We start from the raw sequence: 214238 nt of genomic DNA, 5'->3' as shown, positions 1-214238 counted from the left end.
CGAAGATCGACACCCGCGCGATTAGCTCAGCGGGAGAGCGCTTCCCTGACACGGAAGAGGTCACTGGTTCAATCCCAGTATCGCGCACGGACACCGAAGCCCCCGGCCGTTTCCACGGCCGGGGGCTTCGCCCGTTCCTCCGGTCAGGAGGAGAAGAGCATGTGGCCGAACCCCCTGTTGTGATGACCGTGATGGCCGCCGTGCCCGCCATAGTGGCCGCCGCCATGCTGCTGCGGGGCGCCCCAGACGGGAGCCTGCGGGGCGGCCGGATATGCCTGCGGCGCCGGTGGTGCGGGCGGGACCTGCTGTCCCCACTGGGACTCGAGGCGGGTCAGCGACTCGAGCTCGCCGTGATCGAGAAAGATTCCCCGGCAGCCGCTGCACTGTTCGATCTGGACGCCGTTGCGGTTGTACGTGTGCATCGGTGCATGGCATTTGGGACACTGCATGCTCGGCTCAACTCCTCGCCGTCGGTTGGGACGCGTTCACCCTACGATGACGGCTCGCACGCCAACTCGGCCGGGAGCGCGGCAATTCGGGAACACGAGTCCAGCATGATCCGCTCGGCGTCGTCGAGCGGCCGGTCGGCTTCGGCGGACTTGGCCAAGGCCAGGGCAGCGGTCTGCACGGTCAGCGCCCGCGCCGGGACGTCGAGTTCGGGCCAGGGATCGCCGCTGGAGTGTACGGCAGGTCCGCCGGCACCCCGGTAGGCGGCCAGGAACCGGGCCCAGACGTCCGGGGGCAGCAGGCCCGCCGCGTACCAGGCGGCGGGGCGGGCCAGGTCCCAGGCCGGGTCGCCGACCCCGAGGTCGTCGATGTCGATCAGCAGCCAGGGGCCGTCCGGGGCCGGGTGTCTGACGAGCTGACCCAGGTGCAGATCGCCATGGCAGAGCCGGGCGGCCCGGGACAGCGGTGCGGGGCTCTCGTCACGGGCCCAGCCGGGGAGGTTCCGCCAGGCGGCCAGTACCGGTCCGGCCGTGCTCGCGGCGGGCCGCGCTGCCCGCATACGCGCCAGGGCGCGGGCCGCCTTCGCGGGGCCACGCATCGGCGGCAGCGGGCCCGGCAGCGTGCCGGGCGCCACCGTGTGCAGCCGGGCGAGCAGCACGGCCGCCTCTTCCCAGGGCGCGGCATCGGGGGCGGCCGGGTCGACGGGCGTGCCGTACGGCCAGGCGGTCACCGGCCGGGAGACACCCGGGGCGGGGGGCGCCAGCGGGGGCAGCAGGATACCCGCGAGCGCGGGATGAGCGGCGACGGCCACCCGCACCGCGAGAGCGACGGGGTCCGAGTCCGGTGCGTGCGCTTTCGCCACGGCGTTGCCGTGCCGCACCACCGCGCCGTCCGGGCGGTCCGCGAGGACGGCGGGGTCTGCCCCGCAGCCGGAGCAGGACGAGTGTCCCGAGAGACGACCGGGCAGGCGTCCCGGTGGGTGCGCGGCGCGCTCGGCGGCGATGGTCAGAGCACGGACGAGAGCGGGATCGGCCACGGTCTCCTCCGGTCCGGTGCGACTGACTCGCGGGGATCTGCCCGCGGAGCGCTCTGCGCGGTACTTCCCCGTGTGGAGCTTCCCGCATCGGTGCTGGGGGCGAGCCTACGTGGGATCCCCCGGCCGCACCGCGCGACGACCCCGGACAGCGCGATGTCCGGTCAGCTCCCCAGCTGACCGGACAAACGCTGCCGTCCGCCGCACCCCCGTCCCCACGGGGCTGTTGGCCGGATGTCCCTGGCCCGGACCGCTCTCCGGGCCCGGGGCGCCGCTCAGCGCCCCAGCATCACGCCCACGGACGACGCCTGTGTGACCACCGCCTGCCAGCCGCCGAAGGCGACCATGAGCAGGGCCGCGACGGGGAGGACCATGGCGGTCGCCACCAGCGGGTGGCGGGTACCGGGCCGGCGAACGCCGAACGCGGCGAATGCCTTACGCCCCTGCGTGCGGATCATCGTCCGCGATGCCGTAGCCGCCATGGTCCCTCTCCTGTCGAGTTGGCCTGTCGAATTGGCAAGCGGCGGGTGTCGACCTCGGGGGACGAGTGCTGCACCCGCCGCTTGACCTCAAATCTAGGCCCGCTCGCAGCACCGGTCGTCATGCCCGCGTACCGATTGCCGGGCCTCCCGGAGGATGAGCCGTCGCCTGCCGATCTACTCCCCTGGGTGGAGACCCGTGTCCGGGCCTTGGGGTCTTCCCGGAGGGGTCACCCGTACCGCTTGCCCGACGCCCTCCCCCGGGGCCGGCGGAATAGTGACTTCGCTCACTTCCCGTACCCCTGCGTGGGCCGTGCTTCCGGTCCGATCGCCCGCCCGCACGGCCTCCGTTTCCCGGTTGCCAGGGGGGCCTCCGGCGGGCACTGCCGCCGTCGTCCGGCGACCCCTCATCGATCCAATGCCCTTTCTGCGACGGACCCTTGACATCCTGCGGGGAGCAGCGGCCCTGGCACCACGCTCTCCTGACCGCTGTTCAGCTCCGGTCGGCGGCGCCGACAATCCATCGGGCCGTGAGGGCGCGGCCTATGAGCACGCCGGGCCGAGGGTACGTAAGCTGTGCCTCGTCAGACGGACCGGGCAGCGGGGATGGACATGGCGATGATGCGGCTCCGGCGCGAGGATCCGCGTGTCGTCGGCTCGTTCAGGCTTCACCGACGGCTGGGCGCGGGCGGTATGGGGGTGGTGTACCTCGGCTCCGACCGGCGTGGACAGCGGGTGGCGCTCAAGGTGATCCGGCCGGACCTCGCGGAGGACCAGGAGTTCCGCTCGCGTTTCGCGCGCGAGGTGTCGGCCGCCCGTCGGATCAGGGGCGGCTGCACGGCACGGCTGGTCGCGGCGGATCTCGAAGCCGATCGCCCATGGTTCGCGACGCAGTACGTTCCCGGGCCTTCGCTGCACGACAAGGTGGCCGACGAGGGGCCGTTGTCGGCCGCCGAGGTGGCCTCCATCGGCGCGGCGCTCTCCGAAGGCCTGGTGGCGGTGCACGAGGCCGGCGTCGTGCACCGTGACCTCAAGCCGTCGAACATCCTGCTCTCGCCCAAGGGCCCCAGAATCATCGACTTCGGCATCGCCTGGGCGACCGGCGCCAGCACCCTCACACACGTGGGTACGGCGGTCGGCTCACCGGGGTTCCTCGCGCCCGAGCAGGTGCGGGGCGCCCTCGTGACGCCCGCCACGGACGTTTTCGCGCTGGGCGCCACCCTGGCGTACGCGGCGACCGCCGACTCGCCCTTCGGGCATGGCAGTTCAGAGGTGATGCTCTACCGCGTCGTCCACGAGGAGCCTCATCTGTACGAGGTGCACGACGCACTCGCTCCGCTGGTCAGGGCGTGCCTCGCCAAGGACCCGGACGACCGGCCCAGCACGCTGCAACTGTCCATGCGGCTCAAGGAGATCGCGGCCCGCGAGGCGCAGGGGATTTCGGAGAGCAGGCCGCCCGGGCAGCGCCGCGCGGCGGAGGCGGACCGGCCCACGGGGCGGCTCGCCCCGTCGCAGACCGAGCAGTACACCCAGCGGCGTGCGGAGGGCGCGCCGACACCACGGCCGCAGGCCGCCCGTCCGGCGTCTCCGCGCAGCGGCGCCCGCCCGCCTGCGTCCCGCGGCACGAACCGCTCCACGGGTCGGACGAACGGCCGCCCGGGCACGCGTCCCGGCACCCGTCCGGCCGCGTCGGGACGGCGCCCGGGGCCCAGCCCGCGGATGCTGCGGCAGCGGCTGATCGTGTTCGTCGTGGTGACGCTGATCGTGCTGGTGGGCATCGCGGCGGCGCAGCAGCTCTGAGTCCTGTGCCCGGGCAGTTCGGCGGGCGGCCCGTCGCGACGGCGCACCCGGCGGCGGCTCACGGAAGCGGTGACGCGAAAACGGTGGCCGCTGTGATCACCGCCAGGTGCGTGAGTGCTTGCGGCAGGTTTCCGAGGAGCTCGCCGCTGCTCGGGTCGATCTGCTCGGTGTAGAGGCCGAGATCGTTGGACCTGCTGACGAGGTCGTTGAACAGTTGGCCGGCCTCCTCGGTGCGTCCGGTGCGGTGCAGCGCTTCGATGAGCCATCCGGAGCAGGCCAGGAAGGCCCCCCTCCTTGTCCTGCTGTCCGCTGTAGCGGTACAGCAGGCAACCTCCGGCCCCGAGTTCGGCGCGGACGGCTTGGATGGTGGTGAACAGACGGGGGCCGTCACCGGCGCAGAAGCCGGTGCGTGCGGCGAGAAGGGTGGCGGCGTCCAAGTCGTCCGTGTCGGGGTGAGAGGTGTACGACTGTTTCACTTCCGACCAGCAGTGCTGGTTGATCCATGTCCGGATGGCGTCCCGCTCCATACGCCAGCGCCGCGCGTGGGGGCTGGTCAGTTGGCCGGATGAGGCCAGCTGAACGGCTCCGTCCAGCGCCGCCCAGCAGCCGAGTTTGGAGCTGGTGTAGTGCTGCTCTTCGCCGAGCTCCCAGAAGCCGGCATCGGGTGGTGCGCGAATTCGCCGCCCGCGGGTACGACGTGGCCGTGCTCGCTCGGGGCCGGGCCGGCCTGGAGGGTGCGGTGTGGCCGACGTCGAGGAGGCCGGCGGCAGTGCGCTGGCCATCCCCACCGACGTGGTCGACCATGCTGCGGTGCGAGAGGCCGCCGGGCGGATCGAGCAGGAGCTCGGGGAGATCGACGTCTGGGTCAACGTGGCCTTCGCCGGGTCGCTCGCCTTCTTCTGGGACACCTCGCCCGAGGAGTACGAGCGTATGACCCAGGTCACCTATCTGGGCCAGGTCAACGGCACCCGAGCCGTGCTGGAGCACTTGCGGCCCCGCGACCGCGGCGTCATCGTCAACGTCGGCTCGGCCATGGCGTACCGCTCCATCCCCCTTCAGTCCGCCTACTGCGGGGCCAAACACGCCGTGAAGGGCTTCACCGAGTCGGTCATGACCGAGCTGATCCACGAACGGAGCAAGGTCAGGGTCTGCATGATCCAACTGCCCGGCCTGAACACCCCGCAGTTCAACTGGAACCTCAGCCGGATGCAGCGGCACCCCATGCCCGTCCCTCCCGTCTTCCAGCCGGAGCTCCCCGCCAAGGGCATCGTGTTCCTGGCCGAGCACCCCCGCCGCAACCTGTGGGTGGGCCTGTCCACCGCCTACACCGTCCTGGGCGAGCGCCTGGCCCCCAAGCTGCTGGACCTGTACCTCGGACGCACGGGCGTCAAGAGCCAGCAAACCGGCAGGGACGCCCCCCGCTGGGAACCGAACCTCTATCAGCCCTCCGACGGCCAGAACGACCGTGGCACACATGGTGCCTTCAACAGCCAGGCGCACCCGAAGGAACCGGTGCTGTGGATGTCGCAGCGCCGGCGCGGCCTGATCTGCGGTCTCACCGCTGCCGCCCTACTCGGCCTGGCCGCCCGATCGCTTTCGGCGCAGTGCGGGCTGCGGTTTCGCGGACGCGGGGGCAGTGTGGTCCGACCGAGGGTGCGGGTGGCCCGGGGCCGCCGATGGGCCGGGCGGCGAGCGCTGAACGCGATCCGCTGAGCAGCGACGCCGCACGACACGCACGGACAGGCCACCGCCCGCACCGGGCACGGGGCGTGGCCGCACGGGATCAGGCGACGCGCGGCCGGGTGGCGTAGAAGGCCACCGCGGCGGCGGCTGCCACGTTGAGGGAGTCGACACCGGCATCCATCGGGATGCGGACGTGCTCGTCGACCACGGCGAGGGTCCCGGGGGCCAACCCGGCGCCTTCCGTGCCGAAGACCAGGGCGAGTTTGTCGTCCTTCCGCGCGGCGAGTTCGTCGAGGGTGATCGCTCGGTCGCTCAGGCAGAGCGCGGCGACCGTGAAGCCCGCGGAGCGCAGGACCTCGACGTCATTCGGCCAGAACTCCAAGCGAGCCCACGGCACCTGCAGGACGGCCCCCATCGAGACCTTCACGGACCTGCGGTAAAGGGGATCGGCACAGCGTGGGGTGAGGAGAACCGCGTCGACGCCGAGGGCAGCGGCATTCCTGAAGGCGGCCCCCAGGTTGGCGTGGTCGACGATGTCCTCGAACACGGCGACCCGCCGAGTCGTACGCTTCGGCAGACCCAAAGGCAACACCGCGCCGATGTCGGTGTGGTCGTTGACCGACTCCATGACGACGATCCGGTGGTCCGCCCCCAGCAGCTCCGACGAGCTCGGCAGCGGTTTGCGCTGCATCGAGGCGAGGGCCCCGCGGTGCACGTGGTAACCGGTCACCCGCTCGGCGAGCGCCGGGGTCACCGCGTACACGGGGGCCGGGACCTCGTCGATGACATCGCGCATCACATCGACCCATTTGGCCGACAGCAGCATCGAGCGCATCTCGTAGCCGGCCTGTCGGGCTCGCCGGATGACCTTCTCGCCCTCGGCGATGAACAGTCCTTCGGCGGGCTCCCGCTTGCGCCGAAGTTCGACGTCGGTCAGTCCCGTGTAGTCGCGCAGGCGGGGGTCTTCGGGGTCGTCGACGGGGATGAGATCTGCCACAGGGTGATACTGCCTTGTCCTGGGTGAGGTGCCAACGGCGGGACACCGCGACGGCTGCGGGTGCTTCGGCCCTGCTACGGAAGGCGGCGCGAAGGTCCCACGCCGACGACGGCCCCGATCACGATGACAGCGGGCGGACGCACACCCGCTGACCTGGCCGTTTCGCCCACGGTCGCCAGCGTGGCGTCGACCCGCCGCTGAGCGGCGGTGGTGCCCTCCTGGACGAGGGCCACCGGGGTCTCGGGGGCCTTTCCGTGCTCGATCAGGGTACGGGCGATGGCTGCGATCTTGTCCACGCCCATCAGGACGACCAGGGTGCCGCGGAGCGTGGCGAGGGCCGGCCAGTCGACCAGCGAACGCTCGTCGTCGGGGGCGACATGCCCGCTGACCACGGTGAACTCATGGGCCACACCGCGATGGGTGACCGGAATGCCGGCGGCGCCGGGCACGCTGATGGAGCTGGAAATGCCGGGCACCACGGTGCACGGAATGCCGGCCTCGGCGAGGGCCTCGGCCTCCTCCATGCCCCGGCCGAAGACAAATGGATCGCCGCCCTTGAGCCGTACGACGGTCCTGCCCGCCCTGGCGTGTTCGATCAGCGCGTTGTTGATGGCTTCCTGGGGCATGAACCGGCCGTACGGGATCTTCGCCGCGTCGATCACCTCGACATGCGGGGGCAGCTCGGCGAGCAGGTCGCGCGGACCGAGCCGGTCGGCGATGACGACATCGGCCTCGGCCAGCAGCCGGCGGCCGCGCACCGTGATCAGGTCCGGGTCACCGGGTCCGCCACCGACCAGGGCGACACTCGCCGTGTCGGTACGGGTGCGGTGGTAGGGGGCGGCGAGCGTGCCGTCGTGCAGGCCCTCCACGATCGCATCGCGCACGGCGGCCGAGCGTCGCGGGTCGTGGCCGGTGAGGACGGCCACGGTCACTCCCTCGCTGCGGCCGGTGGCCGGTGTCCATGCGGTGGCGGCTTCGGCGTCGTCGCTGCGTACGCACCAGATCCGGTGCCGCTCGGCCTCGGCCGATGCCCGCTCGTTCGCCTCGGTGTCACCGGTCGCGATCAACACGTACCAGGCACCGGCGAGGTCGCCGTCCGCATAGGCGCGCCGCTCCCACCGGATCTCGCCCGCCTCGACCATGGCTTCCACGGAGGGAGTGGCCGAAGGGGACACCAGGACGATGTCCGCGCCGGCCGCTATGAGGGTGGGCAGGCGGCGCTGCGCGACCTGTCCCCCACCGATGACGACGACGCGCCGGCCGGAGAGGCGGAGACCTACGGGGTAGGCGGGATACTCGACGTGCTCGGCCATGGGGTGGCTGGCTCCTCGCGGCGGGGAGGGGTGCGGTGGGGCCGCTGCGACGGTGAAGCGGCTGGTGGGGCGGGGTCTGACGGCCCCGGGGACACTTTACGTTCCCGCCGTGCGCGGCGGGCGGCCGAGGGCACCGGGAACCGACGCTCCCGGTCCCTCGGCCCGCTGGGCCGACCGCTACTTCTCGGTTACGCCGGCCGAGTCGAAGGTGGCCACTTCGTGCATGGCCCTGGCCGCGCTCTGCACCACCGGCAGGGCGAGCAGCGCGCCGGTGCCCTCGCCCAGGCGGAGGTCGAGGTCGACCAGCGGGCGCAGCCCCAGCTTGTTGAGAGTGGCCACATGGCCCGGCTCCGCACTGCGGTGGCCCGCGATGCACGCGGCCAGTGCCTCGGGGGCGATCGCCCGGGCGACGAGGGCCGCGGCTCCGGCGCTCACGCCGTCGAGGATCACCGGCGTACGGAGTGAGGCGCCGCCGAGCAGGAAGCCGACCAGCGCGGCGTGTTCGAGGCCGCCCACTGCGGCGAGTACCCCGACCGGGTCGGTCGGGTCCGGGTGGTGGAGTTCCAGGCCGCGGCGCACGACATCGACCTTACGGGCGTGCATCTCGTCGTTGATGCCGGTGCCCCGGCCGGTGACCTCCGCCGGATCCAGACCGGTGTAGACGCAGATCAGAGCGGCCGACACGGTGGTGTTGGCGATGCCCATCTCACCGGTGAGCAGGCCCTTGTTGCCGGCCGCGACCAGATCGCGGGCGGTCTCGATGCCGACCTCGATCGCGGCCAGCACCTCCTCGCGGCTGAGCGCGGGGCCGGTCGTGAAGTCGGCGGTACCGGCCCGGACCTTGCGGGGCAGCAGTCCGGGCGTGGCCGGTAGCTCGCCGACGACGCCCACGTCGACGACACAGACCTCGGCGCCGACCTGGTTGGCGAAGGCGTTGCAGACCGCTCCGCCGCCGAGGAAGTTGGCGACCATCTGGGAGGTCACTTCCTGCGGCCAGGCCGTGACGCCCTGCGCGTGCACCCCGTGGTCACCGGCGAAGATCGCGACGGCGGCGGGCTCCGGGACCGGGGGCGGGCACATCCGGGACAGACCGCTGAGCTGCGCGGAGATGATCTCCAGCATGCCCAGCGCACCGGCGGGCTTGGTCATCCGCTTCTGGCGCTCCCACGCCTCGCCGAGCGCCTTGGCGTCCAGCGGCCGGATGTTGGTGATGGTCTCCTGGAGCAGGTCGTGCGGCTCCTCGCCGGGCAGCGCGCGGCGGCCGTACGTCTCCTCGTGCACCACCCAGGACAGCGGGCGGCGCTTGGACCAGCCCGCCTGCATCAGCTCGGGTTCCTCGGGGAATTCGTCGACGTATCCCACGCAGAGATAGGCGACGACTTCCAGGTGCTCGGGCAGCCCGAGTGCGCGGACCATCTCGCGTTCGTCGAAGAAACTGACCCAGCCGACACCGAGTCCCTCGGCGCGGGCGGCCAGCCAGAGGTTCTCGACAGCGAGGGCCGAGGAGTACGGGGCCATCTGCGGCTGGGTGTGACGGCCCAGGGTGTGCCGGCCGCCACGGGTGGGGTCGGCGGTGACGACGATGTTGACCGGGGTGTCGAGGATGGCCTCGATCTTCAGTTCCTTGAACTGCTTGGCGCGGGCCTTGGGCAGCGACTTGAGGTAGGTCTCGCGCTGGCGCTGCGCCAGTTCGTGCATGGAGCGGCGGGTCTCGGCCGAGCGGATGACGACGAAGTCCCAGGGCTGGGAGTGGCCGACGCTCGGCGCGGTGTGCGCCGCCTCGAGGACCCGCAGCAGCACCTCGTGCGGGATGGGATCGCTGCGGAAACCGTTGCGGATGTCCCGGCGTTCGCGCATGACGCGCAGGACGGCTTCGCGCTCGGCGTCCTCGTAAGCGGGTGCGGCGGCCGGTGCGGGCTCGGCGGCGGCTTGCTGATCGGCGGGCGCGGGTGACTGCGACGCGGTGGGCTGTGAGGCGGTGGGCTGTGAGGCGGTGGGCTGCGGGGCGGCCTCGGGCTCCGTCTCCGGCTCGGAGACTGCCTCCGGCGCGGTGACAGGCTCCTGCGGGGTGTCGAGCTCCGGGGCTGCGGGGCTCTCCGGCGCCGTGGCGGTCTCGGCGACGGCCGCGACCGGGTCCACGTCCAGCGGCGTCGCGGGCTGTGGTTCCTGCTCCTGGAGGGGGGATGCGAGGGCCTCGGGGGGTCCTTCCGGCTCCTCGGCGGCCTGCGGCTGTGCCGATGACCCACCGTGACGGGGGGCGGGCACCGCGACCGCTGCCGGCCCGGGTCGCTGCTCCCCGCTCTGTATGGGTACGACGTCGGGCACCGGTACGGCGTCGGGTGCCGGGGGTTCGACAGACGCCGCCGGGGCTGCCGCGCTCGGCTCGGGGGCGGATTCCGGCGTGGGCTGAGCGGCCGGCGGCTCGGCTTCCAGCGCCGGTGGGACCGCCGCCGCGGCATCGATGGCTGTGGCTTCCGTCTCAGCCGGCCCGGCCTCGGGCTCCGGCTCGGCCGCCGCGGAGGCAGGTGTTGCCGACTCCTCGACCGGTGCGGCCGTCGGCTCAGCGAGGGAGCCTGCGGACGGTTCTGGTTCCGCCGGCTGCGGTTCCGCCGGGGCGGGCGCCGCATCGGCGGAATCGATGTGCTCGGGCAGGGGAAGGGCCTCGGCGGGGGCAGCCGTCATGGCCACCGGCGCCGGAGCCAGGTGGGGCGCGGACGGCAGCGAACCCTCGACCGGCACGAAGCCGCCCGGCGAGTCCGGTCCGGCAGCCGTGGGCGCGGCTCCGGCGGGGACGGCAGACGCGGCGGGCGCGGCTGCCGCAGGGGCGTGCGGCGTTGCGGCGGGGTACGCCGCGTCGACCGGCGGCTCCGCACCGGTCGGGGCGACGGGCGGCCCGGAAACGCCCGGCTCCGCGGACTCGGCCGGGTGGGGCACGGGGTCCGCCTCCAGCCGGCCGGGCGCAGCGGGCGGCGGCAGCGGGTTCCATTCCATGGCTGCCTGCGGAGGGATCTCACCGAGTTGCGGCCCGGGCAGCGCTGCCGCGTCTTCGCAACTGAAGTCCAGATACTCGGGGCCCATGGTCTGTGGCCCGTTGTCCTGTACCGGGACCGGGCGGGCGGGCGTCGCGGTGGGGCCGCGATCGGCCAGCGAACGCACCACGCCGCCGGTGGTGTCGGGGACCGGCGGGCCCATGTGCAGGGGCCTGCGCTGCGGGGGTGCAGCGGCGGGCGGCGCCTGGACGGGGGTCCGGACCGCGCCGAGGTCCACCGCGCCGGTGTCGCGCCCGCCGGTCTCGTGCGCGCCGGGCTCCGGCGCCGGCGCGGCGGCCTCAGCGGTTCGCGGATCGAGCGGGGCCTGAGCTTCCAGCGGGCGCCGCTGCTCCAGCGGGCTCTGCGGGTCGAACTGCGACTGCGGCTCGAACTGGGACTGCGGGTCGAACTGGGACTGCGGCTCGCTCCAGGCGCCCTGGGCACCTGGCATCAGCAGCAGGTCGTCGTCCTCGGCAGGGTTTTCGGAGGGGTCGAGGTAGGTGTAGGCGCCGGGGGCGGGGATGCCCGGCTGCTCCACCATGCCTGCGTTCTCCGGCAGTCCCTCGGCCGGGACCTGGCCGGTGTCGGTCATGCGTACCCCTCGCCCATCCATAGTGCTCCTTCAGCCCTTTACCGGGACGCCCGTACTGAGAACAACGAGCGGGCGCTCCGCTCGGTACGAAAGGCCTGCGGGAACTCAGTATTGTCACGGCCGTTCGGCGCCGCACAGAGGTTTCCGCTGCGGTTCGCTGTGGGCTGCGCCACGTTGCGCGTCCCCCGGTGCCGCCGTACCACACCGGGCCCAAAACGGTCCCTTTTTCCGGACATTGGCGAACGAAGCGCCGAACCCCCAGCTGCGGTACAACAGTCGGCCAGCCTACCCCGCGCCGTTCCTGAGCAGGGTCAGGGGCCACTTTCCGGACGCCTGCCCGAGACCAGGAAGACCACGGAGCGCTCCTGCTCGGCCCAGGACGCGGTGTCCAGGGCAACGGACTGCAGCAGGGCGCATTCGACGACGTACCCGCCCTCCGCCAGGGCCGCGCCCAGCGCCTCGGCCTCGTCCCGGGTCCCGGCGTGGGTCACGATGCGCTGCGGCCTGCGGTCGGCGCAGGCCGTGACAACTGCCACTCCCCCGCCCCCGATCCGTACGACATCGGGCTCCGGCAGCCGCTCGAGCACATGGGGCGCCCGCCCGTGGATGATCTGCAGTTGCAGGCCGAAGCGACGTGCGACGGCGTCGGTACGGCGGCATGCCTCAGGATCGGCGTCGACCGCGATGACCGCGGCGCCGAACCGTGCCGCCTCGGTGGCCAGCGCCCCGCTGCCACAGCCGATGTCCCAGACCAGGTCGCCGGTGCGGGGGCCCAGGCGACCCAACTGGGCGGCGCGCAGGGTGGCGTGCTCCCCTTCGCCCAACCCCTCCCCGTATTCGGCGGCCGGCAGCGCCCAGCCGCGTACGGCTGCGGTGTCCGGGGCGCTGCTGCCGCCGATGACGATGACCACATTGGGGTCGCGCCAGGTGTGGTCGGCGGCCTTGTCCGAGGTGAGTACGGTGACCGCCTCCCGTTCGGTGCCGAGTTCCTCGCAGATGACGAAGGTGCGGTGGACCCCTTCGAGCAGCAGGGCGAGTTCGGCGGGCCCGGCGCCCGGGGAGGTGAGGACGGCGACCTTGGGGTGCGCCCGGCAGACGTTGACGGCGCGCCGGAGCGTACGCGGGTGTGCGACGACGATCTCCGCGTCGTCCCATGGCATCCCGGCCCGGGCGAAGGCGGCAGCGACCGAGGAAACGGCGGGGACCACCTCGACCTCCAGGCCGTACTCGGGAGCGCGCAGCGTGCGCACCACTCCGTGGAAGCCGGGATCCCCGTCGGCGAGGACCACCGCGCTGCCGCGGTGGCCGGCGATCCGGCGGGCGGCCAGACTCACGCTGCCCAGGCGGATCCGCTCGGCGCCCGCAGGCACTTCGGGGAGTGCGAGGTGGTGGCCGGCCCCGGCCACCAGGGTGGCGGCGGCGAGCGCGGAGCTGGCTGCCGGGGTGAGGGGGGAACCGTCCCAGCCGATCACCGTGACCCGGTCGGCCATCGTCGTCAGTCTCCTGGGGTTGTTGCAGGCGAAGTCGGAAACAGGTGAAGAAGTTGCGGGGCGAACTTGACGCAGGTGTGGTTGTTGCAGGTGGGAAGCGGGACAGCGCACCGTGAGCGTACCCGCTTCGGCTTTGCGCGGACGAGGAGGTCAGTTCCAGTCGCTGAAGTTTCCGTACCCGTTCGCCTCGGCCAGCTGGTCTGCTACCCCGTCCAGGTCCTCGGGCAGCAGACTCCACACGATGAGGTCGGTGCGGATGTCGGTCCAGCCGCCGTCCTCGACCTGGGTGCGGGCTATCCAGGCATTGCGCAGCACGCCTTCGCTGATGCAGCCGATCTTCTGGGCGACCTGCTGCGCGGCGGTGTTGTCGGCCGGGGTGCGCAGCTCGATGCGCTCGAACTTCTGGTCGCGGAAGAGCCACTGCGCGATGGCAAGGACCGACTCGGTGGCATATCCCTCACCGCGCGCCCAGGGGGCGGTGATGTAACGGACCTCGGTGGCCAGGGTGCGCCAGTTGGTGGCGCGCAGGTGGATGGTGCCGACCAGTCGCTGGGTGAGGAACTCGGTGACGGCGAGCACGATGCCACGACCTGCCGTGCGCTCAGCGGGAGCGATCCTGCGGACCCAGCGCTCGCCGTCGATGTGCCGGTACGGATGCGGGGCCGCGATCCAGGCGGTGACCAGCTCATCGTTCATCATGTCGGTCAGTGGCGGGATGTCCGCCTCCTCGAACGGGCGCAGTACCAGCCGGTCCGTACTGATGGAGATGTCCGGGAAGGTGGTCGTCATGCGCTGCTCCATGGCCGGGGACCGGGTAAGAAACCACAGCATGCAGCATGGGGACCGTGCTCAGCGTGGCCGGGTGCGCGCGGGGAGGCCCCGCGTACCACGTGAGGGTACGCGGGGCCTGCCCCCGAAGGACCGTGCGGCGGTCAGGACTTGACGGTGCCGAAGGCGGGGATGATCGCGCCCTGGTACTTGTCCTCGATGTACTTCTTCAGCTGCGGGGAGTTGAGCAGCTTCGCGAGCTTCCGGACCCGCGGGTCCTGCTCGCCGCCCTTCTTGACCACCAGCAGGTTGGCGTACGGGTTGCCCGCGGCCTTCTCGAGCACGAGAGCGTCCTTGGCCGGCTTGAGCTTCGCGTCGATGGCGTAGTTGCCGTTGATGACCGCGGCGTCGACGTCGTTCAGCGCGCGGGGCAGCGTGGCCGCCTCGAGCTCCTTGAACTTGAGGCCCTTGCTGTCCTTGATGTCGGAGGGCGTCGCGGCCTGGCCGACGCCCGGCTTGAGGGTGATCAGGCCGTTGTCGGCGAGCAGTTTGAGGGCGCGGCCCTCATTGGTCGTGTCATTGGGGACGGCGATCGTCTGGCCGGCCTTGATGGACGTGAGGTCCTTGTCCTTCTTGGAGTACAGGCCGAGCGGTTCCAGGTGCACGCTGACGACCGGCACCAGGTCGGTGTGGTTCTTCTTGTTGAAGTCGTCGAGATACGGCTTGTGCTGGAAGAAGTTGGCGTCGACCTGGCCGCTCTGGGTGGCCTTGTTCGGCAGGACGTAGTCGGTGAACTCCTTGACCTGGAGCTTGAGACCGGCCTTCGCCGCCAAACGGGTCTTGACGTAGTTGAGGATGTCGGCGTGCGGGACCGGTGAGGCGGCGACGACGAGCGGCTTGCTGGTGTCTGCCCGGGCCCCCTCCGGCTTGCTCGACGGGTCGGAGGACGTGCCGCAGGCGGTGAGGCCGAGGGCCAGCGCCGCGGTGGCAGCCGCGGCCGCGGATACCTTGAGTGAGTTACGCACGAAAAGTGCCTCTTTCCAGTGGTGCGGAATGACGCCCGGACAAGGAGTGCGGGCTCTGTGGAGAAGAAAGTCCGTGGGGAGGGGGAGCCTTACGAGGACGTGCGCCGCCCCCGGCGCTCCAGGAGCCGTACCGCGCCGTCGCCGATCAGCTGGATGACTGTGACGATCACCACCAGGACGATCACCGTCGCGATCATGAAGTCGTTTTCGAAACGCTGGTATCCGTAGGTGATCGCCTTGGAGCCGAGTCCTTCACCGCCGACCGCACCCGCCATCGCGGAGTAGCCGATCAGCACGATGACGGTGGTGGTGATCCCGGAGATCAGCGAGGGCAGCGCCTGCGGCAGCAGTACCTTGCGGACGATGGTGGGCACGCTGCCGCCCATCGACTGGACGGCCTCGACCAGGCCGTGGTCGACCTCCCGGACAGCCGTCTCGACCAGCCGGGCGAAGAACGGTATGGCGCCGATCGCCAGCGGCACGATCATCGCGGTCGGGCCGATGAAGGTGCCGACCACGAAGGTGGTGAAGGGGATCAGCGCGATCAGCAGAATGATGAAGGGCAGCGAGCGCCCGATGTTCACCACGACGCCGACGACCTTGTTGACCGGGCGGTTCTGCAGCAAGGCGCCCGTGTCGGTGAGTACCAGGAGCACGCCGAGCGGCAGTCCGACCGCCACCGTGACCACCGTGGACCACAGCACCATGTAGAGGGTGTCGATGGTCCCCTGGGACAGCAGCGGCTGCATTTCCGACCAGCTCACTTGACACCCTCCTCGACCAGCGCGGCCGCGCCGGCTTCCGCACCGGCCACGTCGACCTGCAGGCCCTGTTCCCGCAGGAACCCGATGGGCACCACGTTCTCCTCGAAGAGGCCGGGGAGTTCGATACGCATCCGGCCGACCTGGTTGCCGCCGATGGTGTCCATCGCGGCGCCCAGGATCGAGATGTCGATGTTGTAGGTGCGGGACAGCTGCGAGATCACCGGCCGGGCGGCGTTGTCCCCGTGGAAGGTGACGTCGATGACCGTGCGGTCGGGTCCGGACGGAGCGCCCCCCACCGGGAAGAGCTCGTGGGCGAGTTCGGAGCCCGGTGTCGCGAGGAGTTCGCCGACGGTTCCCGACTCGACGATCCTGCCGCGCTTCATGAGTGCGGCGGAGTCGCAGACCGTCTTGACGACCTCCATCTCGTGGGTGATGAGCAGCACGGTGAGCCCCAGTTGCCGGTTGAGGTCGCGCAGCAGTTGGAGGATCGAGCGGGTGGTCTCGGGGTCGAGGGCGGATGTCGCCTCGTCGGAGAGCAGTACCTTCGGGTCACCGGCCAGCGCCCGCGCGATACCGACCCGCTGCTTCTGACCGCCGGACAACTGCGCGGGATAGGACTTCGCCTTGTCGGCGAGGCCGACGAGGTCCAGCAGCTCGAGCGCCTTGCGGGCGCGCTCACGGCCGGAGATCCCGAGGATCTCCAGGGGCAGTTCCACGTTGTGCTGCACGGTGCGCGAGGACAGCAGGTTGAAGTGCTGGAAGACCATGCCGATCCGGCTGCGTGCCGCGCGCAGTTGCTGTCCGGCTCGCCTGCCGCGTCCGGCCAGGGCGGTGAGGTCGACGCCGTCGACGCTCACGGTGCCTGCGGTGGGCCGCTCGAGCAGGTTGACGCAGCGGATGAGGGAGGACTTGCCGGCGCCGCTCTGGCCGATGACGCCGAACACCTCGCCCTCGCGGACATGCAGATCGACGCCGTCCAGGGCGGTGACCTCACGGCCGCGCGAGGCATAGACCTTCGTCAGCCCGGTGGTGGTGATCACAGAATTTCCGTCACTGTCGAGTGCACGGCGCAGTCTCCGCCGGGCACGGGGCATTCGTCTGGAAGCGCGGCACGGCCCTACCGGTGAAGACCGGAAGGCAGTCGTGCGCGGGGCGAACTCGCCGGCCGTACCGGTGGGATGTACGGACGCGCAGCGGCTCGGCTCTCGGTCCCGCTTCGGGGCGCGGGACTCGGGCGGGGGCCCTCAGAAAGCGCGCATTCGACACATACAACGGGCACCGGGCGGGCGGATCGCCTCGGTCGCAGGGGTGCGGCTGCTCGTCGTGGTCATGCGGCAAGTAAACCAGACCGGTGGGCAGGCCGATAACCGATGTCCGTATAGCGGACATGCTTGGACGGGAGCGGCGTCCCCGCCCCGATCGCCGGTCCACCCGGTGCGACCTGCGCCGACGTACTGCGAGAGGGCTGCGGGGCCCCGGCGCGCAGCGGGGCGGCAACCACCGTGCTGTGGCCAAGGCCACGGCTGCCTGGCCCACCGGTCCGGGGCGCGCGCGGCGGACCCTGTGGGGCGTAATACCCTCAACTCCATGCTTGACGCCCTGACGGTCGCGGTCGCGGTGACCGCGCTCGCCCTCGCCGCCTGGTGCGGCTACGCCGCCTATCGTGACCAGCCCACCAAGGACTGGCACTTCATCGGCATGGCCGTGGTCTCGGCGCTCGCACTGGCACAGCTGGTGATCGGCGTGGTGGAGCTCGCCCGTGGCGAGCAGCCGGACCAGGGCAAGGCGATCTTCATCGCCTATCTGATCGGTGCCTTCGCGGCCGTGCCCGCGGCCGGGTTCCTCTCGCTGACCGAGCGGACCCGATGGGGCTCGGTCACCGTGGCCGCGGGCGCGGTGGTTCTGGCCGTGCTGGAAGTCCGGCTCTACGACATCTGGGGAAACTGACGATGACCGCAGCTGAGGAGAAGCCCCGGTACGAACTGGGCACCGGCCCCGGCCGGGTTCTCGTCTGGTTCTACGGGGTGTTCACGGTCGCGGCGGCATCTCGCTCGATAGTTCAGATGATCATGGACTTCGGGAAGGCGCCGCTCGCCTACAGCCTGTCGGCCCTGGCGGCCGTGGTCTACGGCTTCATCACCTACTCGCTCGTCCGCGGCGGTGAGCGGGCCCGCAGGGCGGCGCTGGTCTGCTGCGCCGCCGAGCTGGTCTTCGTACTCGTCGTGGGGACCTGGACACTGGCCGATCCGGGCGCCTTCCCGGACGCCACGGTCTGGTCCGACTACGGGATGGGCTATGTCTTCATCCCGGTCATCCTCCCGGTGCTGGGCATGCTCTGGCTGCGCAGGGCCGGCGCGGGCGAGGGCGGACAGCCGGCGCCCGGGAGGATGTAGCCCGCTCGTGATCGATGCGACCAGGTCCTGTCCGGTCGATCTCGTGGACCTAGGCGCTCTTCACGTATGCCTGGGCCGCGGCGTCCTTCTCCAACGTCACGATCTTGAGGGCCGAGCCGACCTCTTCCGTCGACACCGGTACGTACCCATGGCTGCGGTACAGCCGGAGGTTGCCCTCGCTCCGGTGGCCGGTGAAGAGCTGGAAGCGCCTGGCGGCCGGTTCGGAGGCGAACCGCGCCTCTATGGCGGTGAGCAGTCGGCCACCGAGACCGTGTCGCTGCATCCGGGGGTGCACGATCAGCTTCGAGATCCGCGCCGTGCCCGCCGCGTCGACGCCACCGCGCACCGAGGCCACCACTTCGTCGCCGAGCCGGGCCACCAGGGCGTGCCCCTCGGCCAATTCGGCCCGCAGGCCGTCGAGGGTCTGAGTGAGCGGTTCGATGGAGTAGTCGCCGTAGAGCTCGGCCTCGCTCTGGTAGCACAGGTACTGCAACTTGAGTATCTGCTCGGCATCCTGCGCGGTTGCCGCTGAGATGGTCACGCTCATGCCCATGTGTGCATGCCTCCCGCTCACCTGTTCCACCGGTTGTCTAACGCTCCTTTCCCCACCGGCCGGGCGCCGCAACCTCCGACATCAGCATTCGCCGCAGACATCCCAGACAACGGGAACGAACCGGCCCCAGACTGCCCTGTGACATACCCAACTCGCCGGCGATCTCGCGATAGGTGGGGTCGGCCGGCGAGAGCATCGCGGTCAGCACCTGCGGACAGCGCCCCGGTGTCCGGCGCACGGCCGCCCGCACCACGCGGCGGCGTTCCGCGGCGAGCAGGAACTGCTCCGGGCGCGCGTCGGGACCTGCCGTCGGCTCAACCGTGTACGGCAGTTCCCGCCGGGCCTGCCGCCGGGCGCGGCGCGCCTCGGCCCGGACCGCCGCGCGCACCCAGCGCCTCGGCTCGGCCGGGGCCTGTTCCAGCAACCGGACCCACACGGCCTGTTCGAGATCGGCGGGGTCCACCCCGGCCGCGAAGGCTTCGGCGGCCGCCTCGGCGGCCAGCAGCGGGCTCAGTTCGTTGACGAGGTCCATGCCGGTCGTAACGCGGCCGCCGCCGCGCTTGGTTGCTGCGGCGGCCGCATATCACTCGTACGAGGACAACTCGCACGGGAGCGATCGCGAGAAGAACCGCCGTCTCAGCGGTCGTTGAAGTCGGCGGCCGCGAGCAACGCGGTGTCCGCATTGTCGGAGAAAACCCCGTCGATGCCGGTGGCGAAGTACGTGTGGAACGCGCCGAAGGCGTCCCCGTAGGCGTTGGGGTCCGTACCGCGCCGGAAGTCCGCAGGCAGAAAGGTGTTCTCGTTCCGCATCGTGTACGGATGGAGCACCAGCCCCTGCGCGTGGGCGTCCCGTACCAGCGTGGTCGGTTCGGTGAGTTTGCCGGCGGCGTCCTTCGGGATGATCGAGTCGAGGGTGGGGCCGATGCCCTGGGCGTAGGAGGAGATCCACCGGAGCCCTTCGGGGGTCTGCAGGTCGGCGACCGTGCGCGGGTCTCCCGTCTCGACGAAGTCCCAGGGCCTGCTGTCGGGACCGGACAACAGCACCACGCCGGGCGTGGTGACGAGCCCGGAGAGCCGTTGGATGGAGCTGGGTTCGAAGGACTGCAGGAACTGCGGTGAGTCGCGGTGATCGCGGCCGTACCTGCGCAACACGGCGGCCAACGGCTCCTCGAGACCCAGGCCGAGCTTGCGGAAGTACGTCGGGTGCTTGGTCTCGGTGTAGAGCCAGACGGGCCTGCCGCGTTTGCGGCTCTCCTTCTCGGCCCACCGCAACACCTCTTCGAAGGTGGGCACGGACCAGCGGCCGTCATAAAGGGTGTTGTGCTGGCGGGTGCCCGGAATGCGTTCCTTGGCCCGCAGCCTCTTGATCTCGGCGAGGGTGAAGTCCTCGGTGAACCAGCCGGTGATGGGGACGCCGTCGACGGTCTTGGTGGTCCTGCGGTCCGCGAACTCCGGGTGCGCGGAGACATCCGTCGTCGCCGTGATGTCGTTCTCATGACGGCAGATCAGGTGCCCGTCGCTGGTGGGCACCACGTCCTGCTCGACGATGTGCGCCCCGAGATCCAGGGCGTGCTGGTAGGAGCCGATGGTGTGCTCGGGCCGGTAACCGGCGGTACCGCGGTGTCCGATGATCGTGGGGACGGGCAGATTCCGGTAGGACGCGCCGTGACCTCCGCTGCGCTCGTCGGCTCTCGCCGTTCCGGAGAATCCCAGCGCGGCCGTACCCAGCACCGCCGCACCCAGAACCGTACGCCGCCCGGGGCCCCTGTCCGTGCTCATGAACACACCTCCATGTGATGTCCCGCACCTGCTGAGCCTGAAGTGCCCGATGGTAGGCATTTACGGCGTGCGCGGTGGTAGATCTGGACGCAACACGACAACACCGTGTACCCAAAACGCCGTGTACCGGGAACAATGTGGACCGAGAACCACGGGGCCCGAGAACGCTGTGTACCGAGAACACTGTGTATCGGGTGGATGAACCCGATGTGCGCGCGGACACAACCCGCGAGTATCGTCCTCACCTGCAGAGACCTCACAGCACATACCCAGTGGCGGCCGATCGGCCATGACTCCGGAGGAACCGTTGTCCCGACTCGCGCTCATCAAGGCAGTGCTCGGACCGATCATGCGCCTGATGTTCCGACCGCAGGTGGAGGGCGCCGAGAACATCCCTGGCACGGGTCCGGTCATCCTGGCGGGCAATCACCTGACGTTCATCGACTCGATGATCATGCCGATCTGTCTGGACCGTCAGGTCTTCTTCATCGGCAAGGACGAGTACGTCACGGGCAAGGGCATCAAGGGCCGGCTGATGGCCTGGTTCTTCACCGGTGTGGGCATGATCCCGGTGGACCGGGACGGCGGACGCGGCGGTGTCGCAGCCCTGATGACGGGCCGCCAGGTGCTCGAGGACGGGAAGGCCTTCTCGATCTACCCGGAGGGCACCCGCTCCCCCGACGGCCGGCTCTACCGCGGCCGGACGGGCATCGCCCGGCTCACTCTCATGACGGGCGCGCCGGTGGTGCCGTTCGCCATGATCGGTACGGACAAGATCCAGCCCGGCGGCTCGGGTCTGCCGCGCCCCGGGAAGGTCACGGTCCGCTTCGGCGAACCGATGGAGTTCTCCCGTTACGACGGAATGGGCCGCGACCGCTATGTGCTGCGCGCGGTGACCGACTCGGTGATGGCCGAGGTCATGCGCCTCTCGGGCCAGGAGTACGTAGACATGTACGCGACGAAGGCCAAGGCGGCCTGACCGCCCGCGGCTGTCAGACGTCGAGTTTCTGGCCCTTCAGCAGGTGCCAGGCGGTCACCGCGGTGGCGAACAGCACGGCCGATCCGACACCGGCCGCGGCCTCGAAGCCGTGGGTGAAGGCGTCCTGAGCGGATGAGAGCAGGGCTGCGCCCTGTTCGTGCGGCAGGGTCTTCGCCGTTTCGACGGCGCCGCCGAGCGACTCGTGCGCCGAGGCCGCGGCGCCGGCCGGCACACCGTGCGGGACGGAGAAGCCGCGGTAGATGCCGGTGAGCACCGAGCCGAGCAGGGCGATACCGAGGGCGGCGCCCAGTTCGTACGCCGTCTCCGACACAGCGGATGCCGCGCCCGCCTGCTCCTTGGGGACACTGGACAGGATGACGTCGGAGGTCACGGTGAAGGCCAGGCCGGCGCCGAGGCCGCCGACGAAGAGCGCGAGGCCCAGCGACACGACGCCGGTGACGGCGTCGACCGCCACGCAGGCCGCCAGAGCCAGCCCCACCGCCCCCAGGCCGCCGGCCACCGCACTCCGTACCGAGGCTCTGCGGGCCACCCGCCCGGCCAGCAGGCCGGTGCCCACCGCTCCGACCGCGGCCGGAAGTTCGATCAGGCCGGCCTCCAGCGGGGAGCGTCCCTGCACCAGCTGGAGGAACTGCGAGAGGAAGAAGACCAGCCCGGAGAGTCCGAGGATGGTCAGCAGATCGGCGAGCACCGCCCCGGAGAACCCCCGGTGGTGGAAGAGCCGCATGTCGAGCAGCGGTGACGTCAGGGTGTGCTGACGCCGGACGAACCAGAACAGGGCCAGCACACCGAGCAGCGCGGCCGCCAGGATGTCCCAGCGGAAGCCGCCGACTGCCGCTTCCTTCACCGCGTAGACCACCGCCATGACGCCGATCAGCGAAAGGACGACGCTGATCAGGTCCCACGGTCCGGGGCTGGGGTCGCGAGACTCCGGAAGGAGCTTGATCCCCACCACGACGAGCACCGCCATCACCGGCAGGTTGATCAGGAAGACCGAACCCCACCAGAAGTTCTCCAGCAGAAAGCCGCCGACGACCGGCCCGACCGCGGTACCCGCCGAAGCGGCCGCACCCCAGACACCGACGGCCAGGCTGCGTTCCCTGGGGTCGTGGAAGATGTTGCGGATCAGCGCCAGGGTGGACGGCATCAAGGTGGCGCCCGCGACACCGAGCAGCGCCCTCGCCACGATCATCATTTCCGGGCTCGCCGCGTAGGCGTTGAGCGCGGAGACCGCACCGAACGCGACGGCGCCGGTGAGCAGCAACTTCTTGCGGCCGATTCGGTCGCCGAGACTGCCCATGGAGACCAGCAGGCCCGCGATGACGAATGAGTAGATGTCGCCGATCCACAGCAGTTGGGTGCCCGAGGGTTTGAGGTCCTCGCTGAGGAAGGGCGTCGCCAGGCCCAGTACGGTCGCGTCGACGGCGACCAGCAGAACGGCGAGTACCAGCACGGCCAGGGCGAGCCAGCGGCCGGCGCTGCCGGTGGACCGGGAGTCCGTGGCCCGGCGGTCGGTACTGGTCATTGCTCCACGCTCCGCTGTGCTCCGCCGAGCAGCAACTCGGCGATCATGTACGAGAAGTCCTTGGCCGCGACCCGGCCGTCCTGTATCGCCCAGGCGCAACTGCCGATGAGCCCGTACAGGGCCTCGGTCAGCCAGGCGGGGGTGAGATCGATCCGGATGCCGCCCTCCTGCTGACCCCGCCGGAAGAGCGCGGAGACCCGGGCGTCGAGCCTCGCCCAGCCCTCGTTCACCTCGTCGCCCTCGAAGAGTTGATTCTCGGTGACGAGGAAGGCGAGCAGCCCGGCTGCGGGCTCCACTTCGGCGATGAGACGCCGCAGCGCGGCGACAGCGGGCCCCTCGTCGGTCCGGGCGGCATCCAGTGCCGCCTCGAACTCCGTGATCCCGAGCTCCTCCAACGCCCTGACCAGTGCGTCTCGCCCCGCGAAGTGACGGTGCAGGGTGGCCCGGCCGATGCCCGCCGCTCTGGCGACCTCGTCCATCGTGGCGGTCGCCCTGCGGGTGAGAAGCGCGGCGGCGGTGCGCAGCACGTGGTCCCGGTCGACAGTCATGAGACGACTGTACCTCGAATGAGACATAATTGTCTCATTCAAGGCCGGAGGGATCTCAGCGTCGTCGGGGCAGCCGGTGCAGACGGACCCCGGCCAGTCGGCCGTCCGACACCTCAGCGGTCATATAGGTGCAGTACGGCTGTCGTCGTCGGTCGGTCGGCGAACCCGGGTTGAGCAACCGCAGGCCACCCGGCGCGGTGGTGTCCCAGGGGATGTGGCTGTGTCCGAACACCAGGACGTCCAGGTCCGGGAACCGTTCGGCGCACCGCCGCTCGCGGCCCTGCGCGGCTCCGGTCTCGTGCACGACACCGAACCGCAGACCGTCGAGTTCCACCCGTGCCACTTCGGGCAGCCGGGTGCGCAGCTCCGCGCCGTCGTTGTTGCCGTACACACCGATGAGACGTCGCGCGCGTGCTTCGAGCAGGTCCAGGGTGGCCGGGTCCACCCAGTCGCCCGCATGGAGTACGGCATCGGCCCGGCCGAGCTCCGCCAGCAGCTGAGCGGGCAGCTCTCTCGCCCGCTTGGGGATGTGCGTATCGGAGGTCAGCAGCAGCCGCACCGGTCCGGCCTCCTTCGTTCAGTGCCAGGATCGGTGCCACGGCTCAGTGCCACGGCAGCTTGGCGCGCTGCTGCCAGTAGGCGGTTGGCTCCTCTCGCAGTGCGCCCAGTCCGCCCAGCTGCTCCTCGTCGAGATCGACCACCGCGGCGTGCAGATTGGCCGTCAGCTGAACCGCCGTCGCGGCTCCTGACAGCACCACTCCGGCCCACGGCCGGCAGAGCACGGCCGCCAGGGCGACCGCGTCGGGAGTCGCACCGGTCTCCTCGGCGATGTCGCGCAGTGGCGCGGGCGCCGCGGGTCCGGCCAGCCGGCCGTTGGCGACGGCTTCCTTGACGATCACGGTCAAGCCCGCGTCGTGGGCCTCGGCCAGGGCGTCGCCGGCCGCCGTTTCCAGCAGGTTGTAGGTGGCCTGGACCGTGCTGAAGAGCGGCTCGCCGTCGAACCGGAGAGCAAGGGCGGCCCGGATGGTGTCCGCCTGATCGGGGCCGCTCGTGGAGAAGCCGATGGTGACACCCTCGGCGGCCAGGGCGGCGAGCCGGGCGTGCAGCTCGGTATCGGTCAGGGCCGGACTGTCGGGAGTGAGGGAGTGGATCTGGTACAGATCCAGCCGGTCTCCCAGCAGCATCCCGGTCTCGGTGCGCTGGCGGTCGAAGCTCGCCACCCCGTGGTCCCTCACCTCGTGGGTGTCCGCGTCGGAACGCCAGTCGGCGGTGTAGGTGTAACCCCATTTGCTGCCGATCACCACGTCCTGGACGGACGGGCGGGCGCGCAGCCAGTCGGCCAGAAATGCCTCGGCGCGGCCGTAGGACCGCGCGGCGTCGAAGTAGCGGACGCCCTGCGCGTAGGCGGCGTCGAGCAGTTCGTGGGTCCGTGCCAGCAGGGCCTCGGGGGTGCGCTCGGCTGGCAGGTCCTGGTCTCGGCCCAGGTTGATGTATCCGGGCCTGCCGACGGCGGCCAGGCCGAGCCCGATGTGGGCCGTGGGGGTGGTCGCTGCTGTGAGGCGGGCGAAGGGCATCGGGGGGCTCCCTGCGCGGGTCGGTGAACTTCGGTCCCTTTCACCCCTACCCACGAACGCCGGTCTACCCACGGACACGAGCTGCCCATGAACCCCGACGGCGGCGTCCGGCACCCGGGGAAAGGTGCCGGACGCCGCCGGGTGTGGTCGCCGCGGCGTGCCTACGGCTTCTTCGCCGTGGCCCAGGCGTGCTGGATGACCAGGTTCGCCTTGACCTCGATGAGCTGGACGGCGACCGCCGAGGGGGCGGTGCCGCCGCGTCCGCTGCGGGATGCCAGTGCGCCGGGGACGTTCAGCACCGAGCGCACCTCGGGGGTGAGGTGCTCGGAGATCTTCGCGAACTGTTCGTCGGTGAGCTGGTCCAGTTCGATGCCGTGCCGCTCGCACTCCTTGACGCACTCGCCGGCCACTTCGTGCGCGACCCGGAACGGCACACCCTGCTTGACCAGCCACTCGGCGATGTCGGTCGCGAGCGAGAAGCCGGCCGGGGCCAGTTCCTCGAGACGGTCCCGGTGCACGGTCAGCGTCGCCATCATCCCGGTGAACGCCGGCAGCAGGACCTCCAGCTGGTCGCAGGAGTCGAAGACCGGCTCCTTGTCCTCCTGGAGATCGCGGTTGTAGGCGAGCGGCAGGGCCTTGAGCGTGGCCATCAGCCCGGTCAGGTTGCCGATCAGGCGGCCGGACTTGCCGCGTGCCAGCTCGGCGATGTCCGGGTTCTTCTTCTGCGGCATGATCGACGAGCCGGTCGAGAAGGCGTCGTGCAGGGTCACGAAGGAGAACTCCTTCGTGTTCCAGATGATGATCTCCTCGGCGATCCTCGAGAGGTTGACGCCGATCATCGCCGTGATGAAGGCGAACTCGGCGACGAAGTCACGGGACGCCGTGCCGTCCATGGAGTTGCCCGAGGAGCCGTGCTCGAAGCCGAGGTCCTGGGCCACCGCCTCCGGGTCCAGGCCGAGCGACGACCCGGCCAGCGCGCCCGAGCCGTACGGCGACACCGCGGTCCGCTCGTCCCACTGCCGCAGCCGCTCGGCGTCCCGGGAGAGGGCCTGTGCGTGGGCCAGCACGTGGTGGGCGAAGAGCACCGGCTGGGCGTGCTGCAGGTGCGTGCGGCCGGGCATGGCGACGTCGGGGTGCGCCTCGGCGAGGCCGACCAGCGCGTCCTGGAGGTCGGCGATCAGTCCGCCGATGATCCGGGCGTGGTCGCGCAGGTACATCCGGAAGAGCGTGGCGATCTGATCGTTGCGGGACCGGCCGGCCCGCAGTTTGCCGCCGAGGTCGGGGCCCAGCCGCTCGAGCAGACCGCGCTCCAGGGCGGTGTGCACGTCCTCGTCGGCGACGGTCCCGGTGAACGATCCGTCGGCGACGTCCGCCTCGAGCCGGTCGAGGCCCGCGTGCATCCGGGTCAGTTCGTCCGCGGTGAGCAGGCCGGCCTTGTGCAGCGCCCGGGCGTGGGCGCGGGAACCGGCGATGTCGTACGGCGCGAGTCGCCAGTCGAAGTGGACCGAGGCGGACAGGTTCGCCAGCGCCTCGGCGGGGCCGTCGGCGAAACGGGCGCCCCAGAGCCGGACGTCACCGGTGTTGCTGCTCACTGCGTTGCTCCTCAAGGGGATGTCGTACGTGGGGGCGGGCCGGGTCTGCGGGCTCAGGGCCGCAGGTCGCGCCGGGCGGCGATCTTCGACGAGAGGCCGAAGATCTCGATGAAGCCCTGCGCCTTGGACTGGTCGAAAGTATCGCCCGAGTCGTACGTCGCCAGGTTGAAGTCGTACAGCGACTCGCTGGACCTGCGCCCGGTGACCACGGCGCGGCCACCGTGCAGGGTCATCCGGATGTCGCCCGTCACGTACTGGTTCGCCTCGTTGATGAAGCCGTCGAGGGCCCGCTTGAGCGGGGAGAACCACAGGCCGTCGTAGACCAGCTCGCCCCAGCGCTGCTCGACCTGCCGCTTGTAGCGGGCGAGTTCGCGCTCGACGGTGACGTTCTCCAGCTCCTGGTGGGCGGTGATCAGCGCGATGGCGCCGGGCGCCTCGTAGATCTCCCGGGACTTGATGCCGACGAGACGGTCCTCGACCATGTCGATCCGGCCGATGCCCTGCGCGCCGGCCCGCTCGTTGAGCTGCTGGATCGCCTGCAGAACGGTGACCGGTTCGCCGTCGATGGCGACCGGGACACCCGCCTGGAAGGAGATGACGACCTCGTCGGCCTCACGCGGTGCGGCCGGGTTCTCGGTGTACTCGTACACGTCCTCGATCGGCGCGTTCCAGATGTCCTCCAGGAACCCCGTCTCGACGGCCCGCCCGAAGACGTTCTGGTCGATGGAGTACGGGGACTTCTTGGACGTCGCGATCGGCAGGTTGTTCGCCTCGCAGAAGGCGATGGCCCTGTCCCGGGTCATCGCGTAGTCGCGGACCGGAGCGATGCACTTCAGGTCGGGCCCGAGCGCGGTGATGCCCGCCTCGAAACGCACCTGGTCGTTGCCCTTGCCCGTACAGCCGTGGGCGACCGTGGTGGCGCCGTGCTTGTTGGCCGCGGCAACGAGGTGCTTGACGATGGCGGGCCGCGAGAGCGCGGACACCAGCGGGTAGCGGTCCATGTAGAGCGCGTTGGCCCTGATCGCCGGGAGGCAGTACTCGTCGGCGAACTCGTCCTTGGCGTCGGCGACCTCGGCCTCGACGGCACCGCAGGCGATGGCGCGCTTACGGATGACGTCCAGGTCCTCGCCGCCCTGGCCGACGTCCACCGCGACGGCGATGACCTCGGCGCCCGTCTCCTCGGCGATCCAGCCGATGGCCACGGACGTGTCCAGGCCTCCCGAGTAGGCGAGTACGACGCGCTCGGTCACGGGTTTCTCCTCACGGTGCGATCACTGGTGGGTATAATTATGCAGTGGTCCGTATGTTTTGTCAAAGCCCTTCACCCGCCACCCGACTCGTCCAGCAGCTGAAATGCGCTTCGCGGCGGACACGGCGGCGATAATCCGCCTCATGGGAAAGACGTACGCACACATTGACGGACGGCTCAGGACCTTCATCGAGGAGCAGCACATATTCTTCGCCGCGACCGCTCCGCTGGACGGCGACGGCACGGTCAACCTCTCGCCCAAGGGCGTCAGCGGCTCCTTCGCGGTCATCGACGAACAGACGGTGGCCTATCTGGACTTCGCGGGAAGCAACGCGGAGACCGTCGCCCACCTCCGCGAGAACGGCCGCATCACGCTGATGTGGTGCGCCTTCCAGGGGCCGCCCAACATCGTGCGGGTGCACGGCCGGGGGGAGCCGGTCTTCCGCGACGATCCGCGCTTCCGCGACCTGCTCCGGCACTTTCCCGGCGTCGACTCCACCGTGCACGGACTGCGCGCGGTCATCGTGGTGACGGCCGAACTCATCCGGGACACCTGCGGTTACGCGGTTCCCTTCATGACCTACGACGAGGACCGTGACCTGCACGCCAAGCGGTTCGCGCGCGAGGATGACGTATCGCTCGGTCAGTACTTTGAGAAGAAGGAACACGTGGCCCGGAGCATCGACGGACTGCCGGGACTGCCTCTGCCGTTGCCCGTGCTGCCGCCCGCTCCGAGGAGCACGGACAAGGCCGGAGAGACCGTTGTAGGGACCACATAACGAGACGGTGTTGCGGAGGGCTGCGGCGACGGCGTTCCATCGCGGCGTGCAAACCGAACAAGCGCTCCCCCGCTCAGCAGAATCCACCGACCGCGCCGCTCGCCTCGCGGTCACGGTCTTCCCCGTGCTCGTCCTGGTGGCGGGCGCCATCGGCCTCGCCTCGCCCGGCACTTTCGCGGGCTGGGGCGTGTCCGTGCCCTATCTCCTGGGCGTCGTCATGTTCTGCATGGGCCTGACGATGACCAAGGTGGACTTCCGGGGAGTGGCGAAACGGCCGTGGGCCGTGGGACTCGGTCTCGTCGCGCACTACGTGATCATGCCTGGCCTCGGCTGGCTGATCGCCCACGCGCTGGACCTGTCACCGCAGCTGGCGGCCGGAGTGATCCTGGTCGGCTGCGCGCCGAGCGGCACGGCGTCCAACGTGGTCACCTATCTGGCCCGCGGGGACGTGGCTCTGTCAGTCTCGGTGGCCACCGTCTCCACCATCGTCGCTCCCCTGGTGACGCCGCCGCTGACGCTGCTGCTGGCGGGTACCTACCTGCCCGTCGACGCGGGCTCGATGATGACGGACATCCTCAAGACCGTGCTGCTGCCGGTGCTCGCCGGGCTGGCCGTGCGGTTCCTGGCCGGCAGGTACATCGACCGGCTGCTCGGCGCACTGCCGTGGCTCTCGGCGGGCACGGTGGCCGTCATCGTCGCGGTGGTGGTCGGTGGCAGCGCCGAGACGATCAAGTCCGCGGCGGCGATGGTGCTGCTCGCGGTGGTGCTGCATAACGGTCTGGGACTGCTGCTGGGCTACGGTGCCGGCAAGGTGGCCGGCCTCGGGAAGCCGGGGAGCCGGGCCATGGCCTTCGAGGTGGGCATGCAGAACTCCGGCCTCGCCGCCTCCCTCGCCACCGCGCACTTCAGTCCGCTGGCCGCACTGCCCGCGGCGATCTTCTCGGTCTGGCACAACGTGTCGGGTGCCCTGGTCGCGGCCTGGATGGCACACCGCTCGCGGAAGGCCGGGTCCCTCGTCGAGCCCGCCGACCGGCCCGCTTCCGATACTCCGCCCGCGTCACCGGCGAGGTAGCGCGCTGGGCCGTACGGAGCAAGCCCGGGGGGCACCCCGGCGCGGCGCTGCGTACCGTCCTGGCATGCGCAGATCTCTGCTGATCGGTTCGGTTCTGCTCGCCCTCACGGGCCCCGTCACCGCCCACGCCGCAGCGCACCCCTATGAGGCGCCGCCACTGCCCGAGACGCTCGCCGACGCCGGCGGCGGTTCCCAGCTGATCACTGCGGAGGCCGCCGACTCCGGTGCCACCACGGGCACCGTCAGCTGGTGGAGCCTGCGGGCCGGCAGCTGGGTGAAGTCCGGCTCGGCGCCGGCCCGCTTCGGGGCCCGGGGCCTCGTCGAGGGAACACTGCGCGAGCAGGGCACCGACACCACGCCCACCGGACTGTACGACCTGCCGTACGCCTTCGGGGTGAAGGCGGCTCCGGCCGGAATCCGTTATCCGTACCGCCAGGTCACCGGCGCCTCCTGGTGGTGCGAGGACAGCGCGGCCCGCGACTACAACCGCTGGGTGGAGCCCCGGCCGGCCGACTGCCGGGCGACCGAGGCCGAGCACCTGGTCGCCTACCCGGCCCAGTACGCCCGTGCGCTGGTGATCGGCTTCAACTACGCCCGGCCGGTGCGGGGGCGGGGAGCCGGGATCTTTCTGCACGTCAACGGCGAAGGCGCGACCGCCGGTTGTGTCTCCGTACCGGCGGCCGCGATGGACCGGATCCTGGCGTGGGCCGACCCGGGCCGCAGCCCGCACATCGCGATCGGCACCCGCTGGGGCCCGACCGCGCTGACCCGCTACTGAGCTGCCGAGGCCCGCTCAGCGCGGGTTCTGCGCGAGGTGCAGCAGATGGTCCGCGAGGGCCTGCCCGCCCGACGGATCGCGGCTGATCAGCATCAGCGTGTCGTCGCCGGCGATGGTGCCGAGGATGTCGTGCAGTTCGGCCTGATCAATGGCCGAAGCGAGGAACTGCGCCGCGCCGGGCGGCGTACGCAGCACCACCAGATTCGCCGACGCCTCAGCGGAGATCAGCAGTTCGGAGGAGAGCCTGCGCATCCGCTCCTCCTTTGCCGACTCACCGAGCGGGGCCTGTGGGGTCCGGTAACCGCCCTCGCTGGGCACCGCGTAGATCAGCTCGCCGCCGGTGTTGCGGATCTTCACCGCGCCGAGTTCGTCGAGGTCCCTGGAGAGGGTCGCCTGGGTGACGCTCAGCCCGTCGTCGGCGAGCAGTTTCGCGAGCTGGCTCTGCGAGCGGACCGGCTGCCGGTTGAGGATGTCGACGATCCTCCGGTGCCGGGCCGTCCGGGTCTGCGGGACCGACTGTCCATTGTGCTCGGTCTCCTGCTGCGCCTCGGTCATCGTCGCCTCACTCTGCGGATCACTCTTCCCCGTTTGCCTGATCGAGAACGCCGGGCAGTGCCTGGAGGAACGCGTCGACCTCGTTGTCACCGATGATCAGCGGCGGCATCAGCCGTACGACATCGGGGGAGGTCACATTCACCAGGAATCCGGCATCCTGAGCCGCCTGCTGCAGCCGCGCCGCCCGGGACTCGGTGAGCACGATACCCAGCAGCAGCCCCGCGCCACGGACATGGCTGATCAACGGGTGCCCCAGGGACTCGATTCCCATCCGAAGCCGCTCGCCGGTCCGCTTCACATGGTCGAGGATTCCGTCGGCGGCGATCGTGTCGAGCACCGCGAGACCGGCCGCACAGGCGACCGGGTTGCCGCCGAAGGTGGTGCCGTGCTGCCCCGGCTGCAGCAGCTCGGCCGCCGGGCCGAAGGCCACCGCCGCGCCGATCGGCAGCCCACCGCCGAGTCCCTTGGCGAGCGTCACGACATCGGGATCCACGCCCTCGTGGGCCTGGTACTCGAACCACTGGCCGGTACGGCCGATGCCGGTCTGGACCTCGTCGAGCACCAGCAGCGTGCCGGTCGCCCGGGTGATGTCGCGGGCGGCCCGGAGATAGCCCTTGGGTGGCACGACCGCGCCGTTCTCCCCCTGCACCGGTTCGATGATCACGAAGGCGGTGTTCTCGGTGACGACCGCGCGCAGTGCGTCGGCGTCGCCGTACGGGACATGGGTGACCACGCCGGGCAGCGGCTCGAAGCCGTTCTGCTTGGCGGGCTGGCCGGTGAGCGAGAGGGCGCCCATGGTCCGCCCGTGGAAGGCGCCCTGGGTGGCGACCATATGGGTACCGCCGGTCAGCCTGCCGATCTTGAACGCCGCCTCGTTCGCCTCCGCGCCCGAGTTGGCGAAGTACACCTTGCCCGGCCGGCCGGAGAGCTGGAGCAGCCGTTCGGCGAGCGCGACCGGCGGCTCCGCGATGTAGAGGTTGGAGACATGGCCGAGCGCGGCGATCTGCCGGGAGACCGCCTCGACGATCGCCGGGTGGGCGTGGCCGAGGGCGTTGACCGCGATACCGCCGACGAAGTCGGTGTACGCGGTGCCGTCGGCGTCCCACACGGTGGCGCCCTCACCGCGTACCAGGGAGAGCTTCGGGGTCCCGTAGTTGTCCATCAGCGCGCCCTGCCAGCGCTGTGCGAGTTCCTCGTTGCTCATGACGCCCCCTCGGTGTCCGTGCCGGTGCTGGTGTCGGAGTCGGGCACCACCATCGTGCCGATTCCCTCGTCGGTGAAGATCTCCAGCAGGATCGAGTGCTGGACCCGCCCGTCGATCACCCGGGCGGTGGTCACACCGTTGCGCACGGCGAAGAGGCAGCCCTGCATCTTCGGGACCATGCCGCTGGCCAGCTCGGGCAGCAGCTTCTCCAGCTGCGTCGCGGTAAGCCTGCTGATGACGTCGTCGCTGTTCGGCCAGTCCTCGTAGAGACCTTCGACGTCGGTGAGCACCATCAGCGTCTCGGCGTTGAGCGCGGCGGCCAGCGCGGCGGCCGCGGTGTCGGCGTTGACGTTGAAGACGTGGTTGTCCTCGGCGCTGCGGGCGATCGAGGAGACGACCGGGATACGGCCGTCGGCGAGCAGCGCCTCGATCGCACCGGTGTCGATCGCGGTGATCTCGCCGACCCGGCCGATGTCCACGGACTCGCCGTCGATCTGCGGGAAGTGCTGGACCGCGGTGATGGTGTGCGCGTCCTCGCCGGTCAGGCCGACGGCGAGCGGCCCGTGCTGGTTGAGCAGTCCGACGAGTTCCCGCTGGACCTGGCCGGCCAGCACCATCCGTACGACGTCCATCGCCTCGGGCGTCGTCACCCGCAGTCCGGCCTTGAACTCGCTGACCAGGCCGTGCCGGTCGAGTTGGGCGCTGATCTGCGGGCCGCCGCCGTGTACGACGACCGGCTTGAGGCCGGCGTGCCGCAGAAAGACCACGTCCTGGGCGAACGCCGCCTTCAACTCCTCGTCGACCATGGCGTTTCCGCCGAACTTGATGACCACGGTCCTGCCGTGATGACGCGTCAGCCAGGGCAGCGCCTCGATGAGGATCTGCGCCTTGGGCAGCGCGGTGTGCTTGCGGGCGCTCATGAGCTGTACGCGCTGTTCTCGTGGACGTAGTCCGCGGTGAGGTCGTTGGCCCAGATCACGGCCGACGCACTGCCTGCGGCGAGGTCGGCGGTGATCTTCACCTCCCGGTAGCGCATGTCGACCAGGTCGCGGTCCTCGCCCACCGAACCGTTCTTGCAGACCCAGACGCCGTTGATGGCGACATTGAGCGCGTCGGGTTCGAAGGCGGCCCGGGTCGTACCGATGGCGGACAGCACCCGGCCCCAGTTGGGGTCCTCACCGTGGATGGCGCACTTGAGAAGGTTGTTGCGCGCGATGGACCGGCCCACCTCGACGGCGTCGTCCTCGGTCGCGGCGTTCACCACCTCGATCCGGATGTCCTTGCTGGCGCCTTCCGCGTCGCCGATCAGCTGCCGGGCGAGGTCGTCGCAGACCGTAAGGACGGCCTCGGCGAACTCCTCGTATCCGGGGGTGACGGCGGAGGCCCCCGATGCGAGCAGCAGCACCGTGTCGTTGGTGGACATGCAGCCGTCGGAGTCGACCCGGTCGAACGTGGTACGGGTGGCCGCGCGCAGTGCCTTGTCGAGCGTCTCGGTGTCCAGGTCCGCGTCGGTGGTGAGAACCACCAGCATGGTGGCGAGGCCCGGTGCGAGCATGCCCGCGCCCTTGGCCATGCCGCCGACGGTCCAGCCCTCGCCGCCCGCGACGGCCGTCTTGTGCACGGTGTCGGTGGTCTTGATGGCGATGGCGGCCTTCTCCCCGCCGTGCACGGACAGTTCGGCGGCTGCCTGCTCGATGCCCGGCAGCAGCTTGTCCATGGGCAACAGCACGCCGATGAGCCCGGTCGACGCGACGGCCACTTCGCCGGCGCTCTGCCCGAGCACCTCGGCCGCCTTCTCGGCGGTCGCGTGCGTGTCCTGGAACCCCTTGGGGCCCGTGCAGGCGTTGGCCCCGCCGGAGTTGAGGACGACGGCACCGACTGCGCCACCCTTGACGACCTGCTCGGACCAGAGGACGGGGGCGGCCTTGACCCGGTTGGAGGTGAAGACGCCCGCGGCGGCCAGGCGGGGCCCGTTGTTGACCACGAGGGCCAGGTCGGGGCCGCCGCTCTCCTTGATTCCGGCGGCAATACCCGCCGCCGTGAATCCTTTCGCTGCCGTGACGCTCACGGTGCTACTCCGATCGTCGAAAGACCTGTGTCCTCGGGAAGTCCGAGGGCGATGTTCATGCTCTGCAGGGCGCCGCCCGCGGTGCCTTTGGTGAGGTTGTCGATGGCGCTGATCACGATGATCCGGCCGGCCGCCGCGTCGTACGCGACCTGGATCTGCACGGCGTTGCAGCCGTACACCGCACCGGTCGCCGGCCACTGTCCCTCGGGGAGCAGATCGACGAAGGGCTCGTCGGCCAAGGCCTTCTCGTACACCCTGCGCACCGCATCGGCGTCCACCCCGGGCTTCGCCTTCGCGCTGCAGGTGGCGAGAATGCCGCGGGGCATCGGCGCGAGGGTCGGGGTGAACGACACGGTGACCGGCTCGCCCGCCGCCGCGCTGAGGTTCTGGATCATCTCCGGGGTGTGCCGGTGGCCGCCGCCGACGCCGTACGGGGACATGCTGCCCATCACCTCGGAGCCGAGCAGATGCGGCTTCACCGCCTTCCCCGCACCGGAGGTCCCGGAGGCCGCGACGATCACCGCTTCGGGCTCGGCGAGCCCGGCGGCATACGCCGGGAAGAGCGCCAGCGAAACGGCCGTCGGATAGCAGCCGGGCACGGCGATGCGCTTGGACCCGGCCAGCGCCGCGCGGGCGCCCGGAAGTTCGGGCAGTCCGTAGGGCCAGGTCCCGGCGTGCGGGGTGCCGTAGAACCGCTCCCAGTCGCCGGCGTCCTCGAGCCGGAAGTCGGCGCCCATGTCGACCACCAGCACCTCGTCGCCGAGCTGTTCGGCGACGGCGGCGGACTGTCCGTGCGGCAGGGCGAGAAAGACCACATCGTGTCCGGCGAGCACCTCGGCGGTGGTCGGCTGGAGCACCCGGCCGGCCAGCGGACGCAGCTGTGGCTGCAGCGAGCCGAGCTGCTGCCCCGCGCTGGAGTGTCCGGTGAGGGCGCCGATCTCGACGTGGGGATGCGCCAGCAGCAGACGCAGCAGCTCCCCGCCCGCGTATCCACTCGCCCCTGCCACTGCTGCACGTACCGCCACCGAAATCCTCCTCGTCGATGGCATGACTATACGCAGTGGTGCAGTGTTATGCAACGAGGCCAGGGCGGCAGCGCCTCCGACCTGACCCATTCGGTGCTCCCCGCGGGCCACGGATCAGTAACCTCGTGCACACACTCCGCACCCGTTGGCCTGGAGGCATCGAACCGTGACCGAGCGACCGTCCTGGGCTCCTCAGGACATTGACATAACCAAGCCCAGCGTCTCCCGGATATACGACTACTTCCTCGGCGGCTCGCACAACTTCGCGGTCGACCGGGAGGCGGCCGGCGCCGTGCTCCGCGCCATGCCGGGCGCTCCGGCGATCAGCAAGGCCAACCGGGCCGTCATGCACCGCGCGATCCGCTTCGCGCTGGACCGGGGCATCACCCAGTTCCTGGACATCGGGTCCGGGATTCCCACGTTCGGCAGCTCGCACGAAACAGCACAGACCGCATGTCCCGGTGCCCGGGTCGTCTACGTCGACAACGACCCGGTGGCCGTCGCCCACAGCCGCGCCGTCCTGGACGGAAACGAGCACGCGGCGATCGCCGACGCCGATCTGCGCGATCCGCGTTCCGTACTCCAGCACCCGGAGACCCGCCGGCTCCTGGACTTCGACCGGCCGGTAGCGCTGCTGCTCGTCGCGGTCGTGCACTTCCTGCCGGACGAGGAGCGCCCGGTGGACGTCATCGCTACCCTGCGGGACGCGCTGGCCCCGGGCAGCGTCATGGTCATCACCCATGCCACCCTGGAGAACGGGCCCGCTCCGACCGGCCAGCGTGCCGTGCAGGAGGTGTACCGGCGCACCAGCACTCCGCTGATCATGCGCAGCGCCGATGACCTCGAACCCTTCTTCGCCGGTTTCGACATCGTCCGGCCGGGCATCGTCCCGCTGCCGCACTGGCGCCCCGACGTGCCCTGCGACGAGGACGACCCTGCTGTGCTGCACGGCCTGGCGGGGGTGGGCCTCAAGCCCTGACCGGGAGCCCCGGTAAACTCGCCGGGAGCCTCCGGAGGAGCCACCGACGATGTACCCCGTGCCCGACGTACTGGCCTATCTCGCCGGAGCCTGGCGGGTGGAGCGGACGGTGCGGGACCTGGCGAGCGGATCGGACGGGTACTTCACCGGGCGGACGGTCTTCGATCCGCCGGCCGGACCGGACGGCGACGGGCTGTGGCATCACGAGTCCGGCACTTTCACCTGGCAGGGCACCGCACGTCCGGCCGAGCGCACGCTTCGCTTCCTGCCCGCGCATCCCGGCGAGGGCGGCGCTCGTGGTACCGCACGGGTCCACTTCGCGGACGGGCGGTTCTTCCACGGCCTGGACCTGCGATCGGGACACCACTTCGCCGGCCATCCCTGCGGCGCGGACCTCTACCGGGGTGAGTTCACCGCGTACAGCGCCGGACGCTGGCGCAGCGTCTGGCAGGTCGGGGGGCCGGCCAAGGAATTGCTGCTGACCACGGAGTACACCCGCGACCGATGCGACTGACCGGGGTCAGCGCATGCCGGTCTCGAGCCGCAGGCTCCAGCGGCCGGGCCGCCCGGTGAGCGTGACCGTGGAGAGCGGGCGGACGTCGACGTTCCAGTACGTCGAGGGCGGCGCCTTGAGCGCGTACACCAGGGCCGCCCGGACCACGGCCGGTTCGGCGACCGCCACGATCGAGCCGTCGCAGGCGGGGCGGGTCTCCAGCCACCCGCCGACCCGCGCGATGAAGCCCAGCAGGGACTCACCGCCGTGCGGGGCCGACCGCGGGTCGGCGAGCCAGGTGTCGACCGCCGCGGGTTCCCGGGCCGTCACCTCGGCCAGCGTGAACCCGCGCCAGCGGCCCATGTCGCAGTCGCTCAGGGCGGGCTGGGCGAGCGGTGCGAAACCGAGAGCGTTGCCGGTGGCCCGGCTGCGGACGGTCGGTGAGCAGTAACGGAGCTCTGCCGCCCCGAGTGGCACCAGCGCACCCGCCGAGAGCTGCACCTCGTGCAAGCCGGCCTGGTCGAGTGGCCGGTCGTCGTCGAACCGCTCGGCGAGCCGGGAGGAACTGCGCGCAGCGGTGACCAGCGTGACGCGGTCGCTCATGGCGGGATCGTGCTGCGGAAAGCGCTCCGGGTCAAGGGGTGCGCGCGCTCCTCACAGGTGTCGCGAGACAGGCGGGTCTCACCCGGGCGGCTCTCACCGGCGGCGGACTACCGGCGCCGGACTCACCGGCGGCGCCCGGCGGTCAGCGGAACACCTCGTCGCAGGCAACGCGCAGCCGCCGTACCCCCTCGACGATCTCACCGGGGCCGGCCACCCCGGCGAAACTGAGCCGCAGGTGCGCTGCCGGCGGTTCGGCGGAGAAGTAGGGGCGGCCCGGTGCCACGGCGACACCCGCCCGCAGAGCTGCGGAGACCAGCCCCCGCTCGTCCGATCCGTCCGGCAGCCGGAGCCAGAGGTGATAGCCACCGGTGGGAACGTGTGGCAGCGCGAGTTCCGGGATGTCCCGGCGCAGCGCGCCGGCCAGGGTTTCCCTGCGGCCCCTCAACTCCCCTGCCACGGACCGCAGATGACGGCTCCAGGCAGGCGATCCGACGAGTTCCAGGGTGGCTTCCTGAAGCGGTCGGGCGACGAAGAAGCTCTCGACCACTTGGATCGCACGCAGCCGTTCGAGCACAGGACCGCGCGCCGCCAGCGCGCCGACCCGCAGGCTCGGCGAGGTGGCCTTGGTGAGCGAGCAGACGTGCACCACCACACCGTGCCGGTCATCAGTGGCGAGGGGTGGGGGAAGCGGCCCGGCATCCTGGTGGACCAGTCGGCGTACGAAGTCGTCCTCCACGACGAACGCCCCGGCCTCCCGGGCGATCCGCAGCACTTCGGGCCGGCGCGCCGGGCTGAGTACCGCACCCGTCGGGTTCTGGAAGAGCGGCTGGCAGACGAAGACCCGGGCACCGGTCGCCCGGAAGGCGGCGTCGAGCAGGTCGGGACGTACGCCGTCGGAGTCCACCGGGACCGGGACGGGACGCAGCCCCGCGGCCCGGGCGATGGCCAGCATGCCCGGGTAGGTGGGCGATTCGACGAGTACCGGGGCGCCGGGCGGGGCAAGGGCGCGCAGAGTGGTGGTCAGGGCGCTCTGGCCGCCCGCGGTGATCAGCACCTCCGCTGCGGTGATCGCTCCGCCGATGCCGCGTGCGAACCACTCCCGGAGCTCGGGTATCCCGTCCATCGGGGGCCGGCCCCAGGCGCCGGGCCTGCGCCCGGCCCGGGCCAGGGCCGCAGACATCGCCTGCTCGGGCTGCAGCGAGGCATGGAGGTAGCCGCTGTTGAACTCGACGATTCCCGGGGCCGGCGCGGCGAGGGTGGCCAGCACACCCGAGGCGTCGACGGTGCGCGGCACCGCGTCGGTGGCCCCGTCGGCGCTGAGCGCGACCTCCTGCCAGGAGGTGTCGCCCGGCGCCGGGGTGTCCGTGCGGGGCCGGGCACGGAACACTCCGGCACCCGGGCGGGTCACCACCAGTCCTTCGGCGGCCAGCTGGGCGAGCGCCCGGGCAACCGTCACCGGGCTGACCCGGTGGCTCTCCACCATCGCCCTGCTCGACGGCAGCTTTCCACCCACTGGATAGCGATCGAGCTCCGCTTTCAGGGATTTCACCAGATCGTCGACGCTGCTACGCTGATTCATGACAGTACAGAATAGCGCTACCACCGAGGCGCCGATAGCAGTGGGCGGCACCGTCCTTGCCGCTCTGGGTGTGGTCGCCTTCTCGCTCACCTTTCCCGCGACGGCCTGGGGTCTGGAGGGTTTCGGCCCGTGGTCCCTGGTCTCGGTGCGGTGTGTGCTGGCGGCGCTGATAGCCGGTGCCGCACTGATCGCCCTGCGCGCCCCGGTGCCCGAGCGCCGGCAGTGGGCCGGTCTTGCCGTGGTGGCCGGTGGCGTGGTCATCGGTTTTCCCTTGCTCACCACGCTGGCCCTGCAGACCTCGACGACCTCGCATGCGGCCGTGGTGGTGGGTCTGCTTCCCCTCACCACTGCCGCCTTCTCCGTCGTCCGGACCGGTTCGCGGCCGTCCCGTACTTTCTGGGTCTCCGCGCTGGCCGGCGCCGCTGTGGTGATTATCTTCACCGTCCAGCAGTCCGGTGGCGCCCTGTCCACCGGTGACATGTATCTCTTCGGCGCGCTGCTCGTCTGCGCCGCCGGCTACACCGAGGGGGGACGGCTGGCCCGGGAGATGCCGGGCTGGCGGGTCATCGGCTGGGCGCTGATCCTCTGCCTGCCGTTGGCCGTCCCGGCCGCGGCCGTCGCGCTCGTGACCGAACCCGTGCAGGTCACGGCCCACAGCATCGCCGGAGTCGCCTGGGTGGCGGCCGGTTCGCAGTTTCTCGGCCTGGTGGTCTGGTACCGGGGGATGGCGGACATCGGGGTGGCCAAGGCCAGCCAGCTGCAGCTCGGGCAGCCACTGCTGACGCTGGTCTGGTCGGTGGTGCTGCTCGGCGAGCAGCTGCCGGTGGCCGCTCCGGTGGCGGCCGTCGCGGTACTGGTGTGCATCGCGGTCACCCAGCGATCACGGACGCGTTAGGACGCTATGTCCGTTATATGCGGTTAGCGGCGGTTAACCCGGGGCGTCATCCGTCCGCAGGTCAGGAGTAACGTCTGGGGCCGGGCGGGCGCCGGAATCACACGGGGGACTCGTCCGCGACGATCTGCGAAAGGCTGGATGTGACCGACATCGAACGCGTCGGAGTAGTGGGCTGTGGCCAGATGGGCGCGGGAATCGCAGAGGTCTGCGCCCGCAGCGGCCTCGAGGTGACGGTTGCCGAGACCACTGGCGAGGCCCTGGAAATAGGCCGCACCCGGCTCCAGAACTCTCTCTCGAAGGCCGCCGAACGCGGCAAGATCACCGAGGAGGAGCTCGACGCGACGCTCGGTCGGCTCAGCTTCACCACCGACCTCGGGGAGTTCGCCGATCGCGATCTCGTCATCGAGGCAGTGGTGGAGAACGAGCAGGTCAAGACGGAGATCTTCCAGGTACTCGACCAGGTGGTGACCCGGCAGGACGCGATCCTGGCCTCCAACACCTCGTCCATTCCGCTGGTGAAGCTGGCCGTCGCGACGTCCCGGCCGGACCAGGTCATCGGGATCCACTTCTTCAACCCGGCTCCGGTGCAGCAACTCGTCGAGCTGATCCCGGCGCTGACCACGTCCGACGAGACGGTGAAACGCTCCGAAGCGCTGGTTCAGGACGTACTCGGCAAGCACGCGATCCGCGCCCAGGACCGCTCGGGTTTCGTGGTCAACGCGCTGCTCATCCCGTATCTGCTCTCCGCGATCAGGATGTTCGAGTCGGGCATCGCGAGCCGCGAGGACATCGACAACGGGATGGAGATGGGCTGCGCCCATCCGATGGGCCCGCTGAAGCTCGCCGACCTGATCGGTCTGGACACCGTCGCCTCGGTCGCGGACTCGATGTACGCGGAGTACAAGGAGCCCCTGTACGCCGCTCCCCCGCTGCTGCAGCGCATGGTCGACGCGGGCAGGCTGGGTCGCAAGACCGGCTCGGGCTTCTACCCGTACGCCTGACCGCCCGTCCGCGGGCCCGGCGCTCACGCCGCCGGGCCCGCCGAGGCACGTTACTCGAGGTAAGGACCGTGTGCGGCCCCCAAGAGCCTCGTCTGCTACAGCCGACGCGACGCCGTGCCGGAGGCTACGGAGCAACGGCGCGGATGCGCGAGCCGGAAGCCCTGGGCCTTTCAGCGCTCGCCGCCGCCGTGGGCTGACGACCGGTTCCGCGAGCTGACGGGGACCACCTTTGTAGGACGTGCCGCCGCGCGCGACCGCGCGGAATCGGCGCGCAAGGTGGGTGCCGTGCACCTAGTAAACGGCGGCCTGGGCAACGTGAGCAGGAAACAGCAAGGCCTACGACGACTGATGGTAGGGCGTCGGCCCCGGTATCATCACCGCGACACAGGACGACAACGCCATCGTCGTCGCCGGGCCCATCTCCCACGTGACGGCCTACGAGGAACTGGCACTGGACGCCGCCCTGCCCGGTGGTGTGGACAGGGTCACCACCGCACTCCAGGCCCTCCACTGGTCGGTCAGGTCTCCGTTGCCGAGGAACTGGCGGGCAAGCTCTTCGCCACCAACCGCGCACATCTGTGGTGGGCTTGATGACGACCGGGCTACTGATGGCTGTCGACTGTGCAACCCCAAGACGGACGTCGCCCGGGGAACTGGTCGCGGGCATCCGCGCAGTGGCCGACGGGGACGCGTCATCTCCCCCGGCCTGACCCGCAAACTCATCGACGCCTTCGTCGACCGCATGCCCGTCCGCGCCCCCCGAACAGGAAGCCGAGACGGGTGGCCGCCCGGGAACCGAGTACCGCGGTGGGGAACCTTTCGTCGCCCCGGCTGAAGAGCCGGCCCGAGGCCACGGTGCTCACAGGGTACGTCGGCACCTCCGTCGGCTCGGCGACCCGACCGGCAGCTGCTCCTCGCTACTGCTTGACCGCGCCGGCCAGCCCGTTGATGAAGAACCGCTGCAGCACGATGAAGATCAGGACGATGGGGAGCAGGGTGATGACCGACCCCGCGCACACCAGGGTCCAGGCGGTGGAGTTCTGCCCGATGAAACTGAACATGCCCACCGACAGCGTATGCAGCTCGGGGCGGGAGAGGGTGAAGACCAGCGGGATGAAGAAGCTGTTCCAGGCGGTGATGCAGGCGAACAGGCCCACGGTCGCCAGCATCGGCCCGGACAGCGGCAGCATGATCCGCCAGAAGATCTGGTGGAAGCTCGCCCCGTCCACGCGGGCCGCGTCCTCAAGGCCCCGGTCGATCGTCGTGAAGTAGCCCATGAAGAGGAAGGTGCCGAAGACCATCCCGCCCGCCGACTGGACGATGACCACTGACCAGAGAGTGTTGAGGAGATGCAGCCTCTGGATCAGGTCGAAGACCGGGATGATCGTATAGCCGTGCGGCAGGAAGAGCGTTACCCCGACCAGGCCCAGCCAGAGCTTCTTGCCGGGGAAGTCGGTGCGGGCCAGGACATAGCCCGCCATGGAGCTGGCGAGCAGGGTGACGACGACCGTACCCATGGCGAACAGAACCGTGTTGATGAAGAACCGGCTGAAGTCCGCCTGCGTCCAGGCCTCGCTGTAGTTGGACCAGTGGAACTCGGACGGGATCGGGTTCAGCCCGCCGGAGAAGAAGCCGTCTGTGCTCTTCAGCGAGCTGCCCAGCGCCCACAGGAACGGGTAGAGCCAGACGACTCCGCCGCCGAGCAACGCGAGATAGAGCAGGCCGCGGCGCAGGGTCATCCGCGGGCGCAGTCGCAGGCGCGGGGACAGTGTGGACATCGAAGCTCCTTCACTGGTTGGCGGCCGTGCGCCGTCGGCCGAGTCCCCGCAGGGCGAGGACCTGCAGCGCGGAAAAGACGATGAGCAGCAGTCCATAGAGGAACGAGGCCGCGGAGGCCAGGCCGATGTCGGGCTGGGCGGCGGCGCCGGCGGAGCCGCCGAAGGCCAGATGGTAGATGTACGTGTTGACGACCTCGGTGGCGAAGTACGGGCCGCCGCCGGTGAGGACCTGCACCAGGTCGAAGACCTGGAAGCTGCCGATGAAGGCCAGCACGACGATGACGCCGCCGACTTGGCGCAGCATCGGGATGGTAATGCGGAAGAAGGTCTGGACCGGGCCGCAGCCGTCAAGTTTCGCCGCCTCGTACAGCTCCGCCGGGATGGTCTGCAGGCCGGCGAGGAAGTATACGAGGTTGTAGCCGAGGGTGTGCCAGATGCCGATCGCGATGATCACGGCCAGGGCGGTGTGCGGGTCGCCGAGCCAGTCGATGTGCCCGTCGGTCACCCCGGTCTTGGCCAGCAGGCCACTGGCCGAGTCTCCGAAGTTGGCCAGCATGAGCTGGATGACCACGCCGACGACCGCGGCCGAGGTGACGACGGGGATGAAGTAGACGGTCCGGAAGAACAGAGCGAACTTGAGCTTGGGGTTGTTCAGCACCAGCGCGAGCGCCAGCGCCAGCAACAGTTGCACCGGGACGAGTACGAACGCGTAGACGAAGGTGTGCTCGACGGCGCCCCAGAAGATGTGGTCGTGCAGGATCTGCCGGAAGTTGGCCAGGCCCACGTAGTTGCCGGGTTCGCCGATGCCGTTCCACCGGTAGAAGGTGTAGCCGAAGGAGGCGAAGATCGGGTAGATCACGAAGGTCAGCAGCAGCACGGCCATCGGCGCCAGATAGGCGTACGACCACTTGGCGGCGCGGACACGGTGCCAGAGGCGGGCCCGGGGAACGACCGGTGGTGCGGTTCGTGGCGGCCGCCGGCGCTGACGGGTGGCGAGGAGTGACATGATGGCTGCTCACGCCTTCTTCGTGGCGTACGGCTTGGTGGGGTCCCAGTCCGCGAAGACGTAGTCGGACGTGCTGACCTTCTTGCCCTGCTTGGCCACCGTGGCGACCGCGTCGGAGAGGATCTGGTGCTTCTTGTCGGCGAGGCTGCTCAACGCGCCGTGTACGTCCTTGATCTGGCCGGTGTAGATGCCGGTCACCACATCGCTGATGTCCGGCTTGGGGGCGCCGGGCGCGACGCCGGCCAGCTCCGGATTGCGCACGAGGGGCACCGGGCCGCGCAGCACCTGCTTGGTCATGCCGACGAAGGCGGCGAAGGGCTTGGAGTCGATGCCGGCCGGGTCGTTGTCGGCGGGGTGTACGGAGATGCCATTGAGGTCTTGTACCCAGCGGCGGCCGGCGGCGGGGGCCGTCAGCGCGTCCAGCCACTGGAATGCCTGGTGCGCCTTCATGCTGTGGGCGGAGACCGCGGCGAAGGTGCCGTTGCCGACCGGGTCGGCGTAGTAGTAGCCCTGCGGGGTCGCTGTGGGCGAGGGCAGCGTGACCAGGCTGTAGTCGGTGAACTTGTGCTGGGTCCACTCGGGCTGGTTCCACACGCCGCCGACGGTCATGCCGAACTTGCCGCGCTCGAAGAACGCGCGGGCCGCCTCGTCGGAGAGGCTGACGGAGTTGGGGTGGAAGAAGCCGCGTTTCTTCCATTCGACGAACAGGTCGAGGAAATCGGCGTACGCCCGGTCGGTGCCGTACGTCCACTTGCCGACACGGTAGTCCATGCCGGTGGCGGCGCCGGTGGGGGCGCCGCCGGGTGCGCCTGCGCCGCGGACGAACAGGTCCAGCCACCAGGCGAGGACGCCGATGCCGTCGGCGTTGCCGAAGCCGAAGCCGTACGACTTGCCGCCGCTCTTCTTGGTGATCGTCTGAGCGGCGCTGGTCACTTCGTCCCATGTCCTGGGTATTTTGACGCTTCCGTCAGGGTTCGTCAGACCGACGGACTTGAAGACGCCATGGTGGATGTAGAGCTGGTAGAGCGGGCCCGAGCCCTTCAGCGGGGCCGAGTAGACCTTGCCGTCGAAGACGTTCGCGCCTTCCAGGAAGGTGCCCTCGGGGAAGCGGGCCTGCCATTCCGGTGTCGCCCACTCGTCGAGCGGCCGCAGCCAGCCCTGGGCGACCTGTTCGGCGACGCTGGGCACCTGCGGGATCATGAAGACGTCCGGCGGGTTGCCGCTGCGGTTGGCGAGCGCCACCAGGTCCGCATACTTGGCGTTCTGCTGGGTGGTCTTCTTGACGCCGACGCCGCGGTGGGCCTTCTGGAAGAGCGCCATCTCCTTGTCGACCCAGGGGGCCTGGGTGACGTACCAGTCCCAGTAGGTGAGCGCGTCGGCCGACGAGGAGGGGGAGCTGGAACCGCATGCACTAAGGCCGCTGCCCAGCGCCATGATCCCGGCGCCGAGTGCGGCGGCCTGCAGGAAGCCGCGTCTGGAAACGTTCGACGAAGTCATCTGGATGATCCTCCGAGGCGGAAGAGAGAATGCTGAACGGCGTGTAACGTTCACTGAACCGTTTACAGTAAACGGGACGTTAAGGGTGCGTGTCCCGACCGTCAAGGGGTTCGACGAGGCTTTACGAGTCAATCCTCGAGGTGACAGGAATGCCCGCCAGTCGGACTTCCGCCAGGGCATAGAGAAACCCTGGCAAGTTGTGTAACTTTTTCATCAACGTTACTCAAGCAGTTGTTCACCGGGGCAAGGAGAAGCACAGCATGGCTCGTGGTCGGGGTTCCGCAGGCCGGGCAACGATTCGTGACGTGGCGTCACGCGCAGGTGTGTCCGTCGCCACCGTTTCGCGGATCCTCAGCGGGGCGTACACCGCGCCCCCGGCGACGCACGAACGGGTCATGCAGGCCGTGAGCGCGCTCGACTACGTACTCAACGCCAACGCCCGCTCCCTCTCCACGGCTTCGGGGATGGTGGCGATGGTGGTCAACGACATCACTTCGCCGTTCTTCATGAACGTCGCCTCCGGAGTGGAGGAGCAGGCCGTCGCCGACGGCCGGGTCTGCCTCGTCTGTTCCACCCAGGGCGTCCCGGAGCGCGAGCTATCGGTGATCAACCTGATGCGCCAGCGGGGCGCGGAGGCGATCATCCTGGTCGGCGGCATGGCCGAGACCGAGGAGCACCTCGCCCAACTCGCTGCCGCCGCCGAGGGGATGGACCGGGCCGGCGCCCGCCTGGTGCTGTGCGGCCGGACGTGGAAGGGTGCGAAAGCGCCGGTGGATGTGGTGGAGTGCGACATGGAGAGCGGCGCCTTCGCCGCCACCAGCCATCTGATCTCCGCCGGCCACACTCGGGTGGCCCACCTGGCGGGCCCGCACGAGTTCAGCGTGGCGGGCCAGCGCCTCGAAGGGTACGAACGGGCCCTGCGCGCGCACGGCATCAAGCCCGATCCGACGCTCGTCGCCGAGAGCGACATGACGCGCGAGTCCGGATACGAAGCGGCCTGCCGCCTGCTCACCGGCACCGACGCCACCGCGATCTTCTGCGCCAACGACATGAGCGCCGCCGGCACCATCGCCGCCGCCCGCGACCTGGGCCGCTCGGTCCCCGACGACGTTTCCGTGGTCGGCTTCGACGACATCCCGCTCGCCGAGGAGGTCTACCCGCGGCTGACCACCGTGCACGTCCCCCAGCAGGAACTCGGCCGCTCCGCCACCCGCCTCGCCCTGCACCGCCGCCCCAGTGATCCGCAGAACCGCCATGTGGTGCTCGGCTCGCACATCGTCGTACGCCAGTCGGTGGCACCCCCCGCCCGCCTCAGCACCGCCGGAGAGACAGTGGACAGTTGAGACCTCAAGCCATACACCTGGAGGTCTCCTGGACGGCGACGGCACCGCCCTCGCCTCCGTCATCTGGCCCGACGGCACCAAGGGCACCAAGGGCACCAAGGGCACCATCAGCCTGGAGCCGTCGCGCTGACGAGCGGTACGGCGTGGGGCGCGGGCTGTCAGGGACCCGCGCCCCACGCCGGGATCAGGTGCCGTCGATGAGCCGGACGGCGAGATCGGGGCTGAACTGCCCGGCGGGTACGGTCGGGGCGATGCCGCACAGCCCGTCGGAGTTGCCCGGCGTCTTGACCCACAGCAGCATGTCCTCGCCCGCGCCCGCTCGCGCGGTGACGCCGAGTCTGCGCCCAGCGGGGTTGCACCACTCGCCGTTGGAGCCGTTTCCGTTGCGGCTGGTGTCCACGACGAAGTGGGAGCTGCCGCCCAGAGCGGAGTTGATCGAGTTGCCGTACGTCTCCGAGGCCGCGGTGGTGTAGAAGTTCGAGACGTTCAGGGAGAAGCCGCGGACGTTGCTCACGCCCGCGGACTTCAGCCGGCTCGCCATGGTCGCCGGGGCGACCCAGTTGGTGTGTCCGGCGTCCAGATAGGCCCAGGTGTTGGGTGCCTTCTGCTGGAACATCCGGGTGGCGTACGCGAGCATCGCGAGACGGTCGCTGGTCTGCGAGCTGGTCAGGCAGCTGAAGTCCGAGAGGGCGTCCGGCTCGATGACGACCACGGCGGGGCGGTCGCCCACCGCGGCCGCGAAGGTGGAGATCCAGGTGCGGTAGGCGGCCACGCCGCCCGCGCCGCCGGATGACTGGCCACCGCACGCGTCGCGGGCCGGGATGTTGTACGCGACGAGTACCGGCAGTTGGTCATGGCTGTTGGCGGCGCCGACGTAGTTGGCCACGGCCGGTCCGATACCTCCGCTCTCATTGGCGAACCAGCGAGCGATCGGCTGGGATGCGATGGCCGACTGAATGCGCGCGGCTCTCGCGTCGGAGGGGTTGTTCCGGACCCAGACGGCCGGGCCGGAGTAGGGGTTGGTATAGAAGCCGCTCGTCAGGGAGAGCGGGCTGTCGGCGGCTGCCTGACCGGCCGCCAGGAGCGGCAGTGGTAGGGCGAGCAGACAGATCAGGGCAGTTCTGAGCAGGGCGTTCCAGCGCATGGTGCGTCCCTTCGTCTCAGGGCAGGGCTGCCGCGGGCCCCTCGGCTCGGATCCCGCCCGCGCTCGTCCGGCGCGTGCGGGGCCCACGGCGGTGGTTCAGCGCGCGGAGGCGGCGGCGGCGAAGGCTGCCACCCAGGCGAATGCGGAGTTCCAGTTGATGGCAACTTCGTTGGTCGAGTACGAGTAGATGTCGTCGATGTAGCAGGTGGCGGGGGCGCAGCCGACCAGGTTCTGCTGCGCGACCGGATCCTGAAGGGCGGAGTCGGGGCCGCCGGCCAGCGAACCGGGCGGGGGGCTGGGCAGCTTGGGATCGATCTGGTGGGCCCATATCCGGTTGTGCTGGTTGTGGCTGGCCTGCGTGCCGTATCCGGTGACGAAGGACTGGTTCAGGGCGTTGCGGCCGAGGAGGTAGTCCAGCGACTCCAGCGCGGCGCTGCGGTAGTTGCTCCGGTGGGTGATGTCGTAGGCGGTCGCGATGACCATGGAGTTGTTCGCGGTGATGCTGTTGGAGCCCCAGACGTAGGCGCCGTCGGTGGGCAGGTCGGGGTTCGGGTAACCCTGCGACCGTTCGTCGCGCACGAACCCGTCCGCAACGGCGAGGACCCGCTTGCGCGCGGCGACGACCATGTGGGCGGGGAAGCGGCTCGGCAGCCGGACGACGGTGAGGTCGGCCAGCGCGCCGGTGTCCCGCCAGGAGAACCCGGCCGAGGTGATCCGCGTGTCGATGTGGGACAGGTAGGCACGCTCGTGCGTGGCGGCGTAGAGCTCGGTGGCGGCCCATGAGAACTCGTCGGACACCTCCGTGTCGGCGTACGCTCCCCCGCCGACGCTGTCGCTGCTCGGGGCGTACACGTCGGGATGGGCGAGCGCGGCCTTCCAGGCGGTCTCGGCCGCGGTCAGGCACGTGTGGGCGAAGGCCGAGTCGTAGCGGGCCCATACCCGGGCGCACTGGGCGCCTGCGGCGGCCAGGTTGAGCGTGGCGGCCGTGGACGGAGGGTGCAGGTAGCGGGGCTGGGAGTCCTGGTCGGGCTGGGTGGGCAGGGCGCTCCAGGCCAGGTCGTGGACCTTGTGGTGGACCATGCCGGCCAGCGGCTCGCCCGCAGGCACCTGCATGCTCAGCAGGAACGCCATCTCCCACCGGGACTCGTCGAGTACGTCCGGGACGCCGTTGTGGTTCTCGGGGATGCTCAGCAGTCCGTCGCGCAGTCCCGCGGCGTCGCCCTGGCCGCGGGAGCGTTCGTAGGAGTCCATCAACTGCCAGGCGGCGAGCGCGCCGTTGACGACGTACTTGCCCTGGTCACCCGCGTCGTACCAGCCGCCCTGGACGTCCAGAGAGTAGTCGCAGGTGCCGGGCAGGCAGGGCACGTCCGTGTCGCCCTTGTCGGGTGCCACGCCGGCGTGTCCGGCGGGCCGGGCGTAGGCGTCGCCGGCGTACGTGGCCTCGATGGGCGTGCCGCTGCGGACGTCGTAGAAGTAGCCGAGGGTGTCCTTGCTCAGGGCCGTGTAGGGATTGTCCGCGATGGCGAACGGATAGCTGGTCGCGGTGCCGACCGCGAGCGTGTATCCCGTACCAGCCCTGTGGACCGAGCTGAAGTCGGCGATGTGCACATGGTCACCGGACGCGGCGTCCGTGCCCTGGACGTGGGTGCGTCCGGTCTTGACGACCGCGCCCGAGGAGTCGCGCAGGCGCCATTCCACGGGCCCCGCTGAGGCGTCGACGATGGACGCCTTCTTGGGGCCGTGGATGGCGTAGCCGTACTGGTTCGTCCGCACCGGGGAGCCGAAGTCTCGCCCACCGCCTGGCGGTATCGCGCCCCCGGTGAGGGAGACGTCGTCGAGGCACAGGGTGAACGGCTGGGCGGCGCCGCCCTGTTGGAAGGACAGCTGGGCATGCAGGTTGGCCGTCGTGGACGTGCCGGTGAACTGGAAGGCCTTGGGCGTGGTGGTGACTGCGGCGGTCTTGTTCAGGGTGGTCGTGAACGGAGCGGTGGGCAGCTGCAGTACGGCGTGGAGGGACACGTCCCGGGTGGCGGAGGCGGTGAAGCGCAGCGTGTAGGGCCGGCCGGCCTCGAGTGGGATGTCGTTCTGGCCGATCATGGAGTCCCAGACGTTGACGGTCCCCGCAGGGACGTCTGCGCACAGCCGGCCCAGGTCGAGGGTGGACGGCGTGTTGGCGCTGCTCCACCAGGGTGCCTTCACGCTGTCGAACGTGCCGTTGAGCACCCGTTCGTAGTCCGCGGCGTGCGCGGGTGTCGCGGCCAGCGCGACGGTCAGGACGGGCGCGAGGAAGACCGCGCCCCATCTGGTCTTGTGGAACATACCGAACCCTTCTCCGTGACAGGGTTCCCGGCTCGGTGCGGCGTCAGTGCCAGATGTTCGGCGGGGGCGCCGAGGCTGTCAAGGCTTCAAACACATGAGTCTTTTCTGTGTCCGAGCCCTTCACAGGCTCCATGCGTGCTCTTAGGCTGCGACTGTAAGCGGTTCCAGTTTTTCGCGAAAGCATCGAGCAGGTTACCGGCAGAGCTGCGGCGTCAACCCAGCTCACTCGCCACACAGAGATCAAGGACGAGAGCATTCCGATTGTTACCGCTCTCGGAATGCCCCCAGGTGGAGGTTCAACTCGGTGAGCACGTTCGATCCCGGCTTCCTGTGGGGCGCCGCCACCTCGAGCTACCAGATCGAGGGCGCGGTCACCGAGGCCGACCGGGGCCCCTCCATCTGGGACACCTTCGCGGCCACCCCGGGCGCCATCCAGGGCGGCGACACCGGAGCCGTCGCGGCCGACCACTATCACCGCTTCCCCGAGGACGTCGCGCTGATGGCCGGACTGGGGTTGCGCGCCTACCGCTTCTCCCTCGCCTGGCCCCGGATCCAGCCCACCGGCTCCGGCCCGGTCAACCAGCGTGGCCTCGACTTCTACCGCCGCCTGACCGACACCCTCCTCGACCACGGAATCCAGCCCTGGCCCACCCTCTACCACTGGGACCTGCCCCAGCCGCTCGAGGACCGCGGCGGCTGGCCCGCCCGGGGCACCGCCGAGCGGTTCGCCGAGTACGCCGCCCTCGCCCACGAGGCGCTGGGCGACCGCATCACCCACTGGACCACCCTCAACGAGCCCTGGTGCTCGGCCTTCCTCGGCTACGCCACGGGCCGCCACGCCCCCGGCCGCCACGAACCCGCAGCCGCCGTACGCGCCGCCCACCACCTGCTGCTCGGGCACGGCCTGGCGGCGGAGGCGATGCGGGGCGACACCCGCGTCGGCATCACACTCAACCTCACCCACGTCTCCCCGCTCCACGCCACGCCCGCCGACCTGGACGCGGCCCGCCGCATCGACGGCATGCAGAACCGCCTCTTCCTCGACCCGCTGCTGCGCGGGGCCTACCCCGACGACGTACTCGACGACCTCCATGAGGTCACCGGCTTCGGGCACATCCACGACGGCGACCTGAAGAGGATCGGGACTCCGCCGGAGTTCCTCGGCGTCAACTACTACGCACCGATGCTGGTCGCCGGCGGCTCGACGCCGGCCGAATCCGCCTACGTGGGCTCGCCGTCGGTCCGTATCGCCGACGGAGGCCGTCCGAGGACCGCGATGGGGTGGGAGATCGACGAGAGGGGACTCCTGGAGCTCCTCCTGCGTCTCAAGGACGACTACCCAGCCGTACCCCTGTACATCACGGAGAACGGTGCCGCCTTCGACGACGTGGTGCAGCACGGCGAGGTGCACGACGCGCACCGGATCGCCTACCTGGACGGCCATCTCCGCTCCTGCGTACAGGCGATCAGCCGCGGCGTGCCGCTCAAGGGCTACTTCGTCTGGTCGCTGCTGGACAACTTCGAGTGGTCCTTCGGCTACACCCCCCGCTTCGGCATCGTGCATGTCGACTACGCGACCCAGCGCCGCACGCCCAAGGACAGCGCCCGCTGGTACGCCGATGTCATCAGGCGTGGCGGCCTGTGACACGGTTCGCGCTTACAGTGCTGCTACTCCCCACTCCCGCCCCTACAAACAGGAGCAGCCCCACATGACCAGACGGCCGCCGACGCTCGACGAGGTGGCGCTGCGCGCCGGGGTGTCCGTCGGAACCGTCTCGCGTGTGATCAACAACCGCCAGCACGTCAGCAAGAAGGCCCGGCAGGCCGTGCAGAGCGCCGTGGCGGAGCTGGGCTATGTGCCCAACATGGCGGCCCGTTCGCTCGCCTCGCAGCGCCGCGGCGCAGTGGTGCTGGCGATCTCCAGCGACGACCCCGCGCTGTTCGCCAACCTCTTCTTCGCAGAGGTGATCACCGGCGTCAACGCGGTCATCGAGGAGACGGACCTCGAGCTGCTGCTGGTCCTGGCCGCCTCCGAGCGGGGCCGGGCCCGGCTCGCCCGCATCCTCCAGTCCCGGGGTGCGGACGGCGTCATGCTGCTGGCCCTGCGCGAGAACGATCCGCTGGCGAAGGTGGCCGAGGCAGGCGGCGTCCCCGTCGTGCACGGAGGCCGCCCCCTGGACCGGGCCCCCCGCTGGTACGTGGACGCCGACAACCGGGGCGGGGCCCGCCAAGCCGTGGAGTACCTGATCTCGACGGGCCGGCGCGCCATCGCCACCGTCACAGGCCCGCTCGACATGCACGCGGGCGTCTCCCGCTACCTGGGCTTCCGCGAGGCGGTCGCTCTGGCCGGCTTGAAGGACCACCGCGCGGCCCATGCCGACTTCACCGAGGCGGGCGGCGCCGCGGCGACTGCCCGCCTCCTCGACGAACACCCGGACCTGGACGCGGTGTTCGTCGCCTCGGACGCCATGGCGGCCGGCGCCCTGCGCGTCCTGCGCGAGCGCGGCCACGCCGTCCCCGAGGACGTCGCGGTCGTCGGGTTCAACGACGTCCTCACAGCCCGGCACACCCAGCCGGCCCTGACGACGATCCACCAGCCCATCGTGGCCCTCGGCCGTGAGATGACCCGCATGCTGGTGCGCGTACTGGGCGGTGAGGAGCCGACGCCCCTCATACTGCCAACGGATCTGGTCATCAGGGGATCCGCGTAGCGCGGCGGTCCCGACCCGGTCGTCCATCGGCGACCATCCGGCAAGCGTGCGGGCAGGCCGGCTCCTCCGGGTGAGCCGTGCGCCGGCGCGCAGCGCTGACTCGTTGCTCTCCTTCGCCCGGTGATCGAACCAAGGGAAAGTCAGTCAGAACGGGTAGCGGGCGTGTTTGGTGGCGAGGGTGACCCAGCGGGTGGTGGTGAACGCCTCGATGCCCCAGCGGCCGCCGAAGCGGCCGTAGCCACTGGCTTGCGTGCCGCCGAAGGGGGCTTGGGGTTCGTCGGCGACCGACTGGTCGTTGATGTGCACGATGCCGGTACGGATGCGGCCCGCCACGGCCAGGCCGTGGGTACCGTTCTCGGTGAGGATGCCGCAGGTGAGGCCGTGGTCGGTGTCGTTGGCGAGGGCGATGGCCTCGTCGTCGTCGGAGAATGTGGCGATGACGCAGACGGGGCCGAACGCCTCGCGGTGATGGATGTCGGCGTCGGGGGTGACATCGCTGAGGACGGTCGCCGGGTGGACTGCGCCGACCGGATCGCCGCCGCCGGCGAGGACCGTGGCGCCCTTGGCGACCGCGTCCTGGACGAGGCCGGCGACGCGGCGGGCCGCGCCCTCGCCGACCAGCGGGCCGATGACGGTGCCGGGATCGGCGGGATCACCGGCAGGCAGGCCAACGACCTTGGCGATGAACTTGGCGGTGAAGTCCTCGGCGATGCTCTCGTGGACGAGGATCCGGTCGCCGGACATGCAGATCTGCCCGGAGTTCATGAAAGCGCCGAAGACGGCGGCGTTCACGGCGTGGTCCACGTCCGCGTCGTCGAGGACGATGATGGAGTTCTTGCCGCCGAGTTCCAGGACGGCGGGCTTGATGTGGCGGGCGGCGAGGGTGCCGATGATCCTGCCGACGCCGGTGGAGCCGGTGAAGTTGACGACGCGTACACGCGGCTCGGCGATCAGCGCCTCGGCGATGTCGGCCGCGTCCTCGCGGGCGTTGGTGATGACATTGAGTACGCCGTCGGGCAGTCCGGCTTCCTGCAGGACGTCGGCGACGAAGAGGGCACAGGCCACGGGTGCGTCCTCGCTGGCCTTGACGACCACCGTGTTGCCTGCCGCGAGCGGGGCGGCGACAGCGCGGACGCCGAGGATGACCGGGGCGTTCCACGGGGCGAACACGGCGGCGACGCCGACCGGTTCGCGCACCGCCAGGCCCAGGACGCCGTCGTCCTGGGCGGTCAGCACCTCGCCGCGCGGCGAGGTGATGCCGGCAGCGGCCTCGCGCAGGATGTTGGCGGCGAGGCCGACGTTGAAGAGTGCCCAGGGTGCGATGGCGCCGACCTCGCCGGTCATGATCTCGGCGGCCTGCCGTGCCTTGGAGTCCAGCAGGTCCGCGGCGTCCAGGAAGATCTTGCGGCGGGCGAACGGGCTGGTTGCCGACCATGCCGCGAACGCGGTGTCGGCGGCGTCCACAGCGCGCGTGACATCCACGACGCCTGCCGCCGCGACGGTGGCGTAGACCTCGCCCGTGTACGGGTTGATGTCCTCGGTCGTGCGACCCGACAGCGCCGGGACTTGTTCGCCGTTGATCAGCAGCTTGCGGTGAAGGGACACGGGCAGGGTCCTTTCGTGGGCTTTGGTGGCCTTCGGGAGATCGGGGGGCGGTGGTGCGGCGGTCAGCTGACCTCGAACAGCGCGGCGGCACCCTGGCCGCCGCCGATGCACATGGTGATCACGGCGTGGCGGGCGCCCCGGCGGCGGGCCTCGATCAGGGCGTGGCCGGTCTGGCGGGAGCCAGTAGCACCGTAGGGGTGGCCGAGGGCGATGGCGCCGCCGTTGACGTTGAGCAACTCGTCGGGGATGCCGAGCTTGTCGCGACAGTAGAGGACCTGGCAGGCGAACGCCTCGTTGAGTTCCCACAGCCCGATGTCGGCGATCCCGAGCCCGGCGCGGGCCAGCAGCCGGGGGACGGCTTCGACCGGACCGATGCCCATCTCGTCCGGGTCGCAGCCGACCACTGCGAACCCGGCGAAACGGCCGAGCGGCCGTATCCCCAGCTGGTCCGCGCGGTCCTCGGACATCATGACGCAGGCGGAGGCACCGTCGGTGAACTGGCTGGCGTTGCCGGCGGTGACCGTCCCGCCCGGGAGCGCGGTGCGAATGCGGCCGACGCCTTCCGGGGTGGAGTCGGGCCGGATGCCCTCGTCGCGGGCGGCGGTGACGGGGACCCTGATGGCGTCGCCGCTGTGGCGGTCGGTGGTGGCCATCACCGTCTCGATGGGGGCGATCTCCTCGTCGAACCGGCCTGCGTCACGGGCCGCGGCTGCCTTGAGGTGACTGGCGAGCCCGTACTCGTCCTGGCGTTCGCGGGATATCCGGTAGCGCTCGGCGACCGTCTCGGCGGTGCGCACCATCGGCCAGTACAGGGACGGCATGTGCTTGTCGATCCACGGGTCGACGAGCATGTGCTGGTTCATCTCGTTCTGCACGCAGGAGATGGACTCGACGCCGCCGGCTACCAGGACCTCGCACTCACCGGTCATGATCCGCTGCGCGGCGATGGCGATGGACTGGAGGCCCGAGGCGCAGAACCGGGTGACGGTCATGCCCGGGACGGAGGTGGGCAGTCCCGCGCGGATGGCGGTCTGCCGGGCGATGTTCTGTCCGGTGGCGCCCTCCGGGTTGGCGCAGCCCATCACCACGTCGCCGATCTCGGCCGGGTCCACCCCGGCACGCTCCACGGCGGCGGCGACCGCGTGGGCGCCGCTGGTGGCGGGATGGGTCATGTTGAGCGCGCCGGTCCACGCCTTGGTGAGCGGGGTGCGGGCGGTGGAGACGATGACCGCTGATTTCATGCCTGCGGCTCCTGGGCGATGGGGTTTCGTTGGTACGCGTGCTCGACGAGCAGCGGGTGCGGCTGCCAGAACGGGTCGCCGGTCCGGTCGGCGAGGCGGCGCATCGTACGGACAACCCGGTCGAGGCCGAGCCGGTCGGCGTGGAAGAGCGGTCCGCCCCGGGCAGCGGGGAATCCGTATCCGCCCAGGAAGACCACGTCGATGTCGGAGGCGCGGGCGGCGATCCCATCGGCGAGGACGGCGGCAGCCTCGTTGACCAGGGCCAGAATGCAGCGGTCGACGATCTGGCGGTCGGTGACGGGGGCGGGGGTGCCCTCGGTGAGTCCGGCCGCCAGGGCCGCCAGTTCCTCGTGGCTGCCGGCGGCACCGGGGCCGTCGTAGCGGTACCAACCGCGGCCCGACTTGCGGCCGAACCAGCCGCGCGCGCAGAGCAGATCGGCCAGTTCCCATTCCGGAGCCGGGGGCGCGGACCTGGCCTTGCGGGCCTGCCAGGGGATGTCGTTGCCGACGATGTCGAGGACCTTGAAGGGACCCAGGGCGATGCCCCACGCCTCCAGGGCCGTGTCGACGCGCTCGGGTGGGACTCCGGCGCGCAGCAGCAGCATGGCCTGGCGTACGTACTGGTCCATGATGCGGTTGCCGATGAAGCCGTCGCCGACCTGCGCGATCACTGCGGTCTTGCCGAGGCGTTCGGCCAGCGCCGAGGCGGTGGCCAGCACCTCGGGGGCGGTCAGGCGGCCCTCGACGATCTCGACCAGTTTCATGACGTGGGCAGGGCTGAAGAAGTGCATGCCGACGACGCGTTCCGGACGGCTGGTCACCTCGGCGATGCGGTTCAGGTCGAGGGAGGAGGTGTTGGAGGCGAGGACGGCCGACGGCTTCATGACGGTGTCCAAGTCGGCGAACACCTGCTGCTTGAGGACCAGGTCCTCGAAGACGGCCTCGACGACCAGATCAGCCTCGGCGATGTTCGCGGTCGTGGTGGTGCCGTTCAGGGCCGCCAGCCGCCGATCGCGTACCTCGGCGGTGATCCGGCCGCGTGCCGCCGACTGATCCAGTTCGTCGTGGATGCCCTTTTCCGCGACGGCCAGTCGGGCGGCGTCGGTCTCCACAACGGTGACCGGGATTCCGGCGGCGAGGAAGGTCAGGGCGATGCCGCGACCCATAGTCCCGCCGCCGATCACCGCTGCGGTGCCGACCGTGGCGGGGACGGCAGTGCGGGGTGCCCGGCCGGCCTTGCGCTCGGCCAGGAAGCGGTATCGGGTTGCCTTCGCCTCGTCGGTGTCGGCGAGTTCCCGGAACAGCCGCAGTTCGGTGGCAAGCCCGGTGTCGAAGGGCAGCGCGGTGGCGGCCAGCGCCTTGAGCGCGGGTGCGGCCCCTGGGGTGGCCAGCGGCCCGCGCCGGGCAGCGCGGTCCGCGTACGCCAGATACGCCTCGGCGTTCTCCATTTCGACCTTGAGGTCACGCAGTCTGGGCGGCGGTCCCAGCCGTGCAGCACGGGCAGCGAGATCCAGGGCTGCGGGTAGCAGTTCTCCGGCGGCCGTCTCATCGGTCAGGCCGAGTTCCTGGGCCCGTGCACCATCGACGGAGCGGCCGGACAGAATCAGGTTGACCGCCGCCTCCAGCCCGATGGCCCGCGGCAGCCGCTGGGTGCCGCCGGCGCCGGGGATGAAGCCGAGGGTGGTCTCGGGAAGCCCGAGTCGGGCGCCTGGCGTTGCGATGCGGTAGTGGCAGGCGAGCGCCAATTCCAGACCGCCGCCAAGGGCGACGCCGTCGATCGCGGCGACCACCGGGGTGGTCATCGCGTCCAGGTGACCGGCGATCGTCAGGTGCAGGGTGGGCTCCGCGAGCCCCTCACCGTTGTCGAACTCCGCGAGGTCCGCCCCGGCGCTGAAGGTGCCGTCCGCCCCGCACACCACTACGGCGGTGACGGCCGGGTCGTGCTCGGCGTCCTCCAGCGCGGCCAGCAGGGCACGGCGCAGGGGGCGGCCGAGGCAGTTCACCGGCCGGTTGCACAGCTGCACCACGGCGACTTGGCCGTGGTGTTCGACGGCCAGCAGGTCCTGGGCTGCCGCCCGGGGCGGCGTCGTCGCGTCGTGGGTCACCATGGGGTACTCCTCATCGGGTCCGTCCATCAGGCCGGTCAGCGATCCAGGGTGAAGCTCTGGGCGAGCATGCGCGCCACGGTGGTGCCGCCCCCGCGGATCTCCACCGAGTACAGGCCGAGGGTGCCCCCTTGATGGTGGGCGGATGCCGTCGCCACCAGCACGTCGCCCTCCCGGACCGGGCGGAGGAAGTGCACGGTCGCGGTCGGCACCAGCGCGAACCGGCCGTCGAGATTGGCCGCGACGGACAGCGCGACATCGGCCAGGGAGAAGAGGACACCGCCATGGGCGATTCCCCGGTCGTTCAGGTGACGCCCGGCAATGGTCAGCTCGACGCGGACGGCTTCCTCGGCCGCCTGCAGCACCGTGACGCCGAGCGCGCTCGCGTAGGGGTCCGCGGCGGTGCCCGCGGCGGGAGGACTGACACTCATCGTGATTCCCAACGACAGAATATTATTGATCGCACAGAAAATGTCACTTATCGAGGTCGAACGGGTGCACATGCGGCGCCGGAGGGCGCTGGGTGCCGGATCGCCCGGCCCGCCGAGCCGTCCTGGCCGGGGAAGGGGAAGCCGTCCTGGTAGCCGATCCGATCGCGGCAGTACGTGACGCCGTTTCCATACCGATGACCGCCGGTCTCACCTGGTGGATGCCGGCCGGCGGTCTCGGCACCGTTCGCGTCAGTCATCCCCCGGGCGGCAGATGAGCCGGTAGACATGGCCCCGCAGTTCGGCGAAGGCGGGGAGCGTTTTGGTCTCCAGCTGGTCGCGGGTCGTGCCCAGCGGAACGTCAACGACCTCGGACACGGTCGCCGGCGCTCCAGAGAGCACCACGACCCGGTCGGAGAGGTAGACCGCCTCGTCGATGTCGTGAGTGACCAGCAGCACGGTGAGGTCCATTTCGGTCTGCAGCCTTCGCATCAGGTCTTCGAGATCCGCCCGGGTCTGGGCGTCCACCGAGGCGAAAGGCTCGTCCATGAGCACCAGCGAGGGACCGCAGGCGATGGCTCGGGCGATGGCGACGCGCTGCTGCATGCCTCCAGAGAGCTGCCACGGGTAGGACGTGGGATCGGCACTCGCCAGGCCGACCGCCTCCAGCGCGTCATGCGCCCGCCGCCGCGCCTCGGCCTTGCGCACTCCCGCCGAGCGCAGCGGCAGCGTCACGTTGTCGAGCACCGAGGCCCAGGGCAGCAGCGAGCGGCTGTAGTCCTGGAAGACCACCGCCACGTCCCGGGGCGGCCGAGTGATCCGTACGTTCTCGAACTCCACCCAGCCACGGGTCGGCGTCTGAAGCCCGGCCAGACAGCGCAGCAGCGTCGTCTTGCCTGCGCCGGACGGGCCGACCAGGCATACGAACTCACCGCGGGCGACGGAGAAATCGACGCCGCCAAGGACGGTGCGCTCGCCGTAGTCGTGGCCGAGCCCGTTGGCGGACAGCACTGCGGCGGCACGATCGCCGGAGGCGGTCGAGGTGCCGGTTCCGGAAGCAGTCGACGTGCCGGTTCCGGAGGTCCCAGTGGTTCTGATCATCACGACGCACCGTCCTTGGTTGTGGCGTCCTGCTTGCCTTCGGCCGACGTGCCCGATGGCCAGTACTCGTCCCGCAGGACGCGCCGCTGGAGTTTGCCGAGCGCGGTGCGGGGCAGCGGGCTGTCCCGGAACACCACGGAGGCCGGTTTCTTCATCGAGCCGATGGAGGCCCGGCAGTGCTCGATCAGCTCCTCAACCGTGGCCTTCCCGCCGTCCCGCAGCATGACGACGGCATGCGGCGTCTGGCCCCACTTCGGGTGGGGTACGCCGACCACCACCGCGTCGGCCACCGCCGGGTGCGCGGTGAGGGCCTTCTCGATCTCGGCAGGCCAGATGTTGAAGCCGCCGGAAATGATCATGTCGTCCTTGCGGTCCGTGACGAACAGATAGCCCCGCTCGTCCAGATGACCGACGTCCCCGGTGCGTACGAACCCGTCCGGGGTGATGCGCTCGGCGGTGGCCTCCGGGTCACCGAAGATGCCGCGCATCCGCCCCTCGGTACGGATCAGGATCTCCCCGGTGCCGCCGGGACCGAGCTCCTGATCCTCGGAGTCCACGATTCGGACGGAGCTGTTGAGGCAGGCGCGCCCGGCCGAACGCAGCAGCGGCTCCTCCCCGGCGACGGCACGCGCGTGGTCCTCCGGGGTGAGGCTGGTGGCGGGCAGGCACTCGCTCTGCCCGTACGACTGGAAGAGCACATTGCCGAGCTCCAGCTGGGCGGCGCGGGCGGTGGTGGCCGAGATCGGCGAACCGGCGTACAGCAGCGCCCGCAGGCTGCTCAGGTCCCGGGTCGAGGCGTCCGGGTGATCGATCAGCATCTGGAGCATGGTGGGCACCATCACCGTAATCGAGCAGCGGTGGCGCTCTATCAGCCGCAGTGCCTCGCCGGGTTCGAAGGACGGCATCGCCACGGTGCTCGCCCCCCGGGCGAGCAGCGCGTAGAGCACGGTGGAGGCGGCATGGCTCAGCGGGGCGGCGGCCAGGTACACGTCCTGACCGGTGATCCTCGGCAGCATGGCCACGTTGTCGGTGGTGACGTGCATCCAGCTGCGGTGGGAGTGAACGGACGCCTTCGGCCGCCCGCTGGCGCCGGAGGAGTACGCCAGGTGCAGGATGTCGTCGCCGTCGACGCGGACCGCGGGGGCATCGGGGCTCGCGTCGGCGAGCAGCCGCTCGTAGTCGTGCGGTCCGCCGCCGTGGACGATGACGTGGTCGAGTCCGGGCACTGAGGCGAAGTCCGCGGCGAACTTCTCGTAGAGGTCCGCATGGGTGATCAGCGCGCGGGCGCCGGCGTTGGCGAGCATGTAGGCGTGCCCGTCGCCTGCGTTCATCGGGTGCAGGGCAGTACGGGCGTAGCCGCCGACGGCCAGGCCCGTCATCTCCTCCAGCGAGGTGAGGGTGTTGGGCCCCAGCGTGGCGACCCGGTCGCCCGGCTCCAGGCCGAGCGCCCGCAGCCCGTTGGCCAGCCGCGCGGAGCGGTCCCACAGCTGCGCATAGGTCAAGGACGCATCGCCCAGCCGGATCGCGGTCGCCTCCGCGTGCGTCCTGCAACTGCGCTGTATCAGCTCGGCGATGATCACTGCTCGGCCCCTTCGACGGTCGTGTTGTCGTCCTGGAATTCGGGGTCCCGGTCGGGCAGGACGACCCGGAAGTGCATGGACGCGAATCTCCATCCGGCGGCGGTGCGCCGGTACTCGCAGTGGTAGCGGCCCTCTTCCCAGCGGCCCCACAGGCGTACGGTGCCGGGTCCCTGCTGGACATCGGAGTACAGCCGCAGCCAGCTCCACTCGCCGGACGCCCGGTCCCCGTCCACCTCGATTGCGGGGGAGCTGAGGATGTAGCCCGCCCCGGCGACCGGCGCGGCGGCCATACCCTCGAAGTGGCGCTCGATGGCCGCGCGGCCCTTCACCGGGCGGTGCGAGCGCATGTCGGCGACGGCGTCGTCCGTGAAGTAGCCGGCGAGTTCGCCGAACCGCCGATCGGCCACCGCGCGGGTGAAGGAGCGGTGCTGTGATTCGATCTCCTCCAGATCCCGCAGCGCCTGCAGGCGTACCGAGAGGTCGGCCAGCCGCGCGGCCGGCCCGGAGCGCCGGCCGGTGGGGTCGGTCCAGTCAGCCGGCTCGGTGCGCACCACGGATCACCTCCTCGCCGCGTCCGGCGCGTTCGCGCATCTCGTCCGGTTCGAGGTCGCGGTCGGGCAGCACCACCCGGAAGTGCATGCCGGAGATCCTCCAACGGCCGGCCGCCTTGCGGTAGGAGCAGCGGTAGCGGCCCTCCCACCAGGGGCCGTAGACCCGCATCGTGGCGCCCATCACCGGGAATTCGCACAGGTGGCGGTGCCAGGTCCACACGCCGGTGGCGGTGTCCCCGGCCACCTCGATCACCGGGGAGCTGAGGACATAGCCATCGTGCGGGTCGCCGTGGGAGTGCATCGCGGCGAAGAGTTCGGCGACCTCTTCACGGCCGTGCCGAACTCCGTGATGACGCAGATCGACCACCGCGTCCTCAGTGAAGGCGTCCAGCATGGCTTCCCACTGCCGGTCGGCCAGCTGCCTGACGTAGGTGCGCTGCAGCTTCTTGATCTGCTCCACGTCCTCGAGCCGCTGCACCTGCTCGGCCAGCGAGGCAACCAGCTGCTCCAGTTCGTCGTCGGTCATGGCGGGTGCTCTCCTCTGCCTGGCGCCGCCGGACCGCCGTGGAGCGGGGCCGGCGTCCATGGGCGGACGTCCGTAGGGATGGTCGAGCGGGCTTCGGGATATGCGGTGAGCACGGTCACGCACAGTCGCGTGGCGGCGGGGACCGGCCGGCAATCGGGGGGAACGGCTCGCGGCCCTGGTCGGATGGGTCAGACTGCCGTGACTCAATCCCGAAATAATACCTCTAATTTTCAGCGATCGTCAATGAAATGACACATGATGCTCGATGAGGCGCTATCGTCTGATGCATGACCACCCCTGCGAACTCCCGGCGCGACGTCAGTCGCGCCACCCGGGCGACCCTGCTGACCATCCTCGGCGAGGCCGTCGTGCCAGAAGGGCGCAAGGTGTGGCAGGAGACGCTGGTCAGCGCTCTGGGGACGACCGGCACCACGATCTCGGCCGCCCGCCAGGTGGTGGCGCGCGCTTCTCGTGACGACTGGCTGACCAGCGAGCGGGTCGGCCGAAGGGCTCTGATGAGCGTGACCGAAGACACCAGGGAGCGTCTGGTGGTGGCGCGGGAACGAGTCGCGGCCTTCGGCGCGCCGGTCGAGTGGGATGGACGCTGGCTGCTGATCACCTTCAGCGTCCCGGAGGATCGGCGGGACCAGCGCTACAAGATCCGCTCCCAGCTCGCCTGGCTCGGTTTCGGCTCGCTCGGCAACGGGGTGTGGATCTCGCCGCACGTGCAGCACGAGGACGCCGCCATGCGGGTGCTCCAGTCCGGCCCCGAGCCGATCGAAGGTCTGGTCTTCACCGCAGTGCCGTCTCATGCGCACGACCCGCGGCAGGTCGTGCGCACGGCGTGGGACCTCGACGACCTCCGGGTGCGCTACCTGGACTTCCACCGCACCTTTTCCGGTGCCAGGCCCGGCAAGCCGGGTGCGGTCTTCGCGGCGTGGATCCAGCTGATCACCGAGTGGCGCAAGTTCCCGGGCATGGACCCCGAACTCCCGGACTCGTTGCTGCCCGGCAAGTGGCCGCGGCAGTCCGCGTACGAGGTGTTCCGGAGCCGCCACGAGGAGTGGACGGAACTCGCCCTGGAGTACTTTCGTGGTCTGGACGGCGGCTGACCACCTGCCGCCCCGCCCGGTCATTTCCGCCCTGCCGGGGCCGGCTGGTCGTGACGTGCCTGCTGCAGTCGGTGCCAGCGCAGCACGATGGATTCGACCAGCCGGAACGTCATGTTCAGCAGATACCCGAGGATGCCGAGCGCGATGATCGTGCCCCACATGTCGGCGATCTGGAAATTGCGCTGCGCGTTCTGCAGGAAGTACCCGATGCCGCCGCTGCTGCCTACCGTCTCGCTCACCACCATCACGAAGACCGCGATGGCCAGTGCGGTACGGGCGCCGGCGAAGATCTGCGGGCCCGTACCCGGCAGCACGATCCGGCGCAGTCGGTCGGCACGGCTCAGCCGGAAGGTCCTGGCCACGTCGAAGAGCAGCGGTTCGATGCCGCGGACACCGTCAATGGTGTTGAGCAGTACTGGCCACACCGCGCCGACGGCGACCATGGTGACCTTCATACTCGTGCCGATGCCGAGGGCTACGACGAAGACCGGAAGCAGAGCCACCCCGGGAATGGCCCGCAGCACCTCCAGCAGCGGCCGCGTCGCACGCTCGGCCCCGCGTAGTAGTCCCAGGGCGACGCCCAGACCGATGCCGAGGACCAGGGCCGCCGCGTAGCCGTACGCCAGGATCTCCAGGCTGGGCACCAAATCCGTGGAGACATGCGCGAAGAGCCAGTCCTTGCGGAGGCTGGAGACCATCGTGCCCAGCGGCGGGAAGTACGCGGAGGTGCTGCCTGCGCTCGCCGCGTACCACAGGGCTACCAGCAGCGCCGGCAGCCAGATCTCGGTCAGCACCAGGAGCAGCCGCCGCTTCATCGCAGGCTCCCGCGTACGGACGGGTGCCAGCGCAGCACCCGGTGCTGAACGATGTGGAAGGCGCTGTTGACGACGAGCCCCAAGGCCCCGGTCGTCAGCACGTACGCGTACATCTGTGGCTGGTTCTCTCCGTTGAGGGCGTTCTCGATCTGCATGCCCAACCCCGGTGCGCCGCCGAGCAGTTCGCCGGTCACGGTCAGCAGCAGGCTGAGCGTCGCGGCGACCCGGATCCCTGTCATGGCGAACGGCAGCACACTGGGCACGAAGACATGCCTGAGCCGGACCCACCGGGTGAAGCCGAAGGAGCGAGCCACGTCCTTGAGTTGCGGCTCGGTCTGGCCCGCGGCGTACACGCTCTGTATGACGAGCGGCCAGACGGCACCGCTCACCACCAGCACGATCACCATATCCCGGGTGGGGCCGTAGACCAGCAGGTACAGCGGCATCAGCGCCACCGGTGGGATGGTGCGCAGGAAGTCGACAACCAGCCTGGTGCTGTTGGCCACGAAGCGGCTCAGACCGATCGCCAGGCCGGCCGGAATCCCGACGGCCGTGCAGATCAGCAGGCTGACCGCCCACGTCGACGCAGTCTCGCGGACGGCGTCCCAGAACTCCGCACGGCCCAGTAGGCCTGCCAGGGATGTGAACGCCGACAAAGGCGTGGGGATGGCGCCCTTCGGCCCCTGCAGCGCGGCGAGCCACCACAGCAGACCCGCGGTGAACAGCACCACGAGCTGGGTGAGCGGTGGCGCCAACCACCCCGCGTACGTCGCTGTGGAACTGCGTGCGCGCTTGCCTGCGGCGGGTTCTGCCGGACGGCCGCCCGGCGGCGATCCCGCCTCCGGGGCCGCCGTCCGGGGGCCGTTGTGGCCCACATACTGCGTTTTCACCGCGAGCCTCCCGTCGTTGGGTGGGGGAAAGCCGGTGTCGGGTACTACTGGTCCTCGACCTCGATGAGTCCGTTGGACAGGCACAGCTCACCGGTTCCGACGGCGGACTCGAATCCGTACACGGTGCGGCCGTCACGGCGGCCCGCCCGGTAGACACGGGTGGTGAGGGTGTCCTGCGGGGTCACCCAGCGGCTGAAACGGACGGCCAGGCGCTTGATCCTGCGTACGTCGTCGTCGCAGGTGGCACCCATCAGCATGCGGGTGGCGAACGCGAAGGTGCAATTGCCGTGCAGGATGATGCCCGGCAGCCCGGCGGCCCGGGCGAACTCGTTGCTGGTGTGCAGCGGCATGACATCGCCCGAGGCACCCATGTACCGGAACGACTGGTCGATGTCGAAAACCCGGTCCACCTCGGCAATGGGCGGCAGTTCGCGCTCGACGACGTACGGGGGGGGACCCTCGCCCACCGCCTCGGGAGCGATCGCGGTCCGAATGAAGACGGTGACCCATTGGTCCACCACCGGTTCCCCGTCGGAGGTGGTGGTCACCCCCTTGACGGTGATCGTCGAGCCGGTCGAGTGCGGGATGACACCGGTCGGGAGCGCACGAGTGACCAGGCGCATCCCGGGCTCGATGGGACGGTGGAAACGGAATTCCTGCTGGCCGTGCAGGCCCATGGACCGCTTCGCCTCGGGAGGCATGTTCAGAGTCAGCGGCGCGACGACCTGGAAGGCCGGGACGACGTTGAAAACGGGGCTGGCGACGTCACCGGCGCGGTGCGCCGGGATGTCGTCGTTGGTGGCGTTGGCATACGCCTGGAGCTGCATCCGGTCCACATGGAACTCGGACGGCTCGCTCCACTTCCCCAGGGGGGCGAGGTCAAAAGCCTCGGTCTCCTCCACGCTGGTAGCCACAGATGGTTTCCTCTCACCGGGTCAAGCGTTGGCTTGGGTTATCGGGGGGATCGACGGAATGCAGCCCGGCTGCTCGTCGTGATGGCCGCTCCGGGAGCGGCGGGGGATGTCGGCCTTACGGCCTGATGATCGCGGGGAATGCGGCGGCCGGGTCACTGTCGACGCCGACCGAATACAGCGAGAGTAGTCATTCGAAACGTGATCGTCAATAGAATGTCATGCATTTGCCCGAGGGGTCGGCGGCCCGAGCGGTGGCGGTTGCGGGCGCCTGAGTGTGCACGGGGAAGGGAACGTGAGGTCCACGACGAACTCCGCCCACTGCGGCGCTCGCGTGCCCAGCGCGGAGGGGGTGCCGTCAGGCGCGCTGCCTGGCATCGATGCGGTCGGACTGGGCGGTGATCTTCCCCAGTAGACGGATCAGCGTCCGCTGCTCTTCCTCGCTGAGGGCACCCGCCCAGTCCGCCTCACGGGCGTTGTGTGCCCGGAACGCCTCGGTGATCGCGTCCCGCCCGGCCGGGGCGAGGGCCAGGTGGACCGCCCGGCCGTCGCGCGGGTCCCTGTCCTTGCTGACCAGGCCGTCCCGCGCAAGGGTGGCCACCAAGGCGGAGACCGCGGCCCGGCTCATCCCCGACAGCTCGGCGACCTTCTTGGCCTCCAGGGGGCCGACCAGCCAGAGCGCGAACAGCACCCGGAACCCCGGCCATGACCAGCCGCGCGGCCGGTGGACGGTGGATTCGAGATCGTAAACGATCATGTTGGCCGCGCGGTGCAGCGTGAAGATCGCCCGCATCGCCAGCGGGTCGATGCCGGGCAGTTCCCGAGTGACGGCATCGATCGCATAGTCAATGAAGGACCAGAAGTCCAAGTCGTCGGCTCGGGGCTGCTCTGTGGCCACGCCCAGACCCTACCGCCACCCTTCCGCCGCGCGGGGGCGCGGCCTGCCCGGCCCGGCCGGCGCCGCGCGGATTTCCTGCCAGGTCTTCCCATCCGGGGGCCGCGCGGGTAGCTTGCCAAATTAATCAAGGCTTTGAGTAATTGCGAACATCGGCCCGACCGCCACCGACTTCGAGGGGTACCTGCAGTCGGCGGCGCGGAGCGGAGCCGAGCGTGTCAGGCCCTCCGCGTCGTGTGGGACACCTGCGTGTCCGACCTCTCCGGTCGCCAGGGACTGTCCGAGTACCACTTCTTCAGCGACCCGGTCCGGTTGACCGGCGCCTACATCAAGTCCTATGACCGCGAGCCTGACCAGGCCAAGCTGCGGTCCTTCCTGGAGCGTGTCTGATGCCGCACCCGCTGGGCAGAAACCCGTCGAAGATCATTGCCGTACATATCAACTACCGCAGCCGGGCGGCCGAGCGCGGCCGCACGCCCGCGCAGCCCTCGTACTTCCTCAAGCCCCCATCCTCGCTCGCGGGCAGCGGGGACGCCCTCGTACGGCCGCGTGGCTGCGAACTGATGGGCTTCGAGGGCGAGATCGCTCTCGTCATCGGCCGTCGCGCCCACCGGGTCGCGCCGCAGGACGGCTGGTCCTGCGTCGGCTACGTCACCGCCGCCAACGACGCCGGGGTGTACGACCTGCGTTACGCCGACCTCGGCTCCAACCTCCGCTCCAAGGGCGCCGACGGCTTCACCCCGATCGGCCCCCGACTGCTGGACGCCCGCGTACTGGACCCGGCAGCGATGCGGCTGCGGACCTGGGTCAACGGCGAGCTGGCGCAGGACGACACCACCGACACCCTCCTCTTCCCCTTCGCCGACCTCGTCGCCGACCTGTCCCGGTTGGTCACACTGGAGCCGGGCGACATCATCCTCACCGGCACCCCGTCCGGGGCGTCCGTGGTCGCTCCGGAAGACACCGTCGAGGTCGAGGTCGGCTCGGGCGCGCTGAGCACCGGACGGCTGACCAACCGCGTCATCGCGGCCGGCCATGGACTGGAGACCTGGGGGGCGATGCCGCAGTCCGATCCGGCCGGGCGCGCCGCCGCCTGGGGCTCCACATACAAGCCCGAGCCGCTGCTCGACGAGCGGATCGAGAAAGGTCTGCGCGGGGTCGCGGTGGCGACGCTCAGCGCTCAGCTGCGCAAGCGCGGTCTGCCGCACATGAGCATCGACGGCGTACGGCCCACCCGGCCCGGCGACAAACTGGTCGGCGTCGCCCACACCCTGCGCTACCTGCCGCTGCGTGAGGACCTGTTCGAGGCGTACGGCAACGGCATGAACGCCCAGAAGCGCGCCATCGAGGAGCTGCGCCCCGGCCATGTGCTGGTGATGGACGCCCGGCGCGATCCCACGGCCGGCACCATCGGCGACATCCTCGCCCTTCGGGCCCTGCGGCGCGGCGCCGCCGGCGTCGTCACCGACGGCGCGGTACGCGACGCCGCCGCCGTCGCCGCCCTCGACCTCCCGGTCTACGCGGCCACCGAGCACCCCGCGGTACTGGGCCGCCGCCACGTCCCCTGGGACACCGGCATCCCGATCGCCTGCGGCGGAGCCCTGGTCCAGCCCGGCGACCTGCTGGTCGGCGACGCCGACGGGGTGATCGTCGTACCGCCGTCGCTGGCCGAGGAGCTGATCGCCGACAGCGCCGAGCAGGAGCTGAAGGAACGCTTCATCACCGAACAGGTCCTCGCGGGCCGGTCGATCGACGGCCTCTACCCGCTCGGCCCCGACTGGCGCGAACCGTACGAACGCTGGCGCCGCGCTCACGAGGACCAGCCCGCACTACCCGCCCCGCAGGGAGAGACACCATGAAGTTCCGCAGCGACCCGGCCACCATCCGCGGGTCCATCGCCCCCCTCGTCACCCCTTTCACCTCCGACAGCGCCCTGGACCATGACAGCCTGCGCGGACTGGTCCGCTGGCAGCTGGACTCCGGCTCCCACGGCATCTCGCTGGGCGGCTCCACCGGCGAACCCAGCGCCCAGAGCGCCGGCGAACGGATCGCCGCGATGCGCACCGCCGCCGAGGAGATCGCCGACCGGGTGCCCTTCCTGCCCGGCACCGGCTCCCACAAGCTCGACGAGACCCTCGAAATCACCGCCGCGGCAAGGGAACTGGGTGCCGACGCGGCGCTGGTCATCACCCCGTACTACGCCAGGCCCACCCAGGAGGCGCTGTACCGCTGGTACGCCACGGTCGCCCAGGAGTTCCCGGATCTGCCCATCGTCGCGTACAACGTCCCCAGCCGCACTGCGGTTGACATCGCCCCGGAGACCGTCAAGCGGCTGTTCACCGACTTCGACAACTTCGTCGGCGTCAAGGAGACGACCAAGGACTTCGAGCACTTCTCCCGGGTTCTGCACGCCTGCGGGCGCTCGCTGCTGGTCTGGTCCGGCATCGAGCTGCTGTGCCTGCCACTGATGGCCCTCGGCGGCGCCGGCTTCGTCAGCGCCGTCGCCAACCTCGCCCCGGCGGCCGTGGCCCGAATGTACGAGCTGTGGGAGGCCGGCGACTTCAACGGCGCCCGCGACCTGCACTACCAGCTGCACCCGCTGGTCGACCTGCTGTTCGTGGAGACCAACCCCGCGCCCGCCAAGTGGGTCCTGGAGCAGCAGGGCCGCATCGCCAGCCGCCAGGTCCGGCCCCCGCTGGTGGAGCCCAGCGAAACGGGTCTGGCCCGGATCCGCGCCCTCCTCGCCGAAGGCGGCGACCTGACCGCCCAGATCGGAGCCTGACCATGACCGCCACCATCCCCCCGCAGCTCCCCGACGCCATCCGGCACTGGATCGGCGGCGAGAACACCGACAGCGCCCACGGCCGCACCTTCGAGGTCAGCGACCCGGTCTCCAACACCCCGTACGCGAGGGCGGCCGCCGGTGGCCCGCGCGACATCGACCGGGCCGTAGCTGCCGCCCGGGCCGCCTTCCCCACCTGGTCCGCCCTGGGCAGCCGGGAACGCGCCACCGTCCTGAACCGCGTCGCCGACGCCATCGAACGGCGCGAGGAACAGCTCGCCGCCTTCGAGTCGTACGACACCGGGCTGCCCATCACCCAGGCACGCGGCCAGGCCCGCCGCGCCGCGGAGAACTTCCGCTACTTCGCCGACGTCATCGTCGCCCTCGGCGAGGAGGCATACCGCGCGGGTCGCAGCCAGCTCAGCTACGTCGTCCGCACCCCGGTCGGCGTCGCCGGACTGATCACCCCGTGGAACACCCCATTCATGCTGGAGAGTTGGAAGCTGGCCCCGGCGCTCGCCGCCGGCTGCACCCTGGTCCTCAAGCCGGCCGAGTGGACACCACTGTCGGCGAGCCTGTGGCCTGAGATCTTCGACGAGGCTGGGGTCACCCCCGGGGCGGTCAACATCGTGCACGGCATCGGCGAGGAGGCCGGCCAGGCCCTGGTCGACCACCCGGACGTGTCGCTGCTGTCATTCACAGGCTCCACCGACACCGGCCGCCATATCGTCCGCAGCTCGGCTGCGCACCTGAAGACGGTCTCCATGGAGCTGGGTGGCAAGTCCCCCGTCGTCGTCTTCGCCGACGCCGACCTCGAAGCCGCCCTGGACTCCGTCGTCTTCGGCGTCTTCTCCCTGAACGGCGAACGCTGCACCGCCGGTTCGCGGGTACTGGTGGAGCGTCCGCTCTACGAGGAGTTCACCCGCCGCCTGGCCGAGCGCGCCGAACGCGTGCGGGTCGGCCCACCGTCCGAACCCGCCACCGAGGTCGGCGCCCTGGTCCACCCCGAGCACTACGCCCGGGTGCTGAACTACGTCGACATCGGGCGCAAGGAGGCCCGCCTGGTGGCCGGCGGCGCCCGCCCCGACCACCTCCCCGAGGGCAACTACCTCCAGCCGGCCGTCTTCGCCGACGTCTCCCGCGATGCCAGGATCTTCCAGGAGGAGATCTTCGGCCCGGTCGCCGCCGTCGCCCCCTTCGACGACGAGTCAGAGGCTGTCGGCCTGGCCAACGCCACCCAGTTCGGCCTGGCCGCGTACATCTGGACCAACGACCTGCGGCGCGCCCACCGGGTCGCCCACGCCGTCGAGTCCGGCATGGTCTGGGTCAACTCCCACAACGTACGCGACCTGCGCACCCCCTTCGGCGGTGTCAAGGCTTCGGGGCTGGGCCGGGAGGGCGGCGCTCACAGCATCGACTTCTACACCGAGTCCAAGATCGTGCACATCGCCCTGTCCGAGGTGCACACCCCGCGCTTCGGTGGCGGGCCGGCATGAGCCTCGCACGAAGCGCCCCCGACGTCGTCCGTTCCGCCTATGCCCAGCTCGCCGTCACCGACCTGCCCAAATCCCGCTGGTTCTGGGTCGACCTGCTGGGCTTCCACGTCCAGTACGAGGACGCGACCTCGCTCTACCTGCGCGGCACCGACGAACTGACCCACCATTCGCTGGTGCTGCGCCAGGGCCCGCTGGCCGCCCTGGAACATCTCGCCTACCGGGTCCGCACTCCCCTGGACGTCGACCGGGCCGAGAAGTTCTTCACCGAACTGGGCCTGCCCGTCTGCCGGGTCCCGGCCGGTCAGGGCACCCGTGGTGTGGGCGACGCGGTACGGGTCGTGGACCCGCTCGGCTTCCCCGTCGAGTTCTTCCACGAGATCGACCGCGCCGAACGGCTCATCCAGCGCTACGACCTGCACCGGGGCGCACAGGTCGCCCGGCTGGACCACTTCAACATCTGCACTGCCGACATCCCCGCCGCCTACGCCCACTACACCTCGCTCGGCTTCGGCTGCTCGGAGACCATCGAGGGCGACGAGCACGAGCTGTATGCAGCCTGGATGTACCGCAAACAGACCGTCCACGACGTCGCCTTCACGGGCGGCGCGGGGCCGCGACTGCACCACCTCGGGCTGGCCACCCACGAGTCCCACCAGGTGCTGCGCACCGCCGACATCCTCGGCGCGCTCCACGAGGAGAGGTACATCGAACGCGGCCCTGGCCGGCACGGTGTCTCCAACGCCTTCTACCTCTACCTCCGCGACCCGGACGGCCACCGGGTGGAGATCTACACCTCCGACTACTACACCGGTGACCCCGACCACGAGACCTACCGCTGGAACGTCCACGACGACCGCCGCCGCGACTTCTGGGGCAACGCGGTCATCGAGTCCTGGTACAAGGAGGCCACCCCGGTGCTGGACCTGGACGGCAGACAGCAGCCGACCATCGACGCCAACCTGGACGAGTCCGCAGTGCACGTCGGGGCGGACGGCCTCGGCTGAGCGAGGAAATCCTGTTTCCGTACCGGGCCCACAATGCTCACCCGCCAATGTTGCCATGCCACCGCTACCGTGCCGGTGGACCCGGAACGCGGACTGCCACTCCCGCCACACCAGGAACACCCCCACCCGTCGTCGCGCCTGGCGACTGCGAGCGGCGAAGAGGTAAAGTTTATGAGGCAATGCTCGTGGTGGCACCAGGCGCCAGCCCCTAAGCGCCCGGCTGACCTCGCAAGGCGGGATATGCCCATGACTAACGAGGTCCGCATGGGACGGGAAGGTGACCCCCGGCCCGCGGTGGGTGTTGCCGCGGTCGACGCCCGGGGCGTTGTTATGGCCTGGGGCGTCGGCGCTCACCGGCTGCTCGGCTACCAACCGTCCGAGGTGGTAGGGCGTGCCGCAATCCGGCTGCTCGCCGAGAAGCTTCCTCTGGTCGCCCGCCGACACTTCGCCGAACGGGCGGGGTGGGCAGGCGAGGCCCTCGTACGGCACAGGGACGGCCGCCATCTGGCCGTACGGCTTGATGCGGCCCCGCTGCTCGATGCCGACGGGAACACCACGTGGTTCCTGACCGCCACCGAAACGGAGCAGGAGAAGGAGACCGCGCCGGAGGTCCTCAAGGAGCGGGCGCTGGCCCAGCTGCCGATCCCGCTGGCCCTCTTCGACCGCCGGAATCGGCTGGTTGCGGCCAACGAGGCCATGACCCGTAGTTTTGGTCTGCCGCATGAAGAATTGGTCGGACTACGTCTGAGGGACATCGTCGAGCGCCCTGCCTTCCAGGACTTCGACCGGCACCAGGAAGAGGTACTGCGAACGGGCGAGGCCATCTCCCTGGAGAGCTATGGCCAGGCGCCCGGCGACACTCAAGAGCACGCCTGGACGGTGTCCATTTACCCGCTCAAGAACGCGAGTGGTGGGGTGCTCGGAGTGTCCGCCGCGCTGGTCGACAACACCGAGCAGTACTGGGCACGGCGTCGGCTGTCCGTCGTCAACGAGGCCAGTGTCCGCATTGGCAGCACCTTGGACATCACCCGCACAGCCCAAGAGCTGGCCGACGTGGCTGCCGGCCGGTTCGCCGACTTCGCCACAGTCGACCTGCTCGACCTGGTCCTCCGCGGTGAGGAGCCCGCCTCCGGGAGGCTCGGCGGTGCCATCGACTTCCGTCGTGTCGCTCAGCAGTCCGTTCTCCAGGGCTGCCCCGAGTCGGTGGTCGCGCTCGGAGAGATGGAGCCCTACCCGGAATACTCGCCGCATTCCCGCGCTCTGATTGCCGAACGGCCCTCGCGGTATTCCTTCGACGACCCGGACATCCAGAGGTGGCTCGCGCAAGCCCCGGCGCGAGCCAGGGTCGTCCGTGAGTACGGAATGCACTCGGTGATGGTGGTACCGCTCCGCGCCCGAGGTGTCACCCTGGGAATGGCCCAGTTCATCCGGCACAGCACTCCGGACCGTTTCGACGGGCGTGACATGCTCCTGGCAGAGGAGATCGTGGCGAGGGCGGCGGTATGCGTGGACAACGCACGCCGCTACACCGATCAGCGCAACACCGCACTCACGCTCCAACGCAGCATGCTTCCACAACGCACGCCTGAGCAGTCGGCCGTGGACGTGGCCTCTCGCTACCTTCCCGCCGACTCGCGGGCGGGCGTGGGCGGCGACTGGTTCGACGTGATCCCGCTGTCCGGTACCCGAGTGGCCCTTGTCGTCGGCGACGTGGTCGGCCACGGCATCCAGGCCTCCGCGACCATGGGGCAGTTGCGGGCCGCGGTACGCACCCTCGCCGACGTCGATCTCTCTCCCGACGAGCTGCTCACCTATCTCGACGACCTGGTAATCCGGCTCGGCCCCAGCCCGGACGACGGGAATCAGTCCGCTCCAGCCAAGGAAGAGATGGCTGCCACCTGCCTGTACGCGGTCTACGACCCGGTCTCCCGGCGCTGCGCCCTCGCCAGCGCCGGCCATCCTCCGCCGGTCGTCGTACTGCCCGACGGCACGGGGTACTTCCCCGATCCGCCAGTCGGCCCCCCACTGGGCCTGGGTGGCCTGCCCTTCGAATCCACCGAGCTGGAACTGCCCGAAGGAGCCGTTCTCGCCTTCTACACCGACGGTCTTGTCGGGAGCAGCGCCCACAACATCGACGAGCGGCTCGACCTTCTCCGCCGAGCGCTGACCCGCCCCGCGACGTCGCTGGAGCAGACATGCGACACCGTGCTCGACACTCTGCTTCCGGACCGACACACCGACGACGTCGCCCTGCTCGTCGCCCGCACTCGGGCGCTCGACGCTGGTCACGTCGCCACCTGGGAGCTGCCCGCCGACCCCGCCATCGTCGCCGAGACCCGCAAGTGGGTGTCTGCCCAACTGGCCTCCTGGGGGCTGAACTCAGCCATCTTCACCACAGAACTCGTGGTCAGCGAACTTGTCACCAACGCCATCCGTTACGGCGGCGCTCCGATCCAACTGCGGCTGATCCGGGACGCCGCACTGATCTGCGAGGTTTCAGACCCAAGCAGCACCTCGCCGCATCTGCGCAGGGCCCGCGTTTTCGACGAGGGTGGCCGCGGCCTGCTGCTGGTCGCCCAACTCACCGATCGCTGGGGGACTCGCCAGACCCCCACCGGAAAGGTCATCTGGGCCGAACAAGCGCTCCCACTTGGCTGAACGTTCAACCCGCCGCCCGAGACTCTGGATCGCCCCGACTTTGATGTCGGGCTGGATCGTCGCCAAGCGTCGGTGGCCCGACTCGACCACGGCCTGACGCGTTTTCACGGTCGGACTACAGATGTCTTGGTGCTGTGCCCCTCCCTGGCGCACACGACATGCTGACCGGCCACCGCAATTCGCGGCTGCCGCAGGACTTCCGCCGGCGCGCACGAGAGCCCGTCCCACGTCGTCTTGATTGCCCACAGGAGGACAGGCACGGCGGCCGAGGCAACATATGACGAATGCTTGACGATCGCATTATTAGCGTACTACGATCCGTCTGCCTGCCCTATACCCACACCTGTAAAACAGAGGACTGAACCTATGGCTGGTACACGTCTCGTCCCGCGTCGCACGGCTGTTGCGTTCGCGACCGCATCTGTCACTGCGATGGCGCTGACCGCGTGCGGTGGTCCCGGCTCGTCGGGGTCGACAGGCAGCACGTCGTCTGCAGCTAGCGGACCCACGACCGTTGCCGTCGGTAACGGGCCCTTCCTCTCGAACGTCGACCTTTACTTGTCCGACGGCAAGGATTACTTCAGCGAGGCTGGACTGAAGGCGAACATCAAGGTGCTGTCGGCTGGTAGCAACGCGGTCCCTCAACTACTGAACAACAGTCTGCAGTTCGCGGCGGTTGATGTGGCAACGGCGATCACAGCCGTGGCCCAGCACCTTCCGATCGAGGTTGTCGCTCCGAATACTGTCGGGAGCTCCGGCAAGGTCGGCTACGCCGGTGTCGTGGTCTCCCCGAAGTCCGGAATCACGTCGCCGGCAGGTTTGGTGGGGAAGACAGTCGCGGTCAACCAGATCAACGGGACCGCCATGGTCCTCACCAAGGCAGCTCTTGCCAAGGCGGGCATCGACTGGAAGAAGGTGAAGTTCACAGAGGTGGCACCGCCACAGCTGCTGCCCACCCTCGCCGGCGGACGGTCAGATGCCGCTGTATTGGGTGAGCCGGGAGTGACCACAGCCGAGAGCCAAGGGATGACCTACCTCTTCAACCAGGAGCAGAAGACAGTCCCTGACACGGACACATTCGTCTACATCACGTCGAAGTCATACGCGAGCAAGAATCCCGATGTGGTGAAATCCTTCACGAGTGCCGTGTTGAAGGGGCACACCTACGCCAACGCACATCCGGACGAGGTCCGGAAGACGGCTGCGTCGTCGACACAAGTGCCGGCCGCGCTCCTCTCCAAGGTCACCCTCCCGACATTCGGTGAGAAGGCGGTGGAGCCACAGGAGATCGAAACCTGGATCCGCCTGCTCGAGCAGTACGGCGGTTTCGACAAGGACAAGGCTCCCAGCGCAGCCGCGGTCCTGGGCCAGTAAGTTGCTGCAATGACCCACGACACCGACGAAGCCGTCTAGCTCTCGGACGGGATCATCGCCCTGGCGGAATCACCTGCCGGCGTCGCAGAGTTGGTCGGCGTCGACTTGGGATCCGTTCGAGATCAGCTGGACACCAAACTCTCACCACACCCATAACCGATGCCACCCGGGAGAGACCATGCTGTTCGCACTGCTCGTTGAGTACGGTCCAACACCGCCGACGGAGGAGTTGCTCCAGGCGCATCGAGACTGGCTCTTCCCGCGGTTCTCCGAAGGGAATTTCATTCTCTCCGGTGTTCTGGATGCCGTCGACGGCCGTCCGCCATCCGCTATTGCATTGTTCGAGGCCGACAGTCTCGAAGCCGCGAAGGACCTCTTGGACACTGAACCCTTCTATCGGTCTGGTGCGTGCACCCACCGAGTGGTGCCGTTCACCGCCCGCGTCCGGGCCGTGGGCATGGATGACCGGTTCGGTGAGGACGTGAGAGCCATCCCGGTGGACTGACGTCGCGACGAAGACCGACGCGGTCGCTGGTCAGGTTGGGGTCTGACCAGCCGCGGAGCAGCCGCTCGGCGCTGATGGCTTTCGGCGTCGACGGCCGGCGGGTTGCGCCGTCGTCAGCCGCCGAGGCCGTCTGCACCCACCTGACAGCGCTCTCATCGATCGTTGACTCCTGGATCGGCGTGATGTTGCCGTCGAGATCCAGGACCGGCGTGCCTCCTTGTATCAGGACTTGATCACGACGTTGCCCCAGTAGTCGCGCCGTCGGTCGTCGTTGACGTCCCATCGATGGGTCTCGTGGCTAAGGGGCAGCCGTTGTCGGTCGGCGCGTGTACGGCCTCGAAGAGCCGCCGGGCCGGTTCTGGGGCGGAAAGCGCTGCGGGCAGGCAGCTGCGGCTTCCTGGACGCGCCGGGACAACCCCTGCCACAGATGGAAGCGGTCGCTGACCTGGAGGGCGCCGGGGGCTCCTGCCGTGAGGCCCTGTCAGTAGGTGAGCGAGCCGTCGCGGCAGGCGGCCTCCATCGGCTGAGCTGTTCGGCGTCCCGGCCCTCCCTGAGGTGAGCGGGAGGCGGGTGGTGGCATCGACCAGAGGGTGCCGTAGGTGTCGCCGTACAGCGTGAAGTCGTCCATCCCCAGCACCCGAGGTGTTGACCGCAGCGGCATCCGCATCAGCCGGGAGAGCACGGTGCACCGCGAGAGCGCGACATTCACGACGCCCAGTGTCGGGCCCGGCCGCGGCGGGTTCTCGCAGTACAGACGGCGCACGCTCAGTCGGCCCGGAGCGGCCGGCCGCCGAGCGCGGCATCGGCGAGCTGCCGCACGTAGCGGCTGTGCGCCCACTCACTCGGCGTTCCGCACCCCGTACATCGGCTGGAGCAAGCACGGGCCCGTGTCCGGGGTAGCAGTTGGGGTAGTTCAATGTACGCCGGCACCTGGAGCGCTGGCGGGGTGCAAGCGGTGCTGGTACTGCGCCGAGCCGCTGTGCCCAAGACGGTTCGTTCACCGAGCGGTTACGCAACGCGGCTGCCGGGCCCGTGTGAACACGTCGATATGGGTTGGCCCTGTGGCCAACCCATATGACCGGGATCGCCTGCCCGCATGTGTAGCGGCCCCGTCAGACGTCTGCGGCTTTGCCGGTGAGCACGATCAGCTCCAGCTCGTCATACTGCCCGTCCTCCGCGGGGACCCCCCTGCGGCGGCGGTCCAGGACGCTGGCGAGCCAGCCGAGGCCGAACCCCACCGGGATGGTCACCAGACCGGGTGTTTGCAGCGGGAACCAGTTGAAGTCCTGGTCCGGGAAGATCGCGCCCGGGCTGCCGGACATCTGTGGCGAGAAGATGGTGAGCAGCACCACCAGGGCAGATGACCCGCACATGCACCACAGTGCCCCGATCTTGGTGAATCCTTTCCAGAGCAGACCGTAGAGCAGCACAGGCGTCAGGGCGGAAGCGGCGAACGACAGTCCCAGCACAAGCATGAAATTGAGGTTCACCTGAGCAGTCACCGCCGCCAGAGTGACCCCCAGCGTGCCGACGACTGCCGCGCTCCATCGCGCCACGGTCACCTCACTCCGTTCGGCGAGGTGACCGCGATGAACCACCTGGGTGTATATGTCGTGAGCCACCGAAGAGGCCGCAGCGAAGGTGACGCCGGCGACACCTGCGAGGGCTGTCACGAACACCGCGCAAGAGACGGCCGTCAGCAGCAGACCGCTGCCGTCAAGGGCGCTGGCGAGCATCGGGATCCCGCTGACTCCGCTCGCGTCCGCTTGGCGTAGCGGCTGGGCACCGACGATCGCGGCGATGCCCATACCTACCACCACGACCATGACGGTGAGAGCTGTGACCAGGCCGACCGCCCAACGCATGGACGAACGCCCCGATCGCGCGTTCCGGGCGGTGTTCAGGTGCATCGTGAGGTGCGGCAGGCCGGCCACACCGAGGACGCCGGTGAAGTGCAGCCCGAAGAGATCCAGCGCGCTGGTGGGGCCGGAGCCGAACTGCCGGTCGGGGCGCAGGAACGCGGCGCCAAATCCGCTGTGCCGCTCCGCGGCGTCGAGAAGGCCATTGATATTCCAGTCGAACCGGCTGAGCACCATGACGGTGATCACCGCCATGGTGGTGATCAGCAATCCGATCTTGAGGATCTGCACCAGGACGGTGGCTCGCATTCCCCCGCACGTGGCGAAGCAGACCATGAGACCGCCCAAGCCGGCGATGAGCGCCGTTTGTGCCCCTGCGCCGGAGAGCCCGAGCAGATAGGCCGTCGTGTCGCCGAGGCCGGAGAGTTGGAGGACGAGATACGGCAGGCAGACTGCCAGGACCATCATGCCCATCACAATTCTGACGGCTCGTCCGGGAAAGCGCCGCGCCAGTGCGTCGCCCATGGTGTAGCAGCCGGCGTTGCGGAGTGGTTCGGCCAGCAGAGCCATCAGGACAGCCAGGCCGGTCAGACGGCCCAAGGCGAGCATGACGCCGTCGAATCCGTCGAGCACGATGACGCTGGTAGTGCCCAACAACGCCAGCACGGTGAAGTACTCACCGGCAATGGCGAAGCCGCTCTGCCACGCCTTGATGACCCTGTTGCCCGTGTAGAACTCGGCAGCCCTGTCCCCCTCCGGTGCCCCCAACACGCACAGCATCAGGCAGAGGAAGATGAAGAGGGGCATGACGACGATGACCAGCGACTGCGTCGCGGACGACGTTTGGTTCATCGTCCCTCTCCCTGCCCAGTGGCGGCCAGATGCCTCCTGACCCGCTCCGCCTCAGGATCCTTGTACTCCGTGGCCGTACGGCCGTAGTAGCGCAGGCTCCAGAGGATGATCATCAGCTGGAGGGTCGCCAGGAGCAGTCCGGCACTGACGTGTCCCAGCAGTTCGGTGCCCATGGCTTGTGCGGCGATACAGCAGATCGTCGTGAACATCATGTGCCCGGCCAGGAGCGTGCCCGCCGTGCGGCGGCGAAGCCGCCGGGACGTGGCGCGCAAGCCGCGGAGGTCGGAGCCCGCGGGTGACGGCTGTGGTTGTGGCGGCATCCATGCTCGGGGATCGTCCCAGCGATCACGCGGTGAGGTCACAGGGGTAGCTCCAATAGTGTCGTGGAGACCCGTGGGTGCGACCTGTTGCTGTCGGTCGGCTGCTCGCGCAACGGAGTCCACGGATCACTGTTGTCGAGGGGTGGGTATTCCGGTGCGCAGCCCGTTCACGTGATGGGAAGTCGGGCTGCCGAGAGGTATGGAGCGGTGTCGGAAGCCGACAGTTGCGGCGTTCGCTCACACCGCCCCAGCCCCTCAGCGGCAGGGATGGTCAGCTGGAGGTCCCGTCCGCGGCGGCGGGGACTGCCGTGGTGGGATTTGCTTCCGTGCCGGCTGTTCGTGGTTGCGGCTCCAAGCCGAGGAGGCCATCCAGGGCCGCCCAGCCCGGCCCGGAGATGATGATGAGAAGGAACACCGCGAGATACAGGAAGTCGAGCTCGGCTCCCCCGGATCCCTTGGGTCCGAGTACGCCGCTGTGGAAGACGGACAGTTTGACCAGGAAGCCCGTGCCCACCATCTCGAGGGCGAGCAGTGTGGCGGCCACGCGGGTCAGCAGACCCACGACGAGCAGGACGCCCGCGACGAGCTCAAGCGTCGGGATAGCCCAAGACAACTGGGAGGTCAGCGGGAGATGCGCGGGCTTGAGCATGTACGTCTCGAAGCTGGCCAAGCCGTTCTGGAACTTGAACAGCGCGTGCAGAATGAACAACCAACCGGCGACGACTCTGAGGACGCAGAGCGCAGGGCGGCTCAGGCCGGTCAGGCGTTCGGCGATGATTCGGTATGGACGGAGCATGGCCTCTCCTAGGGGGTGAGCAGGCGATAGTAGAGAATCGTGCGGTCGATGCCATTGAGATCTCAGCCCCGCCCGTCTCGCTGATTGGGGGCCGCTTGGGCCGATCGTTCACTCGGCCGTGCGGATGCGGTTGTGGTCTGCTTGGCGTTCCGGCGCCCCATCGGCAGGCGGGCGGATCGGCGATGCGGTGAATCAGCGAGCGTCGAACCCGCGCGATGTCGGATCACGTCCGGGTGCGACGGCTACCTGGTCCAGGACCGTTCAGCGTGGCAGGGATTGCCGGGGCGAGCAGGGCCGCGAAGCACTCGGCGATCAGGATGTCCAGGCACAGCTTGCACACCGTGGCATCGGATCTGGTGGCAGATGCGGTGGTATGCATGGCACGTATGTCCCCCTGACACGTACGTCTCCCCCTGAAGGGCGAGGTCCGGGCCCGAGGGGGCGGTCGGCTGGAATGTCGAGGAGCCGGTTCCGGCGGATGGCGGAGCCCGCTCTGTGCTCAGCGCGACGATCACGCTGTTCGACGACGGATGGGCGATGCGAGACGAGCGCGTAGGTGTGGTGCGACGCCGACGGGGGCCTCTGCGTTGCGGGCTCGGTCGCCTCGTGGGCGCTACGCGCGGGCCGGGTCATGATGCCGGTAGTACCGGCGAAGCAAATATATGTCAGACGATCTACCATCGTCAATAGATTGTCAAATATCGTGAGGGTCCGGCCGCAGCTGAGGCCGGTGTTGCCGCCCTCCGTCGACAGCCGGCCACAACACCGAGAAGGTGTCAGTGAGTTGGGCAGTGGCGTCTGGGGCAACCGCCGCACCGTGATGTCACGGCGGCCTCACGAGTAGAAGCGGTAGACCGCCTGTGCGATGCAGGCGGGCTTGGTCCCGCCGTCGATCTCCACGGAGAGGTCGACGACGAGTTCGGCGCCGCCCTTGATCTCGGTCGCAGCGGCCACTGCGCCACGCACACGGATCTTGGAGCCGACGGGAACCGGCGCGGGGAAGCGCACCTTGTTGAGGCCGTAGTTGACTGCCATGCCGACGTCCTGCACGTCGAGCAGTCCGCTCCAGAGCGGGATGAGCAGGGCGAGGGTGAGGTAGCCATGCGCTATCGGGCCACCGAAGGGGCCCTGCTTGGCGCGTTCGACGTCGACATGGATCCACTGATGGTCGTCGGTGGCGTCGGCGAAGGTGTTCACCCGCTCCTGGGTGATCTCCAGCCAGGCACTGTGGCCGAGATCGGCCCCGGTGAGACAGAGCAGGTCGGCGATGCCGTGGGCGGTACGGGGCATGGAAAGGCCCTTCTTGTGGTGGCGGGCTGTGGTCAGTTGTGCCCGTAGGTGGCCCGGAGCGGGCCTTTGAGCAGTTTTCCGGCGCCGCTGCGCGGCAGTGCGTCGGCGAAGACCACCGATGCGGGGATCTTGTACCGGGCCAGTCGCCCGTCCAGATGGTCGAGCAGTTCCTCGGCTCTCGCTGCCGCGCCGGGGCGCAGTACGACGACTGCACAGCCCACCTCTCCCCACTTCTCGTCCGGCACGCCGAATACGGCGCATTCGGCGACCGCGGGGTGCTCCAGCAGCGCGTCCTCGACCTCGGCGGGGTAGATGTTCTCGCCGCCGGAGATGATCATGTCCTTGAGCCGGTCGACCAGCCGGACGTAGCCCTCGGTGTCCACCGTGGCCAGATCGCCGGAGCGGAACCAGTGACCGTCCCGGAACGCGGCGGTGGTCTCCTCGGGCAGGCCCCAGTATCCGGGGGAGACGTTCGGTCCGGCTACCACCACCTCGCCCGGCGCTCCGCGTTCTGCGGGTGTCCCGGTCGGGTCGAGCAGTCGTACGTCGGTGAAGAAATGCGGCACACCGGCCGTGCCCGCGTGGGTGAGCGCGTCGGCGCGGTCCAGCAGCAGGACCCCGGGGGCGGCCTCGGTCATGCCGTAGCCCTGGACGAAGGCGAGGCCCCGGTCGAGGTAGCGGCGGATGGTGCGGGCCGGTACGGGCGCACCCCCGCACATCAGGTTGCGCAGGCTGCTCAGATCCGCCTCGGCCCAGCCCGGCGCGGCGGTAATGGCGTCGTACATGGCCGGGACTCCGAACAGGCAGCTGATCCGATGGCGTGCGATCAGTTCCAAGGTGCGGTCGGGGTCGAAGGAGGACTCCAGCACCGCCGTGCCGCCCTTGAGCAGGGTGGGCAAGCAGGTCATGTTGAGGGCGGCGGTGTGGAACAGCGGAGCGCTGACGAGGGTGGCCTCATCGCTGGTGAGGTCCACATCGACCAGCACGTTGAGGCTGTTCCACAGAACGTTGCCATGGGTGAGCATGGCGCCCTTGGCCCGGCCTGTTGTTCCCGAGGTGTACATGATCATGCATAGGTCGTCCGGCCCCACCGGAAGGTCCAGGTCGGTGGCCGGCACAGCGGCCAGCAGCGCCTCGTACGCTTCACCCTCCGCCTCCAGACTCTCCGTTGTCAGTTCGGCCGTCGTCGCGGCGCTCTGGCGCACCTGCAGCAGCAGCCTGCTCCCGGAATCTGCCAGCTGGTGGCGCAGTTCGGGCGGGGCGAGGCGGGTGTTGAGCGGTACGAAGACCGCTCCCAGCAGACCGGTTGCAAACAGCGTCTCCAGGAACGCCGGGTGGTTGGGCCCGAGGAAGGCGACCCTGTCCCCGCGTTTGACACCGCGCTCCCGCAGCAGGTGCGCGAGCCGGGTCGCCCGGTCGTGGAGCAGGGCGTAGCTGGTGGTCCGCTCCTCGTGGAGCAGGGCGGTGCGGTGCGGGGTCTTCCGGCTCCGGCGGGCGGGCCAAGAGCCGATGCCTTGATTCTGCAACGCGGGACTCCATTTTCGTGCGTCACTTGCGGAGGCCGAGCAGCCTTGCGGTGTTCTCCTTGAGGATCTTCGGACGGACCTCGTCCTTGATCGGCACCTTGGCGAAGTCGGCCAGCCAGCGGTCCGGGTTGAGCAACGGATAGGCGGAGCCGAAGAGCACCTTGTCCTTGAGCAGGGTGTTCGCATACTGCACCAGCTGCGGCGGGAAGTACTTCGGCGACCAGCCGGACAGGTCGACGTAGACCTGCGGCTTGTGGGTGGCCACTGCCAGCGCCTCGTCCTGCCAGGGGACGGAGGGATGGGCGGGGATGATCGGCATGCTGGGAAACTCCGCGGCCATATCGGTGGAACTTGAAGCCGCGCACTCCGAAGTCCCGGACCAGCTGTTGGGTCTGACGCACTCCCGACTTCCCCTTGTAGGGGTCGACGCTGGCGAAGGGGATGATCACGTCGGGGTTGGCCAGGGCGGCCTCGGCGACTTCCTCGTTGGGCACGGCCGGAGTGCCGGTGGCGGCTTCCGCGTCCACGGTGAAGACGACACACGCCATCTTCCGCGCGCGGTAGAAGTCCGCGATCTCGGGGAGGGTGGGGCGGCGGTGCTCGCCTTGAAATGCGCCCCGGCGGCAGCATCGAGCTCCCCGGAGAGGGAGCCCTGGCCGCATGAGGACACCTCCGCATGGGTGTGCACATCGATGGCGACGAGTTCGTCGATGTTCATGTCCACTCGGTCCTTCACAGCTGCGGGGCGGGGATGCCGTAGGTCTCGGGATGCCGACCGACCGAGACCGGCCATGCTGCGGCGATGGCGTCAGCGCTCCAGCCTCCGTCCGCATAGGCGATCGAGATCTCCTGGGGATGCGACCAGAGTGCCAGCTTGTCACCGCCGATACCGATGCACTGGCCGGTGACCTGGTCGGCAGCGTCCCACGCGAGAAAGGCGACCAACCCGGTGACGTCCTCGGTCGTGCCGAAGCCCTCGCCCTTGCGCAGATGGTCGGGCAGCGGCGTGCCGTGCTGCTCCAGTGCCTCGACGTGTGCGGCGAAGGCGGGGATGGTCTTCGTCATAGCGGTGGCGGCGACAGGGATCACCGCGTTGGCGGTGATCCCTGCCCGGGACAGCTCCATGGCCCAGGTGCGCACCATGGCGGCGATCCCCGCCTTGGCGGCCGCGTAGTTGGTCTGCCCGAAGTTGCCGAGCTGCCCGGCCGGGGGAGCCGGCCACGATGATCCGCCCGCCCTCGTCCTGCTCGCGCATCCGGTTGACGGCAGCCCGCACGCACGTGAAGGTCCCGCGCAGGTGCACCTGGACGACGGTGTCGAAGTCCTCGTCGGTCATCTTCCACAGCACCCGGTCGCGCAGCACGCCCGCGTTGGTGACCATGACGTCCAACCGCCCGAAGCCGGTCACGGCCCGGGCCACCAGAGCCTCGGCGGCTTTCGTCGTGCCCACGGCCGCCACTTCGGCGACCGCGCGCCCGCCTGCTGCCTCGATCTCCTTCACGGCGCCCGCTTAGGCAAGGCCGAGACCTCGGCCGCTTCCGGTGACGACGGCGACCTTGCCTGCGAGATCCATGAATCTGCTCCGTGGCTGGGCGGAGGGGGTGAGCTAACATTAGGCATATATTTATCGATCGTCAAGTAATTGCCCAGCATTCTCGACCGACCCGCACGTCGGCCCGCGCTCGTCCTACGCTGTGCCCGTGACCAGCCTCGATCTCGCCCCCCGCCCCCAGTCGCTGATGCTGAGCTTCTTCGGCATCCATGTCCGCGGCCGTGACATCGCGCTCTCCTCCGGCTGCGTGATCGACGCCTTCGCCCGGATCGGCATCACCGAGGAGGCAGTCCGCACCACGCTCACCCGCATGGTCAACCGCGGCCTGCTGGAGCGTCACCGCCAGGGCCGAAAGATGTACTTCGCGCTCACCCCGCGCGCCGCCGCCGTACTCCAGGACGGGCACGACCGGATATGGCGCACTGGCGCGGTCAACCGCGACTGGGACGGGCAGTGGACCTTGGTCGGCTTCTCGCTTCCGGAGGCGTGGCGGCGAGAGCGGCACGATCTGCGGTCCCGCCTGACCTGGGGAGGTTTCGGTCCGCTGCAAAGCGGGCTGTGGGTGGCCCCCGGCGAGGTCGACGTCGCGGCGCTCGTCGCCGACCTGGGCCTGGACGCGCAGCTCCGGGTCTTCCGCGGCGCGGTGATCGGCCCGACCGAGGTGGGCCAGGTGCTGGAGTCGGCCTTCGACACCAAGGCCATCGCCGCCGAGTACCGCGCCTTCCTCGACCGCTGGACCGCTGCCGATGGCGATCTCGCGGACCCTCCCCCGGGCTTCCTCCGGGACCCCTTCGCCGGCCAACTGCTCCTGCACACCGACTGGCTCGAACTCGTCCGCCGCGACCCGCACCTCCCTGCCGAGCACCTTCCTGCGGACTGGCCGGCCATTCGCGCGGATGCGCTCTTCCAGGATCTGGCCCGCCGCTGCTCCGCGCCCGCCCGGGCGGAGGCCGAACGAGTACTGGACGCCATATCGACGGGCGGCTGAACCCGCGACTCGTCCCACCGGGGCGCCGCTGCCGTTTGTGACCGACTCGCACATGGTTGGCCGTTGGCAGGTCGCTCGTCCCCGCCTGCGGGGTCCGTCGGCGACAAGTTGGCGGAGGTGACATCACCGGATCTGGCCGGCGGGCCGCATTCGTCACGCTCCGCCCGCTCATCCGACGCTCGGTCACCTGCTGCCTCTCGGACTGCCGATCCACCACCCCAGGTCTCGAGCGATACATTCTCCGGTCGGCCTACGACGAGATCATCAACCTTATTATTGGGCAGTCTATTGACCGTCGCCAAAATAACGCCCTACATTCAGGGCGTTCTCGGCCGCGCCCGCGCTGCCGCTCAGGCCCCTTCACGCCCCACCTCCGCGAGAAGAAGTACCAGACCATGACCAACCGCCTCCTGGGCCGCCTCGCCGTCAGCTGCGACAAGCTCAAGCTGACGGGCTACGCCAGCCACAACGGTCTGGACTGGGCAGGGCAGCTGCACGGCTGCAGCCACCGCGCAGAGGTGGACGCCCTCTACCGCGGCGCCGGGCTCAGCCTCGACGCCGACCTGGGCACCCTGCACGCTGCCCCCGCGTACCACGCAGAACAGGCAGCCACCCGCTGGATGCAGCGAACTTCCACCGCCGCGCAGGGCCTGGACGTGCCGCTTCGCGACATCCACACCGCTACCGACTTCGTCGACCACCGGGCCAGCCGCCTCATCGCTCGCTGACCCACACACTCAACGCACTCACCTACTCCCCAGGAGACCCTGTGTCAGCAACGACGCGTACCTCCTCGTCCTCCGACGCCACTGCTTCAACGGGCCTCGCCGCCGGCACGCTGATCGCCTGCTGCCTGGTCGTCTGCCTGGCCCAGATCGGCGTCGCCGTCCCGGCCACCCTCAACGGCCTGTTCCAGGAGAGCCTGCACCCGATCGGCTCGCAGCTGACGTGGATATCCGACGCTTTCCTGCTCCCGATCAGCGTGCTCGAGCTGACCTTCGGCGTGCTCGGCGACCTCTTCGGCCGCAAGCGACTGCTGATCGGCGGCACGCTGCTGATGGCGGCCGGGGAGACGGTGTCCGCCACTGCCGGCGGCGTGCACATGCTCTGGGCCGGCCAAGCCCTGGCCGGACTCGGCGCCGCCGCACTGTTCCCCACCTCGCTCGCCATGATCGTCGCCGGCACCCGCAGCCATGGCGACCGGGCCAAGGTCATAGCGCTCTGGGCGGCTTTCCTGTCCACCGGCGGCGCGCTCGCACCCGTGCTCGGCGGGCTGACCGGCAACTACGGCTCCTGGCGCTGGTCCTTCGTCGTGGTGGCGATCCTCGCCCTCATCGGCGCGGCGGTCAGCCGACTGCTCGCGCACGACTCCAGCTCGCCCCAAGGCCGCTCGCTCGACATCGGCGGCCAGATCACCATCGGCGCCGGCCTGTTCGCGCTGCTCTACGCTGTCATCCAGGGCCCGACGGACGGCTGGGGCTCGCCGCCGGTCGTGGTCGCCTTCGTACTGGCGGCGGTGTTCCTGGCACTGTTCGTCGTTGCCGAGCAGCGCGCCGCCTCGCCCCTGCTACGGCTCGACCTCTTCACCAACCGCGCTTTCGCGGTAGCCTCCGTCGTCGCGGTGGTCGGCATGTTCAGCTTCCTCGGCACCGCCTACGCAACGAGCATCCGACTCGGACCGATCCAGCACCAGAGCCCGCTGCGTACCTCCGTCGCCTTCTTGCTGCTCAACGGCCTCACTCTGCTGCTCACCCCGCTCACCTCCCGGTTGCTGGCACGCCTCCCCGCCCGAAGACTGCTGGCCCTGGGCCTGATATTGATCGCCGCCGGTGACTTCCTCGCCGCCACACTGTCCGTGGACGACCGCGCACTCACCTCACTTGTGCTGCCGCTCGGCCTGGTCGGGGTGGGCTTCGCCTTCACCGTCTCCTCGATCACAGCCACCGCCGTCAACACCGTGCCCACCTCGCTGGAGGGCATGGCCAGCGCCACCGCCAACCAACTGCGCGACTTCGGCTTCACCCTGGGTCCGGCCGTGATCGGCGCCATCGCTCTCAGCCAGGCCGCCGCCAGGTTCAACACCGCCCTGGCCCACTCCGCCCTCCCGGTCGCCGCCAAGTCCGCCGCCGGCGCGGTCGCCTCAGCCGGCGGCCCACTCGCAGTGAACTCCGTCCCGGCCGCCTCACCCCCAGGCGCGGCCGCCCCGCTGGCCGCGCAGGCACTGGGACACGGCTTCTCCCTGGGCTACCTGGTCTGCGGCTGCGCCGCGCTGGCCGCCTGCCTGCTGGTGGCACTCGCCCTGCGCGGCCACCACGCACAGCCCGAGCAGCCTGTAGCCGGCTGAGCCCCGCCTCACCCGATCGCCTCAGCGCGTCCCGGTCGCCGCTCACTCCCCCAGCGACCGGGGCACGAGCGACAAGTGCGGCCACAGCCGGGGGCCACCCAGGCAACCCGTAGAAGGGCCGCGTCAGCGATCTCTTGTGTATGAGCAGCCGTACCTCAACCGATCTTGGAACGTTTGAGCCGAACAGGGGTCCTGGTCGGCTGAAGTTCCCCTCTGCCGAGAACAGTTGCGTCATGAAGCTTGACGTGGCGCAAAGGAATCCTCAACGCAATCTGTCGCTGCTGCTCATCGAGACAAACGTGGTCTCGGCGGTAGTAGCGCCCGTCGAACCGGACCGGAGTGTGCCCATGAACGCTCTCAGAGAACGCATGAAGTCGTGGCTATCGCGCGCATTCAACCTTTCGTCCTCGCGCGGCAAGCGCCGAGGGCTGATCCGAGCCAGCAGGACGTCCGTTTCCTTCGTCGTGGCGGCAGCCCTGATCGCGACGGGAGCGCTCACGGCTACCGCGCCGCATGCGTCGGCCGCTAGCGGGGACCTGGTTGTGAGCATGTCGGTCGACAACTTGGACCCAGCCGTCCTTCGGAGCTTCGTCGCGTCGCAGCAGACCTGCGGATCGCTGAGCGCCGACATCCAGTGCATGCTCGACAACGTCAGTGAAGCGCCGGCCGATGACGTGTCGACGATGGAGACCGGAATGGGGGAATGGCCCGGATTCTCGGACGGCACCTTCTCGATCTCCTCCACCGGAAGCGGGACGGCGGCCAGCGACACGCTGACGATCGACATCCCCAGCGCCGATGTACAGACAAACACACCGGGGTGGCTCATCACCGTGTATGCCGCGTTGAGTGGGCAGCTGGCCGGGTACATCGCGGGCTCCCTCTGTATGGCCGCCATGGCTCCAGGCCTTGCGCTCGCGGCGACTGTCTGCGGCGCGGTCTACTCGTTCGTCGCCACCTTCACCTGGATAATTGTCGCCGCCCAGTTCACCAACACGTCGATAGGCACCGGTCAGCAGCTTGCGAACGCGTTCGCGGGCGCGATGATTGCGACGCTCGGCGGGACTCTCTGGGGCAAGGTTCTGGGGCCCTGGGCTTCGGCCAACCTGCGGAGCGTTATGGGCACGATCGCAAACGCCGTGTCCAGGACAGTCGCCGCGGCAGCGACCTGGCTTGGTTCAACCACGGCAGCTGCGGCGACCGCAGCCGCGAGCGTGCTCACCTCGATCGGTGGCTCCATCTGGAACGCGCTGACCGCCGCGGCCGAAGCCGCCGGGCTGGCCAGCCTGACCTCCCCGAACACCTTGCGGGTGCTGCCGTTCGGTGACTCGATCACCTACGGCTACCAGAGCTCCGACGGTTCCGGGTACCGGTGCGATCTCCAGGACTTCCTGGCCACCCAGGGCGACACGTACTCCTTCGTCGGTTCTCAATCGGCCGGTAGCAACTGCAGCCAGACCAAGAACGAAGGGCACTCGGGCTGGACGATCAGCCAGCTCGCCGCTATCGAGGGATGCACGATCGCCGGAGACATGCCGAACGTGGTCCTCCTCGACATCGGGACCAACGACATCAACAACGGCGGCTCCGCGAGCTCCGCCGCGGACGCTATCGAGAGCTTGATCAACAAGATCGCCACCGACGACCCCAGCGCCGTCGTGTTGGTCTCGTCGCTCATCCCCACCAGCAACTCAACTGTTGCCGCGGGCATGCGCTCGTTCAACCAGCAGGTCTCCTCCTGGGTCGGCCAGCAGAAGAGCAACGGAAAGCACATGGACTGGGTGGATCAGGGCGCGGTGAGGACCACCGACCTGGCCGACGGCCTGCACCCCAATGACACCGGCTATCGGAAGATGGCCGTCGCCTGGAACATGGGCATCGACTCCGCACTCGTCGATGGGTGGATCAAGAGCCCCGCCGCCGGTGGGTCGAGCGGTTGCACCGGCGGCGCCCCGGTGTGGCTGCCCCAGGGAGAGATCGCCAGCGGTCCCGGCACGTCCACCACCTCCTACCCAGGCAGCCTGAGCCTGGGCACGGGTGACCGGATCGTCTACGCCGACATCAACAGTGACGACAGGGCCGACTACCTCGACGTGGCGTCCAACGGCTCAGTCACAGCATGGGTGAACGGCGGCTCCGGGTCCTCCGGTGCCGTGTCCTGGCAAGCCCACGGCGCCAGCGGACCCGACCTTGGCTCCGGCATGGTGCCCCAGTTCGCCGACGTTACCGGAGACGGTAATGCCGACGAGCTCGCCGTCAGCTCGAGCACCGGTGCCGTCACACTGTTCCGTAACGACGGCACCGACTCCTCCGGCCACTACAAGTGGGACTCCCAAGGTCAGATCGCCTCCGGTGTCGGAAGCCCGGGCAGCCAGATCCGATTCGCCGACATCAACGGCGACGGCCGGGCCGACTACCTCAACGTCGACCCCGACAGCTCGGTAGCCGCGTGGATCAACGGCGGCACCGACTCCAATGGCAAGTACATCTGGGTCTCCCATGGGGTGGTCGCCTCGGGCGTCGGTGTCGACGGCAGTGAGATCCGCTTCGCTGACCTCGACGGCGATGGCAAGGCGGACTACCTCGTCCTGGGCTCCAACGGCTCCATCACCGCATTCCTCAACCCAGGGCTGTCCAACCTGCACAACGGCGGCGGATGGGTCCCCCAGGGCGACATCGCGTCGGGCGTCGGTGACCCAGGGAGCCACATCCAGCTCGCTGACGTCGACGGAGATCACAAAGCCGACTACCTCGACGTCAATCCAACCAACGGCCACACCAAGGAGTGGAGGAACGGCGGAGCCATCAGCGGCGGCGGCTGGAACTGGAACTCGCTCGGAGCCATCGCCACCGGTAACAGCAGCCAGATCAAGTTCGCCGACCTCAACGGCGACGGGAAGGCCGAATACATCGACGTCCAGGACGATGGCGGCATCAAGTACTGGTACAACAACGGCGCCGACTCCTCAGCACCGAACGGCTGGGCCTGGACCGGCCCGATCGGGCTCAACCCGCTGCACACTGCGCCCGCCGGCAACGTGCAGTTCGCCGACATCAATGGCGACCACATCGCCGACTACCTCATCGTGGATGTCGCCACGGGCGCGGTGGCCGCTGAGCTCTTCAACGGCACCAGTTTCACCGATCTGGGTCAGATCGCCTCCGGCGTGGGAAGTTCAGGCAGCCAGATCCACTTCGCCGACCTCAACGGCGACGGCAAAGCCGACTACCTCGACATCGCCTCCAACGGTTCCGTCACCGCATGGCTGAATGGCGGCCAAGCGAGTGGCGGCGGCTGGAATTGGTATCCCCAGGGCACGATCGCCTCCGGCGTGGGGGCGCCTGGTAGCCAGATCCGGTTCTCGGCCATCTATGGTTCGGGCAAAGCCGACTACCTCGTGCTGGCCGACAACAGCGCCGTAACCGCCTGGAAGAACGGCGGCGCAGCCAGTGGCGGCGGCTGGATCTGGTACCCCCAGGGCCAGGTTGCCTCCGGCGTCGGGGATCCCAGCAGCCAGATCCAGTTCGCCGACATCACCGGCGACGGCAGGGCCGACTACCTCGACGTAGGCACAGACGGCGCCACCAAAGCCTGGGTGAACGCCGGGTGATCCAGGCCGGGCGGTGACGGCGGTCATGTATCGCAGGCCGGTGATGGCGTTGGCCATCACCGGCACCGGCGCCCTGCTGCTGTTTCAGGCGGACGTGTTCGGTGGGGTTGCGATCGCTTCCCGGTCCTCTCGGTTTCCTAGGTTTCCGGGAGCCCCGATCGGTGTGTCATCCCGGCGACGCGGGATGACAGACCGTGAGCGCGAGCTCCGCCTCCGAGCAGCTCAGCCTGTGGTGTCCGCCGCAACATGTACCGGCGCCGGAAGGACCTTGCCGCCGGTCTGTCCGGAGGCTGCCTCGGCACGACTGAGCGTGGCGTTGCGTGTGTCCGGCATCAGGACGTAGGCCACCAGGGAGACCAGAGCGCAACCGGAGACGTACCAGAAGAACACCGTCTCGTGGCCGGCGTCCTTGAACCACAGGGCTACGTACTCCGCCGTGCCGCCGAAGAGCGCGTTGGCGATTGCGTAGGGCACGGCCACGCCGAGGGCGCGAATCCGGGTAGGGAAGAGCTCCGCCTTCACGGCCGCGTTGATCGAGGTATACCCGGTCACGATCACCAGGGCGAGAACGGACAACGCCAGTGCCGACCAGTACGTCGATGCCGACCGCAGGGCCGACATGATCGGGTAGGTACCAAAGGTACAGCCGACCGCGAAGGTGATCAGCAGCGGACGGCGGCCGATCCGGTCCGAGAGCGCTCCGGCGAGAGGCTGGATCACGGCGAAGAACGCCAGCGCCGTGAAGCTCACCAGCGTGGCGGTGTTCTTGGGCAGGCCTGCGCTGGCGATCAGGTACTTGGTCAGATAGGTGGTGTACGTGTAGTACGCGACCGTGCCACCGATAGTGAGCGCCATCACCATGACCGCCTGACGGCGGTGTTGCCACAGGAGCTTGAGGGTGCCGCGGGCATCGGCGCTTTCGCCGTGGCCGGACTGCTCGGTGAACGCCTCGGTCTCCGACAGGCGCCGCCGCAGCCAGAACACCACCACCGCGAAGACCGATCCCAGCAGGAACGGGATCCGCCACCCCCAGCCGGTGAGCTGGGAGGCGCTGAGGGTGTGCTGCAGAGTGATCAGGATTGCCAGGCCGAGAAGTTGGCCGCAGGTCATCGAAACGTACTGGAATGACGACCCCAGCCCCCGGCGGCCCGGCGCGGAGGATTCGGTCAGATACGTCGCACTGGCCGCATACTCACCGCCGATGCTCATCCCCTGCAGCAGCCGGGCGAGCAGCAGGATCAGCGCGCCGAAGTACCCTGCCTGGTCGTAGGTGGGCGCGACCGCGACGAGGAGGGCGGCCACCGACATCAGCGACACCGTGAGCGTGAGCGCACTCTTGCGCCCGCGCCGGTCGGCGGCGCGTCCGAGCACCCAGCCACCTACTGGGCGCATCACGAAGCCGACGGCGAAGATCCCGGCGGTGTTCATGAGCTGGGTGGTCGTGTTCTCGCCGGGGAAGAAGGAATCGGCGAAGTAGATCGCGAAGCTGGCGTAGACGAACCAGTCGTACCACTCGATGAGATTGCCCAGCGAGCCACCGATCAGAGCACGGCGGCGGTTGCTGCGAACTTCACCGGTCGACAATCGAGGCGTGACGGCGGGCGATGACATGGCGGCTCCAGAGGAAAAGCACTGCTGGGGAACGTGCGAAGTGCCGTGAGCATGCGGGCGGCGACCTTGTCCGGACAAGGCCTCGCGTTCAGATCTAACGTCCCGCTAAGAAACGAGCCACAGCGGCGATGCCTTGCCGCGTGTGTGGCACAGGATCCGCTGCGGTGATGACGCCTCGTTGATCCGCTCCGCTGGGATGACCTCGACCTCTGTGCCGATGCCGTGGTCGCCGCAGAAGTCGAGCATCTCCTTGATCTCGGAAGGTCGGCGAACGACCAGGCCTGCATGATCAGCGAGAACTCGCTCGGCGACAGCGGCTCGGCCGGGGCGGCGACGTTGACCAGTGACCTCTTGCCTCAACCCAGCAGCGTGAGGGCATGATGGATCCATGAGTGATCTCCCCGAGCCTGTTTCTCTCCCCATCACTCGTCGAAGAGCTCTGGAGTTCGCGGGCCGCGGTGGGGTGGCCGCGCTTGCGGTACTGGCGGGGGCAGCGGTGGGTAGCGGGTGCTCGTCGGAGAAGGCGCCCGTGCAGCAACTGACGCTGGGTACCGGGTCGGCCGGCGGGGCGTACAACGCCTTCGGGAAGGCATTCGCTGCCGCTGTCGCCAAGGATTCGAGGTCCATCAGAGTCCAGCCGGTAACGACATCGGCCAGTGTGGACAATCTGCACCGGCTGGGTGATGGCCATCTGTCATTGGCAATCACCACGGCGGATGTCGCCGAGGACGCGATCAAAGGACGCAATCCGTTCTCCAAGCCGATTCGGGTCATGGCGCTGGCCCGTATCTATGTGAACTACACGCACCTTGTGGCACGGGCGGACGGGCCCGTGCGGAACTTGCGGGACCTTGCCGGTCAGCGGGTGGGACTTGGAGCGAGCGAGTCCGGCGCCGAGGTGATCGCCATGAGGCTGCTTGGACTCGCGGATCTGACAGGCGCCGAGGCGGTGACTCCGCGCGCTCTGACTCTGCTGCAGTCCGTGCAGGCCCTCAAGGAGCGGAGTGTGCGCGCCGTGTTCTGGTCCGGAGGCGTGCCAACACCCGCGCTGGCCGATCTGAGCCATCACGTACCCCTGCGGCTTCTGGCGCTCGACCAGTACGTCGAGGCCATGCGGGTGAAGTATGGGCCTGTTTACACCACGGTGACCATTCCGGCCGAAGCGTACGGGCTGCCTCGGCCCGTCCCCACGATCGGGACGGGCAACTACCTCACGGCTCGGCCGGATGTACCCAAGAAGACCGTGTTCGACCTGCTGCGGGCACTCTTCGAGTACAGCGAAGAGGTGATGCGGCCGGTCACGGCCGGTGCGCGGCTTGAGCCCAGATTCGCCATCTCCACGGGATCCGTGCCACTGCATCCGGGCGCGGCCGAGTACTACCGGTCCGTTTACGGTTGAGCGGCTGGTGTGTCCGCTCCGTCACCGGGCGGTGCGAGACCCGGCAGCACCATATCGACTCTGATTCCGTGGGGGCTGTTGCCCCTGAGCGTGAGTCGGCCTCCACTCATCCTGGCGATCTCGTCTGCGATCGCCAGCCCGAGGCCACTGCCGGGAAGGTTCTGGTGCTCCAGGCCGCGGGTGAAGCGGCGGGGCAGGCGCGAAAGCTGTTCCGCGGGAAGCCCGGGACCGTCATCGCTGACCTGCACTCGTACCCAGCCGTCACATTCGACGGCGCGGACCTCCACCCGGCCGCCGACCGGCACGAACTTCGCCGCGTTGTCCAAGGCGGCGTCCAGCACGCGGTCCACGGCACTCGGCAGACCGCGCGCCTGAATCCCGTCAGCCACGGCGTCCACCAGATCGAGCCCGGCCGCCTCGTAAACCCCCTGCCATGCAGCCAGTCGGTGCCGGGCATCTCGTGAGACGTCGAGGAGTGCCAGATCCTCCGCGAAGGACTCCACCTGCGCAAGCGCCAGCAGGCTATCCAGCAGGTTGCCCAGACGCTCGACTTCATCGACCGCGCGGGCCTGCTCCTTCCGCCCGCTGGGCAGCAAGTGCGGCTCGATGTTCTCCAACTGCAGTATGAGCGTGGCCAGCGGATTCCGTAGCTGGTGGGAGGCGTCGGCCACGAAGTCGCGCTGCTTGCGCATGGAGTCGGCCACTGCCTGCGCCATGGCGTAGAAGCGCTGCTCCAAGCGGCGCAGCTCTGGTGGCCCGGTGAACGGCACGGCCGCCGGTTCGAGATTGCCCGCGGCCAGTTCGTCCACCGCATTGTCCAGGTTCCGCACAGGCCGCAGGAGCCAGCGGGTGATCCAGACAGCGACCAGGGCTGCGGTGGCAAAGGCCGCAAGAGCGGCGAGAGCGATGAGCGACCAGCGCACTGTCACGTCGTGCCTGGCCGCATCCGTGGGCAGGGCCATCAGCAGCGCACCGCCGAGCTGCTCGTCGCCGCCGACGGGCTCTGCCAGCACTACCCGGTCAGGGCTCCACGGCCGGATTGCTGGAAGATGATCGGTGGTACGCCCGGTGAGAGCACGATCGCGTACCTGACGTGCGCTGCTCGTGGCCAGCGGGGGGCCGGGGCCGGCCCGGAGCACCAGATGGCCCTGGCCATCGACGAGCTCGACGCTGGCGCCGTAGAGTTCTGAATACCGCTGGATCTCGGTCGACACCTGGGCACGGTCGGCAGGGGTGGTCATGCCGACCGACAAGTTGGCGAATCTCGCGGCTTCGGTGCGCCTCTGCAGGAGCAGCTGCTCCGTCCGGCTGTGCGCGTAGGATTCGGCCAGCGGAATGCTGAGGGCGATGGACGCGACACCCATGAGCAGCATCAGGACAATCAGCAGGCGGCGCCTCATTCAGGCCTCCGTCGTGGCTGCGGTCCCGGTCGCGAGGCAGTATCCAAAACCGTGCACCGTGCGGACAAGGTCAGGGCTGTGAGTCTTGGCCCGGATTCCCGCCACATGCACATCGAGGGACCGGGATGCGGCAAGGAGCGTATCCCCCCACACCCTGTCCAGGATCTCGGAGCGGGAGTGAGCCTCGCCGGGACGGGCGGCCAAGAGGGCCAGGACATCGAATTCGCGGCGTGTCAGGTGTACGTCCTCGCCCCGCACCCGCACCGTGCGGCAGGCCAGGTCGATCTCCACCTTGTCGACACGTACCACAGCCGGCTGGCGTATGGCCTCGGCTGGATCTGCATCTTGCTCGCCGGAACGTCTGCGCACGGCGTCGACCCTGGCTATCAGCTCGGCCATCCGGAACGGCTTGACCACGTAGTCGTCGGCTCCGGCCCGCAGTCCTTGGACGATGTCGCGGTGCCCACCGCGGGCAGTAACGACGATGAGGGGAATAGAGCTGATCATGCGCATCCGCCGCAAGAGTTCCAGACCGTCCAGATCGGGCAGACCGAGGTCGAGGAGCACGAAATCCGCCTGGTGAACGAGGCGGAGTCCGTCCTGCCCCCGGCTTACACGTATTACCTTGTGCCCGTGCATTCCGAGTGCCGTGCCGAGCGCGTGGGCCAATCTGTCGTCGTCCTCGACGAGTAGCGCCTGCATGCCGCATCACATCCCCGCCTCCCTCAAAGGAGGTCACCGGTCTTCCCTAGTTAACACCCTTCAGCCGATTTCCTGGCTGGTGCCGGACGTGGCGGCGCGTATCAGCGGGAGCTCCGCCCAGACCGTCTTCCCCGGCCCGCTCCTGGCTGGGTGGTGGCCCCAGCGGGTGCTTGCCATTGCCACGATGTACATCCCTCGGCCGGAGTCCGCCCTCTCATCCGCCACTGTCACATGAGGCGGCGAGGGGTCACCGTCCGTAACGGAGATCACGACGGCGTCGCCGACAGCTTGCAGCGACACACCGAACACATCCGTCGGGCCGCCCGCCGGTGCGCACGTGCCCTTCCCGTCGGGATCGGCGTGGCACACGGCATTGGTGGCCAGTTCGGAAACGATCAGCCGAGCCGCATCGACGGTGTCGTCGTCCGCGCCCCAGGCCCGCAGGACATCGGCTGCATGCCGACGTGCACGCGAGACGGAGTCGCCGACGGAAGCCAGGTTCAGCTCGCTGCGCAACACGTGCGGGCGGGCTCCGGTGTGTCCTCCGGCTGCCGGTATGAAGTACAGCATGGGATTCACCACCGCTGTCGTGGGGCTGCCGGACGCAGTCGCAGGCGTCAGGGAGCCGGTGGGGAGGAAGGTCATGTCGGCTCCTTGGGATGCGGGCCACGGGCCGCGGGTGCGACCGTCATGAGTACCTACTCACAGCCTGCGTCGCACCCGACGGTCCGCCTATACAAAGGGGCCATGTCTAACAAACCGTTAAGGCGAAGTCACGGTGCCTGCGACACCCAGATACGCGGCGCGCATCCGCGGGTTGCTGGCAAGCTGCGAAGCGGTCCCGGTGATGGTGATCTGCCCCAGTTCCAGGACGTATCCGCGCTGGGCGACTTCGAGAGCGGCACCGGCGTCCTGCTCGACGAGCAGGATCGCCGTCCCGGTAGCAGCGATATCAGAGAGCCTGACCAGGATCTCGTCAACTATCAGCGGCGCCAGTCCCAGGGACAGCTCGTCGATGAGGAGCACCCGGGGGCGGCTCATCAGCCCGCGGGCGATCGCGCACATCTGCTGCTCGCCGCCGGACATGCTGCCGGCGATCTGGTCGAGTCGTTCGGCCAACCGGGGGAAGAGATCGAGGACAGCGTCGAGGTTCTTGTTGCGGACCCGCCAGCCACCGAGGCGGAGGTTGTCCCGGACCGTCAAGCCGGGGAACAGCCGCCGGCCTTCGGGCACGTGGGCGATGCCCGCATCCGCTATGGACTCGACCGAACCCTTGATCAGTTCGGCTCCGTCGAGAACCACTGACCCGCCCCGGTCGGGGATCATGGCCGTCATGGCCCGCAACAGCGTGGACTTGCCCGCCCCGTTCGGCCCCACCAGGGCCACGATCTCCCCCTCGTCGATCTCGATGGACACGCCACGGAGCACCTGAACCCGCCCGTATCCGGCTGTGAGTTGACTGACCTGGAACCTCATGTGTGACTCTTCCTGGAGTAACGGCGCCCCAGATAGGCGTCGATGACGCGCTCATCGCTCAGGACGTCGTCCGGGAGGCCCTGCATCAGGACCTTGCCCTGGTGCAGTACGAGGATCTCGTCGGAGATCGCCGTGATGGCCTGGACGATATGCTCGACGACCAGCATCGTCAGTCCTGCTTGCTTCAGATCGTCGATGAGCTGGAGCGAAGCGTCGATCTCGACCGGCCGGAGTCCGGCCAGCACCTCATCGAGCAGGAGCAGTTTGGGGCGCAGAGCGAGCGCCTTGGCCAATTCGAGACGGCGGGCATCGGCGACGGAGAGCTCCGCTGTGGTGAGTTCGTCCTTGCCGCCGAGCCCGACCTGTTCCAGGATCTCCAGCGCCTCGCGGCGGGCCGCCGAGGGCGTGCGCGCGGGCGAAGGCCCGAACATCGCTGCCACAGCCACGTTGTCCCCGACCGTCAGTCCGCGGAAGGGCTTGACGATCTGGAACGTCCGGGCCACTCCGGCATGGGCGATGCGCCACGGCCGCGCGCCGGTGAGGTCGTTGCCGTTGATGAGCACGGTTCCGCTGGTCGGAGTGAGGTGACCGGTGATCAGGTTGATCGTGGTGCTCTTGCCTGCGCCGTTTGGTCCGATGACACCGACCGTGGTCCCCGCCTTGATGCTCAGGTCCACGTCACAGACCGCTTGCAGGCCACCGAAGCGGCGTCCCAGTCCCCTTGTCTGAAGAACTGGGACGCCGGAGCGGCCTGCCGACGGGGAGGTGGTCGACGGGGCAACCGCCGTCGTGGCCGGGGCTGCTTCGACCGGGCCGTCGGCTCCGTTTGTCCTTCTCACAGCCGGTACCTCCGAACGTTGGTGAGGAGCGAGAAGTCCCGCGTGCGTAGGGCATCCCGGACGAAGTTGACGACACCTTGGGGAAGCAGGACGACTGCCGCGATCACCAGAGCGCCAAGAGTGAATGTGTGCGCCTCAGTGAAATGCTGCCGCAGGTATTCAGAGACCGCGGCGATGCCAACGGCGCCGAGGACAGGTCCTGCGATCGTGGCACTGCTGCCGATCACCACCATCACTACCATCAGCACGGTGAGGTCCACGTCGAACAGCCGCTGCGGGAAAATGGTGACCTGCTGGAAGGCATACGCGGATCCCGCCGCGCCGGTCAGGACCGCGGACACACTGAAGGCGAAGGTCTTCGCCCGTGTGGTGTTGACACCCATGGCTGCCGCGGCGTCCTCATCCTGGTTGACCGCTCGCAGGGCATATCCCGTACGGCCACGGACGATCAAGGCGACCACTGCCACGCAGACGGCCGCGAGCCCGAGAAAGAGCAGATAGAAACCGTCGTTGCCGAGCCACGCGGTCGGTGCGTTCGCACCGGCGGTGGGGATGGTGATCCCGGCGCCGCCGCCGGTCCATCGGGGGACGTTGGTCACCACCTCGCGCAGTCCCTCGGCGACGCCGAGCGTCGCGACTGCGAAGTAGTGACCCTTCAGGCGCAGGAGCGGCAGGCCGATCAGAGCAGCGAACGCGCCCGATACCACAGCAGCCACCGGAAGTGCGGCCCAGAACGACAGATGACCGTGCTGCATCAGCGCCGCGGTGGTGTACCCGCCCAGTCCGAAGAAACCCACCTGACCGAAGCAGGCGTAGCCCGTGTAGCCGCCGATGAGATTCCAGGACGCGGCCAGGGCGACATACATGAACACGGTGGTGAAGCTACGTTCCTGTCCGGTGTAGAGCTGCGACTGAAGCCCCACGCAGGCCAGGACCACGACGATGCCGGAGGCCCAGGACGCCCACGCCGGTATCCGCTTGGGGAGACGCCGGCCTGGTGGACGGGCGGCCGTCCCGGGCTGGTCCTCAGGGTCGGCCAGGGTGTCGTCCGATGCGTTGACAGAAGACATGATCAGACCTCGATCCTGCTTGCGTAGAAGGCGCGTCCGGCGATGCCCTGGGGGCGCATGACCAGGAAGACGACAAGGACTCCAAAGGCGACCGCGTTGACCAGGGTGCCGGGCAGGAGCTGTCCGCCCCATGCCTCGACCAGGCCCAGCAGCAGGCCGCCGAGCAGCGCGCCATACATGTTTCCCAGGCCGCCGAGCACCGCGGCGACAAAGCTGAACAGTGTGAAACGTCCCGCATCAGCGGTGCTGAAGGTGCCGACAGTGGCGACCGCGGCTCCGGCCGCACCGGCCAGGGCCGCCGCGATGCCGAAGGTCAGTGCGTATACATGCTTGGCCCGGATGCCCATCAGCCTCGCGGCGCCCCGGTCCATGCCGGTGGCCAGGATGGCAAGGCCGGTACGAGTGTGCCGGGTGACGTACACCAGCGCGAGAGTAACGCCGAGAGCCACGACAGCGGCCAGCAGTCGGCCGAGCGGCACCCTGACATCGGCGTACAACGTGTAGCTGTGGGCGGCATACCCGGTCGAGACCGAGCGGTAATCGGCCGAGAAGATCCAGATGAGGCCGTTGACCAAGAGCAAGTCGAGGCCGAACGTCAGCAGGAGAGTGATGAAGATCGGGGCCTTGACCACCATGTTGATCAGGCCGCGCTGGATCAGATAACCGCCTGCGAACAGTGCCGCCGCCACCGGGACCATCGCGACGAAGGGGTCGAGACCGAGCGCCGAATGCAGTTCAAAGGCGAGATAGGCGCCGATGAGTACGAACGAGCCGTGAGCCAGGTTGACCACGTTCATCACGCCCCAGACCAGGGAGAACCCGACCGCGATGAGTGCCAGCAGGCCGCCTTGCAGCAGCCCGTACACGGTGGCTTGTACGAACTGGCTCATGAGTGGTTCCCCATGGCGGGCCACACCATCGGCGACTCGGCGACGGCCTTGGGCCACACGGTGACCGGCTTGCCGTTGCGGACCTGCATGACCTCCATCGTCTTGGCGATGTTCTGGCCGGCCGAGTTGAACTTCAGCGGGCCGAAGAAGGTGGACTCGTCGAGCGCGGCGAATGCGTCTCTGACCCTGTCCGGGTCGGTCGAGCCCGCCTTCTCCACCGCGTCGACCATCGCTATGCAGGCCGCGGTCGCCTCGGCGGCGTGATATTCGGGCTTGCGTCCGCCGTACTGGCCGGCGAAGAGCTTGATGTAGTCGTCGGCGGTGCCGATCCACTTGTCCTTGCCCGCGGTCCGCGAGCTCCACTGGGTGGAGCCGAGGACGCCGTCAGCGGCCTTACCCAATGAGGATGCGAAGTCGGGGGTGGGCGGCGCCACGGTCTCGGCGAAGCCGCCGGACGGCGAGATGCCCAGTTCCCGGGACTGCTTGATGATGGCAATACCCTCGGCCAGATGGACGGACCCGATGATCACATCGGGCTTGAGCGGCTTGATCTTGGTCAGGGCCGATGAGACGTCCGTGGTGCCGCTCGGAAAGTACTCGGTGGCCAACACTTTGAACCCGAGCTTGCGCGCCTCATCGGTGCCGCCCTGCGTCACGGTCATGGAGAACCCGTCATCCGCGGAGAGAAAAGCCACGGTGGTCGGCTTCGGGACGGCGGACTCGTTGAGCGCCTGCACCATGACCGCGGCGTACTGGCGTGCCGAGGACAGCACGGCGAACGTCTGCCGGTACCCCTTTGTGAAGATCAAGTCTTCCGCGCCGGAGCTGTCGGACATCACCTGGCCATTGCGCTCGACCACCGCCGCTGCGGCCTCGGTCGTGGCGGATCCGTAGGGGCCGAGGACCAGTTGCACGCCCTTGTCGTTGAACTGGTCGATGAGCTGCGCGGAGGTGTCCGGCTTCGATGTGTCGTCCTGGTACTGGATCTCCAGTTTCAGTCGCTTCGAGCCGACCTGAACGCCGCCCTTGACGTTCACCGCCTTCTGGCAGACCTCGTAGCCCTCCTTCGTGAGACCGCCCTCCCTGGCGAGCCCTCCGGTCAATGACAGGGACGCACCGAATCTCAGTGTGTCTCCGGTGGCTCCCTTCGATGCCTGGCCCTTCGAGCCGCATCCAGCCGCCAGAGTGGCCGTTACCAGGGCGAGAGCCGCCCATTGTCTGGCTCTCATCTGGGGATTCATCTCAATCGCCTGCTTTCCCTCGTCCAGGGGTCGTGCCGCGCGCCCGTCCGGCGGGCGTCGTGGAAACGAACCGTAGGCTCGAAGCCACCGGTCGAAGGAGCTGCGGACCAGAATTGAGAATCCTCTAGGGTTCCGGCGGTATGCGCGGAGCGCGGCGATTCCTACGCTGGGCACACCATGCGAATTCTGCTCGTAGAGGACGACGACCGGTTCGCCGAAGCACTGACCGTGGCCCTGCGTCGGCACCGCTTCGACGTGTCCCGTGCCGCCACCGGCGCGGCGGCTCTGATAGCGCCTCCCACGGATTTGATCCTGCTGGACATGGGGCTGCCCGACATGGATGGCGTCGAGGTGTGCCGCCGGCTACGCGACATAGGCCAGGTTGCGATCATCGCCGTCACGGCACGGGGCGACGAACGTGACCGAGTCATCGGGCTCCGGTCGGGGGCCGATGACTACCTGATCAAGCCCTTCGGCGTGGCAGAACTGCGTGCCCGTATCGATGCTGTGATGCGACGTGCCCGCCCGCTCGCGCCACCGGTCGTACACGCCGGGACGACACGGATCGATATCGCCCAGCACCTCGTGACGACTGCGAACGGTTCTGCCGTCGCTCTGACCCGCAAGGAGTTCGAACTGCTTGCGGCACTTGCCCGGCAGCCAGGTGTAGTGGTGTCAAGAGAGCGCCTGTTGCTGGAGGTGTGGGGAACGCAGTGGCCGGGCGCCCATCGGACCTTGGACGTCCACATGGCGACTCTGCGGGGGAAACTCGGCGATCCGAAAGCGGTGCAGACCATCCACGGGGTCGGCTACCGCCTGGCCACGAACGATGCCGCCATCCCCTCATAAGGATTCGACTGGCTCAGCACCACCATCCATTACCTTGCCCCCGGCCAGAGGCATCCGGACCGAGCACCTCAGCCAGGCCGAATCGTGCCGCTGGTCGTTCCAGTCGGTAGCCGAGTCGTAATGGCGTCCGTCACAGTTCACCGTCCGCCCGAACCGGGCACGCGGGGCAGTCGACACGGGCATCGAGGAATGGGCAAATCCGCTCGCCAGGGCTGCGAGCTGGGGTTTCGCATAACTCCTTCAGGCAGCATCGGGCAATTTCCGGCCCATTGTGGGCCCTTTTCAGCCAAAAGGTGATTGGTATAAATATGTGGCAAGACCGGGCACGCCGTGCCCGAACCAGCACGGAAGTGAGGCGAGTGCGATGAACGCCGAGGAGCGTCAGAGCCGGATTCTCGCGCTCGCTCGCCACCAGGGACGCGTCGAGGTCACCACCACGGCCGTCGACCTGGCTGTCGCGCCGGAGACCATCCGCCGCGACCTCAGCGTGCTGGAACGCAGGGGCCTGCTCCGCCGCACCTACGGCGGCGCCTACCCCGTCGAGGGTGCGGGCTTCGAAACGGGACTCACCCAACGGGAGACCCTGCACCTCCAGGACAAGCGTCGTATCGCCACGGAAGCAGTGAAACTGCTCGGCAACGCGGAGACCGTGTTCGTGGACGAGGGCTACACCCCACAGCTCCTCGCAGCGCTCCTCCCGGGCGACCGGCCGCTGACCGTGGCCACCGCGTCGCTGTCCACCGCGGCCGCGATCGTGAACTCTCCGCAGGTCACGGTGCTGCTCCTCGGAGGCCGTGTCCGGGCCCGGACCCTGGCCACGGTGGGGTCATGGGCCTGCGCCATGCTCGAGGGATTCGTGATCGACCTGGCCTTCCTCGGGTCGAACGGCATCTCGCGGGAGCGCGGCCTGACCACCCCTGACCAGGTGGTGGCGGACGTCAAGGCCAAGGCGCTGGCTGTGTCGCGCCGACGCGTCTTCATGGGGCACCACAGCAAGTTCGGCGCGAGCAGCTTCTGCCGCTTCGCCAGGGTGGGCGACTTCGAGGCGATCGTCACCGACATCGGACTGTCCAGTGCCGAGGCGCACCGCTACTCACTGATGGGACCTCGCGTCCACCGGGTCTGACCGCTCAGCCCGCACCCCCTACCGCAAGGGACGGATCCGCCGGTGCCGCCCCCTCTCCACCCCCTTGCCCGATCCCACATCTCCTCCCCCTCCCCCTTGCCCGATCCCCCTCCCCTGTCTCACTCACTCACACCCGACATTTCATGAAAGAGACGATCATGATGTCAAGACCGACTGTTCTGCGACGCGCCATACCCCTCGGAGCCCTGGCCATGTGCGGCGCCCTGCTCACCGCCTGCGCCGGCTCCGGCGGCTCCGGCTCCGGCTCGCACTCCATCAACGTGCTGATGGTGAACAACCCGCAGATGGCGGACCTGCAGAAGCTCACGGCGGCCAACTTCACCAAGGAGACCGGCATCAAGGTCAACTTCACGGTGCTGCCCGAGAACGATGTCCGCGACAAGATCACTCAGGACTTCTCCAGCCAGGCCGGCCAGTACGACGTGGCGACCATCAGCAACTACGAGACGCCGGTCTACGCCAAGAACGGCTGGCTCGCCCCGCTGACCTCGTACGCGAAGAAGGACATCGCCTTCGACCAGAGCGACATCTTGCCGGCCATGCAGAAGTCCCTGTCGGTCGCCGGCCAGATATACGCCGAGCCGTTCTACGGCGAGTCCTCCTTTCTGATGTACCGCAAGGACGTCTTCAAGGAGAAGGGGCTGACCATGCCGGCCAACCCCACCTGGCAGCAGGTGGCCGACCTGGCGGCGAAGGCCGACGGCGCCAAGCCCGGGATGAAGGGCATCTGCCTGCGCGGCCTGCCCGGATGGGGCGAGGTGATTGCTCCTTTGACCACGGTGGTCAACACCATGGGCGGCACCTGGTTCGACAATGACTGGAAGGCCCAGGTCGACAGCCCCGCCTTCACCAAGGCGACCAAGTTCTACGTCAACCTCGTGCGCGCCCATGGTGAGGCGGGCGCCCCGCAGTCCGGGTTCGCCGAGTGCCTCAACAACATGGAGCAGGGCAAGGTCGCCATGTGGTACGACGCGACCTCCGCCGCCGGGTCGCTCGAATCCGGCGACTCGCCGGTAGCCGGAAAGGTGGGCTACGCGCCCGCACCGGTCGAAAAGACCAAGAGTTCCGGCTGGCTCTACACCTGGGCCTGGGGAGTGCAGAAGGCGAGCAAGCACCAGGGCGACGCCTGGAAGTTCATCTCGTGGGCGTCCAGCAAGAAGTACGAGCAGCTGGTCGGAAAGCAGCTCAGCTGGTCCCAGGTGCCGGCGGGCAAGCGGAGCTCGACTTACACCAACGCCAAGTACGTCGCCGCGGCATCGGCCTTCGCCAAGGCCACCGCGAACGCGCTGAAGTCCGCCGACCCGGACGACCCCGGCGTGCAAGCCCGGCCCGCCCCGGGTATCCAGTTCGTCGGCATCCCCGAGTTCACCGACCTTGGCACGCAGGTCTCCCAGCAGATCAGTTCCGCCATCGCCGGCAAGACCAGTGTCGAGAAGGCGCTGAAGGCCAGTCAGGCGCTCGCCGAGAAGGTCGCCGCCAAGTACGCGGACAAGTGATCCCTGTCGATCCATCCGATCCACCGGACGCCGGATTCACCCGGTCCTCCGGACGCCCGATCCACCCGACGCTCCCGCCTCCCGTGTCCCGCACCCGCGGGACCGGGAGACCGGGGCACAGCGGAGACTCCCGATGACCATCACTCACTCGCTCACCAGGCGTGCCCGGGCGCCGCAGACCGCGGGACGGACGGCACCTCCGCGGCGGTCCCGCGGGGCATGGGCCCGGCGGGCCCCGCTCCTCCCGGCCCTGATCTTCATGATCGTCGTCACTCAGCTGCCGTTCGTCGGCACGGTGGTGATTTCGTTCATGCGCTGGAACGCCCTCGAACCTGACAACAAAGCCTTCGCGGGCCTGGACAACTACAAGGAGGCGGTAGCCGACCCGCAACTGCGCTCCTCCCTCCTGACCACCATCACGCTGACCGTCACCGTGGTCCTGGTCAGCCTGATGCTGGGCCTTGGTCTGGCCCTCCTCCTGGACCGCAAGTTCCGTGGCCGGGGCATCGTCCGCACGATGCTGATCACGCCGTTCCTCGTCGTACCGGTGGCCTCCGCCCTGCTGTGGAAGCACGCCCTGTACAACGCCACCTACGGCCTGATCAACGGCTCGCTGACCTGGCTGTGGAGCCTGTTCGGCAGTGACAACCCACCCCAGCCCGACTGGCTGACCTCGTTTCCGCTGATGTCCGTGGAGGCGTCGCTGGTCTGGCAGTGGACGCCGTTCATGATGCTGATCCTGCTGGCCGGACTGCAGAGCCGCCCCATGGACACCGTCGAGGCGGCCCGCGTGGACGGCGCCACCACCTGGCAGGTCTTCCGCTACCTCACCTTCGCCCACCTGCGCCGCTACATGGAGCTGGCCGCACTGCTCGGCAGCATCTACGTGGTGCAGAACTTCGACGCCGTCTTCACGCTCACCGGCGGGGGCCTCGGCACCGCCAACCTGCCCTACACGGTCTACGAGACCTTCTACCAGGCCCATGACTACGGGCAGGCGTCCGCGGAAGGCGTCATCGTCGTCCTGTGCTCCCTCCTCGTGGGCTCCTTCGCGCTCAAGACCGTCTCGTCCCTGCTCCGAGAGGAGGCCCGCTGATGGCCACGACAATCACCGGCGGCCCCGTCGCACGTCGCAAGCACGGTGCGCTCGGCCTGCTGGCCTGGCTCTGCGGAACCCTTTTCTTCCTCCCGGTCGCCTGGATGGTGCTCACCTCGCTGCACAGCGAGTCCGACGCCGCGACCAACCCGCCGAGCCTGGGCGCACCGCTGACCCTCCAGGGCTACAAGGAGTTCTTCGGCGCGAGCACCGGCGTCTCCCCCTGGCCGCCGCTGATCAACTCCTTTTCGGCGAGCGTCATATCGACGCTGCTGGTGCTGCTGCTGTCTGTCCCGGCCGCGTACGCGCTGTCCATCAAGCCGGTGCGCAAGTGGAACGACGTGATGTTCTTCTTCCTGTCCACGAAGATGCTGCCCGCAGTGGCCGGCCTGCTACCGGTCTTTCTGATCGCCAAGAACAGCGGTCTGCTCGACAACGTCGCGCTGCTCATCGTCCTCTACACCTCGATGAACCTGCCGATCGCGGTGTGGATGATGCGGTCCTTCCTCGCTGAGGTTCCCGTCGAGATCCTGGAAGCGGCCTCGATCGACGGCGCCAGACTGCCGACCATTCTGACCCGGATCATCGCACCGGTCGTCGCCCCCGGTATCGCCGCCACCGCGCTGATCTGCTTCATCTTCAGCTGGAACGAACTCCTCTTCGCCCGCGTGCTCACCGGCGTCGTCGCCGGCACCGCTCCCGTCTTCCTCACCGGCTTCGTCACCAGCCAGGGCCTCTTCCTGGCCAAGGTGTGCGCCGCCGCCGTCTGCATCTCCCTGCCGGTCCTCATCGCCGGTTACGCCGCCCAGGACAAGCTGGTCCAGGGCCTCTCCCTTGGAGCAGTCAAGTGAAAGCCGCAGTCATCAGCTCCCCCGGCCAGGTCGGCGTGGAGACCGTCGAGGACCCCACACCAGGCCCCGGCCAGGTGGTGGTTGAGGTCTCGGCCTGCGGCCTGTGCGGCACCGATCTGCACATCCTGCAAGGAGAGTTCGCACCCGCCCTGCCCATCATCCCCGGGCACGAGTTCGCCGGAGAGGTCGTCGCTCTGGGCACCGGGGCACGCGACCTGAAGGTCGGCGACCGGGTCGCCGTAGACCCCTCCCTCTACTGCCACGAATGCCACTACTGCCGTATCGGACGTGGCAACCTGTGCGAGCGCTGGAACGCCATCGGCGTCAGCGTCCCCGGCGGCGCGGCCGAGTACACGGCCGTCCCCGCCGCCAACTGCGTCAAGCTCCCCGACCACGTCCGCACCAAGGACGCCGCCCTCATCGAGCCGCTGTCCTGCGCGGTCCGCGGCTACGACGTCCTGCGCAGCTCCCTCGCCTCCCACGTCCTGATCTACGGCTCCGGCACCATGGGCCTGATGATGCTGGAACTCGCCAAACGCACCGGCGCGGCCACGGTCGACATGGTGGACATCAACGAGGACCGGCTCTCCACCGCCCGCCTCCTCGGCTGCAGCAGCGCATCGACCACCGCCGACGCGATCGAACGCCCCCGCGGCTGGGACGTGGTCATCGACGCCACCGGCAACGCCCACGCCATCCAGAATGCCCTGGGCCACGTCGGCAAAGGCGGTACCTACCTCCAGTTCGGCGTCGCCGACTACGCGGCCCGGGCCACCATCGACCCGTACCGCATCTACAATCAAGAGATCACCATCACCGGCTCGATGGCGGTCCTGCACAGTTACGAACGCGCGGCCGAGCTGTTCGCCGGCGGAGTGCTCGACCCGGACATCTTCATCAGCGACCGCCTTCCGCTGACGGGCTACGCCGAAGCCGTACGGCGGTTCCAGGCCGGCAAGGGCCGGAAGATCCAGGTGCTGCCGTGACCGGAAGCCTCCCGGCGCTCGTCGTTGGCGAAGCCCTGGTGGACGTCATCGCCGGCCCGGACAGCGCGCGTCGCAGCCACCCCGGCGGCAGCCCGGCCAACGTGGCACTGGGCCTGGGCCGGCTCGGCCACCCAATCCGGCTCGCCACACGCGTGGGCCACGACGACTACGGCCGCCTGGTCCGCGAGCACCTGGAGAGCAGCGGGGTCGAGCTGACACCGGGATCCATGGTCGACGCGGCAACCTCGACGGCGACGGCCGTACTCGACGAAACGGGTGCCGCGAAGTACGACTTCGACATCACCTGGGCGCTGTCGGCGGCCGTCGAGGAAGCACTGCGCAACAGCCCGCCGACGCACGTCCACACCGGGTCCATCGCCACCGCTCTGGCTCCAGGAGCCGACCAGGTCTTCAACTCCCTGCATGCTCTGCGAACTTCGGCCACCGTCTCCTACGACCCCAATCCGAGGCCCGCGCTGCTCCGCTCCGCGGAGCGGGAACGCGACCGGGTGGAACAGATCGTCGCCCTCAGCGACGTGGTGAAGGCGAGCGAAGAGGACCTCGCGTGGCTCCGCCCCGGCGAAGACCCCGACAAGACGGCGGCCCACTGGGCACGCAACGGCCCCGCGCTGGTCGTCCTCACCCTGGGCGCGAACGGCGCCCGGGCCTGGTGGCGACATGGCTGCCGCGACATCCCGCCCATACCCGTCCAGGTCATGGACACAGTGGGCGCGGGCGATGCGTTTATGGCCGCCCTGACCAGCCGTCTGCTCCACGCCGGCCTGCTGGGCGGCGGCCCTGGAACCGAGGCGGCAACGGCACGCGCGGCACTCCGCGCCGCGACGGACACCGACCGACTGCCCATGGTCCTCGGCGAGGCGCTGACGACGGCTGCCCAGGCAGCCGCCCTGACCTGCGCACGCGAAGGAGCGGACCCGCCCACAAAAGCAGAACTGGGGCTTTGAACTGACGGGCCGTCCGTCCCACTCCCATGAGCCGTGCGGCTGGAGGCCGGTCCGCTGGACACTGTTCAGCGAAATCGTTGGGACCGTGCCCGTTCCGCTGACGCTAGAACCGCACACCCGAGTCGTCCCCCGATGGCCCCCTTCCGAACCGGCAAGGCAGCCGGCGCGGCGACGGAACCGAAGGCCCCCGACTGCCCGCAACGAAGCGTGCTGCCACCCGGTCAAGAGAATCTCGATCATGGCGGGATAGTCGTCGTCATCGAGACGGCCGGACGAATCGTCTGCTGTCATCTGTACCTTCCTGTGAAACACGCGTTGGAGGGGCCCTGGTGCCATTGGCACCAGGGCCCCGAAGGAACTGCTACACCATCAGCCGGCCTTGATCGGCTGCGCCGGCTCTGTGTTTCCGCATACCCACCGGGAAGAGGTCCGGGGGCTGCGGGGATCGCGGTTGCTTGACCGGAGACCACCTCACTATCGATGTCCTGCGGTACCCGGGCACACACTGTTCACCCGGGCGATCCTGATGGCGCTCAACTCCTCCGTTCTTCCCCTCTGACCAACCACTCCGTCCTGCTGGTGGCCTCTCACAGCGCCACTTCGGCAGCCAGCCCCGTCGCCCGTCCTGCATCTGCTCTGGCTTAGAACCCCACTGCCGAACCTCCGGGTGCGCGCGCCCGCAGCCGACGCCTTCACCGAGGTGCTGCTCTCATGTACTGCTTGCTGCGTGAACTGCGTACTGCTCACGGCGGCCCCTGAAAACCGCGGGCCACCCGGTCCGGTCGCCAGCCCCGTCGCCTTCCTGCGAAAACCCTGGCTTCGAAACTCCACTACCGCACCGACCTGCACTTACGTGTACTGCTTCCCGGCAGTTCAACCCTGCCGGGCCTGCTCGATCTCTCGATTACGGACAAGACACTAACCCCAGCAACATGCGCATGTCTACTGCTGTCACGATAGATTTTCTGCGCGGACTACCAGTGAAGTCCTGCGGTACGAATCACCGGGAAACTGCACCGGACCATGCCCTCAGGGGTGTGAGCGCAGTCGGAAACGGGCAGGCGGGCCAGTAGGGCACAAGCGGCCCAACCGATCACAGGTGGGGTGCACATGTATGAGCAGCACGACGATCACCATCTCCCGGACCGACCACGGTCCGACGCCCTGCGTCACGGCGGCGGTACCTTCACCCTCCGCCTGAACGTGCATCCCGACGCCATCGAGGCCGCCGTCGACGACGCCAGCCCACAGCTGCCACGCATGCGCACCCCCGACCTGACCGGCGTCGGCGGGGGCCTCGGCCGGCCCATGGTCAACTACCTCGCCCGCACCACCGCGATCACCCGCCGGGCGGTCGGCGGCAAAACCGTCACCGCCCTCCTTCCCCGCTGACCCCGCCTTCAGCGAAGCCGGGAAGTGGTTCCGTCACGACATCGCGCACCGTGGAGCAACATGTCCAGATGTCCGTAGCGAGAGACGTTGTGGACCAGGGGGTCGAGCGTGAAGCGCCGAGCACTTTGACCCGCCGCATGTTCGCGGTGGCGCGGTGCAGCGCGACAAGTGGCGGCGCGGTGCCCAGACGGGCGTCGTCGATGGCGTCGAGGAGTTGCCGCTTCGCGAAGGCGGCCGGCGCCTCGATGACAACCCGCCGGTTCACGAACCGGCGGTGAACCGTTGCCCTGCCGGACCGGCGGCCTCGCCGATGTGCTCCATGGGCGCGCCCGGTCTTCAGTCGGCACCCTCTCGGTCCACCTCATGTGGGGGAAATCTTGGCTGCCGCGCCGCCCAAAGGCGCCGCCAGCACCTCAGTACCGTCCGGCCCGAAACCGGGCACTGCGAGAGGTAGCCCGATGGCCGACGAATACAATCGGCCTCATGTCGAAGCCTGACGCGCTGCTTGTTGATGTTGCCGCCCTGGTGGAGTCAGGGCACAGCAACCAGATGCCACTGACCGTGGTCGCCGGTGGCGCCGTCATCACGGGCCGGCTGGCTCCCGAAGCCGTCTGGAGGCAGCGGGTGTCGGAGATCCTGGCGGACTCGGCCCGCCTAGGCGACTTTTCCGCCATGTTCACCGCTGCGGCAGCCAAGGACGGGCCGCCCACGCATCTGCACTTCCATGTGGCCCGGATTCTGCAGGGCACGGTGGGGATCCCGGAGACAGGTGGGATGTACCGGGTGGCGATCGAGGACGTCAGCGCCTGGACCATGGGCGACTTCAGCTACTCCGACCACTGACCCACGGCCGCGCGGAGAAACCTCGGCATGCTGTGAGGGTCCGACCGGCGCACCCCGGCAGGACCCTCACCACAGCTCTGTCGACGACTCGCGCCCGCCCGTCAGTGAGACTGCCGCAGGGGCGCCAAGCATCGCGGAAGCCTGCTGCATCGGGGGGCGAACCCGCGTAGGCGCGGCGGCCTGGCGAAGTTCGCGGCAGGTGAAGCCGAGCTGGGTCATGGCCCGCACGACTTCTACTGCACTGAAGTCGCGGCGGTCCTGGCGTGTGACGACCTGGCCGACCTGTTTGACGGGGTAGGTGGTCGGCCGATGACCACGGACTCGCCGGAAAGCTGCTCGGGCTTGATGCCCTTCATCGATTCCAGGACGCCGCTCCTGGTGAGGTCGAACGGGAAGCGAGCGATGACACAGCGCATGATGCCTCACAGGGAGAGGGACGAAGGAGGAGTGGTTCTGCCGCGGTCGGAATGGCTCAGCGGGCGAGGGCGAGGACGCCCAGGGCGCTGCCGAGTTCGTCGACCACAGGCAGGGCATCGACGTGGCTGTAGCGCATCATGTGCCCGGCTTCGGCCATGGTGGTCACCGGCGAGGTGAACGGTCCGCGGTCGCCCAGAATGTCCCGCAGCTGGACCCTGTCCGTGTACGCGGAGCCGTAGCGGGCTGCTGTGAGCTGAGCCAGGATGACCAGTCCGGCACACAGGTCACTGTCGTCGCAGACAAGCAGATGCCCGGTACGGGCGCCGGCCATGACGGACCGGGCCACCTCGACGGTCATGTCGTCGCAGACCTGTGGTCCGGCGGCGTCCATGACGTCGGCCACGGTCCTGTCTGCGGCAGTGGCGTCCGTCGAGCGGTGCTGCACCTGAATCAGCGTCAAAGGTGCCTCCTGCAGAGATGGGTCAGCTTCCGGATCACGAAGTTGTCAGGCAGCCGCGTCGAAGGAGGACTGATGCGCGGCCACACGCCGGGCCGCCGAGGCGGGGCTGCGCCGGCCGCGTGAGGACGCGCTGCGCTGACGCCGCTCGACCACCGGCGCGGTGATCGTCACAGGAATGCCGGAAGGGGCCTGGGCGCCGGTGATCCGGCCGAGTGCCTCCTCGCCGGAGCGGACCTGGGTGGTCTGGGGCACGATGCCGGCGGCGGCCATGAGGCGGGTCATGTCACGGCGCTGGTTGGGGGTGACCGGGGTGACGACGCTGCCGGACTCCCCTGCCCGTGCGGTACGGCCGCCGCGGTGGAGGTAGTCCTTGTGGTCGGTCGGCGGGTCGAGGTCTCATGTCGCCCGGCAGCTCGCTCAACGGCTCCGCGCGGTTTACCTCGACAAGGACTCTCTGGCCGGCGACCTCGTGGACGCCGCGCTCGAACTGGTCGGCCGGCGGACCGGAGGCCGTGAAGACGACCCGACCTACATCGAACGGTTGATTCCGGCCGAGTACGCGGCCCTGTTCGCCACGGCGGCGGACAATCTGCGGCTGGGCCTCCCTGTCGTCCTGGATGCACCCTTCGCCGCGTACCTCACCAACCCCGGCTTCCTGACCGCCTCGGCCGGCCGAGCTTCTTGGCCCACAGCAACACCCGTCGTCGTGGTCGAGGTACGGGCCTCCGGGGAGACCGTTCGCACGCGACTGACGCAACGAGGCCTGCCCCGCGACCGGGCCAAGCTTGCCGACTGGTCGGCATTCTGGCAACGACTGGGGACTCAGGACTGCGCCTGGACCGGCGCTCGGCACATCGTCGTGGACAACGACGCCGAACCGGACCTCGACGCCGTTGTGGGGCTCGCGGGTGATACCGGGCCGGTGCCCCTTCACGCCTTCTGAGCTTGGTCTTTGACCTCGGGCATCGCCCGAGGTCAAAGACCAAGTCAAGGCCGTGACCCCAACTCCCTCAGCGACGGCGACCCGGGCACAGCCTTCGACGCCATCTACACCGGTCTGCACTGTGCGGCGCTGAACAAGCGTTACCACTGGTTCGAGAGGACGGGATACCCGGGTTGCGTGATCTGATGGGTCTCCGATGGCGTGCTATCCACCTGGCAAGACGGGGTCACCAGGCTGGAGCACCTCCACGACCACGGCTCCGCGCTGCACGTTTTCCCCTCCGCCACTCGTTCGCCTCGGACGGAACTCCGACCAGGACAACAGGCATCGGGCCGAAGAGCGACCAGGTTCGCTGACAAGGAAGCCTGAACGACTGGATTCGCGGTCAAACGCCTCGGTTAGATGACGGCGAACAGAAACGGCCTGGCTTTGTTCACGAGAGCACGGCGACCATCAGCGTGCCGACGGCCCCTGTAGCTTCCCCGCCGACGGGCTCTGGTCTCGTCCCGGGGTGCTTGCGGGACCTGCACGCGGAATTGGACGACGCACTCACGGCGTGGGGCGAGGTCGAGGTGGCCCCTCACAGGCACTACATCGCTTACCGACGGCTGGTGAACGTCGCGTCGGTGATCTTCCGTCCGAAGCACGAAGCGTGAGTGTGTCGACCTGGTTGGGCCACCCCTCCCCGAAGGTCACGCTGGACTACTACGCTCACTTCATGCCTGGCGCAGGCAAGCGCGGGCTGGCCGCGATGGATACGTAGCTCGTGTGATGCGGGATCGAAAGTCCCCGAGAAGTCCCTGGCGCCGTCAAAGACGCCACACAACCGAAGAAACCGCAGGTCACATGGCTACGCGCAACGCCGCCCAGTTGTACGCGGAGTACAAGGAGCCCCTGTACGCCGCTCCCCCGCTGCTGCAGCGCATGGTCGACGCGGGCAGGCTGGGTCGCAAGACCGGCTCGGGCTTCTACCCGTACGCCTGAGGCCGTACCGGAGTGCGGGGCCACGCCGCCCCGCACTCCGTTCCGCTCCCCAGGGCGCCAGGTGCGTCAGCCCAGGCGCAGATGGTGCAGCATCAGCAGCCCGGCCGCCATGTTCGCGGCCGGCACCTCGCCACGGGCGATCATGTCCGGCACCAGCTTCAGCGGCACCCACGCGCGGCGTGACGACTCGAAGTCGTCGGCGGGATGGCCGGTGTAGACGCCCCGGTCGGTCCAGTAGAGGTGATGACGGGCGTCGGTGAGGCCGTTGGACGGTTCGACGGTCAGCAGGTGCTGGAGCGGACCGGGCCGCCAGCCGGTCTCCTCCTCCATCTCGCGGGCGGCGGCGGCTTCGACCGCCTCGCCGTCCTCGACGACACCCGCGGCGAGCTCCCAGCCCCAGCTGTCCGTGATGAACCGGTGCCGCCAGAGCAGCAGCACTTCATTGGCCTCATTGACGACGGTCGCCACCGCCACCGGGCGCAGCCGGATCACGAAGTGGTCCAGGTGGGTGCCGTCCGGGAGTGCGACGTCCGCCAGGTTGACCCGAAACCAGCGGTTCTTATAGACATTTCGTTCGCTTAAGTTCGTCCACTGCACAGTTCTGCCACCTTCCGACAAGTCGATGGCAATATGGCAGCAGTGACGCGCTCACAGGGGAACGCGCAGCGCTCCATCAATGAGAGCAGCCACTTCGTGGGCGCCGCTGAAGCCGCTGTCCAGCAGGTGGTCGCGGACCGCACGCAGCCGGTCCCGCAGCCGTTGCGATTCCATGCCCCCGGCCTGCACCGCCATTTCGGCGGCGGTGGCCACCGCCCGGTCGGCATCACCCTGACGCAGTTCGATCTGGGCGAGCATCGCAAGCCGGTGGACCCGGCCCCGGTCGTGTGCGGGGGCCGCGGCCGCCGCCACGGCCTGCGACCTGGCGGCCGGCAGATCGCCGAGTCTGAGCAGCGCCTCCGCCACTTGTACGTTGACCAGGCCGGGCTGGACATAGCCGGTTTCGTCCGGCTCGGCGCCCGGCCTGATGCGCTCCGCGGCCGACTCCGCCCGCTTGATGCAGGACAGTGCGCTGCCCGCGTCCCCCAGATACGCGTAGGCCTTGCCCTGCATCGCATGCAGATCGGTGCCGAGGGCGGGGGTGAGGTCCTTGCCCGCAGCGCGCAGCGCCGCCTCGGCGAACGCCACCGCCTGCCGGTACTCCCGCATGAACAGCGCCTGATTGACGAGCAGAGCGACGACATACGCGCCGAGACCCCGGTCGCCGCTCGCCTTGGCCAGCCGCAGCGCCTGGTGGAAGTAGCGTTGGGCGAGCCCCTGCGCATTCGAGTCGTAGGCGCAGATCCCGGCCATGGCCACCAAGCCGCCGGTGGCGCGGTGCAGTTGCCGCCCGGTGGCGTCACTGTAACTGCCGCGCAGCAGGGGCGCGGTCTCGAAGTTGAGGAATCCGACGATGCGGGCGCGGGTCGCGATGCCACCCGCCTTCCGGTACATCTGCTCGTAGTGCGCGCGGGCCGCGCGGAGCATCTCGGTGTCGGCGGGGCTGACCCGGGTGGGGCCACTGCGCGATACGTCGATGTCCTCCGGCGGGTTCTCCCACTCCCAGACCGGCAGCACCGCCGGAGTACCGGTCACCGCGGAGGCGTCCAGCAGGTGCGGGCGCTGCTGCTCGTCGGAGCGCCACAACGCCGCCGCCCGCTCCACGAATCCGGAGAGCGGGGTGCCGTGCACCGGCGCGGGGCCGCCCGGCACGCCGAGGCCGATGTCGTCGAGCGTCACGGTGCGGTGCAGCCGCGCGGCGAGCACCTCGCAGAGCAGGTCGGGCACCTGGCCACGTGGCCGCTGTCCCTTCAACCACCGGGCGACCGCGGTGTGTTCGTACCTCAGCGCCAGACCACGGGACGCGCCCGCCCGGTTCACCCGGACGGCCAGGCCGGCGTGGGACATCCCGGCCTCGTCGAGCAGTGCGTCGAGCAGGGTGTTGGGCAGCATGGAGGCCCTCCGGTGGCTCGGTGGGGCACAGCGTAGTGGAGCCGGATTCACACGGGGTGTGAAAGGAGTGCTCGTACCCGGGTGCCCGGGACTCTGCCCCCGTGGGTCCGGCGCCGATTGACTGAACTGCCTCTCAGGAGGCGGCCGGGCCGTCGGCTCCCCCTCGTACAGTGCGACGGCCCGCTCCCGGCGCCGTCCGTCCTGCCGGAACTGCCCGGCACTCCGTGACAGGACGGGCGGCGCACATCGCTCCGGACCGACCGGGCGCCCGGGACCGGTCGTTGGAGAGGACGAGCAGCGCCACATCGTCGGTGAGCCGGCCGCCGGTGTGGCGCAGCAGCGCCCGGTGCACCCCACTGATCACCGAAGCGGGGGTGATCATCGGGGTGGAGGCAGAACGGGCGGGTGAACCCCGGGCGGCCTGTGACAGGGCTTCGTGCAGCGGGAAGAACCGCCCGGCGGAGTCCCGCGCGTCGGTCGCGCCGTCGGTGTGCAGGACCAGCGTCTCGCCGGGCAGCAGCCGCGTGCAGTGGCCGGTGGCGAAAACCGCCGGCAGCGGGAAGGTGCCCAGCGGCGGCAGTGGGTCCTCTCCGCAGAGCTGCTCGACGATCTCGCCGAACCGGTACGGCTCGATTCCGGACGGCTCGAGCTCGTACGGCTTGAGCTTGTAGGGCCACGGGTGTCCACAGTTGATCGCGGACACCGCACCGTCCTCGTCGACTTCGAGGAGCAGCACGGTGACGAATTCCTCGGCCGACGGGTGATCGGGCTCGGCGCCGCCCGCGGCAGGGTGTTCGGAGCGTGCCCGCTCCCGCAGATGACGCTGCAGGGCGCGCTCCAACCGGCGCGCCACCCCGGACAGTTCGGGTTCGTCGTGCGCGGCTTCCCGGAAACTGCCGAGCACCGCGGCCACCGCGCCGATGGCGGCCAGGCCGTGCCCGCGCACGTCACCGATCACCAGCCGCACTCCGTGCGCTGTCCCCAGTGCCTCGTACAGATCGCCGCCCACCGTTGCGCCCCGGGAGGCGGAGAGCTGGCCGGCGGCGACGGCCAGACCGTCGATCCTGGCCGGCAACGGCCGCAGCAGTACCCGCTGGGTGGCGTAGGCGACGGCCCGGACCTGCCGCAACTCCCGTACCGGACCGAGCCGGACGCCGGCGAGCCCACAGCCGACCAGGGCCAGCAGTACGGCACAGAAGATCAGCCTCGGGGCGATCGCTCCGTCACTCACCGGTGGGGAGACCAGCTCCCACCCGACCGTGGTCGCCAGCCAGAATCCGGGGAGTCCGAAGACGACCGTCCTGCGCCACGTCCGCGTGCGGATCACGGCCTGTGCACGGAGCATGCCGTCAGCCCCCTCGGATCCAGATCGGGCGGGTCGATATCGGGCGGGTCGATTCTGTCGGCCGTCCACACCTGATGGCGCACATCACCTGTGCATCTCACCCGAATGAGTGAGGGGCATCTCCGGTGACCCGGACATGCCCCTCACTGGAACCCGTGGATTCCCGCCGCGGATGCCTCCGCCGGTGGCGCGGTGCTACGCGCCGCGCAGCACCGCCCCCGTGCGCTCCGCCGCGAGTGCCACCGCGGCGTCACGGGCCGCCGTCGCCTCGTCGACGGTCAGCGTACGGTCGGTGGCGCGGAAGCGCAGCGCATAGGCGAGGGACTTGTTCCCCGCACCGATCTGCTCACCGGTGAACACGTCGAACAGCCGCAGGGATTCGAGCAGTTCACCCGCTCCCTGGTGCAGCGCGGCCTCGACGTCCGCGGCGGGCACGTCCGCGGGGACGACCAGCGCGACATCCTGGGTCGCCACCGGGAAGGACGAGATCCGGGGGGCGACGGGCACGACGCGTCCCTGCTCCACCACGTCGAGCTCGAGTTCCATCGCGCAGGTGCGCTCCGGCAGGTGCAGTGCCTTGATGACCCGGGGATGCAGCTCCCCGGCATGACCGGCAAGCACCTCCGCCCCATCCACGGTGACGTACAGCGCGGCGCATCGTCCCGGGTGCCACGGTTCGTGGCGGTCACCGCAGACGGTGAGCTCGACGCCTGCTTCGGCGGCGACCGTACGAGCCGCCTCGACGGCGTCCGCCCAGTCGGCCGGGCGGCCCTTGCCCCACCAGCCGGCCTGCTCGCGTGCACCGGCCAGGACGACGGCGACCCGACGCGGCTGACGCGGCAGCGTGGCGTTGAGCCCGGCGATCTCCTCGTCGGTGGGACGGCGGTCGACCGGCAGCCGGGCAGCCGGGTGCTCGTCGCCCGTCAGTGGGGTCTCCCCTGCTCGAACGGAGCTGAGATCCTGGGGAATGAAAACGAGACCGGTCTCGAAGAGCGCGAGGTCGTGCGAACCGCGCCCCGCGTTGCGCCGGAGTGCGGTGAGCAGGCCCGGCAGCAGCGTGGTGCGCAGCGCCGGCTCCTCGTCGGAGAGCGGGTTGGCGAGCTTGACGGTGGTCCGACGGGCGTCGTCGGCGGGCAGACCGAGCTGGTCGAGCACCGCCTCACCGATGAACGGGTAGTTCAGCGCCTCGACGAAGCCCGCACCGGCCAGTGCCCGGCCGACCCTGCGGTGCAACCGCTGCCGGTCGGTCAGCCCGCGGCCGGCCGGCGGCCTCGGCAGCGTCGACGGCAGGTTCTCGTACCCCTCCAGCCGGATGACCTCTTCGGCCAGGTCGTTGGGGTAGGCGAGGTCCGAACGCCAGGACGGCACGGTGACCACGAGCTCGTCCTGCCCGTACACGTCGCAGCCGACCTGCTGGAGGCGGCGGACGACGGTCTCCCGGCCGTACCGGACCCCCGCCACCCGGTCGGGGTGGTCGGCGGGCATCGAGATGGAGCGCGGCGCGGACGGCGCGATGATCTCGGTGACGCCGGCCTCGGCGGTGCCGCCGGCCAGCAGCACCAGCAGGTCGGCGGTGCGCTGCGCGGCAGCCGAAGCGGCCTCCGGGTCGACTCCCCGCTCGAAGCGCTTGGACGCCTCGGAGGGCAGCTTGTGCCGCCGCGCGGTACGGGAGATCGACAGGGCGTCGAAGTGCGCGGCCTCGATGACGACGTCGGTGGTGCCTTGCACCCGGCCGGTCTCGGGGTCCACGGCGGCGTCGGCGATCTCGGTGTTGGCGCCGCCCATCACCCCGGCCAGCCCGATCGGGCCCCGATTGTCGGTGATGACCAGGTCCTCGGCGTCGAGCACCCGCGCGACACCGTCGAGCGTGGTGAACTTCTCGCCCTGTTCCGCTCTGCGCACCCCGATCGGCCCGTCGATCCGGGTGCGGTCGTAGGCGTGCAGTGGCTGGCCGAGTTCCAGCATCACGTAGTTGGTGATGTCGACCGCCAGCGAGACCGGACGCATCCCGGCCTTCTGCAGCCGGCGCTGCAGCCACACCGGGGTGCGGGCCTCGGGGTCGAGGCCGGTGACCGTACGGGCGGTGAAGCGGTCGCACCCTTGCGGGTCGGCGATCTTCACCGGGTAGCCGTGCGCGTTGGGCGCGGGGACGTCGAGCAGCGCGGGGTCGCTGAGCGGCAGGCCGTAGGCCGTGGCCGTCTCGCGGGCGACACCGCGGATGGACAGGGCATAACCGCGGTCGGGCGTGACGGCGATGTCCAGGACCTCGTCGACCAGCTCGAGCAGCTCGATGGCGTCGGTGCCGGTCTCGTGGCCGGGCGGCAGCACGATGATGCCGTGCGAGCCTTCATCTCCCATGCCCAGCTCGTCGCCGGAGCAGATCATGCCGTGCGAGGTCTTGCCGTACGTCTTGCGCGCGGCGATGGCGAAGTCGCCGGGCAGCACGGCGCCCGGCAGGACCACGACGACGTGGTCGCCGACCGCGAAGTTCCGCGCGCCGCAGACGATCTCCTGCGGCTCGCCGGTGCCGTTGGCCATGCCGACGTCGACGGTGCAGAACCGGATGGGCTTCTTGAAGCCCTCGAGTTCCTCGATGGTGAGGACCTGTCCGACGACCAGCGGGCCCTTGAGGCCGGCGCCGATCTGTTCGACCGTCTCGACCTCCAGGCCGACGCCGATCAGCTTGGCCTGCACATCACGGCCGGTCTCGGTGGCGGGGAGATCGACGTACTCCCGCAGCCAGGAAAGCGGGACCCGCATCAGATCTCCATCCCGAACGGCCGGGTGAAACGGATGTCTCCCTCGACCATGTCTCGCATGTCTTCGACGTTGTGGCGGAACATCAGCATCCGTTCGATGCCGAACCCGAAGGCGAATCCGCTGTACTTCTGGGGGTCGACACCGCAGGCGGTGAGCACCTTGGGGTTGACCATGCCGCAGCCGCCGAGCTCGATCCAGCCCTCGCTCGAGCAGGTACGGCAGGGGCGGTCGGGGTTGCCCACCGAGTCGCCTCGGCAGACGTAGCACTGCATGTCCATCTCGGCGGACGGCTCGGTGAACGGGAAGTAGTTCGGGCGCAGCCGGGTGGTCATGTCCTGGCCGAAGAGCGCCTGCACCATGTGGTCCAGGGTGCCCTTCAGATCGGCCATGGTCAGGCCCTCGTCCACGGCGAGCAGCTCGATCTGGTGGAAGACCGGGGTGTGCGTCGCGTCCAGCTCATCGGTGCGGTAGACCCGCCCCGGGCAGACGATGTAGACGGGCGGCTCGCGGTCCAGCAGGGTGCGGGCCTGGACCGGCGAGGTGTGCGTACGCAGGACCACACCGGACTCGTCGGCGGGGCTTCCCGGCCCGGCTGCCGGGTCCTGGACGAAGAAGGTGTCCTGCATCTGCCGGGCGGGGTGATCGGGCGTGAAGTTGAGCGCGTCGAAGTTGAACCACTCCGCCTCGACCTCGGGGCCCTCGGCGACCTCGTACCCCATCGCGACGAAGATGTCCGCCACCCGCTCCATGAACGTGGTCAGCGGGTGCCGGGCACCGGCCGGCATCCGGTCGTGGGGCAGCGTGACGTCCACCGCCTCCTCGACCAGCACCCGCTCGTCCCGCTCGGCCTCCAGCTCCGCCTGACGGGCGGCGAGCGCCTTGTTCACGGCGCCGCGTGCCATCCCCACCCGCTTGCCCGCCTCGGCCTTGGCCTGCGGGGGCAGCGCACCGATCTCGCGGTTGGCGAGCGCCAGCGGTGAGGTGCCACCGGTGTGCGCGGTCTTGGCGTGGGTGAGCGCCTCGAGGTCGCCGGCGGCCGCGAAGGCGGCGAGCGCCTCGTCCCGCATGCGCTCGATCTCTTCAGGTTTCAGTGCCTCGACCTCAACAGGGTCGTACGACTTGTTCGGTGCCGACATCTCTTCCCGTACTTCCGATTGCTGGCTGAGGCGACCTGCTCGCCGACAGCGACGTCAAGGACGCAAACGTGCCAAGGGTCGAGTCTAGTGCCCCTCCTGGCAAGCTTTGCCCCGTAGCGTCGCCCAGCACGCACGCTCCTCACGGGGCAAACATGGCCGGTCGCGGCACTGAACGTCGCCAGGAGGCGGAGAAGCCCGTGGACCCTACTGGGCCAGGTAGGCCGGAGCGCCCACGGGCAGAATAAATCGGAACTCGGCGCCGCCACGGGGTCCGCGGCCGACGGTGATCGTCCCGCCGTGCGCCTCGACTATGCCCTTGACGATGTAGAGGCCGAGCCCGGTGCCCCCGCGTTTGCTGCCGCGCCAGAAACGGGTGAAGACACGGCCCATCGACTCCTCGGGAATGCCGGGTCCTTCGTCGGTCACGGTGACCCCGGTTCCCTTCTCGTCGTTCTTCGCGCAGGCGGCTGCCACGTCGATGGTGACGGTTCCCTCGCCGTGGCGCACCGCGTTTTCCAGCAGGTTGCCGAGCACCTGGTCGACCTTGTCCGGGTCGGCCCAGAGATCCGGCAGCGGCTGCCGGATGCGGACCAGGAAGCGATCCGGGTCCTGTCCGGACGCGGTGTGCGCCTGGACGTGGCGTTCGACGGCCGCGACGACGTCCACGGGCTGGCGGCGCAGCTCCAGGCGTCCCGAGTCGATGCGGGAGATGTCGAGCAGCTCGGCGATCAGCCGGGTGACCCGGTTGGCGTCCGCGTCGACGGTCTCCAGCATCAGCCGCTTCTGGTCGTCGGTGAAGCGCTCCCACTTCGCGAGCAGGGTGGCGGTGAATCCCTTGACCGAGGTCAGCGGCGAGCGCAGTTCGTGCGCGACGGTGGCTATCAGCTCGGCGTGGCTGCGCTCGGTACGCCGACGCGCCTCGGTGCCCCGGATCGAGACCACCAGCCGGCGCACCGGACCGGTGGGGCGCTCGCGTAGGTACCGTGCGGAGACCAGCACCTCGCGGCCCCCCGGCAGCAGCAGATTGCGCTCCGGCTGGCCGTAGCGGATGGCCAGACCGCCGTACGGGTCGGTGAGAGTCCACCAGCGGCGGCCCTTGAGATCCTCCAGGGGCAACGCCTGCTCCAGCGGGGCACCGAGGGCAACGGCTTTCGGCACCGCGGTGATGCGGGCGGCGGCGGCGTTGAAGCAGATGATCCGGCCCCGGGCGTCGGCGATGACCAGGCCGTCGGGGAGATCGTCGGGGTCGACCCCGGAGCCTGCGACCCCGATCGAACCACTGGAACTGCCCGAACCGTGTGAACTGCCCGACATCCCCGTACCCCACCTCTCCGAATACCGCAGTGGGCCCCCGAGTTCGTCACCCTACTAGGTGGAGGTGACGGAGCGGCACCCTCCGGAAGCGCGCTGCGCACGCGCCGACGCATAAAGGCATACGGCGGCGGCGGTCGCGAGGTTCAGACTCTCGGCCCGGCCGTGGATGGGAACGCGGACCACCGCGTCGGCCAGCGCGCGGGTCTCCGCGGGCAGCCCCCAGGCCTCGTTGCCGAAGATCCACGCGGTCGGCCCGCCCATGGTGCCCGCGTCGAGCTCGGCGTCGAGGTCGTCGTCGCCCGCGCCGTCGGCGGCCAGGATGCGCACGCCGGCGGCCTTCAGGCCGGCCACGGCCTGCTCGACGGGGACGCCGACCGCCACGGGCAGATGGAAGTGCGAACCGACCGACGCCCGCACGGACTTGGGGTTGTAGAGGTCGACGGAGGCGTCGGTGAGGACCACCGCGTCGGCCCCCGCCGCGTCGGCGCAGCGCAGTACGGTGCCGGCGTTGCCCGGATCGCGGACGTGTGCGAGGACCGCGACCAGCCGGGGCCGCGCGGCGATGATGTCCTCGATGGGCGAGTCCAGGAAACGGCAGACACCGACCAGGCCCTGCGGGGTGATGGTCTGCGAGAGCTCGGCGAGCACCTCGTCGGCGGCCAGGTGGACCCGCACCCCGGCGGCCCGCGCCGCCCGCACGATCTCGGTGTACCGCTCTGCCGCCTCGGCGGTGGCGAACAGCTCGGTCAGGGTCGGCTCGCCGTTGAACCGGTGAGCGACTGCCTCCCGTACGGCCTGTGGCCCCTCCGCGAGGAACCGGCGTTCCCTGGTACGGAAGTTGCGCCGGGCCAGCCGCTTGGCGGCGGCGACGCGCGGAGAACGCGGGGAGATCAGCTCGGCGGGGGTGCCCATGGTCGGCGTTTCACCTTACGTACGGGGTGCGGACGGCGGTCTGCGGTCCGGCGGTCCACCTGCGGAACCGCGGGAGTGCGGAACACAGCGGACCCGCAGACGGTGTCCGTCTGCGGGTCCTCCGATGGAAGAGCTCGCCTGGATCAGGCAGCGGTCTTCGGCGCGTTGACGTCGCTCGGGAGCGCCTTCTGCGCGACCTCGACCAGCGCGGCGAACGCGTTGGCGTCGTTGACGGCCAGCTCGGCGAGGATCTTGCGGTCCACCTCGATGTTGGCGGCGTTCAGACCCTGGATGAGGCGGTTGTACGTCATGCCGTTCTGGCGGGCAGCGGCGTTGATGCGCTGGATCCACAGCCGGCGGAAGTCGCCCTTGCGCTTCTTGCGGTCGTTGTAGTTGTAGACCAGGGAGTGGGTGACCTGCTCCTTGGCCTTGCGGTACAGGCGCGAACGCTGACCACGGTAGCCGCTGGCGGCTTCGAGGATTGCCCGGCGCTTCTTGTGGGCGTTGACTGCCCGCTTGACGCGTGCCACTTGTTAACTCCTTGTAGCGGGGCCGCGGTGGGACTCACACGGCCCGGAAACGAATTGGTCCCGGTCCGATGTCGCGCCTCCGGTGGTCACCGGGGGCTGCGGCATCACTTGCCGAGAAGCTTCTTGACCTTCTTGGCGTCGCTCGGGGCCACCGTGACCGTGCCGGTCAGCGAGCGGGTCTTCTTCGACGACTTGTGCTCGAGCAGGTGGCGCTTGCCGGCGCGCTCGCGGAGCACCTTGCCCGAGCCGGTGATCTTGAAGCGCTTGCTGGTACCGCTGTGCGTCTTGTTCTTCGGCATCGCGCCGTACTCTCCTCGTCAGTGACGCTCCCCCGGTGCGGGCACCGGACAGCAGGAGCGTCAGTTCGTTGGTATGGGTTCCGGACCGGACCACCTCGGGACCGCCTGGGTGGCGGCCCCCGCGGTCACGCTTCGGAGGATGTCTCGGCCTTTTCGTCGGCCGCTGCCTCGGCCGGAGCCTCGGCAGCCTCGCCCGTGGCCTCGTCGGTCGCGTAACCCTGGCGCTCCGCCTTACGGGCGGCCTGGGCCTCGCGAGCCTCGGCCATGGCCTCGGTCTTCTTCTTGTGCGGGCCGAGAACCATGATCATGTTTCGGCCGTCCTGCTTCGGGTTCGACTCGATGAACCCGAGCTCCTCGACGTCCGAAGCAAGGCGCTGAAGCAGCCGGAAGCCCAGCTCGGGGCGGGACTGCTCACGACCACGGAACATGATCGTGATCTTGACCTTGTCGCCCTGCTTGAGGAACCGGACGACGTGACCCTTTTTGGTGTCGTAGTCGTGCGGGTCGATCTTCGGTCGGAGCTTCATTTCCTTGATGACCGTGTGCGCCTGGTTCTTGCGCGCCTCACGTGCCTTCATGGCCGACTCGTACTTGAACTTCCCGTAATCCATGAGCTTGCACACGGGCGGACGGGCGGTCGCCGCGACCTCGACCAGGTCGAGGTCGTACTCCTGTGCCAGTTCCAGGGCCTTGGCAAGCGGCACAATGCCGACCTGCTCGCCGCTGGGTCCGACAAGTCGCACCTCGGGAACGCGAATCCGGTCGTTGATGCGGGGCTCGGCGCTGATGGATCCTCCTCGGTAGCACCACACGACTGTCTGGCAGACAGCCGCGTAACGTCTGTTTAGACAGACCAACCGCTCGGAGGTACGAAAAAATGCCCCGGACGGGACACAGGCGGAAGCTCCTCTACTACCGGAGCACCGCCGCGTCTACCGCGGGGCGCGCATCGGGTGGCTTCCATCGTCCGTACGGAACGATGGGCACCACCTGACCGGTGACCCGCCGTCCCGAGGGACAGCCAGGTGGGAGATCGGAGCCTCCACTTGTGGGCCGGACACACAGGTGTCCGACCGGTCGTTACGCAAGGTTAGCACCTCGCCGCGGTTCGGACCAACCGGCGGAGACCGGTCCTCCGCGCGGGCGCTCGCGGGGCTGCGCATATCGTAGGCGCCATGAGCGACGCGACCCCTCCTCCCGACTCCCCCGACTCCCCCGACCTCTCCGGCTCCGCAGCGGATGCCCCCGGCTTCGACGCCATGACCCGCGACATCGCGGACGTCCCCGCGGTCGAGGTGATCACAACGGTCGCGGTGCATCTGATGAGCTCGGCGGCGGTCAACCTGGGCCTGGCCGAGGACGGCGAGCAGCACAAGGACCTCGACGAGGCGCGGAAGCTGATCCAGGCTCTGGCCGGTCTGATCACCGCAAGCGCCACGGAGATCAGCACCTTCCACGCGGCGCCGCTGCGCGACGGGCTGAAGTCGCTGCAACTGGCCTTCCGCGAGGCCTCCGCGGTGCCCGACGAGCCGGGAGAGGGACCCGGCGAGAAGTACACCGGGCCCGTCCGCGGCTGAGAAGCTGTTGCTTCCGAGCGTCAGACCCGGTCGGCCTGCGCGGCCGGCAGTCCGACCGGGTGGGTGAACCGGTGTGCGTACGCGGCGACCGCCCCGCCGACCAGGGGGGCGACCAGGAACAGCCAGAACTGGGCGAGGGCCGAGGTGCCGGCGAAGACGGCCGGGCCGAGGCTTCGCGCCGGGTTCACGGACGCACCGGTCAGCGGGATGGCGATCAGGTAGACGCCGGCGAGAGCCAGTCCGATCGGCAGACCGGTCGCGCCGGTGATCGTCAGCCGGTCGGTCACGGCAAGGAAGACGAAGACGAACACGAAGGTCAGCACGAACTCCGCGAGGAAGGCGCCACCGGTGGTGATGTGCAGCGTCGACCTGTCGCCGTAGCCGTTGCTGCCGAACGCCCCGTCGGTCTTGAGTCCCGGCACCTGGTGGGCGAGCAGGTAGAGGATCGCCGCGCCGACGATGCCGCCGACCAGTTGCGCCACCCAGTACTCCACTGCGGTGCGCACCTTCATCCGCCCCGCCATCAGCATGCCTAGCGTGACCGCCGGGTTGATGTGACAGCCCGAGATCGGGCCCAGCGAGTAGACCAGCGCCAGCATGGTGAAACCGAAGCAGAGCGCGATGCCGAAGGCACCGATGTACTCACCGGCGAGAACCGCGGCACCCACCGCGACGAAAACCAGCAGCAGAGTTCCCAGGAACTCGGCGACGATCTTCCGCGTCTCCGTCTCCATAGTTCACACCTCACGAAGATTGTCGGATTTCACCGCAATTATTCGTCTTCGTGGCCAGGTGTGCCTGTCGGGATTCGCTGGGTGACGATCCGCGGGCCGGGATCAGCGCTCGAACAGCGCGGCATTGGGGGCCGGCGCCTCGGCCGGCAGCAGCGCGAGATCGAGTCCTCGCACCAGCCGGGCGCGCAGCACCTGGTCGGCCGCGAGCGCACCGGCCACCCGGTGGGCCGCCGCCACCCGGTCGGCGCCGGGCGCCAGGACGAGGGCCAGTGTTCCGTCGGCCCGGCCCGGTCCCAGATGGGCTCGGAGCACGTCCGGCTGGGCTGCGACCACGCCGCGCACCGCCTCGGCCACGGCCGGGTCATCGAGCGGGTCGGTGCTGGTCCGCCCCTCGGCCAGGGCAAGCAGCGCGGCGCCCGTCAGCTCGTACGGAACCGGACCCGCCAGATCCAGCAGAAGCGTGTCGGCCCGTTCGTGGGCGGCGGCCTGCAGCGCCTGGTGCAGCGGTACGGCAACCGGGCGCGCCTGCGGGTCCCACCGGGCCAGCGACTCGGTGGACGTGAAGGCGGGCAGCGCCTTGCGGTCACCGGCCTGCAAGGTGGGCACGGCCATGTCGCTGTTCTTCTCGGTACGCAACCCGTCGCGGATCTCCGTCTCACCGAGCACCGCGACGACCGGCACCAGCAGCCGGGCGCCCCGGAGGGCTTCGAGCACCGCGGGCTCCGCCGACCTGTCCTGCGACCAGTCGGCGAGTGCCGAGGTCAGCCGGGGGTCCGCAGTGCCGTCGTCGTCGGAGAAACCGGAGTCCGGAATGTTCTTGAGCGCCACATCCCGAGCCTAGCCGCCGCCCGCGGCGTGCCGGATCGGGGGCTTCTTCTCACCGCACGTTCAGCTCGCGCACAGTGCTCACCCAGGCGCGCTTCCTACGGTCCCGACCATGAGCCCACCCAGACCTCACATAGCCGCGGCGGCCTCGCTCGCCCTGCTGTTGACCGGCTGCACCTTCTCGGCCGTGCCCACCGCGATGAGCTCGCCCGTATCGTCGGCGCCGGCGCCCGCCACCGGCTCCGGCGCCGTTTCCGTCCCGAGCGAGGAGCCGAGCGAGGAGCCGACCGTGGATCTCGACGCGAAACTGGCCGCGGCGCTGCGGCCGGCGGCCGGCGACGCGTCGCTGTCGGCCGCGGTGCTCGACACGGAGAGCGGGGCGACCGCCGCGTACGGGCAGCGCGGTTACGACACCGCGAGCATCGTGAAGGTCGACATCCTCGCGACCTTGCTGCTCCAGGCGCAGGACGCGGGGCGGCGGCTCACCACGGAGGAGAAGACGTACGCCACGGCCATGATCGAGCACAGCGACAACGCATCGGCCACCGCGCTGTGGAACACGATCGGCGGTGCGAAGGGACTGAACGCCGGCGGACAACGGCTCGGACTCACCGGGACCACGGGCGGCGAGGGTGGCGAGTGGGGGCTGACGCAGACCACTGCCCGGGATCAGCTGACCCTGCTGATGGCGGTGTTCGGTACCGGCTCCCGGGCCGGCGGTGAGTCCCCGCTCAGTGCGGCTTCCCGCAGTTACCTCACGGGCCTGATGGGCCGGGTGGAGGCCGGTCAGCAGTGGGGCGTCTCGGCGGCCGGCAGCAGTTGTGCGCTCAAGAACGGCTGGCTCCCGCGGAGCGCCACGTCGCTGTGGGACATCAACAGCATCGGCCGGGTGACCGCGAACGGCCGCACCTACCTGATCGCCGTGCTCTCCGACGGCCACACCACCATGGCGGCCGGCATCTCGAAGGTCGAGGACGCGGCACGGGCCGCCGTCACAGCGCTCGCCGGTACCGGCTGAAGCCGGTTCCCCGCCCGCCCGTCGTGCCACCGCTGCGCCCGCCCCGCCACAGCACCGCGCCACCGACCAGCACCAGCACGCCGGTGGTGCCCGCCAGCGGGACCAGCCAGCCGGCCGGTCCTCCACTGCCGGACCGCGCGTCGGGACCGGGGCCGAAGTACTTCTGCCCGTACGCCGCGGCCTCCGTACGGGTGTTCGCGGGGGTGAGCTTCGCCGCTGCCTTCAGCGCGGCCGCCGGATCGACGATGCCGTACCCACGGGCGTCGTCACGGCCGCCCTGCGGAGCGTTACGGGCCGTGTCGGTGAGCAACTTCTTGATCTGGACCGGGGTCAGGTCCGGGTACGCGGCGCGGACCAGTGCGACGGCGCCGGACACGAAGGCGGATGCCGCGCTGGTGCCCCAGCCCAGGTAGTACTTGTGGTCGGGATCGGCGATCACCACGTCGTCGCCGGGTGCGCTGACCGTCGCGTACCAGTGGCGGGTCGAGAAGGAGGCATGGGTGCCGTACCGGTCGACCGCGGTCACCGCGATCACGCCGGGATAGGCGGCCGGGTAGGAGACGGGGTCGCCCTCCTCTCCCTTGTTGCCGGCCGACACGACGACCACCACGCCCTTGGCCAGCGCGTACTGGATCGCCGCGTCCTGGGTGGGCTCGGGGTGGGCAGAGGCGCTGTCGTCGCCGAGCGACAGATTGATGACGTCGGCACCGTGGTCGGCCGCCCAGCGGATGCCGTCGGCGAGGGCGCCGCCCCGGGAGGCGTGTGCCTTCTTGATGGCCGGGTCGCTGCCCTCGAGGATCACCCGGACCGGCAGGATCCGGGCTTCCGGCGCGATCCCCATGACACCGTCCTCGCCGCCCGGCCCGTGGCCGTGACCGGCGATGATGCCGGCCATCGCGGTGCCGTGGCGGGCCCAGGAGCGGTCGCCGCGCCGGGCGCCGAACCCGATGAAGTCCTTGCCCGTGAGCACCTGTCCGGCGAGATCGGGGTTGCTGTTGTCGACTCCGGTGTCCAGCACGGCGACCGTGACACCCTTGCCCTTGGTGGTATGCCAGGCCTGTCGGGCGTGCATGGACTCCAGCGCCCATTCCTGCGCACGGATGGAGTCGGCGTGGGCGGGGACGGCCGGCAGCACGGCACAGGCCACCGCGGCCATGGCGGAAGCCAGTGCGATCGGTCCTCGGCGTCTCATCAGGGCTGCTCCGTGGCTGTGGCGGCGTTCTTCCGCAGGGCGCGTTCGACCCGCTCCTCGATGCCCTTGGCCTCGTGCCCGAGCCCCGCCTGGGCGGCGGCCGTCGTCCCGGAGGGCTGCATCGCCTGCGCGGCCGGCTGCGGCTCGGTGATCTTGCGTCCGTCCGCGAAGCCGGACACCGCGTACACCACGACCGGGGCGTCGGTGAGGACGCTGATCGTCCAGCTCGCGCGCTGCTGGTCACCGAAACCGGCCGCGACGGTGAACTTCACCGGGTAGGTGCCGGGCAGCAGATCGGTGCGTTCGCCGAGCTTTTCGGTGGTGAACCGGGCGTGCAGCGCGGTCATGGACGCCGGGTCCGCCTCGGTGAAGACCATCCCGACCGTGGTGACGTCACTGCTGGTCGCATCCGTGTAGGTGGCCCGCAACAGCCGGACGCAACCGACCGGTTCGAGCGCCTTGAGCAGCAACGGGTCCAGTTTCCCGCGGCAGGTGGAATCGGGGGCCACCCCCAGCCGGGTCCAGGTGCGGTCCGCGCCACCGGGGCCCGCACCGGTGCCCTCGAGGGTGCGCGGAAAGAGGGTGTCGACCGGAAGGCTGTGCCAGAGGCCGCGTTCGGTGGCGAATCCGGCGCGGGGGTCGGCCGCCCCGGCTTCGCCGCTGAGCACACTTCCGGCGACCGCTCCACCGATGAGCCCCAATCCCAGCACCGCGCAGGCCGCGACGGCCACTGCCCTGCCGGGGTAGCGGGCGGCGACCGGGCGGAGCCGGGTGGTGGCCTCCGAAGGGGTCTCGGGAGAGCCCGGACGCGGCGGTGCGTAGACGGTGGGAGGGCCGGCGCCGGGCCGGGGCGTGAGATCGACCGCGCCGACCGGCCTGCGGCGGGTGGGCGGCGGCGTCGCCGGGCGGGGCGGTATGCGCGGCGGCGGGAGATATCCGGCGGTGGTGTCTGCGGCGGATCGCGCTTCGCGGGCGGGTGGTTCACCCGCGGGGCCCGCGGTGGGCGGCTGCCCGGGCCGATCGGCGGGCGCTTCATCGGCGCGGGGCACGTCGGCGGCGGGCAGGTCGGTGCGCGGATCGAGGCGCGGTGGCTCGACGATGGGCCGCAGTCGGGTGGTCGTCTCGACGGGGCTCTCGCCCGCGGCGCCCGTGACCGCCGTGGTGTCCGTGACCGCCGTGGTGTCCGCGCCGTCGGCGGGGGGTTCCGCGGTCTTCCGTGTCGGCGGCTCCGCGGGGCGCGGCGGAAAGGACGGGAAGGGGGCACGTCGCGCCTCGGTACTCATCCGCCCCCCTGTGCGTCTGGCTGTACGTCTGTCTGTGCGTACGCCTTTGCGTCCGCGCACGTCCGGCCGGTCGTGGGGCCGGCGCCCCGCTCGCGTGGCGCCGCCTGTTCGCCTTCCGATGCGGGCCCGTCCGTCACTCTACGGGCTGGCGGCCGGCCTGCGGGAACTGCACGGTACGCCCGGGGTATCTGCCCAGAACGTCCCCCTACCCTCCGGTAATCATGTCTGGCAGGCTTCGCTCATGACGCCCCGTGCTGCTGACCGGACCCGATACGACCGAGCCACCGCCGCTCTCGACGCTCCGTTGGCGATCGTTGATCTCGAAGCCTTCGACGCCAACGCCGACGACCTGGTCCGTCGCGCGGCCGGCAAGCCGATCCGGGTGGCCAGCAAATCCGTACGCTGCCGCGCCCTGTTGGAACGGGTGCTGGAGCGAAACGGCTTCGCCGGGCTGATGTCCTTCACCCTCGCCGAGTCGCTGTGGCTGGCACGTTCGGGTTTCGATGACGTCCTGCTCGCCTACCCGTCGGCCGACCGCGCCGGCTATGCGCAACTGGCGTCCGATCCCAAGCTCGCCGCGTCGGTGACCGTGATGGTCGACGACCCGGCTCAGCTGGCGCTGATCGACGGAGCACGGGACGGCGGTCGCGAGGAGATCCGGGTCTGTCTGGAGCTGGACACCTCGCTGCGGCTGCTCGGCGGACGGGTACGCATCGGGGCGCTCCGCTCCCCCTTGCGCGATCCCGCTCAACTCGCCGAACTGGCCAGGTCGGTGGCGCGCCGCCCGGGTTTCCGGCTGGTCGGCCTGATGGCGTACGAAGGCCATGTGGCCGGTGTCGGCGATTCGGTCGCCGGACGTCCGCTGCGCTCGGCAGCGGTGCGGCTGATGCAGACGGCGGCTCGCCGGGAACTGGCCGCACGGCGCGCCGCGGTGGTGCGTGCCGTACGGGCGGTGGTTCCGGAGCTGGAATTCGTCAACGGTGGCGGCACCGGCAGCGTCCAGCACACGGCGGCGGAGGAAGCGGTGACCGAGATCGCCGCGGGCTCCGGGCTGTATGTGCCGCGGTTGTTCGACAACTACACCTCGTTCGCCGGGCGTCCCGCGGCGCTCTTCGCGATGCCCGTCGTGCGGCGGCCGGGCGTCGGCGTGGTGACGGTGCTGGGCGGCGGTTACCCGGCGTCGGGGGCTGCGGGGGCGGACCGGCTGCCCGTGCCGTATCTGCCCGAGGGCCTGCGCTACGACGCGCAGGAGGGCCCCGGCGAGGTGCAGACGCCGCTGCTCGGGTCTCCCGCCGATGATCTGCTGATTGGTGACAAGGTGTGGTTTCGGCATGCGAAGGCCGGGGAACTGTGTGAGCGCTTCGACGCGCTGCGACTGATCGAGGGCGAACGGGTGAGCGCGACGGTACCGACCTACCGGGGAGAGGGGCACACCTTCCTGTAGGCGCGACCCCGCGGGTTACTCGCGGCCGGACTCCCGGCGTCCTCGGACGACTCGGTCTCAGGGGCCGACGCTACTGCCGACCCCGCCGTTGGTGGAGTCACCGATGGGGCGGATCCCCCGGGTGATGGAGTCCATGGTGCTGAGCGGTGGTCCGTCGGGCCCGGCGTCGAAGGCGAAGCGCACGACGACGATCGACTCCGAGCCGACCGACGAGGGCACGGCCAGCGTCTGGACGTAACCGCCCGGGCCCGCGCCGGTTTTCACCCGCCACCTGATCAAGTAGCCGGTGCGGCCGGCGACCGGGACGGACGCGGACTTGATCTCGGTGTGCGAGGTGATGCCGTCGTAGGGCAGATTTCCGACGATGTCCCTGTCGTACGAGCGGTTCGCCGCATCCTTGATGTCCGCCTTGGCGACGGCCTCGGCCGTGGTGAGGTCGGTCTGCGTCGCGGTGCGCGAGGTGACCGTGCCGTGCCAGCAGAACGACGCCGTGTCCCCGGGGCACTCGTAGGAGTGCTCGGTCCGCATGGTCGTGACGTCCTCGACCGTGTTGTCGGGCTTCTCCCAGCCGTTCGGGATCGGCAGTGTGATGCCGTCGAGCTGGTCGACGAGCAGGGCGGGATCGTTCGTCGGCGGCGCACTGGCGGTGGGGGCGGTAGGGGTGTCCTTGGCGTCCGCACGGGTGGCCGGGGACGAACTGCCGGTCGCGATCGTCGGCTTCCGGCCGCCGTCGTCCCGGCCCGCGACGACGACACCGACGACCACCGCGGCGACCAGGACCACCCCGGTCGCGGCGATCACCGCCGCCCGGACACCGCTGCCGGCCCGCGGCGATGCGGGTTGCGGCGCCTCTCCGAAGTGCCGGGAGGCACCGGACTGCTGGGAGCCGCCGACCTGCTGGGACGGGCCGAACTGCGACGCCGGTCCGAACTGCGGCGGCTCCGGCTGCTGTACCGGCGCACCGAACTGCTGGGGTGCGCCGGTGAGCGGACGGGTGGCCGCGGTCCAGGCCGTGCCGTCCCACCACCGCTCGGTGGCAGGCAGGGAGGCATCCGGGTACCAGGCGGGCGGAGTCGCATGGGTCATTCGGCCACTCTAGAGTTCGGCGCTCCGGGCAGGCTCCTGGGCCCGGCAGATGGACTCGGGCCGGTCACGAGAGCGGCGTCACATATGCCCCGGAGATCCCGCCGTCCACCAGGAAGTCGGTGGCGTTGACGAACGAGGAGTCGTCGCTGGCGAGAAAGGCCACCGCCGCCGCGATCTCGTCCGCCTCGGCGAACCGGCCCACCGGGATGTGGACCAGCCGGCGTGCCGCCCGCTCCGGGTCGCTGGCGAACAGCTCCTGCAACAGCGGGGTGTTCACAGGTCCCGGGCAGAGCGCGTTGACCCGGATCCCTTCCCGGGCGAACTGCACGCCCAGCTCGCGGGACATCGCGAGGACCCCGCCCTTGGAAGCGGTGTACGAGATCTGGCTGGTGGCGGCGCCCATGACGGCGACGAAGGAGGCGGTGTTGATGATCGAGCCACGTCCCTGACGCCGCATGTACGGGATGGCTGCCTTGCAGCAGAGGTAGACCGAGGTGAGGTTGACGTCCTGGACGCGTCGCCAGGCCTCGATACCGGTGGTGAGGATCGAGTCGTCCTCCGGCGGCGAGATGCCCGCGTTGTTGAAGGCGATGTCGACCGAGCCATAGGTGTCGTACGCCGTCCGGAAGAGCGTGTCGACCTGGTCGGCATCGGTGACGTCGACCCGTACGAAGGTGCCGCCCGCTGCCTCCGCGGCCGCCCGGCCCGCCCGTTCGTCGATGTCGCCGCAGACGATCCGGGCTCCCTCCGAGGCGAGGCGGCGCGCCGCGGCAAGGCCGATGCCGCTGCCGCCGCCCGTGATGACGGCTGTGCGGCCGACCAGGCGCCGGCAGACCGGTGATTCTTCGGTCATGGTGGGTCATGCCTCCGTACTCATGAAGACGTTCTTGGTCTCGGTGAACGCGGCGAGAGCGTCGGGGCCCAGTTCCCGGCCGAGTCCCGACTGCCGGTAGCCGCCGAACGGTGTGCAGTAGCGGACGCTGCTGTGCGAGTTGACCGACAGGTTCCCGGCCCTGACCGCTTGGGACACCCGCAGGGCTCGGCCCACGTCGCGGGTCCAGATGGAGCCCGAGAGCCCGTAGTCGGTGGCATTGGCCAGCCGGATCGCGTGGGCCTCGTCCTCGAAGGGCAGCACCACGGCGACCGGGCCGAAGACCTCTTCGGTGGCGGCCGGGGAGTCCGGCTCCGCCTCGGTGAGAACGGTCGGCGGGAACCAGAAGCCCGGCCCGGCGGGTGCGCTGCCGCGCAGGGCGGGCGCGGCAGCGGGGACATAGGACCGTACGCGTTCCAGCTGGCCCCGGGAGATCAGCGGCCCCATCTGCGTCTTCTCGTCCGCGGGGTCACCGACCAGGACCGATTCGATGGCGGGAGCGAGCAGCCCGACGAAGCGGTCGTACACGGAGCGCTGGACCAGAATGCGGGTCCGGGCGCAGCAGTCCTGGCCCGCGTTGTCGAGGAAGGACATCGGGGTGGCGGCCGCCGCCACTTCGATGTCGGAGTCGGCGAAGACGATATTGGGGCTCTTGCCACCGAGCTCGAGGGTCAGCCGCTTCACCCGGTCCGCGCAGCGGGCCATGATCTGCTTACCGACCCGGGTGGAGCCGGTGAAGACGATCTTCGCAACGCCCGGGTGCTCGACCAGGGCGCTCCCCGTGATGTCGCCCGTTCCGGGCAGCACCTGGAAGAGATGCTCGGGCAGTCCGGCGTCCAGGGCGAGTTCGGCGATCCGGAGCGCGGTGAGCGGGGTGGTCTCGGCCGGCTTGAGCAGGACGGCGTTTCCGGCGGCGAGAGCCGGCGCGGTGCCCCAGGCCGCGATCGGCATGGGGAAGTTCCACGGCGCGATCACCCCGACCACGCCGAGCGGTTCGAGAAGGGTGAGGTCGATGCCACCGGCGACCGGGATCTGGCGGCCGGTCAGTCGTTCCACTCCGCCGGCCGCGTAGTCGAGCAGGTCGCGGACGTTGCCCGCCTCCCAGCGGGCGTTGCCGATGGTGTGACCGGCCTCACGGACCTCGAGTGCGGCCAGTTCCTCGCGGTGTTCGTCGACCGTCGAGGCGAAGCGCCGCAGCAGCCGGGCGCGGTCGGCGGGTGCTGCGGCGGCCCATCGGCGTTGCGCGGTGGCCGCGGCCGCCACCGCGGTATCGACCTGGTCGGCTGTAGTGCCCGGGAGGGTGGCGATGACCTCGCCGGTGGCCGGGTTGAGTACGGATTGCTGATGCACTGCCATCCTTACGGTCGCGCGAAGCACTCGCTCGGAGCTCACCGTCGTTCGAGGCTCACCGTCGTTAAAAGCTCAGAGTCGTTCGAAGCCCCGGCGCAGTTCCCAGTCGGTGACCGCGGCATCGAAGGCGCGCAGTTCGACGCGCGCCATGTTGCGGTAGTGGGCGACGACCTCCTGACCGAAGGCTTCCCGGGCCACTGAGCTGCTTTCCCAGAGGTCGGCGGCTTCACGCAGGGTGCTGGGCACCTGTTCGTAGCCGGCGTCGTAGGCGTTGCCTTCGCACGGGTCGGGAAGGTCGAGCCGCTGCTCGATGCCGTACAGTCCGGCGGCGATCAGCCCCGCCACGGCCAGGTACGGATTGACGTCGCCGCCGGGCAGCCGGTTCTCGAAGCGCAGCGAGCTGCCATGGCCGACGACCCGCAGCGCGCAGGTGCGGTTGTCGCGTCCCCAGGCCACCGCGGTGGGGGCGAACGACCCGCGCTGGAAACGCTTGTAGGAGTTGATGTTGGGCGCGTACAGCAGGGAGAACTCCCGGAGCGCTGCCAGCTGCCCGGCCAGGAAGTAGCGCATCAGCTGCGACATCCCGCCGGGTGCCGCGTCTGCCATGACGCTGTGGCCCCGCTCGTCCCGGAGGGAGAGGTGGATGTGGCAGGAATTGCCCTCCCGCTCGTTGTACTTCGCCATGAAGGTGAGCGAGAAGCCCTCCTGGGAGGCGATCTCCTTGGCTCCGGTCTTGTAGATGGCGTGCTGATCGCAGGTGACCAGTGCCTCGTCGTAGCGGAAGACGATCTCGTGCTGGCCGGGATTGCACTCGCCCTTTGCCGACTCGACCGTCAGTCCGGCCGCCGCCATCTCGTTGCGGATCCGGCGCAGCAGCGGCTCGATCCGGCCGGTGCCGAGGACCGAGTAGTCGATGTTGTACTGGTTGGCCGGAGTCAGGCCGCGGTAGTCGCGGTCCCAGGCCTGCTCGTAGGTGTCCTTGAAGACGATGAATTCGAGCTCGGTGCCGACGTGGGCGGTCAGGCCGTGCCCGGCGAGGCGGTCGAGCTGGCGGCGGAGGATCTGCCGGGGCGCCACCGGGACGGGCGAACCGTCTTCGCCCGCGAGGTCGGCGATGAGCAGGGCGGTGCCGTCGTGCCAGCGGATACGGCGGAGCGTGCTCAGGTCGGGACGCATGGCGAAGTCGCCGTATCCGCGATCCCAGGAGGCCGTCTCGTAACCGTCGACGGTGTTCATCTCGGTGTCGACGGCGAGGAGGTAGTTGCAGCCCTCGGTACCGTGCTCGAGAACTTCGTCGAGGAAGAACGAGGCGGCGAACCGTTTGCCCTGCAGCCTGCCCTGCATGTCGGGGAAGGCGAGGACCACGGTGTCGATCTCACCGCTCGCGACGCGGGTGCGCAGCTCCTCGACAGCGAGCGCGGGTGTACGGACAGGCACAGGCAGATCCTCTCCTCACAGGCGGAAGATGATCCAAACGTAGGCTCTGCGCGGCGGATTTGGATACGGTGCGGTTGATGTCGCGTGCCGCGTCCCCGAGGAGTGCCCGTGCCGCATCGTCGTCCGCTGATCGGGTTGAGCACCTATCTGGAGACCTCCGCGCGGTGGGGCGTCTGGGATCTGCCTGCCGCGCTGTTGCCGGCCGGCTATCCCCGCCTCGTCCGGGCGGCGGGCGGCTTCGCCGCGATGCTCCCGCCCGACGCACCGGAGGTGGCGGCGGAACTGGTGGCCAGACTCGACGGGCTGGTGATCGCCGGCGGACCCGATGTCGAGCCGGCGCGCTACGGCGCGGAGCCCGACCCCCGGTGCGGCCCGCCGGCCCGGGAGCGTGATGCCTGGGAACTCGCCCTGATTGATGCCGCCTTGGTGTCCGGGACACCGCTGCTGGGGATCTGCCGTGGCATGCAGCTGCTCAATGTGGCGCTCGGCGGCACGCTCGTGCAGCATCTGGACGGGCACGCCGGGGCGGTCGGCGTGTTCGGTGAGCACCCGGTGAGGGCGGTCCCCGGCACCCGCTACGCGGCGATCGCGCCGGACCCGACGGGCGTGCCGACGTACCACCACCAGTGTGTGGGACGCCTGGGGCACGGCCTGGTGGCCTCGGCGCATGCGGCTGACGGCACCGTCGAAGCGGTCGAGCTTCCCGGCGACGGGTGGGTGCTGGGCGTCCAGTGGCACCCGGAGGCGGGGCAGGACGAGCGGGTCATGGCCGCGCTGGTGCTGGCCGCGTCCTGAACCGGCCACCCGCGGCGCGGGACCATGCCCAACCCCTTGGTGTCGCTCAGCGGCGGTACTGATCCACGGCTGCCTCGACATGGTCGGCGACCGCCACGACGACGAGCCGGGTGTCGGGCGCGGTGGCGCGCCACCGGTGACGCACGCCGCCGGACAGAAAGAGGGTGTCACCGCGCTCCAGCCGGTAGACCCGGCCCTCGGCCTCCACTTCGGCCGTGCCCTCGGCGACGTACATCAGCTCGTCATTGCGGTGCTGGAACTCGCTGCCGGCTTCCTGCTCCCCGGTGAATTCCACGGCGTGCAGCTGATGCGATCCCTGCAGCAGCGGACGGATCGCCGGTCGCGAGGACGCCAGGCTGTCGCCCGGCGCGTCGGTGGCGGTCGCCGCGCGTACGACCCGCACCGTGCGGGCCGCCTGCGAGGCGGCGAGCAGCTCCGCCGCCGTGGTCTCCAGCGCGTCGGCGAGCCGCTGGAGGGAGCGCGCGCTGGGGCGGGCCCGCTCGTTCTCGACCTGGCTGAGGAAGGGCACGGAGAGACCGCTGCGGGCCGACACCTTGGCCAGGGTGAGGCCGAGGGCCCGCCGGCGTCTGCGCACGGCCGTGCCCACCCGGAGCGGTTCCTTCTCGTCGGTGTCCATCGGACGGTCGCCCTCCCCTCGCCGGGTCGTCGATTGTGTCTGCTGCAAGCACCTTACGCAGCTTCGGCGCCCCCGGCGGGGCTCTCCCGTCACATCCGACGGCCGGGCGAGAAACCGCAAGGGGTGGACAGCGCCCGGAAGCGTTGCCCACCCCTTGCGGGAGGGATCGTGCGGGAGGGACGACGGATCAGCTGCCGACGGGCGCCAGCTGGTCCTCCATCTCCGGGTGCGCGGTCAGCCAGGTGCGGGCCGACTGCTTCTCGTGGCCCGGACCACCCTTCTGGATTTCCACCTCCAGCGAGTTGAGCTGGTCCTCGCTGAGCTTGAAGTTCTTCAGCCAGCCGTTGAACTCCGGGAAGTCCTTGTCGAAGCCCTTGTGCGCGACGGTGTGGATGGAGTCGCTCTTGCCCCAGGCGCCCTTCGGGTCCTCGAGCTTCGTCAGGTCGTACTTGCCGTACGCCCAGTGCGGCGACCACAGCACGACGATCACCGGCTCGTGCTTCTTGATGGAGCGGTCCAGCTGGGCCAGCATCGAGGATGTACTGGATGAGACGACCTTGTACTCACCCTGGAGCCCGTAGGCCTTCAGCACCTTCTTGTTGAGCAGGCCCATCTCACCGGCGCTGGACTCAATGCCGATGATCTTGCCGTTGAACTCCTTGCCCTTACCCTTCAGGTCCGCGAGGGACGTGACGCCCTTCACATAGGACGGAACCGACAACTGCAGTGACGTCGGCCCGTACCAGGAGCCGATATCGGTGAGTTTGTCCTTGTATCTGTCCCAGTATTGCTTGTGCGTCGTGGGCAGCCAGGAGTCGAACTGCACATCCATCTGGCCTTGCGCCATCGCGGTGTACAGCGGACCCGGGTCGAGCTGCGAGACCTTCGGCTTGTAGCCGCGGTCCTCGAGGATGTTCTGCCACAGGTACGTGCTGGCAATGGCCTCGTCCCAGGGGAAGAAGCCCAGATTGACGGCCTTTCCCGCGCCCTTGCCCTGCTGAGGTGCGCCCGTGCCACCCGGAACGGGGGCGAGCTTGTCGAGAATGCCGGGGTTCTTCTTGAGCCAGGCGCGCACGCCGTCCTGCTCGTGCTTGTCACCGGCCGCCTGGATGGCGTTCTCCAGGCTGTTCAGCTGCTTCTCGTCGAGCTTGAAGTTCTTGAGCCACTTGGCGACCGTCGGGTCCTTCTTGGCGAAGCCCTTGTGCGCGACGGTGTGCAGCAGGTCGCCCTTGCCCCAGGCGCCCTTCGGATCCTTGAGCTTCGTCAGGTCGTACTTGCCGTACGCCCAGTGCGGCGACCAGAGCGTGACGACCACCGGCTCGTGCTTCTTGATGGAGCGGTCCAGCTGGGCCAGCATCGAGGAGGTGCTCGATGCGACGACCTTGTACTCGCCTTCGAGCCCGTACGCCTTCAGGACGCTCTTGTTCAGCGTTCCCATCATCCCGGCGCTCGGCTCGATCCCGATGATCTTGCCGTGGAACTCCTTGCCCTTGCCCTTCAGGTCCGCGAGGGACTTGATGCCCTTCACGTACGAGGGCACGGTCAGCTCGAGCGAGGTCGGCCCGTACCAGGAGCCGAGGTCGTCCAGCTGCGACTTGTACTTGTTCCAGTAGTCCTTGTGCGTCGTCGGCAGCCAGGCGTCGGTCTGGAAGTCGATGTCGCCACGGGCGATACCGGAGTAGAGCGGGCCGGCGTCGAGCTGTTGGACGTCGGTCTGGTAACCGCGCTGCTCCAGGAGCTCCTTCCACAGGAACGTGGAGGCGATGCCCTCGTCCCAGGGGATGTAGCCCATTTTGATCTTCTTGCCCTTGCCGATGTCTCCGGCCGCCTGGGAAGCACCCTTGCCGGAGTCGGAGCTGCTGGAGCCGAGGTTCATACCCCCCGCGACGAGCCCGAGGATCACCACGCCGACCACGGCCACCGTGGTGCCGGGCCGGTAGTGCGCCAGACTCCATCGCTGGGCGACGGCAGCGGCCTTGGCCGCGGCCCTGCGGCCCAGCGGGGAGACCCGCTGGTTGAGCGCCCCGGTCATCCGGTCCAGGTACATCGCGAGGATGACCACGGCCACGCCGCTCTCCGCGGCGAGCCCGACCTGCAGCTGGGTGATCGCGCCGTAGACCTCGGCGCCGAGACCGCCCGCACCCGCCATGCCGCCGATGACCACCATGGACAGCGCCAGCATGATGACCTGGTTGACACCCGCCATGATCGTCGGGAGCGCCAGCGGCAGCTGCACCCGGGTCAGCGTGTCCCGCGGGCTGGTGCCGAACGCCTTGGCCGCCTCGACCAGCTCGCCGTCGACCTGACGGATGCCGAGTTCCGTCATCCGTACGCCCGGGGGCATCGCGAAGACGATCGTGGCGATCACGCCGGGGGTCACCCCGACGCCGAAGAACATGACGCCCGGGATGAGGTAGACGAAGGCAGGCATCGTCTGCATGACATCGAGCACCGGACGGACCGCGGCGCTGACCTTCGCGTTGCGCGCGGCCCAGATGCCCGCCGGCACCGCGATGACGATGGTGATGACCGCGGCGACGACCACCAGCGACAGCGTGGCCATCGCCTCGTCCCAGAGCGAGAAGGAGTCGACCAGCGCGAAGCCCACGAAGGTGAGCACGGCCGGCAGCAGACCCCGCAGCCAGAAGGCGAGCACCGCGAAGATGCCCGCCATGAGCAGCGGTTCGGCGCCACCGAGGACCGCGTTCACGCCGTTGTACATGCCGGTGAGGACACTGCTGATGAAGTCGAACAGCCAGCTGACGTGGTTCTGCAGCCAGTGAACGACGCTTTCGACCCAGTCGCCGAAATGGAGCCTAGGCACGGGCGACCGCCTTCTTGTCAGGGGCTGCGTCGCAGGCCAGGGGAGCTTCGGCGTATTCGCCGAGGAAGCCTATGAGACGGGACTGGGGCACCACGCCGACCAGTTTTCCCTTGGCGTCCTTGACGGCCACCGCGTGCGGTACCCGCGCGCTCACGCCGCACAGGTCGGCGAAGCCGGTGTCGGGGGTCACCGTCTCGCAGCCGCAGTTGTCCGCGTCGGGGCGGTCGGGGTCGGTCATCATCGATGCGGCGGTAAGGACCCGGGTGCGGTCCACGTCCTTCGTGAAGGACGCGACATAGTCGTTGGCCGGCGTGATGAGGATGTCCTCCGCGGTGCCCTGCTGGACGATCTCGCCATCGCGCATGACGGCGATGCTGTCGCCGAGCCGCATGGCCTCGTTGAGGTCGTGAGTGATGAAGACGATGGTCTTCTTCAGCCGCTTCTGCAGTTCCAGCAACTGGTCCTGCATGTCGCGGCGGATCAGCGGGTCGAGCGCGCTGAAGGACTCGTCCATCAGTAGCAGGTCCGCGTCGGTCGCCAGCGCACGGGCGAGACCCACCCGCTGCTGCATACCCCCGGACAGCTCGTCGGGCCAGGACTTCTCCCAGCCGGCCAGACCCGTCAGCTCCAGGGCCTCGGCGGCCCGCTTCTCGCGCTCCGCGCGCGGTACGCCCTGGACCTCGAGACCGTATCCGGCGTTCTCCAGGACACTGCGGTGCGGGAACAGCGCGAAGTGCTGGAAGACCATGCTGATCTTCCGGGAACGCACGGCCCGCAACTCGCGGTCGCTCAGCGCGGTGAGGTCCTCACCGTCGAACAGCACCCGGCCGGACGTCGGCTCCAGCAGCCCGTTGAGCATCCGTAGCAGGGTGGACTTGCCGGACCCGGAAAGGCCCATGACGACAAAGATGTGCCCGGGCTCGACGGTGAACGACGCGTCGATCACCGCAGCAGTCGTGCCCTCACCGCGCAACTCATCACGGCCGGTGCCGCTTTCGAGCTTCCGCACGGCTTCATCGGGTCGTCTGCCGAACACCTTGTACAAGCGGTCGGCTTGGAGCCTGGACACATATACCTCACGCGTCGAAACGAGAACGACCCGTCACCCCCGTGCCGACAGGTCGTGGAGCGGCGGCGGGTTCTGTCCGCCGCACCTCGCAATAGTTGAATCTGCTACTGGTTCCGCTCCGTGGCGGCGCCTGCCCAGCTTTATGCAGACCAAACGGAAGAGTGACTCAGCTCACTTCCGGCTGCGCTGGGTTACGCTCGGCTGTCAGTGCGGTACGGCATCATCGGATCCGTGACCCGACGCCTGATGCTCCTCGACACTGCTTCCCTCTATTTCCGGGCCTATTACGGGGTTCCCGATTCGGTCCGTGCCCCGGACGGCACCCCCGTCAACGCGGTGCGCGGACTGCTCGACTTCATCGCCCGGCTGGTCCAGGACCACCACCCGGACGACCTGGTCGCCTGCATGGACGCCGACTGGCGCCCGCAGTGGCGCGTGGACCTGATCCCCTCCTACAAGGCACACCGCGTCGCGCAGGAGACGGCGGCCGGGCCGGACGTCGAGGAGACCCCGGACACCCTGGCCCCTCAGGTGCCGGTGATCGAACAGGTGCTGGACGCCGTCGGCATCGCCCGCGTCGGCGTCGCGGAGTACGAGGCGGACGACGTCATCGGCACCCTCGCCGGGCAGGCCGCCGGGCCGGTGGACATCGTCACCGGCGACCGCGATCTCTATCAGCTGGTGGACGACGCCCGCGAGGCCCGGGTCCTGTATCCGGTGAAGGGCGTCGGGAACCTCCAGATCACCGATGAGGCGGTGCTGCGCGAGAAGTACGGAGTGGACGGGCGCGGCTACGTGGACCTGGCGCTGCTGCGGGGCGACCCCAGCGACGGTCTGCCGGGGGTCCCCGGCATCGGCGAGAAGACGGCGGCCAGACTGCTCGAGACGTTCGGCGATCTGGCCGGGATCATGGCGGCGGTGCTGGACCCCGCGTCCAAGCTGACCCCCTCGCAGCGCAAGAAGCTCCATGAGGCCCGCCCCTACCTGGCGGTGGCCCCCCAGGTCGTACGCGTGGCGTCGGACGTGCCGCTGCCGCCGTTCGACCCCGCGCTGCCCAGCGAACCGCGCCGTCCGGCCGCCCTCGACGAGCTCGCCGCCCAGTGGGGGCTGGGCGGATCGCTGCAGCGGCTGCTCTCCGCGCTGCAGGCCCGCGGGTGCTAACTTAGGGGAACCTAAGAACTAGAACCCAGGGAGCCGTTTGTGGCAGAACAATCAGCCCGCAGGACACCGCAGGCCCGTGCGGCGCAGGTCATACGCACCGAACGGATCACGCCGCACATGGTGCGTCTGGTGCTCGGCGGTGCAGGGCTGGAGACGTTCGACGCGTCGGAGTTCACCGACCACTACATCAAGGTGCTGTTCGCCCCCGAGGGCGTGAGTTACCCCGAGCCGTTCGACATGGCCCGGATCCGCGAGGAGCTGCCGCGCGAGCAGTGGCCGGTCACCCGGACCTACACGGTACGAGCCTGGGACCCGGTGCAGCGAGAGCTGACCGTGGACTTCGTGGTGCACGGCGACGAAGGCCTTGCGGGCCCCTGGGCCGCCGCGGTCGAGCCCGGCGAGACGGTGCGGTTCCTGGGCCCCGGCGGAGGGTACGTGCCGGAGCCCTCGGCCGACTGGCACCTGCTGGCGGGCGACGAGAGCGCGCTGCCCGCAATCGCCGCGGCGCTGGAGCGTATGCCGGCGGACGCGGTCGTCCATGCCTTCATCGAGGTGTCCGGCCCCGACGAGGAGCAGAAGATCGCCGCACCCGCCGGTGCCGTCGTCAACTGGTTGCACCGCGGTGACCGCCCGGCGGGCGAGGCACTGATCGAAGCGGTGCGCGAGCTGGACTTTCCCGCCGGTGATGTCTGCGCCTTCGTGCACGGCGAGGCCGGCTGCGTGAAGGAACTGCGGCGCCAGCTGCGGCTGGACCGCGGGATCGCCCGCGAGCAGTTGTCGATCTCCGGATACTGGCGTCTCGGCCAGACCGACGAGGCCTGGCGGGCCACCAAGCGCGAGTGGAACGCCCAGGTGGAGGCGGAGCAGGAGCAGACCGCTTGATCGCCTGTTCCCCCCAGCGGGACGAAAGCCCCCGGACGCCGATGGCGGATTCTCGGGGTCCTCGCAACACCTGATGGCTTACGCGGCTGTCAGGGGATCACGCAGGCGCTCGGCTGGGGTTCTCCAGCCGAGCGTTTTGCGTGGTCGGCCATTGAGTTGCTGGGCATCGTGTTCGAGGTCTTCGGCGCTGTGCACACCGGCAAGCCGTTCGGCCCCGGCTGCGCGGCGGTGCCGAAGGACGGCGCGGGCAGTTTCGACGGCATGGCCGAGGGCCCGGTGGCGACGGCCGCTTCGCACAACCCCGCGCTGTCCACTCTGGTCGGCGCGGTCAAGAAGGCCGGTCTGGTCGACACGCTCAACAGCGCCCAGCACATCACGGTCTTCGCCCCGACGAATGACGCCTTCGACAAGATTCCGAAGGCGACCCTGGACAAGGTCCTTCACGACAAGGCGGCACCGACCAAGATTCTCGCCTTCCACGTGGTGGGCCGGAAGCTCACCCCGAAGCAGCTCGAGAACGGCTCGGTACACCACCTTGGAGAAGGGCAGGATCAGCACGTCCGGTTCCGGTACCTCGTACCGGGTCAATGACAACTCGAACGTCGTCTGCGGCAACGTCCCCACGGCCAACGCGACGGTCTACATCGTGCTGATGCCGAAGTAACACGCCTGCCGGGGTTCGGACTTCGTCACTGCGGGGCCGCCGCGCACCGAGCGCGGCGGCCCTGAAGCGTCCGGCGCTCGTACCCTTGAGCACGATGAGACGCAAGAGACCCCGCCCCCCTGCTCCCCTGCCGCAGCGCCGCGGCATCGACCCGGTCCGCTTGAGGCTGCCGGTCGAGGGGGCGTGGGCCACCGTGCGCGACCACCTGGTGGAGCGGCTACCGGTCGCTGCGGAGGTGGTGGACGGAATGCTGCGTAACGGTGAGTTCGTCCGGGCGGACGGGCCGCTCGCCGCTGACGCCCCGTATGCTCCGGGCGCCTCGGTCTGGTTCCACCGGGACTTTCCGGACGAGGTGCCGGTGCCGTTCGCGATGGACGTGCGATATCGCGACGACCACATCGTGGTGGTCGACAAGCCGCATTTTCTCGCCACCACGCCGCGCGGCAGTCACGTCACGGAGACCGCGCTGGCGCGGCTCCGGCGGGATCTCGAACTGCCCCGGCTGAGCCCCGCACACCGCCTCGACCGGCTCACCGCGGGCCTGGTGCTGTTCTGCGTACGCGCCGAGGAGCGCGGCGCGTATCAGACGCTGTTCCGCGACCGGCAGGTGCGCAAGGAGTACGAGGCCGTCGCCCCCTACCGTCACGGGCTGGGACTGCCGCGCACCGTCCGCAGCCGGATCGAGAAGGTCCCGGGGATCGTGGCGGCCTTCGAGACACCGGGCGAGCCGAACAGCGAGACGCTGGTCGAGTTGGCGGAGCACCGGGACGGTCTCGGCCGTTACCGTCTGACGCCGCACACCGGCCGCACCCACCAATTGCGGGTGCATATGAACACGCTGGGGATCCCGCTGCTCGGCGATCCGTTCCACCCGGTGGTCACCGACCCGGCACCGGACGACTTCCGCCGGCCGCTGCAACTGCTGTCCCGGCTGCTGGAGTTCACCGACCCGGTGACCGGCGCCCGGCATCGCTTCGAGAGCGGTCGGACGCTGCAGGCGTGGACCGCGTACCAGGAATGGGCTTCGGGGAACGAGTGACGTGGTGGCGGCGGCGCGGGTGACCGCGCCGCCGCCGCGACGATCCGGCGGTCAGCCGACCGAACTGTAGGCCACCACGCCCCGGCGCACCGCGTCGATCGCCTTGCGGGCGTTCTTCGTGACGGTGCTGCCCTCGCCCGGCGCGGCCGCCGCGATCTGGCCGAGCACGTCGATGACCTGCTTGCACCAGCGGACGAAGTCGCCCGCCGGCATCTCGGCATCGCGCAGCACGTCGTCCAGGCCCCGGCCCGACGCCCACTGGTACGCCGCCCAGGCGAAGCCGAGGTCGGGCTCACGCTGGCCGACGCCCTCGGTCTGGTTGATCTTGAAATCCTCCTCGAGGGCATCGAGCCTGCCCCAGATGTGGATCATCTCGCCCAGCGCTTCCTTCGCTTTGCCCGACGGCACCTTGGGCGTCACCGCGTCGTCCGCCTGGCGGGCTTCGAAGACCAGTGCGGAGACACATGCGGCGAGTTCCGCCGGGCTGAGGCCTTCCCAGACGCCGGCCCGCAGACACTCCGAGGCCAGCAGGTCCAACTCGCCGTAGAGCCGGGCGAGACGCTTGCCGTGCTCGGTCGCCTTGTCGCCCCGCAGATAGTCCAGTTCGGTCAGCAGGGCGTAGATCCGGTCGAAGGTACGGGCGATGGTGTTCGTCCGGCCCTCGATCCGGCGCTCCAGTTGCCGGGTGTCGCGCTGCAGCCGGTGGTAACGCTCGGCCCAGCGCGCGTGGTCCTCGCGCTCGTCACAGCCGTGGCAGGGGTGGGCGCGCAGTTCCGTCCGCAGCCGGGCGATCTCCCGGTCGTCGGCAGCGGCGGCCCGCTGCTTGCGGTGCCGCTCGGGCACGATGTGCCCCGCCTTGGTGCGCAGCGCCGAGGCCAAGTCCCGCCTCGACTGCGGGGAGCGGGCGTTGAAGGACTTCGGGATCCGCATCCGGTCCAGCGCCTCGACCGGCACCGGGAAGTCGATCGAGGCCAGCCGCTTGACCTGCCTTTCGGCGGTCAGCACCAGCGGCCGTGGCCCGTCGTGCATCTCGAAGCCGCGGTATCCGTTGGCCCGCCCGGCCGGCAGCCCCGGGTCCAGCACCAGGGCGAGACCGGCGAACTTGCCGGTCGGCACGTGGATCACGTCACCGGGCTTCAGCCTCTCGAGCGAGTCGGCGGCGGCGACGCGGCGCTGGGCCGCGCCCTGCTTGGCCAGTTCCGTCTCGCGGTCCTTGAGGTCGCGGCGCAGCCGCGCGTACTCCTCGAAGTCCCCGAGGTGGCAGGTCATGCCCTCCCGGTAGCCGGCGATGCCCTCCTCGTTCTTCTGCACCTGCTTGGCGATGCCGACGACCGACTTGTCCGCCTGGAACTGTGCGAAGGACGTCTCGAGCAGTTCCCGCGAGCGGTGCCGCCCGAACTGCTGCACGAGGTTGACCGCCATGTTGTACGAGGGCCGGAAGCTGGAGCGCAGTGGATAGGTGCGGGTGCCGGCCAGGCCGGCCAGCGCCCCCGGGTCCATGGCGCGCTGCCAGAGCACCACCGCGTGGCCCTCGACGTCGATGCCGCGCCGCCCGGCCCGGCCGGTCAGCTGGGTGTACTCGCCGGGGGTGATGTCGGCGTGCTGTTCGCCGTTCCACTTGACCAGCTTCTCCAGCACCACGGAACGGGCGGGCATGTTGATGCCCAGGGCCAGCGTCTCGGTGGCGAACACGGCCTTGACCAGACCGCGTACGAACAGTTCCTCGACGACCTCCTTGAAGGTCGGCAGCATCCCGGCATGATGCGCGGCGATGCCCCGCTCCAGGCCCTCCAGCCACTCGTAGTACCCGAGGACATGCAGATCCTCGCGGGGGATGGAGGCGGTGCGCTCCTCGACGATTTCACGGACCGTCTGCCGCGCGTCCTCCGGGTTGAGCCGCAGGCCCGCGTAGAGACACTGCTGCACGGCAGCCTCACAGCCGGCCCGGCTGAAGATGAAGGTGATCGCCGGGAGCAGCCCCTCGGCGTCGAGTCTGGCGATGACCTCGGCCCTGCTGGGCGTCCAGACGCGGCTGCGGGACCGGCGCTCCCGCTCCCGGTCCGCCTCGCGCACCATCCTGCCGCGCCTGCGGTCGCGCGGATTGTAGGTGTTCTGGTTCTCCTGCCGGGCCATCCGGAGCAGATCCGGGTTGACCTCGCGCCTGCTGCCGCCCCGCCCGCCGTGGTCGGTCGATTCCTCGAACAGGTCGTACATCCGGCGTCCGGCCAGCACGTGCTGCCACAGCGGCACCGGCCGGTGCTCGGAGACGATCACCTCGGTGTCACCGCGGACGGTGTCCAGCCAGTCACCGAACTCCTCGGCGTTGGACACCGTCGCGGAGAGCGACACCAGGGTCACCGATGCGGGCAGGTGGATGATCACTTCCTCCCAGACGGCGCCACGGAAGCGGTCCGAGAGGTAGTGCACCTCGTCCATCACCACGTAGCCGAGCCCCAGCAGCGCCTGCGAGCCCGCATACAGCATGTTCCGCAGGACCTCGGTGGTCATGACGACCACCGGGGCACCGGCGTTCACGCTGTTGTCCCCGGTGAGCAGGCCGACCTTCTCGGGGCCGTAACGCTTGGCCAGGTCCGCGTACTTCTGGTTGGAGAGTGCCTTGATGGGGGTGGTGTAAAAGCATTTGCGGCCCTGTTGCAGGGCCAGGTGCACGGCGAATTCGCCGACGATCGTCTTGCCGGAGCCGGTGGGTGCCGCGACGAGCACACCCTTGCCGGCCTCCAGCGCCTGGCACGCCTCGATCTGGAAGGGATCGAGCTCGAAGTCGTACATGCCACGGAAGGGGGCCAGCTCGGTGGCCTCCTCAGCAGCACGGACGCGGGCGGCTGCGTATCGCTCAGCGGGCGAAAGGTCCTCGGTCATCTTGTCAACGAGCCTACCTGCCGCCTCCGACAGTCAGCTGATCTTTATCCCGTCACGCCGAAGCGGCCGGGTGCGCGGTGTGCGCGCCCCGGCCGCTTCCTGCGGTGAGACCGGTGATCCTGCTGGTCGCACCCGGAGCCTGCGGGCTCAGGTGGCGTCGTCGTAACCGTTCAGCTTGGTGGGCCGGGAGCCGTCCGCCTCACCGCTCGCCTGCTCGGGGACCCGGGTGGCCGGGACGGTTTCGATCTCTTCGATGTCCTCGATGTCCTCGGGGGTGAGGTCGAGGTCGGATGCCTCGTCGTCAGCGGGACCGTGCTCGGAGTGGATCCGGCGGCGGCGGTCGTTCAGCAGCGAGACGGCGGTCGCGACGAAGTACAGGACCCAGATCGGTACGGCCAGCGCGAGCATGCTCAGCGGGTCGGTGCTGGGCGTCGCGACGGCGGCGAAGACGGTGATGCCCATGATCATGCCGCGCCACCAGCCGAGCATCCGCTTGCCGGTGATCACTCCGGCGAAGTTCAGCATCACCAGCAGCAGCGGCATCTCGAAGGCCAGGCCGAAGACGACCACCATCCGGATCATCAGCTCGATCAGTTCGTCGACCCGCAGCAGGTTCTCGATGCCGCCCGGCGTGAAGCCGATCAGGACCTTGGCCGTGGTCGGCATCACCTCGTAGGCGAAGAAGGCCCCGCCGAGGAACAGCGGGAAACCGGCCCCGACGAAGGAAAGCGCGTACTTCTTCTCGTGGTTGTGCAGGCCGGGCGCCATGAACGCCCACAGCTGGTAGAGCCAGACCGGGGACGCCAGGACCACACCCGTCATCAGCGACACCTTCAGCGCGAGCGTGAAGGGCGTCAGCAGACCATCTATGTAGACCCGTGCACAGGTGCTGTTCTTGGGCGCGTCGGCCAGGTCGGCGAACGACGAGTGGCAGCCGACGGACTCCAGCACCGGCTTGGTGAGGAACCCGATGATCTGATCGTAGAAGAAGGCGGCGACGATCGTGACCACCACGATCGCCAGCAAGCCCTTGGCAAGCCGGTTACGCAGCTCGCGCAGGTGCTCCACGAGGGGCATGCGCCCCTCGGCATCCTTGTCCTGTTTGCGGGCAGACACGAGCAACCCACGTCCTCATCTTGTGCGGCGGGCAGCCGCTGACCGCGGCGCCCGCTCCGGCCCGGTTGTCAGCGCTTGGTCGAATCCGAGGGCTCGCTCACCGGGCGTGCGCTGGTCACGTCCCCCGGGGCGGCCTGGATCGTACGCGGAACTTCGGACGAGGCGGGGGTGTCCTGCGGCGGGTCGGCCGGGGTGTGCCCGTCCGACTTCATCGCCTTCGCCTCGCTCTTGAGGATACGGGCGGACTTGCCCAGCGAACGGGCCATGTCCGGAAGCTTCTTAGCGCCGAACAGCAGGACGATAACGACGAGGATCAGGATGATCTCGGGTGCGCCGAGCCTTCCGAACATAAGTTGTACCTTCTCACCGAGGCGGCTGGGGTGGGCTGCCGGTCCGTTCGGACAGGCGTCCGGTCGTCATGCTGACAGCGATCGTAACCCGTAGGAGTAAATGCCTGGCAATGCCCGTGCATACTCCGGATTGCAGCCCGCACCTCTCACCGGGCCCGCGACCAGCAGCGTACCGCTGAATACCGCCGGACAGGAGATGTCGGTCCTATCGCAAGGTTTCGCCGCTTCGGGCGAGACCCGTGGCGGCGCGTTCGAGGCCCTCCGCGGCCGTATTGATCTGCTGTGTGGCGCGAGTCACTTGGCTGCCCAGCCGCTGGGCCTCCAGGAAGACCCGCACGGCGAGCACGCCGAGCACCGCGATCCCGAGAATACCCAGAGCGATGGCGAACATCGGCCAGAACATGCGGCGCCCCTAGACGGTCTCGGCGGCGGTGGAATGGAGCCGCAGCGTCCGCACCCCACCGCCGGTGAGCAGTTCGATGATCCGCTCTCCGGCCGGCTTACGGACCGACGAGCCGCACTCGGGGCAGGTGAAGGAGTAGAAGGTCGTACGGCGGCTACCGCCGATGGCCAGCCTGAACGCATCGGCGGCCAGCTCGAAGCGGCTTCTGCAGTCCGGGCAGGCCGCCTTGAAGACGGCCGGGTCCAGCGGGGCCGAGACATCCGGCATTACGGACACAGTCACAGCAACTCTCCTTGCTCCTGCCCGTCGTACGCCGCCAGCGCCTCGCGCGCCGCGCGCTGTGCGCTCTGCGCGAGACCCTGCGGTGAGACGATGCGGCCCTCCCCGCCCAGCCGCAGCGCAAGTCTGCGCAGCGACGTCGGATCCGGTGTGCGCAGGGTGATCCGCAGGCCGCCGTCGGCGAGTTCCTCGGCACTGTCGTGCGGGTAGTACTCGGCGACCCAGCGCCCGCCCGGCCCGACCTCCACCACCACTTCCGGGTCCTCGGCGGCGGGCTGGACCAGCCCCTCCGAGAGGTCGCGCAGTTCGAGCTCGGGCGGCGCCGAGGTCTCGTCGAGCAGTTTGATCTCGGCGACCCGGTCAAGGCGGAAGGTGCGCCTGGCCTCGGTGAGATAGCACCACGCCTCCATGTAGGTGTGGCCCACCGCGAAGAGCCTGATCGGGTCGACCTCACGCTCCGTCAGCTCGTCCCGGGCGGGCGAGTAGTACCGGAGCCACAGCCTGCGCCGTTCGGAGATCGCCCGGTCGACGTCCGCGAAGACGCCGCCCTCCGCTTCGAAGGTCACCGACAGCCGGGAGCTGGCTCCCGCCGCCTCTCCGGCCGCGGCCTCCAGCTTCGCGGTGGCGCGCAGCAGGGCCTGCCGGTCGCCCTCACGCAGGCCGGGCAGGGTGGCGACGGCGCGGGCGGCCACCAGCAGGGCGGTCGCCTCGTCGGCGGCGAGCCGCAGCGGCTCGGCGACATCATCGGGGTTGTGCCACCAGATGGACTCGCCGTCGGTGTCGATGTCGAGCAGATCGCCCCCGCGGAAACTCGTCCCGCACATGGGGAGCACGTCCAGATCGGAGATCAGCTCGTCCTCGCTGATCCCGAACGCTCTGGCCACATCGCCGACGCGGGCACCCGGGCGTTCGCGCAGATAGGTCACCAGGGACAGCATCCTGCGGGTCTGGTCGATCGCGTTCGTAGCCACGTGCCCCTCAGTCCTTGGCCACGGCGCGCAGCCGGTCCACCACATCGGCCCGCAGGTCAGCGGGGGCGAGCACCATCACGTCCGGGCCGAACTCGACGAGCCAGGCGTCCAGGCCGTGCCCGTACGGAATCTCCAACTCGTCCCACCCGTCACCGAGTTCCCGGCAGTGCGTGGCCCGCGAGCGCAGCGGGTAGCCGGCCCCGCTGCGCAGCTTGATCAGCGCGGTGCGGGTGGCGGTCTCCCCCGCCCAGGTCTCGACGGTCTCGCGGACGGTCACCACGTCCGGCACGTCGGCGGTGAACGCGCCGGAGCGGGAACGGACCTTACCGGTGATCCGGGACAGCCGGAACACCCGCTCCGCACCGCGCTCGCGGTCCCAGCCGGCCAGATACCAGTGGCCGCGCCAGCATTCCAGCGTCCAGGGTTCGACCTGCCGGGGTTCCGGTCGGGCCGCGTTGGCCTTGCGGTAGTCGAAGGTCACCGGGCGGCGGTCGCGGCAGGCCAGCATCAGCGGCTCGAAGGCCGCCTCGTGTACGGGGATACGTGGCTCCAGCGCGCCGTGCTGCACGGCGTACGGATCGCCGGCCTCCGGCATACCGGCCGCCCGCAGCTTCTGCAGCGCGCCGCTGGCCGCCCCGGCCAGCCGGGCCTGCTGCCAGACCTTCGCGGCGAGTCCGAGAGCCGCGGCCTCCTCGGCGTCCAGCGCGACGGGCGGCAGCCGGTTGCTGTCGCGGCGCGCGAGATATCCCGCGTCCCCGTCGAGATTCTCGACGGTTTCGATGACCAGGCCGAGTTCGCGCAGATCGTCCTTGTCCCGCTCGAACATCCGGTTGAAGGACTCGTCGGAGCCCGCCTCCAGATAGGCCTCGATGGAACTCCTCAGCTCCCGCTTGCTGAGCGGGCGGCGGGTTCCGAGCAGGCACAGCGCCAGATTCATCAGTCGCTCGGCCTTGGCAATCGCCATCGACGCCCTCTCCGGTGTCCTGGGCAGGTCTTCCGTGGCGTTCCCCGCGGAAGAGTGCAGCACGCTCTACGACCGTCGACCGTACCGCCCTGTGGTGCCGGGACAAAAGCCGAGGGTCCGTGCCGGCAGGCACGGACCCTCGGAAGTGATCGGTTCCGATCAGACCCCGACCAGGTCGCAGACGAAGATCAGCGCCTCGCCCGGCTTGATACGGCCGCCCGCACCACGGTCGCCGTAGGCGAGGTGCGCGGGAATGGTCAGCTGACGGCGGCCGCCGACCTTCATGCCCTGCACACCCTGGTCCCAGCCGGCGATGACCTGGCCGACACCGAGCTGGAACTGCAGCGGCGTGCCCCGGTTCCAGCTCGCGTCGAACTCCTCGCCGGTGGAGAAGGCCACACCGACGTAGTGGACCTTGACGGTGTCGCCGGCCTTGGCGACAGCGCCCTCGCCCTCCCAGATGTCCTTGATCTCCAGGTCGGCCGGCGGCTCGCCACCCGGGAAGTCGATCTCGGGCTTCTCGATGCTCACGTAATTGCTCCTACTTCTCGACACTGGGCAACCGGGACAGTCTTACACTGCCGCCACAATGTCGACGACGAAGACCAGCGTCGAATTGGCCGGCAGCGTGGCGCCCTGGGCCTTGTCGCCGTAGGCCAGCTCCGGCGGGATGACCAGCAGCACCCGGTCGCCGACCTTCTTGCCCACCAGGCCCTGGTCCCAGCCCTTGATGACCTGGCCCTCACCGATGGCGGTGGCGAACGGCGCGCCGCTCTTCCACGAGGTGTCGAAGAGAGTCGCGGACGCCTTGCCCTCATTGGGCTTCCAGGCGGCGCCGCTGTACTGCATGTAGACGGTCTGGCCCTTCTTCACCGTGGCGCCGTCGCCCTGGATCAGCACCTGGTCGGTGAGCTTCTTGGGCGGGTCGTTCTTCGGTACCGAGATGGTGGCGGCCGCGTCCTTGTCCGCCTTGATCTGCGGCAGGTTCGAGGGGATGGCCGCCTGAGTGCCGTGGGCGCGCTTCGGGATCACCTTCTGGATGTCCAGGGTGAAGACCAGCGTGTCCTTACCGGTGACGCCGAGCTGCTGCTGGCCCGCACTGCCGAAGGCGGCGCTCGGCGGTGCGACGACGAGCACCCGGCTGCCGATCTTCTGTCCGAGCACGGCGTCCGCGAAGGCCGGGATGATGGTCTTCGAACCGGCGGTGATGAGCTGGGGCGCGCCGCCCTTGTCGTACGAGCTGCCCAGGTCCTTGCCGCTCTTCCACACCTTGCCGGTGTAGCCGGCCATCACCAGGTCGTCCTTCTTGACCACGGCGCCGGTGCCCTGGGAAAGCGGGTGGACGACGAACTTCCCGCTCGGGTTCTGCTTGGGAACGGTGATGGCGGCCTTCTTGCCCGCCGCTCCGCTCACGGTGGGCAGCGGGGACGCCGAATCGACAGGCTTGGGGACGGCGGGCGCCGAAGCGGATTTGGAGGGCGACGGAGCCGATTCGTCCTTCTTCTTGGAGCCCCCACCTCCACAAGCGGTCAGTACCAGGGCCGGCACGATGAGCAAGACGGCAAGACGGCGTCGCACAGTGGTCCTCGGGGTAGCGGGGAAGGTCAGTGGGCGCCACTCTACGACCCCGAGTCCGCCGGACGGGCTCACGGCGGGCAGAAGAATCCCGCACACGCCGGTGTGCGGGGTTCTTCTGTCGGACAGGTGCGGACGGTCACATTCCGGCGATCAGCTTCTCCACCCGGTCGTCCACCGACCGGAACGGATCCTTGCAGAGCACGGTGCGCTGTGCCTGGTCATTGAGCTTGAGGTGTACCCAGTCGACCGTGAAGTCCCGCCGCTGCTCCTGCGCCCGGCGGATGAAGTCTCCGCGCAGCCGCGCCCGGGTGGTCTGCGGGGGCACCGACTTCCCCTCGAAGATCTTCAGGTCGTTGCAGATCCTGGTGGCCTGGCCCCGCTTCTCCAGCAGGTAGTACAGACCACGCCGCCGGTGGATGTCGTGATAGGCGAGGTCTATCTGAGCGACCCGCGGATTCGACATGGTCATGTTGTGCTTGTCCCGGTACCGCTCGATGAGCTTGTACTTCATGACCCAGTCGATCTCGGTGTCGATCCGGTCGAGGTCCTCGGCCTCGATCGCGTCGAGGGTGCGGCCCCAGAGCTCCAGGACCTGCTCGACCTGGCCGGTTCTGATGCCGCGCCGGTCCACGAAGTCGACGGCCTTCTCGTAGTACTCGCGCTGGACCTCGAGCGCCGAGGCCTCGCGCCCGCTGGCGAGGCGCACCTTGCGCTGGCCCGTGGTGTCGTGACTGACCTCGCGGATGGCCCGGATCGGGTTCTCCAGGGTCAGATCGCGCATCACCGTGCCCGCTTCGATCATGCGCAGCACCAGGTCGGTGGCGCCGACCTTGAGCATCATGGTCGTCTCGGACATGTTCGAGTCGCCGACGATGACGTGCAGCCTGCGGTAGCGCTCGGCGTCCGCGTGCGGCTCGTCGCGGGTATTGATGATCGGACGGGAGCGGGTGGTCGCGGAGCTGACACCCTCCCAGATGTGCTCCGCTCGCTGGCTCACGCAGTAGACCGCTCCGCGTGGCGTCTGCAGTACCTTGCCGGCGCCGCAGAGCAATTGGCGGGTGACGAGGAACGGAATGAGAATGTCCGCGAGCCGGGAGAACTCGCCGTGCCGGGCCACCAGGTAGTTCTCGTGGCAGCCGTACGAGTTTCCCGCCGAGTCTGTGTTGTTCTTGAAGAGATAGACGTCGCCCGCGATTCCCTCCTCGTGCAGGCGGCGTTCGGCGTCGACGAGCAGACCTTCGAGAATGCGCTCGCCGGCCTTGTCGTGAGTGACCAGTTCAGCCACGTTGTCGCACTCGGGAGTTGCGTATTCCGGATGCGATCCCACGTCGAGGTAGAGGCGGGCACCGTTCCGCAGGAAGACATTGCTGCTGCGGCCCCATGACACAACACGGCGGAAGAGGTAGCGCGCCACTTCGTCAGGGGACAGACGGCGCTGTCCCCTGAATGTGCACGTGACGCCGTACTCGTTCTCCAGCCCGAAAATGCGGCGATCCATGACTGAACATTACGCCTGATGGCCTGTCCTGAAACCGGGTTCGGCGGCCCCGTTCCGATCATTTTCGGAAGTGACCACCCCGGAGTCCTCATGTTCGGGAGCACGGCCGGCACCATGGCCCGGAGCTGCGAGGACCCGCCGGGTGGCCAGCAGGACGATCAGCGCGGCGATTCCCCCGCCGCCCGCTGCCGCGAAACCGGCGGCCACGCCTCCGACTTCCACCGCCGGTCCGGCAACGGCCGTCCCCAATGCGGCGCCTACCCCGAACGTGGTCACCAGCCAGGAGAACGCCTCGGTCACCGTCCCGCGCGGCGCATGCCGGTCGACGACGATGAAGGCGCAGGCGATGGCCGGCGCGAGCGACACGCCGGCCAGCGTCATCAGGACCGTCATGGCGGCCGCTCCGGGCACCAGGATCAGTGGCAGATAGCCCAGTGCGAGGCATCCGACGACGACCCGCAGCCGCTGTTCCGCCGTCCCCGGCCACTGGCGCGCCCCGTACGCCAGCCCACCGGCAAGCGCACCCAGGCCGATCGCCGCCATCAGTACGCCGTACACCGCGTCGCCGCCGTGGTCGTCGGCATAGGCGACCGCGGCCACCGTGATGGAGCCGAGAGCCAGGCCGACGAAGAAGAACGCGCCCAGCAGTGCGAGCAGGCCGCTGGAGCGCAGTGCGCCCAACCAGTGGGCTTCGCGCGGCGCCGAGCGCCAGCTGCGGGAGGGCTCCGACAGGACCACGGAGAGCGCACCCAGCACGCCGAGCGCGTTCACCGCCACCAGGGCGGTCGACTCGGACCAGAGCGACACCGCCAGGGTGACGAGCAGCGGACCGACGGTGAACATCACTTCCTGGGCCACCGCGTCCATCGCGTAGGCGGCGTGCACCCGGTCCTCCCGCTTGAGCACACTGGGCCACAGGGCGCGCAGTGCGCCCTCGAGCGGCGGGGTGAAGAGTCCAGCCACCAGCATGGCGACGACCGCGAGCCCGACCGGATCGATACCGACCGCGGCGAACAGCACCATGCCGAGCGCCGAGATCACCGCCGAAGGCAGCATCACCCGCGGCTGGCCGTACAGGTCCACGGCCCGGCCGAGCAGCGGCTGGCCGACCGCGGTGGCCAGGCCGTAGACGGCGGAGAGCAGCCCGGCAAGTGAGTAGCTGCCGTCCTGCGCCCGGACGAAGAGCACCACGGCGATCGCCGCGGTCGCGTTCGGCAGGCGGCCGACCAGGGTGCCGGACAGCAACCGGGTCACATGCCGGGTGCCGAGGAGTTCCGCGTAGCCCGCGGCCATGTCCGCCCCTCTCTGCCCGGCGCGCCGGATGTCTCCGACCTGGTTCCGACGCGCTCAGGTGTTACGTATAACGTCCGGAGTTATACGTATCATGAGCGCAGACCGGAGGTCCAGACGGCCGCACGTCGGCCGAGGACGGTGACCGGCCGAGTGGAGGACCGAGTGAACGCCCGAGCAGGTGCCCGCCCCGATCCCCGGGCGGCAAGCCCGGAGCAGACCGCCCCGACCCGCCCGACCAGTCGCGATGTCGCACGTGCGGCCGGTGTCTCGCAGGCCAGTGTCTCCCTGGTGCTCGGCGACAAATGGCGTGGCCGGGTCTCCGAGCGCACCGCCGGACTCGTGCGCGAGGCGGCCCGGCAGCTGGGCTATCGCCCCAATCTCGCGGCTCGCAATCTGCGCCTCGGCAGCACGCGTACGGTGCTGCTGGTGGTCCCCGCGCTCACCACCGAGTTCTTCGCCCGCGTCTACACCGGCGCGGCGTCGGCCGCGGCGGAACACGACTTCGGGGTGGTTCTCTATCCCTCCCCCGACGGCGTGGGCCCGGCCAGGGACCCGTTCGCCTCCGCACGCACCGCCCTGGACGGCGTCATCGCCTCTTCGATGGCCGTCGGTGCGCTGGCCGCCATCCGGGGCTCCGACCTGCCCCTCGTGATGCTGGACAGCGACCCCGCCCAGTCCGGGGCCGCCGCGCACGTGAATCTGGACATCGCCGACGGCATGCGTCAGGTGACGGGCCATCTGCTCGCCCTCGGCCATCGCCGCTTCGTGCATCTCGCCCCGTCGATCGACTCCTGGACCTTCGACGTACGCGCCGACGCGCTGCGAACGGCGCTGCGCGGCGCGGAGGTCAGCACGGTCACCGCCGCGCTGGAGGTCGACGCCGCACGACGGGCCGCGGAACGGGCGCTGGGCGGGCCGGGGCCCCGGCCGACCGCGGTGATCTGCGACGACGACATCCTGGCCGCCGGTGCCTGCAAGGCGGCCAGGCGGCTCGGGCTGCGGGTGCCGGAGGATCTGTCCGTCACCGGTTTCGACGACCTCGCGCTGGCCACCGCCATCGAGCCCGAACTCACCACGGTGGCGCTGCCGGCCGAGGAGATCGGGCGGCGCGGTATGACGGCGCTGCTGGCCGTACTCGACGGGCGGCAGCCGGCGAGCGGCGACCTGCCGGTCAGCCTGCTGGTCCGCGGGTCGACGGCGCCACCGCCGGCCGGCTGAGACCCACCCGCGCGGGAACCACGGCGCCCCGGACCGCGCGAGCGGGCCGGGGCGCCGGGTGAGGAGCCGGTGGTGGCTACTCCTCCTCTTCCTCGTCGGAGGGCGCGTCCGTCTTGGTGACCGCCGCGTCGTCGGCCGCGAGCAGCCGGGACAGCTGACGGCCCACGATGCGCTTGAACTTGCGCTTCTGCGGCCGCGTGCGGTCCAGCACCGCCACCTCCAGTCGCTCGGCCGGGATCTCCCGCTCGCCTCCGTTGGTGTCCCGCGACAGGGCCTGTACGGCCAGTTTCAGCGCCTCCGCCAGGGTCATTCCCTCCCGGTGCTGCTGGTCGAGGAAGGAACTGATCGTCTCGGAGTTGCCACCGACCGCGACCGAACCGTGCTCGTCCACGATGGATCCGTCGTGCGGCAGCCGGTAGATCTGGTCGCCGTCCGGCTCGGCGCCCACCTCGGCGACGACCAGCTCCACCTCGTACGGCTTCTCGGCCGCACTGGAGAAGATCGTGCCCAGCGTCTGCGCGTAGACGTTGGCCAGACCACGGGCCGTCACATCGTCGCGGTCGTAGGTGTAGCCGCGGAGATCCGCGTAGCGCACTCCGCCGATCCGCAGATTCTCGTATTCGTTGTACTTACCGGCGGCCGCGAAGCCGATCCGGTCGTAGATCTCGCTGAACTTGTGCAGCGCACGGGACGGGTTCTCGCCGACGAACACGATGCCGTCGGCATACTGCAGCACAACCAGGCTGCGACCACGGGCGATGCCCTTCCGGGCGTATTCCGCCCGGTCGGCCATGGCCTGCTGGGGTGAGACATAGAACGGCGTCGACACCGGCTATCCGTCCCTTTCTGTCAGTGACGAGTGCATCGGAAGACCTCAGAGCAGTGGGGCACGGGGGCCGTCGGGCTGCTCGAGGCGCCGCTCCAGGATCGAACGGGCGAGCTCGGCGCCCTCCGCCTCGGTCAGCCTGCGGAAGCCCTCATCGCTGATGACGGTGACGATCGGATAGATACGACGGGCCACATCGGGGCCGCCGGTCGCCGAGTCGTCGTCGGCAGCGTCGTACAGCGCCTGCACGACCAGGGTGGTGGCCTGCTGCTCCGTCAGGTCGTCGCGGTAGAGCTTCTTCATCGAGCCCCGGGCGAAGATGGAGCCGGAGCCCGTCGACGCATAGCCGACCTCCTCGGAGCGCCCGCCCGTGACGTCGTAGGAGAAGATCCGGCCCTTCTCCCGGTCCACGTCGTAACCGGCGAAGAGCGGCACGACGGCGAGCCCCTGCATGGCCATGGCGAGATTGCCGCGGATCATGGTGGAGAGCCGATTGGCCTTGCCCTCCAGGGAGAGGGTGGCGCCCTCCACCTTCTCGAAGTGCTCCAGCTCCAGCTGGAAGAGTTTGACCATCTCCACGGCCAGACCGGCGGTGCCCGCGATACCGACGGCCGAGTACTCATCGGCCGGGAAGACCTTCTCGATGTCGCGCTGGGCGATCATGTTTCCCATGGTCGCGCGACGGTCGCCGGCGAGGACCACCCCGCCGGCGAACGTCGCGGCCACGATGGTCGTCCCGTGCGGCGCCTCGAACGCGCCCTGCACCGGCGGCAGCGCGCGGCTGCCCGGCAGGATCTCCGGCGCGTGGTCGGACAGGAAGTCCATGAAGGAGGATGAGCCCGGCGTCAGGAAGGCGGCCGGCAGACGCCCGGTGCTACGAGGGTTGGCTTCCACGCGTTTCCTTCCGGATAGGCGGCGGCCCGCTTCTGAAAGGCCGGGCCGATCTTGTGATCTGTTCACGGACCTTACCCGCGCCCGCGCCGGTCATCCGCGCCGGTGCCATCGGCTTTCGCCGACAGCACCGGCAGAGGAGAACACGCGTTACTCGCCGCCCTTTTGGACGAAGGACCGCACGAAGTCCTCGGCGTTGGACTCGAGGACGTCATCGATCTCGTCGAGGACGTCGTCGACGTCGTCGCTCAGCTTCTCCTGGCGCTCCTTCAGGTCCTCCGAGCCCTGCGCCTCGGGCGCCTGCTCCTCGGTCCCCTCAGTGTTGCGCGTCGCCTTCTGCTGTCCGCCGCCGGTGTCCTTGGTCGCCATCTACCTCACCCCGCTCGGTTCGATGTAACTGATCAGACCCGCTTGATCAGAGCCGCTTGATCCGACCCTACAAGCGTGGTCCGACATTGGCCTGGTACTTCCGTCAACGTCCGGAGCCCACCTGGATGATTCCCACGCCGCGGGCCTTTCAGCCGCCGCCGAGCACCCGGACCAGGTCCTCGGCCGTGCGGCACCGGTCCAGGAGCTCCTTGACGTGGTTGCGGGTCCCGCGCAGCGGTTCCAGGGTGGGAACCCGCTGGAGGGTGTCCCGCCCGGGCAGATCGAAGATCACCGAGTCCCAGGACGCCGCGGCGACGTCATCGGCGTACTGCTCGAGGCAGCGGCCGCGGAAATAGGCCCTGGTGTCCTCAGGAGGGTTCGTACGGGCGCTGGTGACCGCGGGCTCGTCCAGGAGGCGCTTCATCTTCCCGCGGGCCACCAGACGGTTGTACAGCCCCTTGTCGGGCCTGACGTCCGCGTACTGCAGATCCACCAGGTGCAGCCTGGCCGCGTCCCAGTCGACGTTGTCCCGGCGGCGGTAGCCTTCCAGGATTTCCCGCTTGGTGACCCAGTCGAGCTCGCCCGAGAGGCTCATCGGGTCGGTCTCCAGGCGGTTCAGCACGTCCTCCCAGCGGCCCAGGACGTCCTTGGTCTGCTCGTCCGCGTCCACCCCGTAGCGCTCCTCGACGTACTTCCTGGCCAGCTCGAAGTACTCCATCTGGAGCTGCACCGCGGTCAGCGTCCGACCGTTACGCAGCGTGACCAACTGGCCCAGCGTCGGATCGTGCGAGACCTGGTGCAGGGTCCGCACCGGCTGATCGACGGCCAGGTCCACGTTGATGAAGCCGTCCTCGATCATCGCCAGCACCAGGGACGTGGTGCCGAGCTTGAGATAGGTCGAGATCTCCGAGAGATTGGCGTCACCGATGATCACATGCAGTCGGCGGTACTTCTCGGCGTCGGAGTGCGGTTCGTCGCGGGTGTTGATGATCGGCCGCTTGAGCGTGGTCTCCAGGCCGACCTCGACCTCGAAGTAGTCCGCCCGCTGGCTGATCTGGAAGCCGTGCTCGTGGCCGTCCTGACCGATTCCGACCCGGCCGGCACCGATCACGACCTGACGCGAGACGAAGAACGGCGTCAGATGGCGCACGATGTCCGAGAACGGGGTCTCCCGCTTCATCAGGTAGTTCTCGTGCGTGCCGTACGAGGCGCCCTTGTTGTCCGTGTTGTTCTTGTACAGATGGATCGGCTGGGCACCGGGGACCCGGGCGGCCAGCTCCGCCGCCTCGGCCATGATGCGTTCGCCGGCCTTGTCCCAGAGGACGGCATCGCGCGGATTGGTGATCTCCGGCGAGCTGTACTCGGGGTGGGCGTGGTCGACATAGAGACGCGCGCCGTTGGTGAGGATGACGTTGGCCAGGCCGATGTCCTCGTCGGTCAGCTGGCTGCTGTCCGCGGTTTCGCGGGCGAGGTCGAAGCCCCGCGCGTCCCGCAGCGGATTCTCCTCCTCGAAATCCCAGCGGGCCCGCCGCGCCCGGTGCATCGCCGACGCGTAGGCGTTGACGATCTGGGACGAGGTGAGCATGGCATTGGCGTTCGGGTGACCCGGGACGGAGATGCCGTACTCCGTCTCGATGCCCATTACTCGCCGTACGGTCATGCGGCCCTCCTAGCCCGGCAGCGCCCCTTGCGGAAGCGTCGCTCAAGTACCGCTTCGTTCTCCGGTGCGTGCGCGGTCGCCCGTCTCCGCACTGCGCGACTCGGTGGTTACCGAAGAGCCTAGAACGCCGCTGCGCCGGTGGGGAGATCATTACAGGCATTGCTGTCCCTGCGGCCGAAGCCGGAAAACACGGCGGCTGCGGGTACCCTCCGAGGGCCCCGCAGCCGCCCTGTCTTTTACAGGTACTGACCGGTGTTTGCCACCGTGTCGATGGAGCGTCCGGTGTCCGCGCCCTGCTTTCCGGTGACAAGGGTACGGATGAAGACGATCCGCTCGCCCTTCTTGCCGGAGATCCGAGCCCAGTCGTCCGGGTTGGTGGTGTTCGGCAGGTCCTCGTTCTCCTTGAACTCGTCCACGCACGCCTGGAGCAGGTGGGAGACCCGAAGACCCTTCTGGCCCTGATCGAGGAAGTCCTTGATCGCCATCTTCTTGGCCCGGTCGACGATGTTCTGGATCATCGCGCCGGAGTTGAAGTCCTTGAAGTACAGGACCTCCTTGTCGCCGTTGGCGTACGTGACCTCGAGGAAGCGGTTCTCCTCGGACTCGGTGTACATCCGTTCGACGACCGACTGGATCATTGCGCTGACCGTGGAGTCCGGACTGTCCCGGTGCTCGGCCAGATCGTCCGTGTGCAGCGGCAGGGAGGCCGTCAGGTACTTCGCGAAGATGTCCTTGGCGGCTTCCGCGTCGGGGCGCTCGATCTTGATCTTCACATCGAGCCGGCCCGGCCGCAGGATCGCGGGGTCGATCATGTCCTCACGGTTGGAGGCGCCGATGACGATGACGTTCTCCAGCCCCTCCACGCCGTCGATCTCGGCGAGCAGCTGCGGGACGATGGTGTTCTCCACGTCCGAGCTGACACCGGAACCACGGGTGCGGAAGAGTGATTCCATCTCGTCGAAGAAGACGATGACGGGGGTACCCTCACTCGCCTTCTCCCGCGCACGCTGGAACACCAGGCGGATGTGCCGCTCGGTCTCACCGACGTACTTGTTGAGGAGCTCGGGACCCTTGATGTTGAGGAAGTAGCTCTTCCCCGCGGGCTGCCCGGTCACCTCGGCGACCTTCTTGGCAAGGGAGTTGGCGACGGCCTTGGCGATGAGCGTCTTGCCGCAGCCCGGCGGACCGTAGAGCAGGATACCCTTCGGCGGCCGCAGTTCGTGTTCCTTGAAAAGGTCGGGGTGCAGGTACGGAAGCTCGACCGCGTCGCGGATCAGCTCGATCTGGTCGCCCAGACCGCCGATCTTGTTGTAGTCGATGTCCGGGACCTCTTCGAGGACGAGCTCCTCGACCTCGCTCTTCGGCACCACCTCATAGACGTACCCGGACCTCGGGTCGAGCAGCAGGGCGTCGCCGGGGCGGATGGTGATGTCCAGCAGCGGCTCGGCGAGCCGCACCACCCGTTCCTCGTCGGTGTGCCCGATCACCAGGGCTCGATCGCCGTCCTCGAGGACTTCCTTGAGGGTGACGATGTCCCCGGCGCGCTCGAATTCCATGGCCTCGACCACGTTGAGCGCTTCGTTGAGCATGACTTCCTGGCCACGCCTGAGCTCGTCGAGCTCCACGCTGGGACTGACGTTCACCCGGAGCTTGCGGCCCCCGGTGAAGATGTCGCACGTGCCGTCCTCAATGGCCTGCAGGAAGACGCCGAAGCCGGCCGGCGGCTGTGCGAGCCGGTCGACCTCCTCCTTGAGAGCCACAATCTGGTCACGCGCCTCACGGAGCGTGTTGGCGAGCCGCTCGTTCTGCGCGGACACGCCTGCCAGATTCGTCTGCAGCTCGACGATCCGCTCTTCGAGAATCCTCGTGTGTCGCGGAGAGTCGGCGAGCTTGCGGCGCAGGACGGCGATTTCCTGCTCGAGATAGGCAACCTGGCCGGCGGGGTCCTCAGACCCTCGCGCGGGCCGGATGCCGCGGTTGATGTCGTCGTCGTGGGCTGCCACGGTCCTCACCTCCTCCAAGGGGAGCTGGACGCTTCCTGACCCTACCTGGGCGATCGGCGAATCAAACCCCTAGATCACAAAGACGTCGGAGTGTGTCCGATCTTCACTCTTGCGTACTCCCTCTCGTCAGGGAATACCCACCCAGCAGCGTCGGAAAGCCGCCGGTTGTATCGTCGAAGTGTTCAACACCCGTCAGGGGTGGCTCCAATGGGTTCAACCACGCAGGAAACGGCAGGAGAAATGACCGTGCAGGACGAGGCTCCCACCGACGCGGCCCAGGTGCTCGAGGTCTGGATCGACCAGGACCTCTGCACGGGCGACGGCATCTGCGCCCAGTACGCGCCCGAGGTCTTCGAGCTCGACATCGACGGACTGGCGTACGTGAAGAGCGCCGACGACGAGCTGCTCCAGGACGCCGGAGCCACCACACCGGTGCCGTTGCCGCTGCTGCAGGATGTCGTGGACTCGGCCAAGGAATGCCCGGGCGACTGCATTCATGTGCGCCGGGTTTCGGACCGCGTGGAGGTCTACGGCCCCGCGGCCGAGTGACGCCTCACACGGCGCGCGCCTGCGCCCGGGACGGCACCGAGCGTACGAACTTCCCACCCTGCCAGCGCCACTTGGCCTTCTCCCGTACATCGGGTTTCCACCGCGGTACTTCGGGTGACGAGTAGCCGAGCAGCGTCGCGGTGACCGCTCCGTCGTGCACCGCGAGGGCTCCGACCGTCTGCTCGCTACCCGGTGCGACGAGAGTCGCCACGACCCGCGGCGCGCCGCCCTCGGTGAGCGGCTGGGTGACCACGTAGACGCCGCTCGGCGGGGTTCCCATGCCCGCGTCGCAGCGGACCACGGCCACGGCCTCGGGCCGGCCGTCGCCGTCCAGGTCGCCGGTCGCCTTCCTGGTGACGACGCTGCCCACACCGCCGCACTTCAGGGGGAAGACGGCGGCCGCGGTGTCGGGCGCGGCGACCGTGGCCGGTTTTCCGCCGGGCTGCGATGCGGTGGCCGGGCCGGGCGTCACGAAGCCCGCCAGAGCGACGACGCCGGCCATCGCGGTGGCTGTCGCCAGCCATTGGACCGGGCTGGTCCGGGTGTGCGCGAGGTCCGGGAGGTCCGGGAGCGCGGAGGGCAGCACGCGGGGGTCTCCTGTGGGGCAGTTCCGGAGGGGGTGGCCAGAATGGTGCCACACGTCACACCCGTTCGGAACGCCGGGGTCCGTATGGTCAACGTAAAGATGCCGCCACCGAGTTCCCCCAGGTGCTGGGGAACTCGGTGGCGGCATCCGCGCGTTGTCGGCGCATCAGAGCGGCCTGCGGGGGCCGGCCGGGCTCAGGCGGAGCCGGCGTCGCGGATCAGCTCTCCTCGGCGGGCTTTTCCTGCGATGCCCGTCCTCCGGGGCCCTTGTAGTCCTCGCCGTACGCGCCCTTGGAGGGGCGACGGCGGCGCATCGGGGGTTCCACCCCGTCCGCCAGGCGGCGGGCGGTGACCAGGAAGCCGGTGTGGCCGATCATCCGGTGGTCGGGCCGGACGGCCAGACCCTCCACGTGCCAGTTGCGGATCATCGATTCCCAGGGCTGTGGCTCGGCGAAGCAGCCGATCTCCCGGATGGACTCCACGGTGCGCGAGAGCTGGGTGGTGGTGGCCACGTAGCAGCAGAGGATCCCGCCGGGCACGAGGGCCTTGGAGACGGCGTCCAGGCATTCCCACGGGGCGAGCATGTCCAGGATCACGCGGTCGACATCGGTGTCCGACAGGTTGTCCTGGAGATCGCCCACCGTGAGCTGCCAGGCCGGGTGCTGCCCGCCGAAGTAGCGCTCGACGTTCTGCGTGGCGATCTCGGCGAAGTCGGCGCGGCGCTCGTAGGAGTGCAGCATGCCCTGTTCTCCGATGGCACGCAGCAGGAAGCTGCTGAGCGCGCCGGATCCCACCCCCGCCTCGACGACGCGCGCACCGGGGAAGATGTCACCGAAGGCCAGGATCTGGCCTGCGTCCTTGGGGTAGACCACGGCTGCGCCGCGGGGCATGGACAGGACGAAGTCGGGGAGCAGGGGGCGCAGCGCAAGGTAGGCGACGTTTCCCGTGGTGCGGACAACGCTGCCCTCGGGAGCACCGATCAGCTCGTCGTGCGGAAAAGAACCCTTATGGGTGTGAAAGTTCTTTCCCGCTTCGAGGGTGAAGGTGTAGTGGCGACCCTTGGGGTCGGTGAGCTGTACCTGGTCCCCGACTTTGAAGGGCCCACGTCGGCGGGCGGCACCGGTCGGTTCGGACATGTGAGCAGCCTACCGGCCTCAGGAACCGGGGCGCGCCATCGCCTGGACGAATGCCCGTTCGACGTCGCTGGTGGAGAGTACGCCGTAGATCTCACCGGCCTCCTCCACCACCAGGTACTCGGTGGCCGGGCTGGCCCGGAGCTTGTCGAGGAGCGCCTCACCGGCCAGCTCCGCCGGGACCTTCATGCTCTCGGTGAGTTCCTGGGCGAGTCCACTGACGGCGACCCACGGACGGCGGTGCTCGGGCACACCGACGATGGCCGCCTCTCTGACCAGCGCGGTGGGGTCACCGTGACTGTCCACGACCACCAGGGCGCGCGCCCCCGCCTCGTTGGCGCGGCGCAGCGCCTCGGAGAGCGGTGTGGTGCTCTCCACCGGGACAGCGCGCCGGGTGAGCGTCCGGGCCCGGAGGTCGGGGAGGTGTTCGCGCAGGCGGGCCATCCGCAGGCTGTTGCCCGCGCCGGTCCAGATGATCGCGGCGAGAATCGCGGCCAGCAGCGCGTCCATCACCGTCTCCATGCCGCCGACGTCCGCGTTGGAGCCGGTGTGGGTGAGCAGCGGGAGGCCGATCAGGACGGTGACGGCGAGCGCCCGGCCGAACCAGGCCGCTGCGATGGTGCCGCTCATGGGCTTGCCGGTGATCTTCCAGACCACCGCGCGCAGCATCCGGCCGCCGTCCAGGGGGAGACCGGGGAGCAGGTTGAAGACGGCCACGATGAGGTTGGAGACCATCAGCCCGGCGAGCAGCACACCGGGGACGGTGCCCGGCTCGACGGTCTTCATCGCGAGGTAGAAGACACCGGAGAGCACCAGCGAGAGCAGCGGTCCGACGAACGCGAGGATGAACTCCCGACCCGGCGTCTCGGACTCCTTCTCGATCTCCGAGACGCCACCGAAGAACTGCAGCTGGATACGGCGCACCGGGAGCTTGAACCGCAGTGCGGCGACCGTGTGGGCCAGCTCATGGACCAGTACGGACGCGTAGAAGGCGACAGCGAAGAAGAGGGAGACCAGGTAGCGCAGGTTGCCGAGTTCGGGCAGCACCCGGTCCAGTTGGCCGCCGAAGACCCAGGTGATGAGCGCCGCCACCAGGAACCAGCTGGGGGCGACATAGACCGGCACCCCGAAGGGGCGGCCCATCAGGATGCCGCCACCCGGTGCGTCCCGGCGCTGCGGCTTACCGTCCTCGGGCGCGGAGCCGGGATCGGCCCTCTCCGTGCCGGGCCGCGGGCGCCCGCCGTCGCCGCTCTCGTCCACGATGTCCCTTCGTATCCTCAGGAAGCGTTCGCCACCCGTGGGGGGCTCTGCCGTCGATGGTATGCGGAACGATGTCGGTGGCGGGTCGTAGGGTCTTGTCATGACTACCGCCCAGCAGCCCACTTCACTCTCGCCGTCACGGGCGAGCGACTTCATGCAGTGTCCGCTGCTGTACCGGTTCCGGGTGATCGACAAGCTGCCGGAGAAGCCCAGCGCGGCGGCCACCCGGGGCACCCTGGTCCATGCGGTGCTCGAGCGGATGTTCGATGATCCGGCCGTGGACAGGACGGCTCCGCGGGCCAGAGCGCTGATTCCGGGGCAATGGGACCGGCTGCTCGCGTCGAAGCCCGAGCTCGCCGGTCTCTTCGCGGAGGATGCGGAAGGCGAACAGCTCGCCCAGTGGCTCGCGGAGGCCGAGCGGCTGGTCGAGCGGTGGTTCACGCTCGAGGACCCGACCCGGCTCGAGCCCGCGGAGCGGGAGCTGTTCGTCGAGACCGAGCTGGGATCGGGGCTGCGGCTGCGCGGCATCATCGACCGGGTGGATGTGGCGCCGACCGGCGAGGTGCGGATCGTCGACTACAAGACGGGCAAGGCGCCCCGACCGCAGTATGCCGAGGGTGCGCTGTTCCAGATGAAGTTCTACGCCCTGGTGGTCTGGCGACTGAAGGGGATCGTGCCGCGCCGGCTCCAGCTGGTGTATCTGGGAAACGGCGAAGTGGTGACCTACGACCCGGTGGAAGCGGACCTGCTGCGGGTCGAGCGCAAGTTGCTCGCGCTGTGGGAGGCGATCAAGAAGGCCACCGAAACGGGCGACTGGCAGCCCCGCCCCACCAAGCTGTGCGGCTGGTGCGACCACCAGGCGTTCTGCCCGGAATTCGGCGGCACCCCGCCGGTGTACCCGCTCGGCGTCACCCGCGTGGTCGACCCGGCCTGAGCCGCACCGCCGGTCCGGCCGGGGCTCACGGGCCGGACCCGGCCCCGGGCCGTAGCGGCGCTGCGTGCCCCGCTCCCTCGCCGGAGGGCCCGCAGGGCAGAATGGTGCGGGTCTATCGAAGGAGTACCTGTGGCGATCCGCGTCCTACTGGTCGACGACCAGCCGCTGCTGCGCACCGGCTTCCGGATGATTCTGGAGGCCGAGCAGGATCTCGCGGTGGTCGGTGAGGCCGGGGACGGCCTGCAGGCCCTCGACCAGGTCCGCGCCCTGCAGCCCGACGTCGTGCTGATGGACATCCGGATGCCCAGGATGGACGGCGTCGAGGCGACCCGTCAGATCACCGGGCCCGGCCGCGACGGGCCGGCGAAGGTGCTGGTGCTGACCACCTTCGACCTGGACGAATACGTGGTGGAGGCGCTGCGCGCCGGTGCGAGCGGTTTCCTGCTGAAGGACGCGCCGGCCAATGAGCTGGTCCAGGCGATCCGGGTGGTCGCGGGCGGCGAGGCCATGCTGGCCCCGAGCATCACCCGCCGGCTCCTCGACAAGTACGCGGACCATCTGCCGTCCGGTGAGGACCCGGTCCCCAACACCCTGCACACGCTGACCGAGCGCGAGGTCGAGGTGCTCAAGCTGGTCGCCCGCGGACTGTCCAACGCGGAGATCGCGGCCGACCTCTTCGTCAGCGAGACCACCGTCAAGACGCATGTCGGCCACGTGCTGACGAAGCTGGGGCTGCGCGACCGCGTGCAGGCCGCGGTGTACGCGTACGAGAGCGGCCTGGTGCGCCCCGGCGCCCAGCCGTAGGGCCAGGGGCGGCCGGAGAAGGACTTCCGCCCGGGAACGGTTCGGCCCCGGGCGGATCTGCGGGCCGGGTCGGCTCAGTGTTTGCTGATCTCCCAGAAGCGGAAGACCGTCGAGGCGTCGAGCGTCCACTCGAGCCCCGTGATGCTGTCGCGCGCCACCGCGTACTGCTTGCCCTGCCACAGCGGAATGATCGGCAGGTCGGTCGCCACGATGTCCTGCAGCTCGCTGAAGTCATCGGCCGTGGTGGTCCGGTCGGTCGCTGACGACTCGGCCGGGATGAGATGGTCGATGATCGTCTTGTTGTCGTAGTTGTTGTCCAGCACGTTGCCCTTGCCGAAGAACGGCGCGGTGAAGTTGTCGGGGTCCGGGTAGTCGGGCACCCAGCCCTTCACATAGACGCCGTACTTCCCGGCCGCGATCCCCTTCTCGTACTGGCCGTAGGGCACGGACTTCACCGTGGCGTCGAAGAGCCCGCTGGCGTTGAGCTGCCCGGCGATGGCCTTGAACTCCTCATCGGTGGCAGGTCCATAACGACTGGGCGTGGACCAGAGGGTCAGCTTCACCTTGTCGGTGATGCCGGCGGCGTGCAGCACCTGAGCGGCCTTGCCTGGCTTGGGGCTGTCGCCGTACATGTCGAAGAACGCGGTGCGGTGGGCCGCGATCCCGGCGGGCACGATGGAGTACAGCGGCTCCGCCGTGGACCGGTAGACGTTGGTGACCAGCGCGTTGCGATTGACGAGATAGGCGATCGCCTTGCGCACCGGCAGCTTGCCGGCGACCGGGTCGTTCATGTTGAAGACCAGGTGCTGCACTTCGGCGCTGGAGCCCTCGATGACGTCGATCCCGTTGTCGCCGCTGACCGAGTCCTGGATGGTCTCGATGTCCTTGGCGGTCAGTCCTCGGTAGGCGAGGTCGATGTCGCCCCTCTTGAGCGCGGCTCCCAACGCCTTCTGGTTGTTGTGGAAGAGCTTCATGGTCATGCCGGAGTTCTTGACCTGCGCGGTACCCCGGTAGCGGGAGTTGACCGAGAAGACCGCCTGCTTCTTGTCGTACGAGTCCAGCTTGTAGACGCCGGAGCCGACCGCCTTGCCGTCGGTGCGCAGTTTGTCCATCTTGTACTGCTGGTGGTCCACGATGGAGCCGGCGCCCGAGGCGATCTTGCTGGGGAAGGTGGCGTCGGGGTACTTCAGATGGAAGACGACCGTCCTGGCGTCCGGCGCGTCCACCGTCTTGATCGAGGAGAGCAGGGGCCCCGGCCCCAGCTCGTCATTGATCTTCAGTACCCGGTCGAAGGAGAACTTGACGTCCCGTGAGGTGAGACTGTCGCCGTTGCTGAACGTGAGCCCGCTGCGCAGCGTGCAGCGGTACGTCGTCGATCCCCCGGCCTCGAAGCCGCACTCCTTCGCCGCCTCCGGCTGCGGGGTCGAGCTGCCCTTGGGAAAGCTCATCAGGGACTGGAAGACGTTGTTGAACAGCAGCCATGATCCGGGGTCGTAGCCGGACGCCGGGTCGGTGGCCTGGATCTCGTCGGACATCCCCATGACCACCGGCTTCCCGGTGCCTCCGGCGTCGTCCTGCGTGCCGCAGCCACTGAGCAGCCCGGCGGCCAGTCCTCCGACGAGCAGGACCGGCAGCGACTGGTTACGACGTATCTTCACGCAGGTGCCTCACATCATCCGTGACCAATATCAGCTGACGCCCCGGCCCAGCTCCCAGATCTGCAGGGCGGACGAGCTGCTGAGAGCCCATTCCGCACCGGTCAGGTCATCACGCGCGGCGACATACTGCTTACCCTGCCAGAGCGGCAGTACAGGGACATCATCGGCCACGATGTCCTGGATCTTCTGGAAGGGTGCGGTTGCTGCCGTACGGTCCGCGGCACGCCGGGAGTCGGGGATGTACTTTGTGCGGACGGCTTGGTTCGCGTAGGGGCTGTTGAGGAAGTTCCCCTTACTGAGGAACGGCGCGATGAAGTTGTCCGAGTCGGGGAAGTCCGGGAACCAGCCGAGACCGTAGACCGCGTAGTCACCGTGCAGCTCGGCGGGACGGAATTTTGCCCATGGGGTGCCCTGGATCTTGACGTCGAACAGCCCGGAGGCGTTCAGCTGCTGCTTGAGCAGCGCGAATTCCTTTGCCGTCTCGGGCCCGTAGTGGTCGTTCGTGTAGTGCAGGGTCAACCGCACCTTGCCGTTGATCCCCGCGTTGTGCAGGATCTTGGCCGCCTCGGTCTTGCTGGGGTTGCCGTACTTGTCGAAGAACGAGTTGGTGTGTCCGGCCATACCGGACGGGATCAGCGAGTAGAGCGGCTCGGCCGTGGCGCCGTACACCTCGCTCGCGATCTGACCGCGGTCGACGAGTGCCGACATCGCCTGGCGGACCGCCTTGTTCTTCACCGAGGGGTCATCGGTGTTGAAGCCGAGGTAGCGGATTCCCAGGCCGGGGCTCTCGATGAAGTTGATGTTCTGCGTCGAGCCGGCGGAGAGTTCCTTGATCTGCGACGGCGACAGCGTGCGGGTCATCATGTCGATCTCGCCGGACTTCAGTGCCTTGCCCATCGCGGCGGCATCGCTGAACGTACGGATCTCGACCTTGTCGTTCTGCAGCTTCAAGACCCCCTTGTAGTGGGGGTTCTTGGTGAAAACCGCCTTCTCGAGGCGGTCGTTCTTGACGACCGTCTTGAGGGTGTACGGGCCGGAGCCGTCCACCGCGAAGCCCGGGCGCAGCCGGTTCGGTGCGTAGGTTCCCTTCTCCACGATGCCCGCGGCCGGGGTTGCCAGCTTGTACGGGAAGGTGGCATCCGGTGTCTTGAGATGAAAGACCAGTTCGGTGCCGCTCACCGTCTCGATGGTGTCGATGTTGTCGAACAGACCGGCCGGGCCGTTGCTGTCGTGGATGTGGGTGACGCGGTCCAGGGAGTACTTCACATCGGCGGCTGTCAGCTTGTCGCCGTTGGAGAACTCGAGCCCGCTGCGCAGCTTGCAGCGGTAGCTTTCGTTCTCCGTGTCGGTGAAGCGGCAGTCGGTGGCGGCGTCCGGCACCGGCTGGCCACCGCCGCGGGGAATCTGCAGCAGCGACTGCAGGGCAGGACGCAGGATGTTCCAGGCACCGGTGTCATAGGTATACGCAGGGTCGAAGGGGGCCGGAGCGTCCTTACCGGACACGAAGGTGTCCGTCACACCCACGACGATGGCCTTGCCGCCGCTGTTGCCGCTGTCCGTAGCGCCGCAAGCGGCGAGTACCGGAGCCAGCAGGCCAACCACGGCCGGCAGTACCAAGGTCTTGCGGTTCATTCTGGACGTTCTCCTCATCCGGCACTGGGTTACAGCGGTGTACAAAACTCCGCCGCTGCCGCCCCTCCGCAAGCACTGACGAGCAGGGGATCTCCCCCACCGGGGCGGTGCGATCGGCCGGGTACGGGGCGATCGGTCCGCGGTCCACGGCAGCATGGTTGGCGCCGGGGAACGGAAGTGTGCGGCGAAGTTCTCGGATGAGATTAGTGCGGAACGTCAGGAAAGCTGGACCGGCGGCGACTTCAGGCGTATACACACCATCTTCACGGATAGCAGAGCGTTGGTATCCGAGCACGGCGGAGATTCGCACACTGCCTCACCAAACGGGACAGATGGTGCGTCTCACGCCATCGCAGGGCCCTGCACAGCACGCAGATCCGCCTATGTCGACGCCCCGTCAGGTGATAAAGGTCACGCTGAGTCGTCTTTCGTGGAGCGTGAATCACACGCGCCACGCTCACGAAATAAACACAATTGACGGAGGGTAGTTCACTCCTCCGTCAAACAAACACGCTCGGTACGCACATCAGTGCGTACCGTTGACCAGCTTCCGGAGGAAGCCGAGGTCGACCTGTTCGAGCGATGCGACGACCACCCGGCCGTCCACCGGCGCGATCGGTGCCACGGACGGTACCGCGACCACATGGCAACCGGCAGCCTCGGCGGCCGCCACACCGGTCGCGGTGTCCTCGACGACCGCGCAGCGCGTCGGATCGGCTCCCAGTCCCGCCGCGGCGACCAGGTACGGCTCGGGGTGCGGTTTGGTACGGGCGACTTCGTCGCCGGCCACCGTCAACGCGAAGTTCTCCGGGCCGAGCGATGCCAGTACGCGGTCGATGATGCGCCGGTGCGAGGCGGAGACCAGGGCGGTGGGCACCTGATGGGCGGCCAGCTCGGTGAGCAGCCGGAGGGCCCCGGGCATCAGCGGCACTCCGCGCGCGATCCGGGCCTCGAACCGGTCGTTGAGCAGCACGGTCAGCTCCGGCAGCGTGATGTCCGCGCCGGTCGCCTCGATGAGATAGCCCGCACTGCGGGTCATCGGGCCGCCGACCACGACGTCGCGCCAGCGTTCGTCGAGCCGATGGCCCAGGCTCGCGAAGGCTTCCACCTCGGCGTCCCACCAGAATCCCTCGGTGTCCACCAGTGTGCCGTCCATGTCGAGAAGGACGGCCTGCAGGGCGGAGCCTTCGGCCATACGAGTACTGAGCGCAGGGACCGTACTGGTCATCCGGGCACACCTCCTGGAGGGACGAGAAGGCCGGCCGCCCACCCAGCTGGGGGAGCGACCGGCCTGCACTGGACCGACCAGTGTACGACGTTCCGACGGATTACCGCGCGTTGAAGTACTTCGCCTCCGGGTGATGGATGACGATCGCGTCGGTGGACTGCTCGGGGTGGAGCTGGAACTCCTCGGAGAGGTGCACCCCGATCCGCTCCGGTTCGAGCAGTTCGGCGATCTTCGCTCGGTCCTCCAGATCGGGGCAGGCTCCGTAGCCGAGCGAGAAGCGCGCGCCCCGGTACTTCAGCGCGAACATGTCCGCCACGTCCGAGGGGTCCTCGCCGGCGTAGCCCAGTTCGGCCCGCACCCGGGCGTGCCAGTACTCGGCCAGAGCCTCCGCCAGCTGTACGGACAGGCCGTGCAGTTCGAGGTAGTCACGGTAGGCGTTGGCCGCGAACAGTTCGGCCGTGGTCTCGCCGATCTTCGAGCCCACGGTGACGATCTGAAAGCCGACCACGTCCGTCTGACCGGAGTCCTCGGGGCGGAAGAAGTCGGCCAGGCAGAGCCTGCGGCCACGACGCTGGCGGGGGAAGGTGAAGCGGGTCCGCTCGCTGCCGTCGTCGTTGAGGATGATCAGGTCGTCGCCCTTGGACACGCAGGGGTAGTAGCCGTGCACGACGGCCGCTTCCAGCATGTTCTTGGTGTGCAGCTGGTCCAGCCAGCCGCGCAGCCGCGGGCGGCCCTCGGTCTCCACCAGCTCCTCGTAGCTGGGCCCGTCACCTCGGCGTGCTTCCTTGAGGCCCCACTGGCCCTTGAAGAGTGCGCCCTCGTCCAGCCAGGACGCGTAGTCCTTCAGCGGGATGCCCTTGATGACCCGGCTTCCCCAGAACGGCGGCTCGGGGACCGGGTTGTCGGTGGCGACGTCCGAGCGCACGGAACCCTCCGGCTCGTCGGCCTCGAGCACCGCGGCGGTGGCCCGGGTGGGTACGCGCCGCTGCTTGAGCTCGGGCAGCACGGCCCCCGGTACACCGCGCTTGACCGCGATCAGCGCGTCCATCAGGCGCAGGCCCTCGAACGCGTCGCGGGCGTAGCGGACTTCGCCCTCGTAGATCTCGTGCAGGTCCTGCTCGACGTACGCCCGGGTCAGTGCGGCGCCGCCGAGGATCACCGGGAAGTCGGCGGCCAGCTTGCGCTGGTTGAGCTCCTCCAGGTTCTCCTTCATGATGACGGTCGACTTCACCAGCAGGCCGGACATCCCGATGACATCGGCGCGGTGTTCCTCGGCCGCGTCCAGGATCGCCGATACGGGCTGCTTGATGCCCAGGTTGACCACGTTGTAGCCGTTGTTGGACAGGATGATGTCGACCAGGTTCTTACCGATGTCGTGCACGTCGCCGCGGACGGTGGCCAGCACGATGGTGCCCTTGCCGTCGTCGTCGGTCTTCTCCATGTGCGGTTCCAGATAGGCCACCGCGGTCTTCATCACCTCGGCGGACTGGAGCACGAACGGCAGTTGCATCTGGCCGGAGCCGAACAGCTCGCCGACGACCTTCATCCCGGCCAGCAAGGTCTCGTTGACGATGTCGAGTGCGGGCGTGGTCTGCAACGCCTCGTCGAGATCGGCCTCGAGGCCGTTCTTCTCGCCGTCGATGATCCGGCGCTGGAGGCGCTCGTCGAGCGGAAGGGCGAGCAGTTCCTCGGCCCTGCCCTCCTTCATCGACTTCATGTTGACGCCCTCGAAGAGCTCCATGAGCCGCTGCAGCGGATCGTAGCCCTCCGCACGGCGGTCGTAGATCAGGTCGAGTGCGACCTTGACCTGCTCCTCCTCCAGGCGGGCGATCGGCAGGATCTTGCTGGCGTGCACGATCGCCGAGTCGAGACCGGCCTTGACGCACTCGTCGAGGAAGACGGAGTTGAGCACGACGCGGGCGGCCGGGTTGAGCCCGAAGGAGATGTTGGAGAGGCCCAGCGTGGTCTGCACGTCGGGGTGGCGCTTCTTGAGCTCCCGGATGGCGCCGATGGTGGCGGCTCCGTCACCCCGCGACTCCTCCTGCCCGGTGCAGATGGTGAAGGTCAGGGTGTCGATCAGGATGTCCGACTCGTGGATGCCCCAGTTGCCGGTGAGGTCCTCGATGAGGCGCTCGGCGATGGCGACCTTGTGCTCGACGGTACGGGCCTGGCCCTGCTCGTCGATGGTCAGCGCGATCAGCGCGGCGCCGTGCTCGACCGCCAGCCGGGTCACCTTGACGAAGCGTGACTCGGGTCCGTCGCCGTCCTCGTAGTTGACCGAGTTGAGGACGGCCCGGCCGCCGAGCTTCTCCAGGCCGGCCCGCAGTACGGGCAGTTCGGTGGAGTCCAGCACGATCGGCAGGGTGGAGGCGGTCGCGAAGCGGCCGGCCAGTTCCGCCATGTCGGCCACACCGTCCCGGCCGACGTAGTCGACGCAGAGGTCGAGCAGGTGGGCGCCCTCGCGGATCTGGTCGCGGGCCATCTCCACGCAGTCGTCCCAGCGGCCTTCCAGCATGGCCTCGCGGAACTTCTTGGAACCGTTGGCGTTCGTCCGCTCGCCGATCGCCAGGTACGAGGTGTCCTGGCGGAACGGCACCGTCTGGTAGAGCGACGCGGCGCCCGGCTCGGGGCGCGGCGCGCGCTCGGTGGGGGCGGTGCCCCGGACCCGCTCGACGACCTGGCGCAGGTGCTCGGGCGTCGTACCGCAGCAGCCGCCCACCAGGGACAGGCCGTACTCGCGGACGAAGGTCTCCTGGGCGTCGGCCAGCTGCTCCGGGGAGAGCGGGTAGTGAGCGCCGTCCTTGCCCAGTACCGGGAGGCCCGCATTGGGCATGCAGGAGATCGGGATCCGGGAATGCCGGGCGAGATAGCGCAGATGCTCACTCATCTCGTCGGGACCGGTCGCGCAGTTCAGCCCGATCATGTCGATGCCCAGCGGCTCGAGCGCGGTGAGCGCGGCGCCGATCTCCGAGCCGAGCAGCATGGTGCCGGTGGTCTCCACGGTGACCGAGCAGATCACCGGCAGGTTCGCGCCGGTGGCTTCCAGCGCGCGGCGGGCGCCGATGACGGACGCCTTGGTCTGCAGCAGATCCTGGGTGGTCTCGATGAGCAGCGCGTCCGCACCGCCCGCGATCATGCCCTCGGCGTTCTGCTGGTAGGCGTCCCGGAGCTTGTCGAACGGGGCATGCCCCAGCGTCGGCAGCTTGGTGCCCGGGCCCATCGAGCCCAGTACCCAGCGCTGCTGTCCGGTCGACGCGGTGAACTCGTCGGCCACCTCCCGGGCGATGCGCGCGCCGGACTCGGAGAGCTCGAAGACCCGCTCGGGAATGTCGTACTCCCCCAGGGCCGCGAAATTCGCGCCGAAGGTGTTCGTCTCCACGCAGTCGACGCCGACCGCGAAGTACTCCTGATGGACCGAGCGGACGATGTCCGGCCTGGTCACATTGAGGATCTCGTTGCAGCCCTCGAGGTTCTGGAAGTCGTCAAGGGTGGGATCCTGCGCCTGGAGCATGGTGCCCATGGCACCGTCGGCCACCACCACACGGCTGGCGAGCGCCTCACGGAGGGCGTCCGCCCTGGTCCGGCTGTCAGGGGAAGGGGTCGGCAACGAGGCCATGGAATGTACTCCCTGGGATGCGACGGCTGTCGGCTTTGCACCGTCCGGCAGGATGGCGCACCCGGCCAGGGTAACGGGGACAGCGTCCTGGCGGCGCGGCGTCCCACGGGGCGGACGGGCCGGAAACCGGAGCAGGGGGTCCCTCCGGGTGCTCGCAGTCGACACTCCGGGTGACACTGGTCGGCATCGGCCGATAGTGTTCAGCATTGTCGAACAGCGTGGAGGGTGGCCGGCGATGGCTAAGAACATTCAGTCCCTGGAACGGGCGGCCGCGATGCTGCGGCTGCTCGCGGGCGGCGAGCGCCGGCTCGGTCTTTCCGACATCGCCTCCTCGCTCGACCTGGCCAAAGGCACCGCCCACGGCATTCTGCGCACCCTGCAGCACGAGGGCTTCGTCGAACAGGATCCGGCTTCCGGCCGCTATCAGCTGGGGGCGGAGCTGCTGCGGCTGGGCAACAGCTATCTCGACGTGCACGAGCTGCGCGCCCGCGCGCTCGTCTGGACCGACGACCTGGCCCGTTCCAGCGGCGAGAGCGTCTATCTGGGCGTCCTGCACCAGCACGGCGTACTCATCGTGCACCACGTCTTCCGGCCGGACGACAGCCGCCAGGTGCTGGAGGTAGGCGCCATGCAGCCGCTGCACTCCAGCGCCCTGGGCAAAGTGATCTCGGCGTTCGATCCGGTGGCGCACAGCGAGGTCCTGGAGACCGAACGCAAGACCTTCACCGCCCGCACCGTCTGTGAACCCGAGGCGTTCGAGTCCGTGCTCGACCTCACCAGGGCGCGCGGCTGGGCCGCGGATGTCGAGGAGACATGGGAGGGCGTGGCCTCGGTGGCCGCCCCCATCCACGACCGGCGCAGGATGCCGGTCGGCGCCGTCGCCGTGACCGGCGCGGTCGAGCGGGTCTGCCGGGACGGCGAGCTGCGCACCGAACTGGTCGCCGCGGTGCGGGACTGCGCCCGTTCCGTCTCGCGCGACCTGGGCGCAAGCCGCTTCTGACCCGCTCGCCGACCGACCTCTGGCCCGGCCGTTGCGAACCGTAACCGAGATTCCCGCCACAGACCCTTGACGTTCCCTGACCGTGAGGCAAAACTGCCGTTCATCGGTCGGCATTGTCGAACACCTACCGGAATTTCGCGTTAGGGTGTGACAGCGCCCAAGGGCCGGTTACGCCCTCACCTGAGGGCGCGGACAACCGGAGGAAACCGGTGTCCGGCTTCCCCTGGACGAAGGACAAAGGAGTCGCGGGTGTCCAGCTCCGACATCTTCATCGGCGAGACCATCGGCACCGCCGTGCTCGTACTGCTCGGCGGCGGTGTCTGCGCCGCCATCACACTCAAGTACTCCAAGGCCAAGGACGCGGGATGGCTCGCCATCACGTTCGGCTGGGGGTTCGCCGTACTGACCGCCGCCTACCTGGCGGGTGGCGTCTCCGGCGCGCAGCTCAATCCGGCCGTCACCATCGGTCTCGCCATCGAGGGCGGGACCAAGTGGAGCGACGTGCCGCTCTACCTCGTCTCCGAACTGTTCGGCGCGATGATCGGCGCGGTGCTGGTCTGGGCCGCGTACTACGGCCACTTCCAGGCCCACCTGACCGACCCGGAAATAGTTGAGCAGCATTCGGCCAATCCGGGTCTCGTCGACCAGAAGCGGACCTCGAGCCCGGGCCCGGTCGGCGGGGTGTTCTTCACCGCGCCGGAGATCCGTAACGTCGTGCAGAACCTGACCACCGAGATCATCGGCACTTTCGTGCTGGTCCTGGCGATCCTCACGCAGGGCCTGAACAACAAGGGCGACGGCCTGGGCGCCGTCGGCGCGCTGATCACCGCACTGGTCGTCGTCTCCATCGGCCTGTCCCTCGGTGGGCCGACCGGTTACGCCATCAACCCGGTGCGCGACCTCGGCCCGCGCATCGTTCACGCCCTGCTGCCGCTGCCCAACAAGGGCGGCTCGGACTGGAGCTACGCGTGGATACCGATCGCCGGCCCGCTGATCGGGGGCGCGCTGGCAGGTGGGCTCTACAATCTCGCCTTCGCATGAGCCCCTGCCTAGTACTCGGTACCGACGACCACTCCCCCTCGGAATTCGGAGCACACCGTGACCACTGACGCTCACATCACCGGGCCGTTCATCGCGGCCATCGACCAGGGCACCACATCCAGCCGCTGCATCGTCTTCGACAAGGACGGCCGGATCGTCGCGGTCGACCAGAAGGAGCACGAGCAGATCTTCCCGAAGCCGGGATGGGTCGAGCACGACGCGGCCGAGATCTGGACCAATGTCCAGGAGGTCGTGGACGGCGCCGTCGAGAAGGCCGGTATCACCGCCGACGACGTCAAGGCGATCGGCATCACCAACCAGCGCGAGACCACTCTGCTCTGGGACAAGCACACCGGTGAGCCCGTCCACAACGCCCTCGTCTGGCAGGACACCCGCACCGACGCCCTCTGCCGCGATCTCGGCCGCAACGTCGGGCAGGACCGCTTCCGGCGGGAGACCGGCCTGCCGCTCGCCTCGTATTTCGCCGGCCCGAAGATCCGCTGGCTGCTGGACAACGTCGACGGTCTGCGCGAGCGCGCCGAGGCCGGCGACATCCTCTTCGGCACCATGGACTCCTGGGTCATCTGGAACCTCACCGGCGGAGTGAACGGCGGCGTCCATGTCACCGACGTCACCAACGCCTCCCGCACGCTGCTGATGAACCTGCACCGGATGGAGTGGGACGAGAAGATCCTCGCCTCCATCGGTATTCCGGCCGCCGCGCTGCCGGAGATCCGCTCCTCCGCCGAGGTGTACGGCACGGCCGCGAGCGGCCGCCTGGCCGGTGTACCGGTCGCCTCCGCGCTCGGTGACCAGCAGGCGGCGCTGTTCGGCCAGACCTGTTTCTCCGAGGGTGAGGCCAAGTCCACCTACGGCACCGGCACCTTCATGCTGATGAACACCGGCGAGACCCCCGTCAATTCGTACAACGGCCTGCTCACCACGGTCGGTTACCGGATCGGCGACCAGAAGCCGGTGTACGCCCTGGAAGGGTCGATCGCCGTCACCGGTTCGCTCGTCCAGTGGCTGCGCGACCAGATGGGAATCATCAACAGCGCGGCCGAGGTGGAGACCCTGGCGTCCTCCGTCGAGGACAACGGCGGCGCGTACTTCGTCCCCGCCTTCTCCGGTCTGTTCGCCCCCTACTGGCGGCCGGACGCGCGGGGTGTGATCGCCGGTCTGACGCGTTACGTCACCAAGGCGCACATCGCCCGGGCCGTGCTCGAGGCGACGGCCTGGCAGACCCGCGAGATCAGTGACGCCATGACCAAGGATTCCGGGGTCGAACTGACCGCGCTCAAGGTCGACGGCGGAATGACCTCCAACAACCTGCTGATGCAGACCCTCTCCGACTTCCTGGACGCACCGGTGGTGCGGCCCATGGTGGCCGAGACGACCTGCCTCGGCGCCGCCTACGCCGCCGGGCTCGCCGTCGGCTTCTGGCCGGACACCGACGCGCTGCGCGCCAACTGGCGCAGGGCCGCCGAGTGGACACCGCACATGGACGCGGACATCCGCGACCGCGAGTACAAGAACTGGCTCAAGGCCGTCCAGCGGACCATGAGCTGGCTCGAAGACGAGGAGTAACACACATGACCACCCTGCAGAGCGTCCCGGCCATCGGGACGCACCCGGCCTCCGGCTCCACCGCCTCGTCTTCCGAGGTGTCGTCCTTCAAGGCAGTGAGCCGCGCCGAGACTCGGGAGCAGCTTTCCACGGCGACGTACGACCTCCTGGTGATCGGCGGCGGCATTCTGGGCATCTCCACCGCCTGGCATGCCGCGCAGTCCGGGCTGCGGGTGGCCCTGGTGGACGCCGGTGACTTCGCCGGCGCCACTTCGTCCGCTTCCTCCAAGCTGCTCCACGGCGGCCTGCGGTACCTCCAGACGGGCGCCGTGAAGCTGGTCGCCGAGAACCACTTCGAGCGCCGTGCGGTCTCCCGGGACGTCGCTCCCCACCTGGCCAATCCGCTGACCTTCTACCTGCCGGTGTACAAGGGCGGCCCGCACGGCGCCGCCAAACTCGGCGCCGGTGTCTTCGCCTACTCGGCGCTCTCCGCCTTCGGAGACGGAGTCGGCCATGTCATATCGCCGTCCCGGGCCCGTCAGGACGTGCCCGAGCTGCGTACCGACAATCTGAAGGCCGTCGCCGTCTACGGCGACGACCAGATGAACGACGCGCGGATGGCTCTGATGACGGTGCGCGCGGCCGTCGAGTCCGGCGCCACGGTGCTCAATCACGCGAAGGTGACCGGGCTGCGCTTCACGCACGGCAGGGTGACGGGCGCGGAGCTGGAGGACAGCCTGGACGGAGCCGAGTTCGGGGTCAGCGCCCGGCTGGTGCTCAATGCGACCGGGCCGTGGGTGGATCACCTGCGCAAGCTGGAGGACCCGGAAGCGGCGCCCTCCATCCGTCTCTCCAAGGGCGCGCACCTGGTACTCAAGCGCACTTCGCCCTGGCGTGCCGCGCTGGCCACCCCGATCGACAAGTACCGGATCACCTTCGCCCTCCCCTGGGAGGACCAGCTGCTGCTCGGTACGACCGACGAGGAGTACGAGGGTGACCCGGCGGACGTCCGGGTCACCGAGAAGGACATCGCCCAGATCCTGGACGAGGCCGCCTTCTCGGTCCGCGACCAGCAGCTGTCGCGTGACCTGATCACCTACTCGTTCGCGGGGCTGCGGGTGCTGCCCGGTGGCCCGGGTGACACCTCGAAGGCCAAGCGGGAGACCGTCGTCACCGAAGGACGCGGCGGGATGCTGTCGGTGGCCGGCGGCAAGTGGACGACCTTCCGGCACATCGGCCGGACCGTGATGAGCAAGCTCGCCGAGCTGCCCGGCCATCCGCTCGGGGAGGACATGGAGCCGCTCTCGCGCCTGCCGAAGAAGCAGCCGCTGCCCGGTATCGCCAACCCGAACGCGGTCGCGCACCGGCTCCTGGTCGACGGTGGCACGCCCGGTCCGCGGATGGCCGCGGACACCGCACGCCATCTGGCCACGCACTACGGCTCGCTCTCCTTCGACATCGCCCGGCTCGCCGCCGCGGACCCGGCGCTGTCGGCCCGGATCCACCCGGACGCCCCGGAGATCTGGGCGCAGGTCGTCTATGCCCGGGACCACGAGTGGGCCGAGACGGCGGACGACGTGCTGCGCCGCCGTACCACGCTGACCATCCGCGGACTGGCGACGGACGAGGTGAGGGCCGGAGTCGAGGACGTGCTCGGCAACCGCTGAGACCGTACGAGCGCGGCACGGGTGCGGGGCGGCTTCCCCGGGGAAGCCGCCCCGCACCCGCACCCGTGTCCGGTTCCGGTTCCGGTTCCGGTTCCGGTTCCAGCATCGGTTCCGGTCAGGGCGAGACCTCTTCGAGCCGCCGGCCGGCCGTCTCGTCCGCGCCGATCGCCGCGACGACCGCGCCGGCCACGGCCACCGCGCCGAGCACCACGAACACCGGCGAGACACGGCCGCCCGCATACACCATGCCGACCACGATAGGGCCGAGGATGACCCCGAGCCGGTTCAGCGCGCCGCCGACACTGCTGCCCAGGGCCCGCATCCGGGTCGGGAAGAGTTCCGGCGTGTAGAGGTAGAGGCAGATGTTGGAGCCGAAGAGGAAGACCGCGGCGAGGGACGTCCACACCAGCACCTGTACCGGCGTGTGCGCCCCGAGGCAGGCGAGCACCAGCAGCATCACCGCGGACCCGGCGAGAGAGAGGGTGATGACGCGCCTGCGCCCGGCGCGGTCCACGGTGAGCGCCACGGCCAGACAGCCGATGAGCCCGGCGCAGGACGTCACGGTCGAATAGAGCAGGGCATCGGAGAGCGACAGATCGTAGCGGTTGCGGTAGATGGTGGGCAGCCACGAGGTGATGCCGTAATTGACGAAGTAGCCGGTGAACCAGAGCGCGCCGACCACCAGGGTGCGGCGGCGGTAGCGGCCGCTGAACAGGCCCCGCAGACCGCTGGTGGCCTGCCCCGGAGCCGCCCCCGCCACAGGCCCGGGGTCGGCGGGCAGGGCGGGGACCGGCGGAAGCGGCTTGCCGGTGACCCGTTCGACCGCGCCCTCGATCTCCGACATCACGCGGGCCGCCTCCTCGGTCCTGCCGTGTTCGGCCAGCCAGCGCGGCGATTCGGGTACCGCGCGCTGGACCAGCACACAGAGCACGCCCGGCACGGCGGCGATGACGTACATCCAGCGCCAGCCGAGCAGCGGCACCACCCAGGCGGCGACGAGCGCGCCCACGGTGAGTCCGGCCGGAAAGACCAGTTCGTACAGCAGGACGAAGCGGCCACGCCGGTGACTGCGGGTGATCTCCGCGATGAAGGTGGCGGCCACCGGGACCTCGCCGCCGATGGCGAGCCCCTGGACGAAGCGCACCGCCATGAAGGAGTCGGGCGATGCGGTGACGGCCAGCACCAGATTGGCCAGGCTGGACAGCGCGACGCACCATGCGATGACCTTGACCCGCCCGATCCGGTCGGCCAGCCGGCCCGAGAGCAGTGCGCCGACCAGCATGCCGACCGAGCCGACGGTGAGCAGCAGTGTGCTGGCCGACGTGGTCAGGTGCCACTCGCGGCGCAGATCGGGCAGGGCGTAGGCGATCAGAAGCTGGTCGAACGCTTCGAAGAAGGTGACGGCGCCCACGATGAGGCGGACGGTGACATGCCAGCGGCACAGCGGAAGCCGTTCGAAGCGGGCGGCCACAGCCGCCCGGACGGCAGGGTCCGGGGAAACGTCGATCGTCATGCAGGGTCCTCCGACTCCGCAGCTGTGTGGCGAGACGATGGCGTGGGGGTACGCGATGTCCCGCAGGGGTCTGACGACACCCGGACAATGAAGCGCGTTAGGACAAAGTTTCTTAGCGCTTAAGTTGTATCCCTTACTCACCCGAGCCCGTCAAGGGTCTCCGCAGGGAAAATCCTCAAACCTCGGGGGCTTGCGCCGAGATAGTTAAGCCCTTAGATTTCAAGCACCTACTCAGGTTTTCCTTCGTCCCGGCTCAGTCAGGAGGTCTCGCATGCTCTCGTTCCCCGCCGCGGATGTGCCCGACGAAGCACTTGTCGCGGGCAGTTGGCGGCGTGGCGCCGGCGCCCCGGTCGAGACGGTCGACCCGGCGACCGGTCTGGCCATCGCCACCGTGCACGCGGTGACCGTCGAGGAGGTCGCCGAAGCGGCCGAAGGCGCGGCCCGCGCGGCTGCCGACCCCGGCTGGCGCTCCCTGCTCCCGCACCGGCGCGCCCGGCTGCTGCACCGGATCGCCGATCTGATCGAGGAGGCGGCGGAACGGCTGGCCGCGCTCCAGACCGCCGACACCGGCAAGGCGCTCACCGAGACCCGCGCCCTGGTGGCCAGTGCGGCAGCCACCTTCCGCTACACGGCGGCCGCGCTGGAGACCGCCGAGGAGTCGATCACCCCCTCGCGCGGTGACTACCTCACCATGAGCGTCTTCGAGCCGATGGGCGTGGTCGGTGCGATCAACCCGTGGAACTCGCCGGTCGCCAGCGACGCACAGAAGCTGGCCCCCGCACTCGCCGCCGGCAACGCGGTACTGCTCAAACCGGCCGAGTGGACCCCGCTGGTGTCGCTGGCGCTGGGCCGCCTGATCACCCGCGCCCTGGCAGAACTGCGGCTGCCTCCCGGGCTGCTCTCGGTGCTGCCCGGACGCGGCAGCGTGGTGGGCGACGCCATCGTGCGCAGCCCACACGTCGGCAAGGTGACCTTCACCGGCGGCACCACCACCGGGCGCACCATCGCGCACACGGCCGCGGACAAGATGATGCCGGTGTCACTGGAACTCGGCGGCAAATCACCGACGATCGTGCTCGCCGACGCGGACACCGAACAGGCCCTGGCCGGAGTGATGTTCGGCGTCTTCTCGTCCAGCGGCCAGTCCTGCATCGCGGGTTCACGGCTCTTCGTGGCGCGTGAGCGTTACGACGCCTTCGTCGGCGAACTCGTCGCCAGGGTGCGGAAGCTGCGGGTCGGCCCCGGTACGTCACCCGACACCCAGGTGGCACCACTGGTGCACCACCGCCACCGGGACTCCGTCGCCGCATACGTCGACCTGGCGCGTACCGAGGGGGCGCGGGTGCTGTGCGGAGGATCGGCGCCCGAGGGCGACGCCTACCGCGACGGTGCCTACTACCTGCCGACCGTCCTGGACGGCCTCGACAACTCCTCACGCACCTGTCAGGAGGAGGTCTTCGGCCCGGTCCTCGTCGCCCTGCCCTTCGACGACGAGGACGACCTCGTCCGGATGGCCAACGACTCGGTCTACGGCCTGGCCTGCGGGATCTGGACCCGCGACCACCGGGCCGCCTGGCGGATCGCCCGCCGCGTCGACGCGGGCACCGTCTGGATCAACACCTACAAGCAGTTCAGCATCGCCACGCCGTTCGGCGGCCTCAAGGACAGTGGGCTCGGCCGGGAGAAGGGCCGCGACGGCATTCGCGCCTACCAGCGCCAGAAGTCCCTGTACTGGGGCACATCGGACGCCCCGCTCCCCTGGGCCAACTGACCCGTCTGGAGAAGTACCCGTGAACCGACCACCCATCGCCCGGCTGCGTTCCCTCCGCTGCGTCGAGCTGTTCACCCCCGCCTTCGCCGAGGCCGCCGACTTCTACCAGGAGGTCTGGGGCCTGGAGAGTGTGGAGTCCGAGTCCGGTGCGCACTGGCTGCGCGGCACTGGCACCGAGCACCATGTCCTGCAGCTGACCCGCGCGGAGCGCACCGGTCTCGGCAGGATCTCCTTCGCCGTCGCCACGCCGGCCGAGGTCGACGAGGCCGCGCGGCGGCTGCTGGCCAGAAGTATCACGCCGGTCGCCGGACCGGGGCCGCTGCACCAGGTGGGCGGCGGATACGGGCTGCGTTTCACCGACCCCGAGCACCGGCTGATCGAGATCAGTGCGCAGACCGAGGCGGTCGCGCCCCGCGGGCGGGACGGTTCGGTGCCGGTCGGTGTCACGCACGCCGTGCTGAACACCACGGACATCGACTCCGCCGTCGCCTTCTACTGCGATGTGCTGGGCCTGCGGGTCTCCGACTGGTCGGAGCACCGGATGGCGTTCCTGCGCTGCAACTCCGATCACCACTGCATCGCCTTCAACCAGGCCGAGTGGGCCTCTCTGAACCACGTGGCCTATGAGATGAGTTCGGTCGACCACTTCATGCGGGGTCTCGGCCGGCTGCGTCATCACGGCATCACCCCGCAGTGGGGCCCCGGCCGGCACGGCCCCGGTGACAACACCTTCTCGTACTTCACCGACCCCTCGGGGCTGGTGTGCGAGTACACGTCCGAGGTCGCCCAGATCGTCGAGGACGCCTGGATCGCGCGGGTGTGGCGGCGGGTGCCGGAGCTTTCCGACCTGTGGGGCACGGCCGGGCCGCCGTCCGCGGAGATCCGCGGTCACATGGCGGGCGCTCCCGATCCGGGGCCGCTCGGCGGTGGCGCCGACAGCCCGGCGGCCGTGCCCGGACCGGCGCCCGTCGGCTCCCCGGTTCCGCACGCATCACAGGAGGTGGTGGCATGACCCGCAAGGTGGGACTCGTCGGCTGGGGAGCGATCGGGCGGGTGGTGGGCGGCGCGCTGGCCGAAGGCGCCGTCGACGGAGCCGAGTTGGTCTGCATCGTGGACAACCGGGCGATCGGCAAGGCCCCGGCCCCGCAGCTGACCTTCGAGGAGGCGCTGGAGCGCTGCGACCTGATCGTGGAAGCGGCCGGCCAGGGAGTGGTCCGGGAGCGGGCCGAGCGCATTCTGGCCTCCGGCACCGACCTGCTGATCGCCTCGACCGGAGCCCTCACCGACGAGGACCTGGCCAAGCGGCTGCTCGGCGCGGGGCCCGGCCGGGTGTACTTCACCTCGGGCGCCGTCGGCGGGCTGGACCTGCTGCAGGCCGTCCGCGGTCTCGGACCGCTGACCGACGTACGGCTCACCACCACCAAGCTGCCCGCCACCCTCGAGCAGCCCTGGATGGACGAGGCGCTGCTGGCCAGGCTGCGGTCGGCGACCGGGCCGGTCGAGGTCATGTCGGGCACCGCGCGCGACGTCCCGGTGAAGTTCCCCAAGTCCACCAATGTGGCCGCCTCGGTGGCCCTGGCGATCGGGGACCTGGACGCCGTACGGGTCAGGGTGGTCGCCGACCCGGAGGCGCACCGCACCCGCCATCTGATCGAGGCGGCCGGACCGCACGGCAGCTACCGCTTCGAGGTAGCCCATCGGCCCGACCCGTCGAATCCGGCCACCAGCCAGGTCGTGCCCTACGCGGTGCTGCGCAGCCTCGGGGCCATCGCCGGCCGGACGGGGCAGATCCTGTGACCGCGGCAGTGCACGTGGAGCAGGCGGGCACGGACGGACCCCTGCTGCTCTGCCTGCACGGCATCGGCTCGTCGTCCGCCGCGTTCGCCCCGCAGTTCGCCGGGCTGTCGGCCTACGTCCGGGTTCTGGCCTGGGACGCGCCGGGTTACGCCCGGTCCGCCGACCCGGCGGGTCCGATGACGCTGGACGACTACGCGGACGCCGCCGCGGCGCTCATCGAGGAGCGCGGGGGCCGGGCCCATGTGCTGGGCGTGTCCTGGGGTGGTGTGACCGCCCTGCGCCTCGCCACCCGCCACCCGGAACTCGTCGACTCACTGATCATCGCCGACTCCAGCCCCGGTTCCGGAACGGATCCGGCGAAGGCCGCGGCCATGCGGCAACGGGCCGCGGAACTCGCCGAGTCCGGCCCGCGTGCCTTCGCCGAACGGCGCGGTCACCGGCTGGTCTCCCCCGGTGCACCGGCCGAACTGGTCCAGCGCATCGTCGACACCATGGCCGGCGCCGTCAGACTGCCCGGTTACGGCTGGGCGGCCGAGGCGATGGCATCGGCTGATCTACGGGCCGAACTCGCCGATGTCACCGCCCCGGCGCTCGTCCTCTGCGGCGACCAGGACACGGTCACCGGCACCGAGGCGAGCCAGACCATCGCGGGATCCCTCCACAAGTCCGCCTACGTGATCGTCAAGGACGCCGGTCACCTGGCCAACCAGGAGCAGCCCGGGGCCTTCAACGCCTGGGTGCTGTCCCACCTCCGCATCACCGCCCAGATCCCCGAGTAACCAGTCGGTTCCGTACCGGTCGGTTCCGCACCGGTCGGTTCCGCAACAGAAGGAACAGAAGGAGCACATCATGCCTGTCAGCACCACCGAGTACGACAACGGCGGGGACCTCGCCCGGTACACCGACGCACTGATCGCGACGAAGGGCTCCCGGGAGCCCGACTGGGACACCCTCGCCTTCCAGACGAAGGCCGGTGACCAGTACCGCCGCGCCCAGATCCGCTACGTCGGCTCCGGCGCCACCGGCAACCACGACGGCGACAACCGGATCCTGCCGTCCGGTGGCTTCACCTTCTCCAACATGCTGCTGCCGCCCGGGGCCGAGGGCCCCGAGCACACCCACCACGATGTCGAGGAGGCGTTCTTCGTCCTGGAGGGCAAGGTCCGCGTCGGCATCCACCGCGGCGACAACGAGTCGGAGTACCGCACCCTCGGCTACCGCGACATGATCGTGGTGCCGGCCGGGGTGGCCCGTTCGCTGAAGAACGAGGGCGACACCGACGCGCTGTTCTGTGTGGTGATCGGCACTCAGAAGCCGCAGGTTCCGACCTACCCCGAGCACTCGCCGATGCACGGCGTGACCCGCGACTGATGCGCACTGTCGTTATCACCGGCGCCGGCCGTGGCCTGGGACTGGCCATGGCCCGCCGGGCGGGCGCCGACGGATTCCGGGTGGTGGTCGCCGAAGTGGACCGGGCGCGCGGCGAGTCGGCCGCCGACGAGCTGCGCCAGGAGGGCATCGACGCCCACTTCGTGGGCTGCGACGTGGCCGACCCCGGCTCGGTCGACAGCCTGGCGGCGCGGGTCGCGGAGCTCGGTCCGCTGCACGGACTCGTGAACAACGCGGCACTCGCCAACGGCGTGGGCGGCAAGGAGTTCCAGGACATCACGGTGGCCGAGTGGGACCGCCTCATGGTGGTGAACGCCCGCTCGCCCTGGCTGGTCTCCCGGGCGCTGCTGCCCCAGCTGCTGGCCCACGGCAGCGGTGGACGCATCGTCCATGTCGCCTCGGACGCCGCCCTCTACGGCTCGGTGCGGCTCGCCCACTACGTCACGTCGAAGGGCGCCGTGATCGCCCTCACCCGGGCCATGGCCCGTGAACTCGGCGACCGGGGCATCACCGTGAACGCGGTGGCACCCGGGATCACCGAAGGCGAGGCGACCGAGTCGGTACCCGCCGAGCGGCATGAGCTGTACCGCAGCAACCGGGCCATCTCGCGCCCCCAGCAGCCCGACGACCTTCTGGGGCTCGTCGCGTTCCTGCTGAGCGAGGAGTCCCGTTATCTCACCGGACAGGTGATCGCCGTCAACGGCGGCTTCACCATGAACTGAACCACGGAGCAACCGATATGGATCTCGGCCTCGCCGACCGCACCGTACTGGTCACCGGCGGCAGCTCGGGCGTCGGCCTGGCCACGGTCCGCGCCCTGATCGAAGAAGGCGCCCGGGTCGCCACCTGCGGCCGGGACGCGGACCGGCTCGCCCGGGCCGCCGCCGGTCTCGGCGCCGGCCCCGACCGGCTGCTGACCGGCGTGTGCGACGTCCGGGACGCCGCCGCGGTGCGTCACTTCACCACCAGGACCGCCGAGCACTTCGGCGGTCTGGACGGACTCGTCAACAACGCCGGCCAGTCGCGGATGAAGAACTTCGCCGAGTCGGACGCCGATGACTGGCGCGACGAACTGGAGCTGAAGTTCGCCGGCGTACTCAACCCGCTGCACGCGGGACTCGATCACCTCCGCGCGTCTGCGGTCGCGTCCGTCGTCAACGTCAACGCCGTTCTCGCCAAGCAGCCGGAACCCCGGCTGATCACCACCAGTGCGGCGCGCGCCGGGATTCTGAACCTCTCCAAGTCGCTGTCCCAGGAGCTGGCCGGGGACGGGATCCGCGTCAACTCGGTCTGCCTGGGGCTCGTCGACACCGGGCAGTGGACCCGCCGCCATGCCGCGTCCGGCAGCGCGCTGCCCTACGAGCAGTGGCAGGCGGCGCTCGCGGCCGACCGTGGGGTCGCGCTCGGCAGGCTCGGCCGCGCCGAGGAGGTCGCCTACGCGGTGGTCTCCCTGCTCTCGCCCCGTGCCTCGTACATCACCGGCACCAGCATCGACGTCTGCGGCGGCGTCGGCCGCTCCATCCTCTGAGGAGACCCACCATGCGATACACCACCGGAGGCGATCTCCTCGTCGCCGTCCTGCGCGAACTCGGCATCGACACCGTGTTCGGCATCGTCAGCGTGCACAATCTGCCGCTGGTCGAGGCCGTCGACCGGGAGTTGCGGTTCGTACCCGTACGCCACGAGGCCACCGCGGTCAACGCCGCGGACGCCTACGGACGGGCTCGCGGCTCCCTCGGCTGTGCGCTCACCTCGACGGGTACCGGCGCGGGCAACGCGGCGGGCTCGCTGGTCGAGTCCCTCAGCTCGGGTACCGCCGTCCTGCATGTCACCGGGCAGATCGAGAGCACCTTCCTCGGCAGCGGGCGCGGTTTCATCCATGAGACCAAGGACCAGCTCGCCATGTTGCGTGCGGTGTCGAAGTACGCCGCGACGGTGACGTCCACCGAGGACGCCGGGCGGATTCTGCGCGAGGCCGCGCAGGCGGCACTCGCCGCGCCGGGCGGTCCCGGCAGCGTGGAGTGGCCCGTCGACCTGCAGTACGCGACGCAGACCGACACCGGCGCCCGGACGACACGGGCCGTGAACCCGGTCCCCGACGCCGGTGAGCTGGACGGCGCGGCCGCGCTGCTGGCCTCGGCCCGGCGCCCGCTGATCTGGGCGGGCGGCGGAGCGACCGGCGCCGGTCAGCAGCTGAGCGCTCTGCTCGAGGCGACCGGCGGCGGCCTGCTGACGTCGAATTCCGGGCGCGGCGCGGTACCGGAGGACCACCCGCAGGTCATCGGGAACTTCGCCACCACCGAGGCGGGGCGCGCCCTGTTGGCCGAAGCGGACGTCCTGCTGACGATCGGCACGCACTTCCGCTCCAACGAGACGGCCGACTACGCTCTCCCGCTCCCCGAGGCCCATATCCAGATCGACATCGACGCCGACGCGCCCGGCCGGGTCTATCCGGCGCGCCACGCCCTGCACGGCCACGCGCCCGACGTGCTGGACGCCCTGCTGCCGCACGCCGTGGCGGCCGAGACCGGCTGGACCGGACGGGTCACCTCGGTACGCGAGGAGGTGCGGGCCGATCAGCGCGATGCCATCGGACCGCAGGCGGCGATCTGCGAGGCGATCCGGGCGGCGCTGCCCCGCGCGGCGGTGGTGGCCCGCGATGTGACCATCGCGTCGAGCAGCTGGGGCAACCGGCTGCTGGAGATGTACGACCCTAAGGACAACGTCTTCCCGCGTGGCGGCGGCATCGGGCAGGGCCTCGGCATGGGCATCGGAGCCGCCGTCGCCCGCGCCGGTGCGCCGACGGTGGTGATCGCCGGTGACGGCGGCCTCGCGGTGCATCTCGGCGAGCTCCTCACGCTCGCCCAGGAGCGGCCCGCACTGACCCTCATCGTCTTCAACGACGGGGGTTACGGGGTGCTCCGCAACATGCAGGACCGCCACAGCGATCGCCGCTCCGGGGTGGACCTCGCCACGCCGGACTTCGAGCAGCTGGCGGGGGCCTGCGGTCTGCCGTACGCGCGGATCGCGGCGCCGGAGCACGCACAGCCCGTCCTGGACCACGCCATCGCCTCCGGCGGGCCCGTGCTGGTCGAGGTCGACCTGGCGGAGCTCGGCCCGATGAAGAGTCCGTTCACCCCACCCGTCAAGATCCCCACCGCGTAGGGAGGCCGCCATGGACGCGCCCCGAGAGCTCAGGCTCGAACTTCTTGTACGCACCATGACCTGGGAGGCCGAAGGGGTCCTCTCGGTCGAGCTGGTCCACCCGGACGGCAAGCCGCTGCCCGGCTGGGAGCCGGGTGCCCATCTCGATGTGGAGGTGGGCGGACGGATCCGGCAGTACTCCCTGTGCGGAGATCCGCAGGACGTGAGCCGGTACCGGATCGCGGTACTCAACGAGCCGTCGTCCCGGGGTGGCTCACGCTACGTGCACACCGAGCTGCGGCCGGGCCGGACGGTCACCGTCGTGGGACCGCGGAACCACTTCGCCCTGGTCGACGCCGCTCGGTACGTCTTCATTGCCGGCGGTATCGGGATCACCCCGATCCTGGCGATGGCCCGGGAGGCCGACCGGCGCCGCACGCCGTACACGCTGGTGCACGGCGGCCGGACCCGCGCCTCGATGGCCTTCGGGTCCGAGCTGGCCGCGCTCACCGGCGGTGACGTGACGTTCCACCCGCAGGACGAGCTGGGCCACATCGACCTGGGGCGGGCGCTGGCCGACGTGGCGGCCGGCACCCTGGTGTACTGCTGCGGGCCCGAGCCGCTGCTCGCCGCCGTGGAGGCGGCCTGCCCCGCCGAGCTGCTGCGGGTGGAGCGGTTCGCCGCCCCGGTCGCCGAGCACACCGGCGACGACCCGGCTTTCGAAGTCGAGTGCCGGGCCTCCGGAGCGACCGTCACCGTCGACAGCAACACCTCCGTCCTGGCGGCCGTCGAGGCGGCGGGCATCGGCGTCGGCAGCTCCTGCCGGGACGGCATCTGCGGCACCTGCGAGACCCGGGTGCTCGACGGCGTACCCGACCACCGCGACTACGTCCTCAGTGAGGCCGAACACACCTCGAACGCGACCATGATGATCTGCGTCTCGCGCTGTGCGTCCGGCCGCCTCGTCCTCGATCTGTGAAGCAGCTGTCCGTGAACCAGCTGTCCATGAACCACCTGGAGGCACCGTGACCACCGACTGGCCCTACCTGGACGTGCATCAGTCACGCACCCACGAGCCGACCCCCTACGAGCACCAGCTCGCCTCGACGCTCGAAGAGGTCTTCACCAAGGACGGTCACGAACTGGCCGATGTCGTCAGGGGACTGAACGCACGACAGGTGCACTCCCCCGACGGCACGCCGTGGACCGAGGAGTCCTTCCGTACCGAGATCCACCGCCTGGGAGCGTGACATGACCACTCTGACCGCTGACCACATCTACGCGACCGGGCTGCGCAACCAGTGGCACCCCGTCGTGCCCTCGCACTTCGTGGCACCGGGCGCCATGCGCAAGGTCACCGTGCTCGGTGAGCCATGGCTGCTCTTCCGCCGCTCGGACTCCACCCTGAGCATGCTCGCCGACCGCTGCCCGCACCGCGGCGCGCCCCTCTCGCTGGGCAAGCACCTCGGCGACCGGGTCGCCTGCTGGTATCACGGCGTGGAGGTCGAAACGGACGGCACCGTCTCCTCCGTTCCCGGTCTGCCCGGCTGCAACCTGGAGGGCAAGAAGCTGGTGCGGAGCCTGCCCGTGCGGGAGGTGGGTGGGGCGATCCTCGCGTACTTCGGCGACGAGCGGCACCCCGACCCGGCCGAGCTGACGCTGCCCGAGCCGCTCACCGATCCGGACACGGACGCGTTCCTCTGTTACGCCGAGTGGAACGGTCCCTGGCGCTTCGCGGTGGAGAATCTGCTCGACCCCATGCACGGCGCGTTCCTGCACCACGACTCGCACACCATGTACGACGGGGACACCACCGCCAAGTTCCGCATCCGGGAAACCGGCCGCGGTTACTTCTTCGAGAAGACCGACCAGCGGGGGGTCAACTTCGACTGGGTGGAGCTGTGCCGCACCGGTGTCGACTGGGTGGACCTGTCCATCCCGTACCCGCCGTCGGCCGGCCCCGGCGGCCCGTTCGGCATCGTCGGCATGGTCTGCCCGGTGGACGAGAACCGTACGGGGGTCTTCTTCTGGCGTTACCGCACGGTCCAGGGCTGGCAGCGGGACAGCTGGCGCTTCCTCTATCGGACTCTGATCGAGAAGCGCCACTGGGAGGTGCTGGAGCAGGACCGGGTCATGCTGGAGGCGATGCCCGCGGACGCCGATCAGCGGGAGAATCTCTACCAGCACGACCTGGGCGTGGTCCGGCTGCGCCGGATGTACCGGGCGGAGGCCGAAGCTCAGGCCGCCGCACCGGCCGCCGGGCCGGCGGTCTGAGCGTTCTTCCGGCCGCTTCCGGTCAGTCGGAGTCCGTGATGGACCGTTCGAGCTTGGAGAGCAGGCGCGCGATCTGGCGCGATTCGGCAGGGGTGAGTCCGCCGAGCATCCGGCGTTCGTTGTCGAGATGCTCGGCGAACACCTCGTCGACCTTGGTGAGTCCGGCGTCGGTGAGCCGCGAGTACACCACCCGCCGGTCGCCGGCGTCCCGTTCGCGGACGATCAGGCCGTCCTTCTCCAGCCGGTCCATCCGCAGCGTCACTCCGGCCGACGAGACCAGTCCGGAGTCGGCGAGCTGCCCCGCGGTGAGCCGGTACGGCGCGCCGGCCCGGCGCAGCGCGGTCAGCACGTCGAAGCCGGCGACCGAGAGTCCGTGCCGGTCGATCGCCCCGGTGAGCCGGGTGCTGTAGTGCAGGAAGGTGCGGTGCAGCCGGGCGAGCACCTCCAGCGGCGACGTGTCGAGCTCGGGACGCTCTCTCGCCCAGTCCTCGATGATCGACGCGACGGCATCCTGCTGAGCTCCCGCCGCCTTCTTCCCCGTCATCCGCCACACCCTCGCTGTCGCCGCTTCCACGGTCCGTTACGAGGAAACCTTAGCCCTCAAATAACCGGCGGATCCACGGACCCCTGTGCACACGCCCCCTCGCAGGCCCCATAATCAGAGCAGATACATCGGATGTCTGTTGAGGCGAGGTTCCCATGGCTGTGACCGACGAGGCCATCGAGAAGATCAAGGAAATGATCGTCTCCGGTGCGCTCGGGCCGGGGGACCGGCTGCCCAAGGAGAGTGAGCTGGCAGCCGATCTCGGGCTGTCCCGCAATTCGCTGCGGGAGGCGGTGCGGGCGCTGTCGCTGATCCGGATCCTGGACGTACGGCAGGGCGACGGCACCTATGTGACCAGCCTCGATCCGCAACTGCTGCTGGAAGCGATGAGCTTCGTGGTGGACTTCCACCGCGACGACACGGTGCTGGAATTCCTGGCCGTCCGGCGCATTCTCGAACCGGCGGCGACCGCGATGGCCGCGCACCGGATCGGCAAGGAGGAGCTGGACACGCTGACGGCCCAGCTGGACGCCCTGGGCCCGCAGCCGTCGGTGGAGGAACTGGTCGCCTGCGACCTGGAGTTCCACCGGGGCATTGTGCAGAGTTCGGGCAATTCGGTGCTCTGCTCGCTGCTCGACAGCCTCTCGGGACCGACCACCCGGGCGCGGGTGTGGCGCGGGCTGACCCAGGAGGACGCGGTCAGCCGCACGCTGCACGAGCACCGTGCCATCCTGACCGCGCTCAGGGACCGGGACGCCGAGGCGGCCCGGTCCTGGGCGACGGTGCACATCGCGAGCGTCGAGCAGTGGCTGCGGTCGACGCTGTGACGGGCTGCCGCATCAGCGTGCTTCTCAGTCCTGCTTCTCGCCGCTGGCGAAGCGCGAGATGACCAGCGCGACGATGATGATCGCGCCGTTGAGGAACTGGTTCCACAGTGCCGGAACACCGCCGAGGGTCATCACATTGACGACGAGCTGAAGGGTGAGTACGCCGGTGAGCGCGCCGAACAGCGTGCCGCGGCCGCCCTTCAGGCTGATGCCGCCGATCACGGCGGCGGCGAAGACCTGGAAGATCCAGCCGTTGCCCTGGTTGGCCGCCACCGACCCGTAGTGCCCGGTGTAGAGCACCCCGGCGAAGGCGGCCAGCAGCCCGCCGACGGCCAGCACGATCCAGGTGATCCGGTCCACCCTGATACCGGCCGCCCGCGCCGCCTCCGGGTTACCGCCGATCGCGTACAGCGCGCGTCCGTGACGCAGCCAGGCCAGCGCAGCGCCGCCGATGGCGAAGAGTGCCAGGCAGATCCAGACGGCGGCCGGGGCGCCCAGCCAGGAGGCCCTGCCCAGGTAGCTGAAGGAGGACGGTACTTCGATGATCGACTTGCCCTCGGTGATGCCGATCTGGAGTCCGCGCAGCATCGTCAGCATGCCCAGCGTGGCGATGAAGCCGTTGACCCTCAGCTTGAGCATGAGAAAGCCGTTGACGGCGCCGATGAGGATGCCGACCAGCAGGCAGGCCGGGATCGCCATCCAGGACGGCAGCAGCCCCAGGCCGTCGAAGCGGCCGCCGTGCGAGGGCAGTACCAGCCACATCGCGATGACCGGTGCGATGCCGATCGTCGACTCGAGGGACAGGTCCATCCGCCCGCAGATCAGGATAAGCGCCTGGCCCAGCACGAGCAGACTCAGCTCGGAGGACTGCTGGATGACGCTGATCAGGTTGTCCGAGGTGAGAAACACCGGCGAGACGATGAATCCGATCACCATGAGCACCAGGATCACCGGCACGAGCGAGAAGTCGCTCCAGCGGATCAACGCCAGCCTGCCCCGCAGCGGACCGGCCTGCGCCGTCGTCCCGTCGGCCGTCAGCGGCCCGATCGTGTCGGTCATGCCTGTTCCCCCACGCCTTCCATGGCGGCGACCAGTTCCCCGTCCGCCCACCCGCTGTCGTATGCGGCGACCACCCGGCCGTGGAAGAGCACGACCACCCGGTCGCACACCCGCAGGTCGTCGAGTTCATCGGAGATGATCACTGCGGCATTGCCCTCGTCCGCGACCCGGCGCACCACGCCCAGGAGGGAGTCCTTGGATCTGACGTCCACCCCGGCCGTCGGCCGTACCGCCACCAGCGTGCTGGGCTTCCGGGCGAGTGCCCTGGCGACCACGACCTTCTGCTGGTTGCCGCCGGAAAGACCGGCGACCCGCTGGTCGGGTCCGGTCGTCTTGATGTCCAGCGAAGCGATCATGGACCGGGCGAACTCCCTGGTCCGGGAGGGCAGTACGGTCCCCCAGGGCCCGAGCTGGTCGGCGACGGTCAAGGTGGCGTTCTCCGCGATGCTGCGCTCCGGCACGAGCCCCTGGCGGTGGCGGTCCTCGGGGATGTAGCCGATGCCGGCGCCGAGCGCGTGCGGAACGCTGCCGGCGCGAACGCCGCGGCCGCGCACCTCCACCCGGCCGCCGGTCGCCTTGCGCATGCCGACGAGGGTCTCGCCCAGTGCGGTGTTCCCGCTGGCCGCGGCCCCGGCGACGCCGAGCACCTCGCCCGACCGGACCTCGAGGTCCAGCGGCTCGAACTCGCCTTCCAGCGCGAGCCCCCGGGTACGCAGCAAGGGCTCGGCCGCACCGGGTACGCCACCGGCACCGCGTGCCCGGTCGGCGACCGCGTGCCAGGACGAGGCGCCGGTGCTCGACTCACCCGTCATGGCCGACACCAGGTCGGTCTTGGTCAGCTCGGCGACCGGAGCGGTGAGCACATGCCGGGCGTCCCGGTAGACGGTGACCGCGGAGCAGAGTTCGTACACCTCCTGGAGATGGTGCGAGATGAAGAGGAACGCCACCCCCTGGCTCTGCAGTGCCCGGAGCTTGCTGAACAGGCTCTGGATGCCGCGGGCGTCGAGCTGGGCGGTCGGCTCGTCCAGGATGATCAGCCGGGCGCCGAAGGAGAGCGCGCGGGCGATCTCCACGAACTGCACCTGCTCCACGGTGAGGTCCTTCGCCCTCGCACGGGGATCGACGTCCACCCCGTACTCGGCGAGCAGCGCCTCGGCCCGATTGCGCAGCCGGCTCCAGCCGATCCAGCGGCCGCCCGAGCCGGCCGGGTCGAAGTGGTTGAGGAAGAGGTTCTCGGCGACCGTGAGGTCGGGGACGACCATGGACTTCTGGTAGACGCAGGCGACCTTCGACTGCCAGGCCGTGGTGTCTCCGAAGTCGGGCGCCGGCCGGCCGCTGAAAGCGACCCGGCCCGCGTCGGGTCGGTGCAGTCCGGTGATGACACCGACCAGCGTCGACTTGCCCGCGCCGTTGCGCCCGACGAGGGCGTGCGACTCGCCGGGCTCGACCGTGAGGCGGACATCGTCGAGCGCGACGGTCGGACCGAAGCGCTTCACGATGCCCTCCGCGTGAACGGCCGGTGCGCCGTGTTCGGCGGATGCGTCAGGAACAGCAGGTGCGTCCGGCATGGCTAGTTCTTCTTCTCCAGCTGGTTGGCCCACAGCTTCGGATCGTTCACGTTCGCCTTGGTGACGAGCGGCGCGGGGAGCTGGTCCTCGAAGCCGTTCGGGATCTTGATGATGGTGGAGTCGTGATCGGTGGCGCCGGGCTGGAACGTCTTGCCGTCGAGCGCCGCCTTCGCGTAGTACAGCGCGTACTTGGCGTACAGATCGGCGGGCTGGGAAATCGTCGCGTCGATCTTCCCGGCCTTGATGGCGTCGAACTCCTCGGGGATGCCGTCGTTGGAGATGATGGTGATGTGGCCCTTGGTACCGGCCGGCTTCAGCAGCTTCTTCTGCTCGAGCAGTGCCAGGGTGGGCTGCAGGAAGACACCGCCGGCCTGCATGTAGATGCCTTTGATGTCCGGGTGGGCGGCCAGCGTGGACTGCAGCTTGGCCGAGGCGACGTCACCCTTCCAGTCGGTGGCCAGCTCGAAGACCTTGATCTTCGGGAAGCTCTTGATCATACAGCCCTTGAACGCCTCCGAGCGGTCACGCCCGTTGATGGAGGACAGATCGCCCTGGAACTCGACGACCTTGCCCTGACCCTTCAGCTGCTTGCCGAGGTACTGGCAGGCCTTCTCGCCGTACGCGCGATTGTCCGCGCGCACCACCATGTACACCTTGCCCTTGTCGGGCCGGGTGTCGACGCTGATGACCGGTATCTTCTTCTTGTTCAGGCTCTGCAGCGTCGAGGCGATCGCGCCGGTGTCCTGCGGGGCCATGACGACGGCCTTCGCACCCTGGTCGCTGAAGGTCTGGACGTTGGCGACGAGCTTGCCGATGTCGTTCTGTGAGTTGGTCAGCGGCAGTGCCTCGACCTCCCCGGCGTCCACCCCCTTCTTGATGTACTGCTGGTAGGAGTTCCAGAAGTCGCTGTCGCTGCGCGGCAGGTCGATGCCGACCTTCTGATCCCCCGATCCGCTTCCCGTGTCGCGGTTGCAGCCCGCGAGGGCGGCCACCGCCAGCAGTACGGCACAGGCCGCCGCACTCGTCGTACGCACTCTCATTGGTTTCCCGTCCTTGTTCGAGTGGCGCTTGATGCTGTTGCCGGCCGGTGCGGCCGTACGGTTTTCAGTCGGCGGCCGGGCGCAGCCGCAGGCCCTGCATGCCGCCGTCGACCGCGAGCGCCGTCCCGGTGACGGCGGCCGCTGCGGGACTCGCGAGGTAGACGACGGCCGCCGCCACTTCTTCCGCGGTGACCAGTCGTCCGGTGGGCTGGCGGGCGTTGAGGGCCGCACGCTCGGCCGCCGGGTCGTCGGCCTGTCCCAGCAGGCGTCCGATCCAGGGGGTGTCGGCGGTGCCCGGGTTGACGCAGTTGACCCGGATCCCTTCGCGGACGTGGTCGGCGGCCATCGCCAGGGTCAGCGACAGGACCGCGCCCTTGCTCGCGCTGTAGAGGGCACGCTGCGGGAGTCCCGCGGTCGCGGCGATGGAGCAGGTGTGGGTGACCGACACGCAGCCGGGCCGCTCGCTCGCGGCCCGTCGCAGGTGCGGCAGCGCGTGCCGGGCGGTGCGGACCATGCCGAGGACGTTGATGTCCAGGACGCGCCGCCACTCCTCGTCCGGGTTGTCGGCCACCGTGCCGATCGCGCCGATCCCGGCGTTGGACACCACGGTGTGCAACGCGCCGAACTCGGCGGCGGCCGCGGCCACCGCGTCCCGTACCGCGGCGTCGTCAGTGACGTCGGCCCGCAGGGCGAGGGTGCCCGCGGGCGCTTCTGCGGTCTCGCGGTCGATGACCGCCACCCGCGCGCCGCGTGCGGACAGTTCGGCGGCGATGGCCGCTCCGATGCCGGAGGCGCCTCCGGTGACAAGGGCCGCAAGCCCCTCGAAGTCGCGTACAGCGGTCACGCGTTGACCTCCTCGGTGGTACGGCGGGCCTGCCAGACGGGCCCGTCCGGGTAGCGGTGTGCGGCGATCGAGCCGGGGTGCATACGGGCGGAGAACCCGGGAGCGCTCGGCGCGGTATAGCGTCCCCCGGCGATCACCGCGGGGTCCACGAAGTGTTCGTGGAGATGGTCGACATATTCGATCACCCGGTCGTCCCAACTGCCGGAAACCGCGACGAAGTCGAACATCGCGAGGTGCTGGACCAGTTCGCACAGGCCGACCCCGCCGGCGTGCGGGCAGACCGGGACGCCGAACTTGGCGGCGAGCAGCAGGATCGCCAGGTTCTCGTTGACGCCGGCCACCCGGGCGGCGTCGATCTGCACGAAGTCGACGGCGCCGGCCTGCAACAGCTGCTTGAAGACGACACGGTTGGCGACGTGCTCACCCGTGGCCACCCGCACCGGCTGCCCGGCACGCACCGCCGCGTGGCCGAGGATGTCGTCCGGGCTGGTCGGCTCCTCGATCCAGTGCGGTCCGTAGGGGGCGAGGGCAGCCATCCAGCGCAGCGCGTCGGGTATGTCCCAGCGCTGGTTGGCGTCCACCGCGATACGGATGCCGGGCCCGACGGCCGCCCGGGCGAGCTTCATCCGGCGCACGTCGTCGTCGAGATCGGCGCCGACCTTGAGTTTGATCTGGCCGAACCCCGCGGCGACGGCCTCCTCGGACAGCCGGACCAGCTTCTCGTCCGAGTAGCCGAGCCAGCCGGGGGACGTGGTGTACGCGGGGTAGCCGTCGGCGCGGAGCAGCGCGGCCCGTTCGGCGCGGCCGGGTTCGGCGGCCCGCAGGATGGCGAGGGCTTCGTCCGGGGTGAGCGCGTCCGTGAGATAGCGGAAGTCGACGAGCGAGACCAGTTCCTCGGGCGACAGGCCGGCCAGGAACTCCCACACCGGAACGCCTGCGGCGGTCGCGGCGAGGTCCCAGGCCGCGTTGACGACCGCGCCCGCCGCCATGTGCATCACCCCCTTCTCGGGGCCGAGCCAGCGCAGCTGCGAGTCGTGGGTGAGGTCGTGGTGCAGTTCGGCGAGTTCCGCCACGGCGAGCGGGGCGGGCCGGCCCACGACATAGGGCCGCAGCGCCTCGATGGCGGCGGCGGTGACATCGTTGCCGCGGCCGATGGTGAAGCAGAAGCCGTGGCCCGCGACGCCGCCCGGCGCGTCGGTGTCGATCACCACGTAGGCCGCGGAGTAGTCCGGGTCCGGGTTCATGGCGTCCGAGCCGTCCAGCTGTTCCGAGGTGGGGAACCTGATGTCGTAAACCTCGAACCCCGTGACGGTCGGGCGCATGCACACTCCTCGAAGAACATCGGACCTTTACGCGGTCATCCGATGTATAGACCGTCGGCTGGCCGAACGTCCAGAGCCGGGACGGAAAATCATCTGTACAGCTCGGATGAATCGACGCCGTCGGGGCAGGCTGACTGCACTGCCGCGCGTATCGGCGGAGCCGATCGGTGCAGCACGGGGGCTGCGGCCGGGCCCTGCGGAAGCCGTAAGGTTGGTGGGTACGTGAAAAACTTCGGAAGGAGGCACTGGGTGATCGAGCTCGAGGGAGTTCCCGAGCTGATCGACCCGGTCATGGTGGCGGCGTTCGAGGGCTGGAACGACGCCGGCGACGCTGCCTCCACCGCGGTCGCTCATCTGGACCGGGAATGGAAGGGCGAGGTATTCGCGGCGCTCGACGCCGAGGACTACTACGACTTCCAGGTCAACCGGCCGACGGTATTCCTGGAGGCCGGGGTACGCAAGGTCACCTGGCCCACCACCCGGCTCTCGGTGGTACGGGTCGGCGGCGACAAGCCCCGTGACCTCGTGCTGGTCCGCGGCATCGAGCCGTCGATGCGCTGGCGGTCGTTCTGTAACGAGATCCTCGGCTTCGCCCATGAACTCGGCGTCGAGATGGTGGTGGTGCTGGGCGCGCTGCTCGGCGACACGCCGCACACCCGGCCCGTCCCGGTGAGCGGAGTCACCTCGGACGCCGATCTGGCGCGGACCATGGATCTCGAGGAGACCAGGTACGAGGGGCCGACCGGCATCGTCGGCATCCTTCAGGAGGCGTGCACCCATGCGGGCGTCCCCGCGGTGAGCCTGTGGGCCGCGGTCCCGCACTACGTGTCGCAGCCGCCCAATCCGAAGGCGACGCTGGCGCTGCTGAACCGTCTGGAGGATCTGCTCGACCTGCGTATCCCGCTGGGCGAACTGCCCGAGGACGCACGTGCCTGGCAGGTGGGCGTGGACCAACTGGCCTCCGAGGACAGCGAAGTGGCCGAGTACGTCCAGACGCTCGAGGAGGCACGCGACACCGCGGAGCTCCCCGAGGCGTCCGGTGAGGCCATCGCCCGGGAGTTCGAGCGGTATCTGCGGCGGCGCGACGGGGGCCCGGGCCCGGGTGGGCAGCAGACCGGCGGCCACGCCACGGAGGGCGGCGACAGCGGGAGTTACCGGCGGGACACCGCCGGCGGGCTCGGCGGTCCCGGCGGGCCCGGTGGCAGGACCAGACCGCCGAAACCCCAGCGACCCGACGCCGATTCCGGCGGCGGTGGCGATGCCGGGGGGGCACCGGACGAGGAGGACGGCCCGGAGCGGCCCTCCGAGGAGTGAGCCGGAACGCGGATACGGGACGGGGAGAGAGGCACCGCCTCTCTCCCCGTCCCGTATCCGCTGCGCGCTACCGCGCCGTCAGAGCGCTACCCCGAGCAGCGCGTCGACGGCCCGCGACACCAGGCCGGGCGCGCCTTCCTCGGTACCGCCTTCGGCCTGCTGGAGAGCGGCCCACCGGTCGACGGCGCGGAGCGCGGCCGGTGCGTCGAGGTCGTCGGCGAGCGCCGCCCTGATCTCCTGGACGAGCGCGTCGGCGGACGGCCCGTCGGGCCGCGAGACGGCCGCTCGCCAGCGTCCGAGCCGCTCGACGGCGTCCTGGAGCACCTGATCCGTCCACTCCCAGTCGGCACGGTAGTGGTGCGCGAGCAGCGCGAGCCGGATGGCGGCCGGGTCGACGCCGTCGTGACGCAGCTTCGAGACGAAGACCAGGTTGCCCTTGGACTTGGACATCTTCTCGCCGTCCAGGGCGACCATTCCGGCGTGCACATAGGTCTGGGCGAAGGGAAACTCGCCGGTCAGCGCCTGGGCGTGCGAGGCGCCCATCTCGTGGTGCGGGAAGGCGAGGTCGGACCCGCCGCCCTGCACGTCGAAGCCCATCCCGAGATGGTCGAGCGCGATGGCCACACACTCGATGTGCCAGCCGGGCCTGCCGCGGCCCAGCGTGCCGCCGTCCCAGCTCGGCTCGCCCTCCCGGGCGGCCATCCAGAGCATCGGGTCGAGCGGGTTCTTCTTGCCGGGACGCTCGGGGTCTCCGCCCCGCTCGGCGGAGAGCAGCCGCATCGTGTCGGCATCGAGGCGGGACACCTCACCGAAGTGCGCGTCGCTCTCCACGGAGAAGTACACGTCGCCCTCGAGCTCGTACGCCGCGCCGCAGTCCCGGAGCCGCTCGACGAGCGGCACGATGCCGGGTATCGCTTCGACGGCGCCGATGTACTGCTTCGGCGGGAGCATCCGCAGGGCGGTCATGTCCTCCCGGAAGAGGGCCGTCTCGCGCTCCGCGAGTTCGGTCCAGTCCTGACCGTCGCGGACCGCCCGCTCCAGCAGTGGATCGTCCACGTCGGTGACGTTCTGGACGTAGTGAACCTGCCGCTTGGTGTCGAGCCACACGCGCTGCACGAGGTCGAACGCGTTGTAGGTCGCCGCGTGACCGATGTGGGTCGCGTCGTACGGCGTGATGCCGCAGACATAGATGCGGGCGACGGGACCGGGGTGCAGGGTGATCCGACCGCCGGTCGCGGTGTCGTGGATCTCGAGGTCGGCGCCCTTACCGGGCAGGGCGGGAACCTCAGAAGCGGGCCAGGCATGCATGTCATGAGCGTAACCGGACGTCAGTTCCGCAGACCAACCGGACGGGGCATTGGCTGGTTCAGGCGGTCTTGCGTGGCTGGGCCCGTTGTGCGGGGGCCCGGTTCCGGACCGGCAGCCGATCAGACCGGCGGCCACGGGATGGCCGGCCACTCCCCGCTCGGCTCCGGGTGGCGTCCGCTCGTCCGCAGCGCCGTGACCCGCTCCCGCAGCGCCTCCAGCTCGGCCGGCGTTATCAGCTCGGCAAGACGGGTGGCCAGTGCCGTGTCCGGCGCCAGGTCGCCCGCGAGCCGGGCCAGCGCTTCGCCGGCCTCGGCCGTCAGCGGTTCCCCGGCCCAGCCCCACAGCAGGGTGCGGAGCTTGCCGTCGGTGTTGAAAGTGACCCCGTGGTCGATGCCGTACAGCCGCCCCTCGCCGGTCGGCAGCAGATGTCCGCCCTTGCGGTCGGCGTTGTTGATCACCGCGTCCAGCACCGCCAGCCGGCGCAGCCGGGCGTCGTCCGCGTGCACCAGCAGCGCGGTGCGCCCCTCCCCCACCTCGGCGAAGGTGATGGCCTTCCATCCCTCGCCGGGCTCCTCCTCCTCGACGAGAGCCAGCAGCGACGGCTCCGCGTCGGACTCGATCCACAGCTGGCACATGCCCTCGCCGTACGGCCCGTCCCGCAGCACGGTCGGCGGGATCAGACTCCAGCCCATCGCCTCGGAGATCTCGTACGCGGCCACCTCGCGCTGGGCCAGCGTCCCGTCGGGGAAATCCCAGAGCGGCCGCTCCCCGGCGACCGGCTTGTACACGCAGGCCGCCTCCTCGCCCTCGTAGGAGACCGAGCAGTACAGCACGGCGTTCGACGCCTCGCGCACCCGGCCGCGCACCGTCAGCTCGCCCCTGGTGAGGAGCTCGGTGGCGGTCAGGCTCCGCGGCGGTATCCGTTCTGGCGCGGACATACGTGTCCCTCCGGGTCGAGCGGCAGGCTGCACAGCGGGCACGGCGGGCGCCCCGCGTTGACGACGTCGAGCGCTCGCTTGGCGAACGCCCGGGCCTGGGCCCCGGTCAGCCGCACGCGGAGCATCGGCGGGCCGTTCTCGTCGTCCTGGAGGAGCCGTTCCTCGGCCTCCGCCAGGTCCTCGTCGTTCTCGGCCTCCAACTCGACCAGGGCCTGGGCCTCGATGATCATGCGCTGTTCGTCGCCGTCCCAGGCCAGGGCCATGGTGCCGACGCGGAACTCCTCGTCGACGGGGGCCTCCAGCGGTGCGGTGTCGCCCGCCTCGGGCGGGGCGACCGCCGGGACCGGGGAGTTGCCCCCGGTCCTGCGCACGACCTCGTCGAGCAGTTCGTCGATGCGCTCGGCCAGCGCGGCCACCTGGGTCTTCTCCAGAGCCACGCTGGTGACCCGTGGCCCGGACGAGGCCTGCAGGAAGAACGTACGACGCCCAGGCAGCCCGACCGTACCGGCAACGAAGCGGTCCGGTGGGTCGTAGAAGTACACCTGACGGGACACGTCCTGATCTCCATAAGGGTTCGACTGCGGGATGGACCGGTGTGGAACGGACCGGTAGGGGGTGAACCGGAATCGCGGGTGGTCCTGCTTACAGCCAGCCCACCCTACTGCGCCGATCGATCACGGTGCGCCCGCGCCACCGCCGACTGCCGCGTCCGTTCCCGAAGCGCTCTCGCGCGGCGCGGGCGAAGTCAGTTCACCGGTGTCGCCGAGGCGTACGAGGAAGGGGCGGAGCCGGGTGTAGCGGATCACGGTCAGGGAACACGGGTCCACGTGAATCCGCTGGAAGAGGTCGAGGTGCATGCCGAGGGCGTCCGCGACGATCGACTTGATGATGTCGCCGTGCGAGCACATCGCGTACACCGCGTCCTCACCGTGCTCGGCCTCGATACGGGCGTTCCAGTCGCGTACCGCGTCCACCGCCCTGGCCTGCATCCCCCGCATGGACTCGCCGCCGGGAAAGGCGGCCGAGGAGGGATGCTGCTGCACCACCGTCATCAGCGGCTCGTCCGCGAGTTCGGCGAGTTTGCGGCCCGACCAGTCGCCGTAGTCGCACTCACTGATCCGGTCCTCGGTGTGCAGCGGTACGTCGGGGCGGGCCGCCAGCAACGGCGCCAGCGTCTCCTGGCAGCGCTGCAGGGGGCTCGTAACCGCCGCCGCGAGTTCCATCCCGGCCAGCCGGTCCGGCAGCGCGGCGGCCTGGGCGGCGCCCCGCTCGTCGAGCGAGACACCGGGGGTGCGGCCCGCAAGCACCCCGGAGGTGTTGGCGGTGGAGCGTCCGTGTCGTACGAGGATCAACGTGGCCATGGCAGCCAGCGTAGGACACCCGGGCCGAGCGGCCCCAGGATGTGCGACCGGGACGTCGTCAGGGAAGAATGCGCGCCGTGATTGTCGACTGCGCCATTTACCGTGACGGACGCCGCGTCGAGGGGCCCCCGGACTTCTCCGATGCGCTCGACGAGGCGCGGGGCCACGGAGACGCCTTCCTGTGGATCGGACTGCACGAGCCGTCGGCGAAGGAATTCGAGCTGGTCAGCAGCGAGTTCGGGTTGCACGCCCTGGCGGTGGAGGATTCGCTGCGGGCCCATCAGCGGCCGAAGCTCGAGGTGTACGACGATTCGCTCTTCATGGTGCTGAAACCGGTGATGTACGAACCGCGGAGCGACACCGTGACCACCGAGGAGTTGATGATCTTCGTCGGGGATTCCTTCGTGGTGACCGTGCGGCACGGTGCGGGCGCGCCGCTGGCCGCCGTGCGCGAGCGGCTCGAGGACGAGCAGGACGTACTCAAGCACGGTCCGACAGCCATTCTGTACGCGGTGAGCGATGCCGTCGTGGACCACTACATGGACGTGGCCGCCGAACTGCAGACGGACCTGGAGGAGCTGGAGACCGAGGTCTTCGCGCCCAGTGGCGGCGACACGAAGAACACCGCGTCGCGGATCTACACGTTCAAGCGGCAGGTCCTGGAGTTCCGTCGCGCGACCGGGCCGCTGGCGGCCCCCATGGAGCGGCTGGCCGGGTCCGGGCTGCCTTTCGTGCAGGAACGCTCCCGGCCGTTCTTCCGGGACGTCAGCGACCACCTCACGCGCGCCAACGAGCAGGTCGAGGGTCTGGACAGGCTGTTGTCCGACATCCTCTCGGCGCACCTCGCGCAGATGGGCGTCCGGCAGAACGACGATATGCGCAAGATCTCCGCCTGGGCGGCCATGGCCGCCGTGCCGACCATGGTGGCGGGCATCTACGGGATGAACTTCCAGCACATGCCGGAGTTGACCTGGACCTGGTCCTATCCGGTGGTCATCGCGGTGATGGCCGGCATCGTCTTCGGCCTCTACCGGCAGTTCAAACGGCGTGGCTGGCTCTGACGCCCCGCTGAGCCGCGGACCGGCGGGCCGCCGCGCGTAACCGACGTGCCGGTGAGGCGTTGTTCAGGGCGACGGCCGTGGCGGGGATGACCCCCCGAGCCCCCACCACGGCCGCAGACCTCGATCAGGCGGGTCCGGGCGTGTGTCCGGAGCCGCCTGATCTTCGTCCTAGGCCAGACCGGCCCGCTCCAGGGCGTCCGTGCCGGCCCGCAGGGCGGCGAGCCGCTCGTCGAGGGTGAAGCCCGCAGGAGCCAGCGTCAGCGTGGTGACCCCGACGGCGGCATAGGCCTGCATCCGGTCGGCGATGCGGTCCACCGAGCCGAGCAGCGTGGTTCGGTCGATGAGCTGATGCGGCACGGCGGCGGCCGCGCCCTGCTTGTCACCTGCCAGGTACTTGTCCTGGATCTCGGCGGCCTCCTTCTCGTAACCCATGCGCTGCGCAAGGCGGTTGTAGAAGTTCTGCTTGCGGCTGCCCATACCGCCGACATAGAGCGCGGTGTAGGGACGGAAGGTGTCGGCGAGGGCGCTCACGTCCTTGTCGTCGCCGAGCGCCAGCGGCACCGTCGGACACACGTCGAATCCCTCCAGCGTCCGGCCGGCCTTCTCCCGCCCCGCCCGGAGGTGACGCAGCGCGGTGTCCTCGAGGTGTTCGGCCGACGGGAAGATCAACAGGGCGCCGTCGGCGATCTCGCCGGTCTGCTCCAGGTTCTTGGGGCCGATGGCGGCGATGTAGAGCGGAATGTGCTCGCGCTGCGGGTGCACGGTGAGCTTGATCGGCTTGCCCGGCCCGTCGGGCAGCGGAAGCGTCCAGTGCTCGCCCTCGTACGAGAGGCGCTCGCGGGACATCGCCTTGCGGACGATCTCGACGTACTCACGAGTGCGGGACAGCGGCTTGTCGAACTTGACCCCGTACCAGCCCTCCGAGACCTGGGGTCCGGACACGCCGAGTCCCAGGCGGAAACGGCCGCCGGAGAGCGAGTCGAGCGTGGCGGCCGTCATCGCGGTCATCGCGGGCGCGCGGGCCGGGATCTGGAAGATCGCGGAACCCACGTCGATCTTCTCGGTCTTGGCGGCCACCCAGGACAGCACGGTGGGGCCGTCGGAGCCGTATGCCTCGGCCGCCCAGCAGACGTCGTAGCCGAGCCGGTCCGCCTCCTGGGCGACGGCGAGGTTGTCGCCGTCCATCCCGGCGCCCCAGTAGCCGAGGTTGATTCCGAGCCGCATGACCGCTCCCTTACTGATCAGTAACGTCCTTGTTCCGGGGACTCTAGCGCGCGGGAGCGGGATCCGTCAGTGGCGCGTTGCCCCCGGGCTCCCCCCGTGCGCGCCCGCGACCAGTAATCTCAGCGGCCATGGAGCAGAGGCATCTCGGCCGTACGGGCCTGCGCGTATCCCGGATCGGGCTCGGCACCCTCACCTGGGGCAGGGGGACCGATGAGCAGGACGCCGCCGACCTGCTGAAGACCTTCTGGGAGGCGGGCGGCACGCTGGTTGACACGGCGGACGTGTACAGCGACGGGGACGCCGAATACATCGTCGGGCAGCTCTGCGAACGGCTGGTGCCGCGCCGCGAACTGGTCATCGCGACCAAGGCGGGCAGCGTGCCGGACCCTTACCGCCGCTTCGACGGTTCACGCGGCCACCTGCTGGCCGCGCTGGACGCCTCGCTGGAGCGCCTCGGGACCGACTACGTCGATCTGTGGCAGGTGCACGCCTTCGATCCCCGGACACCGCTGGACGAGACCCTCCAGACGCTCGACATCGCGGTCAGCAGCGGCCGGGCGCGTTACGCGGGCCTGTCCAACTTCTCCGGCTGGCAGCTGGCCAAGGCGGCGACCTGGCAGCTGGCGGCGCCCGGGGTGCGGACCCGGCTGGCCAGCACCCAGATGGAGTACTCGCTGCTGCAGCGCGGCGTCGAACGGGAGGTGCTGCCGGCCGCCGTGGACCTGGGGGTCGGGCTGCTGCCCTCCTCCCCGCTGGGGCGTGGGGTACTCACCGGCAAGTACCGCCACGCGACCCCAGCCGATTCGCGTGGCGCCTCGGAGCAACTGGCGCCCTTCGTCGCGCCCTATCTCGACGACGCGGCGAGCCGCATCGTCGACGCGGTCGCCATAGCGGCCGACGGGCTCGCCACCACGCCCCTGGAAGTGGCGCTCGCCTGGGTCCGGGACCGGCCGGGGGTGGTCGCGCCGATCGTCGGCGCGCGCACGGCGCAGCAGCTCGCGGCGGCGTTGTCAGTGGAGACGCTTAGTCTTCCTGACGAGATCTGCCGGGCGCTCGACGACGTGTCGGAGCCCGTACACCGTTATCCCGACCAGGACTGGACCGAGCTGTGAGTACGGACCGCGTCGCCGCCGAGCCCCACAACGAGGCCGGCATCGAGACAGGCACCGAGGCCGAGACCGCGGGGACCGGCGCCGCGCCCCGGGCCGGCGGCACGCCCGGGACCGAAGCCACGCCCGGTTCCGGGACGCCGGAGAGCGATGACGCCACGGAGAGCTCCGGGCACCGTGGCAAAGAGGGCCCGGCCGAACCGGACCAGGGCACGGGTGAAGGCACCGGCAGGGAAGATTCCGCGGAGCCCGGGCGGGCCGATGGCTCCGAGGCGCCAGCCGTGTCCGAGGCGGAGGCCGAGCTGGCGGCGCAGCGTGAGCTGGCGGCCCGGATCGAGCAGCGCAAGGCCGAGAGGGACGGGCCGATCGAGGCAGGCGCCAAGCTGAGCGGCCCGGCCGCCGATCTCCTTGCCGCGGTCCGCGCGGTGGAGAGCGGTGAGCGGCCTCCCGCCGCGCACTTCCCGCCCCCCGCGCCCGAGCCGCGCCGCCCCGCACCCGCCACCCCGGTGCGACCGACCGGCGCGGCGGCACCGGAGGCCACCGCTGCGGCCGCCGGTCCGGAGGCCGTGGCGGCCGTACGGGCCGTACTCACCCGGGGCGGCGCGCCGGAGACGCTGGCCGCGCGGGCCGCCGAAGCACTCGGTGAGCAGGCCGCCGATGCGCTGCGCGAGGACCCGTGGCAGTTGCTCGCCGTGCCGGGGGTCGCGCCCGAGCACGCCGACAGCTTCGCGCGTGCGCTGCTCGGCCCGGAGTGCGGTCCCGGCGACGAACGGCGCGCGGCGGCCCTGGTCGGCTGGTTGCTGGAGCGGGCCGCCCTCCGAGGCCACACCGCGCTGGACGCGGCCACGGTGCGTGCGGCGCTCGCCGAACACGCCGTACCGGACCCCGACGAGGCACTGCAGAGCGCGATCGCCGAAGGCGTGGTGCTGGTCTTCCAGGACGCACTGGAGGACACCCCGGATCAGCCTGCGGCGCGGGGCACCGCGGCCGAGGACGCCGAGGGCGAAGGGGAGCCGGAACAGCCGGTACGGGTGCTGCTGGGCCTCGACCGTTATGCCCTCGCCGAGGAGAGCCTGGCGGACGGACTCGGCAGGCTGGCCAACGCCGGTTCGCTCACCGGCGAGGAGCTCGACTGGGAGCCCGCCACCGCAGGGGCCGGATCTCCTTCCGCCGCCGAACTCATCCGCTCGGTGGCCGGCCACGGTCTGGTCGCCCACACCGGCGGCGAAGCGGCACGCGCCGAGCCGGTGGCGTTGGTGGCGGCGGCCCGTGCCCTCGGTCTGCGGGCCTACGCGGCGGCCCACACCCCCGACGGCCGGCGCAGGCTGGCCGCGGCGCTGGACGACGCAGCGGCCGCCGTCACGGTCGCCGGGCTGCTCGCCGGTTCGGAGGGCCCCGGGAGGGACGGCGAGGGGGCGCTGGCACTCGATCTGATCGCCGTCCTCGACGCCCCGCAACTGGATGTCGAGAGCGCCGCGAACCTGGTCGAATCGCTGGCCGACGGCAGCCGTCTCGTCCTGTCCGGAGACCCCGGTGTGCTCGGTTCGGCGGGCGCCGGACAGGTGTTCGCCGATGTACTGGCTGCGCGCATGTGCCCCCAGGTCGCCTCCCGCACCCCCGACCCCGGGCCGATCGGTGAGCTGGTCTCCGGCATCGGGATCGGCGAGCTGAGCCAGGTCGAAGCGCCCGGCCGTGAGGTGGTGATCGTCCCCGTGCGGGACGCCGGGGAGGCGGTGCACCGTACCGTCCAGCTGGTCGCCGACTCCGTGCCCAGGGCCATCGGCGTGCCGACGGACGACACCCAGGTCATCACCCCGGACCATGGTGGTTCGGCGGGTACCCGCGCGCTCAATGCGGCGCTCAAGGAACGGCTCAACCCGGGCCCGGGACGCTTCGGCGGCTTCGACCCCGGCGACCGGGTCGGCTACGCCCCCGCACCGGGCCGGACGCTGCCCGGCACGGTCGTATCGGCGGACGCCGAAGGGCTGCGGCTGGACTGTTCGGGCACGCCCGTCCTCGTACCGAAGGACCGGGTGGCGTCGGCGGTGCGGCACGGCTGGGCGCTCACCGCGCACCAGGCGGCCGGGCTGCGCTGGCCGGCGGTCGTGGTGGTGCTGCCGGGCGATGCGGGGCGGGGTCTGAGCCGTCCGTGGGTGTACACCGCGTTCAGCCGCGCCGAGCGGCATCTGTCCGTGGTGCATGGCGTGGACCAGGCGCTGCCCCGCGCGGTGGCGGAAGTCCCCGCGCAGGAGCGCACCACCCGGCTGCGGACGCTGCTGCGGACGACGGCCGCGTAGCAGGACATCGAACCGCCGGTGGCTTCGGACACCGCGGCGGCCGGGGCGCGGTCCCCGGCCGCCGTTCACCGCACCGGTTCAGTCCCTGTCGTCCGCCGGTTCGCCGTCTGCCTCGTCTCCGTCGTCGCCCTCGTCGCTGTCGTCGGTCTCGTCGGTCTCGTCGTCGAACAACTCTTCGTCGTCGAAGACGGCACTGACATCGAAGCGGCACACGATCTGCTGCGGGTCCGCCTGGTCGAAGGGCGCATCCAGCCACTCCCCCGGCTCGGACGACTCGTCCACCGCCGAGACCCAGAGGGTGGAGTCGCCCTCCTCCAGGCCGAACTCCTTGTGCCGGGAGGCCACCTCATCGGGTTCGTACTCCCCGAACAGCACTCCGAGAGCGGCGTGCACACTGCTGCCGACGACCGCGGCGACACCGCTGCCGCTGTCCGCGTCAGGGTCGAGATCGACGATCCGCTGCGCCTGTGTCAGCAACCGCTGCGGCTCCACCACCGCGTAGTCGCGGCGGATCAGCACGCTCAGCGCGTGGGGCTCATCAGGGCCCGCGTAGGGCGGCAGCGAGTCGTCCGCTGCCGGGATCTCGAAGGGGGTGACCTCGTCGTACCGGTCGTAGAGCCTCTCGTCGTACACCTCGGCGGCCGCTGCCAGCGCGTTGAAGGCGCTGTAGACGGCCGGATCATCCTCTCCGGTGCGGGCTTCGACCGCCTCGAGGTGACGGTCCAGCGCGGCTTTGACCGCCTCGGCGGCGGCACGTACCTCGGCAACCGTGGGCTGCGCAGCATCAGACATAGAGCAGACGCTATCCGTACCGGGCCGTTGCCCGCACAATAGATGCGATGCCGGAATACGAATTTGTCGACGTGTACGTGCCGCGCGGGGTCTCCCGCTCGGAGACGACGCGTCTGCTCACCGACCACGCCGAGTACGGACACTGGGAACTGGACCGACTGACCCTGCACCGGGACGGCAGCCGCAGAGTGCGGCTGCGCCGGCGGATCATCCGCCAGGTGCGCGCCACCTGGTGATGCGGGTCAGCTGAGCAAGGAGGAGCGGGGGGGCCGCCGAGCCGGCGGCCGACCACGCGTACTCTTTGTCGGGGGCCGGCAGTGAAGAGCCCGCGCAAGGCGCGCGCCGGGCGCCCCCGGCAGATTAT

At 69.6% G+C, this 214238-nt stretch carries 191 protein-coding genes, 1 tRNA gene and 10 pseudogenes; 77 read left to right on the top strand and 125 right to left on the bottom strand.

What is annotated here, in order from left to right:
- The first annotated feature begins 15 nt into the window (after positions 1-15).
- A tRNA-Val gene (locus AB0M87_RS19675) sits at positions 16-87 on the top strand.
- A 56-nt stretch (positions 88-143) separates the two neighbouring features.
- Here the strand turns inward: AB0M87_RS19675 and AB0M87_RS19670 are convergent.
- The 3 genes from AB0M87_RS19670 to AB0M87_RS19660 form a co-directional block, all read right to left on the bottom strand.
- The gene (locus tag AB0M87_RS19670; protein WP_365854534.1) at positions 144-449 is read right to left on the bottom strand and encodes a zf-TFIIB domain-containing protein; all 306 of its coding nucleotides are present in this window, start codon (positions 447-449) and stop codon (positions 144-146) included.
- A 41-nt stretch (positions 450-490) separates the two neighbouring features.
- Positions 491-1414 (bottom strand): aminoglycoside phosphotransferase family protein, encoded by a 924-nt coding sequence (locus AB0M87_RS19665; protein WP_365854812.1) that lies wholly within the window; start codon positions 1412-1414, stop codon positions 491-493.
- Positions 1415-1755: 341 nt separating this feature from the next.
- Entirely contained in the window at positions 1756-1962 is a 207-nt protein-coding gene (locus AB0M87_RS19660; protein ID WP_365854532.1) for a hypothetical protein, read from the bottom strand.
- Positions 1963-2571: 609 nt separating this feature from the next.
- Between AB0M87_RS19660 and AB0M87_RS19655 the strand changes: the two genes are divergently transcribed.
- Complete coding sequence (locus AB0M87_RS19655) at positions 2572-3759, top strand: protein kinase (protein WP_365854810.1); 1188 nt, start codon at positions 2572-2574, stop codon at positions 3757-3759.
- A gap of 58 nt (positions 3760-3817) precedes the next feature.
- Here the strand turns inward: AB0M87_RS19655 and AB0M87_RS19650 are convergent, their stop codons facing one another.
- Positions 3818-4150: a glycoside hydrolase family 15 protein gene (locus AB0M87_RS19650; RefSeq protein WP_365854530.1), complete on the bottom strand. Its 333-nt coding sequence runs from the start codon at positions 4148-4150 to the stop codon at positions 3818-3820.
- A pseudogene (locus AB0M87_RS19645) lies at positions 4113-4541 on the bottom strand (glycoside hydrolase family 15 protein); the annotation flags it as partial. The gene AB0M87_RS19650 and the pseudogene AB0M87_RS19645, both read right to left, overlap by 38 nt.
- Here AB0M87_RS19645 and AB0M87_RS19640 point away from each other — a divergent pair.
- Positions 4501-5472 carry an SDR family oxidoreductase gene (locus AB0M87_RS19640; protein WP_365854528.1) on the top strand — a complete coding sequence of 324 codons (972 nt, stop codon included), beginning with the start codon at positions 4501-4503 and terminating at the stop codon, positions 5470-5472. The pseudogene AB0M87_RS19645 and the gene AB0M87_RS19640 overlap by 41 nt on opposite strands.
- A 70-nt stretch (positions 5473-5542) precedes the next feature.
- On the opposite strand, the gene AB0M87_RS19635 is transcribed toward AB0M87_RS19640, so the two are convergent.
- The 8 genes from AB0M87_RS19635 to AB0M87_RS19600 form a co-directional block, all read right to left on the bottom strand.
- Entirely contained in the window at positions 5543-6439 is an 897-nt protein-coding gene (locus AB0M87_RS19635; protein WP_365854526.1) for an RNA methyltransferase, read from the bottom strand.
- A gap of 74 nt (positions 6440-6513) precedes the next feature.
- On the bottom strand, positions 6514-7752 hold the full coding sequence (gene cobA / locus AB0M87_RS19630; protein WP_365854524.1) for a uroporphyrinogen-III C-methyltransferase: 1239 nt from the start codon (positions 7750-7752) through the stop codon (positions 6514-6516).
- Between the two features lie 177 nt (positions 7753-7929).
- Positions 7930-11373: a nicotinate-nucleotide--dimethylbenzimidazole phosphoribosyltransferase gene (gene cobT / locus AB0M87_RS19625; RefSeq protein WP_365854522.1), complete on the bottom strand. Its 3444-nt coding sequence runs from the start codon at positions 11371-11373 to the stop codon at positions 7930-7932.
- A 311-nt stretch (positions 11374-11684) separates the two neighbouring features.
- Positions 11685-12863, bottom strand: a complete 1179-nt coding sequence (gene cbiE / locus AB0M87_RS19620) for a precorrin-6y C5,15-methyltransferase (decarboxylating) subunit CbiE (RefSeq protein WP_365854520.1) — start codon at positions 12861-12863, stop codon at positions 11685-11687.
- Positions 12864-13013: 150 nt separating this feature from the next.
- A complete protein-coding gene (locus AB0M87_RS19615) occupies positions 13014-13652 on the bottom strand; it encodes a GNAT family N-acetyltransferase (protein WP_365854518.1) in 639 nt (212 codons plus the stop codon).
- Between the two features lie 143 nt (positions 13653-13795).
- The gene (locus AB0M87_RS19610) at positions 13796-14656 is read right to left on the bottom strand and encodes a MetQ/NlpA family ABC transporter substrate-binding protein (RefSeq protein WP_365854516.1); all 861 of its coding nucleotides are present in this window, start codon (positions 14654-14656) and stop codon (positions 13796-13798) included.
- An 89-nt stretch (positions 14657-14745) separates the two neighbouring features.
- A complete protein-coding gene (locus AB0M87_RS19605) occupies positions 14746-15420 on the bottom strand; it encodes a methionine ABC transporter permease (RefSeq protein ID WP_365854514.1) in 675 nt (224 codons plus the stop codon).
- Positions 15417-16460, bottom strand: coding sequence for an ATP-binding cassette domain-containing protein (locus AB0M87_RS19600; protein WP_365854512.1), 1044 nt, complete (start codon positions 16458-16460; stop codon positions 15417-15419). The genes AB0M87_RS19605 and AB0M87_RS19600 overlap by 4 nt, the downstream gene beginning before the upstream one ends.
- Before the next feature lie 547 nt (positions 16461-17007).
- Between AB0M87_RS19600 and AB0M87_RS19595 the strand changes: the two genes are divergently transcribed.
- Together AB0M87_RS19595 and AB0M87_RS19590 are read left to right on the top strand one after the other, a co-directional pair.
- Positions 17008-17367 (top strand): hypothetical protein, encoded by a 360-nt coding sequence (locus AB0M87_RS19595; protein WP_365854510.1) that lies wholly within the window; start codon positions 17008-17010, stop codon positions 17365-17367.
- 2 nt (positions 17368-17369) lie between these two features.
- Positions 17370-17813, top strand: a complete 444-nt coding sequence (locus AB0M87_RS19590) for a hypothetical protein (RefSeq protein ID WP_365854508.1) — start codon at positions 17370-17372, stop codon at positions 17811-17813.
- Positions 17814-17862: 49 nt separating this feature from the next.
- Here AB0M87_RS19590 and AB0M87_RS19585 read toward each other — a convergent pair whose 3' ends face one another.
- The 3 genes from AB0M87_RS19585 to AB0M87_RS19575 all read right to left on the bottom strand — a co-directional run bounded on the left by AB0M87_RS19585 (position 17863) and on the right by AB0M87_RS19575 (position 20145).
- Positions 17863-18366 (bottom strand): GNAT family N-acetyltransferase, encoded by a 504-nt coding sequence (locus AB0M87_RS19585; RefSeq protein WP_365854506.1) that lies wholly within the window; start codon positions 18364-18366, stop codon positions 17863-17865.
- 37 nt (positions 18367-18403) lie between these two features.
- Positions 18404-18898, bottom strand: a complete 495-nt coding sequence (locus AB0M87_RS19580) for a sigma-70 family RNA polymerase sigma factor (protein WP_365854504.1) — start codon at positions 18896-18898, stop codon at positions 18404-18406.
- 104 nt (positions 18899-19002) lie between these two features.
- Positions 19003-20145 (bottom strand): glycerophosphodiester phosphodiesterase, encoded by a 1143-nt coding sequence (locus AB0M87_RS19575; RefSeq protein ID WP_365854502.1) that lies wholly within the window; start codon positions 20143-20145, stop codon positions 19003-19005.
- 307 nt (positions 20146-20452) lie between these two features.
- On the opposite strand from AB0M87_RS19575, the gene AB0M87_RS19570 reads away from it, so the two are divergent.
- Complete coding sequence (locus AB0M87_RS19570) at positions 20453-21124, top strand: lysophospholipid acyltransferase family protein (RefSeq protein WP_365854808.1); 672 nt, start codon at positions 20453-20455, stop codon at positions 21122-21124.
- A gap of 13 nt (positions 21125-21137) precedes the next feature.
- Here AB0M87_RS19570 and AB0M87_RS19565 read toward each other — a convergent pair whose 3' ends face one another.
- From AB0M87_RS19565 to AB0M87_RS19540, 6 genes are all read right to left on the bottom strand, one after another.
- On the bottom strand, positions 21138-22667 hold the full coding sequence (locus AB0M87_RS19565) for an MFS transporter (RefSeq protein WP_365854500.1): 1530 nt from the start codon (positions 22665-22667) through the stop codon (positions 21138-21140).
- Positions 22664-23215 carry a helix-turn-helix domain-containing protein gene (locus AB0M87_RS19560; protein ID WP_365854498.1) on the bottom strand — a complete coding sequence of 184 codons (552 nt, stop codon included), beginning with the start codon at positions 23213-23215 and terminating at the stop codon, positions 22664-22666. Before AB0M87_RS19560 ends, AB0M87_RS19565 begins: the two co-directional genes overlap by 4 nt.
- A 55-nt stretch (positions 23216-23270) precedes the next feature.
- Entirely contained in the window at positions 23271-23774 is a 504-nt protein-coding gene (locus AB0M87_RS19555; protein WP_365854496.1) for a metallophosphoesterase, read from the bottom strand.
- Between the two features lie 43 nt (positions 23775-23817).
- Positions 23818-24789: an aldo/keto reductase gene (locus AB0M87_RS19550; RefSeq protein WP_365854494.1), complete on the bottom strand. Its 972-nt coding sequence runs from the start codon at positions 24787-24789 to the stop codon at positions 23818-23820.
- Positions 24790-24950: 161 nt separating this feature from the next.
- A complete protein-coding gene (gene argH / locus AB0M87_RS19545; protein WP_365854492.1) occupies positions 24951-26381 on the bottom strand; it encodes an argininosuccinate lyase in 1431 nt (476 codons plus the stop codon).
- A 53-nt stretch (positions 26382-26434) separates the two neighbouring features.
- Positions 26435-27631 carry an argininosuccinate synthase gene (locus AB0M87_RS19540; RefSeq protein ID WP_365854490.1) on the bottom strand — a complete coding sequence of 399 codons (1197 nt, stop codon included), beginning with the start codon at positions 27629-27631 and terminating at the stop codon, positions 26435-26437.
- Positions 27632-27773: 142 nt separating this feature from the next.
- Here AB0M87_RS19540 and AB0M87_RS19535 point away from each other — a divergent pair, with 142 nt between their 5' ends.
- The 3 genes from AB0M87_RS19535 (at position 27774) to AB0M87_RS19525 (ending at position 30259) form a co-directional block, all read left to right on the top strand.
- Positions 27774-28409, top strand: a complete 636-nt coding sequence (locus AB0M87_RS19535) for a pyridoxamine 5'-phosphate oxidase family protein (protein WP_365854488.1) — start codon at positions 27774-27776, stop codon at positions 28407-28409.
- Positions 28410-28455: 46 nt separating this feature from the next.
- Positions 28456-29481, top strand: coding sequence for a bile acid:sodium symporter family protein (locus tag AB0M87_RS19530; RefSeq protein ID WP_365854486.1), 1026 nt, complete (start codon positions 28456-28458; stop codon positions 29479-29481).
- A gap of 64 nt (positions 29482-29545) precedes the next feature.
- The gene (locus tag AB0M87_RS19525) at positions 29546-30259 is read left to right on the top strand and encodes a L,D-transpeptidase family protein (protein ID WP_365854484.1); all 714 of its coding nucleotides are present in this window, start codon (positions 29546-29548) and stop codon (positions 30257-30259) included.
- A gap of 15 nt (positions 30260-30274) precedes the next feature.
- Here AB0M87_RS19525 and AB0M87_RS19520 read toward each other — a convergent pair whose 3' ends face one another.
- The 5 genes from AB0M87_RS19520 to argC are packed head-to-tail and all read right to left on the bottom strand — an operon-like array spanning position 30275 to position 35111.
- Complete coding sequence (locus AB0M87_RS19520; RefSeq protein ID WP_365854482.1) at positions 30275-30814, bottom strand: arginine repressor; 540 nt, start codon at positions 30812-30814, stop codon at positions 30275-30277.
- Between the two features lie 19 nt (positions 30815-30833).
- Positions 30834-32018, bottom strand: coding sequence for an acetylornithine transaminase (locus AB0M87_RS19515; RefSeq protein ID WP_365854480.1), 1185 nt, complete (start codon positions 32016-32018; stop codon positions 30834-30836).
- On the bottom strand, positions 32015-32938 hold the full coding sequence (gene argB / locus AB0M87_RS19510) for an acetylglutamate kinase (RefSeq protein ID WP_365854478.1): 924 nt from the start codon (positions 32936-32938) through the stop codon (positions 32015-32017). The genes AB0M87_RS19515 and argB overlap by 4 nt, the downstream gene beginning before the upstream one ends.
- Positions 32935-34086: a bifunctional glutamate N-acetyltransferase/amino-acid acetyltransferase ArgJ gene (gene argJ, locus AB0M87_RS19505; protein WP_365854476.1), complete on the bottom strand. Its 1152-nt coding sequence runs from the start codon at positions 34084-34086 to the stop codon at positions 32935-32937. The genes argB and argJ overlap by 4 nt, the downstream gene beginning before the upstream one ends.
- Positions 34083-35111 (bottom strand): N-acetyl-gamma-glutamyl-phosphate reductase, encoded by a 1029-nt coding sequence (gene argC, locus AB0M87_RS19500; protein ID WP_365854474.1) that lies wholly within the window; start codon positions 35109-35111, stop codon positions 34083-34085. The genes argJ and argC overlap by 4 nt, the downstream gene beginning before the upstream one ends.
- A gap of 166 nt (positions 35112-35277) precedes the next feature.
- On the opposite strand from argC, the gene AB0M87_RS19495 reads away from it, so the two are divergent.
- Both AB0M87_RS19495 and AB0M87_RS19490 read left to right on the top strand, forming a co-directional pair.
- On the top strand, positions 35278-36090 hold the full coding sequence (locus tag AB0M87_RS19495; protein WP_365854472.1) for an SAM-dependent methyltransferase: 813 nt from the start codon (positions 35278-35280) through the stop codon (positions 36088-36090).
- A 49-nt stretch (positions 36091-36139) separates the two neighbouring features.
- Entirely contained in the window at positions 36140-36604 is a 465-nt protein-coding gene (locus AB0M87_RS19490; RefSeq protein WP_365854470.1) for a DUF6314 family protein, read from the top strand.
- Between the two features lie 6 nt (positions 36605-36610).
- On the opposite strand, the gene AB0M87_RS19485 is transcribed toward AB0M87_RS19490, so the two are convergent.
- Both AB0M87_RS19485 and AB0M87_RS19480 read right to left on the bottom strand, forming a co-directional pair.
- Positions 36611-37186: a histidine phosphatase family protein gene (locus AB0M87_RS19485; protein ID WP_365854468.1), complete on the bottom strand. Its 576-nt coding sequence runs from the start codon at positions 37184-37186 to the stop codon at positions 36611-36613.
- Between the two features lie 142 nt (positions 37187-37328).
- Positions 37329-38765 (bottom strand): PLP-dependent aminotransferase family protein, encoded by a 1437-nt coding sequence (locus AB0M87_RS19480; protein ID WP_365854466.1) that lies wholly within the window; start codon positions 38763-38765, stop codon positions 37329-37331.
- On the opposite strand from AB0M87_RS19480, the gene AB0M87_RS19475 reads away from it, so the two are divergent.
- From AB0M87_RS19475 to AB0M87_RS19465, 3 genes and pseudogenes are all read left to right on the top strand, one after another.
- Positions 38764-39660 carry a DMT family transporter gene (locus AB0M87_RS19475; protein WP_365854464.1) on the top strand — a complete coding sequence of 299 codons (897 nt, stop codon included), beginning with the start codon at positions 38764-38766 and terminating at the stop codon, positions 39658-39660. The genes AB0M87_RS19480 and AB0M87_RS19475 overlap by 2 nt on opposite strands.
- 140 nt (positions 39661-39800) lie before the next feature.
- Positions 39801-40661 carry a 3-hydroxybutyryl-CoA dehydrogenase gene (locus AB0M87_RS19470; protein ID WP_365854462.1) on the top strand — a complete coding sequence of 287 codons (861 nt, stop codon included), beginning with the start codon at positions 39801-39803 and terminating at the stop codon, positions 40659-40661.
- Between the two features lie 403 nt (positions 40662-41064).
- Positions 41065-41252 (top strand): annotated as a pseudogene (locus AB0M87_RS19465) (6-phospho-beta-glucosidase); the annotation flags it as partial.
- Positions 41253-41578: 326 nt separating this feature from the next.
- Here AB0M87_RS19465 and AB0M87_RS19460 read toward each other — a convergent pair.
- The 3 genes from AB0M87_RS19460 to AB0M87_RS19450 are packed head-to-tail and all read right to left on the bottom strand — an operon-like array spanning position 41579 to position 44942.
- Entirely contained in the window at positions 41579-42439 is an 861-nt protein-coding gene (locus tag AB0M87_RS19460; protein ID WP_365854460.1) for a carbohydrate ABC transporter permease, read from the bottom strand.
- Positions 42440-42449: 10 nt separating this feature from the next.
- Positions 42450-43445: a sugar ABC transporter permease gene (locus tag AB0M87_RS19455; protein WP_365854458.1), complete on the bottom strand. Its 996-nt coding sequence runs from the start codon at positions 43443-43445 to the stop codon at positions 42450-42452.
- A gap of 9 nt (positions 43446-43454) precedes the next feature.
- On the bottom strand, positions 43455-44942 hold the full coding sequence (locus tag AB0M87_RS19450; protein WP_365854456.1) for an extracellular solute-binding protein: 1488 nt from the start codon (positions 44940-44942) through the stop codon (positions 43455-43457).
- Positions 44943-45247: 305 nt separating this feature from the next.
- On the opposite strand from AB0M87_RS19450, the gene AB0M87_RS19445 reads away from it, so the two are divergent.
- Positions 45248-46285 carry a LacI family DNA-binding transcriptional regulator gene (locus AB0M87_RS19445; protein ID WP_365854453.1) on the top strand — a complete coding sequence of 346 codons (1038 nt, stop codon included), beginning with the start codon at positions 45248-45250 and terminating at the stop codon, positions 46283-46285.
- A 184-nt stretch (positions 46286-46469) separates the two neighbouring features.
- Here AB0M87_RS19445 and AB0M87_RS19440 read toward each other — a convergent pair whose 3' ends face one another.
- Both AB0M87_RS19440 and AB0M87_RS19435 read right to left on the bottom strand, forming a co-directional pair.
- Entirely contained in the window at positions 46470-47429 is a 960-nt protein-coding gene (locus AB0M87_RS19440) for a glycoside hydrolase family 6 protein (RefSeq protein WP_365854451.1), read from the bottom strand.
- 96 nt (positions 47430-47525) lie between these two features.
- Positions 47526-49748 (bottom strand): glycoside hydrolase family 9 protein, encoded by a 2223-nt coding sequence (locus tag AB0M87_RS19435; protein WP_365854449.1) that lies wholly within the window; start codon positions 49746-49748, stop codon positions 47526-47528.
- A gap of 304 nt (positions 49749-50052) precedes the next feature.
- Between AB0M87_RS19435 and AB0M87_RS19430 the strand changes: the two genes are divergently transcribed.
- Together AB0M87_RS19430 and AB0M87_RS19425 are read left to right on the top strand one after the other, a co-directional pair.
- The gene (locus AB0M87_RS19430; protein ID WP_365854447.1) at positions 50053-51393 is read left to right on the top strand and encodes a GH1 family beta-glucosidase; all 1341 of its coding nucleotides are present in this window, start codon (positions 50053-50055) and stop codon (positions 51391-51393) included.
- Between the two features lie 64 nt (positions 51394-51457).
- Positions 51458-52459, top strand: coding sequence for a LacI family DNA-binding transcriptional regulator (locus AB0M87_RS19425; protein WP_365854445.1), 1002 nt, complete (start codon positions 51458-51460; stop codon positions 52457-52459).
- A 144-nt stretch (positions 52460-52603) separates the two neighbouring features.
- Here the strand turns inward: AB0M87_RS19425 and AB0M87_RS19420 are convergent, their stop codons facing one another.
- The 8 genes from AB0M87_RS19420 to AB0M87_RS19385 all read right to left on the bottom strand — a co-directional run bounded on the left by AB0M87_RS19420 (position 52604) and on the right by AB0M87_RS19385 (position 61596).
- Entirely contained in the window at positions 52604-54064 is a 1461-nt protein-coding gene (locus tag AB0M87_RS19420) for an aldehyde dehydrogenase family protein (protein ID WP_365854443.1), read from the bottom strand.
- Between the two features lie 62 nt (positions 54065-54126).
- Complete coding sequence (locus AB0M87_RS19415) at positions 54127-55305, bottom strand: acetyl-CoA C-acyltransferase (protein ID WP_365854441.1); 1179 nt, start codon at positions 55303-55305, stop codon at positions 54127-54129.
- Complete coding sequence (locus AB0M87_RS19410) at positions 55302-57413, bottom strand: 3-hydroxyacyl-CoA dehydrogenase NAD-binding domain-containing protein (protein ID WP_365854439.1); 2112 nt, start codon at positions 57411-57413, stop codon at positions 55302-55304. The genes AB0M87_RS19415 and AB0M87_RS19410 overlap by 4 nt, the downstream gene beginning before the upstream one ends.
- A 35-nt stretch (positions 57414-57448) precedes the next feature.
- The gene (locus AB0M87_RS19405; protein ID WP_365854437.1) at positions 57449-57841 is read right to left on the bottom strand and encodes a hotdog fold thioesterase; all 393 of its coding nucleotides are present in this window, start codon (positions 57839-57841) and stop codon (positions 57449-57451) included.
- Between the two features lie 249 nt (positions 57842-58090).
- Complete coding sequence (locus AB0M87_RS19400) at positions 58091-58939, bottom strand: ABC transporter ATP-binding protein (RefSeq protein WP_365854435.1); 849 nt, start codon at positions 58937-58939, stop codon at positions 58091-58093.
- On the bottom strand, positions 58939-60519 hold the full coding sequence (locus tag AB0M87_RS19395; RefSeq protein WP_365854433.1) for an AMP-binding protein: 1581 nt from the start codon (positions 60517-60519) through the stop codon (positions 58939-58941). Before AB0M87_RS19395 ends, AB0M87_RS19400 begins: the two co-directional genes overlap by 1 nt.
- Complete coding sequence (locus AB0M87_RS19390) at positions 60516-61073, bottom strand: nuclear transport factor 2 family protein (RefSeq protein ID WP_365854431.1); 558 nt, start codon at positions 61071-61073, stop codon at positions 60516-60518. Before AB0M87_RS19390 ends, AB0M87_RS19395 begins: the two co-directional genes overlap by 4 nt.
- On the bottom strand, positions 61051-61596 hold the full coding sequence (locus AB0M87_RS19385; RefSeq protein WP_365854429.1) for a nuclear transport factor 2 family protein: 546 nt from the start codon (positions 61594-61596) through the stop codon (positions 61051-61053). Before AB0M87_RS19385 ends, AB0M87_RS19390 begins: the two co-directional genes overlap by 23 nt.
- A gap of 287 nt (positions 61597-61883) precedes the next feature.
- Between AB0M87_RS19385 and AB0M87_RS19380 the strand changes: the two genes are divergently transcribed.
- On the top strand, positions 61884-62708 hold the full coding sequence (locus AB0M87_RS19380; protein WP_365854427.1) for a PaaX family transcriptional regulator C-terminal domain-containing protein: 825 nt from the start codon (positions 61884-61886) through the stop codon (positions 62706-62708).
- 20 nt (positions 62709-62728) lie between these two features.
- Here the strand turns inward: AB0M87_RS19380 and AB0M87_RS19375 are convergent, their stop codons facing one another.
- The 4 genes from AB0M87_RS19375 to AB0M87_RS19360 all read right to left on the bottom strand — a co-directional run bounded on the left by AB0M87_RS19375 (position 62729) and on the right by AB0M87_RS19360 (position 66222).
- Entirely contained in the window at positions 62729-63523 is a 795-nt protein-coding gene (locus tag AB0M87_RS19375; protein ID WP_365854425.1) for an ABC transporter permease, read from the bottom strand.
- On the bottom strand, positions 63520-64413 hold the full coding sequence (locus AB0M87_RS19370) for an ABC transporter permease (RefSeq protein ID WP_365854423.1): 894 nt from the start codon (positions 64411-64413) through the stop codon (positions 63520-63522). The genes AB0M87_RS19375 and AB0M87_RS19370 overlap by 4 nt, the downstream gene beginning before the upstream one ends.
- Positions 64414-64457: 44 nt before the next feature.
- Positions 64458-65327: a MaoC/PaaZ C-terminal domain-containing protein gene (locus AB0M87_RS19365; RefSeq protein ID WP_365854421.1), complete on the bottom strand. Its 870-nt coding sequence runs from the start codon at positions 65325-65327 to the stop codon at positions 64458-64460.
- Positions 65328-65682: 355 nt separating this feature from the next.
- The gene (locus tag AB0M87_RS19360) at positions 65683-66222 is read right to left on the bottom strand and encodes a MarR family transcriptional regulator (protein ID WP_365854418.1); all 540 of its coding nucleotides are present in this window, start codon (positions 66220-66222) and stop codon (positions 65683-65685) included.
- 246 nt (positions 66223-66468) lie between these two features.
- Here AB0M87_RS19360 and AB0M87_RS19355 point away from each other — a divergent pair, with 246 nt between their 5' ends.
- From AB0M87_RS19355 to AB0M87_RS19320, 8 genes are all read left to right on the top strand, one after another.
- Entirely contained in the window at positions 66469-66609 is a 141-nt protein-coding gene (locus AB0M87_RS19355; RefSeq protein ID WP_365854416.1) for a hypothetical protein, read from the top strand.
- Positions 66609-68078 carry a fumarylacetoacetate hydrolase family protein gene (locus AB0M87_RS19350; RefSeq protein ID WP_365854414.1) on the top strand — a complete coding sequence of 490 codons (1470 nt, stop codon included), beginning with the start codon at positions 66609-66611 and terminating at the stop codon, positions 68076-68078. The genes AB0M87_RS19355 and AB0M87_RS19350 overlap by 1 nt, the downstream gene beginning before the upstream one ends.
- Positions 68075-69001 (top strand): 4-hydroxy-tetrahydrodipicolinate synthase, encoded by a 927-nt coding sequence (dapA, locus tag AB0M87_RS19345; protein ID WP_365854412.1) that lies wholly within the window; start codon positions 68075-68077, stop codon positions 68999-69001. Before AB0M87_RS19350 ends, dapA begins: the two co-directional genes overlap by 4 nt.
- Before the next feature lie 2 nt (positions 69002-69003).
- On the top strand, positions 69004-70497 hold the full coding sequence (gene hpaE / locus AB0M87_RS19340; RefSeq protein WP_365854410.1) for a 5-carboxymethyl-2-hydroxymuconate semialdehyde dehydrogenase: 1494 nt from the start codon (positions 69004-69006) through the stop codon (positions 70495-70497).
- Positions 70494-71501, top strand: a complete 1008-nt coding sequence (gene hpaD / locus AB0M87_RS19335) for a 3,4-dihydroxyphenylacetate 2,3-dioxygenase (RefSeq protein ID WP_365854408.1) — start codon at positions 70494-70496, stop codon at positions 71499-71501. The genes hpaE and hpaD overlap by 4 nt, the downstream gene beginning before the upstream one ends.
- A 246-nt stretch (positions 71502-71747) precedes the next feature.
- Positions 71748-74159, top strand: a complete 2412-nt coding sequence (locus AB0M87_RS19330; protein ID WP_365854406.1) for a SpoIIE family protein phosphatase — start codon at positions 71748-71750, stop codon at positions 74157-74159.
- A 366-nt stretch (positions 74160-74525) separates the two neighbouring features.
- Positions 74526-75533, top strand: a complete 1008-nt coding sequence (locus tag AB0M87_RS19325) for an ABC transporter substrate-binding protein (protein ID WP_365854404.1) — start codon at positions 74526-74528, stop codon at positions 75531-75533.
- A gap of 178 nt (positions 75534-75711) precedes the next feature.
- Positions 75712-76038 (top strand): YciI family protein, encoded by a 327-nt coding sequence (locus AB0M87_RS19320; protein WP_365854402.1) that lies wholly within the window; start codon positions 75712-75714, stop codon positions 76036-76038.
- Between the two features lie 481 nt (positions 76039-76519).
- Here AB0M87_RS19320 and AB0M87_RS19315 read toward each other — a convergent pair whose 3' ends face one another.
- The 8 genes and pseudogenes from AB0M87_RS19315 to AB0M87_RS19280 all read right to left on the bottom strand — a co-directional run bounded on the left by AB0M87_RS19315 (position 76520) and on the right by AB0M87_RS19280 (position 84140).
- On the bottom strand, positions 76520-76747 hold the full coding sequence (locus AB0M87_RS19315) for a hypothetical protein (RefSeq protein WP_365854400.1): 228 nt from the start codon (positions 76745-76747) through the stop codon (positions 76520-76522).
- 403 nt (positions 76748-77150) lie between these two features.
- Entirely contained in the window at positions 77151-78749 is a 1599-nt protein-coding gene (locus AB0M87_RS19310; RefSeq protein ID WP_365854398.1) for a cation acetate symporter, read from the bottom strand.
- Positions 78746-79069, bottom strand: a complete 324-nt coding sequence (locus AB0M87_RS19305) for a DUF485 domain-containing protein (protein ID WP_365854806.1) — start codon at positions 79067-79069, stop codon at positions 78746-78748. The genes AB0M87_RS19310 and AB0M87_RS19305 overlap by 4 nt, the downstream gene beginning before the upstream one ends.
- 271 nt (positions 79070-79340) lie before the next feature.
- On the bottom strand, positions 79341-79865 hold the full coding sequence (locus AB0M87_RS19300) for a DoxX family protein (RefSeq protein ID WP_365854396.1): 525 nt from the start codon (positions 79863-79865) through the stop codon (positions 79341-79343).
- 834 nt (positions 79866-80699) lie between these two features.
- Positions 80700-81155 (bottom strand): MaoC family dehydratase, encoded by a 456-nt coding sequence (locus tag AB0M87_RS19295; RefSeq protein ID WP_365854394.1) that lies wholly within the window; start codon positions 81153-81155, stop codon positions 80700-80702.
- A 32-nt stretch (positions 81156-81187) separates the two neighbouring features.
- Positions 81188-82681, bottom strand: a complete 1494-nt coding sequence (locus AB0M87_RS19290) for a long-chain fatty acid--CoA ligase (protein WP_365854392.1) — start codon at positions 82679-82681, stop codon at positions 81188-81190.
- 22 nt (positions 82682-82703) lie between these two features.
- Positions 82704-83399: pseudogene (locus tag AB0M87_RS19285) on the bottom strand (amidohydrolase family protein).
- A 14-nt stretch (positions 83400-83413) separates the two neighbouring features.
- Positions 83414-84140, bottom strand: a pseudogene (locus AB0M87_RS19280) (SDR family oxidoreductase).
- Between the two features lie 241 nt (positions 84141-84381).
- On the opposite strand from AB0M87_RS19280, the gene AB0M87_RS19275 reads away from it, so the two are divergent.
- From AB0M87_RS19275 to AB0M87_RS19260, 4 genes are all read left to right on the top strand, one after another.
- Positions 84382-85221, top strand: coding sequence for a PaaX family transcriptional regulator C-terminal domain-containing protein (locus AB0M87_RS19275; protein WP_365854389.1), 840 nt, complete (start codon positions 84382-84384; stop codon positions 85219-85221).
- 395 nt (positions 85222-85616) lie between these two features.
- Positions 85617-85949 (top strand): hypothetical protein, encoded by a 333-nt coding sequence (locus tag AB0M87_RS19270; RefSeq protein WP_365854386.1) that lies wholly within the window; start codon positions 85617-85619, stop codon positions 85947-85949.
- 41 nt (positions 85950-85990) lie between these two features.
- Positions 85991-87565: an MFS transporter gene (locus AB0M87_RS19265; RefSeq protein ID WP_365854383.1), complete on the top strand. Its 1575-nt coding sequence runs from the start codon at positions 85991-85993 to the stop codon at positions 87563-87565.
- Between the two features lie 548 nt (positions 87566-88113).
- Positions 88114-91176, top strand: a complete 3063-nt coding sequence (locus tag AB0M87_RS19260; protein ID WP_365854381.1) for an FG-GAP-like repeat-containing protein — start codon at positions 88114-88116, stop codon at positions 91174-91176.
- Between the two features lie 222 nt (positions 91177-91398).
- Here AB0M87_RS19260 and AB0M87_RS19255 read toward each other — a convergent pair whose 3' ends face one another.
- The gene (locus tag AB0M87_RS19255; RefSeq protein WP_365854379.1) at positions 91399-92787 is read right to left on the bottom strand and encodes an MFS transporter; all 1389 of its coding nucleotides are present in this window, start codon (positions 92785-92787) and stop codon (positions 91399-91401) included.
- A gap of 105 nt (positions 92788-92892) precedes the next feature.
- The gene (locus AB0M87_RS19250; RefSeq protein ID WP_365854377.1) at positions 92893-93033 is read right to left on the bottom strand and encodes a hypothetical protein; all 141 of its coding nucleotides are present in this window, start codon (positions 93031-93033) and stop codon (positions 92893-92895) included.
- A 142-nt stretch (positions 93034-93175) separates the two neighbouring features.
- Between AB0M87_RS19250 and AB0M87_RS19245 the strand changes: the two genes are divergently transcribed.
- Positions 93176-94186: a TAXI family TRAP transporter solute-binding subunit gene (locus AB0M87_RS19245; RefSeq protein ID WP_365854375.1), complete on the top strand. Its 1011-nt coding sequence runs from the start codon at positions 93176-93178 to the stop codon at positions 94184-94186.
- On the opposite strand, the gene AB0M87_RS19240 is transcribed toward AB0M87_RS19245, so the two are convergent.
- From AB0M87_RS19240 to AB0M87_RS19205, 8 genes are all read right to left on the bottom strand, one after another.
- Positions 94177-95586: a HAMP domain-containing sensor histidine kinase gene (locus AB0M87_RS19240; RefSeq protein ID WP_365854373.1), complete on the bottom strand. Its 1410-nt coding sequence runs from the start codon at positions 95584-95586 to the stop codon at positions 94177-94179. The genes AB0M87_RS19245 and AB0M87_RS19240 overlap by 10 nt on opposite strands.
- Positions 95587-96288 carry a response regulator transcription factor gene (locus AB0M87_RS19235; RefSeq protein ID WP_365854371.1) on the bottom strand — a complete coding sequence of 234 codons (702 nt, stop codon included), beginning with the start codon at positions 96286-96288 and terminating at the stop codon, positions 95587-95589.
- Positions 96289-96348: 60 nt separating this feature from the next.
- A complete protein-coding gene (locus tag AB0M87_RS19230; protein ID WP_365854369.1) occupies positions 96349-96933 on the bottom strand; it encodes an ATP-binding protein in 585 nt (194 codons plus the stop codon).
- Positions 96934-97050: 117 nt separating this feature from the next.
- Complete coding sequence (locus tag AB0M87_RS19225; protein ID WP_365854367.1) at positions 97051-97704, bottom strand: ABC transporter ATP-binding protein; 654 nt, start codon at positions 97702-97704, stop codon at positions 97051-97053.
- A gap of 56 nt (positions 97705-97760) precedes the next feature.
- Positions 97761-98441, bottom strand: a complete 681-nt coding sequence (locus AB0M87_RS19220; protein ID WP_365854365.1) for an ATP-binding cassette domain-containing protein — start codon at positions 98439-98441, stop codon at positions 97761-97763.
- 158 nt (positions 98442-98599) lie between these two features.
- Complete coding sequence (locus tag AB0M87_RS19215; RefSeq protein WP_365854363.1) at positions 98600-99673, bottom strand: branched-chain amino acid ABC transporter permease; 1074 nt, start codon at positions 99671-99673, stop codon at positions 98600-98602.
- 2 nt (positions 99674-99675) lie between these two features.
- A complete protein-coding gene (locus tag AB0M87_RS19210; RefSeq protein WP_365854361.1) occupies positions 99676-100563 on the bottom strand; it encodes a branched-chain amino acid ABC transporter permease in 888 nt (295 codons plus the stop codon).
- Entirely contained in the window at positions 100560-101792 is a 1233-nt protein-coding gene (locus AB0M87_RS19205) for an amino acid ABC transporter substrate-binding protein (protein WP_365854359.1), read from the bottom strand. Before AB0M87_RS19205 ends, AB0M87_RS19210 begins: the two co-directional genes overlap by 4 nt.
- Positions 101793-101981: 189 nt before the next feature.
- Between AB0M87_RS19205 and AB0M87_RS19200 the strand changes: the two genes are divergently transcribed.
- The 8 genes and pseudogenes from AB0M87_RS19200 to AB0M87_RS19165 all read left to right on the top strand — a co-directional run.
- Positions 101982-102653 (top strand): response regulator transcription factor, encoded by a 672-nt coding sequence (locus AB0M87_RS19200; protein ID WP_365854357.1) that lies wholly within the window; start codon positions 101982-101984, stop codon positions 102651-102653.
- Between the two features lie 364 nt (positions 102654-103017).
- Positions 103018-103779 (top strand): DeoR/GlpR family DNA-binding transcription regulator, encoded by a 762-nt coding sequence (locus tag AB0M87_RS19195; protein ID WP_365854355.1) that lies wholly within the window; start codon positions 103018-103020, stop codon positions 103777-103779.
- Between the two features lie 212 nt (positions 103780-103991).
- Positions 103992-105296 carry a sugar ABC transporter substrate-binding protein gene (locus tag AB0M87_RS19190; RefSeq protein ID WP_365854804.1) on the top strand — a complete coding sequence of 435 codons (1305 nt, stop codon included), beginning with the start codon at positions 103992-103994 and terminating at the stop codon, positions 105294-105296.
- Between the two features lie 133 nt (positions 105297-105429).
- Positions 105430-106392 (top strand): sugar ABC transporter permease, encoded by a 963-nt coding sequence (locus AB0M87_RS19185; protein ID WP_365854353.1) that lies wholly within the window; start codon positions 105430-105432, stop codon positions 106390-106392.
- Positions 106392-107243: a carbohydrate ABC transporter permease gene (locus AB0M87_RS19180; RefSeq protein ID WP_365854351.1), complete on the top strand. Its 852-nt coding sequence runs from the start codon at positions 106392-106394 to the stop codon at positions 107241-107243. Before AB0M87_RS19185 ends, AB0M87_RS19180 begins: the two co-directional genes overlap by 1 nt.
- Complete coding sequence (locus tag AB0M87_RS19175; RefSeq protein WP_365854349.1) at positions 107240-108229, top strand: zinc-dependent alcohol dehydrogenase family protein; 990 nt, start codon at positions 107240-107242, stop codon at positions 108227-108229. The genes AB0M87_RS19180 and AB0M87_RS19175 overlap by 4 nt, the downstream gene beginning before the upstream one ends.
- On the top strand, positions 108226-109194 hold the full coding sequence (locus tag AB0M87_RS19170; RefSeq protein ID WP_365854347.1) for a carbohydrate kinase: 969 nt from the start codon (positions 108226-108228) through the stop codon (positions 109192-109194). Before AB0M87_RS19175 ends, AB0M87_RS19170 begins: the two co-directional genes overlap by 4 nt.
- A 1155-nt stretch (positions 109195-110349) precedes the next feature.
- Positions 110350-110586 (top strand): annotated as a pseudogene (locus AB0M87_RS19165) (ATP-binding protein); the annotation flags it as partial.
- Here AB0M87_RS19165 and AB0M87_RS19160 read toward each other — a convergent pair.
- Positions 110564-110851 (bottom strand): hypothetical protein, encoded by a 288-nt coding sequence (locus tag AB0M87_RS19160; RefSeq protein ID WP_365854345.1) that lies wholly within the window; start codon positions 110849-110851, stop codon positions 110564-110566. The pseudogene AB0M87_RS19165 and the gene AB0M87_RS19160 overlap by 23 nt on opposite strands.
- A 218-nt stretch (positions 110852-111069) precedes the next feature.
- Between AB0M87_RS19160 and AB0M87_RS19155 the strand changes: the two genes are divergently transcribed.
- Positions 111070-111429, top strand: coding sequence for a hypothetical protein (locus AB0M87_RS19155; RefSeq protein ID WP_365854343.1), 360 nt, complete (start codon positions 111070-111072; stop codon positions 111427-111429).
- Between the two features lie 66 nt (positions 111430-111495).
- Here AB0M87_RS19155 and AB0M87_RS19150 read toward each other — a convergent pair.
- From AB0M87_RS19150 to AB0M87_RS19140, 3 genes and pseudogenes are all read right to left on the bottom strand, one after another.
- Positions 111496-111845: pseudogene (locus tag AB0M87_RS19150) on the bottom strand (SCO5918 family protein).
- Between the two features lie 56 nt (positions 111846-111901).
- The gene (locus tag AB0M87_RS19145) at positions 111902-112306 is read right to left on the bottom strand and encodes a CBS domain-containing protein (protein WP_365854340.1); all 405 of its coding nucleotides are present in this window, start codon (positions 112304-112306) and stop codon (positions 111902-111904) included.
- 45 nt (positions 112307-112351) lie between these two features.
- Positions 112352-112702 (bottom strand): annotated as a pseudogene (locus tag AB0M87_RS19140) (ATP-dependent helicase); the annotation flags it as partial.
- On the opposite strand from AB0M87_RS19140, the gene AB0M87_RS19135 reads away from it, so the two are divergent.
- The 4 genes and pseudogenes from AB0M87_RS19135 (at position 112677) to AB0M87_RS19120 (ending at position 114233) form a co-directional block, all read left to right on the top strand.
- The gene (locus AB0M87_RS19135; RefSeq protein WP_365854337.1) at positions 112677-113249 is read left to right on the top strand and encodes an AAA family ATPase; all 573 of its coding nucleotides are present in this window, start codon (positions 112677-112679) and stop codon (positions 113247-113249) included. The pseudogene AB0M87_RS19140 and the gene AB0M87_RS19135 overlap by 26 nt on opposite strands.
- A gap of 90 nt (positions 113250-113339) precedes the next feature.
- Positions 113340-113605 (top strand): annotated as a pseudogene (locus tag AB0M87_RS19130) (DUF3291 domain-containing protein); the annotation flags it as partial.
- A 99-nt stretch (positions 113606-113704) separates the two neighbouring features.
- Positions 113705-113902, top strand: a pseudogene (locus AB0M87_RS19125) (hypothetical protein); the annotation flags it as partial.
- Between the two features lie 118 nt (positions 113903-114020).
- Complete coding sequence (locus AB0M87_RS19120) at positions 114021-114233, top strand: 3-hydroxyacyl-CoA dehydrogenase family protein (protein ID WP_365854802.1); 213 nt, start codon at positions 114021-114023, stop codon at positions 114231-114233.
- A 66-nt stretch (positions 114234-114299) separates the two neighbouring features.
- Here AB0M87_RS19120 and AB0M87_RS19115 read toward each other — a convergent pair whose 3' ends face one another.
- The 10 genes from AB0M87_RS19115 to infC form a co-directional block, all read right to left on the bottom strand.
- Positions 114300-114830 (bottom strand): NUDIX domain-containing protein, encoded by a 531-nt coding sequence (locus AB0M87_RS19115; protein WP_365854335.1) that lies wholly within the window; start codon positions 114828-114830, stop codon positions 114300-114302.
- A 51-nt stretch (positions 114831-114881) separates the two neighbouring features.
- Positions 114882-116222, bottom strand: a complete 1341-nt coding sequence (locus AB0M87_RS19110; RefSeq protein WP_365854333.1) for a transcriptional regulator — start codon at positions 116220-116222, stop codon at positions 114882-114884.
- Positions 116223-116355: 133 nt separating this feature from the next.
- On the bottom strand, positions 116356-117567 hold the full coding sequence (locus AB0M87_RS19105; protein ID WP_365854331.1) for a PP2C family protein-serine/threonine phosphatase: 1212 nt from the start codon (positions 117565-117567) through the stop codon (positions 116356-116358).
- A gap of 195 nt (positions 117568-117762) precedes the next feature.
- Positions 117763-120327: a phenylalanine--tRNA ligase subunit beta gene (gene pheT, locus AB0M87_RS19100; protein WP_365854329.1), complete on the bottom strand. Its 2565-nt coding sequence runs from the start codon at positions 120325-120327 to the stop codon at positions 117763-117765.
- Positions 120327-121463, bottom strand: coding sequence for a phenylalanine--tRNA ligase subunit alpha (pheS, locus tag AB0M87_RS19095; protein ID WP_365854327.1), 1137 nt, complete (start codon positions 121461-121463; stop codon positions 120327-120329). The genes pheT and pheS overlap by 1 nt, the downstream gene beginning before the upstream one ends.
- A 204-nt stretch (positions 121464-121667) precedes the next feature.
- The gene (locus tag AB0M87_RS19090; RefSeq protein ID WP_365854325.1) at positions 121668-122777 is read right to left on the bottom strand and encodes an ATP-binding protein; all 1110 of its coding nucleotides are present in this window, start codon (positions 122775-122777) and stop codon (positions 121668-121670) included.
- 54 nt (positions 122778-122831) lie between these two features.
- A complete protein-coding gene (locus AB0M87_RS19085) occupies positions 122832-123689 on the bottom strand; it encodes an RNA methyltransferase (protein ID WP_365854323.1) in 858 nt (285 codons plus the stop codon).
- 143 nt (positions 123690-123832) lie between these two features.
- The gene (rplT, locus tag AB0M87_RS19080) at positions 123833-124219 is read right to left on the bottom strand and encodes a 50S ribosomal protein L20 (protein WP_365854321.1); all 387 of its coding nucleotides are present in this window, start codon (positions 124217-124219) and stop codon (positions 123833-123835) included.
- Between the two features lie 104 nt (positions 124220-124323).
- A complete protein-coding gene (rpmI, locus tag AB0M87_RS19075; RefSeq protein ID WP_365854319.1) occupies positions 124324-124518 on the bottom strand; it encodes a 50S ribosomal protein L35 in 195 nt (64 codons plus the stop codon).
- 125 nt (positions 124519-124643) lie between these two features.
- A complete protein-coding gene (gene infC / locus AB0M87_RS19070) occupies positions 124644-125330 on the bottom strand; it encodes a translation initiation factor IF-3 (protein WP_365854317.1) in 687 nt (228 codons plus the stop codon).
- Positions 125331-125777: 447 nt separating this feature from the next.
- On the opposite strand from infC, the gene AB0M87_RS19065 reads away from it, so the two are divergent.
- Positions 125778-126095 (top strand): DUF1844 domain-containing protein, encoded by a 318-nt coding sequence (locus tag AB0M87_RS19065; protein ID WP_365854800.1) that lies wholly within the window; start codon positions 125778-125780, stop codon positions 126093-126095.
- 20 nt (positions 126096-126115) lie between these two features.
- Here AB0M87_RS19065 and AB0M87_RS19060 read toward each other — a convergent pair whose 3' ends face one another.
- Together AB0M87_RS19060 and AB0M87_RS19055 are read right to left on the bottom strand one after the other, a co-directional pair.
- Positions 126116-126829, bottom strand: coding sequence for an MIP family channel protein (locus AB0M87_RS19060; RefSeq protein WP_365854315.1), 714 nt, complete (start codon positions 126827-126829; stop codon positions 126116-126118).
- Positions 126830-126931: 102 nt separating this feature from the next.
- Complete coding sequence (locus tag AB0M87_RS19055; RefSeq protein ID WP_365854313.1) at positions 126932-127657, bottom strand: SseB family protein; 726 nt, start codon at positions 127655-127657, stop codon at positions 126932-126934.
- Positions 127658-127766: 109 nt separating this feature from the next.
- Here AB0M87_RS19055 and AB0M87_RS19050 point away from each other — a divergent pair, with 109 nt between their 5' ends.
- Positions 127767-128672, top strand: coding sequence for a serine hydrolase (locus AB0M87_RS19050; RefSeq protein WP_365854311.1), 906 nt, complete (start codon positions 127767-127769; stop codon positions 128670-128672).
- Here the strand turns inward: AB0M87_RS19050 and mycP are convergent.
- Together mycP and AB0M87_RS19040 are read right to left on the bottom strand one after the other, a co-directional pair.
- Positions 128647-129864 carry a type VII secretion-associated serine protease mycosin gene (gene mycP, locus AB0M87_RS19045; protein WP_365854309.1) on the bottom strand — a complete coding sequence of 406 codons (1218 nt, stop codon included), beginning with the start codon at positions 129862-129864 and terminating at the stop codon, positions 128647-128649. The two genes, AB0M87_RS19050 and mycP, sit on opposite strands and share 26 nt — an antisense overlap.
- The gene (locus AB0M87_RS19040) at positions 129864-131147 is read right to left on the bottom strand and encodes a hypothetical protein (protein WP_365854307.1); all 1284 of its coding nucleotides are present in this window, start codon (positions 131145-131147) and stop codon (positions 129864-129866) included. The genes mycP and AB0M87_RS19040 overlap by 1 nt, the downstream gene beginning before the upstream one ends.
- A gap of 241 nt (positions 131148-131388) precedes the next feature.
- Here AB0M87_RS19040 and AB0M87_RS19035 point away from each other — a divergent pair, with 241 nt between their 5' ends.
- On the top strand, positions 131389-132591 hold the full coding sequence (locus AB0M87_RS19035) for an amino acid deaminase/aldolase (protein WP_365854305.1): 1203 nt from the start codon (positions 131389-131391) through the stop codon (positions 132589-132591).
- A 57-nt stretch (positions 132592-132648) separates the two neighbouring features.
- Here AB0M87_RS19035 and AB0M87_RS19030 read toward each other — a convergent pair whose 3' ends face one another.
- The 4 genes from AB0M87_RS19030 to AB0M87_RS19015 all read right to left on the bottom strand — a co-directional run bounded on the left by AB0M87_RS19030 (position 132649) and on the right by AB0M87_RS19015 (position 137335).
- Positions 132649-133677, bottom strand: a complete 1029-nt coding sequence (locus AB0M87_RS19030) for a DUF2510 domain-containing protein (protein ID WP_365854303.1) — start codon at positions 133675-133677, stop codon at positions 132649-132651.
- Positions 133678-133741: 64 nt separating this feature from the next.
- Entirely contained in the window at positions 133742-134530 is a 789-nt protein-coding gene (locus AB0M87_RS19025) for a 3-oxoacyl-ACP reductase (protein ID WP_365854301.1), read from the bottom strand.
- A gap of 6 nt (positions 134531-134536) precedes the next feature.
- Complete coding sequence (locus AB0M87_RS19020; protein WP_365854299.1) at positions 134537-135904, bottom strand: aldehyde dehydrogenase family protein; 1368 nt, start codon at positions 135902-135904, stop codon at positions 134537-134539.
- 66 nt (positions 135905-135970) lie between these two features.
- Positions 135971-137335, bottom strand: coding sequence for a glutamine synthetase family protein (locus AB0M87_RS19015; RefSeq protein ID WP_365854297.1), 1365 nt, complete (start codon positions 137333-137335; stop codon positions 135971-135973).
- Positions 137336-137443: 108 nt separating this feature from the next.
- Here AB0M87_RS19015 and AB0M87_RS19010 point away from each other — a divergent pair, with 108 nt between their 5' ends.
- Positions 137444-138130 (top strand): gamma-glutamyl-gamma-aminobutyrate hydrolase family protein, encoded by a 687-nt coding sequence (locus AB0M87_RS19010; RefSeq protein ID WP_365854295.1) that lies wholly within the window; start codon positions 137444-137446, stop codon positions 138128-138130.
- A gap of 46 nt (positions 138131-138176) precedes the next feature.
- Here the strand turns inward: AB0M87_RS19010 and AB0M87_RS19005 are convergent, their stop codons facing one another.
- The 3 genes from AB0M87_RS19005 to AB0M87_RS18995 all read right to left on the bottom strand — a co-directional run bounded on the left by AB0M87_RS19005 (position 138177) and on the right by AB0M87_RS18995 (position 142660).
- Complete coding sequence (locus AB0M87_RS19005; protein ID WP_365854293.1) at positions 138177-138767, bottom strand: XRE family transcriptional regulator; 591 nt, start codon at positions 138765-138767, stop codon at positions 138177-138179.
- A gap of 187 nt (positions 138768-138954) precedes the next feature.
- Entirely contained in the window at positions 138955-141591 is a 2637-nt protein-coding gene (locus AB0M87_RS19000; protein WP_365854291.1) for an ABC transporter permease/substrate binding protein, read from the bottom strand.
- Positions 141584-142660, bottom strand: coding sequence for a glycine betaine/L-proline ABC transporter ATP-binding protein (locus tag AB0M87_RS18995; RefSeq protein ID WP_365854289.1), 1077 nt, complete (start codon positions 142658-142660; stop codon positions 141584-141586). The genes AB0M87_RS19000 and AB0M87_RS18995 overlap by 8 nt, the downstream gene beginning before the upstream one ends.
- Positions 142661-142906: 246 nt before the next feature.
- Here AB0M87_RS18995 and AB0M87_RS18990 point away from each other — a divergent pair, with 246 nt between their 5' ends.
- The 4 genes and pseudogenes from AB0M87_RS18990 to AB0M87_RS18975 all read left to right on the top strand — a co-directional run bounded on the left by AB0M87_RS18990 (position 142907) and on the right by AB0M87_RS18975 (position 146406).
- Positions 142907-143821 carry a 5'-3' exonuclease gene (locus tag AB0M87_RS18990; RefSeq protein WP_365854798.1) on the top strand — a complete coding sequence of 305 codons (915 nt, stop codon included), beginning with the start codon at positions 142907-142909 and terminating at the stop codon, positions 143819-143821.
- A 39-nt stretch (positions 143822-143860) separates the two neighbouring features.
- A complete protein-coding gene (locus AB0M87_RS18985; RefSeq protein ID WP_365854287.1) occupies positions 143861-144703 on the top strand; it encodes a siderophore-interacting protein in 843 nt (280 codons plus the stop codon).
- Between the two features lie 201 nt (positions 144704-144904).
- A pseudogene (locus tag AB0M87_RS18980) lies at positions 144905-145367 on the top strand (fasciclin domain-containing protein); the annotation flags it as partial.
- Between the two features lie 94 nt (positions 145368-145461).
- The gene (locus tag AB0M87_RS18975; protein WP_365854285.1) at positions 145462-146406 is read left to right on the top strand and encodes an RluA family pseudouridine synthase; all 945 of its coding nucleotides are present in this window, start codon (positions 145462-145464) and stop codon (positions 146404-146406) included.
- A gap of 51 nt (positions 146407-146457) precedes the next feature.
- Here AB0M87_RS18975 and AB0M87_RS18970 read toward each other — a convergent pair whose 3' ends face one another.
- From AB0M87_RS18970 to AB0M87_RS18920, 11 genes are all read right to left on the bottom strand, one after another.
- Entirely contained in the window at positions 146458-149286 is a 2829-nt protein-coding gene (locus AB0M87_RS18970; RefSeq protein WP_365854283.1) for a DEAD/DEAH box helicase, read from the bottom strand.
- A 147-nt stretch (positions 149287-149433) separates the two neighbouring features.
- Positions 149434-150408 (bottom strand): twin-arginine translocase subunit TatC, encoded by a 975-nt coding sequence (tatC, locus tag AB0M87_RS18965; RefSeq protein WP_365854281.1) that lies wholly within the window; start codon positions 150406-150408, stop codon positions 149434-149436.
- 62 nt (positions 150409-150470) lie between these two features.
- Positions 150471-150752 carry a Sec-independent protein translocase subunit TatA gene (gene tatA / locus AB0M87_RS18960; protein WP_365854279.1) on the bottom strand — a complete coding sequence of 94 codons (282 nt, stop codon included), beginning with the start codon at positions 150750-150752 and terminating at the stop codon, positions 150471-150473.
- Positions 150753-150957: 205 nt separating this feature from the next.
- Complete coding sequence (locus tag AB0M87_RS18955; RefSeq protein ID WP_365854277.1) at positions 150958-151155, bottom strand: hypothetical protein; 198 nt, start codon at positions 151153-151155, stop codon at positions 150958-150960.
- A 9-nt stretch (positions 151156-151164) separates the two neighbouring features.
- Entirely contained in the window at positions 151165-151422 is a 258-nt protein-coding gene (locus AB0M87_RS18950) for a hypothetical protein (protein ID WP_365854796.1), read from the bottom strand.
- 11 nt (positions 151423-151433) lie between these two features.
- Positions 151434-152405, bottom strand: a complete 972-nt coding sequence (locus AB0M87_RS18945; RefSeq protein ID WP_365854275.1) for a WYL domain-containing protein — start codon at positions 152403-152405, stop codon at positions 151434-151436.
- 7 nt (positions 152406-152412) lie between these two features.
- Positions 152413-153369 (bottom strand): WYL domain-containing protein, encoded by a 957-nt coding sequence (locus AB0M87_RS18940; RefSeq protein WP_365854794.1) that lies wholly within the window; start codon positions 153367-153369, stop codon positions 152413-152415.
- 159 nt (positions 153370-153528) lie between these two features.
- A complete protein-coding gene (locus AB0M87_RS18935; protein ID WP_365854273.1) occupies positions 153529-153900 on the bottom strand; it encodes an FKBP-type peptidyl-prolyl cis-trans isomerase in 372 nt (123 codons plus the stop codon).
- A 42-nt stretch (positions 153901-153942) separates the two neighbouring features.
- A complete protein-coding gene (locus tag AB0M87_RS18930; protein ID WP_365854271.1) occupies positions 153943-154947 on the bottom strand; it encodes an FKBP-type peptidyl-prolyl cis-trans isomerase in 1005 nt (334 codons plus the stop codon).
- A 136-nt stretch (positions 154948-155083) separates the two neighbouring features.
- Positions 155084-156445: a Pup--protein ligase gene (gene pafA / locus AB0M87_RS18925; RefSeq protein ID WP_365854269.1), complete on the bottom strand. Its 1362-nt coding sequence runs from the start codon at positions 156443-156445 to the stop codon at positions 155084-155086.
- Between the two features lie 9 nt (positions 156446-156454).
- Complete coding sequence (locus AB0M87_RS18920; protein ID WP_365854267.1) at positions 156455-157738, bottom strand: MFS transporter; 1284 nt, start codon at positions 157736-157738, stop codon at positions 156455-156457.
- A gap of 162 nt (positions 157739-157900) precedes the next feature.
- Between AB0M87_RS18920 and AB0M87_RS18915 the strand changes: the two genes are divergently transcribed.
- Positions 157901-158956 (top strand): LacI family DNA-binding transcriptional regulator, encoded by a 1056-nt coding sequence (locus tag AB0M87_RS18915; RefSeq protein WP_365854265.1) that lies wholly within the window; start codon positions 157901-157903, stop codon positions 158954-158956.
- 76 nt (positions 158957-159032) lie between these two features.
- Here the strand turns inward: AB0M87_RS18915 and prcA are convergent, their stop codons facing one another.
- The 5 genes from prcA to arc form a co-directional block, all read right to left on the bottom strand.
- Positions 159033-159785, bottom strand: coding sequence for a proteasome subunit alpha (gene prcA, locus AB0M87_RS18910; RefSeq protein ID WP_365854263.1), 753 nt, complete (start codon positions 159783-159785; stop codon positions 159033-159035).
- Between the two features lie 45 nt (positions 159786-159830).
- On the bottom strand, positions 159831-160676 hold the full coding sequence (prcB, locus tag AB0M87_RS18905) for a proteasome subunit beta (protein ID WP_365854261.1): 846 nt from the start codon (positions 160674-160676) through the stop codon (positions 159831-159833).
- A gap of 147 nt (positions 160677-160823) precedes the next feature.
- The gene (locus tag AB0M87_RS18900; protein ID WP_365854259.1) at positions 160824-161042 is read right to left on the bottom strand and encodes a ubiquitin-like protein Pup; all 219 of its coding nucleotides are present in this window, start codon (positions 161040-161042) and stop codon (positions 160824-160826) included.
- A 148-nt stretch (positions 161043-161190) separates the two neighbouring features.
- Positions 161191-162702: a depupylase/deamidase Dop gene (gene dop, locus AB0M87_RS18895; protein WP_365854257.1), complete on the bottom strand. Its 1512-nt coding sequence runs from the start codon at positions 162700-162702 to the stop codon at positions 161191-161193.
- 236 nt (positions 162703-162938) lie between these two features.
- Complete coding sequence (gene arc / locus AB0M87_RS18890; protein WP_365854254.1) at positions 162939-164705, bottom strand: proteasome ATPase; 1767 nt, start codon at positions 164703-164705, stop codon at positions 162939-162941.
- A 240-nt stretch (positions 164706-164945) separates the two neighbouring features.
- Here arc and AB0M87_RS18885 point away from each other — a divergent pair, with 240 nt between their 5' ends.
- Positions 164946-165254, top strand: coding sequence for a ferredoxin (locus AB0M87_RS18885; RefSeq protein WP_365854251.1), 309 nt, complete (start codon positions 164946-164948; stop codon positions 165252-165254).
- Between the two features lie 4 nt (positions 165255-165258).
- Here the strand turns inward: AB0M87_RS18885 and AB0M87_RS18880 are convergent, their stop codons facing one another.
- The 3 genes from AB0M87_RS18880 to AB0M87_RS18870 form a co-directional block, all read right to left on the bottom strand.
- Positions 165259-165840, bottom strand: coding sequence for a hypothetical protein (locus AB0M87_RS18880; protein WP_365854249.1), 582 nt, complete (start codon positions 165838-165840; stop codon positions 165259-165261).
- 217 nt (positions 165841-166057) lie between these two features.
- The gene (locus tag AB0M87_RS18875) at positions 166058-166975 is read right to left on the bottom strand and encodes a tRNA (adenine-N1)-methyltransferase (protein WP_365854247.1); all 918 of its coding nucleotides are present in this window, start codon (positions 166973-166975) and stop codon (positions 166058-166060) included.
- Between the two features lie 18 nt (positions 166976-166993).
- Positions 166994-168232 (bottom strand): site-2 protease family protein, encoded by a 1239-nt coding sequence (locus AB0M87_RS18870; RefSeq protein ID WP_365854245.1) that lies wholly within the window; start codon positions 168230-168232, stop codon positions 166994-166996.
- 100 nt (positions 168233-168332) lie between these two features.
- On the opposite strand from AB0M87_RS18870, the gene AB0M87_RS18865 reads away from it, so the two are divergent.
- Complete coding sequence (locus AB0M87_RS18865; RefSeq protein WP_365854243.1) at positions 168333-169166, top strand: RecB family exonuclease; 834 nt, start codon at positions 168333-168335, stop codon at positions 169164-169166.
- Positions 169167-169295: 129 nt separating this feature from the next.
- The gene (locus AB0M87_RS18860; protein WP_365854240.1) at positions 169296-169970 is read left to right on the top strand and encodes a response regulator transcription factor; all 675 of its coding nucleotides are present in this window, start codon (positions 169296-169298) and stop codon (positions 169968-169970) included.
- Positions 169971-170044: 74 nt separating this feature from the next.
- Here the strand turns inward: AB0M87_RS18860 and AB0M87_RS18855 are convergent, their stop codons facing one another.
- From AB0M87_RS18855 to metH, 4 genes are all read right to left on the bottom strand, one after another.
- A complete protein-coding gene (locus tag AB0M87_RS18855) occupies positions 170045-171628 on the bottom strand; it encodes an ABC transporter substrate-binding protein (protein WP_365854237.1) in 1584 nt (527 codons plus the stop codon).
- A 30-nt stretch (positions 171629-171658) separates the two neighbouring features.
- Positions 171659-173260: an ABC transporter substrate-binding protein gene (locus AB0M87_RS18850; RefSeq protein ID WP_365854235.1), complete on the bottom strand. Its 1602-nt coding sequence runs from the start codon at positions 173258-173260 to the stop codon at positions 171659-171661.
- A gap of 526 nt (positions 173261-173786) precedes the next feature.
- A complete protein-coding gene (locus tag AB0M87_RS18845; RefSeq protein WP_365854232.1) occupies positions 173787-174488 on the bottom strand; it encodes an HAD family phosphatase in 702 nt (233 codons plus the stop codon).
- 100 nt (positions 174489-174588) lie between these two features.
- Complete coding sequence (gene metH / locus AB0M87_RS18840) at positions 174589-178104, bottom strand: methionine synthase (protein ID WP_365854230.1); 3516 nt, start codon at positions 178102-178104, stop codon at positions 174589-174591.
- 235 nt (positions 178105-178339) lie between these two features.
- Here metH and AB0M87_RS18835 point away from each other — a divergent pair, with 235 nt between their 5' ends.
- From AB0M87_RS18835 to AB0M87_RS18820, 4 genes are all read left to right on the top strand, one after another.
- Complete coding sequence (locus AB0M87_RS18835; RefSeq protein ID WP_365854228.1) at positions 178340-179104, top strand: IclR family transcriptional regulator; 765 nt, start codon at positions 178340-178342, stop codon at positions 179102-179104.
- 249 nt (positions 179105-179353) lie between these two features.
- Entirely contained in the window at positions 179354-180145 is a 792-nt protein-coding gene (locus AB0M87_RS18830) for an MIP/aquaporin family protein (protein WP_365854226.1), read from the top strand.
- A gap of 57 nt (positions 180146-180202) precedes the next feature.
- Positions 180203-181732 (top strand): glycerol kinase GlpK, encoded by a 1530-nt coding sequence (glpK, locus tag AB0M87_RS18825; RefSeq protein ID WP_365854224.1) that lies wholly within the window; start codon positions 180203-180205, stop codon positions 181730-181732.
- A gap of 5 nt (positions 181733-181737) precedes the next feature.
- The gene (locus tag AB0M87_RS18820) at positions 181738-183378 is read left to right on the top strand and encodes a glycerol-3-phosphate dehydrogenase/oxidase (RefSeq protein ID WP_365854222.1); all 1641 of its coding nucleotides are present in this window, start codon (positions 181738-181740) and stop codon (positions 183376-183378) included.
- A 115-nt stretch (positions 183379-183493) separates the two neighbouring features.
- Here AB0M87_RS18820 and AB0M87_RS18815 read toward each other — a convergent pair whose 3' ends face one another.
- Positions 183494-184891, bottom strand: coding sequence for an MFS transporter (locus AB0M87_RS18815; protein WP_365854220.1), 1398 nt, complete (start codon positions 184889-184891; stop codon positions 183494-183496).
- 271 nt (positions 184892-185162) lie between these two features.
- On the opposite strand from AB0M87_RS18815, the gene AB0M87_RS18810 reads away from it, so the two are divergent.
- The 11 genes from AB0M87_RS18810 (at position 185163) to AB0M87_RS18760 (ending at position 195266) form a co-directional block, all read left to right on the top strand.
- A complete protein-coding gene (locus tag AB0M87_RS18810; protein ID WP_365854218.1) occupies positions 185163-186662 on the top strand; it encodes an aldehyde dehydrogenase family protein in 1500 nt (499 codons plus the stop codon).
- A gap of 19 nt (positions 186663-186681) precedes the next feature.
- On the top strand, positions 186682-187674 hold the full coding sequence (locus AB0M87_RS18805) for a VOC family protein (RefSeq protein WP_365854216.1): 993 nt from the start codon (positions 186682-186684) through the stop codon (positions 187672-187674).
- Positions 187671-188459 (top strand): aspartate dehydrogenase domain-containing protein, encoded by a 789-nt coding sequence (locus AB0M87_RS18800; RefSeq protein ID WP_365854214.1) that lies wholly within the window; start codon positions 187671-187673, stop codon positions 188457-188459. Before AB0M87_RS18805 ends, AB0M87_RS18800 begins: the two co-directional genes overlap by 4 nt.
- Complete coding sequence (locus AB0M87_RS18795) at positions 188456-189238, top strand: alpha/beta fold hydrolase (RefSeq protein WP_365854212.1); 783 nt, start codon at positions 188456-188458, stop codon at positions 189236-189238. Before AB0M87_RS18800 ends, AB0M87_RS18795 begins: the two co-directional genes overlap by 4 nt.
- Positions 189239-189308: 70 nt before the next feature.
- Positions 189309-189830: a cupin domain-containing protein gene (locus AB0M87_RS18790; protein WP_365854210.1), complete on the top strand. Its 522-nt coding sequence runs from the start codon at positions 189309-189311 to the stop codon at positions 189828-189830.
- Positions 189830-190570, top strand: a complete 741-nt coding sequence (locus AB0M87_RS18785; RefSeq protein ID WP_365854208.1) for an SDR family oxidoreductase — start codon at positions 189830-189832, stop codon at positions 190568-190570. Before AB0M87_RS18790 ends, AB0M87_RS18785 begins: the two co-directional genes overlap by 1 nt.
- A 17-nt stretch (positions 190571-190587) precedes the next feature.
- Positions 190588-191376 carry an SDR family oxidoreductase gene (locus AB0M87_RS18780; RefSeq protein WP_365854206.1) on the top strand — a complete coding sequence of 263 codons (789 nt, stop codon included), beginning with the start codon at positions 190588-190590 and terminating at the stop codon, positions 191374-191376.
- Between the two features lie 11 nt (positions 191377-191387).
- Complete coding sequence (locus AB0M87_RS18775; RefSeq protein WP_365854204.1) at positions 191388-193013, top strand: thiamine pyrophosphate-binding protein; 1626 nt, start codon at positions 191388-191390, stop codon at positions 193011-193013.
- Between the two features lie 10 nt (positions 193014-193023).
- Entirely contained in the window at positions 193024-193971 is a 948-nt protein-coding gene (locus tag AB0M87_RS18770) for a PDR/VanB family oxidoreductase (RefSeq protein ID WP_365854202.1), read from the top strand.
- Between the two features lie 46 nt (positions 193972-194017).
- The gene (locus AB0M87_RS18765; RefSeq protein ID WP_365854200.1) at positions 194018-194242 is read left to right on the top strand and encodes a recombinase-like helix-turn-helix domain-containing protein; all 225 of its coding nucleotides are present in this window, start codon (positions 194018-194020) and stop codon (positions 194240-194242) included.
- Between the two features lies 1 nt (position 194243).
- Positions 194244-195266 carry an aromatic ring-hydroxylating dioxygenase subunit alpha gene (locus AB0M87_RS18760; RefSeq protein WP_365854198.1) on the top strand — a complete coding sequence of 341 codons (1023 nt, stop codon included), beginning with the start codon at positions 194244-194246 and terminating at the stop codon, positions 195264-195266.
- A gap of 22 nt (positions 195267-195288) precedes the next feature.
- Here AB0M87_RS18760 and AB0M87_RS18755 read toward each other — a convergent pair whose 3' ends face one another.
- Positions 195289-195810, bottom strand: a complete 522-nt coding sequence (locus AB0M87_RS18755; RefSeq protein WP_365854196.1) for a MarR family transcriptional regulator — start codon at positions 195808-195810, stop codon at positions 195289-195291.
- Between the two features lie 155 nt (positions 195811-195965).
- On the opposite strand from AB0M87_RS18755, the gene AB0M87_RS18750 reads away from it, so the two are divergent.
- Positions 195966-196637 (top strand): FadR/GntR family transcriptional regulator, encoded by a 672-nt coding sequence (locus AB0M87_RS18750; RefSeq protein WP_365854194.1) that lies wholly within the window; start codon positions 195966-195968, stop codon positions 196635-196637.
- Positions 196638-196661: 24 nt separating this feature from the next.
- Here AB0M87_RS18750 and AB0M87_RS18745 read toward each other — a convergent pair whose 3' ends face one another.
- The 5 genes from AB0M87_RS18745 to AB0M87_RS18725 all read right to left on the bottom strand — a co-directional run bounded on the left by AB0M87_RS18745 (position 196662) and on the right by AB0M87_RS18725 (position 202470).
- Entirely contained in the window at positions 196662-197696 is a 1035-nt protein-coding gene (locus AB0M87_RS18745; protein WP_365854192.1) for an ABC transporter permease, read from the bottom strand.
- Positions 197693-199264, bottom strand: a complete 1572-nt coding sequence (locus AB0M87_RS18740) for a sugar ABC transporter ATP-binding protein (protein ID WP_365854190.1) — start codon at positions 199262-199264, stop codon at positions 197693-197695. Before AB0M87_RS18740 ends, AB0M87_RS18745 begins: the two co-directional genes overlap by 4 nt.
- 2 nt (positions 199265-199266) lie before the next feature.
- Positions 199267-200304 carry a sugar ABC transporter substrate-binding protein gene (locus tag AB0M87_RS18735; RefSeq protein WP_365854188.1) on the bottom strand — a complete coding sequence of 346 codons (1038 nt, stop codon included), beginning with the start codon at positions 200302-200304 and terminating at the stop codon, positions 199267-199269.
- Between the two features lie 64 nt (positions 200305-200368).
- A complete protein-coding gene (locus tag AB0M87_RS18730; RefSeq protein ID WP_365854186.1) occupies positions 200369-201148 on the bottom strand; it encodes an SDR family oxidoreductase in 780 nt (259 codons plus the stop codon).
- The gene (locus AB0M87_RS18725) at positions 201145-202470 is read right to left on the bottom strand and encodes an enolase C-terminal domain-like protein (RefSeq protein WP_365854184.1); all 1326 of its coding nucleotides are present in this window, start codon (positions 202468-202470) and stop codon (positions 201145-201147) included. The genes AB0M87_RS18730 and AB0M87_RS18725 overlap by 4 nt, the downstream gene beginning before the upstream one ends.
- A 249-nt stretch (positions 202471-202719) precedes the next feature.
- Between AB0M87_RS18725 and AB0M87_RS18720 the strand changes: the two genes are divergently transcribed.
- Complete coding sequence (locus AB0M87_RS18720; RefSeq protein WP_365854182.1) at positions 202720-203784, top strand: PAC2 family protein; 1065 nt, start codon at positions 202720-202722, stop codon at positions 203782-203784.
- 78 nt (positions 203785-203862) lie between these two features.
- On the opposite strand, the gene mshC is transcribed toward AB0M87_RS18720, so the two are convergent.
- The 4 genes from mshC to AB0M87_RS18700 form a co-directional block, all read right to left on the bottom strand.
- A complete protein-coding gene (mshC, locus tag AB0M87_RS18715) occupies positions 203863-205092 on the bottom strand; it encodes a cysteine--1-D-myo-inosityl 2-amino-2-deoxy-alpha-D-glucopyranoside ligase (protein ID WP_365854180.1) in 1230 nt (409 codons plus the stop codon).
- 119 nt (positions 205093-205211) lie between these two features.
- Complete coding sequence (locus AB0M87_RS18710; RefSeq protein ID WP_365854178.1) at positions 205212-206030, bottom strand: SCO1664 family protein; 819 nt, start codon at positions 206028-206030, stop codon at positions 205212-205214.
- A complete protein-coding gene (locus tag AB0M87_RS18705) occupies positions 205994-206584 on the bottom strand; it encodes a DUF3090 domain-containing protein (protein ID WP_365854176.1) in 591 nt (196 codons plus the stop codon). The genes AB0M87_RS18710 and AB0M87_RS18705 overlap by 37 nt, the downstream gene beginning before the upstream one ends.
- A gap of 120 nt (positions 206585-206704) precedes the next feature.
- On the bottom strand, positions 206705-207391 hold the full coding sequence (locus AB0M87_RS18700) for a histidine phosphatase family protein (protein ID WP_365854174.1): 687 nt from the start codon (positions 207389-207391) through the stop codon (positions 206705-206707).
- 68 nt (positions 207392-207459) lie between these two features.
- On the opposite strand from AB0M87_RS18700, the gene corA reads away from it, so the two are divergent.
- A complete protein-coding gene (gene corA, locus AB0M87_RS18695) occupies positions 207460-208452 on the top strand; it encodes a magnesium/cobalt transporter CorA (protein WP_365854172.1) in 993 nt (330 codons plus the stop codon).
- Positions 208453-208620: 168 nt separating this feature from the next.
- Here the strand turns inward: corA and AB0M87_RS18690 are convergent, their stop codons facing one another.
- Positions 208621-209676, bottom strand: a complete 1056-nt coding sequence (locus tag AB0M87_RS18690) for an LLM class F420-dependent oxidoreductase (protein ID WP_365854170.1) — start codon at positions 209674-209676, stop codon at positions 208621-208623.
- Positions 209677-209804: 128 nt separating this feature from the next.
- Here AB0M87_RS18690 and AB0M87_RS18685 point away from each other — a divergent pair, with 128 nt between their 5' ends.
- Together AB0M87_RS18685 and AB0M87_RS18680 are read left to right on the top strand one after the other, a co-directional pair.
- Complete coding sequence (locus AB0M87_RS18685; RefSeq protein ID WP_365854168.1) at positions 209805-210788, top strand: aldo/keto reductase; 984 nt, start codon at positions 209805-209807, stop codon at positions 210786-210788.
- Entirely contained in the window at positions 210785-213082 is a 2298-nt protein-coding gene (locus AB0M87_RS18680) for a helix-hairpin-helix domain-containing protein (protein WP_365854166.1), read from the top strand. The genes AB0M87_RS18685 and AB0M87_RS18680 overlap by 4 nt, the downstream gene beginning before the upstream one ends.
- A 78-nt stretch (positions 213083-213160) precedes the next feature.
- Here the strand turns inward: AB0M87_RS18680 and AB0M87_RS18675 are convergent, their stop codons facing one another.
- Complete coding sequence (locus AB0M87_RS18675) at positions 213161-213874, bottom strand: hypothetical protein (protein WP_365854164.1); 714 nt, start codon at positions 213872-213874, stop codon at positions 213161-213163.
- A gap of 47 nt (positions 213875-213921) precedes the next feature.
- On the opposite strand from AB0M87_RS18675, the gene AB0M87_RS18670 reads away from it, so the two are divergent.
- A complete protein-coding gene (locus tag AB0M87_RS18670; protein WP_365854162.1) occupies positions 213922-214110 on the top strand; it encodes a DUF5703 family protein in 189 nt (62 codons plus the stop codon).
- Positions 214111-214238: the final 128 nt, after the last annotated feature.

Source organism: Streptomyces sp. NPDC051320 (genome assembly GCF_040682175.1).
Taxonomy (GTDB): domain Bacteria; phylum Actinomycetota; class Actinomycetes; order Streptomycetales; family Streptomycetaceae; genus Streptomyces.
Note: the sequence above shows the minus strand (reverse complement) of the source record. Positions and strands in the feature narration are given on the sequence as shown.

Bases quoted from the DNA above. Each gene is read 5' to 3' on its own strand.
- AB0M87_RS18800 (WP_365854214.1), top strand. From the start codon at position 187,671: ATGACCCGCAAGGTGGGACTCGTCGGCTGGGGAGCGATCGGGCGGGTG.
- AB0M87_RS19320 (WP_365854402.1), top strand. From the start codon at position 75,712: ATGCTGTTCGCACTGCTCGTTGAGTACGGTCCAACACCGCCGACGGAG.
- AB0M87_RS18835 (WP_365854228.1), top strand. From the start codon at position 178,340: ATGGCTAAGAACATTCAGTCCCTGGAACGGGCGGCCGCGATGCTGCGG.
- AB0M87_RS19535 (WP_365854488.1), top strand. From the start codon at position 27,774: ATGGGAAAGACGTACGCACACATTGACGGACGGCTCAGGACCTTCATC.
- AB0M87_RS19425 (WP_365854445.1), top strand. From the start codon at position 51,458: ATGACCAGACGGCCGCCGACGCTCGACGAGGTGGCGCTGCGCGCCGGG.
- AB0M87_RS18990 (WP_365854798.1), top strand. From the start codon at position 142,907: ATGCTCCTCGACACTGCTTCCCTCTATTTCCGGGCCTATTACGGGGTT.
- AB0M87_RS18815 (WP_365854220.1), bottom strand. From the start codon at position 184,891: ATGACGATCGACGTTTCCCCGGACCCTGCCGTCCGGGCGGCTGTGGCC.
- AB0M87_RS18775 (WP_365854204.1), top strand. From the start codon at position 191,388: ATGCGATACACCACCGGAGGCGATCTCCTCGTCGCCGTCCTGCGCGAA.
- AB0M87_RS19490 (WP_365854470.1), top strand. From the start codon at position 36,140: ATGTACCCCGTGCCCGACGTACTGGCCTATCTCGCCGGAGCCTGGCGG.
- AB0M87_RS19400 (WP_365854435.1), bottom strand. From the start codon at position 58,939: ATGATCAGAACCACTGGGACCTCCGGAACCGGCACGTCGACTGCTTCC.
- AB0M87_RS18760 (WP_365854198.1), top strand. From the start codon at position 194,244: ATGACCACTCTGACCGCTGACCACATCTACGCGACCGGGCTGCGCAAC.
- AB0M87_RS19105 (WP_365854331.1), bottom strand. From the start codon at position 117,567: ATGCTCCGTGCACAGGCCGTGATCCGCACGCGGACGTGGCGCAGGACG.
- AB0M87_RS19230 (WP_365854369.1), bottom strand. From the start codon at position 96,933: ATGACCTTCCTCCCCACCGGCTCCCTGACGCCTGCGACTGCGTCCGGC.
- AB0M87_RS19480 (WP_365854466.1), bottom strand. From the start codon at position 38,765: ATGAATCAGCGTAGCAGCGTCGACGATCTGGTGAAATCCCTGAAAGCG.
- AB0M87_RS18670 (WP_365854162.1), top strand. From the start codon at position 213,922: ATGCCGGAATACGAATTTGTCGACGTGTACGTGCCGCGCGGGGTCTCC.
- AB0M87_RS19560 (WP_365854498.1), bottom strand. From the start codon at position 23,215: ATGACTGTCGACCGGGACCACGTGCTGCGCACCGCCGCCGCGCTTCTC.
- pheS (WP_365854327.1), bottom strand. From the start codon at position 121,463: ATGTCGGCACCGAACAAGTCGTACGACCCTGTTGAGGTCGAGGCACTG.
- cobA (WP_365854524.1), bottom strand. From the start codon at position 7,752: ATGGCCGAGCACGTCGAGTATCCCGCCTACCCCGTAGGTCTCCGCCTC.
- hpaE (WP_365854410.1), top strand. From the start codon at position 69,004: ATGACCGCCACCATCCCCCCGCAGCTCCCCGACGCCATCCGGCACTGG.
- AB0M87_RS19210 (WP_365854361.1), bottom strand. From the start codon at position 100,563: ATGAGCCAGTTCGTACAAGCCACCGTGTACGGGCTGCTGCAAGGCGGC.
- AB0M87_RS18955 (WP_365854277.1), bottom strand. From the start codon at position 151,155: ATGTTCTGGCCGATGTTCGCCATCGCTCTGGGTATTCTCGGGATCGCG.
- AB0M87_RS18740 (WP_365854190.1), bottom strand. From the start codon at position 199,264: ATGCCGGACGCACCTGCTGTTCCTGACGCATCCGCCGAACACGGCGCA.
- AB0M87_RS19110 (WP_365854333.1), bottom strand. From the start codon at position 116,222: ATGCTGCCCAACACCCTGCTCGACGCACTGCTCGACGAGGCCGGGATG.
- AB0M87_RS18770 (WP_365854202.1), top strand. From the start codon at position 193,024: ATGGACGCGCCCCGAGAGCTCAGGCTCGAACTTCTTGTACGCACCATG.
- AB0M87_RS19330 (WP_365854406.1), top strand. From the start codon at position 71,748: ATGACTAACGAGGTCCGCATGGGACGGGAAGGTGACCCCCGGCCCGCG.
- AB0M87_RS19550 (WP_365854494.1), bottom strand. From the start codon at position 24,789: ATGCCCTTCGCCCGCCTCACAGCAGCGACCACCCCCACGGCCCACATC.
- AB0M87_RS19180 (WP_365854351.1), top strand. From the start codon at position 106,392: ATGGCCACGACAATCACCGGCGGCCCCGTCGCACGTCGCAAGCACGGT.
- AB0M87_RS19405 (WP_365854437.1), bottom strand. From the start codon at position 57,841: ATGAGTGTCAGTCCTCCCGCCGCGGGCACCGCCGCGGACCCCTACGCG.
- hpaD (WP_365854408.1), top strand. From the start codon at position 70,494: ATGAGCCTCGCACGAAGCGCCCCCGACGTCGTCCGTTCCGCCTATGCC.
- AB0M87_RS18735 (WP_365854188.1), bottom strand. From the start codon at position 200,304: ATGAGAGTGCGTACGACGAGTGCGGCGGCCTGTGCCGTACTGCTGGCG.
- AB0M87_RS19085 (WP_365854323.1), bottom strand. From the start codon at position 123,689: ATGGGCACCCCCGCCGAGCTGATCTCCCCGCGTTCTCCGCGCGTCGCC.
- AB0M87_RS19595 (WP_365854510.1), top strand. From the start codon at position 17,008: ATGCTTGACGCCCTGACGGTCGCGGTCGCGGTGACCGCGCTCGCCCTC.
- AB0M87_RS19485 (WP_365854468.1), bottom strand. From the start codon at position 37,186: ATGAGCGACCGCGTCACGCTGGTCACCGCTGCGCGCAGTTCCTCCCGG.
- AB0M87_RS18745 (WP_365854192.1), bottom strand. From the start codon at position 197,696: ATGACCGACACGATCGGGCCGCTGACGGCCGACGGGACGACGGCGCAG.
- AB0M87_RS19235 (WP_365854371.1), bottom strand. From the start codon at position 96,288: ATGCAGGCGCTACTCGTCGAGGACGACGACAGATTGGCCCACGCGCTC.
- AB0M87_RS19005 (WP_365854293.1), bottom strand. From the start codon at position 138,767: ATGGACACCGACGAGAAGGAACCGCTCCGGGTGGGCACGGCCGTGCGC.
- AB0M87_RS18790 (WP_365854210.1), top strand. From the start codon at position 189,309: ATGCCTGTCAGCACCACCGAGTACGACAACGGCGGGGACCTCGCCCGG.
- metH (WP_365854230.1), bottom strand. From the start codon at position 178,104: ATGGCCTCGTTGCCGACCCCTTCCCCTGACAGCCGGACCAGGGCGGAC.
- AB0M87_RS18675 (WP_365854164.1), bottom strand. From the start codon at position 213,874: ATGTCTGATGCTGCGCAGCCCACGGTTGCCGAGGTACGTGCCGCCGCC.
- rpmI (WP_365854319.1), bottom strand. From the start codon at position 124,518: ATGCCGAAGAACAAGACGCACAGCGGTACCAGCAAGCGCTTCAAGATC.
- AB0M87_RS19410 (WP_365854439.1), bottom strand. From the start codon at position 57,413: ATGGTGACCCACGACGCGACGACGCCGCCCCGGGCGGCAGCCCAGGAC.
- AB0M87_RS19035 (WP_365854305.1), top strand. From the start codon at position 131,389: ATGACGCCCCGTGCTGCTGACCGGACCCGATACGACCGAGCCACCGCC.
- AB0M87_RS19580 (WP_365854504.1), bottom strand. From the start codon at position 18,898: ATGGACCTCGTCAACGAACTGAGCCCGCTGCTGGCCGCCGAGGCGGCC.
- AB0M87_RS19585 (WP_365854506.1), bottom strand. From the start codon at position 18,366: ATGGGCATGAGCGTGACCATCTCAGCGGCAACCGCGCAGGATGCCGAG.
- AB0M87_RS19245 (WP_365854375.1), top strand. From the start codon at position 93,176: ATGAGTGATCTCCCCGAGCCTGTTTCTCTCCCCATCACTCGTCGAAGA.
- AB0M87_RS19575 (WP_365854502.1), bottom strand. From the start codon at position 20,145: ATGAGCACGGACAGGGGCCCCGGGCGGCGTACGGTTCTGGGTGCGGCG.
- AB0M87_RS19655 (WP_365854810.1), top strand. From the start codon at position 2,572: ATGGCGATGATGCGGCTCCGGCGCGAGGATCCGCGTGTCGTCGGCTCG.
- AB0M87_RS19185 (WP_365854353.1), top strand. From the start codon at position 105,430: ATGACCATCACTCACTCGCTCACCAGGCGTGCCCGGGCGCCGCAGACC.
- AB0M87_RS19450 (WP_365854456.1), bottom strand. From the start codon at position 44,942: ATGACTTCGTCGAACGTTTCCAGACGCGGCTTCCTGCAGGCCGCCGCA.
- AB0M87_RS19520 (WP_365854482.1), bottom strand. From the start codon at position 30,814: ATGACCGAGGCGCAGCAGGAGACCGAGCACAATGGACAGTCGGTCCCG.
- cbiE (WP_365854520.1), bottom strand. From the start codon at position 12,863: ATGGCCGACCGGGTCACGGTGATCGGCTGGGACGGTTCCCCCCTCACC.
- pheT (WP_365854329.1), bottom strand. From the start codon at position 120,327: ATGCGGGTCCCGCTTTCCTGGCTGCGGGAGTACGTCGATCTCCCCGCC.
- AB0M87_RS18785 (WP_365854208.1), top strand. From the start codon at position 189,830: ATGCGCACTGTCGTTATCACCGGCGCCGGCCGTGGCCTGGGACTGGCC.
- AB0M87_RS19060 (WP_365854315.1), bottom strand. From the start codon at position 126,829: ATGGAGACGGAGACGCGGAAGATCGTCGCCGAGTTCCTGGGAACTCTG.
- AB0M87_RS19515 (WP_365854480.1), bottom strand. From the start codon at position 32,018: ATGAGCAACGAGGAACTCGCACAGCGCTGGCAGGGCGCGCTGATGGAC.
- AB0M87_RS19455 (WP_365854458.1), bottom strand. From the start codon at position 43,445: ATGTCACTCCTCGCCACCCGTCAGCGCCGGCGGCCGCCACGAACCGCA.
- AB0M87_RS18780 (WP_365854206.1), top strand. From the start codon at position 190,588: ATGGATCTCGGCCTCGCCGACCGCACCGTACTGGTCACCGGCGGCAGC.
- AB0M87_RS19325 (WP_365854404.1), top strand. From the start codon at position 74,526: ATGGCTGGTACACGTCTCGTCCCGCGTCGCACGGCTGTTGCGTTCGCG.
- mycP (WP_365854309.1), bottom strand. From the start codon at position 129,864: ATGAGACGCCGAGGACCGATCGCACTGGCTTCCGCCATGGCCGCGGTG.
- argB (WP_365854478.1), bottom strand. From the start codon at position 32,938: ATGAGCGCCCGCAAGCACACCGCGCTGCCCAAGGCGCAGATCCTCATC.
- AB0M87_RS19120 (WP_365854802.1), top strand. From the start codon at position 114,021: ATGCGGGATCGAAAGTCCCCGAGAAGTCCCTGGCGCCGTCAAAGACGC.
- AB0M87_RS19270 (WP_365854386.1), top strand. From the start codon at position 85,617: ATGACCAACCGCCTCCTGGGCCGCCTCGCCGTCAGCTGCGACAAGCTC.
- AB0M87_RS19155 (WP_365854343.1), top strand. From the start codon at position 111,070: ATGTCGAAGCCTGACGCGCTGCTTGTTGATGTTGCCGCCCTGGTGGAG.
- AB0M87_RS18685 (WP_365854168.1), top strand. From the start codon at position 209,805: ATGGAGCAGAGGCATCTCGGCCGTACGGGCCTGCGCGTATCCCGGATC.
- AB0M87_RS19590 (WP_365854508.1), top strand. From the start codon at position 17,370: ATGACCGCAGCTGAGGAGAAGCCCCGGTACGAACTGGGCACCGGCCCC.
- AB0M87_RS19435 (WP_365854449.1), bottom strand. From the start codon at position 49,748: ATGTTCCACAAGACCAGATGGGGCGCGGTCTTCCTCGCGCCCGTCCTG.
- AB0M87_RS19460 (WP_365854460.1), bottom strand. From the start codon at position 42,439: ATGTCCACACTGTCCCCGCGCCTGCGACTGCGCCCGCGGATGACCCTG.
- dapA (WP_365854412.1), top strand. From the start codon at position 68,075: ATGAAGTTCCGCAGCGACCCGGCCACCATCCGCGGGTCCATCGCCCCC.
- AB0M87_RS19205 (WP_365854359.1), bottom strand. From the start codon at position 101,792: ATGAGAGCCAGACAATGGGCGGCTCTCGCCCTGGTAACGGCCACTCTG.
- AB0M87_RS18700 (WP_365854174.1), bottom strand. From the start codon at position 207,391: ATGGCCACGTTGATCCTCGTACGACACGGACGCTCCACCGCCAACACC.
- AB0M87_RS19565 (WP_365854500.1), bottom strand. From the start codon at position 22,667: ATGACCAGTACCGACCGCCGGGCCACGGACTCCCGGTCCACCGGCAGC.
- AB0M87_RS18810 (WP_365854218.1), top strand. From the start codon at position 185,163: ATGCTCTCGTTCCCCGCCGCGGATGTGCCCGACGAAGCACTTGTCGCG.
- AB0M87_RS18755 (WP_365854196.1), bottom strand. From the start codon at position 195,810: ATGACGGGGAAGAAGGCGGCGGGAGCTCAGCAGGATGCCGTCGCGTCG.
- AB0M87_RS19670 (WP_365854534.1), bottom strand. From the start codon at position 449: ATGCAGTGTCCCAAATGCCATGCACCGATGCACACGTACAACCGCAAC.
- AB0M87_RS18975 (WP_365854285.1), top strand. From the start codon at position 145,462: ATGAGACGCAAGAGACCCCGCCCCCCTGCTCCCCTGCCGCAGCGCCGC.
- AB0M87_RS19310 (WP_365854398.1), bottom strand. From the start codon at position 78,749: ATGAACCAAACGTCGTCCGCGACGCAGTCGCTGGTCATCGTCGTCATG.
- AB0M87_RS19380 (WP_365854427.1), top strand. From the start codon at position 61,884: ATGACCACCCCTGCGAACTCCCGGCGCGACGTCAGTCGCGCCACCCGG.
- AB0M87_RS18940 (WP_365854794.1), bottom strand. From the start codon at position 153,369: ATGGCGATTGCCAAGGCCGAGCGACTGATGAATCTGGCGCTGTGCCTG.
- AB0M87_RS18885 (WP_365854251.1), top strand. From the start codon at position 164,946: ATGACCGTGCAGGACGAGGCTCCCACCGACGCGGCCCAGGTGCTCGAG.
- AB0M87_RS19375 (WP_365854425.1), bottom strand. From the start codon at position 63,523: ATGAAGCGGCGGCTGCTCCTGGTGCTGACCGAGATCTGGCTGCCGGCG.
- AB0M87_RS19385 (WP_365854429.1), bottom strand. From the start codon at position 61,596: ATGACCGACGACGAACTGGAGCAGCTGGTTGCCTCGCTGGCCGAGCAG.
- AB0M87_RS19020 (WP_365854299.1), bottom strand. From the start codon at position 135,904: ATGGCAGTGCATCAGCAATCCGTACTCAACCCGGCCACCGGCGAGGTC.
- AB0M87_RS19350 (WP_365854414.1), top strand. From the start codon at position 66,609: ATGCCGCACCCGCTGGGCAGAAACCCGTCGAAGATCATTGCCGTACAT.
- AB0M87_RS19415 (WP_365854441.1), bottom strand. From the start codon at position 55,305: ATGAAATCAGCGGTCATCGTCTCCACCGCCCGCACCCCGCTCACCAAG.
- AB0M87_RS19260 (WP_365854381.1), top strand. From the start codon at position 88,114: ATGTCGGTCGACAACTTGGACCCAGCCGTCCTTCGGAGCTTCGTCGCG.
- AB0M87_RS19440 (WP_365854451.1), bottom strand. From the start codon at position 47,429: ATGCGCTGGAACGCCCTGCTCAGAACTGCCCTGATCTGTCTGCTCGCC.
- AB0M87_RS19250 (WP_365854377.1), bottom strand. From the start codon at position 93,033: ATGCTCGACTTCTGCGGCGACCACGGCATCGGCACAGAGGTCGAGGTC.
- AB0M87_RS19190 (WP_365854804.1), top strand. From the start codon at position 103,992: ATGTGCGGCGCCCTGCTCACCGCCTGCGCCGGCTCCGGCGGCTCCGGC.
- AB0M87_RS19195 (WP_365854355.1), top strand. From the start codon at position 103,018: ATGAACGCCGAGGAGCGTCAGAGCCGGATTCTCGCGCTCGCTCGCCAC.
- cobT (WP_365854522.1), bottom strand. From the start codon at position 11,373: ATGACCGACACCGGCCAGGTCCCGGCCGAGGGACTGCCGGAGAACGCA.
- AB0M87_RS19215 (WP_365854363.1), bottom strand. From the start codon at position 99,673: ATGTCTTCTGTCAACGCATCGGACGACACCCTGGCCGACCCTGAGGAC.
- AB0M87_RS19200 (WP_365854357.1), top strand. From the start codon at position 101,982: ATGCGAATTCTGCTCGTAGAGGACGACGACCGGTTCGCCGAAGCACTG.
- AB0M87_RS19660 (WP_365854532.1), bottom strand. From the start codon at position 1,962: ATGGCGGCTACGGCATCGCGGACGATGATCCGCACGCAGGGGCGTAAG.
- AB0M87_RS19040 (WP_365854307.1), bottom strand. From the start codon at position 131,147: ATGAGTACCGAGGCGCGACGTGCCCCCTTCCCGTCCTTTCCGCCGCGC.
- tatA (WP_365854279.1), bottom strand. From the start codon at position 150,752: ATGTTCGGAAGGCTCGGCGCACCCGAGATCATCCTGATCCTCGTCGTT.
- AB0M87_RS18900 (WP_365854259.1), bottom strand. From the start codon at position 161,042: ATGGCGACCAAGGACACCGGCGGCGGACAGCAGAAGGCGACGCGCAAC.
- pafA (WP_365854269.1), bottom strand. From the start codon at position 156,445: ATGGATCGCCGCATTTTCGGGCTGGAGAACGAGTACGGCGTCACGTGC.
- AB0M87_RS19525 (WP_365854484.1), top strand. From the start codon at position 29,546: ATGCGCAGATCTCTGCTGATCGGTTCGGTTCTGCTCGCCCTCACGGGC.
- AB0M87_RS18970 (WP_365854283.1), bottom strand. From the start codon at position 149,286: ATGACCGAGGACCTTTCGCCCGCTGAGCGATACGCAGCCGCCCGCGTC.
- AB0M87_RS18710 (WP_365854178.1), bottom strand. From the start codon at position 206,030: ATGTCCGCGCCAGAACGGATACCGCCGCGGAGCCTGACCGCCACCGAG.
- corA (WP_365854172.1), top strand. From the start codon at position 207,460: ATGCGCGCCGTGATTGTCGACTGCGCCATTTACCGTGACGGACGCCGC.
- AB0M87_RS18690 (WP_365854170.1), bottom strand. From the start codon at position 209,676: ATGCGGCTCGGAATCAACCTCGGCTACTGGGGCGCCGGGATGGACGGC.
- AB0M87_RS19615 (WP_365854518.1), bottom strand. From the start codon at position 13,652: ATGACGACCACCTTCCCGGACATCTCCATCAGTACGGACCGGCTGGTA.
- AB0M87_RS18845 (WP_365854232.1), bottom strand. From the start codon at position 174,488: ATGACCAGTACGGTCCCTGCGCTCAGTACTCGTATGGCCGAAGGCTCC.
- AB0M87_RS19050 (WP_365854311.1), top strand. From the start codon at position 127,767: ATGAGCCCACCCAGACCTCACATAGCCGCGGCGGCCTCGCTCGCCCTG.
- AB0M87_RS18820 (WP_365854222.1), top strand. From the start codon at position 181,738: ATGACCACCCTGCAGAGCGTCCCGGCCATCGGGACGCACCCGGCCTCC.
- AB0M87_RS18950 (WP_365854796.1), bottom strand. From the start codon at position 151,422: ATGCCGGATGTCTCGGCCCCGCTGGACCCGGCCGTCTTCAAGGCGGCC.
- AB0M87_RS18750 (WP_365854194.1), top strand. From the start codon at position 195,966: ATGGCTGTGACCGACGAGGCCATCGAGAAGATCAAGGAAATGATCGTC.
- mshC (WP_365854180.1), bottom strand. From the start codon at position 205,092: ATGCATGCCTGGCCCGCTTCTGAGGTTCCCGCCCTGCCCGGTAAGGGC.
- dop (WP_365854257.1), bottom strand. From the start codon at position 162,702: ATGACCGTACGGCGAGTAATGGGCATCGAGACGGAGTACGGCATCTCC.
- AB0M87_RS19300 (WP_365854396.1), bottom strand. From the start codon at position 79,865: ATGCTCCGTCCATACCGAATCATCGCCGAACGCCTGACCGGCCTGAGC.
- AB0M87_RS18725 (WP_365854184.1), bottom strand. From the start codon at position 202,470: ATGCGCCCGACCGTCACGGGGTTCGAGGTTTACGACATCAGGTTCCCC.
- AB0M87_RS18875 (WP_365854247.1), bottom strand. From the start codon at position 166,975: ATGTCCGAACCGACCGGTGCCGCCCGCCGACGTGGGCCCTTCAAAGTC.
- AB0M87_RS19255 (WP_365854379.1), bottom strand. From the start codon at position 92,787: ATGTCATCGCCCGCCGTCACGCCTCGATTGTCGACCGGTGAAGTTCGC.
- AB0M87_RS19025 (WP_365854301.1), bottom strand. From the start codon at position 134,530: ATGACCGAAGAATCACCGGTCTGCCGGCGCCTGGTCGGCCGCACAGCC.
- AB0M87_RS19475 (WP_365854464.1), top strand. From the start codon at position 38,764: ATGACAGTACAGAATAGCGCTACCACCGAGGCGCCGATAGCAGTGGGC.
- AB0M87_RS18850 (WP_365854235.1), bottom strand. From the start codon at position 173,260: ATGAACCGCAAGACCTTGGTACTGCCGGCCGTGGTTGGCCTGCTGGCT.
- AB0M87_RS19240 (WP_365854373.1), bottom strand. From the start codon at position 95,586: ATGAGGCGCCGCCTGCTGATTGTCCTGATGCTGCTCATGGGTGTCGCG.
- AB0M87_RS19090 (WP_365854325.1), bottom strand. From the start codon at position 122,777: ATGTCGGGCAGTTCACACGGTTCGGGCAGTTCCAGTGGTTCGATCGGG.
- AB0M87_RS19295 (WP_365854394.1), bottom strand. From the start codon at position 81,155: ATGCCCCGTACCGCCCACGGCATCGCCGACCTGCTCTGTCTCACCGGG.
- AB0M87_RS19030 (WP_365854303.1), bottom strand. From the start codon at position 133,677: ATGACCCATGCGACTCCGCCCGCCTGGTACCCGGATGCCTCCCTGCCT.
- AB0M87_RS18920 (WP_365854267.1), bottom strand. From the start codon at position 157,738: ATGGCCGCGGGCTACGCGGAACTCCTCGGCACCCGGCATGTGACCCGG.
- AB0M87_RS19065 (WP_365854800.1), top strand. From the start codon at position 125,778: ATGACCCGCGACATCGCGGACGTCCCCGCGGTCGAGGTGATCACAACG.
- AB0M87_RS18865 (WP_365854243.1), top strand. From the start codon at position 168,333: ATGACTACCGCCCAGCAGCCCACTTCACTCTCGCCGTCACGGGCGAGC.
- AB0M87_RS19305 (WP_365854806.1), bottom strand. From the start codon at position 79,069: ATGCCGCCACAACCACAGCCGTCACCCGCGGGCTCCGACCTCCGCGGC.